This window comes from Leptospira perdikensis (assembly GCF_004769575.1).
GTDB lineage: Bacteria > Spirochaetota > Leptospiria > Leptospirales > Leptospiraceae > Leptospira_A > Leptospira_A perdikensis.
In genome coordinates this window covers 634,387-865,072 of sequence record NZ_RQGA01000003.1, presented here as the reverse complement: position 1 = coordinate 865,072, position 230,686 = coordinate 634,387, and the positions used below count along the sequence as shown (strand labels likewise).

The following is a 230,686-nucleotide window of genomic DNA, read 5'->3' as shown; positions in this document are numbered from 1 at the left end:
GCTCCATGACGAAGCACCGCATAACCAAGTAAAAATGCTGGTATGAATTGAAAGTCGGCTAAGGGATAAATTGGGATCCCATGACTCGGAAGGAGGGCTGCTAAAAGTAATACCGCAGATAAAAGAAAAGAGCCGATGATCCATTTGGAAGCAAAGTTAATGTAACCTTTGTTTCGTAAAAAAGTCACAAGAACCAAAACCAAAGCAATCGCACCATTCGCACCTACGAGTAATTCGGCAGGTCCCCCATGATGGACTCTTGACCAAGGATAATCAAAATATCCGACAAACAAATATGGAGAAGGTGCAAGCACAGCTGCTGTCACACATAGAAAATCAATCCCCTGTATCCAGATTGGTGATTTTTGCCCAATGGCTTCAAATACCAAACGCACCATAATACTTGGGGCAAAAGCAAAAGCAACAAAAGTCATCTGCGAGATTCGTAGTTGCACTACATAAGATATATTTAACTTTAAGGGAACAGATTGGATGACATAAAAACCTGTAAGAATCAGTGCAAATGCACAAAGTTGATTGATCCTTGCGGAAGGATTGGCCCCTGCAACAATAATAGAAAGAAATACGGCACCAAACACTGATACTACGGGTGGAATACCCCAAGGATACCATTTTGCTGACTCATAAGCATCGGGAGAAAGTCCAAAAGAAACACCGAAGGAAATAAAAATCAAAACAAAAGATAAAAGAGCAAACAAGAAATAAAACATCCCATTCTTTTGAAATAAAAGTTCATTTACATCAAAGAAATCAGATCGAAACACTCCATATGCCACAAGCAACATAGGAATGAACAAAAAGAACCCTCCTGGATAAACTTTGAACCCAAGGATACTCGGTGCATTCATCGTTGTGAGTAAAAATAATAAATTCACCCCATGAAACAAAGTGAGATGGTAATGTTTACGAATGTATTGATAGTGTTTAATGAAAGAAGGTAATATCAGAAGAAAATATCCAAGCGGAGCTAATATTCCCCAAGGCCGAACATAAGAACTTCCTCTTGGATATTTTCCAAAGGTAAATTCAAAAACTGTTGTTTCAAATCCCTTCCCAATCAAAACTCCAAAATACAAAACTAAGCTTGCAAACCAACAAAGATAAGAATAATACAATAACAACTTACTTTGTTTGCCTGTCATATGGTAGGCCATATAGAATGCAGTCGGTGCCAAAGGAGCGACCAAGAAGTATAGTAAATCATTCCAAAAAACTAATGTTTCTACGTTCTGAATCCAGGCTCTTGTTGTGAGAACAAGCCCAACCGATCCAAAACTGATAAACGAAATGGTTAAGTTCAAATGGAAAATTTTATTATCATCATCCGATTTACGAAATTTTTGGAAGGCAAAGTAACTAAGAAATAATCCAACAAAAAATGTAAGAATTCCGGGAGCCCCGTAAGGAATCTGGTACCAAAAGTATTCCCAATCCGATATAATTCCTTCAGGTCTTACAAAATAAATAAGAGGGTATGATTCCATCTCTTTAAAGATCGGCTTTCGGGAAATCAGAAAGTAGCAAATTCTTCTATTTGACTCACTTCCTCTTTTGCTGTGCTATGTCGGATATGGTGGATCTTAACTTTCCAAAAAAGAACGCAACAGAATGGTTGGCAGCTGGCAAATTTTTTGAATATAAAAAATTTCAAATCTTCTACATACAAGAAGGAAGAGGACAGAACCTAATCCTACTTCATGGATTTCCTACATCTTCTTGGGACTACTCCAAAATCTTCAACGGTCTTTCCCGATACTTCAATACAATCGCCATTGATTTTTTAGGATTTGGATATTCTTCTAAACCAAAAAAACATAAATATACACTCATTGAACAAACAGATATCATCGAAAACTACATTGAAAAGAACGCACTACGAAGGGTGAAGTTTGTTTTTCATGATTATGCAGTGAGTGTGGGTCAAGAGATTTTAGCCAGACATTTAGAACGTGCGGATCGTAAGTATGAAATTGATGGGGCCGTTTTTCTAAATGGTGGACTTTTTCCTCATCTTCATAGACCGACATTCAAACAAAAACTTCTCGCCACACCTATATTAGGTGCAATCTTATCAAGGTTCTATGATGAAAAAAAATTTGGTGTAGCTTTTGCTCAAGTATTTGGAAAAAATACAAAACCAAATGACAAAGAAATTTCTGTTCTCTGGAAATTAATCACTTATCCAAACAAAGTTTTGATCCCACACAAACTTCTGAAATACATTAAAGAAAGAAGATTACATGGGGAACGTTGGAAAAATGCACTTCTCCAAACAGAAGTTCCACTCCTCTTTATCAATGGTGGAGAAGATCCAGTCAGTGGAAGTCACTTAGCAGATGAAATCGAAAGACTTCCTATCAAAAATAAAAAACTCATTCGTTGGGAATCAATTGGACATTACCCACAATGGGAAAACCCAGAAGAAAGTTTTAAAGAAATCTACGAATTTCTAAAATAGAAATAGAGGATTGTAAGTTGGATTTAAATTTGATACTAGATTCTGAAAATGTAATCGGGAGAAATAGGATCGAATCCATCTTACATTCGATTATTAAAGTTTAGGATCGGTCGGAAGGAATGGTTCCTGGAACTTCCATTCCCGTTCCGTCATCCGTTGGATCTGCTTCCGGATTTTGTTCTTTGACTTTATAACGAATCTCAATTTTTTCAGGACTGATTTGTAAAATTTCAATTCCTTTTAAGTCTTTGTTTTTAATGATTCGAACTTTAGCAACTTGCGGTTGTAATTCGGGAATGATTTTGTTTTTAATAGGATCATAGATATAATTACAAGGAACTTGTGCAGTAATTCCTGTAAGGATCTGTGCAGAACGGATTGGTTTTAAAGAAAAATAACGAATCGCTACTTGTTCTTCTGAAAGTTCTGCATCTAACTTGCCATCAAGACCCGAACAAACAATGGGAATCCCGGCAGCCGTTTGTTCTCCCGTTTTATAAGAAAGAGGTATGATGTTCACATTTACGGTAACATCCCGAGAACCGAGAACATTGATTCCCTTAGGGAGTTCAGGAATCCTAACTGTTTTTGCAAATGGCTCTTTTCTATCAGTAAGTGAAATTTCCGGCAATAGAACCTTAACGATTTTTTCCAAATCTTGTGGTTTTCCACTTAATGTTACTTTTTGCGGACTCACAATTTGAGTTAATTTTTCAAAGTTAGCGGGTGGTGCGCCTTCAAATACAACCTCTAATGGAACCACTTTCAATCCGCGAGATTCAATTTCCACAGGAACCGTTTTTTTCAGTTTTGTGACCTTAACGCCACTAGGAACACCTACAATTTTTTTAATCGGTACTTCCGTGACACCAAATTGTACATCTTCTGGGTCAATGACTGCCTTCATAAATTGAGAATAATAATTCACAACATCCTTTAATCCCTCTACACGAACAGGGATTGTTTTTTCAGGATTTTTGGCATAGTTTAAATTGCCAGATAACTTTGGATAGTCGACCGGGACATTGATTGTTTTAATTAATACTTTGGAGTTTTGGAGGTTAACATAAAAAATACTGGCTATGATTAAAGACACCAGTTTGGCTTTCCAGTTACGAACCAACTTTCCAAGTAACTTTAAAATCATATACTCACTCCGGAATCTTTTTCTTTCGATTTTCGAAGAGATTCTTCCTTAGATCGGCGACTTCCCGTCATAAGACCACTGACAAGTGCTTTGAGTTCCAGCGGTTTTACCGGATGTAACATTTCACCTTCATAACAAATAGTGATATCGCCAGTTTCTTCAGACGTTACAATAATGATGGCATCTGTTTCTTCCGAAAGTCCAAGAGCAGATCTATGCCTTGCACCGAGCGTTGCAATTTCCACCGAACTACTCATAGGCAAATAAGATGCAGCACAAACAATTCGGTTTTGTTCAATGATAACTGCACCATCATGAAGAGGAGAATTTTTAAAAAAAATTGTCTGTAACACTTCCGATGATACTTGTGCATCCATAGGCACCGCATTCTCAGATATATCTTTCAAACTAATGTCTTTAACTAAAACAATGATAGATCCAGTTTTTTCCTGAGACATGATCCGAACTGCTTCCACAATGGGATCTAAATCAAAAGTGGGTTTCAGAAAAAACAATCGAAGAAGACGAATCCTTGCCAAATCTCCAGTCAAACGGCGAAGTTCGGGTTGCAGTAAGACAATGATCGCAAACACAAGGGCTGGCCTAATGTTAGTCAAAATCCATTCCAGAAGCTCAAATCCTAAGTATTCAGCAAGGCTTCCCGAAATCCAAATGATACCTACACCCAGTAGAAGTTGGATTCCTCGTGTTCTTCGTAGGGTTGTATAGGTTTTATAAATTAAAAATGCGACGATTAAAATATCTAAGGATATGGAGATGTAATTTTTACTCCATGGAATGATGTATAATCCTCGAAAAAAATCCAATTTAGATTCCTAACACATCGAACATATTATAGAGTCCTTTGGACTTTCCGTGTAAAAACTCGGCAGCTTTTACCGCACCAGTTGCAAATGTTTTGCGATCCTGAGCCTTATGAGTAATTTCGATTCGTTCTTCTGAACTTAAAAAATATACGGTATGTTCGCCAACTACTTCACCAGCTCTCATCGTATGCATGGCAATTTCTTTTTGATCTCGTTCTGGATACATTCCATGGCGACCATAAATGACATTACTTTCCGTACGTTTGGTCGCATTCAAAAGAACTTCTTTTAAATACATGGCCGTTCCGGAAGGTGCATCTTTTTTATGGCGATGGTGGATATCCAAAACTTCTACATCAAAATCTTCATCTAACACCTTTGCTGCGATCTCTGTTAACTTAAATAACAGATTCACACCAACAGACATATTGGGTGAAAACACAATAGGAATGGATGTTGCTGCTGAATGAATGAGAGCTTTATCGGAATCAGTAAGCCCCGTTGTGCCAATCACCAAAGGTTTCCTGTTCGATAATGCAGCATTTAAAATGGATTCAAATCCAGTATGAGTGCTAAAATCAATCAGAACATCTGAAGATTCACATGCTTTCTGTAAGTCGGTAGAAAGTAAAATTCCCGTCTCTTTGATTCCAGCATGGTTTCCCGAATCAAATCCTGCATAAACGGCACCTTCTCTGACAACAGCAGCACTTAACTCTGATTTTTTGGATAGGGAAAGCACTTGGATGATGGCCTTTCCCATCCTTCCGCCAGCACCTATGACACCAACTTTTATCTTAGACAATGCCTTCCTCTTTCAATTGGAATACTGTTTTTTTGAAAGCATCAGCGGGAGAACCTTCAGACAAAGCAGTCATTGGAAGACGAAGTTCATTTTCGCAATATCCAAACCAACTCATAGCAGCTTTGATAGGGATGGGATTGGTTTCGATAAATGCATTGATAAACACCGGAAGGAGTTTATAATAAATCTTTTTGGATGCTTCAAGGTCGCCACGTAAATACAGGGAAACCATATCCACACAAGCACGTGGGAAAAGATTGGATACTACAGAAACAACTCCCCTACCACCAATTGATAAAACAGGTAAGGTTAAGTTATCATCACCTGACAACAAACCAAAGTCAGACGGTGATATCGCAATGACCTTTGCCATTTGCCCTAAGTCACCAGTTGCTTCTTTGATTGCTGCAATTTTGGGATGGGCCGCAAGTCTTGCTACCGTTTCCGGTAATAAATTCACGTTGGTTCTTCCAGGAATGTTATACAACATCACTGGTTTAGAGGATACATTGGCAATCTCTGTAAAATGACGGAACATCCCCTCTTGAGTGGGTTTGTTATAATACGGGTTCACAGATAAAATTCCATCGACTCCGTCGTTACAAGCAGATTCAGTTAGTTCAATCGCCTCTTTGGTAGAATTAGAACCAGTACCTGCAATGACTTGAATCTTCCCGGCAACCACCTGAACCGTCTTTTGGATGAGTTCCTTATGTTCCTCATAAGAAAGAGTGGGAGATTCCCCCGTTGTCCCACAAGGAACCACACCCGCCACGCCCGAACGGATTTGGTTTTCTAGGATTTTAAAATAACTATCGTAATCGATTTTCCCCTGGCGGAAAGGGGTGATGACCGCGGTATAAACGCCCTGAAACATAAATTAAACATCGAAGAGGGACGGATTTTTGCAATAAAAAACTGCCAAAAGACCCCGTACCGATAAACTTTGCGAAAATGGTCTCTTTTTTACCGCTTATGATTGCCATTCTTGCGATTCTCAGCCTGATTTTGCATACATTCTATGTCTATTCCCGTTTTGGCGTCAAAGATGTGCCAAATGAAAGAAGCCTCCACGATGTGGTCACCAAAAAGTCTGGGGGGATGTTCTTCATTCCCTTGTTCCTTACCGTTCTCCTTGGTCTCCTTTTTTACCCGCAAATAGGAGGGTCTTTTCCCCTACCTATAGAACCGTTCCAAAGAATAGACATCTATCTTTTGTTAGCTGGTATTTTTCTATTTTGTGTTCTCGGGTTTATAGATGATTTATACCACTTAAGTCCCAGACTGCGTTTATTTTTAGAACTGGCCGTAGTTGCTCTTTTTTTGATCTGGGTAAGTCCTGAGATTCTTTTTTTAGAAGGAATTGCAGTTCCCAAACCAATCCAGGTGTTCATTCTCACAATTTTTATCGTATTTGCTGTGAACCTAGTCAACTTTATGGATGGAATGGATTGGTATTTAGTTACCACTCTTTTTATCTCTTTCTTTTCCTTAAGTTTAGTTTCTCCCCACTTTTATACAATTGGTAACTACGGTTACAGTTTATACGTCATATTGTTCGTTTCTATGTTTGGATTTATATTTTATAATTTCCCAAAAGCAAAATTGTTTATGGGTGACAGTGGATCACTTGCCTTAGGTTTTTTTGTTATGGTATTACCTTTGTTTGTCGGAAAATGGGACAGGTCAAATTTTGAAATTTGGGACATTACATCCTACTTTTATCTGTTTCCATATTTTTGGCTGGATGGGGTTTTTACTTTAATCAAACGATTCTTTCAAAAAAAACATTTGTTCTCGGCACACAGAGAACATCTTTTCCAACGTATCACAGAAACTAAGTTAGGAAAAATAGGATCTTTGAGTATTTTCTCTATCTTAAACCTCATCATTGTCTGCATCCATTTTGTATTAAAAACTTATGAAGTTTCTAATATCCTGACCTTTACCTTTTTATTCCTTTTTGCATCAATGAGTTATGGAATTCTTTGGACTTTGATACCTAGAAAAAACCTTGCATAAAGTCTTTGCACTCCCATTCTTTCCTTTATGCCTCTATCGAAAAAAGAAATTTTATTCTGCCTTCTCAATGGCTTTCTCATCGGGATTGCCAACCTCATCCCCGGTGTTTCCGGAGGGACTTTTGCACTCATCCTCGGACTTTATGACAGGTTGATCACTGCCATCACTTCCCTAAACTTAAACACCATCAAAACATCATTAGCTTTATTGGTTGGTTTCTGGAAAGAAGATGTAAGAAATCGTTTTGCAGAGGAAATGAAACGGATTGATTTTTGGTTCCTAGTATTTCTTGGAATTGGTTTGTTGTTATCCGTAATTTCTGGTGCCAAACTCATTCAGTTTTTATTACAAAACCACCCGCAAGCCACACTGGCTCTTTTTATTGGACTGATCTTTCCTTCTCTTGCGGTTCCTTACAAACTCATCGAAAAACATAGCTTGGTTGTATGGTTATTTTTAGTTCCTGGAATTTTACTCACAATTCTTCCTAGTTTCTTTATGGGAGATACAACAGGTTCCGAAAATCCACTCATTGCTTTTCTTACAGGAGCTATTGCTATATCTGCCATGATCCTACCTGGGATCTCCGGTTCCTACATCATGCTCGTGTTAGGTGAATATCAGATCGTGATTGGAAAACTTTCCACAATCCTCGAACCAAGTTCCATTATTTTCCTTGCAGCATTTGGAATTGGTTGTTTACTCGGACTTCTGATTTTTACTCATTTTGTAAAATGGTTATTTAAAAAATACAAATCCCATACAATGACATTTTTACTTGGTCTTATCTTAGGATCTTTCTTTATCCTTTGGCCTTTCAAAGACTATGCCAATGGTCAAACGATTGTAGGTAGGTCAGGAGAAGTGAAACGAGACATTCAAATTGCAACGGCTAAGAATGTTTTGCCTAAAGATTTTGCAGAAACACAAATCCCACTCGCAGCCCTTATTTTTGGACTGGTTCTTGGATTTGGACTCAATAAATTGGAATCGTTACAAGAAAAGAAATAGGTTCCCCCTAGAACCATTTCCTACCATTTCAAGTCTGGATGCAAAGTCCAGACTTAGTCTTTTAAAATCACCTCGAACCAAAACCTAAACTCCATTCTATAAATTGCAAATAGGCGCTGGCGAAAACTCAAATACAGATGCCAGATAGAATAAAAACCATCATCGGCAGTTGAATGATAAAATGATTCAGATGATGATTCGAGGAAAACTTAAATTCGTTGTAATTATGATGTAATTGCTCTGTGACTGTTGTGCGGGGAAAAACCGGGGAGAACTCCCCGGTCCATTGAATCAGTTTAAACGAAGAACACGAAAGTGATTAGGATAAACACAGGAACTAAGATTCCCATAGAATATGCTAAGTATCCACCAAAAGATGGCATCTTTACTTTGTTTTCTTCTGCAACAGACTTCACCATAAAGTTAGGAGCGTTACCAATATAAGTATTCGCACCCATAAACACCGCACCTACGGAAATGGCTTTTAGAATTTCTTCCGCTTGGACGTTTCCAATGAACTGACCGAGGGTAAGAGGAGCTGCCGCTCCCGCAGGAGTAAGGAGTCCAGAAGCTAACGAACCAAAGGTGAGGTACGTTGGCGCGTTGTCGAGAACTGAAGAGAAAGCCCCAGTTGCCCAGAAAAATTGCCAATTCTCTGTGATTCCAAGTTCCTTACCGTGTGCTTCGAGTAACACGAGAGCAGGGATCATTGTAATGAAAATTCCAATGAAGAGATATGCCACTTCTTGGATTGGATGAAGGGTAAAGTTATTAAACTTACGATTTTCTTCTTTGGAAGTTAACTTAGAAAGACCAATGAGTACAAGTAATACTGCTTCCCGGATAAATCCAAGTGTAGGAGTTTCATTGATTTGTGGGATGTAGTTACTGTTCAAAAAAGCAACAGCCAAAATCACACCTAGTAACCAAATGAAGTTCACTTGACCACCAATGGCGAATGGAGTTGCCAGTTTATCGTCTTTTTTAAGATCTTTCTTCGTTTCTTTTTTGTAAGCAAGGGTATCCCAAACAAAATAAACAACGAGTAAAATCACAGAAGCAAACAACATTTCAGGTAGAAGTTTGAATGTCCAAGTGAAAGGAACACCTTTCAAATAACCAAGAAATAGTGGAGGATCACCAAGCGGTGTTAAGGATCCACCAATGTTGGAAACAAGGAAAATAAAAAATACAACGGTGTGAACCACATGTTTTCTTTCGCTATTTGTTTTTAACAAAGGACGGATCAGTAACATAGATGCACCAGTGGTTCCAATAAAGGAAGCAAGACCCGCACCAATTAACAAATACAATGTGTTGTTCAGTGGTGTTGCATGAATGTCTCCCTTGATCACAATCCCACCGGAAATATAAAACAAAGATCCGAGTAAAATGATGAAAGGAATATAATCGAAGAAAACTGTGTGAACGATATTATGGCTGTAACCATAAATGAGGAGAACCACAAAAGAAATGGCTCCAAGTCCCACAGCAAGGATCAATTTGTTATTATTGTCTTCCCACCAATGAGAAGTTTTGTGAGAGGCAACCGGCAAGATTGCGATAGAAAGTAAAATGGCAACAAAAGGTAAAACCGACCAATACGGCAATTCCTGATGTACTGATTCGCCATGTGACGAATGTCCTGTTTCTTCCTGAGTGGTTGTTGGCGTCGGAACCGGAGTCGGGTCTTCCGCAAATAAACCTGCTGTTGTCACTGACAAACAAACAAGGAATACTATCGTTGTGAGAAGCTTCTTCAACATGCTCACCATCCTATTTTTTTTAGGACAGCTTACCTAAAATCGAAACCTCGTGGAACTAAAAAAACCGAGATTCTCCAATTTTTAAAGGAACAAATTGTCCTTCGGAGATTCCCGATCGTTTTAGCTCCTCTTTGGTGCGGGGCACAGGAGAATCCAAAGCCTCATCCGAGAGAACAAAGGTCATATAGTGCATAGGAACCAAATACTTGGCCTTCAAATCAACAAAAGCCTGAACCGTTTCTTTTGGATCCACGTGTACGGGTTGCATCATCCAGCGAGGTTCCGTTGCTCCCACAGGCAAAATCGCCACATCAATAGGTCCCAATCGTTCTGAAATTTCACGAAAATGGCTATAATAGCCGGTGTCACCCCCGAAGTAAACTTTCTCTTTTTTTCCTGAAATGAAGTAACTTCCCCAGAGAGTTTCATTCCGATCGAGTAAACCCCTCCCACTAAAGTGTTGGGTTGGAGTGAAAGTGATGGTTAAATCTTTCGTTTTTGTTTCATCCCACCAATCCATTTCCTTTACATTTTTCATTCCTTCACCTAACAATAATTTCTTGTTACCAAGTCCTGTCAGAACCAGTGGATGGAATTTCTCTTCTAATTGTCGGAGTGTTGGTAAGTCCGTATGATCATAATGATTATGCGATAGAATCACAATATCAATCTTAGGAAGATCTTCTATTTTGATTCCTGGAGGAGTGTAACGTTTGGGGCCAATGAAACTGATAGGCGAACACCTTTCGCTCCAAATAGGATCTGTTAGGATATTCACTCCATCGATTTGAACGAGGGTAGTTGCATGACCAATCCAAGTCACCGAAAGTTGGGAGGTATTGGCTTTGAGTTGCAATCCATCATTCCCGACAACAGGAAAGGGAGGATAATCAGCCGGATCCAAACTATTAGGCAACTGGAACCTTTGGAATTGCCAAACGATTACATTCCAAAAACCTTTGGTTTCAAAGTTAGGGTTTGGATTTTTGAATCCGTTTTCTGTGTGGTGGGATTTGCGAACACTACCGTCCGCAAAACAGGACAAAGTGAATAGAACCAAAAAGGAGGTTAAGTATAGGGACTTCACGAGGATTAGACGGAAACAAACTTCGTACGTTGGGAATTTTCGATTGCGTTTTTTAGAATTGAGAACGATCCTTTTGTTACTATGTTTAGGTATGAAGAAACCAAAACTTTGATGATTGCCTATGCAAAATGGCGAGATACAGTCGACCGGACGGAAGGAAGTGAAACTGTCTTTGGAGCGAACGCGGAAGTTTCAGAAATTTCCCGAGACCTCAGAGAAGACGCAGAATTTGAATTAAGAATTCTCATCCAAGATTTAAAAAAACAAAATCCATCTGCCATCAAAGAATGGGTAGATATCACCAAAGCTTATTTAAATAAAATTGAAACCTCGGTTCCCGAAGAACAAATCCAACAACGAAAACAAATTGCACGGGATTGGAAATATTCGCGTTCTCCTTTGGGAGTCTCTGTTCGTTACCCACACCCTTCCCAATATTGGGGAAGTGGAATTGGGGTTCTCGGCCCTGATTTAGACTGGTAAGATTTCTATGGCATACGAATCCTATTCTCTATGGATTCTATCTTTTTTACCCTTTCCAAACTCGGCACCATCCTACTCTACCCTCTTCCCATTTTTTTCCTTTTCGCTTTATTACTCTTACTAAAAACCAAATCAGGACATGGAAAATTTCGGTTTTTCCAAATCCTTTTATTTTTATATCTTTCATCTAACGCATATATTGCGAATTTCATTGTTCATTCTTTAGAAAAAGATTTCCCTCCTGTATCCATTTCCAATGTACCGAAATCAGACGTAGCAATCGTGTTAGGTGGAATGATTCAAACCATATCCGTACATCCAGGAAGGCCAGAACTCACAGACTCCGCCGATCGTCTGACAGATGCCATCCGCCTTTATAAAGCAGGAAAAGTAAAAAAGATTTTGTTTACTGGAGGATCTGGACTTTTATTTGCAAATACCTACAAAGAAGCAGACCTTGCAAAGGAATTGTTTTTGGATCTTGGGGTTCCTGAAAAAGATTTAATTTGGGAAAACCAATCTCGAAACACTTATGAAAATGCTGTCGAAACGAAGAAACTCTTGGTTGAAAAAAAATTAGAATCTGCGGTTCTGATTACCTCTGCCTTTCATATGAAACGTGCCGCGGGATGTTTTGAAAAACAAAACATCTCATTTACTTCTTACCCGACAGATTACCGCACAAACGATCTAAAATCAGGTGCCTTTGAGTTGTACATTCCCTCTGCAGGGTTTCTAGAACAAACCTCGCTCGGAATCAAAGAATGGGTGGGTTATTTTGTCTATCGTGCCAAAGGTTATTTATAACGATTCTAATTCTGCTGCTTTTGAAGACCTTTTTGTTTGACCGAAACCTGCAATCAGAGAGCCTAGAGGAAAGACGGGAATCCGTCTAAAGAATGGACTATGAATCGTAAGTTTTTAACTCTTTTATTCCTCATTGGACTCTCACTCGGCGGGATCGCTTATTTTTCCTCGCAGGAAACTTCCTATCTTCTTTTGGATGCATCGGAACTAGCCGCAAACCAGACCAAATACTCAGACCAAAATCTTCGTGTGCGAGGATTTGTGAAAGTGGGGAGCCTTGTCCGAGAAGGGAAAAAAGCCAAATTTGATTTGGAACTGAATGATCAGATCATTCCTGTCCATTTCACCGGAGCCACTCTTTTGCCGGATGCCTTTAAAGAAGGAGCAAGAGCCCGAGTGGATGGAAAGTTAGATCATGGAGTTCTCATCGCGAGTCATGTGGAAGCAAAATGTGCTTCTAAATACGAAGCGGGTTACGCTGAGGAAAAATGAATAATTTAGGAACCATCCTTCTTGCCGCCTCTCTCGCCATTTTAGTTTTTTCCGCATTACAAACCATCTACGGAATTTATAAACAAGAACGAAAAGCCGTTGAACTTGGTCGTCTTGCATTAATGACAAACCCATTTGTCATTGTCCTGACCTTTGTTGTTTTACTCACACAACTTGTTAGGTCCGACTATAGCAACTATTATGTGGTGATGCATTCCAGCGAACACCTGCCGTTATTTTATAAAATGACATCCATTTGGTCAGGGTCTTCTGGAAGTTTGTTATTTTGGAATTTAATTCTAAACGTATTCACATTCATCGTATTATGGCAAACACGTAAGTCCATCGAAGATAGAATCCCGATGATGAATCTTATTCTAGCGGTCCTTTCTGGATTTTTTTCTTTCCTCGCTGTTTTTTATGGAGATGCCCAACCATTTCGTGAATTTGTTCCGGAAGCGGCTGCGGGTCGAGGCCTCAATCCCCTCCTCCAACATTGGGCGATGATCATCCATCCGCCAATTCTTTATATTGGTTATGTCAGTATCTCCATTCCTTTTGCCATTGCGATGTCTGCTCTTGTGTCGGGGCAACTCTCTGAAGATTGGATGAAGTTCATTCGTAAATGGACTTTGTTTTCTTGGTTTTTTCTTGGAACAGGAATTTTACTCGGATCTAAGTGGGCCTATGAAGAGTTAGGTTGGGGTGGATACTGGGCTTGGGATCCTGTAGAAAATGCCTCCCTTATGCCTTGGCTTCTCACCAGTGCTTTCGTACATTCTGTCGTGATCCAAGAACGTAGAGGGATGTTAAAGTTCTGGAATATGTTACTTGTCATCCTTGCTTTCCACTTTAGTTTACTTGGAACTTGGATCACTCGTTCGGGAGTTTTGGAAGGACCACATAGTTTTTCTAAGTCTACGATTGGAACACCTTTTATCGTTTATATCATTGGTAGTTTTCTATTTTTTACTGGTTTTGTAATTTATAGAAGAAAACACCTAACACCAGAAAGAAACTTAGAAGCCATTACTTCCAAAGAAGGAAGTTTTCTTTTGAATAACTTTTTACTAGTTCTTTCGACAGCAGCCATTCTCTTAGGTGTCTTTTCACCACTTCTGTATGGAAAAGAATTCAAAGCTCCTTGGTTTAATTCTTGGGGAGTTCCTGCGGGAATTTTTCTATTACTCCTTATGGGAGCAGCCCCACTCCTTGCTTGGAGAAAGGGTGCAGGAGCCGTATTTTTTTCAACCCTTCTTAAACCCTTTATTGCAGGACTTGTGGGTGGCGGATTGTATATCCTTTTTTATTCCCAAAACTTTACCAAACCAGACAGTAAGTATGGAGATGTTTTAGCAGAGATCTATTCGGTTCTGACGGTTACTATCGGTGTATTTACTATTTCAGGAATCATCCAAGAATACTATCGAGGGATCAGAGCACGCCGCGAAGAATTTAAAAACGAAAATATCTTACTTGCTGGATACCGAATGTTACTCAAAAACAAACGGCGGTACGGTGGTTATTTAGTACATTTTTCACTGGTTCTGATCTTTATTGGTTATGCAGGAAATGCATTCAAAATCAATACATCAGTTCGTTTCTTTTATGAACTCCAACCACCTACATCAGAAGAAATTGTTTACCAATCCATCGACAAAGCGATGATCGGTGGTTATCAAATTGAAGCCTCTACTCTGAAACTAAAACCTGTCTTAATTTCTGGACTTGGTGGAGAACCAAACATCCAAAACGTGATTGTTTCTCAAGAAGGAACTTATGGAATTTTTCGAGGGACAGACAAACTTTCTGATCTCATAACAGAACGTAGGTTTTATCCACAAATCTCTCACCTAACTGGAGATTTCGAAACACACATTCCAACGAGCGAACCTGCCATCCTTTCTATGGCTAAAGAAGATTTTTATATCCAACTTGGTGCTATCGAAACCTCGGACCTAAAGTCAGAAAACCCAGACCTTCCTTTGATGTTTATGCAGTATTACTTCACACCTGGCAGTGAAATGGACAAACTCAAATTCTTTCTCAACTTTCCAAGACAGATTGTTGCGAACTTAGAAGTTTGGGTAAACCCTCTAGTGAAACTAATTTGGCTTGGCTCTCTTTTATATTTCCTAACAGGGATTTTTTTATTACTCCCTATGGGAGAAAATAAAAAGAAGTCGGTAGGTTAAACGATGAGTCTGAATTATTATTATCACAAAGAAAACCAAATTACAAACATCGCAAAACCATTTGGTTTTTTCAGAAAAGTGAATCTAAGAACATTTCCGTCGACAGTTTGGATGATTGCCTTTGGTTGTTTCCTTTTGCCAAACCTTCTTTTAGCACAAAAAACCACTACCAACCTAAAAGACGAAACACAAATCCAAACCTTCTTAAAAGTGACAGAACAAATTCGTTGTATTTGTTTACCAAGTCTTCCGATCCAATCCTGTTCTTTCAATATGTGTGCAGCTTCCAGTTACCTCAAAACCTTTATTGAAAATCGAATCAAAGATGGGATGAAAGAAGAAGAAATCATTTCAAAAATGGAAAATGGTTTTGGTGACTCTGTTTTGTTAGATCCGATCGTAGTGATGTTCAAAGAAAATGGAAACCAAGGAATGGTCGATTCTATAGTCTATGGTTTTGGACCAAAAATTCTAGCCCAACCCGATGGAACTTGGATCAATTTCACCTTATTTGCGCTAGGTGTTCTTGGGCTTTTTGGAATTTATAAATTTGGAACTAGAAAAAAGAAGGAACAGGCTCAGGCAAATCCTGCTTCATCTGGTAATGACAAAAAATCTACCACCGAAGATATCAAAAACAAAATCCGCAAATTCGAAGAAGAATCTTAAATCTTAGAGGGAATTCCACTGCTTACGAACCAGGATGAGTTCTTCGACCAAACGGTGGATGTCCTCTAACTTTAGTTTTGCGTTCAAACTAATTCTCAAACGAGGAGTGGAAACCGTCGGGGGGCGAATGGCCCTCACATCCAATCCTCGATCCTGTAAATATCCCGCATAAAATAAAGCCTGTTTCTCTGTATCCAATAACAATGGAATGATATGGGATGTGGAATTGGTAATTTCAAATCCATTTTGTTTGAGTGATTCTTTGAGCAGGTTTGCAAGAGATAAAAGATTTTCTCTCTCTTTGTCCATAGTAGCGAGTAAAGAAAGCGCAAAAGAAGCAAGTTTCGAAACCATAGGAAGGGGAGCAGTAGAAAAAATAAAAGACCGCATGACATTGACTAGATGATCGCGACCAATTTTTTTTGTAACAATGATTCCACCTTCTAAACCCAATGATTTTCCAAGTGTGTACACTCGGTAATCGATGGATTGAATCTCCGAAAGATCTAGATCCTGAAAAACAAGTCCTTTCCCTCTAGTTCCATAAATCCCAAAAGCATGGGCTTCATCCAAAACAAGAACAAATCCAAATTCTTTCTTTAAAGAAAGTAGGGTTTTTAAATCTGGAGAATCGCCATCCATACTAAATAAAGATTCGGTCACAACGATTCGTTTCTTTTTACCTGTAGGATCTTCCAAATGAGCTTTCTCTAATAAAGAGCGTAAGTGGTTTAGATCTAGATGGTTGTAGTATTTTTTCTGAGCGCCTGAGATACGGATCCCATCAAGAATAGAGGCGTGGTTCAAACGATCGGTAAACACATAACAGTCGGGGGCGGCAATGGAATCCAAAAGACCAAAATTAGCAGTAAAACCAGTAGAAACTAGGAGAGCTGCCTCCCCTTCCACAAAGTTGGCAAACTCATTTTCAAATCTATCCATCGATGAGGCATTTCCCCGAACCAAACGCGAAGCGGTAGACCCAAAAGGATAAATTTCCTTTTGCGATTGAAAAAATTCCAACATACTCGGATTAGTCGCCAAACCCATATAGTCGTTTGAACAAAAATCAATTCCTTGGTAGATACGAGTTTCCCTAAACAATTGTTTTTCGTGAATGGAATCTAGTTTTTTTTGGACTTCTTCCCAATGATTTGCCATTGCCTACCAGTTTTCTTGGTCCAGATATTTTTCCGATTTAATTTTTTACCCATTTTGTTAGAATGATCCCTTAGATGAGCCTCCTTCCACCCGATGCGATCCATCGAATCCGTTCTGCGAAAAATATTTTATTCCTTACGGGAGCAGGTATTTCTAGCGAAAGTGGGATTCCTACATTTCGTGGAGAGGGTGGGTATTGGAAAACTTTTAAGGCAGAGGAACTGGCCACTCCCGAAGCCTTCGCAAGACATCCTGAAGTCGTTTGGGAATGGTATGACTGGAGACGAGGAATTTGTCGTGAGGCAAAACCAAACGAAGGCCACCTAACTATTGCAAAATGGCAATCAACTTCCCCGTCGATAAACCTAATCACCCAAAATGTGGATGGCCTTCATCCAAAAGCTGGTAGTAAAAACCTTCTAGAAATTCATGGGAATATTTTCCGTGCGCGTTGTACAAACTGTCAGGCCAAATACCATCTGGACGAAGATGGTTTAAATTCACCTGGTTTAAAGTATTGTACGACTTGTGAATCCTTATTACGTCCCGACATTGTTTGGTTTGGCGAAGGTTATGACAATAAACTGCTTACTAAAGCCTGGGAACAAAGTAAAATCGCACACGTTGTCTTTGTGATTGGAACCAGTGCAAATGTTTCGGTTCCAGCCAATTTAGCACTGACTGCCATTCGTAATGGTGCTATCGGAATTGAAATCAATCCAGAAACAACATCTCTCACCCCATCCTTACAACTTCATTTTGGAGGGAAGTCGGGAGAAATCCTTCCAGAAATTTTTAAAGAAGTTTTTCCCGATACCCTATCTAAATAAAATGGAACTAGAATCTAAAAAGAAAAACATTATGTTTTTCTACAACAAAACATCGAAATATAAATAGATTAAAAAGAGATTGCTATGATCACCATCATCCTACTGATACTTTCCAATATCTTTATGACCTTTGCCTGGTATGGGCATTTGAAGTATGCAAAATCCAGCCATATGTTTTATATTGTTCTCTTTTCTTGGGGAATTGCATTCTTTGAATATGTTTTGATGGTTCCTGCCAATCGAATTGGATTTACCGTTTACAAATTTGAAGGTTTCCAATTAAAAATCATCCAAGAAGTGATTACCATTTTTGTGTTCATTCTGTTCGCAACCCTTTTCTTGGGAGAACGACTCAAATGGAATTATATAGTAAGTTTTGGATTGATTCTTCTTGCGGGATACTTTGCATTTGGTTTTGGGAACAAATCAAACGGACACTAAAAATTGTACAAGTGCCTCTGCGATTTTTTCTTTTGGCAGGGGTCCAATTTCTTTTTCCAAACCATTGGCACTAAAAATACGAACACTTGAATCCACTTCTCCAAATCCTTTACCCGAACCCACATAATTTCCTACTATGAAGTGAAGGCCTTTTCTCTGGAGTTTGTCTTTTGCATACCTTTCTAATTCTCTAGTTTCAGCAGCAAATCCAACCCGAATCGAATTCTCTATTTTGTGTTCAGAAACATACTCTGTAACTTGTTGTAAAACATCAGGATTTTCTTCTAACTCGAGAAGAAGACCTTTGGTTCCTTCAGAAGTTTTTTCTTTTTTAATTTTATGTTCTGCGGTCATGATGGGACGAAAATCGGCAGGAGCTGCTGCCATCACCAGTAAACTATCTGCCGTGATTTCAGACAAAACCGCATCTCGTAACTGTATGGTAGTTTCGACTTCGACATTTCGTTTAGCGCCTGCTACATTAGCGTATCGTTCTAATGTATTTCCGTGAATGTAAACGACTTCGACAGGATACAATAAAAAGGATTTAGCAATTTCATAACCCATCTTTCCAGAAGAGGCATTGGAAATATAACGAACTGGGTCAATCCATTCCCGAGTTGGACCAGAGGTAACTATAACTCGTTTGAATTTTAAGTTCATGAATTCGAAGTGTGAAGTTTGATAACTTGTTCTGTGATGGATTCCACGGTTGCTAATTTTCCGTATCCTTCATCACCACAAACAACAATCCCTTTGTCGGGGGAAACTATCGTCACACCATCCTTTTCCAAAGTTTTTAAATTCCTTTGGACGGCCGGATGTAAATACATTCCAGGATTCATAGAAGGGGCAACTAACACAGGAGAGGTGCAGGCAAGATAAGTGGAAGTGACTAAATCGTCAGCAATTCCATTTGCCATTTTTCCGATGATATTAGCAGAAGCCGGAACAACAGCAAAAACAGAGGCAATGTTTTTGATTTCGATATGGGCCATACCTGTATCAAATTCATCTACACGAACGGGTTTTCCGGTCAAAGCTTCAAAGGTAATTTTTCCAACAAACTTTGTAGCGTTGGAAGTCATAATCACACGGACAGGATATCCTTGTTTGGTAAGTCCTCTCACCAAATCACAAGCTTTATATGAAGCTATGGATCCAGAAACGGCAATTACAATTTCTTTCATCTATCTGTCCTCGTAAGAGAGTTCTCGGTCCATTTCGGAATCGTTGTCTTCTTCTAATTTCGGGGTAAACAAAATAGAAATGATTTTATTCCCTTCCATTTTTTTTACCTTAAGACTTCCTTTTTTGATTTGAACGATACTACCTTCCTTAGGCATATCTTCATTCTTTTCCATAAAATAACCGGCGATGGTTCTGACTTCTTCCATATCGGAAGGTTCTTCCCCTTCTAAGATCCCAGACAAACTCGAAAGTTCTGTTTCTCCATCCAAGGTAATGGCTTTTGTTTTTTTATTCTTTGAGGTAACGTCCACTTCATCGGTATCTGTTTCATCACGAATTTCACCAAAAAATTCTTCAATAATATCTTCTAAGGTAAGTAAACCGGATACACCACCATATTCATCAATGATGATTGCCATATGTTGTTTTTTCTCACGGAGTTTTGTCATCACGCGTTCAATGGACATAGATTCAGGAACTTTTACAAAATCCTTTTCCATAATTACTGTAATTTTTTCTTTTTTGCCTTTGGCGGAAAGATGGGCCGCTTGCCACTTTAAGTATTTCTGCACATGGACAATACCCACAATTCGATCCAAAGTTTGATCATATACGGGGTAACGTGAAAAGTTATGTTCAGCAATCAGTGGAAGCATTTTATCAATTGTAGACTCTTGCGGAATTCCAATGATAGAAAGCCGATGTGTCATTACATCTTTAGCAGTGTGTTCGGAAAAATCAAAAGTCTTTTGGATGAGTTGCATCTCAGCATTGTCAATCCGACCTTGTTTCCTTTGTTCTTCGATGATGATCATCAACTCTTCTGCAGAGTGAACATACTTGTCACCTGTCCGTTGTAATCGGAATAAAGTGAGAATTCCTCCAGCCAAACGATTCATAATGAATGTCACTGGAAAAAATAAATAGTAGAACAACCACATGGGAGCAGAAACCCCAAGAGCGATTGCTTCTGTGTTTTGAATGGCAAGAGTTTTAGGAACCAACTCTCCCAAAATCACATGCAATAGTGTGATCAGAGTAAAGGAAACTCCAATGGAAATACTATGGATGGTCACAAGATCCAATTCGATATGGAACATATGAAGGAAGCCAGAAACAACACTGGCAAACAAGGCCTCACCAATCCAACCAAGAAGTAGGCTTGCGACTGTGATTCCCACTTGGCAAACCGATAACATATCATCAATTTTAGAGACGGCCTTTTTGGTAATATGAGCCATAGCTCTGTTTTCTTTGACGAGCTCCTCTAGGCGAGAGGGGCGGATGGAAACCATGGCAAACTCAGCTGCTACGAAGAAACCATTGACAAAGACGAGGAGAAGGATGAGAAAGATGCCGATTATTTCCATAGAAACTCGAACACCACTAAAGTATTATGATCAGGGTCCATTGCGTATGAGGAATAGAATTAAGTATTTTGGACCGATCTCCCACTGTCGCCTATAATTTTGGCCTATTTTTGCCGGAAATCCAAAGGAATGGGAAGTTCGTCTAAAAAACTCTTCAAAGATTATGTCACAATCACTGGGCTGTGGCTTGGATCCAAACCCCATCTTCACGATAACGTGCCGGATCGGAAAGGACCGAAACGGACCCAGAATCCAAAACCGGGAATGTGGGAAGGTAACCAATCTTCTTAGTTCCCGATCGAAACCAAAAATGCAACCAATTGTAGTGCCAAGAATAATCAGACCAGGATTTTCCAAGAACCCGTTCGGTATAAACAACCATTCTCGGCACGGTTCGGTAATCGATCCTACGAAATAATTTCAAAAAAGGGATCTCTTCTACATTTCCCGTTTCCGTTTTACAGGACCAAGAAAGGTTGGTTACAGAGTTCACTGAACCAGCGTTTGTTGGAAAGTCCCAAAGATGTAACCTTTCCTTTTCTTTTAAAATACGAGAACCTTCAAAATAAGCAGTCTCGACAAGATTCATTCCCTTCCCTTCCAAAGAACGTATATTGGTTGGACATTTCCAAGAATACACACCTAAAGATTTTTGGCTGTCCGATTGAGGGAGGAGAGAAAAGAAAAAAACAAATCCAGTCTCTTTCATTTCTTTTTTGAGAGAACGCATCAAACTGGCGCCAGATTCATTCAAATATATTTGTACAGTGTCGTTCTCTTTGTTTGAACTCACTAATTCTTTTACTGATTCAATGACCTCGGATGTGTCTGGCCTCTGGGAACGAATTACTTTCCAACTAAGTTGATTTCGTTTGTGTTCTTTAGGATTGAAGGTAAAAAGATAAAACTCATCTTTATAGGGTAACAAAAGTATGGTGGGAAGTTTTGCTGATTCTAAATTTTTAACCGACTCTTCTTCTGCTTTTTTCTGGAATTGACTTTCCGTTTCTCGGCTATCTGCATATGTAGAATCAAAAAACTTAGATTCTCGTGCCGTAGAAAACCCTGACAGGTATTGAAATTGTTTGTCAACGAATTGAATTTGAAACAAGGAATGGGGATTTCCTTTCTGGGAACGAATCCACTTTACGGAATTGTATTTATATATAGAATCGAGAAGTCCCCAAACATCGTTATCATCTCGCAAATGACTAAGAGCATATTCAAAAAACAAATCGGTCGAAAATGCAAGTGGTCTGTAATTGCGAATGTAATATAAATCTTCGTAAACATTGTTTTGAAGATAGTCTGCTACCCCATCACGAATGTTTCCATTCACCGGTCCTTTTTTACCAGAAGCTGTATGTGCAAAAACAAATCCAAAGTTACGGAGAAACTCTGCTGCATAGAAAGTATTTTCTTCATCCAAAATCCCCCTACTCTTTGTTAACTCAATTGTGGACTTACGAAATTCCTTTCTATAAATTTGGTTATACCCTTGTAAGATGGTCGCAGCATATTCCAACCGTCTCCATTTTTTTTCTTGGGCCATATAGATGATTTCGTCTGTCATTCGAGAGGACAACTCTGGATTTTGATCCATCAACATTTGGGAAATTCTAAGTTTGGGCCAGATGTCTGATTCTGTTAATTTTTCTGGATCTTGGATTTTTTGTAAGGCCTTGAGTGCGGCTTCAGGACCACTCACTTTGTATAAAGATACAGAAATCAAATCCTTAACACCCGTAATGGACATTGGTTCATTTAAAAATGGATGATGGATGTCTGCTGACCAATTGTTTAAATCTAATTTTAGATAATAATCTAAAGACTTTTTATATTCTTTTTGAAAATAAGCAAGTGCACCTAACTTCACATACACTCGATTCAGAATCGAAGTTTTTTTTCCCTTTGCTGATCGTAGGAAATTCAACAAAGACTCTTCTGCTCCCGAATAATCCCCACCTAGAATTTGAAAAAAAGCCATCCGTTCGTTGGAATTTTCGCTAATGGATCCATCTGTGATTCTTTCCAAATCCATAATCATTTTTTGTAAATGGATTCCTTCTCTCACAAACCCAAGAAAAGATAGTTTGGCGGGAAGATCTTCGTCAATACGATCGAGTAGAGGAATCCATTCCAAATTAGGATCTTCAAAAAAAGGTGAACTGACTCGGATAATGTTCACAAAATGTTTGTGCATATCCTTTTCCTTTCCGGAAGGAAGGTCAATGTAGTATTGTAAACGGAATACACGACATAACGAATAGTAAGGTTTGTTTTTTTGGCAGTCCATTCGAATCATGGACTTTTTTTCATCTTCCCCAGTTTGGAAAAGATTAGTTCGCATGTTTTTTGCTAGGTTGCGAAAATAAGTGTTGGGTTCTTTTTGGATATAATTGTCCAAAATCTTGATGGCTTGAACCTCTTCACCTTGTGACTGTTTCCAAAGAGAAGTCAGCAAAAAATCCGCAAAAGCATATTCTCCTTTTTTCGTTCGCAAATCATAGAGGATATTGGCGATACCCACTTTATCTTTTTTGCGTAGGTAATATTCCCCTAACATAAGATAGTAGTCGATCTCTTGGATTTGGGACATTCCTTCCGGGTTTTTAAATCGAAATTCGTCCCTTGCATTTAAGATTTCTTTTCCTTGGATTAGGAGTTTGGAGGAAGATCCCGATGCCACCCAACCATGATTTCTTTGGGATTGGCCCATTAAATTTCCCGCCGGAAGTGCGGAAATACAACATAGAAAAATAGAAAGTGACAGGCGATTCATCATCGTATCCATTATTCTTTAGGACCAATCCTTTTGGTCAAGTGACATAACAATTCATGGCAGAAAGTTTCAACTACCAGTCCATTGTGGAGAGTTTTGACGAATTTTTAATCTATGTAGATCCCTTCTTAGAAATTCAATTTTCCCGCACTTCTCCCAATCTCTACCTGCCACCTGATTCCATTTCTACGGGAAAACATATCAATGACCTACACATCATTCCAAGAGATGCCCTCATCCTCACCAACCTTTGCCAAGAAACATTAGCAAGAAGGACTCCGTTTCAATTCACAACAAGCCTTCTTGGAAATCCCTTTCGGATCTCAGGAAGGTATTTGGAATCTAAAAATACACCCGGTGTGATTCTACGTGGAGAACCTAATTTTAGTATAGAAAATGTAATTTTAGATAGTGGTCCTTATGTAATCTTTCGATTTAAATTTGATTCTGAGTTTTTAACTACTTATGTATCTCCCAACGTTTCTCTCAACCTAGGTTATCAAACTGGCGATTTTAAAAAAGGGATGTTGAAACCAGATGACCTCATCCATCCAGATGATATTGAAAAAGCACATCTAGACGAAAGAGAACAAATCAAAAACAAATCACGTACCTACCAAAGAGAATACAGATTCAAAAAACAGGACGGAACCTATATTTACGTTTCCGATTATAGTGTTGTTAGTTATTTCAGTTCCCTCCCCACTGAAAAAATTTCTTACCTCATTGATATCACCGGCAGAAAGGATAAAGAATTAGAAATTCTTAAACAACGAGATGAATTAACAAGGGTCAAACTTCTCTTTGAAGAAACCAACGCAGCAGCAAACGTGGGAGCCTGGGATGTTGATTTGGTCAATCACACATTATATTGGGCAAAAGAAACAAAACGAATCCACGAAGTAGCTGATGACTATATCCCTGAACTAAATACAGCTTTTGAATTTTACCCTATTGAATCAGATCGAAATCATTTATTATCTGCTTTTAACGAAGCCGCAACCAATGGAACCTCCTACGATTTAGTTTTACAGATAAAAACAGTTACTGGAAAATTCAAATGGGTAAGAACCATCGGGCATTCTGTATTTAAAGATGGGATATGCATTCGAGTATTTGGAAGTTTCCAAGACATTACAAGAAGTGTTCATTTAGATTTACAACGAGAAGAAGCTCTCGCCAATTTAGAAACCATTCTTGATGCCACAACACATGTAACCATCATAGGGACAGACACGAATGGAATCATCACCCATTTCAATAAAGGTGCCGAGTACCATTTACAATACAAAGCCGAGGAAGTTGTTGGCAAAACTTCTCCGGACATTTTCCACATACCAGAAGAAATACAAACTCGAGCAAATGTTCTTTCCAATAAATTTGGAGTTCCCATTTCTGGCTTTGAAACTTTTGTATACAAAGCACAGTTAGGTGAATATGATTCTAACGAATGGACTTATGTTCGAAAAGACAAAAGCAAATTTCCCGTCCAACTGGTTGCTACTGCAACCAAAAACAAAAAAGGTGAAATTACTGGTTATTTAGGAATTGGAATTGATATATCAGCCCATAAAGCCACCGAAGAAGCGTTACGTGCCAGTGAAAGCCGTTGGCAATTTGCTTTGGAGGGTTCGGGAGATGGTATTTGGGATTGGAATTCTCAAACAAACAAAGTTTTCTTTTCCAACCAATGGAAAAATATGTTGGGTTATTCTGACGAAGAAATTGGTGCAGATGTATCCGAATGGGAATCAAGAGTTCATCCAGAAGACAAACCAAATTACTTTTCCGCTTTAGAGAAACATTTTAATGGAAAAACCAATGTTTACGTCAATGAACACAGAATGTTGTGTAAAGACGGAACTTATAAATGGATTTTAGACCGAGGGAAAGTCACAGAATGGACAGAAGATAAAAAACCCCTTCGAATGATTGGGACTCATACCGACATCACAGAACGAAAGTTACTTGAACAAGCTCTTATCGTGGCACGTGAAAATGCAGAAAAAGCCTCTCAAGCAAAATCAGATTTTCTCGCCAATATGAGTCACGAAATTCGAACTCCACTCAATGGTGTGATTGGTTTTTCTGATCTTTTACTGCGAACTGATCTTAACCAAGTTCAGAAAAAATATATGGAAACCGTATATCTTTCGGCAAATTCCCTTCTGGATCTTATCAACGATATATTAGATTTTTCAAAAATAGAATCAGGAAAGATGGAACTCTATAAAGAGAGAATCAACATTTACGACTTACTCCATCAAATTGCAGAAATCGTAAAACACAAAGCATACGAAAAGGGACTCGAGCTCATTCTCAATATTTCACCAAAAGTTCCAAGAAACATATTTGTAGACTCTTTGCGACTTAGGCAGATTCTTTTGAATTTAATTGGTAATGCTTTAAAATTTACCTTAAAAGGTGAAATCCAAATCAAGATTTCTGCAGAACCAAAGGGAAATAATGAATATCTACTTTTATTTGAGGTAATTGATACTGGAATTGGTATCAGTCCAGAAAATAAAGATAAAATTTTCGAAGTTTTTTCACAAGCAGATACATCCACCACACGTCAGTTTGGTGGTACCGGCTTAGGATTGTCTATATCTAGCAAATTACTAAACCTATTTGATTCAAAAATGGAATTAGAATCGGAACGAGACAAAGGGTCCCGTTTCTTTTTCAAAATCCTAACTCTTGCTGACAATGAAAGAAATATAGAACCAGAACTAAACAAAATCAAAAAAGTGATGGTATTGGATGATAACGAAACCAACTTATTTGTGATCGAAGAAATGTTATCCCATAAAGGAATTGAAGTAACTAGTTTTCGATCTCCCAAAAAAGCATTGGATGCAATCAATTCCGGAATTTTTTACGATGTAGTCATCTCAGATTTTAATATGCCTGAAATGAGTGGCCTCGATTTTTTTGAGACCCTTTCAAAAACGGCAGAAACGAAACACTTTAAGAAACCATTTTTCTCACTACACACTTCTTCCAATGAAGAAGGTATCTATGAAAGAGCACAAAAAATCGGCATACAATCCGTCTTACTAAAACCCATCCAAACCAACATTCTTTATGAAAGTTTGGACAAATTGATTTCCGGTAACACTACAGAAGTTGCCACATCAAATTACGAACCGGTACACCCAATCCAAACCAATGAGAAAATCAAGGTAATGATTGTTGAAGACAATCCAGTAAACATGATGTTAACCAAAGCGATTGTTCAAAAATCTTTACCTGGAACCATTATTATTGAAGCAGCGAACGGGTCTTTGGCCGTAGAAAACTTTATCCAAACAGAACCACAATTGGTATTTATGGATGTACAAATGCCAGAAATGAATGGTTATGATGCGACAAAAGCCATCCGGAAACTAGAAAATGGTAAACTTGTCCCTATCATTGCCCTCACCGCCGGTACTCTGTCAGGTGAAGAAGAACGTTGTCTCGATTGTGGAATGAACGATTATATTTCCAAACCTGTTGTATTAAAAACCATAGCGGAAAAAATGAAACATTGGCTACAAATCGAATAATCCGCTAGTCAGATGGACGATTTGTACAATATATCACACAAAACTTAATCCTATTTTCATAACAGCCATTGATTCTCGTATTCGGTCTGTAGTGGTGATTCAACCATTAAAGATCCATTTCCGAAAAAGAGGTCATTTATGGCAGAACAAACCCAACACGCTTTGGGAGATTTAGCCGCACGCCAACTGGCAAATACGGTAAAAACAAATGCACAATACGGTGCAATCACTCCACGTTTTTTAGTTAGGTTACTTGATTGGAAACCTTTAGAGGCAGGGGTTCTCCGAGTCAACCGAGTCAAATCCAATTCACAAGTGGATGTACTTTGTGGACAAAAGGGAGAACAAGAACTTCCAGAAACTTTTGTTAACTATGAAGAAAAACCTCGTGAATACACTCTTAGTTTAATTTCTACAATCCTTGATGTACAAACCAGAGTTTCTGATTTATACAGTTCCCCACATGAACAAATCAATGAACAACTGAGACTTGCCATTGAAAGTGTAAAAGAAAAACAAGAATTGGAACTCATCAATAATGAAGATTATGGATTATTAAAAAACGTTCCGGCTCATCAAAGAATTAACACAAGAAAAGGACCTCCTACTCCTGATGATTTAGATGATTTAATCACAAAAGTTTGGAAAGAACCATCTTTCTTTTTAGCACACCCACTAGCGATTGCTGCTTTTGGTCGTGAATGTACAAGAAGAGGTGTTCCACCGGCCACCGTAACTCTGTTTGGTGCACAATTTCTAACCTGGAGAGGACTTCCACTCATTCCTACGGATAAACTTCTTGTGAATGGTGAAACAAATCCAAAGTCTGCGGCAGGAACTTCTAGTATCTTACTCTTAAGAGTTGGTGAAAAAAAACAAGGGGTTGTAGGTTTATACCAATCCAACCTGCCAGGGGAACAAACTCCGGGACTTTCTGTTCGTTTTATGGGAATTAATCGATCAGCAATTGGATCCTATTTGATTTCACTCTACTGCTCAGCAGCCATACTCACTGACGATGCGATTGCTGCACTCGACAATGTAGATGTGGGAAATTATTATGAATACAAATGATCCGAGTTTTTTAAAATTAAAACCGGACTCGTTCATCAATGGTTCTCCTTCTCAGTTTCCTGATGAAAAAACATTAGAAAAAATGGCGAAGGAAATGTTTGGAGTTTTGCAATCGTTTGGTGGAAGTAACGTTCCTACAGCGAGTTTTCCATCAAATGCCTTACCTTCGCAAAATTTACCAAAAGAGTCCTTACCTTATTTAGAAGACTTAAAATTAACAGATACAGGCTTTTCTTATTCTGATTTTCAGTCTTTTCCAAGTATCGGTTTACCTCAGTCAGGTGGTGGGAACCTCGCATCCGCAAGAAGAGATTTTCCGATCCTAACCGAAACAGTCAATGGGAAACCTTTGGTTTGGCTCGACAATGCAGCTACCACACAAAAACCAACTTCGGTGATAGAAAGATTATCTCATTTTTATCTACATGAGAATTCCAATATCCATCGTGCAGCCCATACTCTGGCGGCAAGATCCACCGATGCTTATGAAAAAGCAAGGTCACTTGTCCAAGGGTTTATTGGAGCCGGGAGCGTTGAAGAAATTGTTTTTGTCAGAGGAACCACAGAAGGAATCAATCTCCTTTCCAATATTTTATCTGACAAACACATCCAATCGGGTGATGAAATACTCATCACTCATTTGGAACACCACGCAAACATTGTTCCTTGGCAAATGGTCTGTGCTAAAAAAGGCGCAAAGTTACGAGTGGCTCCCGTAGATGATTCAGGACAAATCATTCTAAGTGAATACGAACGTTTGTTAAACTCCAAAACAAAAATTGTATCCATCACACAAGTTTCGAATGCTTTAGGAACCGTGGTTCCCGTAGAGGAGATGACAAAGTCTGCTCATAAAGTAGGAGCCCTTGTGATTGTGGATGGAGCTCAGTCCGTATCACATATGCCAGTGAATGTTCAGGAGATTGATTGCGACTTCTTTGTTTTTAGTGGTCACAAACTTTTTGCTCCGACTGGCATTGGTGTGGTTTATGGAAAAAAATCCATTCTCGACAGTTTACCTCCTTGGCAAGGCGGAGGGAATATGATTAAAGATGTCAACTTTGATCACACTACCTTCCAAGAAGCACCGTTCCGTTTTGAAGCAGGAACTGGAAACATCGCCGACGCTGTAGGCCTTGGAGCTGCTATCGAATATCTGAACCGATTTGGAATGAAACAAATTTCAGCCTTCGAACACGATCTATTGGAATATGGCACCAAAGAATTGTTAAAGGTTCCAGGTCTACGTCTGATTGGAACAGCCAAAGACAAAGCGGGTGTGTTATCCTTTGTCATTGATGGATTCAAAACAGAAGAGATTGGAAAAAAATTAGCGGAAGAAGGAATTGCTGTGCGTGCCGGTCACCACTGTGCCCAACCAATCTTAAGAAGATTTGGATTGGAATCAACAGTGCGACCTTCCCTTGCTTTTTACAATTCTTGTGAAGACATTGATGCACTCATCCGAGTGTTGTACGGCTTAGGAAGTCAGAATCGAATCGGAATTTAGTTCAAATGGTGAAATCCAAACCTTGGATTTCATTCGAACTTCTAACTCGCACTTCTGATTTCTGATACACAACGGAATATGGAGGAATGCTTTGGGTAATCCAAGCATTCCCTCCGATAATGGATTGTTTCCCAATCACCGTTTCTCCACCGAGGATGGTGGCTCCTGCATAAATCACAACACCCTCTTCAATTGTTGGATGGCGTTTTTGTTTCGCCAAAGACTTGTTTACCGACAAAGCTCCCAGAGTCACACCCTGATATATCTTTACATTATCAGCAATTTGTGTAGTTTCTCCGATCACAATCCCTGTTCCATGATCCATAAAAAAGGCTCTTCCAATTTCCGCACCAGGATGGATGTCAATTCCAGTTGCCTCATGAGCCACACCCGACAAAAGTTTTGGAAAAATAGGCAAAGACGACTTAAAAAAATAATTGGCAACTCTGTGTACTGCACCAGCGTAAAACCCTGAATAGGCGAGAATCACTTCATGGATACTTTCTGCCGCAGGATCTCCTAAAAAAGCAGCTTCTGCATCTTCCCACATCCATTGGTATAACCCAGGAAGTTTGGCAACAAAGTTATGTAAAATATCATCTAACGCAACAATACGACCCAGTTCTTTATCCGCATAAGTTGCATAAGGTTCGAGTAAGTTCTTCCAACGAATTCGAAAGAGTTCCAATTGGTCCATAATTTGCTCTTTGGAAGTGAAGTTACGTTCAGAATGGTATCCAGAAAAAAGAATGGAAAACAATTCTTCTAAAAAACGAATTGCTACTTGTTTTCCTCCCACCACGGATTCCGGAATGGATTGGCGATTTAGTATGGAAGTATATAATTCATCTTGTCCGTTTGATAACATATACCTACTAACTGGGATTGTGAAAATGAGAGAATTCGCAAAATTGTTGGGAGAACGAAAACCAAATCAAAGTTGATAAATCAGATGTACATTCATGACAAAATATTGAATGAGATTGTCCGAATGACCCCATTTCCATCTCATGGACATTGTGCTAGTCTCTGTTTCCAAACTTTCCAAAACCATCGGCGAAAAAAAACTTTTTTCAAACCTTGATTTCTCTATCAGTGAAGGAGAAAAACTTGCCATCGTTGGTATCAATGGATCTGGTAAATCCACCCTACTCCGTGCCCTTCTTGGAAAAGAAGAAACGGATTCCGGGCAAATCATTAAAAACAATAATCTTAAAATTTCTATCCTCGACCAAAATCCCGTCTTTGATCAAAACGAAACTATCCTCGACCATATTTATAAGGGAGATAACAAACTCGTCAAAACCATTCGCCGTTACGAAGACATTTGCGAACGAATGAGTGAAGGAGAAGAAGGACTAGATGATGAGTTTACAGAAATTTCCCAAGAAATGGACAGACTGTCCGCATGGGACTACGAACAACAGGTTAAGTCCATATTAAAAGAGTTAGGTGTTGAAAAGTTAGAAAGAAAAATGTCTGAGTTGTCGGGTGGGATGCTTAAAAAAGTAGAACTCGCAAAATCACTCATTGATGAAAGTAATTTACTCATTTTGGATGAGCCAACAAACCATTTAGATGTAAAATCCATTTTATGGTTAGAAGATTATTTAGCAGGACTTGACAAAGCCATCCTCCTCATCACCCACGATCGTTATTTTTTAGATCGAATTGTAACTAAAATTTTGGAACTGGATCGCGGCAGTCATTTTGTTTATGAAGGGAACTATTCCATTTATTTAGAACGAAAAGTGGAAAGAGAAGAAACCCTCCAGAAACAAGAAGATAAAATCAAACAATTTCTAAAACAAGAAGTGAAGTGGTTGAAACGCCAACCCAAAGCACGATCCACAAAACAAAAAGCTAGGATTGATCGTGCAAGTGACCTCCAAAATAGAGAAAAACGAGAAATACAAAAAGATTTAGAACTGAGTGTTGCTGCCAAACGCCAAGGGAAAACCATTTTAGAAATTCATAATTTGAAAAAAGGAATCGCCGATCGACTGCTCATCAATGATTTCACATATACTTTCAAAGCCAAAGAAAGACTCGGTATCATTGGACCAAACGGAATTGGGAAGTCCACACTTTTGAATTTGATGGCAGGTCGCATTACACCTGATAGTGGATTTATCAAACCAGGGATGAACACGAAGGTAGGATATTTTGATCAAACCAGTTCCGAACTTCCACTAGAAAGAAATGTATTAGATTATATCAAAGATGTTGCCGGCGAAATGATCGAAACCGAATCAGGAGAAAAAATTTCTGCCTCAAAAATGTTGGAAAGGTTTCTTTTTGATGGAAAATTACAATACACACCCATCGCCAAACTATCTGGAGGTGAAAGACGCCGCCTTTTCCTCGTTCAGATCCTAATGACAGGTCCAAACTTTCTAATTTTAGATGAACCAACAAACGATTTGGATATCCAGACCCTTTCTGTTTTAGAATCCTTTTTAGATGAATTCCCCGGCACCGTTGTGATTGTTTCTCACGATCGTTACTTTCTCGATCGTACGGCAGAAAGCCTTCTCATTTTTCGAAAAGAAGGAAAACTGGATCATTACATAGGGACCTTTTCTTCCTTCTTGGAAACCGATTCTTTAGAATTAGAAAACGAACAAAGTTCCCCAAAACCAAAAGAAGTTCCGCAAATGACAACAGTTTCGGACAAACCACAAAAATCCAAACAAGACCAAAAGAAACTATCCAAATTAGAGTCGGAGATTGCCAAACTAGAATCTTCCAAACAAGAACTTGAAACCAAATTGAGTACATTCGCAAATGATCATACGGAACTTCAAAAAATATCTGAAGAAATCCAAAAGATAGAAGCGGAAATTCTTTACAAAATGGAGGAATGGGAAATGCTTCATTCCGAATGAGGACTGTCCTTTATACACGAATTTTTATTTGGACACCCATCATCTTTATTGGGTACTTCATCTCAGCACAAATTGGTTTTAAAATTGCCTTCTTAAATAGCCAAGTGTCTCCCGTTTGGCCCCCAGAAGGTGTAGGCCTTGCTTCTCTCTTACTTCTCGGGCCCGTAGCTCTTCCTGGAATTTATCTAGGAGCGACCTTAGCCAACTTCTTTAACAACCCACACATTCAAACAGCGTTTATTATAGGAATTGGAAATACACTCAGCAGTTATATCAACTATAGAATCATCCAACGAGTGGTTGAAAAAACAGATCCCATTTACTCTACCAAAAACTTAATTTATTTCCTAAGTATAGGAACCATTCCTGGATCGTTTATTAGTACAGTTCTTGGTGTCACTAGTTTATGGTATTGGGACTTTTTATCCACAGAACTTTACTTCAACGTGTTTTTTACATGGTTCTCGGGAGAAATGTTGGGGTTTCTCATTGTTGCTCCTTTACTCTATGTTTGGTTCCATCCCAAAGCCAAATTGAAGTTGGAACTTCATAAACAAATTGAACTGCTACTTTGGATCGTTTTGGTTTATATTTCGGGAACCATTGCTTTTAGTGATGAGTGGCCCCTTCTCTTTTTACCGATTCCCTTTGTAATTGTCACAAGCATTCGCTTTCGACAATTCGGTGCCACGTTGGCAACCGTTGTACTCGCATTTACAGCCGTTACACTCACCATAGAAGGGAAAGGTGTTTTTGCCAGAAGAGACGAAAGTGGACTTTCAATCAACGACTCACTGATTTTTTTGGATGCGTTTTTGTTTTGTATCAGTGGTATTGCTTACTTTTTGGTTACAGCAACCAGAGAAAGGGAACGGGCCCAACAAGCTTCTTTAAAGTCCTTACAAGTGCTGAATGAACTAAAAGAAAAAGCAAATGAAGAACTAGAAAAAAAGGTTTTAGAAAGAACTGCTGTCATCGAAGAACAAAGAAGCGAAATAGAAAAACAATTGGATATGGCCAAAAGGATCCAAGAATCTCTTTTCCCTCAAAAAGAAGTTTCTCCCGAAGGAGTGGAAATTCTTTTTAAAAACATTCCTATGATGAAAGTTGGGGGAGATTTGTATGATATCGTCTGGAGACCCGAAAAACTAGAGTTAGGTGTTTTTATCTGTGATGTTTCCGGTCACGGGATTCCTGCAGCCCTACTCAGTGCCCTTGTTAAAACTTCGCTTGATAAGTGGAAGGAAGATCCCTCCGACTTAAAAGAAAATTTAGAATCGATTCGTAACCAAATCATTCCCAATCTTCGGGAACATTTTGTGACCGCAAGTTTACTCCACTTACATACTGATTCAGGGGCATTGACTTTTGCAAGGGCAGGACATTTTCCCCTTTTTATCATTCGAAAGTCCGGAGCGCTTGTTAGTTTAAAACCGATGGGAAGAATCATCACTCCTATTTTTGCCATTCTTGCAGAAGAAGAAAAATTCCAATTAGAAACAGGGGATTTAATAGTGATGTTAACCGATGGCCTAACTGAAGCTAGGGCACCGGAGTCGTTTCAAATGTTTGGAGAAGAAAGACTACTTCATTTGATCCGTGACATGCGAAGCCTTCCTTTAATCGAAATCCGTGACCAGGTATTTCAATCTGTCATTCAACTTTCTGGAGGCATCACAGCCATCCAGGATGATTTGACTTTTGGCCTCATTCGTTATACGGGAAGTACAGAAGAAAGGGCTAAAGTTTAATCATTTCTTGATTCTTTGGGAAAATCCAAATAAATCTGATCAGTTGCTTCTTGAAAACCACGCAAATACAATGCGGAGAAAATACTAGGTTCATTGGATAAGTTTCCGTAATCTCGCATTTCAAAAAGATAAGGAAAGGGAAGATACCAGGGACTCAAATAACGAGTTCCGGAATGAGTACTTACTTTTTCAGAAACCAAACTATTTTTATGGTATAACTTCACTGTAACATCCAAGGTCACTTTTTGTTTACAAGGAATGATACAAAGAGTCACCAATTGAAACACTTGGCTCAAACGACCATCTTCCCAATCACTTCGGGGTCGGTTTGCCGTAACGAAGAATACATAATCTGTTTTTACATCTGTCAGTTGGAATTCTTTTTCATCGATATTATGTATGGAAATCACTTTCCATTGATACCGAGTCCTTCCGATTTCTTCTTGTTTTTTAGCAAAATATTGTGCGGGAGAACCTCCAAATAGAGGCCTGGACTCCACCAAACCCCTGTAACTTGGTTGAAAATAAATTCTGTTTTGGTTCAGAATCGTTACCGTATCACTAATTTTTCCTTTTGTAGAATCATTAGAAAAATTTTTTAAACCACGATCTAAATTAGCAAAGGAACAATGAACATAGAAAATAAGAAAACTTAAATAAAGATACTTCACTAATCAATCATTCCTTTGTTTTCGGTGGTTCTAAAAATTCTTCCATACAAGGAAGGAGGATTTCTGTACTTTCCTTTTCACTCATGGGACCAAGGTCGCCACCTTTTCGCATAAACTTAGTATAGTCTGCATAATTGACCATAGATACTAGATTGTAGAGTTCCACTGGCGTTGCCGTTTTGCTTCGAACCATTGCTGTACAGGAAATATAAGAGCCGATAGAAGTAAGTTCTTTGCGATAAAAATTGAATTTATATTCCGCTTCTCCGATTTGTTTTGATCCGAACCTCTCATTAAATTGTGTCTCTTTTGCATTGATCCAATTGTGAATGTTCATACCGTTAGGCAGTGAAACTGGATTATGCGGATACATTCTTCTTTCTTCTGGCAATAGACTGGCACAACCTACGAAAAGAAATGCAGAAACAAAAAGAAAAAAACTAACTAAAGAAAGAATACGAAAACGAAACTTGAGTCTCTTCGGAGAGTCTGTACAAAAGTTTGTATTTATATCCGAAGAGATTTGTATTGAATTTTTTTTTCCCAAGTCCTATAACCTCCATTTCCCGGGATTGCCCATATTGTGGTATCTTCCCGCTGGTACATGGAGGGGATTGTGTCCGCCACCGTGATGCGGAGATTGAAAAGAAGACCTTCCACCATTATAGGGATAATGATTGTATCCATTCCCGTTATGGTATTGGTAAGGGTAGTTTCGGAAGTTTTGTCCGTTCCCTCCTCGGTATCTATCTGGGTGAGAGTCATGTGCCCACTCCGAACTGACACAACCTCCACCAAGAAGGCCGACAAAAAACAAGGAACATATAAACCTAACAAATCTTTGACGGTTTAGGTTTTCAACGGATTCAAAATTGATTCTGTTCATCATGGTTTCAGTATAAGAGGTCTGAACCCATTCTCCAATGGAGGGTTTCCGCATTTGCGGATAACACCTATACGAATGGTTTTTGTGGGATCAAAATGATAGAAGAGCCGCGGAAAATATTATGTCTCTTATGCGCCCTTGATGCGGAGGAGGTGTAAGCCGTCCGAAGGACCGAAGCGAACGCGAAAGTCCGGAGCAAGCAAGGAAAGGCGCCCTAATTCGTTCTTGTTTCCCTCCTTATAGTTAAAAATGATGGAGAAATAAGTTAAATTTTCCGCAGGAAGTGTGCCCATCCATGGCAAATATCTATTACGACGACAGTTGCGATCTAAATCTCCTTAAAGGTAAAACCATTGCAGTGATTGGCTACGGAAGCCAAGGTCACGCACAAGCTCAAAACATGAAAGATTCTGGTTTGAAAGTCATTATTGGACTTCGCGATGGATCTAAATCAGTAAAAGAAGCCAAAGAAGCTGGCTTTGAAGTGTTCAGTGTTGCGGAAGCTGCAAAAAAAGCAGACATCATCCAAATCCTTGCTCCAGACACTATCCAAGCTGACATGTATAAGGCGGACATTGAACCAAACCTTACTGAAGGAAAAGCACTTGTTTTCTCTCATGGGTTTAACATCCATTATGATCTCATCACTCCTCCTAAAAACGTAGACGTTTATATGGTAGCTCCAAAAGGTCCAGGACATTTGGTTCGCCGTGTTTACACTGAAGGTGGTGGAGTTCCATGCCTAATTGCAATTTATCAAGATGCAACAGGCCAAGCAAAAGCTCGCGCCCTTGCTCACGCAAGTGGAGTGGGTGGAGGAAGAGCAGGAATTTTAGAAACATCTTTCCGTGAAGAAACGGAAACTGACCTTTTTGGGGAACAAGTAGTTCTTTGTGGTGGTGTTGCGAACCTCATTATGAGTGGATTTGAAACATTAACAGAAGCAGGATACGATCCAGAAATCGCTTACTTCGAATGTTTACATGAAGTAAAACTCATCACTGACTTAATTTATGAAGGTGGACTCGCACGTATGCGTTATTCCATTTCTGACACAGCAGAGTATGGAGATTATATCAGCGGACCACGCATCATTGATGCAGGAGTCAAAGCTCGTATGAAAGACGTTCTCACTGATATCCAAAAAGATAAAGGTGCAGCGTTCGCTAAACGTTGGATGGCAGATACAAAAGCTGGATACCCAGAATACAAAAAACTCAAAGAAAAAAATGCTGCTCACCCAATCGAAGCCGTAGGAACAAAACTACGTTCTATGATGAAGTGGCTTGCGAAGTAATTTTTAAGGTAACTAAAGTTTTAGTCTAAAGAAAGGAAGAAGGGATTTTATATGAAAGTAACACAAAAGATAGTACTCGCAGCACCTGCACGAACTCCTTTTGCTCAAATTGGAAAGGCACTCTCGCAGTACTCTGGTCACCACCTCGGAAAAATCGTTGGTGAAGAAGTAATGAAACGCAGTGGTTTGAAACCTACTGATATTGACGGTGTCATCGTTGGAGAAGGTTTCTCTAATGCACCTAACTCTGCACGTGTGATTGCAAACTTACTGGGACTTCCAATGGAAATTCCATGTCTTACTGTAGCAAACAACTGTGTATCCGGTTTGGAAGCAGTGGCAGAAGCAACTCGTCGTATTTCACTTGGTGAAGGAAAAGTTTTTCTCGTCATCGGTGAAGAGTCACAAACATCTATGCCATTTGTTGTTAAAAATGCACGTCTTAACAAAAAAACAAACAGCTTAGATTCTCTTGTAAAACTTCTTCCAAATGACCTTCCTGAAGGTGTTGAACTTCGTGATACACTAGAAGACGGACTTGGTGATGGTGAAACTTCTTTCGGTATGCAAGTAACTGCAGAAATCCTCGCACAAAACTACTCTCTTGCTCGTGAAACACAAGACAAAGTAGCTTACGAGTCTTTCAAACGTGCTTTTGATGCAACTCAAGAAGGTCGTTACAAACCATATATTATGGAAGTAAAAGACGATGAAGGAAACATGTTACAAGCTGACGAAGCAGTTCTTCTTCGTGAAGGTCTTGTAAAAAACCCTACTCGTATGGGTCGCGCGATGTTACTCTTTGACAACCCTCAAATGAAATTTGACCAGTTCAAAGATAAATACAGCAAATACTTAAAAAAATCTCATGGCCCTACTCTTTCTATCTTCAATGCAAGCCCACGTTCTGATGGAGCGGCTGGTATCATTGTAGCTTCTGAAGATGCGGCTAAAAAATTAGGTCTTACAGCAAAAGCTTATATCAATGGTTTTAACATGCGTGGTGTAGATCCAAACCTTATGGGTCTTGGACAAGCAGAAGCAACTGTAGCTCTTCTTGGAGAAACTGGTGATAAAATCGAAAACATCGACATCATCGAAATCCACGAAGCATTTGCTGCAACGGCTGTAGCAGCTCTTGAAGAAATCAAAACTAGAACTGGTCTTGACTGGGAAAAGAAATTTGATGAGAAAAAAATCAACCCGAACGGTGGATCTATCTCCATTGGACACCCGTTTGGTGCTACTGGTGTGAGACTCCTTCACAACGCAATCATGGACTTTGATGAAAACAAAGACGTGAAAAAAGTGTTAGTGACTGCTTGTGCACACGGTGGGATCGCAGGATCAATGATCGTAGAAAGAGCTTAAAGATCGAATTTAAAATTCGTTTCAATCTCGTTCGAAAGATCGATGGAAAAGCCAAGGGAAACCTTGGCTTTTTTATTTGATACACGCACCGGCACACAAATAAAATGGGTATTGCAGTCCATTTAGATGCAAACTTCGCCAAAAGATGAACTCTTTTAAAAAGAAATGGGAAAATTGGCGAAAGGAATTGTGAAAATAAAAAGGGTGTGGTAAGAGGAGCGTATTGGGTGGCGGGTCTAGTTCCCCTCCCTAATCAGGGCGGGGATATAAGATTCACAATCAAAACCGTCCCTTCCTGTAGAGGTTCTAAATCATGAAGATTCATGACGAATGTAGACAAAAGTTTGAATCCTTAATCTCAAAGTTCACAAATACCAATCAAGTTTTAGACGATTCCCTCTGGAAGGAAATAGAAACCAGATATTCAGAACCACACCGTTTCTATCACAATCTAAATCATATTTATCAAATGTTAGGTGAATTTGATAATACGAAAATGAAACTAAAGGATCCAGAAATGGTACTTTTTGCCCTCTACTATCATGATTTAGTTTACGACCCAAAATCCAAAACGAACGAAGAGGACAGTGCCAAAATTGCAGAAGAAAGACTTTCTGAATTAGGAATCGCCAAGGACCGAGTAGGAATCTGTTTACTCCATATCCTTACAACCAAATCACATCGATTAGGTGAAGCCCATCACCCAGATACTAAATATTTTTTGGACATGGATCTCTCAATCTTAGGGAGTGATGAGGAAGAATATTTAGAATACACTAAAAATATCAGAAAAGAATATTCTGTTTATTCTGACGACTACAGGAAGGGACGCATTCAGGTTTTGCATCATTTTATCGAAACCGTTCGGCTTTTCCAAACAGATGATTTCTTTGATCAATACGAAATGCGAAGCCGGCATAATCTAAAGACAGAAGTTCATAATTTACTAAAAAGTGAACTTATTTAAAAAGATTTTTGGGTTTTAGTGAAGGGAATTGCACAATAAGTAAAGCTGTGGTAAGAGGTGTGTATTGGGAGGCGGGTTCAGTTCCCCACCCAATTTAGGGCGGGTTATAAAGATTCACACCCCTACCCCCCAAACCGCGCAAGCATCGGAACTAACCCCTCTTTGGTTTGTTCCGCAGTATCATATCCAGGAAAAATTTTGACCAACTTCAAATAAAAATGTTTTTCAATACGTTTGTTACCAGAGTTCGTTTTTTCAAATACATCTTTTGAAAATAAATGAAATTCAAAATACCCGGCTTTAAATTTTCCATCTGCACCGATTCGACCGCCAAGACGAAATCGCAAAGGATGGTTTGTATCTAAAGTTTCAAAACAAGGTTCGTCTTCAAAAGTTAAGGCCTTTGAAATATAAATTTTTTCTTTTACACCCATCTCACGAAAATCTTTGAATCCAGGAAGTTGGATTAAAACTTTTCCTTCTCTTCGAAATTCCAAACTATACGATAAAATTTCTAAGTTTGATACATCCAATGTATCTATATCTATTGTTAAATGATGGTCCAATACATCTGTGGAACGAGTGATAACATTACCTTCTCGTTGGCCAATAGTGATAATTTTGTTTTTGTTTAAAGGAACCGCATATTTAAAAACCATCCCTGGATCAGGTAAATCCTTACCTTGGATAGTCATTGCTGAATGAATTGGTGTTTGTGTGATCGTGTGGATATCTGCAATCGCTACATCAGACATAGTTGATTGTTTCTGATTTAATGGAGTTGTTATCTCTTTTAAGGACAATTTTGATTTAAATGTTTCCAACGACTTCAACTTAGCAATCGTCAGCCTTTGCATGACAGCAATTAGGACAAGTACGGCAATCAGGAGCACAAAAATAAATACCCAAGTTTCATAGGTATTCATTCTCTCTTCTAACATACGTATTTGATCCACTGAATACAGCTTCATTACTTGCGCGAGTATCATTCTCTATCCTTTACGATGAAAAAACCTATACTATCATTGTCGACCTATCATTCCGAGAAAAAAACCATTCCTATGGAAAAGAGATCGACTATTGTCACTCAATTGCTTATTTTTTGCACTATGTCGGGTTACAGAAATTTACTCTGCATTCTACTTGTTCTACTTTTTTCTCCGGTCTTTTCTGAAAATCATTGGGATGGCTACATCCACGAAAAAACTATAAAATCCACCTATCGTATATTTGGTGACAATGTCAATTTACGGGAATCAGACAACCTGAAAGCAAAAGTCAAAAAGAAACTCTCCATGGGAGCAGTTGTTACCATTCTCGCAAAAACGAACCAAATCATGGAACAAGATTCAGTAAAAGAGTATTGGTACCAAGTGCAATCAGAGAAGGATATAGGGTATATCTGGGGAGGACTGATTGCAGACTACTCCTTCCCCTTAGAACATAATACAATTTTATGTAGAAACTTAGGAGTCAAACGTCGCTCACTTGAATTAAAACTAATCCAAGGTGATAAACTTCTCTCCCAAACAAAATGGGAAGTCGGTGCCATAAGTAACGAAAGTTGGAATCATAAAATTTATCCATCATCAGAATTTTCACCAAGCCCTAAGGCTTTATTCGGATTAACATACTTAGTTTTTTCAGAAATTGAATACGGTTATACGAACGAACAATTGGTTAGTGTCAGCTCTGATTCAAAACTTGTATCTCAATTTTCTTGGAACCCAGGATCTTGCGATCCACCAGCATGTGCAGAGTCATGGTTGGTATTCCCAGGTGAAACATTACTTGAAGATACAAAAATCAAAAGGAAAATTACGAAAGGAAAAACGAATACAATCCAAGAGTTAACACATAGTTTCGATATAGATGACTCGAATTCACACGAATATTATAAATCAGAATACAAATGGAATGGAACACACTTCCAAAAAAAGGAAACCCAATAAACTCTATGAAACAATTCATCACAACAATTGTAATTGTTACTTTTACTTTACCTCTATTTGCTTGGAACAACCATGCAGGAATCACCTATTTGATTTTAAAGGATCATTGGAAAGGAAAAAGCGCCCCCAAAGTCAAAGTAGAATCGTTAAAATCTTTCTTAACAAAAGAAAAAACCTCAATTCAAGACAGTTTATCTATTTCTGAAGAGTGGGCACTAAAACGACTTTCACACCTAACGCCTACAGATGATAGTTTAAAATTTTCCAAATCAACAAAAGATTCGGAACTTGTTGTTAGTTTTTATAAAGCACTACGAGTTAACCCAAACCATAAAGCGGCTCTCTATATCCAATCAGTACCAAAACGGAACGGAACAAAACTTTCTTTGAACCAACTCACAACACTCAATGATAAAGGAAAATTGGGAAACGAAACCTTTTTATCCTTACAAGAAGGGCAAATGATCGGTGCTGATGAAGTATTAGTTACAGCAACGGATGAACCTGACTACGATTTAGATTTATATTTATTTGAAGATAGTGGAAGTGAAGTAGGGAAAATCTATGGATTTGGAAGCCAACCATTCGGAAATCCAGCAGTAGAATTTTCCTCTCAAGCTCCCTTTCATATGGGTTTCTATTATGAACCCGGTATTATTTTTGCTCTTGCTGGATTTTTAAAAAGAACCTATCCCGAATATCGTATCCATCAATTTACAGAGCTTTCTAACTTAGCTTTCCGAACTGGTCACCCATATTGGGGATATAGATTTGCTGGTTGGGCACTACATTATATCCAAGATCTTACACAACCTTACCACTCTTCCGTATTGCCAAGAGTTAGTGCCGGAAAACAAATTGGTGTACAACTTGTATCCATTGTTGGATACCAATCGCCAAAAGATGATATGATTCGATTTATTTCAGGAAGACACACCTTAATTGAAGAGTATCAGTATTACTTAATTCGAAACTTGATTGAAACCAAGAATTGGAACCATCCCGTGGCAAGTTCCATCACAGACGTCTCTTCAAGAGGGCGAATCGAATGGCAAGGAATTGATTTCCTACGTAACAACGTTTGTAAAGAAGCATACGATGCCGCAGAACCAGCGGATGAACAGTTAGAACATTTAGAAATTCCTAAATATGAAACTTTATATGAACCCAACCATCCAATCCATACGATTCTTGGATCTCTCCTTCAGAACACATCCAAACACACAAGGGCTTATTTGAATGCTCTAAAAACTAACTAATCAATATCGTCTGCGGCAAATCTTTCTAATAATTCCAAAGGAATGATTTCTAACGCACGTTTGTGGGTAGACTCCAAAAACACTTTTGGAGGAACCCCATTACGGTAAGCCTCCAACCAACGAGAAGCACAAAGGCACCAGCGTTCTCCTGGTTTGACACCAGGGAAAGAATATTGTGGCCAAGGTGTAATGAGGTCATTACCACTTTGTTTCTGAGATTCCAAAAAATCCTCTGTTGCCAAAACACATACTGTATGAGAGCCAACATCTTCATCAGATGTATTACAACATCCATCTCGAAAAAATCCCGTCAGAGGATGAGTGGAACAGGGTACGAGTGGCCCACCGAGTACATTCAATGATTCATCCATTTCCATAGGAATATCAAACTAGGGAAGGAATCGATTCTGGGAAGATGTTTATGAAATTGGTTAAGAAAAAAGATGGGGGTTTGCACCCCCAGTAGAACGACCAAAAGGTCTTGGAAAGCCCATAGCCAATCTACTATACATATATTTACTTGTCAAACGATTATGCCTTCACATTGAAAAAAAGAATCTTTTTTTCTTCTCCATTGACCCTTACCCGCACCTTCCAACGCCCAATCAGTTTCGGATTATTGGCAATCGATACATATCTGGCCTCTAAGGCCAAATTCTTATCAGCCACCCAATCCAATTTTATAGGTTCAAAACCCTTCCCGTCAGTGGATATGTCGACCTCTATCCGATGGTTTCCTGGTTTCACAAATTCAAGTGACACTAAGAAGTTTTCTCCCAACTGAAACGAGGTTTCACCACATTGCACTTTTTCTCGTTTTGCGTTTAACCTACAAATCTGAATGTCTTCGTCGAAAATATCGACCGTTGAGAGATCCACACCTTGTTTCGGATGCCAATACATATAATATTCTTTTAAAGTATCTCTATCTGAATATTGCGTTTTAAAAACCGTTGGAATGGTTGTAACTTCTAACTGACGATTTGGTTTGTGTACTTCAAAATGGAGATGAGGGCCCTGCGTATAACCAGTATTACCTGAATATCCGATCAATTGGCCTGCATCCACCATATCACCAACTTTTACGACAACACCATTTTTCATTAGGTGAGCATAATTTCCCAAAGTTCCATCATCATGTTGAATGATGATAAAATTTGCCTTTGATAACAAGTCCCTCCGAAACCCACCTTCAGAATACCGAGACTCTGTAGCCATCACGTAACCTTTTCTTGCAGCATGTACGGGTGTTCCCACTGGAATTCCGAAATCAATCGCATGAACAAAATTTCCAAAATGAGTGACCGATCCATTATAACCTTGTACCACTTTGGCTCGAATTCCTTGGGCAAATGGTAACAAGTAACTTACCGAATCATCATGAACGCTATCCCAATCCCCTGGACGTACACGAAAGGAAAACGAATGAAAGGCATTTTTTGTTTTGTCTTCGAGTAAAAATTTTGTAATAAAAACTGGCGTTGGACCTTTCACAACTACAAACTGGGGAAAAGTTAAATCTGTTTTAAAATTAACAAGAGTCACGTTGAGCAAAACAGAATTGGTTACTTTAGGATGGGGGTTGTAGTTACGTACGGAAAGTTCAATGCCTTCATCATCTTTGGTTTGCACCAAACAAATCCACTCTTGATTACATTCTTCAGTAACATTTGATTCTGCATACAGACCAAACAAAACGCCAAAAAACAATAAAATAAATAAAAACCTAATCACTTCACACTCGTTAATTGAAATTGCATTTCTTTTTGTATTACTCCATCGATAGATACCGTCGCAGTCCAATCACCTTCCAGTGGTTCCGAAGGATCTTCTAACTGGGCTTCAAAATAGGTATCCCACCATTCAGGATTTGTCTCCCAATTATACAATTTCTGTAAGGAGGTTCCATTTTTACGAACGGAAATTTGTATCTTATAACGAGCTGGTTTTAAAAGAGGAATATAAAAATAAAGTGGGGATGTTTTGACAAATAATGATACATTACATCCCAACCGCTCCAGATTCTGAATCGATTCGCAAATTTGGATTTCCTCGGTGTCAGCAACCGTTTTGACCAAAGGTTCTTCTTTTTCCCTCCGCCAATGGAGTTCTCCTTCAGAGACAATTTCCAAATCGGAAGACTCTGTTCGAAACAAGGTAGGAATGGTTTTTTTACGCAAATTAGGAGTGGGTTTGTACACTTCGAAATGCAAATGAGGCCCATCACTAAATCCGGTACTTCCCGCGTAACCGAGTGGAGTTCCCGCGATCACTCGTTGCCCTCGTTTAACAAGAACCCCCATATAACGGAGGTGAGCATACTGGCCTATAGTTCCGTCATCATGAAGGATTTTTATATAGTTAGCGGAATGGATGTATTTGATTTCAAATCCACCCTCGTTATTTTTTTCTTCTGTATCAATCACAAGACCGTCTCTTGCGGCCGTAATCAAGTCTCCTTCTTTCAGTCCAAAATCGATCGAATAACGGTTGTCACCCTGGTGACTTTTACTTCCTTTATATCCTTGGTAGATACGAACCTTTAGTCCCCTTTCAAAAGGTAAATCATAGATAACTTTTGGGTCATGTGAAGCGGAAAAATTTCCAAGAATCCATTTGTATTTAATTTGGTAAACCCAGCGTTTGTTAGGTTTTAGTGCGTTCAGACGGAAGAGTTTTTTTCTTTTTGTACCTTTTAGAACAGTAACCAATGGAAGTTTTACGGTACTTTTCATATTCTTAAAAGTTGCATTAGCGGAAATCGTAGTATCCGTTTTGTCTATAGCAATTTTGTTTTGGAAGTAAATGTCCACTCCTGTTTTGTCCTGCACATAAATGACACAGAGTCTGTCCATGGAGCAGAATTCAGAATGTTCCTTGGCCATTAAGAACCCAATGGGACAAACAAGAAATAGGATAAAAAAACCAAATCTCATAAAACAGGAATCATCTTAAAGTGAAGAACACTTAAAAGACAATCCATTTTCCATAATAAAAACTTGATTGCCGAATGATTTCTCATCTGTAAACTTCGACACATGACTTCAACCTTATACACTTTCCCAATCTCACACTTTTCTGAAAAAGCCAGATGGGGATTGGAACTTGCAGACTATCCTTTTGAACTAAGACCCTTAGTTCCTGGCGAACACATCCAAACCCTAAAACCAATAGTGAACGATTTGTATGTGCCTGTTTTAGAGACGGATGCTGGTGTCATCCAAGGTTCTGGAAATATATTAGATATTATCGAAGAAAAAGCATTCGGTCATAAAGCAACTCCAGAAGAAAAACAAATGGAAGAAAAAATTGACATTCAAATTGGGAAAAGTTTACAAACGATGCTTTATTTTCATATTCTGGAATATCCAGAAATTGTAGGTAAGTTGTTTTTACTAAAACCGGCTTCGTTATCTGATACGATAGCGCCACCAGAACATTTTGATTTGATTGCTCTTTCCCTTAAAAGAAGATACAAAATCACACCGAAAAACTTAGAAGTCGTAAAACAATCTTTAGATGAAGGTAACAAAGAATTAATTTCTATTTACAAAGATAGAAAGTTTTTTAATGGAAATTCTTTTGGTAGAGTGGACCTAACAGTAGCAAGTCTTATGGGTATGCTTGCTGAACCAAAAGAATCACCTGCCTATCCTTGGTTTACATCAGTTCAAATGCCAGAGTCCTTTCTTACTTGGCGAAAAGAGTTAGGTATTGAATTATTATTCGATAAAATAAAAGAGTTCTACAAAGAATTCCGTAACCAATCCAAATAATCTGGATTTCCAGAGACAATGGGCCAAACGACAATGCAGGGAATTTCGTAAGAATGTAATTCTTTGATTCTCTGCATTAAAAGGTCTGATTTGTCCTTCGTGGTTTTAAACAGACATACGATTTCAGAAGATTCTTCCATTTCACCGTTCCAAATATAAACAGAATCCATTCCTTTAATGATATTCGCGCAGCCAGCCAGTCGCTCGATTACGACTTGTTTTGCAATTTTTTTAGCCTCGTCCTCCGAGGAAAAAGTAGAATAGACTGTATTGTATTCCCATAACTCATTCATTAAATTTATTTCCTACTTGCTCTAAAATTTAGTTACTTATGACTTTGTGTATGACCTTTCCCAATTCAAAGACCTATATACTCATAGTCGCCATCTGTCTGCCAATCTTTGCAGAATCACTCAATCCTCCGATAATCACATCCACAAGTCAACTGCAACCAAATTCAAAACGATACACTCCCTTCTTTGCCATGGATAGGAAACTCAAAACCAGCTGGGTCGAAGGAGCTGAGGGTGAAGGCATTGGTGAATCCTTAAAAATCAAATACAAATCACCAATCAGTTTTCGTTCCTTTTCCATCTACAATGGGTTTGGTGATCCGAAACTTTGGGCGGCAAACAATAGAATCAAAAAACTAAAAATTTCTACAGAAGAAGGAAATGAGGAAATTGTAACTCTAAAAGATAGTTTGTCTCTGCAAATGATCGAATTCAAATCAGAACTTCGAACCAAAGAAATTTCACTCACCATTCAAGAAGTGTATAATGGAACCAGTTCCGAAAATACGGCAATCGCGGAAGTGGTATTCAATTCAGAACAAGCAGGGTCTGCCCTCATCCCTCCCAAAAATACTTGGGCCATTGGAAAGTGGAAAACAAAATCCAATATAGCAAGAATCCAACTTCATAATGATGGAACTTGTGAGATGGGATACGAAACAGCCAAGATGTTATGTACTTGGACGGAGAAAGGGGAAAAAGTCATCGTGAGTTTAGAGGCGACTCTACCACTCACAAACACAGATATTTTGGAAATCAAACGCCGAGGAAATCCTTCAGACCCGATCCTTGAAATCAATGGAAAACACGAATTCATTTCTAACAGAGACGGAGTTTAATCCACGAATTTAATTTTGTAAATCAGTCCATCCAGGATTGCCAAATGGATTCCACCACGGAAGGTTCTTTATCCTCCGTGGTTTCAAAATACAAAACTGTATTTTGGTATGGTTTTCCTGATACATCTCTAACGGGCGTTAAAAGAACCAACTGAATCCCTAATTCTTTTTCCAACCTTCGAATGGTAGCCCACTCATCCAAAGAACCTTGTTTCGGGTAAGGCAAAATCAAAATCCCCGTGACCACTTCTGGTTTTGGATTACGTTTTTTTCGAATTTCCCAGAGAATCCGTCCTATCGAATAACGAAAATTAAATTCTGACACTGGTTGGATTTGAATCTTTCCTTCTTCGCGATACAAAAATCCATCAATTGCACAAGGCCCCGAATATTCTTTCGGTATTAGTCCTTTGACATCGTGAACCAGATCCATCACTGGAGGTAAAAAATGAGCCGAATGAGGAAGCTCCGATCCCCCAATACGAATGCCCCGAAACACTCCTTCCTTATCAATGAGCATGGCTGTGGCGGTGAGGTAAAAAAATTCTCCATCCCGAACATCCCAAAGGGTAGAAAAATCAAAAAACCTTTCATCCCCTACCCAAAACTCAGCAAGGATGGGAAAACCAAAAAGTCTCTTATTTACCTGTGACATCTTCCAAGAATCAGATGCTGATTTGAAGATAATATGATTTCTACCAGCAAGGCCGAATTCACTTTTGAGTACAATCGGCAGTTTTGCCTCTTCTAGTTCAGCAAACAAATGTTCTTCGGAAGATATAACTTTTGCCGGTAAAGGGGAATGGTGTTTTCGAAAATCCAATTGTGTGATTTTGGAATTGAGATAACGAGAGGTTTCCACACGAATGGGATCTTCCTGAAGTTTGCCCTCATACCATTCATTCCGAGATCCCCATTCCACAAGTGTAACTTCACCAAGCAAATCCCCTTCTTGGATGGGTGTTCCGGGACTAAGCCCAGATTCTTTCCAGTGAGTATAAATTTCGTCGCTAGGTAGTTCTTCGACTAAAACAAAGTCTTCAGATCTTGAAATGGGAAAAAACATTTTCTCCAAACAACGATTCCTCCTTTTGAGGGAGGAATCCAAATTTAGAGGAGTTGGATACAATCTATACTCAAATAATGAGTCTAGATAATAAAGCGATGGGGCCAATCAATAGATTCGTCGGATGGCTGTCGCAATCCTTTGTACGTTATCTTTTGTTAGGTTAGGATAAATAGGAATACAATGTCCTCTTTGGAAAAGGCGCTCTGCATTGGGGAATTCCAAATGGTTTTCTTCCATTACACGATGAAGGGGTTCATCTACTGTCCTTTGTGTTCCAATATGGATGGATTTAAAATACCTTTGGATCTCTTCGTAGTTTTTTCCAGAGACAACAATAGGAAATCTTTGGAAAGTATCTTCATTTGGGTTTTGGAAGTAGGTTTCCAATCTAGAATTTTGCACCGCTTGTAAGTAAGCAGACGCAATTTTTTTCTTTCGTTCTAAGATAACACCGAGTTTTGAAAGTTGTTCAATTCCAAGAGCCGCTTGGTAATCCACTAAATTGTAATCATACTTTGGTTCACCAATATTACGTTTGGCGGAAGAACCAGATTTATATGATTTCACCGCAGTAGAAAGAGAAACTTCGGAAGTGATGATCATCGCTCCGTTCCCTGTGGTGATGATGTTCTCAGCGCTGAGTCCACAAATGGCAATTTTGGATTGTTTTCCCACAGTGATGGTTTCGGAAGTCGCACCAATCGCTTCGGTAAAATCTTCCAATACTTCCAATCCCTCAATGGAATAATCACTCAAACGAATGAGTGATCCGAAACTATGATCAAAAAGCGCAAAACGAGCGCCCGATTCATTTTTTTTACGAAGGAATTCTTCTGGGCATGGATGAAAGGAATTTCGTTTCAAATCAACAAGCACTGGTTTTGCTTGCAAAAGAAAAATGGCATCCAATGCAGAAATCGGAGCATAACTAGAAAGTAAAACGGAGTCTCCCGCTTTCACACCTAACGCAAGTAATGCTAAGTGATATGCCGATGTCAGGGAATTAGAAGAGATAGCATGTTTGATTTTGAAAGTATGGCAGAACGTTTTTTCAAATCTTTCTACAATTTCACCAGTAGAGAGATGTTCATCCACGAGGCATTCCAAAACACCTTTTAGGTCTTCTCGGGAAAGAGTGGGTTTAAAAAATTCGATATCTTTTTCTTTTCGAACGGGTCTTTGTATTGTTTCGGTGCTCATCCAACAGCACTCCTCTATATTATGTCACTTAAATACCTCGTTTCTGAATTATGTCACTTCATTTTTCGAAATGCGAACATAATTTTGGGATTCCTTTGGAAAAAGGGTTCTGGAAGGAGAAAGTTTCGTGAATATGGCCCCCATGAAGGATTCTCTCGCTTCCCTTTGGGCCACTCGACTCCGTCAAAACCAAGGCATTCGCTCCCTGATGGAAGATCTCGGCCAAGTCACGGGCCACCCTGATGAAATCCTATTAGGTGGCGGAAATCCAGCCCATATCCCAGAAGCCGAAGAAATCTTTGCTGAATGTTTTCTCACTCTGGCCAAAGACCCCTTACTCAATGCCCTTCTCGGAGACTACCAGGCTCCTATAGGCAACGATCGTTTTCGTTCCCTCGCCGCAGAATATTTATCATCACATTTGGATGCGAGTCTTACAAAAGACAATATTGCTTTTTTGAATGGGAGTCAGAATGCCTATTCGTATTTACTCAACATTCATTCAGGCAAAATGACAGATGGAAGTTTTAAAAAAATCCTTCTACCAATTGTTCCAGAATACATCGGTTATGCGGACCAGTCGATCGAGGCAGATGCTTTTATCGCAACCAAACCGGAAGTGATTCCTACAGGAAATCACAGATTTCGCTATGGGTTAAACAAAAATGACTTTGATCTTTCCGAGGTTGGTTGTGTTGCTCTTTCCAGACCCACAAATCCTACGGGAAATGTTTTATCTTTAACCGACCTAGATTGGATCGAATCAAAAACGAAAAAAAGATCGCTTCCCCTTCTCATTGATTTGGCCTATGGGAATCCTTTTCCCAATTTAATTGGTGAGGAGGAACCAGTTACTTATCGGGATGGTAGAACTTTATCTTTTAGTTTTTCCAAAATTGGTTTGCCGGGCGTTCGATTGGGAATCATCGTATCAAATCCGGAAACAATCCAAACTCTTTCATCATACGCTGCTGTGGGAAATTTAGCTGTGGGAAACCTTGGTGTGTATATGATGGAGATTCTCTTTCGTAAGGACATTCTTCCACTCCTTTCAAAAAACGTATTACGTCCGTTTTATGACAAAAAAAGGGAGTTAGCGATTTCTATCTTTGAATCAACATTCCAAAAACTAGGTGTCGAATACGAAATTCACGATCCTATGGGTGGATTTTTTCTTTGGATTCGTTTTCCGAATCTTTCTATCTCTAACCACAAACTCTATCACCTTTGTAAAGATAAACGGCTCTTCATAGTTTCAGGACATTATTTCTTTCCGGGACTAAACTCTGATTTTTCCCACACTCAAGATTGCATACGTTTGACATATTGCCGTAAGGAAGAAGAATTAGCCAGGGGAGCCCATATCTTAGCTGAGATTGTGGCCACTCACCAGATGAAATCCAAATGAGCGAAGACAGCATCGATCTATCAGACACAGTCGTAGAGAACCCCTCATCCAAAGAGGAAAGTTCATCCGATAGACCCTCTGCTCAGTCCTATATATTTTTGTCTGATTCAGTAGGGAGCCTAACACCCACGGCACGTTGTATCTTAGATGAACTCAAAGACTGGCACAAACGTGTAGAAAAACACGGCAGTAAAGAAAAACACGCATCTTACCTAATGACTGTGGACAAACTTCCGGAAGCACTAGGTAAGTACACAAACCTAGGGGCTCAAGGCCGGTCAGAAAATTCCATCCACCACGCACTCCGCCAAATTTTAGACATTGATCATCGCGGCCAAAATAGAGCGGCTTACGCTTACCCTTACCTCATTCGGACGGGGAGTAAAATCTCTTCCAAAATTGCGCTGATTGCACCGCAGAACGAAAATAAAACGGACACCCAACCATACAGACAAGCCTGTTTTCGATTTTCACAAGACCTAATCAAAGTGCTCCTTGAAAACCGAGCAAAAAAAGGAAGGAACTGGGACGAAGACAATCCAGGATCTTTACTGTTACAAAAAAACAAAGAGGGAAACACTTGGTTGTATCCTAAACTTGGGTCTTTAGAGGCAGAGATATCTTCGCTAGTAAGAAAGGGATTTGGAAATTTACCTTATATCCCTATGCCTGACTTTCTCCAAGACTTCACCGATTTTGCAAGAGAACAAAACTTAGCCCTTTCTGTGCTCACTGACTACCATATTGTCATTGATGAATTGAATATCTTACCTGACGGAAGTTTCAAACGTTTGCCTGAAGTTGTGAATCAAATTCTGGCTCATATGAATGGGTTGGAACATTTTACAAAAGACCAACTCACGAAACTTGCTAAAGATGCAAAATATGAGTCCTTCTTAGCTTCCTTTAGCGATTATATATCTACGCCGAAGTTTCCTTCTTTAGAATCCAAAATGAATCCTGAAGAAGAAGTAAAAAAGTTTTTATCCATCATTGAAAACTTCCCTTATCCAACTGAAAAAGGGAATAGAGCTCTATCGATCAAAGAAACCATTGAGCTAAGTGTAAAAATTCTAAAAAGACTTTCCGAGGAAAAAGGATCAGTCCTTACACGTAAGGATGATAGTATTTACGGAACTGTCAAAAATGCAGTGATTAGTAAAATCCCAGAACATACTAAAAATCACAATACACTGCTCCGGATTGATTTTGAAGAAGAAGTCGCAAAGGCTGGGATCACTTCGGAAGAAAAAACCAACGAATACATCAAACGTTTGAAAGACGATGTTTTTTCAGACCATTCCTATTACGAAGAAAAACTTCCTGATGGAAGATCAGTTTATTATGTAGTGGATCATGGTTATATGGCAGCAGTCATCCACAAACTAGCGTTTGAGGGAAGAACCAATCCCGAATACAAAAAACAATTGGGTTATGCCAAAATCATCAACCATAAACTTTCCAATCCCAAACACCCGGAACTCAACAACAAACTAAAACCTGAGCTGATTGCAAAACTGAATGCTGATGTAAAAAACATGGAAGTGGAAGAATTGGAAAAGGAACGTTCCAATGAAATCCGTTCTAGATTCAATGCCGTTCCAGGCATTTTGACATTTGTAGTGAGTACGCTAATTTTCATCACTGGTGCATACTACCTTCGTTCGGCGATGCCTATTTTTTTCGGTGTGCCTTTTTCCGTAGTCCTTGGGTTTATGGCAGCCATTTACTTCCGCGAAAAATCCACCGAAGAAATCCGCGATGATATCAAAAATTCCGGTAAATTTTCAGGAATTGGAGATTGGGGCAAACCTACTTATCATTCCAGTTCCTCCTCTTCTTCGTATGAAGACGAAGCGGAGACAAACAAAAAGGAAGAGAAACTTTCTCATATCTACAAAGCCGCAGATAACTTCGTGTTTCCCAAACGATTCAACAAAATCACAGATAAAGTTTTGGATCCCAAATCCTTACGTTCTCGTATTTACGAAAATTTGGACAATATCAAACGAAACAATATGACTCTCGGAAAAGAAAAGGATGACGATAAGGTGGCTTCTACCGTAGAATACGCTGTTCTGCAATCCGTTTCTACCATTCTCATTCCAGACGATGTAGCCATTCGGGATCTTCCAAACACCATCCTCATCAACCGCAATGATATGAAATCTGCACTCTTCCGTGGCCAACTTGCTGACCACTACAGAGAGGAAATGAACAAAAAGAAGTTCGATAAAAAATTAGTTAAGTACTACACCTACCTCATCAATACGGTAGAGATGGAGTATTATAAATACCTTCCGAAAAAACGAGTTTAGATACTAAAATTATTTGATTCCCTACGGGTCACTCCTCCTATGGAGTGTGATGTATCAAAACGGTATCGTTCAATTTCCTATCATCATCATTGATGAAGATTTTCGTTCCGAAAATGCCAGCGGGCTTGGCATTCGAGCTATTGCAAAAGCACTAGAAGGTGAAGGAATCGAAGTACTGGGAGTTACCAGTTACGGAGATTTAACAAGTTTTGTGCAACAACAGAGCCGGGCATGTGGATTCATTCTCTCCATCGACGATGAAGAGTTCACTCCCGAAACAGAAGGTGAAGTTCCCGATGCTCTCCGCCAATTGAAAGATTTTGTTACGCAAGTCAGACATAGAAACGCTGACATACCGCTGTTTCTTTATGGCGAAACAAGAACAAGTCGCCACATCCCCAATAGTATTTTAAAAGAACTTCATGGCTTCATTCATATGTTTGAAGACACTCCTGAGTTTATGGCTCGTGCCATTCACAGAGAAGTCAAATCTTACTTAGATAGTTTACCTCCTCCTTTTTTTCGTGCCTTAACTCAATATGCACATGATGGAAGTTACAGTTGGCACTGCCCAGGACACTCGGGTGGTGTTGCTTTTTTAAAAAGTCCTGTAGGACAAATGTTTCACCAATTTTTTGGTGAGAACATGCTTCGTGCTGACGTTTGTAATGCGGTAGATGAACTGGGGCAACTTTTAGACCATACTGGTCCCATTTCTGCGAGTGAAAGAAACGCAGCTCGGATTTTTCAATGTGATAGTTTGTATTTTGTAACGAACGGAACATCTACTTCTAATAAAATTGTTTGGCATAGTACAGTAGCACCAGGTGATGTTGTCATCGTCGATCGCAACTGTCATAAAAGTATTTTACATGCGATCACTATGACAGGGGCCATTCCTGTATTCTTAATGCCTACGAGAAATCATTTTGGAATCATTGGTCCTATCCCTAAATCGGAATTCAAATGGGAAAATATCCAGAAAAAGATCGCAGAACACCCGTTTGCAAAACACGTAAAAGGAAATCCAAGAATACTCACTATCACACAAAGCACCTATGATGGAATCCTCTACAATGTGGAAGACATCAAGTCAGAGTTAGATGGTAAAATTTCGACTCTTCATTTTGATGAAGCTTGGCTCCCACACGCATCTTTTCATAGATTCTATACAGGGATGCATGCTATTGGATCGGATAGACCTCGTCCCAAAGAAAGTATGATCTTTGCTACTCAGTCCACTCACAAACTTCTTGCCGGTCTCTCCCAAGCAAGCCAGATCCTTGTGCAAAACAGTGAAAAAGAAACCTTAGATAGAAACTTATTTAACGAAGCATTTTTAATGCACACAAGTACGAGTCCTCAGTATGCCATCATCGCTTCTTGTGATGTGGCTGCAGCGATGATGGAATCTCCTGGTGGGAATGCCCTTGTGGAAGAGTCCATTGAGGAAGCTCTCGATTTCCGACGTGCCATGCGAAAAGTGGATTTGGAACTCGAAGAAGATTGGTGGTTTAGTGTTTGGGGCCCGGAAGCCCTCATCGAAGAAGGAGCTGGCGAGAGGGACGAATGGATTCTCAAAGCCAATGACCGTTGGCACGGGTTTGGTGACATTGCAGAAGGATTTAATATGTTGGATCCGATCAAAGCAACCGTCATCACTCCAGGTATGAGTGTGGAAGGAGAATTTGCAGACTGGGGAATTCCTGCTCTCATTCTTACCAAGTATTTAGCGGAACACGGGATCATCGTAGAAAAAACAGGACTTTATAGTTTCTTTATCATGTTTACCATTGGGATTACCAAAGGCCGATGGAATACGATGGTAACTGAATTACAACAATTCAAAGATGATTACGATTCAAACCAACCTCTCTGGCGTGTGATGCCAAAGTTCACTGCTACCTATCCGAAGTATGATCGCATTGGATTACGAGATTTATGCCAATCCATGCACGAAGTGTATCGAGCAAATAATATCTCTCACCTAACAACGGAAATGTATCTTAGTCCGATGATCCCTGCAATGAAACCTTCGGAAGCATTTTCAAAAATGGCACACCGTGATATTGAAAGAGTTCCTATTGATGAGCTGGAAGGAAGGATTACTTCAGTGTTGTTAACACCTTATCCTCCAGGAATCCCTCTCCTCATCCCAGGTGAGAAGTTCAACATGACCATCATTCGTTACTTACAGTTTGCACGTGAGTTTAATGCAAAGTTTCCGGGTTTCGAAACAGACATCCACGGCCTTGTGGAAGAAAAATCAGAATCAGGACATGCCACTTACTTTGTCGATTGTGTATCGGAATAAAAAACTAGAATCCAATTCCAGGTCAAAGAAACTGAACCTGGAATGCCGGTTTAGTGCAAACAAAATCAAATGAGTGGAATTCGTATTTTTACGTTTCTACTCTCGGTTTTTTAGATTTTATAAAAATCATTCCCATTCAATCATTCTTACAACATCTTTCAAACAATCCTCTCTGGTTGCTTGCTCATTTTTGAGGGAAGGAAGACCGGAATACCATTTACCATCAGGGTATTTTAAATCCACCCAATAGGAAAAGAGAGTGGTTTCTCCATTGTTATTTTTGATTTCGATGTTGAGTAGTTTTAAGTCGGAAACACCTGTTTCCTTATAAAACACCTCTCCATTTCGAGTGCGGATTCGAATTTTTTTAGGAACCACCTCAAAGGTGACCCCTTTTTTCTCTTCCCGTTTTTGTTTCAGTTCCCAAGAGTCAATCCGCAATGAATCCAGTTCATTTACGTTTAGCTTTTTTTTATAAAGAATCCCATCTTTGGAATGTTCAAAAGCCATCGACTGACTGCCGCTAGATGATTCACCACGAACCGTTCGTCCATCACAGAGTGTTAAATTGATTACCTTAGGTTCCGAAGACTCTTTGTCTCCGCGAGCATTCCTAGGTTCTTTAGTCTCTTCTATGGGAATGGAAGGAAGATTTGGTTCTTTTGGCAATCGTGGTTCTCCGAGTACCGGAGAAAAAAATCCGAGGGTCCCTACCCAAAGAAAGAGTCGCAGTCGGATGAAGTTATCCATATTCTGACCTTTATCCATGGATGCATTTCTTACTGCAACTTTTCAAACCCTTCCCTTGCCAGTTCTTTTACTCGTGATCATTGGCTCCATCCTTGTTTTGGGCAAAGCCGCTGACGTACTTGTAGACGAGGCAGTATCTCTTTCCGCTCGTTGGGGAGTGCCCAAAATGATCATTGGGGCTACCATTGTGAGTTTAGGAACAACCCTTCCTGAAGTTTCCGTATCCGTACTTTCCGCATTGGAAGGGAATCCGGGAATTGCCCTCGGAAACGCAGTTGGTTCTATTATCTGTGATACAGGCCTAATTTTGGGAATTGCAATTCTCATTTCTCCACCTGACATTGACAAACGACTCGTGAACCGTCAAGGTTGGATCCAAGTTTTATCCGGATTTTTACTTGTTTTTGCCGCACTTCCTTGGAGTAACTTAACATCAGCGTTCTCCACTGGTGGAAGAATTGATCAGGGCACAGGATTTGTATTTTTATTACTACTCGCAGTTTACATTTATTTAAGCATTCGTTGGTCTAGATCCAAACCAGGTGAGGTAGAGGCCGGACTTGACGAAACAACGGAATATGATGAATCACCTTTTTGGATCGTATTCTTAAAATTATTTGCGGCAATTGCGTTTGTCATTCTTTCCTCGAAGGTTTTAATTCCCTCAGTTCAAGAAACAGCCGTTAGACTCTCTATCCCTGAATCCATTATCGGTGCCACACTTGTTGCCTTTGGAACTTCGCTTCCAGAACTGGTGACCGCCATCCAAGCATCCAGAAGAGGACACTCGGAACTCGCAGTGGGAAACATCATTGGAGCCGATATTTTGAATGTTCTTTTTGTATCTGGCGCAGCAGCCGCAGTTACAAGAAATGGATTGGAAGCACCAGTTAGTTTTTTTACCTTTTACTTCCCGTCAATGCTCATTGTCCTAATCTTATTCCGTTTAGGAATCGTTTTTTCCAAAGATAAGATTAAACGACCGTTTGGTGTATTTTTACTTTTTATTTATGTCCTCGCAACTATAGCTGGATTTGTTTTCAAAGGGTAAAATTTATATCCCATTCACCATCTCTTTCAATTCCGGAAGAGATGGTTTGTTTTGTTTTCCATTCTTCATAACTCATCTCATTTGAATTCACTTCTTCTTTCACTATCCTAGTTTCACCAAATATTCTTTGAGCCCCTTGTCGTAATAATAACTTCCCTCCCTCGTTATCAAATTGTTTGGGATGATCAAAAACATAAATTTCCCGATTTTGTTCCATAGCACTGTAAGCCGTGGAAATGGTTCCTGACTTTCGACCCGATTCCATAATGTAAACTCTTTCAGAAAGACCAGAGATGACACGATTGCGTTTCGGAAAAGTCCATTTGGCAGGTTCCGTTTTTAATAAAAATTCAGTAAGCAGGAGTTGTTTTGAATCTTCTTTGATCCTTTTGTATAAATCTCTGTTTCCCGGAGGGTATTCCATCCCAAGAGTGGTCCCAAGAACACCTACGACAGGTACCCCCAAGTCCAAAGCAGAAAGGAAAGCTTGGCGATCAACCCCGAGGGCCATACCGGATACTACCGCCAAACCTTTGTTTAATGACACGAAACGAACCAATTCTTTTGTAGCAAGTAACGAAACCGGCGATGATTTTCTTGTTCCGACTATGGCAACCATAGGAGATTGTAATAACTGAAAATTCCCCAAACAAGCAATCACAAGAGGTGGATCATAAATTTCTTTTAAATTCTTTGGATAATTTTGGTCGTAAAAATGTAAAAGTCTCCAAAGGGGATTCCGTTTTTTTTCCCATTGTTTACACTCATCCAAACATTGATTCCAAAACTCTTCTTCGAAATAACTGGGTAAAACCTGATAGAGTTCAGAAAAGTGAGAATACTTACACCAAACCCTTGTTTTTCGAAGAAAAGAGGAAATCCGGGGATGACCTAAAATCGAAACGACCACATTTTAAGTGGTTAATTTGATTTGTTTTGGGCCCCTAATTGGTTCAAGTTTTTGATGACATTACGATAAGAAGAATTCTCTTCCAAAGGTTCTCTGATGTTTCCTTTTTCTTTCATCTCTTCCAAAACAGATTTGATTCGAATGTATTCATCATAAGCTAAATTCGATTTACCAACCTGATATAAAAAATTGGCTTTGGCAAACCGTGTAGGAACATTGTATGGCTCTTTACGAAGAATTTGATCCAAAAGAGAAAATGCTGTTTCCACTTCATCATAACCATTGGAAGTTTTTCCATTCCACGCTTCATCCTTCAAAGAAGAATCAAAATAAATGAGGGCCAACTGAAAAGGGAAACGAGAATCTTCTTTGTCTAATTTGGAAAGTTGTTTGAATAAACCAATCGCACGATTGCGCCTTGTATGCTCCCAACCCATATCTTTTGATGCATTGGCGTAAGCCACTGCAGTTTCATATAACAATTGTTTATCTAGTTTTCCTGATTGAATGGCTTTCTCAAAGTAAGGTAAGGCAGATTCATAGGAATGGATTTCAAACCCACCTTGTTTTGTATTTGGTAAGGATTCTCCAATAGCTTCTTCATAATAACGAGAACCGAGGTCCGCAGAACCGGCCCGCATATAGGCTCTGGCAATTTTCCAAGAAAGGGCTGCCGATTGGTTGGACTTTTGGACCATTTTACGGATCCGTTTGTCCATCTCCTCAATTTCTGCCTCTTCCAAAGCTAACTTCTCTTTCCAATTGACGATGTCTTTTTCTGTGGGAAGATCGCCACCAATCCGCTTGCGATATTTGGATTCGGTAAGTGACTTTAAATAGTCACAACCTATAAAACTAAATCCGAGCAAAAGAAATAGGATGCCCAGTGGCAGTGAAACCAAAGAAAACCTGCTGTTTTTTGTGCCCATCAGTTCGATTTTAGTTTCTTTCTTTTGGATGAAAAGAAAAAAATGTGATTATGTCTCATAGTTTTCGAAGGTTGGGTGAATCGGATCTTTCCCTCCTCCTCCATTGGGAATCCCTCTGTTTCCCCGGCGAGGAATGGACAGAAAAGATGATCCAAACCCATCTTGAATTCCATGTGGCTTTTGTTTTGGGAAGTCCCGATGGGGAGTGTTATGCTCTCGTTTGCGAAACTCCTTGGGAGATTGAAATTTTTCGTATCGCGACACTTCCCAACTATCGAAAGTTAGGTTTAGCAAAACAACTTTTGTTATCCCTCTTCCAAGAATTTCCCAAAAAAGAATTTTTCCTGGAAGTTAAGGAATCAAACGAAGCGGCCATCAGACTTTACCAGTCAGTTGGCTTTTTAGAATTAGAAAGACGTAAAAAATACTATCCGGACGGATCCACAGCCGTTCTGATGAAAAGGAATCCACCTGAATGAAAAATGCATATGTCACTGGCGCATCCCAAGGAATTGGAAAAGAATTTGTTCGTGCTCTTGCTAAAGACTACAATGTCTTTTTAATTTCCCGTACGGAATCCGATTTAAAAAAAGTAATTTTAGAATTAGAACCGAAATCTCGAGGTATCTTAAAATACTTTGCTCTTGACCTTACAAAGAAAAAAGATGTGGAAGAACTCGCAAGTATCATCACAAAAGATAAAGATGTAGAACTTGTAGTAAACAATGCAGGATTTGGAACTGTTGGTGAGTTTGCAGCTTTACCACTCGAAAAAGAACTAGATGAAGTAAATCTAAATGTAAAAACATTAGTTCATTTAAGCCATGTTGCTCTTAACCGATTTAAAAAAAATAAAAAAGGATATTTGATTAATGTGGCATCTATCGCAGGTTATTTGCCAGCTCCAGGCAGTGCTATTTATGCCGCAACCAAAGCATTTGTAAAATCCTTCACAGAGTCCATCCACGAAGAGGCAAAACTTCACGGAATATATGTACAAGCACTTTGTCCAGGGCTTACCCATTCAGATTTTCACCAAAGAGCAGGAATTAATAAATCCAAATATCCTTCGTTTATGTGGCAAGATGCTGATGTAGTGGTAGAAGAATCACTGAGTGCACTTCGCCATAACGAAGCAGTATGTATCACAGGTTCGTTCAACCAAGGTGCGGTTACCATTTCCGAACTCATTCCACGAGGCTTCTTACGAAGGTTAAGTGGTAAATACTTAAAACTAGAAGAGGAATAGGATGGATGTTGCAAAATTAGATGCCTGGTATCGTAGATTACTTGTAATTTTCTCCATTATTGCAGGAGGATTTCAGGTTTACTATGAAGGTAACGTTTGGATTAACGCAGTCTTCGTGGTTCTGATGGCAGGGGTGGTTGGTTACTTCACCAATTTCCTTGCAATCAAGATGTTATTTCAACCTAAACATGGTAAGGTGCTAGGTTGGTCAGGCCTTGTTCCCAAAAACAAATCCAAAATCGCAAAGTCACTTGGCGAAAGTATCCAAAGTAATTTACTTCATCCCGATATCATCTTATCTTATATCTATGAACGTAACTTAGTAGAAACAGGAATCCAAAAGATAGTCAAAGAAATTGATGAGGCCATTCACAACGTAGAAATCAGAACTATGCTTGTGACAAAAATCATTTCGATGTTAAAAGAAAGGGGACCTGAAATTTTAGAAGTTATCTTTGATTTTTCCGAAGAAACTATGAAAAAAATGGCGGAACGTCCAGAGGAAGTTCAAAAACTTTGGGACTATACAAGAGATCGCCTAACATACTATCTCACAGAAGAAACCAATCGTGAAGAACTAGGAAAACAACTCAGAGTAATCCTTCTAGAAGAGATGCCAAAACTGGCAAACCTTCTCAACGAAGGTCTAGAAGAGTATTTAAAAACAAGAAGTACACTTGGAAAAATTGGAATTGGAGTAAAAAAGATTTTTTCTTTCAACGAAGAAGCCATCCGAGAACTTTTAGAACGGTTTGTCAAAGACCCTGAAACTTCCGACCAGTTCATGAAGATGATGGATGAAATGATGGCGGGCCTTCAAGAACGATTAAATTCCAAAGAAACACAAGAATTCATTACGGGAAAAATTTCTAATTGGTTGGAAGCCAGTGGCGATTATGCAAGACAAAATCTCCTACCATCTGGGATTGAACGACTACAATCATATTTGGATGATCCAAATAACTGGGAAGAAATTGAAAAAAACTTCTTTCGTGCTGTAGATTGGGTCAAAAAACGCCTTCTTGAATTTATGTATAGTGAAGAAGGAAAAGTTTATCTCAAAACCAATATTGAAAAATTTGTACATAATATCAATGTAACAGCTCTTGTAGAAGAAAGAGTGATGGCTCTTGATACGGACGATTTGGAAAAAATGATCTTAGACAATACCGGTGGAAACCTGGTCGTAATTCAGTTCTTAGGTGGTATTTTAGGAATGATTGCAGGACTCATCCAAGTTCATATCTATTTTTCTGTTCCAGTTGGTGCCCTTGTCTTAATTACCTACATTGCACATTATAGAAATCAGAAACGGTTTGGAGCCGAAGTTGGAAATCTATGAACTCTAAACATAATTTTTACTCTTTCTCCATTCCTATTTTATTTCTCATCCTACTTGGTTTTACAATCCAATGTGCCGAAAAAAAAACTTTTGTTAGATTAGAATCAAAAAACGATGATTCTGGACTTTTTTATTTGGTTCGGCCGGAACACTCATCGCTTTCTCTTTGGAACTATGAATGCCAATTATCGCGATATCCAGATAAATTCTCGTCTCAGATACAACCTACACCTCTTTTCAAAATTGAATTAGAGAATGCATCCCTAGGTTACCTTAGATTAAAAGAAGGTACTTACCGATTGGATGTAGTTGGAAAAGAAGACGCTACTAAAATATTTCAAATCAAAAGTGGAGAGGAAAAATATTTTGAACTCAAAATATTTAGTGAAACAAAGATAGGACGAAGTGAGTTAACTTTTCGAGAAATTGATAAAAAAACTACACTAGAAGAAATACTTTCTGTTCCCAAGTTCCTTGAACATCCATTTGTATCAGTACAAATGCCGATTGAGTAATACCAAAAAATCTTTAGCAAACTTGGACCGACCCAGATTCATCCAATCCACATGCCCTCCCCCCCGGATTTCCCAAAATACTTTGGGTTCTCCAGCCAAACCAAAAATTTGTTTTCCATTTTCAAAAAACACAACATTATCATCTGTTCCATGGATGATCAAAAGTGGTATAGGGGATAGCTTGGCTATTGAATCACGAGGACTTGTGTCATCATGGAACAACCAAGCAAATAGATTCCCAATCGGAGGAAAGAGCACATTGTTCATCGTCTGTTTGGCAACTTCCCGATAAGAGGGAAAAGACCCGTCAATACAAAGCAAAACAACATCGTTTTTTTGTTTCCAGTCTGCGACAGAACGCATAGCGACAGCTCCACCAAGACTCTGACCATAAACAATTAATTTCGATCCTTTTTCCCTGGTTTCCTCTAAAGCAAACTCCAGAACTAAATTACTATCTTCTAATATATCATCTGGGTCTGGTTCTCCTTCTGACTCACCATAACCTCGATAATCAAAAACAATCAGTTCATACCCATGGTTCACAAGCCAGACAAGAGATAAAAAATGAGTACTCATATTTTGTCCGTTTCCATGGAATTGTAATATGACTGCTTTGGGTTTTTCTACTGCTTGTGAATGAATTTTCCATACACTTAATTTTACTCCATCCTTTGTGGTGATAAACGATGGAGTATATACAAAACCCATTTGTTTAGGAGTAAGGTATGTTTCTTTCGTTGGGTGGTAATATAAAGAAGAACAACCAAAAAATAAAAAATTAAAACAAATAATGATAAGAAACAAGTGCTTCTTCATAGAATCTTTCTCCATTAACTTCAACTCGTAACTCATGTGTATTTGAAAATGCATATCTAATTTTAAAAGTAGCATAATAAGTATTCAAATTATGACTTAATTGATAATTTTGTGCAGTTGTGCCTGCATAAATTTTCCAAACACCCCATTCCTGTTGGTAAAGCAAACTGGCATTGGCTCCATAACGAACGCCATTTTCAAACATTCGTCCATTTTGTACTTTTACACCAGCAAGTACACTCAATACACCCATACTCATCGGAGACTTTCCAAATTCATTAGAAAAAGAATACCCGAACCGAAAATCAAAATTACCCACCTGTTTTCGTAAGGTTTCATCATTATTTCGATAAACAGCTGTTTGTATACCTGTATCCAAAGAATAAGAAAAGTCTTTCGATATAGAATTATAAGGATTTAAAGAAGTCACCTTTACTGCACTCATAGATGTCAATTCTGGTTTTTTGTTTTCATAGGTTCGGACTGTTGTATCAAAAAAAGCCAACTCAGAATTAGGTGCATGTCCTTTACTTACATTTAATAAATCATGATAGGCAATCCGATATTGAAACTCGGCAAAATTTCCCAAAGAAGAGGAACCAAAAGAGGTGGATACTCGACTTACAGGATGTGAGGCTTCAGGTGGTGTAGACAAAGGAATTTGTTCATTGGGAGTGTATTCGTCATTTAGTTTACTTCTAAAAATCAATAACTTATCGTAATACTCTTTATGTTGTTTGGGTACCGAGTCCTTTGTTGTATAACGATATCGATATGTGTCTAAAACTGCATCAGTAACCAGTGCTAACCGTAAATTTTCATTTGGTTCTGGTAGAAAAGCTTTTTCAAAACGTATCATTTCCCAATATGTAGTTCTTTCATCTTCAGACATGTCAAAGATTTTGTATTTTATTTTTGAATAAAGAGAGGGTCGGTATTTTCTGGAAATCACAAGTCCATCTTCAGCTAAATAAAGTTTAATGGTATCACCAGGTGCGACGATCCAACCTGTTTTTTTACTAATATCTAATTCAGGCATCGCCACTTCTAATATCTCCATCAAATGATAAGAGCAGTTTTCATTGATAAAAAAATAGTCAAAATCAGCACGACCCATTTCCCATAGATGGCGCAAAAACCTCTCCCTGTCCTCAGGTTTCAATTTTAGTTTGTATTCCCAAAGGTCACGGCTTTCCATATCATTGTATTCATTGACTTTCAGGTAATAGGGAAATATAGCGAAACTACCAGGGTATCCACCAGTTAACCCCCGATACGCATAAGAAAATGGATCCATTTCTCCTGGCGTTGCAGCATAGTTTACTCCATAATCTAACAACTCGGCATTTTCATTTTCTTTGTTATTGAGTTTGAGAAGTGTATGACCAAACATAGAAGCAGGAGCCTGCATATAATAAGAGGAAAAAACAACGGAGAGAGAATCTGGACTTAATGCATCCTTCCATGCCTCAAACCTTTCACATGAAACTTCCATTAGTCGACTTTGATCAAACTTTAACTTTTCTTTGAGCCAATGGTATCTTTCTGGATAATAACATTGTGGATGTTGTAAACCTTCAGGAATAGGCTCTTCTGTAAAAAAACTATGAAGTGTTGCGACCAATTCCTTTTCAGGATTGTGTTTTCCTTCTTCATCGAGAAAGTAACGTTTGTTATCGACTTCGCTTTCCAGGTAACCCCATCTGGTTTTTTTAAATCGCAAAAGCCGATACCAATGTGTTTCTTCTGCCAAGTGTTTTTCTTTAGCCTCGCCAACGAGCTCTTGCAGGTATTGCTGTGACTTGGGTGATTTAGGAACCGTTTTCCCTTGATTCCTTGCTGTTAAAAAATCCAGGTCGAGTATATTAATGTTGCTAGGAGGTTCAATGGCCCCAAGCGAAGTGGTGAAGAGGATTAAAAGTAGAGTAAGTAGGTACAGAGGAAACACCAGAGTATCCAAATGTTCGGATACTCTGATTTTTTACAAAGGATTAGATTTTACAGTAATTTTTTACTGTTTGGTCTTTTTCCAAAGTTTCATGAAGGTTGGACAACATCAAACTAGGGTTTGCTTTAGATTCTTCTGTGAAGATTCTAGAGTAGTTTTCTTTCACTACTTCATTGAAGCGAACGCCTGATTTGCATTCAAAAAGAGTCGCTAGGTTAGAGAGTTTTTCCCCTTTACCAGCTGCCATTTCTTGTTCTAAACCATCAAAGTTCATATGCACATAGATTTCACGTGCATGTTCTTTTTGAGCAACGCCGTCAGCTTTACAGTTAGACGTTCCAGTAGTGATACCAAAAGTTTGGCTTCCTGAAGTTCCGTTTGTTGTAGCAACAAACACTTGATTGCCAGTAGGCATTACGAGAGTTCCAAGTCCGCAACCCGCCATACCGTATTTAGGTGCAGCAGACATTTGAGAGGCAAGGAGAACCATGGAGATTCCGATTGTGGAGATGAGTGTTAACTTTTTCATTTTATTTCAAATCTCCTTAAATTTGTGAACAAGACTTTGCGAGGATTTTATCGCTTTTAACTTCTGACTTAACTGCTGAAAGTACACTTGCAGGAGTTGAATCTTCTGTGATGAGTTTAGCATAGTTTTCTTTCGTTACTTGGCCAAATCTTGATAAAGAATCGCTAGAACAACCGAGAAGGTTTCCAAGAGATTCTAATTTTTCCCCTTTCCCTGAAGCCATTTCTTGACCTAGAGAGTCATAGTTCATCGTGATGAACAATTCTTGTACTTTGTCTTGTTTCACAACACCATCAGCAGTACAATTGGATGTTCCAGATGTAATACCAAAAGTTTGGTTTCCGTAAATCCCATTTGATGTAGCAGCGAAAATTTGAGTGATGTCATTGTTTGAAATAATCAATGATCCTAATCCGCAGCCAGCCATACCATATTTTTTGGCTTCCACAGAAGTAGATGTCATTGTGACAGCTACAACGGCAGCAGACAAAAATAGGATTGAGGTAATTCTTTTTCCCATTTCGAATTCTCCTTTTGAAACTTTCGATTCAAATTCCGACGAACTGTATTCGATCTTTTTGATTAGTCAAAAACTTTTTTGGTATGGTCTGGAATTTCTTTCCTAGGAAATTCGATAGCAAAAAAATTAGAATCAGTATAAACGAGAATTTAGAGACCGTATAACTCCTGCTTTGCCTCAGAGGATGGAATTCTCTGTGAACTTGATTCAGAATTTGAGACCCTATCCTTCAATCCGCTAAAAACTCGATCCCTGAATACACCAACCTGGGTTTTCCTTCCACAGTTTTTAGTTCAATTTTCTCTCCTAAATTCCGTCCGTAACCTAAAATTCGTAAGGTTGTCGGTGATTCCAACAGGCAAGGTGAGGCGATCGAATATCCGAGTCCCCCCAGTGAGTAACCAATGGTGGCCAAAAGAAAACCGCGTTTGTCTTTGTTTAATTCCACACGTGGGATGATCGAATGCGGATCTTTGGTTTGGTAGGAAGTGAGGTAGGTGGCATCCGGTAATTTCTGGTTAGGTTGGAATCTGTGGGCAAATCCAATACTTCCTTTTGTCATATCAGCCGAATATAAAGTAAAAATCTTCTCCCCTTCCCAGGGTTCAAATTCCAAACGAAAACTTTCGATGGTTTTGTCCTTCACGGGGATGAGACCAAAAAACAAACGCAAGTCGGTGCCAAACCGATTTTCTCGTTCTACCAAATCAAAATCAATCCCCATGATATCGAGCTTAGGAGTTTTGCCTGGCTTTAGTTCGTGAATTCCAAAAGGTGATGCATAAAGTCCATAATAACCATCCAATTGGTTTTGTTCTTTTCGTTCGCCAATCGGCGGAGATTCTAAAGAACCTCCTGTTTTGTATTCAAATATCGTATCCATGACCGCTTTGTTAGTTGGTTGAATACTTGCCGTTGCAAAACCAGTGGTGTTCCCTGCAAGGAAACTGGCAGTTTCTGTCTCTGGATCATAAACCAAATCGGCAAAGTAAGGTGGGAGAGAGCCCGCATGGCCCGCAGTCCAAACGGTTTTACCACCACTTATATTTTTCTGAAGTAAAACCGGAAGTCCCAGTTTCATTTGAAAATTGGAACTGGGTCCTTTTTGAATCCGATGGAATTCGGCAAAACTTTGTTTTGAGAGTAAACCTTTTCCTTTTTTACTTTGAAACAAAGCTTTCATAAAAAGGCCCATATCTTCTCCAGTCGAGGAAAGGGAACCCGCAGTCAAATCACGAATTTTTGGACGAGCGGTTTTTGTTTTCCAAAAAAAGCCATGGTATCCAGGAACAAGTTCTGAATTTTCATAAACCTCAAGTAAGGTGGAATGTTTCATTCCTGCTCTCGCAAAAATTTCCTTTTGGAAATAATCTTCGATCCCAAGACCTGACACTCGTTCGATTACCACTCCGAGAAGTCCAAATCCAAAATTGGAATAGGAATGTACTTTCCCTGGTTCGTTTCTTTCCATATGGATGAGATGGCTCGGAAGGGAACGAAAGGATTCTAAAATTTCTGTATCATTCGCATCGGGAGAAAGAAAAAAACCAGAAGCTAAATCAGAAGGAAGCCCCGATTGGTGAGTCAGAATGTCTCGAAGAGTGATCTCTCTGAAATTTTTCTCTCGGCTCTGAATTGTTTTAATTTCTGGAAGGAATCGAGAAAGCTTATCATCTAACTTCAATTTGCCTTTCTCTTGTAATTGTAAAAGAGCAATTCCAGTAAATAGTTTAGTAATACTTCCTATTTTAAATCTCTGGATCTTTTCCTTTTTTTCTCCGCCAAGAACTCCTGAATGGATCACTCCATCACCTAACAAATACATATAGGACAAGGAATGAATTCCTGAATTTTGTAATTCTTCTATTTTGGATAATACCACTTTCTCGGTAACAACTGGGTTGTTATGGTAAACTTCCTTGGGTTTTTCTTGCACAGAAGAACATTGAAGGAAAAATAGAATGTTTAAAAAAAGAAAAAAGGAAATTCGTTTGCGATTCGAAAGAGGAGGAAGGGGTAAAAGTATTGGCAATGTTCGGATAGGAAGAAGGGGATCTTCCTTTGCCTTAGGTTTGGTCTTAGATGGTGACTTTTTTGAAGACTTTGTATTTTTAGGAGACCGAGGATTCATTCCCCTTAAAAAATAAAATCCGAAATCTACCGCAAGTCCATAAATCAAAGAACCCCCAAGACCTATGGAATGGGGAGTGATCGCTATGCCAAACGGAAAGAACTACAAAGGTTCTCCTCGTTTGGGTTTTGTTTGTTGGCAAAAGTTTTATCGATTGAGTCGATAAATCATTAATCTTCGATCACACTCATCGAGTATTCAGAAATTGCTTCGCGGCGTTTTTCTGCATAATCTTTATGGAACCAAAGGTCTTGGGTATTTTTGGCAGTCTTTTTGTTTCCCACAGTAATGGTAGTCATACAATGATCCACCGCATACTTCATGGCTTCTTTACCAGTTTCCCCTAATCCCTTGTTTCGTTTTTTACGAGTGATTTCGGCACCTTGTTTGTTAACACGAGCGACTAACTTATCGTAGTCGGAATCATCAATACAGAAAACCGTTTCTTTTTTTGCATCCTTCCATTTCACATCTACTTCGTAAAGTGGTGCCGCAGAGATATTGATAAAACCCAACTCAAAAAGTTCAGGCCAATATTCATAGAAAAAAGACAACATAAGAGAACGGATGGCATATCCATCAAAATCCGCATCCGTGATGATGCTGATACGATCATAATGTAGTTCATCGATGGACTTCACTTTTTGATCGAGAGGAAGGCCCACAATGGCAACAATGTTTTTCATCTCTTCGTTTTGTAAGGCCTTTGCTAAAGACATTCCCTTACAGTTGAGAGGTTTTCCTCGTAAAGGGAAAAGACCGTGTAATTTCGGATTTCTTGCCGGACGTAAACCCGCAATCGCCGAGTCCCCTTCCGCCACAAATAGAATTCGACCTGGATCGTTTGGTTTGCCCGTTGGAGGCATAAGCTTAGGGATATTGTTCCGAGACGCCTTACGGAGGCCTTTCTGCGCGTCCTCGAGCTGTTTTAGCTGGGTTCTACGCTCCATTACCATCTTAATTTCTTCGATAAGGCCGGTTTTCTTTAAAAGTTTGTCCAAATGTTTGTCGACCGCTTTTCGGATGTCATCGTTCAAATCATTGATGAGATAAGACTTATCTTGGGATTTAAAACGAGGATTGAGAATCCGAAGGTTCACATACATATGGAAACAACTTCTAACGTCGTTACGTGTACATTGTGTATTCAGTTTCTTTTCTAAACTGACAATTTGCGATTTTTTACGAACTTCATCGCAAAGTCTGTTTTCTAAATACTCAATGGCAGATCCACCCTGTGGACAGAAAATAGAGTTCACCCAAGTGAGTGTTTTGTTTTGGCCCACAACCACATAAGTGTCCATATTGATTTGGGAAGCCGAAGTTTTATCAGAATAATCTAACTTGTAGTAAACCATCTCGGAATTACTAAAAATCTCATCAAAACCTTTTTTAAATTTATACTTTTCTTTTCCAGTTTTGTGAATAAACACTACTTCTAAACCAGGGTTGGACATAGCAATGTCTTGGAGATATTGCTTCACCAAATTAATGTTAAAAGAAGTATCCAAATTATTAAAATAAGAAGGATTTAATTCAAACTCAACTGTGGTTCCGTGATCTTCTTTTTTAGCTGTTTCAACAACAGCTGTCATTCCTGTTTTATCACAAGGTGCTTTTAGTTGTTTGATTTGATCAGCTGACAAAAGTGGACAGTCAACAAATGTTCCATGTTCATCGTAATATAAATGAACTCGTTCTGTATCTTCTTTAGAAAGTTTAAAACTACGAATGGTTTTTTTCACATCATCGTGAATGCTAAACATTTTTTTGTAAGCTTTTCCACCATTGATGGTCTTCACACGAAAGAAAGATGAAACCATACGAACAAGAGAGATCCCCACACCATTTTGACCGGCAACATGATCCTCTTTAACTTTATCATCAAAGTTTTCCCCATACATCAAATGGAGATACACACCTTCAGCATTATCAGCGGGAATCCCACGCCCATTGTCCTGGATGGTCACACGTTTGCGATCCGTAGACAATTGAATGATGAGTTTATTCATTTTGTCTTTTTCTGGGATCGCCTTATCGTTTAAGTTCTTTCTATATTCATCCACACAATTCATACAAGCCTCATCCAAACATTTCAGTTTGGCAGGGATGTCAGAAAGTTCTTCGTGAAGAATGTCGTAAGTGCCGGCGTTATCTTTTGTAAAAAAGTGTTGTTCAAAAGTGGAAAGGGAGTTTTGCCCAAGCCACATTCCTGTCCGCATCCGAACGTGTTCTACATTCGATAATTTTTTAAAATTTCGCGAATTTCCTGAGGTTTTTTCAGTTTTTTGAGCCATATCTAATTATTTCGGATCCCATTTTTTCTTCAGTTCATCAAGTTCATCGGTCATAAAACCGGTGAGTTTTTTATCATCTTTTTGTAATGCCGTATACTCTGTGTATTTCGTTTTTGCTTCCACAATGGCATCTTCGCATTTACGAACTTCTTCCAAAGTCATTCTATAGACGGGAATAGAACTCAACCATTCGAAATAAACGAACTTGGCGGCTTTCAACTTGTCTTCAAATTCTTTTTTAGATTTAATCCCTGTTACCTTTTCGTTCCATTTTTCTTTGATGAATCGAATGAGTTCTGAGTTACGATCGATCTTTTCTTTTTCTAAACCTGCCAATCGTTTGAAACGACGAATGAGATGTGTTTTTCTAAAATCGCAGAATCGTTTGATAATTTCTTCAGGGTTAAAGTTACGAAGTTTTCCTTCGTGAGTGATTACGTTGATTGTAAGAACTTCATTGTTTTCTTTGGAAAACAATTCTTTGATCTCTTTTTCAGAAGGTTCCTCGCCTTTTTTGGCAACGAGTTCAATTTTAAAAGTTTGGCTGGAGTGATCCACATAGTCTTTCAGCCAATTGTCTTTTTTCTCAATCAAATCATCTAGATAGTTTACTACCTTCTCTCGGTTCCAGTTCATTGGGGAGTCAACAAGGAACAACTTTCCATCTTCTTTTTTGAATCCGAAAGTAGTCGACATAACAGTGTTACCGTTGTCATTTTTAGACAACTTCACTTCCCCACCGTACCCTTTGTACCATGGAGTGATCTTTTTTGGTTTTCCTGTCTTTAAATAAGTAACTTGGGATTCGATCACATCACTGAGTTTGTGAGCAGGAATGAAACAACGAAAACCCGTTGCGATTCCTTGGATGTTATTTAAGAGTACAACCGGAACTTTTCCGACGAAATGAATGGGTTCGTCTTCGGTTTCATCATAGTTTTTGACATAATCAATATCAGGTAAACTTTCGAAAAATCCTAAATCCTTAGCAAAGTCGGAAAGTTTGACTTCCGTATAACGCGGAGAAGCGATTGCATTCGGGTCCAAAACGTCACCGAAGGTTCCTTCTCCATGTACCAAAGGATAGTTATTTGCAAATGCAAAGTCTTGTGCCATTTGCGAAAGGGCATCTTGGATGGAACGATCCCCGTGCGGATGGTATCCCATAGCAAGACCGGCAACTTTTACTGTTTTTGTGTGACGGTTTCGGGCATCCGAGTTCCACATTGCCCATAAAATCCTTCGTTGAACAGGCTTTAGACCATCAATTTCTTGCGGAATGGCTCTCGAATCACATACATAGCGAGAGTATTTCCTTTGGTCATCATTCACTTGGTCTTCAAAGGGGCGTTTTGGATACTGTTCTTCGTTCTTCATGGGTTCCAATGACACAGGGATGGGGTGAATTGACTTGTCAAGCGGTTTTCCCTTTTTAGACTGGCGATACGCACCGGTCTATGTCCCCAGAAACTCAAGTATACTCCCGATTCTATTGGCTTTTATGTACCTTGATTTTTTTTTCTGGATCCAACTGCCAGAACCTGAAATCACTCATCGTTAGAGAGCCAATTTCAGAAATTCCCGCATCCGTTCTCTATCTAAAATCTCCGAGAAAAATGAATGTTTCCTTCTTCCGAGAAGGCTCTTCTCACTTCCGATTCATTGAATGGGAACCAGGAAAATCGACCGGATATGCAGAGAAAATAGAGTTTAGTTTCTTAGCTTACGACAATCATTTTTTATCAAAAGTGAAAACCGAATTTGGAAACGAACCTTTTGAATCTTATAAGATCATTTGGAACAAAAAAGTAGGAAAATTCAAAAAAGAAGAATCTGAAAAAAGAATTTTTTTTGTTTATACTGACTCCTATGCTTCAGAAACCACAGGTTCCTCACTCATCACACTACTAGAAAACAAAACAAGTGTGACTGAAAACAAAACACAAATCGAAGAGTTCGACATTTTCGAATTAGGTGGTGATACTGGTTTACTGATTGAGGAAGGAGTTCGATCCCCTCTTGGTGGAGATAGCCGTTGGTCGCATAGTTTAGGAAGTATGGAATTTTTTGCACCTTCCAGCATATTTACCAAACAAGAAGCTGGCACCATCAAATCAGAACATGTTTCGAATCATTACGACTATTTACAACTTCGATATGAATGGAACGAAACAGAAGCCGACAAACTATTTTTTAAACTCATCTATAAAGAAAATGAAACACAATTATTCTTTGTTCCGCCGTATACCAATGGACTGACTACCAAAACAAAAGAACCATTTGGTTACAAAAGGATCGGAGACTTTTTACTCAAAGAGGAAATGAAATGACAGAAGTTCGCACCCGTTTTGCACCCTCCCCTTCCGGATTTTTACATGTGGGTGGGGCAAGAACCGCCTTATTTAATTATTTATATGCGAAAGCTAAAAAAGGAAAGTTTTTACTTCGTATTGAAGACACAGACCAAGACCGTTCTACCGAAGCTTCTTTTAAAATCATTTTAGAATCTTTAAAGTGGCTTGGAATGGAATGGGATGAAGGCCCTGGAGTGGGAGGCCCAAATGGCCCGTACACACAGTCCGAAAGAATTCATATTTATAAAGAATACACAGACAAACTGATCTCAGAAAAGAAGGCCTATCGTTGTTTTTGTTCCGCAGAAGAATTGGATGGAAAGAAAAAACAAGCCGATGCTATGGGAATTCCTTATATCTACGATGGAAAATGTTCGGATCTAACTGACGGAGAAATCCAATTCCAAATTGAGAAAAAAATTCCCTACACTGTAAGATTCAAAACTCCAAACAAAATTGTGATCGTAGATGATATGATCCAGGGAAAAGTGAAATTCGAATCCAAACTCATTGGTGACTTTATCATTGTCAAATCTGATGGATTTCCTTCGTATAACTATGCTGTGGTGATCGACGACGCACTCATGAAAATCACACATGTGATTCGAGGAGTGGGTCATCTTTCCAACACCCCTCGCCAAATTTTAATTTTTGAAGCCTTTGGATTTCCACTCCCAAGGTTTGCCCATGCCAGTGAAATTGTAGGAACGGACGGGAAAAAACTTTCCAAACGTGCTGGCGCTACATCGGTTCTTGCTTTCCGTGACCTAGGTTATTCCAGTGATACCATGCGTAATTATATGGCGTTACTTGGATGGACTTCTCCTGATGGAAAAGAATACATGAGTGACGAAGAACTTTGTTCCGTCTTTGATGTGGAACGATGTTCCAAATCCCCTGCTACCTTTGATGTATTTAAAAAACTAAAAGAAGATGAAAAGGAAACAGTTGATTTCAATAAGTTATCTCTTCTTGGCCTTGCTGAATACTTAAATCCCAAATCAAAACTCAACTGGATGTCAAACAAATACATCCGCGATGTAAAAATTGAAACCTTAGGAAAGGAACTCGAACCATTTCTGAAGGATTGTCAAATTCCAGAAACCTACAAGTCGGGAACAAACCCACAACTCCTCTCAATTTTAGATTCCGTTCGTGTCTATTTAGATCGCCTCATCCAAGCTCCACCGTACATCGAAGAATTCTTTTTAGAAAACCTACAATTTGAAAATGAAGAAGCCAAACAATTGGTTTTGGAAGGAAACGGCAAAGCTGTCGTTTCAGCTTTTTACCAATATGTAAAATCCCATGCTTTAGTGACTCCCGATACCTACAAAGAAGCCATGGCCAAGGCCGGCGAATCCACCGGTGAAAAAGGAAGAACCCTTTTTATGCCGATTCGAGCCATCACCACAGGGAAATCCCACGGATTGGAACTCCCCATTCTCTTCAGCCTTCTCGGCCAAGAGAAACTGGTCAAACGGATGGAGCAGCTAGCGAATGCCTTAGGAGTCAAAGTTTAGGAAATTTTTTCCTAAACCCTTCCCCTTTATGGGATTTTTGACTTTTTTTCTCCCTCTCCTTCGTGTAATATGAAAAGGTAGAGGGGGAAGCGGCGGCCATTGACAATACCATCTGAAGTTTTACCGTATTTGTTGTGCCCCTCGGTCGGATCGTATGCGATGTTTCTCCCGCCCGACATGTCTTCCGTCAAACACTTCCGAAAAGAGCTAAAACGCACATTAGAAGACAACGGCTTTAGCTTTGATAATATTATGCAAATTGAACTGGCTGCTGACGAAGCGCTCACGAACGCGGTTGCTGCCAATGTTTCCTGCCATTGTGATGAAACCATCATTTGCCGATGGCGGATCGATTCCTCAAAATTCACTCTTTATATTTTGGATTATGGATCAGGTCTCTCGGAAGATGGTTCTCTTCCGGAAATAGACAAAGAACTAATTCGCACCAACCAGTCACAATGTTTTAGTAGTTTCCTCGACCACATCAAAAACCACCAAAGTAAAAAACCGGACACCCTTCCTTATAATGGCTCAGGTCAAAAACATAAGAACATGGGAAAAGGATTGAAAATTATCAATGCCATGATGGACTCCGTAAAAGTAATGTTTCACGGAGAAGGAATGGTAGACGAAGCTCCGGCGGGGTTCAAAGTTATGGGCTCCATCATCGCTCTCGAATACGACCGTTCCAAACACTTATAATTTGATCCTTCATGTCAATACTTCCCGCGAATGGCGCGGCGGAGAACAACAGCTTTATTATTTAGTCCAAGGACTTGCCACTTTTAAAATCCCACAAATCGTTGTCGGCCAACCTGGTTCCCCACTAGAAACGAAATGTAAAGAGAATGGATATGAATTTGTTCCAATTGAAATGCGTGGGGAATGGGACAGAAAAGCATATAAGAATATTCGATCACTTTGTATTTCTAAAAATATTAAACTAATCCATACACATACGGCTCATGCACATACATTGGCCTTACTTGCAAAACGAAATCACCTAAACATTCCATTGATTGTATCAAGACGAGTGGACTTCAAACCCAAATCTAGTTTTTTCTCAAGATGGAAATACCAACATTTAGCGAATGATTATTATCTTCCTGTCTCACAGAAAATCAAAGAAGTCATGATAGATAGTAAAATTGCTCCAGAAAGAATCATAACTGTTTATTCTGGAATTGATTTAAAAAGATTTTCGAAATCAGCACCTCACGAATACTTAAGAGACGAATTTCAAATCTCCAAAAAATGTATTGTGATTGGAAATGTGGCAGCTCTTGTTGATCACAAAGACCAAGAAACTTTGTTAAATGCAATCGCGAAGATGAAAACAAATACAGATTTCCGCCTAATGATTGTAGGTGACGGAAAACTCGAAAACAAACTCAAAAACCAAGCGGAACAATTAGGCATCACAAACAGAGTTATTTTCACCGGATATCGCAAAGACATACCAGCTCTACTATCCCTATTCAATATTTTCACACTCACTTCCAAAGAAGAGGGACTAGGAACATCTGTTTTAGATGCTATGGCATCAGGGCTTCCCATTGTAGCCACAAATGGTGGAGGGATTGGAGAGATGTTGGATCATAATGAAGGGGCTTACATGTGTTCGGTGGGAGATTCAGAGAGTATCGCCCAAGGTTTGGACAAACTTGTTGGATCCGAAGAATTACGAACCAAGTTCGGAACTTTCAACAAAACCTCGGTCAAACGATTTTCTGTCACCAAAACAGTTGAAAAAACAAAACTAATCTATTATTCCTTTTTAGGAGATAGTTTATACGGAGACGGAACATGAGCGGAAGATTACTGATCATTGATGGCCATGCGTTGGCTTTTCGGGCCTACTTTGCCTTTGCCGCTTCTAACCTCACCAACTCCAAAACAGGACTTCCCAGTGGTGCCGTTTTTGGATTTTGGAGGATGTTGTTCAAACTTTTACAAGACGAAAAAGTATCTCACATAGCATTCACATTCGATCCCGGAACACGATTACACAGAAACGATTTATACGAAGATTATAAAGCACATAGAAAACCAATGCCTGAGGATCTAAAACCACAGATCCATAAAATTTATGAAATGTTAAAGGCTTTGGAATTTCCCATGTACAAACTGGATGGGATTGAAGCCGATGACATCATCGGATCTTTATGTAAAAAATTTGCAAAAGACTTTGAAGAAATCGTCATCCTCTCCAGTGATAAAGACTTATACCAAGTTCTTGATAAAAACATACACATGTTACGTGGGAAACGAGGAGTTTCCGAATTTGAAAAAATCGATCCTAAATGGGTAGAAACCAATATTGGAATCACAAAAGAACAAGTTACCGATTACATGGCACTTCTCGGCGATGCATCCGACAACATTCCTGGTGTTAAAGGTGTAGGAGAAAAAGGTGCAGCCAAACTCATCCAAGAATTTGGAAATTTAGAAACCATTTACAAAAAACTCGACCAAGTTAAAAATAAATCCCTAATCGATAAACTGGCTGCAGATAAAGAAAATGCATTTTTATCCAGAAAACTCGCAACCATTGTCACCAATCTCAAACTAGATATCAAAAAAAATGATTTAAAGATTCCGAATTATTATGATCCGGCAAAAGTACAATACTTCAAAGATGAGGGATACAATGTCCTTCATCGTGATCTCGCAAAACAAGCCGGCATTCCCATCACTGGTGACGGGGATAGTAAAGAAGTAAGTGCCGAACCAACTACTGGCAAAAAGGGAAAAAAATCTAAAGAAGAATCTACAAACGAAGGAACCAATTCCAAATCAAACAAAGGTTCCGCTGTAACCAAAAAAAGTTACAAACGGATCCAAACCTTGGAAGACCTTAAAAAAATCGTTGGGAAGCTAGATCCGAAAAAACCAATCTCGGTGGATACAGAAACCACTTCCCAAGATCCAATGCTTGCCGAGTTACTTGGAGTTTCTTTTTCCCAAGAACCTGGTGTTGGTTATTATATCGCCTTTTCTCATCCCGAGTCCATCTACAGTCACCTCCTCCCTTCCCCTGAAGAAGGACTCACTGTTTTAAAACCAATGTTATCCGATCCTAAATGGAAAAAAATTGGGCAAAACATTAAATACGATTTATTAGTGCTCCGTAATTACGGCATAAATCTTGCTGGAATTCATTTTGATACAATGCTTGCTTCGTATCTTTTGAATCCCGGAGAACGTCGCCATAATATGGATGATATGGCCGTTGATTATTTGGATTACAAAACCATCACTTATGAAGAGTTAGTTGGCACTGGCAAAAAGAAACAAAACTTATACGATATTGATCCAGAAAAGGTTTCCGAATATGCCTGCGAAGATGCTGACATTACTTTACAACTAAGCAATGTTCTTGCACCCAAAATGGATGAAGGTATCCATAAAAAGTTATTTTTTGATATCGAGATGCCTGTGTTACTCACCCTGGCAGATATGGAATTTGAAGGTATTGCCGTAGAACCAGGATACTTTGAGTCTCTTTCCAAAATATTTGAAACTAAAATCAAAGAACACGAAAAGAACATTCATTTCTTTGCCGGACGACCATTTAATATCAATTCCACCAAGGAACTTCAAACTGTTTTGTTTGAAGAATTAAGACTTCCTGCTGAGAAAAAAACACAAACTGGATATTCCACTGACCATTCCGTTTTGGAATCTCTCCAGGGAACACATCCCATCATTGATCATTTGTTAGAGATCAGAAAGTTTTCCAAACTAAAATCAACTTATACAGACACCTTACCGACACTCATCAATCCGAAAACAGGTCGAATCCATACAAGTTACAACCAAACCATTGCCGCCACTGGTCGTTTGTCTTCTACTAACCCCAACTTACAAAACATCCCTATTAAGGATGAAGAAGGAAGGTTACTCCGAAAGGGTTTTATTGCCAAAAAAGGATACGAGATTCTTTCTCTAGACTATAGCCAAATTGAACTTAGGATTATGGCTCATTTTGCCAATGACCCGCAAATGATGGATGCTTACAAATCAGGAGTCGATATCCACAAACGTACGGCAGCCGGGATCTTTGGAGTATCCGAAGACCAAGTAACGTCCGATATGCGAAATAAAGCCAAAGTTGTAAACTTTTCTGTGATTTACGGGGTCACATCTTTTGGCCTTTCCAATAACTTAAGGATCAGCCGCAAAGAAGCAAAAGAATTCATCGAAAAATATTTTGCCACCTACACTGGAGTAGGGACTTATATGGAAGAAATCGTAGAGTTCTGTAAGGAACACGGGTATGTGGAAACACTTCTCGGTCGTAGACGTTATCTTCCGGATATCCATTCCAAACACAAAATGGCCAGTGAAGCCGCCAAACGAGTTGCCATCAACTCTCCCATCCAAGGAACCTCTGCGGATATGATCAAACTTGCGATGATTCAGATTGATAAAAAAATCAAAAAGGAATCTTTCCGCTCCAAACTCCTTTTACAAGTCCATGATGAACTTGTATTCGAAGTAGATCCCAAGGAAAAAAAAGAATTCTATCAAATGGCCAAAGAAGAAATGGAATCGGCAATGAAATTAAAAGTTCCCATTGTCGCCCAAGGGAAGTTTGGCGGTAATTGGGATGAAGCGCACTAGGCCTTTTGCCTTAGTTCTACTTTTTTTTACATTCTATCTTTGGAATACAAAAGTCCTATTCGAAACAAGTGATCTCTATGGTCGTTTCGATTGGGATATGTATAGTTTCCACGTTGAATTTTTAAGAAAATCTTTTTTAGAATTTGGCACTTTCCCTTTATGGAATCCGTATTACGGTGCTGGTTTCCCCGTTTGGGAAAATCCAACCAGTAAAGTGGGAAGTTTCACTCACTTCTTTGTTTTATTTTTCTCCACACTCACAACACTAAAGATTAGTTTTCTGTTTTATTTTGTTTTCTCTGGTTTTCTCAATTTTCATTCCTTTCGACTTTATACAAAATCTTCAAATTTACCTTCCTTATTATTTGTTTTAATATTTCAATTTTCTGGATTTGTATTTCAAAAATTTTATGCCGGCCATTTAAACCAAACCCCAGGACTATTTTTACCAACTCTTGTCTTTTATATTTTGTATTTTGTTAAAAAAGGCAACTGGCGAATTCTTATTCTAATCACAACGATCACATATATTTTATTATCCGAAGGATGCATTTACCCACTTTCACAAATAGTATTCCTTATTTTCTTTTTAATGATTCGAGAAGTATATCTTTCAGACAAACCCAAAGAAACAATCCTACGGTTTGTAAAACTTTCAATTTTTGTATTAGGCATTCTTGCGATCAAATGGATTCCGATGTTTCAATTTGTGCATTCAGTTGGTAGGTATTTTGTACCGGACAATTACACATTAGGTTGGAAAGATTTTTATCCCATTTTTTTTGGGCCGTCCCAACATCCCTTACTCGCACAATCACTTTCTCAAATGCAATACCGGTATTGGGAGTATGGAAACTATCTTGGTATGTTGCCATTATTACTTTCCCCTTTGGTATTCTTGACTAAAAGGAAAATGGGTTCTGTTCTTGCACTACTGTTACTTGTTTTGTGGATGATGGCAGGGAAAACCTCCTCTTACGCACCTGCAAGTTTACTCGAACACCTACCCATATATTCCTTAGAACGGGTATATCCTAGATGGAGTCTCAGTGTTGTATTTTTATATGCTTGGTGTTTGGCAGTAGGTTTTCAAAACCTATGGAACTGGGTTCCCCAAAAATACCATTTAACAATGACAATCGTTTCCATACTTTGTTTTCTATTTCATACTCAAGACACGAGACGAATGAATACAAAATACTTGTCTGAGATTTTTATTCTACCTTTACCAAAGGTAAATATCAAAAATCCAAATCTCTATCCGATCACTGTGCCCACAGTTCCTGATTATGGCTCCGATTCTAGAATGTTGCCAGCCATCCAGGCCAACCTATCAACCAATGATATTTATGAAAACTTAACCTTCTATTTCACAAACCAAACCATAAACGATAAGAACTATAAAGGGGAATTTTATCTACTTTCTGACGGACAAGAGTATGTTCCAAAATTTTGGAGTCCTGATCGTTATGAGTTTGGTTTCTTAAAAAAAGGAGATACTTTGATTCTGAACCAAAAGTATCATTCGGGATTTACCAGTTCTGATCCAGATGTAGAAATTTGTTCGTATAACGGATACTTGGCTTTGCATTCAACAAAAGATTTAACAAATATATCGATTCAGTATTTTTTGTATAAGAATTTTATAATAAAGCCTGGTTCCTCAAAAAATTGCGAGTTGGATTGATTCTACCGTTTCAGCAATGATTTTTATATTGCAAACCAACACCTCTTGATAACAAACAAATGTTCATTACCAAGAGTCCTATTTTCAGAAATAAATTTCTTTACAATCGATCCGATTTAGGCTAAAACCAAGGCGGAAGTAATGAGATGAAACGATTTCTACCCATTCTAGTTTTTCTTCTTTTTTGCAAACTTCCCAATTTCAACAATTCAAACGATCCAAACTCCCAACTATATTTAGAAACGCAACTTTTAGGCTGTATACAAAATGGTTCGGCAATTTGTCCCCCCTTCCGAGTCAGAGGAATGATTTCTGGACTCACAGCAGGAAACACTTTAAAGATCCAATATGAATTTGGAGGAATTTCCGATTCCATCTCGACAAACGGTTCCTTTAATATCGTAACAAGGGGAGGAATATTTCCTAGAGTTTTCATTGCCCAACAACCGAATTCCTTACATTGTTTCATCACAAACCCGGGAATCAAATCTAGTGATGGTGTTATCGGAATGGAAATCACCTGTCCTCTATACAAAGCCTTTATCGATAACCGTACAGTTGGTTACAGTCGATGTGCTCACGGACAAGAATGGAATCCAAGCGGTAATGCTTATGTAGGAAACTGCACGGGAATCGGTACAGCAGGTGACCAATACGGAATTAGTTTATCTTTAAATTTTTGTAACATCACTCCAACAAACGGATGTACAAGCGGACTTACCGGAGCAGATCTTGCTCCACCACCCTGGATTGATGCTGCATCAAGTGATATATACAATGCCTGTAACCAATACAATACAGTAAATAAATGGCAACGAAACAACTGGAGGGTAACAACTAAAAACGAACTAAAGAATATTGTTGTTTGTACGACTGGCCCAACAAGTCCTTTAGATGATTTTGTACCTTGTAACGTTGGCTACTCTTCACCAGCAATCAATACTCAGATTTTTACAAACCTTGAAAGTTCTAACGTATTATGGTCTTCCAATTCATACCCTATTGATTCTATACAAGCTTACGCACTAGAACTAAACAATGGCCGAATTTATACACCAGACCAAGATGGTACCAACCAAGTTCTCTGTGTCACTAATTTGTAATATGGTATCTATTCATGAAACAAACTGATTTTCACCTGAATGTAACATTGTCGTAACCGATTCATTTTACCTTATTTGCAGATAAACAAGAGGATAAAATCCGATGAAACCAAATACAATCAACAGAACAGAACGAATTTTAGAAGTTCGTTTAGCGGAAAACCAACTAGAAATTGAAAGAGCACTTGCGTTACGTTATGAAGTGTTCAATTTAGAAATGGGAGAAGGTCTGCCACAATCTTCTGCTACACGTAAAGACCGTGATGAGTACGATTTGTACTGCCACCACTTACTTGTTATTGATAAATCCACTGAAGATACAAAAATCGTTGGAACCTACCGTATTTTAACACGCCAAAATGCAAAAAACGGAATTGGTTTTTATAGCGAAAACGAATTTGATATCACTTCTATTTATAACCTACCAGACGAAATTGCAGAAGTAGGACGTTCTTGTGTTCACCCTGACTACCGTGACGGTTCCGTAATTTCACTTCTCTGGCAAGGTCTTGCAGAGTTCATGAACAAACATAATGTTCGTTATTTGATGGGTTGTGGATCCATTCACTCCACTGATGCAGCAATTGCTTCTCAATCTTACGGTTTTTTAAAAGCCAAAGATGCAATTGCTCCTGAAGAATTTCGTGTGTTCCCAAATCCGGACTTTGTTCTTCCTGGATTTGACGCCAATTTTCATGTAGAAGATCCAAAATCAATCTCCAAAAATATCCCTCCACTTTTAAAAGGATACCTCCGGGTGGGTGCTAAAATCTGTGGAATTCCTGCACTGGATTCTGTTTTTGGTACTACAGACGTGTTTATTCTTTTCGACCGCAAGGAAATTACGGAGAGATATGCGAAACACTATATGAATGCATGAGCCTTAACCAGGAAATAGACTACCAGCACCCGACAAAAAAGGACCAAGTTCGATTCTTTGTTTTTACTCTTTTTTTGGTTCTTACAATCTGTGCCGGTTATTTCCTGGGTCTTCCTCGGTATTATCTCGGATGGTTTTCCTTTGCGATTGCATCGTTCTCTGTGGCCGGAAACGATGCAGTCCAAACCATCGGAACCTTTATCGAGAGTAAAAAATCGGTTCACTGGCTCCAAAAGATTCTCGTTTTCGGTGGCCTTCTATTTTTAGTCCATTTATTTGCTTGGTTTTTGCATGGTCGTGAAATCCACTTTCATAGGCTAGATTCCATTCCGGAAACTAAAGACTTCAACCTTCTCCAACTTCTTGCTCCTGTATTACTTGTTGTGATTACTAGACTCAGGGCACCTGTTTCCACAACCTTTCTCGTCTTAGGATTGTTTGGTGGTAAGAGTATTGACCAAATGTTAACCAAATCCTTTTTTGGTTACGGCCTTGCTTTCCTAGTGGCCATAGTTGTTTGGGCTATCCTAGTCAAAGTTGACCCACATGAATACCATGAAGTCCATACACCCGACCCCGTTTCTGAAAGAAGATGGTCTCGTCTACAATGGCTCTCCACCATGTATTTGTGGGTGGCTTGGTTGTTACAAGACACGGCCAATATCGCGGTGTTTTTACCAAGACAGTTAGGACCCATAGAGTTTTTAACGGCTATCTTCATTCTCATCGTAGCCCTACTCATCATCATTCGAACAAACGGTGGCACCATCCAAAGGGTGGTTTCCGAAAAGTCCGACATCCAATGGGCCAAAGCTGCCACCATTGTGGATTTAGTGTATGGAAGTTTATTATTCTTTTTCCAATACATCAGTAACATCCCCATGTCTACTACTTGGGCTTTTTTAGGACTTCTGGCCGGTAGGGAAATCATTCTCAACGTCATTACCTACCAAGACCTTCCTTACCTAGACACCTTCCGCAAAGTAGGAAAGGACGTGGTTCTTGCTACCATTGGAATTGTAGTTTCTATTTTGGTTTTCTTTCTTTCTTACTTTCTCTATCCAGAACAAAGAGCAAACACCCCACTCGAATTTTGGAATTCTTCCACCCAGGAAGATTCCCTATAATTTTCTTTGACAGTACCTGCAATTGTCAGGGTAGTGTCATATATGAGATTGATTCTCACATAGAGAACAAGGAGCCATTATGTCCATAGCAATGATGTTACGAGAAGGAACTGCCGACAAACACCAGGAAACCGAAAAGGTTCCTTATATCCGGGCAATTTTCAGAGGGGGCCTTGATGCCCAAACTTATACATACCAATTAGAAAGCCTTCTTGCAGTTTATACTGTAATGGAAGAACTCTACCGCCAAAACAAAGACAACCCTATCCTTGCTAAACTTTACTTCCCTGCTTTGTTCCGCGAAAATTCTCTGAAAGAAGACATCGCAAGTTTCCAAAAGAAATTCAATACGAAAGTTCGTGGTTCTATTTCCAAAGCGACACAAAACTACATCGACCATATCAAAAACACTGCAAAAACAAAACCGGAACTTCTAGTAGCACAAGCTTACGTCCGTTACTTGGGAGATCTTTCTGGTGGCCAATCTATCAAAAAAGTAGTAGCAAAAACTTTTGAATTGGAAGGAAATGAAGGAACAGCTTTTTATGAATTCCCTGAAATCGAAGATCTTATGGCATTCAAAGGAATCTATCGCCAAAATCTGGACACTCTTCCTTTGAACGATTCACAAAAAGCAGAACTATTAGCAGAAGCTAACGCCACTTTTGATTTGAACAAATTTTTATTCATTGAACTCGACTCTGATTTAAAAGAAAATATCGGAATCGAACGTTACCAAACTCTTCTACCAGCAGGTTAATTTTTGGGATTCCCGTATACACTAGTAACTTTAGTTTTTTTATCCATGTTGCCGGTAACAATGATTGTGCCGGTAGTGAAGGATGTTGTAAAGGATCGGTTGCTCGGATCGAACTGGGAAGTTGCGTATTTCACAAGTATTCCTATGCTCGGTTCCTTTCTTTTTGCACCGATTGCGGGAATCATTTCAGATCGTTTTAAAAACAGAAAATACTTCATTAGTTTTTTCTGTTTTGTAGACGCAGGACTTTTTTATTCACTCACAGTTGTCACCGATATGGGTCTCTTCCTTTTTTTAAGATTCTTGGAAGGTGCTGCTCATATTTTTATCATCGGGCTTTTGCTTAGTTCTGCTGCCGATCGTGAAAATGATCCAGAGAACAAACGTTACTACGGCAAAGGAATCCTTATGGGGATCACTGGAATGTTTTTATCTTTAGGTGGTGCCTTTGGAATGCCACTGGGTATCCTCGGACGAAAAAATCCTCTGATGCCTTTTTATGTAGGTTCCGGAATTCTTATCTTTGTTGGCCTATTTAGCCTACTCATGTTAAAAGACAGAGGGATTCACAAAGTAAAAGATTTTAAACTGAGTGACTTAAAAGTTGCAATCTTTGAAAATCCATTTTTGTTTGTTCCTTTTTTATTCAACTTTATTGACCGTTTTACTGTTGGGTTTATTATTTCTTCCTTTAATATTCACCTACGAGAAACACTCGCATTCCATCCGGGAATGCTCGGAGTGTTTTTAGGTCTCGTTTTATTCCCAATGAGTTTACTTTCCTATCCATCAGCATTACTCGCTCGCAAAACAGGCGTTCTGCCCCTTGTTCTCGTTGGATCTACAATTTACGGAATCTTTCTCGGACTTTCAGGAACAACCAATGAATTTTGGTATTTGTTCACATTTTTACTGATCTGTGGAATTGGGGCCGGAGTGATGTTTGTTCCCTCAATGATGCTTGCCAGTAAAATGTCAAAACCGGGTCTTACGGCAACCACAATGTCTGCCTTTACCGGAGTGGGCTCTCTCGGCTTTATGTTAGGGCCAGTTGTTTCTGTACAAATGCAGATGGTCTTTGAATCAGTATTGCCACCGGCTTATAGTTTTTCTGCCCTTTCTTTCTTTTTTGGATTTTTAGAGATTGGACTTGTATTCTTAACCATTCCTTTTTTCAAAAAGATTTTGGGAAAAATGAACCGAATCGATGAAGAAAGAGAAAAGATATCACTTGCCAACCCTGATCCCATCCTGTAGAATCTTCCCTTAGTCCATCTTAAGGTAAGGTTTATGATCAAAAAACTTTTGATACTCAGCACACTCACTTCGATTCTTTTCTTAGTTTCCTGCACTTCAGGAAACAAAGTACAAGCGGGAAGTAATAAAGTTCATCCACACACAGCACTCCGTAAATTAGAAATCGATATGATTAAAGTGGGTGATGGATTAGTAAAAACAGAAGCGGTTCTTGGAAAATCGACTGAAAAATCAATCGATCCTAGCGGAACCGTGATGGTATGGTATTTTGCAGAAGATCGTGATGTTCCAGAACAATACTACACTTTGAAAGAAAAACCAGATACAGTAGAAAAGTTTTTGAAACTTACTTTTGATCCAAAAAACAAAATCACAGCCAAAGACTTCAAACTATAAAATCATTCCTCTGATGGAGACTCTGTTTCCGCATCAGTAGGAGCGGGGAAAGGAAAACCAGGAAAACTTGGTTTCACCTTTCCTTCCACATCATCATCTAACAAATCAACGGTGGTGAAACCTAACAAAAAATCAAAAGCTTCCGCAACATTAAATCCCACCCTCGCACCGCCATAAAGTCCTGCAGCAAACTCCACATTCCAAGAGTAACCAGGTGGATATCCAAAAGGTTTTTGGTCTTCCGGAGGGAGATAAACTAAAAATTCCTTTTGTCCAGTTGAGGCGACTAAGTCCTTTGTTAACTCTCGACGAAAATGTTCTTTTTTTCGTCTTTTACGATCTTTTACAGGATCGTACCAATAAGAATAATAACGCATCTTATAACTTTTGATATTGGCTCTTTCTTCATTAGTGAGAGGGATTCCTTTTTTATCCACAAGCCAATTCCCTTTAGCATCCATTGTGGGAAGGCCTGAATGAAAACTTTCGCCACCTAATATACCAAAGACGAGTTGTTGAGAATGATAAGTTCCGAACTGACCGCCACGAAGACCAACACCACGACCTAAATCTTTTTTTCCCATCTCCGACTCTCCTCCTTGGAAGAGAACTCCAATGGGCAAAGGACCTACTTTAACAGCTGCTCCATACATAGGAGTTTCGGCCCCAATGGTGACAATGTCTTGAAAGTCATTTTTACGATTTTTCCAATAAGTTGCACATTGCAGAAACAAGGAGAGACTAAGGATGAGGCCTGTGATTCGCATACTTTTCCAGTTTTTTTCATTTTCTACTTTTCGGAATCAAAAAAACAAACAATTTGGGAAGATATGACTTCTTTTGAAGACTTCCCTATGATTGAAGTGAAAAAAATGAATGAGACAGAGGTTCGTCTCTTTGCATTACTTTTCAATCTACTCCGCGAACCCAAAGGAATCAGCTTCCAAAAATTTCGCAATATTATGCCTAGGTTCTATAAAAATGAGGATATTGAATCAGATCGCAAAAAACTCTACCGCGACCTGAACCAATTAAAAAGCCTTGGATTCAATATCAAAGTGGCCCAGTTTGGATATCAGTCCGAAGACTACTTCCCTTATTATTTAGAAAAAGAATCAATCCAAAAATCTCTAAAGTTCACCAAAGAAGAGTTAGAATACCTATCACAAGTATTATTTGCCACAGAACCCACACAGGAAAGTTTCAGTCTTTCGCAAAAACTATTCTCTCACCATTTGGACCTCATTCCTAGGTTTGCCAAACAACCAAAAGAAGAATCGGAATCAGCAGAAACACCGGACTCCTCACATACAGAAAAAATCCTACAAGCGATAAAAGACAAAAGAGCTCTTACTGTCCAATACGGATATGATCCAAGTGAAAGGGTCATTGAACCATACCGTCTCGTTCGTAAAAATACAACCGACTTCTATTTACTCGCTTATGACCGTGGAAAAAAATCCTTACGCCGGTTTATCCTTCCGAGAATCGTTGTGAAAAAAGAATCGAAAGAAGAATTCCTATCCAATCTTAAAATTACAAACCCAGATTTAAACTTTCATCCTTTGTTGCTAAAAAAACATCCAGAAATAGAAATTCCCTTCCAAATCCATCCTGATTATGAAGATCGTTGGAAGTTGTTTTTGGAAGGAGCCAGTTTTGAAAAAGTGAGAGACGAATATCTGGTCAAAACAACAAACCAAAATGCACTCTTCCAATTTTTTGTTCTTTCTCCAGAAGCTCTAGTTTCGAGTTCCGAAGTTTGGAACAAAAATTTTCTATCTTATACAAAACATTGGGAAGACTTATATCAATTTGTTTGATTTAGCTATTACACCTGTTACCAAGTCTCAATTTTTACAATACCTACGTTGTAACAATGCCTTCCATTTGGTAAGAGAAGGACTCGTTCCTAAACCATCCAGTTCATCTTACGGTGGTTACTTGGAGTGGGGAGACTTTCTCCAACTTTGTAAAAGTCAATTTTCCGAATCTATATCCGTTGAAAAAACAATGGATAAGGAAGAGAGTATTCAAAAAACCACAGAATGGATTTCGAAAAAAAAATCGATTTTTCATGCTCATCTTCGTTTTCAAAATTTTGTATCTACTGTTGAGTATTTGGAGTATGATTCTGAAAGAGACGGTTGGATTCTTTGGGACTTTCGCCCGATTGGTTCTGTCAAACAAGACATCCTTCGTTCTTTTTACTTTCACAAACAAGTAGCAGAGGGAATGTCACTCCACATCGTCGGATACAAACTCATCCGCATCCAAACTAAATACATCTTTCCCGGTGGTACCATCGCTCCCGAAGACTACCTTCTCATAGAAGACATAACTCCCCGAATGGACGCGGAAATGGTGACTCGCGATGAGGAGTGGAAACAGTTTCTGGAAGAAGTTAAAAAAACAGGCGAACAATCTGTACGATTTTCTTTTCTCGATTCTAAACCGAGTTGCCGATCTCTAAAAACCTGTTTATCTCCAATTCATTGTGCGAAAGGAAAAGAAAATGCCAAAGAGGTTTTTGATTTCCGAGACAGTTCAGAATTAGCAAAACAGTGGTTTGCAATGGGGTACAATTCGTACGAATCTGTTCCCGATTCAGAACTCACACCCATCCAAAGGATTCAAAAACAGGCACATATCTCAAACAAAACCTACTTTGACAAAAATGCCTTTGAAAATTACCTAACAAATGTTACAAAAACTGTAGCTTTCCTAGATTTTGAGTCCATAAATCCGTATTTCCCTCTTTATCCCGAGACAAGACCGTTCCAACATGTTCCCTACCTCTATTCCTTACATATTTGGGATAGAGAAAACGATATCCTCACACATAAAACCTACTTACATGAAGATGTGGGCACAGATCCTAGAGTTCCCGTCTTAACCCAATTACAAAAAGACCTACCGGAAGGAATCACCATCTTCTCCTTCAATGATTTCTTTGAAAAACTCATCATCCAAGAGACAGCCACAGCCTTCCCCGAATTTTTAGAGTTCTGGGAAAGAGCCAAATCGATGTTCATCGACCTTGCCTTGCCTTTTAAAAAACTTTGGATCTACCATCCAGGCCAAAATGGGAAAGCATCGCTCAAAGAAATACTGCCTTGTTTTAGTACAGAAAGCCATGGAGGACTTTCCATTCGCGAAGGACAAGATGCAAATTACCAATATTTAAGATTAATAAAAAAGCAGGTGACAGCCGAAGAAAAAAAACGTGTTCTGGAGGATTTGATAGCTTACTGCAAACTCGATAGTTATGGTTTGTTTTTAATCTATAGAATGTTATTAGAACGATTATCGGTTATTTAATGTTAGGTATCAAAAAATCAGTCGCACAACTTGTCTTTTCGTTACCCGAACATTGGATTTCCACTTTGGCACGAAAAAACAATCAACCGGAAACAAACCAATTGGATCCGCGTTGTGCATTAGCATGTAACATTGCCAGATTCCTTCCCAAAATGGAACAAATGAGTCCTGAAAAGGCACGTAGACACTACCGCGATCAAATGCGGATCTTCGATGAACCGGAATTTCCCATCCCACACATCGAAGACAAACTCATTCCCACTCCTAGTGCCTCTTTCATTCCTATCCGAGTCTACAACGCAAATCCTCAAAAAAGAAATCTCCCCACCATACTCTTCTTTCACGGTGGTGGTCTGACCATTGGCAATTTAGAAACTCATGATAATTTCTGTCGTAAAATGTCTCATTACACAAAGAGCATCGTGATTGCAGTAGATTATCGTTTGGCCCCTGAACATCCATACCCAGCAGCACATGATGATGTTTGGCTTGCTTACCAATATGTTCGTAATTCTGCCTATTTGTTTGGAGGATCACCCAATGCCATTGCTGTTTGTGGTGATAGTGCTGGTGCCCTCCTCGCAACTTCTCTTTGTTTGAGAGCCAAAAAAGATAAGATCCCTGTTCCTATTTTTCAAGCCCTTCTTTACCCGATGCTTGATACATCTAAGGAATCAGAAACATATGAACTTTTTGGAGAACGTTATGTCCTAACACGTTCTATCATGCGGTGGTTCATCCAAAATTACCTTCCGAACCAAAAGGATCGACTCCTTCATACCAACTCTCCCGTCCTTGCGGACCCCAAAGAACTCAAAGGCCTCCCTCCGACTTACATTGGAATTGCCGGCTACGACCCTCTCCGTGAAGAAGGGGAAACTTATGCCAAACACCTCCAATCGGCCGGGGTCAAAGTGGAAGAACGTCATTTTCCCTCCCTTGTCCACGGATACATCCAATTGACAGGACTGATTCCCAAAGCCAAAGAAGCCGAACAGGACCTGTTCCAGTCCTTGGTACGTTTTTTTTCTTCCAGAAAAATCTGAGTCAGTCCATTCAAGAATCGACAAGGAAGGATTCGATACTATAAAAGACAGAAATCTCTGAGGTACGTCATGATTCTACGATTCTCCATCACACTTTTTTTCCTTCTTGGGATTTCGGCAGTTAATGCTGAAAAACCGGCCTCTGCCACCTTAAAGGAACGAGAGACCCAAAAACAAATCGACCTTCAAAGAAAAAACGGATTTGGAGATAACGAAATCGATACCCTCCACGCTAGTATCAGTGGGAACTTGAAGAAAATTAAAAAACTACAAGATTTGGGTGTGGATAAAACAGCCGCTCAATATTTGGCACACACTCCAGAATCACACAAAGAACTTTATAAAAAAGATAAAGATGGGAAACCCTATCTAGAAATCAAACTCCCTCAAGGACAGTCTTACATTGATTATCCGACAGTATTTTTGTATGACGGGATTGCTTATATTTATCCAAAAGAAGATTATAGCGACCTAGACAAAATCATCCTTGCTTTTCGCCGAGTGAATGCCGATGGAACCATCCATGTAAAAGAAATGAGAAGACTCGTAAACCCTTCTCCTAAATCAGAAAGTACAGAAAAGGATGAAAAAGGCGAAGCTAAGTTAGATACAAATTCCGATATCCGATTGGAATACTACAGATCCCTTACATCAGATACAATTTGGCCGAATGACCCGAACCAACCAGCAGAACCAGACATTGCAATGGTGTTAAATGATGAAAAGGATCCTTTGCCATATGACAAACAGAAACATATCATGAGATCTTATAAAAAGATGTTACGTAAGATTGCGAAACAAACGGCTTTCCAACTCAGAAATATCGAATTGGACCAAAAACAAATGATTACGAAAATTCTGGATTACAACACTAACTAAAATAAACAATTCCTCAGGATTGTTGTTTTTCCCTCCGACTGATGAGGAGCTGCGAAATCGTTTGCTCCTCTGTCACATACTTCCTCTTTAAATACGAAAGTGCATTGTTGATAAAACGAGGCACTTTTTTTTCTGCATCCAATAAATCCATCTTTGTTAACATGAGTTCATCTATGGTTGCGAGAGCCAAATTTCTTTGGCTCTGATGTAATTCAAAATCGTCCTCGTCTTCTATAATCATGGTTTTTCTTGAAACGCTTGAGCTGCTTTCACTCCCCTTTCTTCATTTACAAATAAGTTAATGAGTAGTGATAAAAAATAAAAGAAAGCAACAACAAGGAAGGCATTTCTTAGAGTGACTAGTGTTTGAATGTATCCGAAAAGAAATAGTCCGGCAGCACCTGCAATTTTTCCAGATAAACCCCACATCCCAAAAAATTCTCCCGATTTGGACTCAGGACTAAAAATACCAACAAGGGCTCTGGAAGCTGACTGTGTGGATCCAAGTCCCATCCCAGCAAGTGAAGAAATAAAAACAAAAACCCACTGCACTGTCCAATTTTTACCAAGAACACTATTGATAAGAATGGTAATATCATGCACATAATATATCAATCCACAAGTTAATAGCCAGAGAACAAGTGTAAGGTTAAAAGTTTTTTTAGCCCCTATACTATCTTGGATCACACCAAAAGCAAGCGCACCCACGGCTGCAAAAATTTGGATAAAGATAAACATAGCTTCTTTGTGTTCCGATTCGATATGTATTTCATGGGAACCATAAATAAATGCAAAAGAAATCACAATCGCAAGGGCAGCCATAGTGAAAAACAAAGATACCAAGTAAATCATCAAATCTTTGAAGTTACTAGCATCTTTTAAAGTTTGGACCACACGATCTTTTCCGATTTTGAAATAGTTCAAACTTTGTGAAACACCGAGTGGCAAATGAGGTTCTTTTAAGAAAAGAAACGTTGGGATGGCTGCGATCAAAAAGAAAATAGCCGTGTAAGGTCCCACTAATTTTAAATTTTCAAAATTATCTAAAGAAATGGCACCCAACTTTGAGGCAATGTATACGGAACCAATTCCACCAAAGTATCCAATCCCCCAAGCATAACCGGAAATTTTTCCCAAGTCTTCTTTGGCCCCAAGGAAAGGTAAAAAACTGGAGGCAAAGTTTTCCCCAGAGGCAAAGAAAAAATTAGAGATCGCTACTAAAACGAAACCCAACCAAACCATTCCAGGTTCTACATAATATAACAAAAAGGTAGCGATGATACAGCCGATGTAACTTAAAAATAGAAAAAATTTCTTTTTAGAACTATAATCGGATATGGCACCAAATATGGGCCCGGTTAAGACCACAAAAACATAAGAGGCTGCCAGTGCCCAGGCCCAGACCGACCTGCCATACTGAAAGGGGTCACCCGAACTGGGATCCGAAGGAACAATTAAATTCGTGAAAATCTCACAGTATACTACACTAATAATGACCGTTGTGTACGAAGAATTAGCAAAATCGAACATACACCAACCGAATATTTCACGGTTTTTTTTCTTTTTGGCTTCCGGGTTTTTGTCTTGGGACATAGAGTGTGATTGAATTTTCCTTGGTTGAAAGTAATTAAAGAGTTTCCCTCCCTTTCGTAAATCTGTCAAATGAATAGTTCAGGTATGGATCCTTTCGATTTAAATTCCCTCATGAGACCGAAACGGGTCTGTTTATGTCGAATGGTGACTGAAGACGAATTAGTCCGTGCCATCCATGCAGGCGCCGTGACAATGGAACAAATCAGAGAAACCACAAGGGCCTCTACCGGCTGCGGCACCTGTTCGATGCAGGTGTACCACATCCTCCAGCGCGAATTGCAGAATCTCTCACGGAGGAAAATTTCATGAAATTATCGATCAATATGGCCATGACCTTGGACGGAAAGGTCGTTCGACCGGATGGTCGTTGGTATGGCCTCACTTCCAGCGAGGACAAAACCCAAATGGATGTCTACCGCTCGCAATCGGATGCAATCCTTGTAGGAAAAAACTCTATATTAAACGACAACCCCATTGTCAAAATCCGAGCCGTACCCAATGCCCTAAATCCAAGACCCGTCATTTTAGTTCGCAAAGGAACCCTCCCCCCCGATAAACATGTTTTTGAAGAATCCGATCATATCCCTCTCATCATTTGTACAAAAACCAATTTAAAGGAAATCAAAACGAGTTTAGAGAACAAAGCCGAGATCTTTGCTCTGGATTCGGATGACATTGATCCCAAAAAAGTCACAGGGATTTTAAAACGAAAAGGTTATAAAAACGTCCTTCTGGAAGGTGGGCCCAAACTCAATTTTTCCTTTTTGGAAGCAGATCTTGTGGATCGAATCTACCTCACCATTGTTCCTTTCATCATAGGAAAAACTGGTCTTGCGGGAATCGCCGACAGGAATTCCGAACTTCCCGATTTTGATAAGAACGGCTGGACTCTAAAAGACCATTTTGCCAAAGGAAACGAGATTTTCCTCGTTTACGAAAAAGGTTAATTTTTTACAAAAATTAGGATTGACGGATTTATCTAGTATTAAGTAGTTTGATATTAAACTATTTAGCAATAAGAGGTTCTATGTTTTACAAATTACTCGCAACAAACAAAGACATCACACTCACCATCCTCCGCGTCACTCTCGGAGTTGTGATCCTTCCTCACGGAGCACAAAAAGTTCTAGGTGCATTCGGTGGATACGGCTTCGAAGGAACAATGGGTTTCTTTACAGGACAATTGGGCATTCCGTACTTCTTTGCTCTTCTTGCCATCATCGCTGAATTCTTTGGCGCGATTGGCCTTATCGTAGGACTGCTCACAAGAGTAGCTGCTTTTGGAATCTTTGCTACTATGTTCGTTGCTGCCGCAATCGTTCACTTCCCTAACGGATTTTTTGCTGATAAAGGCGGATTCGAATTCCAACTTTTAACTTTCGGTTTAGCAATCCCTCTGATCATTAAAGGTGCTGGTTCTTTTTCCCTTGATGATATCATTGCCCATAAAATCGAAGGATAATCCTAAAAATCAGGACTAAGACTACCTAATAGTGTTAGTCAAACTTTGACCTCTCTGATTCCTTGTCTTAAACCATCGATAAGGAATCGGAGATGAACCAAATCAACCTATCTACTCTCCAGTCACTACTACCAGAAGCAAAGTTTCAAAATACAGATAGTATTCAATCTGTTTCTTTTAGCGGACTCACCTCACTTTCGTTAGCTTCCACAAATGAGATTTCTTTTGTAGCTTCCAAAACTTTTGTAAATGAAGCAAAAGCATCCAAAGCACCTTTACTTGTTGTGTCTTCCGATACTGCGGAATCACTCACAGAAAAAGCTTTAATCATTGTTCCTAAAGTAGAACTAACAACAGCAAAAATCATTCGTCATTTTTTTCCGGAGAAACAACCTACAGGAAAACAGAGTCCACATATCGTTATTGATCCAACGGCTAAAGTTGGCTCCAACACGGATATTGGACATTTTGTAACCATTGGAAAAAATTCTGTCATTGGAAACGATTGTATCATTGAAGACGGAGTGAAAATCGGAGACCACGTTCAAATTGGTGATGGTGCTCGCATTGGAAAAAACTGTGTGTTTTTCGATGATACAATTGTTGGAAAACGATTCATTGTTTTTGGAAATTCCAGTTTCGGTGGAGATGGATTTGGATTTGTTTTTGCAGAAGGTAAACATAACAAAATACCACAAGTAGGTCGTGTTGTGATTGGGGATGATGTCGAAGTAGGTAGTAATTGTACAATCGACCGCGGTGCACTTACAGATACAACCATTGGGAATGGGTGTAAATTTGATAATATGGTTCACATTGCCCACAACTGTAAGGTGGGGGACCACGTGATCATTGCTGGACAGTCTGGTCTTGCTGGAAGTGTTACATTAGGAAACCATGTTATTATTGGTGGAGCATGTGCGATCAGTGACCATTTAACACTCGTCGAAGGGACAATCATCGCTGGTGGATCAAGCCTTCGCACTTCTCCTAAAACAAAAGATGTGTATGTGGGTTGGGACTTAGGTTTGACTTTCCCAGAATTCCAAAAGTATCGAGTGAACATCAAAAACATTGTGAACTTAAACAAATGGCTCAAACGCATCGAAAACATCGAAAAAAAAGTAGGAATCGAAACAAAAGAATCCTAATCCTTCTTATTTTCAGACGCAGCTTACTTTAGTAGGCTGTGTCCGAAAGAAATCAATTTCTACCGATCGCTACTGATTTCGGAAACAAAATCAATCAAACTAAATTGAATTGTTTAAACTCTTTCACTTTGCCGGTAACGATCCTGTGTAGAATTTTACTTTACCATAATTTACTTTAGAACTACTTTCTTCTGTTATTTTGTATGAATAACCATCCGAAAATGTTTCGGTGATGTATAATTTGCTGCTACCATTCATCAGCATTTTTCTGAATTCAGGAGAGAATATATCATCATTGATTTCTATTGCTTTAAATTCTGCTACACAAGGAGAAATCCATTTAACGGAAGATCTTACAAATGACTTGGGATATACTCTGTAACTGATATCCTCAGATTTATTCCTTACAATAATCACTTCCCCAAAACTACTATTAAAGATAAAAGTTCCAGAATGAAATCTCTCACATTCACTTTTATCTTTAAATGCAAATGTATTCATCGGATTAAGACATAGAAGTATGAGCGAAAATAATTTTAAAATCTGATTCGCATTTGATCTGATCTGACTGATGGTCTGTACAAACATAACTTAATAATCTCAATTTAAGAAATCGAATCAATATATAATTGGATTCTCTTTTGAATGTCTTTGTGGATGGACTCGTCAGGGAAAGGAATGGGGTTTCCTTCTGGATCTGTCCAAAAAAAATTCCCCTCTTCTGATTTTCTAAGACTTAAATAAAAGATGGGAGCCGGGTTCCTTCGATTCCCTTCCAATCCACCTAACCGAAGTGTTACGGAACCCATATCCGAAATGACCCATTCTAATATCTGTCCCATTTGTTCCGTTTTCCAACGAATGGGGAATTCTATGGATTCTTTATTTTCCAAGAAATCCATGGAATGAGAACTTTCCTTTATTTCTGACTGATTGTTTTTCTTTCCTTGAGTTTGAACCTTCGGGTCTTCTATCTCCGGGTATTCGTTGAGTAACCAATGAAACACACGAAGAGATTCTTCTTTTAAAAATGGTAAATCGTTTAAATCGAGAGAATTCATCGTTAATTGGGACTAGTTCCTTTCTGGTTTAAACCTTTTTTTCCTTTGGTATCGGAAGTGGTACTGATTTCTGATTTTGTTTTTAGATGCAACTTCGCTTGGTCCCAGAACAAATCGAGTTCCTCTAAAGAGTGATCCTTCACAGTTTTTCCCGTTTGTGAAACTAAATCTTCTAGGACACGAAATCTAGTTTCGAATTTTTCATTCGCACGACGGAGACAGGTTTCTGGATCAATCGAAAGTTTACGGGACAAGTTCACTAACAAAAAGAAAAGATCACCTAACTCATCTTCTACACGTTCATCATAGGCTATTTTTTTAGAACTAAGAGATCCTTTGGTTTGGAGTTCTGTATCTAGTTCCCTTATTTCTTCTTGAAATTTTTCAAACACTCCAGAAATAGTTGGCCAATCAAATCCTTGTTTGGTGACTTTGCTTTGGATTTTTTCGGAACGTTGGATGGCAGGCAGGGCTTTCGGAATTCCGGAAAGAATACTTTTGTCAGAATCTATTTTGTTTTTGGATTCTTTCTCTTTTTGTTTGAGTTGGTCCCATTGGGTGAGAACCTGATCTCCTGAATGGATTCCATCGGTATTCCCATACACATGAGGATGTCGATATACCAATTTTTGAAATACATCATTCGCCACATCTTGAAAACCAAAGGCACCACGTTCTTTGGCCAATTGGCTATGAAAAGTAATTTGGAAAAGTAAGTCCCCAAGTTCTTCTTTTAAGTGGTTGTCGTCACCTTGTTCAATGGTATCCACCACTTCATAGGTTTCTTCGAGTAAATGGGGAATGACGGAAAGATGGGTTTGTTCTTTGTCCCAAGGACAACCCTCAGGACTACGTAAATCCGCTGTCAGAGCGAGGAGGTTTTCCAGGGGTGAATCAAAATTAGGAGGGTTCACTGATTGTATTTTTCCCAAACCTTGCGGGAAGCAAACGGAAATTTTATCTTGCGAAAGCCCCCCCCCTTTACGAGTCTATCCCTATGTTCCAATCTCGTGTCTCCGTTGCCATCCTAATGGTGATCGCTACTGTCATCAGCCGTATCCTACCACACCCACCGAATTTTACGCCTATTTTGGCCGTTTCTTTGTTTTCGGGTGCTTATTTGACAGACCGACGACTTGCTCTTTTTGTTCCTATTTTGGCGATGTTTGTTTCCGATTTCTTCATCGGGTTTCATGACCTTATGCCAGTTGTATATGGATTTATGATTTTAGCAGTCCTCTTTGGAAAACAAATTGGAACTTCTCTAACAAAATCCTTTGGTTTTACAGTAGTTGGATCAGTGGTATTCTTTCTTCTCACAAACCTAGCCGTTTGGGCAACAAGCGGAATGTATACTTTGGATCTATCTGGTCTTGTGACTTGTTTTACACTTGCCATTCCGTTTTTCCAAAACTCCATTGCTGGCGACTTAGTGTATTCAGGATTCCTTTTTGGATCCATGGCTCTTCTCAATCGCACTGTATTTGTTACAGCAAAACAAAACGCTTAAAACAAAACTTTTCTTTTTATAACTCTTGAAACATTCGGTGGACTCGGGTCTTGGGGCCATCCGCCGAATCCTTTATCTTCTCTACCAACTGCAACCGATCTCGTAATCCCATCCGATTTGCAATTTGAATTCCAAGTCCAGGTCTTGCATTCATTTCGAGTAACAAAGGCCCTCTCGATTCATCTAGAACGATATCAACTCCCAAATAACCTAGTCCAGACATATCATAACATCTTGACGACATTTCTAAAATAGTTTCCCAATGAGGAATCACCCTTCCACTTAACGTTTGTTTTGTGTCGGGATGTAAATGAATGATTTTATCATTACAAACAGAATGTGTGAGAGTGCCCGAACGAAGATCAACACCCACACCAAGAGCCCCTTGGTGGAGGTTTGCCCTCCCTCCTGATTCTTTTGTAGGTAATCGCAACATGGCCATTACAGGATAACCTAAAAATACAATCACACGAATGTCAGGGATCCCTCGAAAAGAAATCGCTTTAAAGAAAGAATGGCATTCCAAGCGTTCTTGTAAAATACAAGAATCAGAATTTCCATCTAAGGAATATAATCCCGACAAAATTCCAGAGATATGATGTTGAAGGTCCTTTTCCGAAAGTGTTTTATCATCTACTTTATGATAACGGATAGAACCATTGATTGTCTCAGATTCATGGGTAATGACAAGGATTCCATTTCCCATACCACCATTAGCTGGTTTGACAACAAAACCAGGTCTACCTTGAATAAGGTCTCGGGTATTTCGAATCCCACCAAATGTATCCACAACTCCATAATGGTAGGGCATGGGGACATGAAACTGCCTTGCCAGTTCTGCGGTTTTCCATTTATCATCGACTAACGGATAATATTCTCTTGGATTATAAGGCAAAATGTATTCGCCGATCCTACGGTTGATTCCAAGAACACCTTCCTCTTCAAATTTTTTGAAAAGAGAAATCATGATCTAAAAATTTCCTTAAACCGAAAAAGTTCCGATACACGATACCCTTTGTATTGACCGAGAAGAATTTGTATGGCGATCACAACCAACAATAATTCAGGATGAGTAAAAAAGAGAATTTGTAATGAACCAAAGAAAAAAATCATATAACTGATAAATGCAATGAGTAGCGTTCCCGCTAAAGTAACGAAGGTATTGAGTATACCTTCTTCAATGATCATAATCGAAAACCGTTCAATAAATATTGTGGTAATGACAATAGGAAATAAAGTCACACTCATTTGATTGAAAAAGGAAATCTCTTCATTCAAAACAGAAAATAAAATCAAAGAAATGACGGTAATGGTAAGTAAGATAGAAAGTCTAGGAACTGCGAGTAGATAGTATTTATCCAAGGCATACCTTTCAAAAAAACCAAGACCAATCATCAAAAGAAAAAAACTAATTCCAAATAGGAGGTTTGTTTCGTAAAAAAACATCGCTAGTAAAATCGGTGTGAAGATACCAAATGTGGGAATCCCAATCATATTCCTAGCAACAGAAAGGACCAAAGCCCCGATGGGAATCAGGATTACCAATCGAAACAAATTCTGTAATGGAGTTGGCAAACTGTATAATGAATAATATCGCAAAAAACTATTACTCGATGCCACTTCCTCGCTATACTCTTTAAAATTATAACGATTTACGTTAGATTTTGTAATATATGCCGTATAACGAAATGTTGCTGGTTCTTCGCCAAGAGAACGTCTCTCCTCAACTGATTTCCAAATTGGCAAATACCCGTTTACATGCCCGGCAAATATATTTTTATAAGTAGAAACAAAATACCATTTTCCATGAATTCGAATTTCATTCCAAAAACTAAGTTTTGTTTTGTTATCTTTGCCGTTTTGTTTAGACAAATCAAATCCAGCAACCGTTCTTGTTTGGACTCCTTTCATTCTACAAAGTAAGGAAAATAGAACTGCTTGTGTATAAGCGCTTCCATTATTCAAACGGATTGTATCGGAAAGACTAATGTCCCTAGTTGTATTCAGAACTTCTTCAGATATAAAATAATAGATTTGTTTAGCGGCCGCAACATTGTCTTTGTCATAAGGATGGATTTGTTCAAATAACTTTTTTGCTAAACGAATCTCTTCCGGAGAGAAGTTCTTTAGAGAAAGATAATATGGTTCTTTAGCAACTTGTTTTCCTATTGGATTCGGAATTTCTGGTTCTGGATTGGAGTGTGAATAAGGAAGGATTTTTATTTTTGCATAATATCCAATGGAAGAATTCCAATCCTCTCCTTCCCAAATTCCTAAATGGCCATATTGTTTTTTTTGAAGCCGAAAATCCAAATCTTCCACTTTGGTATTGGATTTGAGAACTCTTGACTGGATGAATTGTTTTGGAATGGGAAAGGTGACTTCAGAAAGAGCCACATTTTCTTTCGGCAAAATGACTACCTGTAAATTGACTGTATCATCCACCTCCACAGGAAGTAAAGATAACTCGGCGATGTTTAACTTATACAGTATTGATACTATAGGTAAAATGATTAGCATCGATACTGTAATTAAAGTTTTGCGATCCAATCTAATCCCCTAACTGATGGGATAAGGATACATCGACCAAAAACTTACCCATTAAATAATTTCTACCGATGAGAATAGGATAAGTCAGATTGGTCCGATCATTTAAGTTGATAATCACTTCCTCTTTATATTTTCCCATTTTCATTACTTCACTGATGATGATTCGAGTTTCAGAGACACCAGAGGTACTTGTCACTTTTGCTTCTTTAACAAACTTACTTTTCAATCGAACTGGTTTTTCATCCACAAAAGTATCAAAAAAAACAAAAACCTCTCCATTTTCCGTGACCCTTTCAATATTAACTGCATGGATAGAACAAGATTTTGCACCGGTATCAACCCTAGCGCGAAGTTTGAGTTTCCAGTTGGGAAATTCTACCCATTCCACTCGACCAATGATGGGTTTTAAATATTGAGGAGGAATGACGATAGGTTTGATATGAGAATCTGGTTTTTTCTCAATGATTTGTTTGGATCCAAAACAATTGACTAATAAAATAATCTGTCCAACAAAAAGAACGAATAAAAATCGATGTAAAAACTGCTCCACTAAAACGGGTGAAAATTTCATAAAATTGCTAAGGAATCTCATACTGACTTACGTTGTTTATTTTTCACTTCATTTTGGTATGCATTGAACAAATCAATGTACCTTAAATAACCCAAACATTTACCATCTTCAACAATCGCAAGTTTGTCGACATCATATTCTAAAAGAATTTGGAGGGCTCTACCTAATGTGTCATTTCTGTTAACAGAAGGAACATCCTGCACAATTTCTCCGCAAGTGATGAGATTTTTCAAATCTTCTTCGAATTCTGGAAGGATTCTATTCTTTCGCAGTGATACAATTCCTTTATACTCATCTCCTGCTCCTAGTAAAATGAAATCACTCGCTTGGATTCCAGGTGCGTTTGATTGTAATTCCGTAAGAGAAAGGTGTTCGGAAACCATAGCATACTTACGAAACTCAGAAAAATGGTCAGTGATACGAATTCGATCCATGATGTCTTGGTTCATATCCCAATGGTGAGAGGGTGATAAAAATCTGTTTTTGATTTGGTTGCGATAGATAGAAATCCGGTGGGATAATACTACCGCAATCACTGACACAATCATTAGCGGTGGTAGGAGTTCGTAACTACCGATCATATCACAAACCATAATCATTCCTGCAATAGGAGCCCTGGCCACACCGGCAAAAAAAGATCCCATCCCCACAAGAAGAAAGGGAAAGATGATGATATTTAATTCCGGGAACAAAACTTGTGCCATAGTACCCACAAAGGCACCTAACATACCACCAATGGCAAAGGACGGTCCAAGTAATCCACCTGAACTGCCGGATCCTACAGTAAGTGAAGTAGAAAATACTTTAAAAATGGCAACAGCCAAAAGGAAAAAAGGTCCTGAAAAACCGAAACTCGTAGATTCTAAAACTTCTCCATTAATCATCCTTTGAATGAGTCCAAATCCAGAACCTAAAACTTCGGGAAACAAAAGAGCAATACACCCAACAATCAATCCACCAAAAGCTGGCTTTAAGAAATTAGGTAATGGTAGTTTAGAAAACAAATCTTGCACCAGATGGTATACCTTTACAAAAAAGTATCCCACCACATAACAAAGAAGTCCGAGGACAATGTATAATGGAATGTGTCTGTAATCATTGAGACTATATTCCTGTACAGAAAACAGAGAACCACTTCCAGCAATACTTGTGTAAGTTAAATATGCTGTTACCGAAGAAAGAATACAGGGAACAAGTGAATCACTTTCGATGTCCTCTTGGTAGACCATCTCTACAGCAGTGATAGCCCCACCCAGAGGAGCACGAAAAATTGCCCCAAGCCCACCTGCAGTTCCGGCTAACATCAATGTCCTTCGTGCTCTAGCACCGGCACCCAAAAACCCAGCAAGGCTGGAACCAAACCCAGCACCAATTTGAGCCGTTGGTCCTTCTTTCCCACCTGACCCACCAGAACCTAACGTGAGTATGGTGGCGAGCGCTTTGTAAAAAGGTACTTTAGCCCGAATCTTTCCTTCATTGAAATGAAATGCATAAATTAAAGAGTCGGTCCCACCCCCTTGGGCTTCCGAACAAAAGAAGCTGGTAATGATACCGACAAGAAGGCCGCCAACGGCAGGTAAAAAAACAATCCAAAGTGGAGAAATGGGTCCCGCACTTCCAATCGAGTGGAAATACAAATCGCCAGAAGGAATTCCAGGATCGTAACCCATAAGGTTACCAAAGGTAAAGGATTCTGTCCAAGTCAGAGCCCAGTTGAATCCATAGGCCCCAAAACCGGAAAGAAGACCAATGAATAGAGAATAGACATAAATCGATCGCGGTCCCTGGATAGAAAACACAGTTTTTAGACCGAAATTTGACCCCATAGGGCAAGATTGTAATTTCGCGTAAATTTCCCAAGGAAATTCTGAATCCTCTTGACCCAAGAATGAATTCCTATGACGATTGGATGGTATGTTCCGATCGATTGTTATCCTTCTGGTATTTTCTTCAGTTTTTGCCGCTTGTGGACTTAAAAACGAAAACAAAGCGGAATTGTCTATGCTTGCCGATGGGGAGCCCGGGCTTTATTTCTTGGGTGAAGTGGATAGCGATATCACCACCAGTTGCGGACAAGCCACTCCAGCAACTACCTCTACTACGGGAACGGGAACCACTACGGGAACAACAGGATCTACCTCTACTACCAATAACACTCGCTTTACGGTAATTTCCCAGCTGATCTTCAAAACTAAAGAGACTCTAAACTTACGTTTTACTTATGACAGTACCCAGATCCAAGGAAAGATCGATCCACAACAAGGATTTGTTCTTGCTGGTGGAGCCTTTGGAAAAACGGTACAAGGAACTCAAGGAACCGTTGAATGGTTCAACCAAGGCATCAATATTGACACGGCTTTACAAAGTGCCCAACAGATTTCTTTCTTTAATTTAGAAATCACTCTGAATGGAACTTATAGTAGTACATCTTCCTCAACAAATGTTTTACTTTCTTGTAATACATTAGATAGCGTGAATTGTACTTCAGGAACATCAACGACACAATGTTTTACATCTGATAACAAAACTTGTTTGGTGCAAAATACAACTACAGATGCAAAGTCTGTTATCATTCGCGGAACATTAAAATGTAACGCACCTAATATTGTTCCACAATAAAAGTCCAATACAAACAGACGATAAAGATTGTATCGAATTCTTTTTTGCCTTCTTTTTCTTCCTTTTGCTCTTACTGCAGAAGGAAGTTTGGGACTTTGGCATTTAGGAACAAACCCTAATACAAACCGTTCTAATCTAAATCCAAAAGATTATAACACTCATTTTTACTTCGGTTTCACTGAAGAATACCATTACTACCAAATCCAATTCGAAGAAAATGCCTCTAGGTATTTTCATTTTGAAAATGGAATGATATCAGAATTAGATCTTACTCTCATTCAAAATGATAAAACCGTTTCTAGTATCCAAACAGGACTTTTAAGAAAAAAACATCCGGATGTTTTGTTTACAGGAGGCTTTGTTTTACCGGCAAAAGAAAAAGGAATTTATCTATTTAAAATTCGTTCGGACGATGCACATAGAATCAATTTCCAAGTTCGGGACGAAGCCAGTTTACTTCAATACACTAAATCCATATCCTTATGGCAGGGATTTCATTTAGGCCTTTGTATTTTAGTCTGTTTACTTTCGGCCACACAGTTTGTATTATTAAGGGAAAGAGTATATCTATTACTCACCTTTGCCACTCTCACCATTTTATTCACCAATACATTAAGGTCGGGCCTTCTGTATGAATACGGTTCCAGCAATTTTGAATGGTTTTATAGATACATACCAGGCCTGATTTCTTTAACACCATTTGGACTTGTCATTTTCTTACGAGAATTTTTACACACCAAAGAAAAATATCCAAACGCTGATCGATATTTCATCTTTTATGCTATATTTATGTTGGTTTCCATTCTCATTGTATTTATCGACTTACAAATGTACTTTCGATTTATTTATTCCAATAATTTGATTCTCACTACTATCACCTTTAGTTACGCAATTTATAGTTTAATCACGAAGAAGGAAAATGCCAATGTATTATTTTATGCATTCTTCGTGAGACAAGTAAGCACAAGTCTTTTGATTCTTACAAACTTAGGTATATTGCCATCCTATCCTTTTTTAAGTTCCGCGAATGAAATTGGTGCAGCTCTACAAATGACAATTTTTACAATTGCCATTTCAAAATTTCAAATTCAAACACGAATTAAAAAAGAAGAAACTGTTACCAAAGAAAATGCAGAACTGGAAACAATGGTGATAGAACGTACAAAAGAAATCCAAACACAAAAAGAAGAATTAGAAAAAGCTCTGTTACAAATTAGTCATACAGAAAGCAAACTTGTGTTTTCGGAGAAGATGTCAGAACTAGGAAAATTAATTGCCGGAGTCGCACATGAGATTAACAATCCCTTAAGTGCGATCAAAGCATCCATCGAAACTATCATTGAATCAAAAGAAAATGAGATAAAAAAATTAGGTTCTAAAGAAAATATTTATTCTTCTCTCACGCCATCAGAAATCCAAACCATGAAACAAATCCTTAGTTTTCAATCTGACTTTGGACTTGTGGCAAGTTATACAGAACGAAAGGATAAAAAAGTTGGTCTTAAAAAAATCTTCAAAGACAATGATTTGGAGTATGAAGAACCCATAATCGAAAGATTTTTAGATGTTGGAATTACAAATTTATATGATGAAGAAATCAAATTACTAAAAAAGGGACAGGAGAAACTATCTAACTTAATTTTAGAAGAAAAGAATTTTAGACTTCATCTATCGATCATTCAAATTGCAGTAGATCGATCTTCCAAAACCATCCTTGCTCTAAAAAACTTTTCTCGAGTCACAAAAGCAGAAGAAAGACGAATTTTTACCCTACTTGATAATATCGAAACAGTTCTTACTATTTATCAATATAGGATGCGAGGGAAAGTTTCATTAAAGAAAACTTTTATTACAGATGCAACCATCCTTGGTTGGCCAGAAGATTTAATACGAGTTTGGACCAATTTGATTTTAAATGGTTTAGAAGCCATGGATCAAAAAGGAAATCTAATGATTACTACCGAACAAAAGGGAAACCAAGTGGAGATCAAGGTGATTGATAACGGTCCAGGAATTCCATTAGAAATTCAGAAGAAGATCTTTGATCCTTTTTTTACAACCAAGAATCACGGAGAAGGAACGGGAATGGGTCTTGGAATTACAAAATCAATTATTGAAAAACACAAAGGAAACATTCAAATAGAATCAGAACCAGGCAGAACTTGTTTTTCTGTTTTGTTGCCAGTCATCGAGTTCATCGATCCAGACGAACCTTTCGTAGAAGAAACCTAAGTCAATCGATCCAATTGTTCGGTAAATAACTGTCGTTCTGCGCTACCTGGAAACTGGTTTAGAAAACCAAGTAGATAGTTTTTTTCAGCACTTAATTCTTTGTGAAGTTTTTCAGAAATCTTTTTAGATTCCATGAGGCCAAGAATATAGGTTTCATCGACAGCGGTTCTTTCTTCTTTTTTAAATACAGATTCCAACTTTCTTTTTTCGATAAGACCGAGGTGATCTCTCAGAACAAGAACTGGATAAGTATAGAGTCCATTTTTAAAATCTTTTAAAAATTCCTTACCACTCGCACTCGAATCTACAAAATAATCCAAACAATCATCTTTCTTTTGAAAAAGTTTTCCCAACCTAACACCAAAATCACGAATGAGTGCCCTTTCCTTTTTGGATTTATTTGCAAGGATGGCCGCAGATTCTGTACAAACCCCAAAAAGCGAAGCAGTTTTTCCATAAATGATAGAATCATAAACTTTCAAAGAAATTTTGGGATTTTTTTCCCATTCCATTTGCAAAAGTTCACTCACGGAAAGATCTTTCAAAACTTGGGAAAAAATTTCCATAAGCTCTGGATTTCCGATAGAGTTGAGTCTACTAATTCCACAAGCTAACAGATAATCACCGGCAAGGATGGCCGTTTTGTTCCCGAACAAAGATCCAATGGTTGGTTTTCCACGTCGAATAGGAGCGTTGTCTACTACATCATCGTGTAATAAACTGGCGGCATGAATGAGTTCAGCAACACTTCCTACATCAAGCCAACTAACATCTTTTACATTTAAAAATTGGCAAAAAAGATAATGCGAAAAAGGTCTAATCCTTTTTCCACCAGACGTGATGACATGTTTTTTAATTTTTTTAAGAACTGGAATGTCTTCTTTAATGATTCCATCTAAATTTTTATCAAACTTAGCTAAAACAGATTGGATACTAAGATTTGACTTCATTCATTATTCCACATGTGTGGATCGACTTTCGAGAATCTGCAGGTGATCTTTGATGGTATTTTCCATTTCTTTGGTTTGGTTGTCCCGATAGATATGAATAAGATTCCTGCACATACGTTTGATCATAGAAAGTGTGGAGGCTTTTGTAAAATATTTAGGTGAATTGGTATAGCCATTTGCTTCTAAAAACTTTTCACAAGTGAATTTATCTAACAAAACTCCACCATGAAATGGATCGATATAAGTAAAATACCCTTCCGATTCATATTGCAAAAGGAAATGAAGTGGTAAATTGGTTCCGTAAAGTGGGAGCCCTAACCTTTGACCAACTAACAAATAGACTACGGAAAGAGATATAGGAATTCCCAATCTACTTTTGATTACCTGAAATAAGTAAGAATTGCCGGGGTCATTATAATTTTGGATATTTCCAACAAATCCTTCTTCTTGGAATAATACTTGGCAAAGGATTTGGACTTTTAATTCATCTGTCAGATAACCAGAATGATCATCATACAATTCAGAAACACGAAGTGCCATACGATCCAATTCATGTTTGATCTCTGCATAATTTTGATCAGGAAAACCTATACTAGAAAGTTGGACACACATCTCTTCTAAATCTTTATAGTGATTTGTGTTTCCGCGTAAGGTGAGTTTGAAGAAAGAATGGCGAAGTCTATGACGAGTGATTTCTGATTTTAAACTACGAGCTTGTACTCTTAAATACGGATCTTTTACTTCTTCCAAAGCAGATTCCAATTGAATCTGCCAAGGAACTCGAGAGGCGATGAGTTTTAATAAAAAACGTTTTTTTTCAGGAGGAGCAATTTCCCAATCATACAATAGACGAGTGATATCGTCTGGATAAAAATCAGGAAAGGAAGTTTGTCCCATAGAAAAACTATCTATATAAAAACAAAAATGTCAATCGAATCTGAAAGATTATACTAATTCCGCAAGTGCTTGTGCTTCTTGTTCTTTGTTTGGAGGAGTTCCATGCCACTTAGGATTATTTTCCATATAAGAAACACCTTTACCTAAGATGGTTCTAAACACAATCAGTGTTGGTCCACCAGTATGTTGTTTTGCTTTTGCAAATGCAGCAAAGATATCTTCCATATTATGTCCGTCTGCATTGATTACGTTCCAACCAAACATCTCGAACTTCTTATCCAATGGTTCTAACTTCATTACTTCTTCTGTATTACCATCAATTTGGATATAGTTACGATCCATAAAAGCAATGAGGTTGTCTGTTTTGAAGTGAACTGCGGACTGTGCAGCTTCCCAAGTCATTCCTTCTCCACATTCACCGTCAGATATGCATGTATAAATTTTATATGTCTCTTTTTTTAATTTTGCACCAAGAGCCAAACCAACAGAAACAGACAAACCTTGTCCAAGTGATCCTGAACTTGATTCGATTCCCTTCATATAACGAGTGGAAGGATGTCCTTGCAGATACGAATTGATGTTGCGAAATGTAAGTAAATCTTCTACGGGAAAATAACCAGAAAGACCCATTGCTGCATAACGAACGGCACAAACGTGACCATTCGAAAGAATGAGGCGATCCCTTTCCGACCATTCAGGATTTTTGGGATCATGGTTCAAAATGGAAGTATAGAGTGCCGCATAGATATCAGCAAGACCGAGAGGACCACCTGGGTGACCAGAGTTGGCAGCCGTAACCATTTTGATTACTTGGATTCGGATATCATTTGCGAATTTTTTTGCGACTTCAATTTTTTCCATGAACATTCCTTAAAGCGGTTTTGATTGAAATAAAAACAGACCGGAGATATAAACAATCGTGTACAATGGCAAAAAGATGTAATGCAATTTTACATGTAAGTTACGTTTTCTTTTCCATCCCAAATAACCCATACACAACATAAGAATGAGAGCGATGGCTGCAAAAAAACGGTGGGTAAGGATGATAAATTCCGGTGCGGTTGGATAAATTTGGTGTTCGGCTATGCCACCTAACAGATATTTCATGCCAAGTAAATAGACCGCCGCAGAAAGATTTGCAAAAATTCCCATGACATTAAAAATCCTGTGTCGTTTTTGGTCTCTCTTTCGAAAGAAATACCCCAAATAGAATGCAATTATGGAGATCGTCATTAGAGAATTGACCAAAAACAGTGCCATCTCCTGTCATTCTGAAAGAATCCACCTCCGCTCAAAGAATTTTTATTTGACCTTAACAGCTTTTCACAAAAATTGGATATGCATGCCGCCTTAGCTCAGTGGTAGAGCAGCTGTTTTGTAAACAGCCGGTCGGAGGTTCAAATCCCTCAGGCGGCTCCATGCAACTTCTTCGGGTAGGTACTCAAGTGGCCAACGAGGGCAGACTGTAAATCTGCTGGTTTTACCTTCGAAGGTTCGAATCCTTCCCTGCCCAAACTAAGTTCCCTTACCACAAGAACAAATCCCCAACTAACAACAAACTGAAGGATTCGAATAGAACCCGAACGACTGCGACCCATAGGAAGCAGTTTCCGCATGGATGCGGAAAAGTGAGTGGTGACGGGCCCGCGCGAACGTAGCCAGGATGGCGAAGTGAAGGGTGGGCGAATCAGGATCACTACCAAACTTGATCCTTCCCTGCCCAAACTAAGTTCCCTTACCACAAGAACAAATCCCCAACTAACAACAAACTGAAGGATTCGAATAGAACCCGAACGACTGCGACCCCACCTAATTATGGATTGTTCTCCCGAACTACGAATGTAATAAAAGGTTCAAATGAACAAAAAAGAAAGAATCCTACAGTTCCTATTTTTCCTTGTGTTTCTGATTGGGCTTTCCGGTGGAATTACCAATTTGATTCGAGGTGTAAGCATCATCCTCCCCGAAGGAACGGAAGTGACCCCTTATGCAGACAATGTATACCGTTATTTAGCAGGGATTCTTTTGGGCGCGAGTCTCATTGCATTATGGATTGCGATTACCATTCGTAAACAAGGGGAGCTCGTTTATATTATGGGAGCTGCCGTTTTTTTATCGGGAATGGGTCGAGTGATTTCCATGACGACGGTGGGAATGCCGGCAGAATCCAGACTCTATGTTTATGTTGGTTTAGAATTAAGTTTACCCATAGTCATATGGATACTACAGTTTCTGAGACAAAAGGAAATAGATTCTAAGTAATAGAGAGACTAGATCACCCAGTTGGGCATCTTCGTGCGATAGAAAAAATATGCTCCGTCTTTTTTTCTTTGCAATTGGACTCCGAACTGACCCCGTTTGGATCGAACCACTGACACCAAAAACATTGACTCTTGCCCTTCCCAAGTTACAGTAGGAAACAACTGTTTGCCAGATCCGTCGTAGAACGCCCACTGTGTTTCCTCAGTCTCCGTTAATTCTTCCGTAAAGAATTGATCTAAACTCATTTCTACTTCCGGTAAAAATTGGCAGGTTACAGAAGGAGCTATCGGATTACGACCAAACACTTGTGAGGATTTCTGTTTGCAAAATCGAATTTGATCCCTGGAAGATCCAACAAGTTCTAATCGTAAGTTTTGTTCTGGTGTGACTAAAAAGTTAGCAAACACTGGATAGGCGATCGTGAAACAGCTTAGCACAAATATTAATATATAAAGTATACGATTCATTAGTTTGTCCCAGGAAAGAGTAATGTTAAAAATTCATTCCCTTCTCTTTCTGCTAAAATACGAATGCTCGGTTCATACGGTTTCCATGAATTGTTGCCATTCGGGGAACAGTAAAAATACAAAAGAGTTTCGATTTCATCTGTCGAGGAAGAAACAAATTTAAATGTAGAACACATTTCTTTTGTATTTCCTTTCAAAACAAGGGATTTGGTAGTTTCCAAGTCAGCTCTAGGTTTGGACCCAAAACTCCCACTCATCCGAAAGTATCTTGCGGAGAGATCATATTCAGTTGTTTGGCGGTAATAAACACCCATCAAATACAATACATCTGATTTTTCTTGGTCAGACCTTTCGGATTCAGACTCTCCAAGTATTGTTTTTAAAAATTCCTTACCTGCATCGGCTCCAATTTTAAACTCAGAAATCCCAGTAAACAAGGGAGTTTTTGCCATCGCCTGGTTCTCCGCATAAATGGATAAAATCACTTTGTATTGTTTGCGTTTCAATAAAATGATAGAAGCAAATTCATATAACTTTTGCGAGTTGGTAACTTTCAAATGATCCGAGAGTTCTGAAAATTTATCAGGGGATGCTTTAGCTGCATGTACATAAGTTGCAGAAAGTTCAGAGACAGTGATTGGTTTATATATTTCTGCTAAATGAGTCCAAATCCAACCCCTTTCCTTGGAAGGGATGATAGAAGGATACTTACTTCCTAAAAATAAGGCATCTAACAACTTTCCATGTTTTTTATATAAAAAGAAAAGGCGAGAGACGACTGCCTTTTGTAATTTTCCCGATGGTTTTTGACTGAGAGCTTTTTCATACAAAGGGATGGCGAAGAGAGTATTCATTTGTTCCATTTCATACCCTTCTTCATAAAATGAATTGGCAAATAAAGAGGGAGAGAATCCAACCAAGAAAAAAATCAAAATGGAACAAAGGAATCTTATATAAATCACTTTCATCTAGTATAGTCCTTTCATTAAATCTTTGTTCTCTGAATGAGTGGCTTTATGATCTTCTGTACAAATTCCTTCAGGAGGAAAATCAGAAAGATAAAGTTCATTTGTTGCAGGACAAGTCGGGGATGCCAATTTTCCCGTTAAAGAACAAATTTTATGCGATTTCGCATATACCGGTTGGCTAAATTGTATTTTAGGAATTATATTTTTTCTATCTATAGAAGAAACAATCTCTCCCCAAAGTGGTGCCGCCACTGCCCCACCAAGTCCGCTACCACCCATTCCAAATTTAGGATTGTCGTATCCAATCCAAACAGCTAATGCTAAGTCAGGTCTTGCACCCACAAACCATGCGTCTTTATAGTCATTTGTGGTTCCCGTTTTTCCGATGAGATCTCCCGCATAACCGCCGCTCCGTACACCACTCGCACGTCCACTGTCTCTGAGTAATGATACCATCACCTCAGCTGTGTCTGGACGAATCACTTGACGTTCCGGAGGTAATTTTAATTTAAACTCATCCGTGCCACCCGCCTCATACAAAACCACACCCTTCGAGTTTTTAATCCGTTGAATGAGATAAGGACGTTTCACTGTACCTTGGTTAACAAAACCGGTAAACGCTGATGCCATTTCCAGTGGTGAGATCTCTAAAGTTCCAAGGGCCAAAGACAAATCTCCCCGATACCGAGCTTTCTTTTCGGCATCACTCGGGAAAAAATATTTTGTAAAATAACGTTCAATTCCAGCACTACCCAATCGTTCCGCAACTTGTACTGCTGCTGTGTTTTTAGATTTTACAAGGGCTGTGCGTAAAGAAATTTCTCCATCAAAACTTCCACCCAAGTTTTCAGGAGCCCATTCCTTCCCACCGCCACCCCGATAGTATAAAGGCGCATCAAGAATTCTTGTTCCAGATTGGATGACACCGGCATCAATGGCTGATGCATATAACACTGCCTTGATGGAACTCCCCGTTTGTCTACGCATTTGTGTGGCACGATTGAACTGGTTTTGTGAGTTAAATTCTTCTCCCCCATGCAAAAATAACACCTGACCTGTGTTTGGCTGTATACCTACAATTGCTGCCTGGACTGAACTTGTATCTTTTTCTGATTCCAAACTATCGGGGTTCCAAACCATTTCATTTAAGATAGATACTTCCTCCATCTTTTGTCTAAATGCTAAATCCATTGGGGATTCTGGTTTTACTCGAACTCGTTTTTTTTGAATTTTCCCAGACTTACGATTCTTGGTTAAATACTCACGAACCATCGGACCAATCAATTCCTGTGCCCCACGATCGAGTGTGGTTTCGACTGTATATCCGCCACTTTCGTAAATATTTTTATCTCCTTCTAAAGAAGAAAGAACCCCACGAACGTGTTCTGTTACATAAGGCGCAATGTCTTGTCTGGAACCAAAAACAGTTTCATTAGGCGAACGAGTGGAAAGGTTATGATAAAAACTAACAAATTTATCTCGGTCTAAGTTGGGATAAATACCTCGATTGCGAAACATTTGTAAAATAGCACGAACACGAGTATAGGAATCCTCAGGGTTTTTTAATGGTGAGTATTTATTAGGTGCAGAAGGAAGAGATGCAAGGAGGACCATCTCTTCTTTACTAAGTTCCATTGGGTTTTTTTGAAAATAAAATTTAATCCCCTCGCCAAATCCAAAGGCACCATGACCTAAATAAACATGGTTCATATAAGTTTCTAAAATTTGTTCTTTAGTGAGTACTGATTCTAGAGCAAAGGCCAGTTGGGCTTCTCGCCATTTACGATTTAAACTTTTACGACGATCATCCAAAATAATTCGAGCCAACTGCTGAGTGATGGTTGAGGCACCTTGTTTATAACTTAAATTAATAATATTTTTAAAAAAGGCTCTGAGAATAGCAGAATAGTCAATACCACCATGAAAGAAAAACTTTTGATCTTCAATGTTCAAAAGAATTGAGATCATATCTTCTGGATAGTCTTGCAAATGCAAGGTGGAAGTTCGTTTCTGAAAAATTTCACTTACCATCTGTCCGTTACGATCTAAAATTTTAGTCGGAATATTTTTGGATAGAGATTCCAAATACAAAGGAACTTCTTTTTTTGTTGTTAACACTCCTGCCACAAAATAAGAGAACCCGAGTATAAATAAAAATAAACAGATAGAAGTAATTGTAAACGCAAGTTTCACATAAGAAAATTTTGGAGACTTACCTCGTCCGCTATTAACACCATTAAGTCTTTGTTTTAATGGTTTGGGTTTGAATGTTCGAACTTCTGGTTCTCTTTCGAAAACCACTTTTCTCTCCCAAAATGGTTTGGATTTTGATTCTGATCTTTCTTTAAAGGAATTTGGTTTGCTAATAGCCGGCGTTGAAATTTTAAACGGTTGAAAGGACTGAGCCGTATCAGAAATCTGTGGTTCCTTTGGAACTACTTTTAAAATTTCAAAACGATAATCAGTAAAATTAAGAATAACTTTTTCACTACAGTGAGCACATGTTAGCTGAAATTTACCTTCCCTTGGAATCGGCTCTGGTAAACGAGATGCCTTTTGGCAATGTGGACAAAGATATTTGGGAGAGGGTGCCGACATAGGTTCTCCCTATTCTTATCGGCCGTTTGTTAAAATTACAAAATCAGCGATTTTCACAAAATCCTGGCTTTCTTCCCGATCTTTAACAAATCCAGAGATGACAAGAACGGAAAGCCCCATTTCTCGTAGTCTGTGGACCACACCACCGGTTCTGTCTGAATGGAAACGGCCGTTCAAATGAATTACTTTTTTTCCCGTTTTGTAGAATTCACGAGAAATCGATTCGGCCATCCCTTGGTCCCAAGTTGCCTGACCCAAAACTAAATAGGAATTCCCGGCTCCGTGACCGGCCCCATGTCCTCCAGCAAACAAAGTCGTTAACCGTTGTTTGTAATCCTCCGTTAAGTATTTTTCTAAACTATAAGCGGGAGGAAGGTAAGGAAGGGCAAGATCAGAAAACTCTCGATAGGCGGACAAACCCTTTCTTGAAATTAAATTTACATAACGTCTCGGAGGATTGGCTGCAACCACATTACATTTTTTTTCCTTCGCGATTGATACTAAGGGTAAATAATCAGTTTTAAAAGATTTCCAATGGGAAGTAGATGCGAGAAAGTGAGATTCCGTAATAGTCCCTTTTAAGAATTCATTAACTATATTTTGTTGGTCTTGTTCCAACATTTCCAACGATAAAGAAGTAGATTCGAGATCAGAAATCCCCTTAAACAAAGTTTCGTAAAAACGATGTAGGTCTTGGTTGTCATGTTCTTCACCAAAAACAACGACATTGTATTTGGACGATTCTTTAACAATATCGGAAATCGAAACAACTTCTGCCGTGGATGTCCGGACAATTTGTACGGACAATGAAGATTCATCAGCGAAAACATTAATACTTAAAAATATAAAAAGAAACGAAAAAACAAATCGATTAAAGAAGATTTTCAATGGCTTGTTTTAACTCCGCAGATTCCGGTTTTGTTCCCGATGGAAATCTCCCAACAACATTCCCATTTTTATCAATTAAGAACTTTTCGAAGTTCCACTTCACATCCCCTTTTTCTTTTGCATTCTCAGTCAAAAATTGATAAACAGGGTCTTTATCGTTTCCGAGAACCTTAGTTTTTTTCATAAGATCGAAAGTGACCCCAAAGTTGAGTTTGCAAAATTCTGCGATTTGGGATTCGGTTCCTGGTTCTTGGCCTCCAAAATCATTGGAAGGAAATCCAACCACCTTTAACCCTTTATCTTTATAAGTTTGATGAACTTTTTCTAAGCCATCGTATTGTGGCGTATAACCACACTTAGATGCAACGTTAACAACTAGGACAGGATGCCCTTTGTATTCGGAAAGGGAAACTTCTTTCCCTTGGATGGATACGGATTTGAAATCATGGAATGACATCTTTTTTCCTCCAGCATAGATATGAAAACCGATAAAGAGAAAAATAGCAAACAAAACTTTTCTTTGCATGGAACCCCCCTGTTTCATGTTTAGACTATGTCTGCATTGTTTTTCGCTGTTCTTTCTGAGGCCAAACCCTGGCTTACAAAATTACAAGCGAAACCTTTGGCCCATTCCGGAAAATTTCGGATCTTTCAAAAAGAATCTCATTATATAATTATTTCCGGCACAGGCAAACTTTCTATGGCTTTGGCTGTTTCAGAATTCTCACATCTCTTATCAAAAGAAAAACGTAACCAAATGAAGGTTTGGAATTTGGGAATTGCTGGTGCCAACTCATCAGAACTTTCATTAGGCGAATTTTTCTGGATTCATAAAATTACAGACTTTGGTTCGCAAAGAGATTTTTATCCCGACAGAATCTTAAACTCCCAATTTAAAAAAGAAACAAACCTCAATACCTTTGATAGACCAATCACCAAAGAAAGGGGTATAGATCGGTTTTTATCTCTCACGGAAGAAGAGTTACAAAATATAAACCTCGTGGATATGGAAGGGGCAGGTTTTTTTGAAGCAGCTTCTCTTTATTTTCCTTTGGAGAACATTGCGTTAGGAAAAGTAGTTTCCGATCACTTAGAAGGAAAGTTTTGTCAAACAGAAGACATTGAAACTATGATGGCAAAAGTTACCGATGATTTGTTTGAAGAATGGATATCTCCATTACCCTGGGCTCATGTTGATGAAATCGACTCCATCGACTGGCCGAGTGTAGAAACATTCATTCAAAATCTTCGCCTAACAGAAACGATGAGACATGATCTAAAAAAATCCATTCGTTATTTCCGATTGCGCCATCCTCATTCACAACTTCCCTTTCCGTTGGAATCTGAGAAAATCAATTTAAAAACCAAAACTGATCTGAAAAACTACTTTGATCAGTGGAGAGAAATCTTACATGTTTAAGGCATTTTCTCATATTTATATTGAAGAAAGTATTTTAGATCATTTTCGTACGAAAGAAATTTTGAATCGATTTCCCAATGCCATCCCCATCCCGATTCGGCATTACAAAGATAGTTTTAATCGAAATTCCCAAAACTTCCGAATCCAAAAAGAATCTCCCAAATTAATTTTGGCAGAAAAAAAAGACCAATTTTTATACAAAGGAAGTGATTTTTCGCCTAACTTTTCTCATCCGCATTTTTATTATAACACACTCGCACTCAACTGCATTTATGATTGTGAATATTGTTACTTACAAGGGATGTTTCCTTCCGCCAATCTCGTGTTATTTGTCAATTGGGAAGATTTTTTTTCGGCCACAAAAGAATTCTTGGATAAAAATCAATCACTCTATCTGGCTTTATCTTATGACACAGACCTTTTGGCCCTAGAATCCTTTTTTCCTGCTACCAAAGCTTGGTTAGAATTTGCGACTACCGAACCAAATCTTAGTTTAGAAATCCGAACCAAGTCAACTAACTACAGTCAAATTGCGAGACACACCCCCAATCCAAATGTGATTCTTGCTTGGACTTTGAGTCCGAAAGAAGTGATTGAAACCATTGAACATGGAACTCCATCGCTACAAGCCCGATTGAAGGCCATAAACCAAGCCATTACAGACGGTTGGAAAGTTCGGATTTGTATTGATCCGATTTTACGAGTTCCCAATTGGCAAACCCATTACCAATCGTTAGCTGAGAAGTTAGGGAAAGAACTAAAAATGGAAGGCATTCTTGACATCAGTATTGGTGGATTTCGAATGAATATTGATTTTTTAAAGCGGATGGTAGACGTAAGAAAGGACTCTTCGATTTTATTTCATCCTTTTGAAAAAAAAGATAAAATCGTTTCTTATTCGAAACAAGAAACAGAAGAAATTTTAAATCTTATGTCAAAGACTCTGCAAAAGTATTTTTTATCTTCTCAAATAAAAGTCAGTTATTCCTGAATTTTTCCTTTTCTTTTCCATCACTAGTTCTTAACCTTAGTAGCCTAACTATGAAGAAAAGAGTCATTTTGTTATTCCTATTCGGTCTGGTCTTTGGATTCTCCCATTGTAAGGAAGTCAATCGCAATAAACCAATCGCAAAGGAAGGGAAGATGGACTTGTCTTTATGGGACTTCTCTAAGGATGGAAATATCACCCTCGACGGAGAATGGGAATTTTATTGGAAACAAACCAACAAAGGAATCCAAATAGATACTGAGCTGGGAAGAGAACCCAAATACATCTACCAAACGGTTCCATCCAACTGGAAAGGTGTTGATTGGTTTGGAGAATCCCTCGATGGATTTGGTTATGCGACATATAAGTTAAAGGTTTTTTTCCCACCAAACACACCGACGCTCGCCTTCCACAACTTAGATCTCTCATCTGCTTATAGATTGTATGTCAATGGCAAACTGGTTGTGGAACAAGGGAGTTTCGGAATCAACCCAAACTACTTCGAACCATCCTATAAATCAGTTCTGATGGATTTGGAACCCCTTTCTGGTGAAACTGAAATTGTTTATGAAATTTCTAACTTCCACTATTCCAAAGGTGGATTTTGGGAAAGTATGGAAATCGGCGAAAGACGAATGTTGTATGACAAGGTCAATCGTAGTTACCAAATCACTTCCTTTCTTGCAGGTAGTATCTTTCTTTGGGCCTTATATCATTTGGGTTTGTTTGTCATGCGCAGACAAGACAAAGCTAGTCTTTTTATCTCACTTTTTAGTTTACTCATTGTTATGCGCCTCCTTACAATTGGCGAAAGGAATATTCTCGACATCTTCCCTGAAATGCCAATGGATTTTCTCATCCGATTGGAATTTGCGACTATCTATATTGCAACGATTGTTTTTGCTTACTTCTATCGATTGGTATTTCCAAACACTGTCGGCCCAAGGACTATGTGGGTTCTATATATCCTCATCACTCCGTTTCTTGTTTCTTTGTTTTTACCGGTCGCCATCTTTAGTGCCAAAATTCATTTTTTTCAAATCTTTTTAATTTCAGTCTGCGTTCGAATCACCATTGCCATTGTTATGGCTTATCGCTCTGATACTGTAGGGGCTGGACTCTCCCTAATTGGATTTAGTTTTGTTTTTGGGACCGTTGTTCATGACATCCTGTATCAAAACAATGTCATCAACACAATGAACATAATGCCTTTTGGTTTTTTAGGTTTTATTTTATTCCAAGGATACATCCTATCCTACGGATTCACAAGAGCTTACCTTTCCATTGAGAAATTAAAAGAACGATTGGAAGTTTCTAATAAAGAATTAAACATTCTTAAAGAAGGACTAGAAGACATTGTTGTCGAAAGGACACATGAATTAGAATATTCGAAAGCAAATATAGAACGACTCAATGAATTTGCAAAAACACTAAATACATCTCTTGAACTAGATAGTATTCTCACCAAAGCATTTGATTATTTAAATGAAGAAGTTTTTTGCGATTCAATGATTCTACTTTTAGTCGATTCTGAAAATTCAAAAATCATTTACCATAAATCGGTTGTATCTCCCAATTCCGGCCTCAATCTTGAGTCTACATTACAAGGTGTAAGTTTTCCTTTAGATCCAAGTGCTGGACTTTTTTATCATGTCTACAAAAGGAACCGTCCCTTTCGGTTTGCCAAGGTTTGGGAATCGCGTCTCAACGAATCCAATCAAAAATTTGTACAATTAATTGGAAAACAACCTGGTATGATCATCCCTCTTAGTTCCCAAGGAAAAGTCATCGCGATGTTGGCTCTTCTTAGCGAACAAAAGGGGGCAAGTTTTTCCAAACCACAACTCCAGTTAGTAGAAAACACTGCAGAAAACATTGCTACTGCTGTTACCAACTCAATTCTCGTGGAAGAAATGAACCGCGAAAAATTCTTTGCAGAAAATGCAAGAATGCAAATGGAAAATGCAAAGAACGAAGTAGTAAAGTTAAATGAATTTACGAAAAAAATCAATTCAGAGTCCAGCCTTTCACAAATTATCGAAGAGATGTTCAACTACATTTTAAAAACATTTGAGATAGAGGCCACACTATTACAACTGATTGATACAAAGAAAAAAGAGTTATACACTTACAATACAACCATACCGACGTATGCGACACAAGAACAGTTGTTATTTGCAAAATCATTCAGGGTTCCTTTAAACGAAAAAGGTGGAATTATATACAAAACCTATGCACGCAAAAAAGCACTATTTGTCCCAAAACCTCCCAAACGATACGAATCCGAGTTAGACGAACAAATTTTTTCAAAACTAAGCCTTACTTCTTTCGTTGCAGTTCCACTTGTAGTTCAAAACGAAGTGATAGGTATGGCTTATTTCACTTCTTATCAGAAACCAATGGAAGTCACTCGCGAAGTACTCCGAAGGATATCGGGATTCTGCGACCAAATTGCAGGAGCCATCCAAAACTCTTTATTGTTACAAATTACGGAAGCAGAACGTAAAAAATCCGAACAAGCAAAAGCAGAAATTCAAAAAATGAATGAGTTTGCAAAAACTGTTAACTCTCAAAACAATTTAGAGAATATTCTGGCTGAAATTTTCGGATTCATTCGAAAGAACTACAAAATAGAACATTGTGTTCTCTATTTTCTCGATAAAGAATATAATGAATTTCGTTACCTTAATCACTCCGGATTTGATTTATTAGTTGATGATAACATAAACTATTTTAAATCCCTTCGTTTTCCTCTTAGAGAAGAAAGTGGGTTCATCTACAAATGTTATCAAAGAAAACGACATTTCTATATGAAAAATGTTCCCAAATCGATGCCATTCGCAATCGACAAACAAATTACAGAAAAATCGGGAATGAAAGGATTTCTCATTTCACCTCTTGTTAACAATGACGAAGTTGTGGCCATGGCAGTGTATGGAATTAGTGATGAAAACATCCAACTGAATACAGATGAAGTGAATTCCATCGTTGGTGTTTCGGAACACATTGCGAGTGCCATCAACAATCATTTTTTACTCAAAAAAATTGAAGAGGAAAAACAAAGATCAGATTCACTTTTGTTAAACATCCTTCCGAAGAACGTGGCCGAAGAGTTACAAAAAAAAGGCAGGGTCAATCCTGTTGAATTTGAAAATGTAACCCTACTTATGACTAGTTTTCCAGGGTTTTCACAAATTACAGGCCAACTTACACCAGAAGAACTCATCGAAGGTTTAGATTTATATTTCTCACGTTTTGATGAAATCATCAAAGCACAAGGAATGGAAAAACTTCGTATGACTGGAGACATGTATCTTGCAGCCGGAGGACTTCCCGTTGGAAACTTTACCCATGCAGTAGATGCATGCCTTGCCGCCTTACAGATTAAAGACGAAGTCAATCGAATGATTGAAGATTTTAGAGACATCCCATTTCGCCCCAATGGAATCACCATTGCAATCCACTCAGGACCGGTGGTGGCAGGAGTCATTGGTAAATCAAAGTTCAATTATGATGTCTGGGGAAAAACGGTAACACAAACCCAGGCCATCCGAAGAGGTGGTGTAGGAATACCAATTAATATTTCCCAAGAAACAATGGAGAAAGTAAAACGACTTTTCCATATCGGCAACCAACGCCAAATCAATACATATGAAGGGGATCAAGTTCCTATTTATGAATTGTTAGCTCTAAAACCTGATTTATCTGATGATACGGGTTCTATGCCCAATGAAAAATTTGGAAGGTTGTACACACAACAAAAACGTGGAGCAAAAATTCTAATCAAATGATCTACGGACTTTTTGGTATCGCCATTCTTTTTATCACAATTCTGTATGGAATATTTTCTTTATACAAACAAAAAGAAGACAGAGACAAGACCATCCTCGAGTTTCAAAACGAATTAGATTTATTAAAAAAAGAATTACTCGAAAAAGAAAAGGAACTGATCAGCACAAAATCGATCTCGGAAGAATTTTCAGACAAACTCGTGGATTCGTATAGTCAACTTTCGGATTTGGATGGACTACTTCGAGAAATCAACTCTGCCTCCGACCTAAAAGACATTTTAAAAATCCTTGGTAGATACATTCGAGAAAAATTTAAAGTTCCCCACTATCTACTTTATGTTTACCAAGAAGAAATCGAAGCATTGGAATTTTTCCATAGTAACTTTCCTTCCGACCTCACAGAAAAAGTAAAAGAAGAAATCATGAGTCGAAACATTCCTGTTTCTGATCCCTATGTGACAATGTATGCTCATGCCTATGTCCGAAAACGCAAACGAAGTTTTTATATCCAAGATTTCGAATCTTACAAAACGGAAGGTGTCGAACTTGCCAACAAACAATCCGCAAATTTAAAATCCTTACTCATTGTCCCCTTACATCTACGAAATAAATTCATCGGAACACTGGATTTATTAGATTATTCTGGAATTTTTGAACTCACCGAACAACAATTAAACCAAATAAAAATTATTGCCGATTATATTGCAGGAACCATTGAAACTGGATACCTACTCAATGAACTCAAAGAGGGAAATCTTGTTATTCAAAAAGAAAAAGAAAACATTGAAATAAATCGATTAAAGTTAGAAAACCTACATCGTTTTAACCGAAGAATTAATTCTTTTTCACAGATAGAAGATATTGCAAGAGAGGTATTTACTTACCTTAAAATCAATCACAGAGTGGAGTTAGGATTCGTACTTCTTGTTGATCCAAAAACTAATTCTCTAGTTCCACTTATGGAAGGAGCTGAGGTCTTTAATAAAGGTCTCCTCGTAACTAATTTCCTGCGAACCTTTCGACCTATTTTATCACCAAACATAGGCTCTCTTTTCAGAACCTACGAAAAACAAAAAACTGTTTACTTGAAAAAATCAATCAAATGGAAACAATTATCGACAATTGATACATCCATTGTCGACAGTTTCAAATTAGAATTGTTTGGACAAATCCCACTCGTTGTTCAAGGACAAACCATCGGAATCATTTGTGTCACTCGTCTCACAAGAGAACAAGATTGGACAAAAGATGAATTTTCAGAAATCACTTCTTTTTGTGAACAAGTGGCGGGTGCCATTCACAATGCAAATCTTAGGCGAGACTTAGAGAAAGAAAGGGAAAAAACCCTTCACTTCATTCGAAATATTTTACCGGGAGATTTAGCAGATGAACTGATTGAAAGAGGAGAAGTTGCCCCAATGGAATACGAGTCAGTGAGTATTCTATTCACTGACTTCAAAAACTTTACATCTGCGGCAGAATCCCTTTCCCCAGAAGATTTGATTGAACAACTAGATGGTTGTTTTTCTCAGTTTGATGATATTGCAGTTCGTCATAATTTCGAAAAATTAAAAACCATTGGAGACTCCTATATGGCAGCCGGTGGGATTCCACAGGGGAATTTCACTCATCCAGTGGATGCTTGTCTTTTTGCTATGGAAATAAAATCCTTTATGACCCAGATCCGATCATTCAAACAAATGTTAGGTCAAGAATTTTGGGAAATCCGAATTGGTATCCATACAGGACCAGTTGTTGCAGGAGTCGTTGGGAAAACAAAATTTGCGTACGATGTTTGGGGGGATACTGTCAATACGGCAAGTCGTATGGAAAGTTCGGGAGATGCAGGAGAAATCAATCTTTCTGAGACTACTTATGATAAAGTAAAACGATTCTTCGAATGTGAATACCGCGGCAAAGTGAAAGCCAAAAACAAAGGTGAACTCGGAATGTATTTTCTAAAGAGATTACGCCCTGAATTCTCAAGAGATGCTGACGGTATGGTTCCCAACCAAATCTTTTTGGATTTATATAAAAATTTACAGATTGGTGCCAAAATCATCTACAGACAAACCGGTTCTTAGAATGTTTATCTACTTCCAGAAGAACTAGATCCACTACCTGATCCAGATCCTGAACTAGAACTACTTCCACCCCTATTTCCGGAACTCGAGGAACTGCTGGATCTTGTCGTAGTAGAACTGCTAGTGGATGCAACTGGACATTTTTCATAACACATCACATACATAGTGACACAAGTCACTGTGGTTGCGGTTGCATTGTCTAGCTGAGGTGCAAGGGCCAATGCACAAACAAATTGTTCGCGGACACATCGATCCATACATTGAGATCTTGTCTCATAGTTTTTTGAATTGGAACATCCGGTAAACGCCAATACAAATCCGAAAGAAAGAAACAAAAGTCTTAACATCCATCGGCTCATGTAAATAGAATCTCACAATTTCACCAAACTTTCTATGGAGGATATCCGCAAATGTGGAGACTACCTAAGAAACTGACTTGCGTATACAGGGACTAGTTACAAAGTTTAGATAGAAATATGGACACTCGCAAGGTACGAATTCTTTTTTTAGCATTTTACGTTCTATCTCTTATTGTTTGGATTGCTGAAGAAATTTTCACCCTTACCAACCCTCCAGAATACTTTGATCGATTCCGAATTATCATCGCCACGGTAGAGTCCTTCATTGCCCTCTCTTCCTTTCTTGTGGTCTTCATTCTTTACAAAGAATTGAAAGCTGAGGCGGTCGAAAACGTACAAGCAAAGTCCCAAATCCATGACTTAAAACGTACAAATAGAATTTTAAAAAATCCAGAACTAGGATTTTGGGCAGAGGCAAAGGCCCAAATGGAAGAATGGAAGTTGTCCGAAGCAGAAACGGAGATAGCCATTCTTTTACTACGCGGATTTTCCCAAAAACAAATTGCTGCGGTTCGAAAAAAAAGCCTACGTACCATCGAAAACCAAACCGCTGCCATCTACGAAAAATCCTCCATGAGAGGCAAACTGGAATTTATTTCTTACTTTTTAACTCCCCTGTTACCCGAGGAAGATTAAACAAAAAACCTTGACCATTCGCATTTTCTTTGGTTATTTATAGCTTGTTTTATGAAAAATCAGAGAACCCTTCGAACGTCTATTTTTCTATTGTTTTTGGCTTACCCTCTTCTTTCTCAAACTTCGTTAGAAGAAAGGGACAAACAAAGACAATCCGGGCTTGTCACTGCAAACCAAAAGAAACAGGAAGAAATTTTACAAAAGTACAATGACTTTGTGAATCGTGTACAAACCAAATTTCCCGGTCTTAAAATTTCCTCTTCCCCCATCGACCTTAAACAAGCGGAAGGAATTGCAGACCATAACGCAGCACCAGGGAACAAAGATAAAAAATCAAAATCTCTTTCCGCGATTGCGGGAGATCATTTTTTCTTACAATTAGAACCTACAAACAATCCCTCTTCTCGGTCTGCAGTGAAAGTGAAAAAAGGGGATTCATTGGAAGTGGTTATGGTCTTAAAACAAGATGTAACCGCAAAAAAAGAAGGATCTCACTGGGTTCTTGTTCGCACAAAATCCAAACAGGAAGGATATGTTTCCCAAGATTTACTTTCTGCGACTAAACCAGCAGTTAAGTCAAGAAACACGGAAGGACTTTCTTTAGACCTATCTTCGCTTTCGGGAAGGGTGTCCGAAACACCTAACTCAGGTTATTCCGATTCAAAAAAAGGAAAAGACATGTGGGTAGAAGCAAGTTCTCTCAATATGAGAGGGGAACCCGATGTCAATGCTTATGTTGTCGCAAGATTACCGAAAGGCCTCAAGGTCAAAATCGAAACGTCAACTAACACAGAAGAAACGATCGATGGAATCACTTCCCTTTGGCACCAAGTTTCTTCTGCTTACGGAAACGGCTGGGTGTTTGGTGGTTACTTGAGTGCCTCAGAAGTTGTATCCTATGACGTCCAACCAGGTGAAATTTCTTACCCACAAGAAAATCCCGATGAACTAAAAAACGGTGAAAAACGATATGTTCGTTCCACAAGTTTAAGAATGCGCGATGAACCCAATGACTATGGATCTGTGGTGACAACAATTCCTGGAGATGAAAAAATCAAAATCATTGATACAAAAAAAGAAATAGAAACCATTGGTGGAGTTCGTTCCAAATGGCTTTACGTTTCTTGGAATGATGAATGGGAGGGTTGGGTATTTGGAGGATTTGTTTCCAAAGATCGTGGACCTCTTGTTGATAGTGATGATATTTCCAAATACTTTCAAATCCCTGTGGATAATGATCGTTACGTTTCCTCAAACTTTGGAACAAGAGTGGATCCGGTCACAGGAAAAGTCGGTGCCTTCCATTCGGGAATAGATTTACCTGCATCCATTGGTACTCCCATAAAGGCTGTGAGCGATGGAAAAGTGTGGAGAACAACAACAACTAGCGGTGGTTATGGGATGCTCACTATCCTTAGCCATAAAAACAATATATTCACCTACTACGCCCACCAAAATGAACGCCAAGTAAAAGAGGGTGACACAGTCCGATCAGGCGATATCATTGGTCAGGTAGGAAACACCGGTAAATCTACCGGCCCACATTTACATTTTGAAGTTAGGAAAGGCCCAGACCAACAAGCTTTGGATCCGGATGCTTATTTACCCAAATGAAACAGAATTTTTTTACTTTTAGTTTATCCCTTCTACTTGTTTTTTCAGAAACTAGTTTTGCTCAAGAAAACTCGGTAGAAACTACATCAATCACTGCTACCGCTCCCGACATGGTACAAATTCTATCCAAAGGGAGTTTGAAGGAATTCGAAACTGCGATTACCAATGGTGGAGATATCAATGCCAGCGACGAATCAGGTAAAACTCTACTTGTTTTGGCTGTGGAAAAAAACAAACCCAAACAGTTTGAAATATTACTCACACAAGGTGCAGATCTAAACAAAAGAGATTTATCCGGCAAAACATTGTTACATTATGTGGTCACTTCACGATTCACAAACCAAATCAAAACCATTGTCGAAAAAGGTGCCGATTTAAATGCATATGATGCCGACGGGAATACTGCTCTTCATGTGGCAGTACTGAAAGCCAATCTCGCCGTACAAAAGTTACTGATCGAAAGTAAAGCAGATGTGAACCTAAGAAACAATCCAAGAAAGTCTCCACTTTACTTAGCTTTTGAAAAATCAAAGTTGGATTCAATTACTTATCTCCTTCAAAATGGGGCAGACATCAACCTTCCTGACCTAACGGGAAGAACTCCAGTTTTTGTAGCCATCGATCAAAAAAACTTAAAACTTTTGAACCTAAGTCTAGACTCCAATGGGAATCCAAATACCGAAGATACTAAGTCCATCCGTCCGATTGTTTTTACTCTCGAGAAAGGTTTTACCCAAGGATTAGAAGTTCTTCTAAACCGCGGTGCTGATGTAAATGCAAAAACTCCAGAAGGGGAATCTTTACTTTTTTATGCTGTAGAAAAAAAGAACCTAACAGCAGTAAATTTATTACTCAAAAAAGGACTTAATGTAGATTCCAAAAACTTACAAAACAAAACTCTATTTGAAATCGCTTTGCAAAAAAATGATTCCAATCTTTTGAAACTGGTTTTGGATGCAGGTGCCAACCCCAATCAAAACCTTTCCACAAATAAAAATCCTTTAGAGGAATCCATTGAAGCTTCTAAATGGGCAGTGGCAGAAATTCTAATACAAAAAAATGCAGATGTATTAACACCGAACCTATCCGGATATCTTCCCATTCATTTAGCTTCCAGAAAATCAGGTCTAAAAATCGTTGAAGAATTGGTGAAAAAAAATGTTCCCGTGGATGTCATAAACCAAAAGACAAATGAAACCTCACTTTCATTAGCTCTAGAAAACAAACAACTATCCATTGCAAAATTTCTTTTATCTAAAAAAGCAAACCCCAACCAAAAGCAAAAAGATGGTGCCAGTTTGATTTTTTCGACCATTGAGCGAAAAGATGCAGAAGCATTTAAACTTTTAGTTGGCGCCGGTGCCGATTTACAATCCTTAAATGAGGAAGGTGAAAACTTAATCACAACGGTTTGTAAATTGGATATTGATAAAAAAGAACAAAAGTTTGCGGATGAAACGATCAAACTTCTTGTCACAAAATCAGTGAACCCAAACACAAAAAACAAACGAGGGTTAAGTGCTCTTCATATAGCACTCAACAGAAATCGTTTAGAAACAATGTCTCAACTGATTACGTTAGGAGCTGATCCCAACCTAACAGATAACAATGGACTAACGGTTTTACACAAAGCCATCCAAAAGTTTTTATCCTCAAAAGAGAATACACAAACAGAAAGTTATAAGAAATTAGTACTATTCCTAGTAGAAAGAAGAGCGAACTTAAACCAACAGGATAAATTAGGGAAAACTATACTTTCCGAACTAGCAATCCAGTTTGATCCTGGTAAAAGTGATTCCATTTTGGAATTGGCAAGAGTCTTTGTTTTAAATGGCGGAGATTCTAAAATAGAAGATAAAACGGGAAAATCTCCTCTTGAATATGCGGAGGATAAGAAAGTACCTGAACTGATTGAGATTTACCGCGGCCTTTAATGTCCATTCCGAAAAAAGACAATCGAATCAACATCTTTGACTTCGTTAATACTGTCCCTACAAAGACATTCAAACGAGGTGAAATCATTGTTAGAGAAGGAGAACCATCTAACGAGAAGATGTATTTCATCTTAAGTGGTTCTCTCTCTGTAGGCATGGGAGCACCTGACCAAGGAAATTTCCATGAAGTAAGAAAACTTTCCACAGGCGAATTTTTTGGAGAGATTGCTCTCATCTCTAGTCACCCAAGGGCTATGACAGTTTTTATAGACTCGGACCGAGCACAACTAGGTATCTTAGATAAACAAAATCTAACTCGCATTGCCAATTCAAATCCGATGTTTGTTTACGCATTGTTACAAACTTATGTAGAACGTTTGATTGAAGCAGAACAAAAACTAAAAGATCTTTCGGAGTTGAGTGATGGGACTTAAAGAATCTCTCGCAAAATTAAGTATGATCAATATCAAACGTGGAGAAGTTCTCTTTAAAGAGGGCGTTCCTTCCAATGGAGCCATGTTTTTTTTGTTCGAAGGCCAATTAGATATTTATAAACAAATCGAAGGTAAACACGCCAAACTAAGAAGTATCCTTCCTGGTGAGTTTTTTGGTGAGATGGCCATTATTAATAATAGCCCAAGGGCGGCATCGATCGTTGTCGTTTCAGAAACGGCAAAATTAGGAATCATCAACCGGACTACCTTTGTTCAAATGAGCCAGGAAAGCCCAGAGTTTTTGTTTTTGTTACTTAAAAAAGTAATAGAACGACTTTATGAAACTGATGGAAAAATTCGAGCCATCAAACGACAACAAGACGAAGACTCTGCTATTGCCAAAGTTATCCCTGGATCAGGTGCAGGCTCAAGTGAAAACGAAATGGGAGATGGAGAGGCACCACCAGAACCATTCTCTGATGAAACAACACCCGTTGGTGAATGATTCAGTTAGATTTGTTTTTTACGTTTTAACTTAAACAATTCTGGAGAAATCTGGATTTCAGGTACAATCCAACCTTTATCACTAATGATTAGCTCTTCAATCACTTCCGCTATTTGATCGGGTAACAAATAAGATTTTGGATCCTCATCAGGTTCAAAATTCAGATGATTGTAAAAATCGGTTTTGGTTATATCAAGAATGATCAAATGAACTTTAACGCTGAACTTCCGTAGTTCAGAAAATAACTCTCTTGCGTAATGATGGATTCCTGCTTTGAGAGAGGCATAAACATTCCCCCAAGGCGAAATTTCCTTTCCCGATACAGAACCCATAAAAATAATACGGCCTTGATTTTGTTTTAGATATCGGGTCAAAAGACTTGTCAATAACATAGGAGCTGTTATATGAAGATTTACCATCTCTCTAATTTTTTCCGAAGAAAGTTCTTCTACTGGGGCAAAATAGGCAAGTCCCGCGTTATGAACCAATAAACTAATTTCCTTTTTATCTGGAATACGACCAAGTAATTGGTCGATTTGTTTAGGATCAGAAAGGTCACAAGATATCAAATGAAAAAGTTCATTTTGGTAAAGGCAGTTTTCTGGTTTTCTAGAAATTCCATAAACTTTGTATCCCAAACCAACTAACATTTGAGAAATAGAAAGCCCAATCCCGCGAGAAGCCCCAGTGACTAAAGCAACTTTTGATAAACTCACAGACTTTCCATAAAGTCCCAAACAAGTTGAGAACCATCCAACACTTTCGTTGTTTTCCCTTGATCAATAAATGGAATCATGGGTGTTTCTCCTGGCCAACTATGACCAAGCCCATTCAGTTGGATCAAACCAACTTTTGTATTATTAGCACAGGATTCATAACGAAAAAAATCGATTTTTAAATCAGAAAGTTCTTCCTTATCCTCTTTATAATTTTGCGTTTTTTTAGTTATAGAATCAGTACAAGAGTTCCACTCTTTCCAACGCAAAATTGAATCATCTACAGAAAGGATTTCTCCTCCATCTCTCACGTAACCTCCGCTATACGGAACAAGTGGGTCATCAGTGCCTGCCATTATCCCAATAGAGACCGGATTTGTTTTTAATAATGACTTTCTTTTGAGCGTAAAAACCGATATTTGGGCTGCCACACTCAAAACACCTTTCCACAAATCAGGTTTTTCTACTGCCAGTCTTTGGGCCATAAAACCACCATTAGAATGACCAACCAAAAAAACCTCTTTCGAATTAACCGAACCTTCAGAAATCAATCGTTTTACAATAGATTCAATGAAAGTGACATCGTTGATTTGATTTTCGTCTGCAGGAGTATTTCCCCTTCCATCAGCCCAACTCCTTCTATATCCATCAGGAAACACCACAATAAAACCTTTTGAATCTGATAAAAGATCCAATTTGGTTTGTTTGATCATAGTTAACCCAGACCCAAATCGACCATGCAGAGCAACTAACAAAGGAGCAGGTGATCCATTCCAATTTTTTGGATAATGAACAATATAGGTCCTTTCATGGTTTTGAATGTTGATCAAATCAAATTTTTCATTAGGCAAAAGTTTTCGATTCAAACTCATACAAGAAAAGATCAAACCAGAGAAAAGAATCAAACAAAGGATCTTCATATATCTTTCATCTCCAATTCCGTAGCATCAATTAATTGTTCTTTATAAATTCGATTAGGCCATTGAGTGATCATAAAAATTATCACCGGAATCCCTCGCCATTGATCCATTCCAATTTCATATACTGATTCTCTTTCAATCACACCTAATTTTGAATATCTAAATGTAAGAGTTTGTTCTGTTCTTATATGAGAAGGAACGAAACCGCCAGTAAAGAAGGTAAGTAAGATATTGACTCGATGTAGAAATAAATATTGGTAAACTGGTTCTTTTTTTTGAAGAATCAATTCTAATTCTAACTGAGAACTAGGGTCTTCCAACAATCCTCTTTTTATTAAAGTATTATGTATTGTGTTCTTTTCTTTTTCATACCGGTAGAAGCCTGTAAACAATAACCTTACTTTCTCTCTATTGATTGGTTGAAATTTACGTTCTTTTGATGTCACTGGGTCGGGAAAAGCTGCACAATTACAAACCAGCAGAACCAACATTATGTGAATAAGAACTAAAACATTCGGTCTATAATTCATGATCAGTATCCCCTAAGAATTTCGAAACTTTTTCTGTAAGAATTGGTTTCCATTCCTTCCGATCATCTCCCCACATTAAAAGTAAAGAGATCCAACCAAACACACGGTAGGATTCCATGGGATAACGATATTCTTTTTCCAATTTCCCTTTTTTGTTTAACCGGAAAACTAAATAGTCATCATCTCGATCAATGTCCGGGATGACAAAAAAAGTCGAAATCGCGAGAAACCGATTGAGTAAATAAACACCAAATCTTTCTGGATTTCGTTCTGGTAGATAGGAAACAGGCTCAGATGCCTCTCCTAGAAAAAACTTAAACTTCGGACTTGATTCCAAAATGATTTGTAAATGTATATCTGCGTTAGTTTGGTTTTGATACCGCACAGATGTAAATTTTCCCGACGTTTGTAAGGCCGCTAGTATATAAGAAATTCTACGTCTGTCCGCTTCATCATCCCAGCCAATCAATTCGTAACTCAACGACCTATCTTTGTTGTATTTCGAAAAATCAATTTTTGGTCTCTCTGAAGAATAAAAAACAGCACATGAGGAAAGCGGAAGAAAAATAATAATCCCAATAATATTAAAAATGATCTTTTGCAAAATCGATTCCTATCCTCTTTTTAATTCAAATTTTTGTAATTTGTATTCATTACCATTAAGCAATATAGATATTGTTTGTGTGCCCGGATAATAGACCCGAGTAGTGATGGGGGCAAAAGAATGTCTTTTGGTAATTTTAAGCTTTTCATTCGGTAATAACAATTTTTCTCCCAGCTGAAATACCTTATAACCAAACGAACCATTCGATAATAAAAATCCAATTTTGTATTCCATTCTTACCTTCGTTTTATTCTTGGAGGATTGGTTTAGTAAAATTTCAAACTCAAGGGAATCTCCGACTTTGATTACTTTATTCAATAAGGAAAATTTTAATTTTGCTGGTTCCCATTTTGTATTATAAGAAAAGAAACCTAAGGCTTTTTGATTTCCTTTTTTTAGAAGTGTACGTAGTGCATGTTTTAAATTTTTATCTAACTCTTGTGATTTTCCAAACTTATTCTTACAAAACTCTAATACCAAGTCAGGATTTAACTTAGAAATATCATTCAAATGATTAGCGACACTCCTGCGAACAATATCATTTGGATCATTCCAGAGAGTTTCCAATATTGATAAATGAATTTCAGGATTTTTTTTAATTTCAGGAATCCCAACCCCCCAAGGTAACATAGGTCGGCTGCCTTCACTAGCCAATCTTCTAACAAATGGTTCTTTGTGATTTGACCATTTATGCATTTGTTTTAATGTTTTATCAAAATGTTCTTTGTAGAAAAAACGAATCGCAAATTCGGCACTAGAAAACACTGTAATTTTTTCCAAAACCTTCACAGAAGTTTCGAAATCATCTAACCCCGTTTTGGTGACTATATCATTCAAAAAAATATATGGAAAATTAAAATCAGAAATTCCATGATCACGAAGTCTATCAATCAATAGGATTAAGTTTGGGTAAATTTTAGTTATGGGACCTTCCCAATAGCGAATCAAAACATCGGAGAGCCGATTGATCCTTTCCTTTAATTCCATCTCCTTCCACGGAGAGGAAAACACATGTTTCTGAAATTCCAGCGGATTGATTTTAGAGTCAACAACACTTAAATGATTGCCTAACCCAAGGACCCATTCCCGGGAATACATTTCTTTCAAAGGTTCCATATGAACTAGAACGAAAGTAAATCTTCCCTATTCCCAATGGAACCGAAAAAGGGAACCTTTGCTAATTTACGCACTCTATATATTGAAAAGCTTGGATCGATTTTCCGGGGCGAACTCTGTGAATTTGTCCAGAATTAAGGAATATGCGAATACCTAAACTCGCACTTTGTTCTGATTCTGAAGACCAAGGATGGAGGGTGAATATTTTATGGATTTTTTCTCTCTGTAAATCGGGTCCTAACCGGAAATTAAGAATTGGCACTGGGCAACCAAACCGAAAAACAAGTCCCCTTTTGCGCTTCTTCTAATTCGATTTTTCCGTCCATTTGTGAAACAATTTTTTTACAAATATCTAGTCCTAAACCCATCCCTCCGCCATCTGGTTTCGTTGTAAAAAATGGATCAAAAATTTTCCCTTTAATTGAATCAGAAATACCAACACCAGAATCAATAACGGATACTTTAATCCAAGGATCTATCCATTGAATTTTGATTTCAAGTGTTCCGCTATAGGACATAGCTTGGAGTGCATTGTTTAATAAATTAATCCAAACTTGATTGAGTTTATCTCGATTTCCTCTACATCTTTTATCTGTTAAATAAGTTTTTACGATATTTACCTTTGTTAGGTTATAGTGATAAAGAGACAATATGGTTTCCATTTCAAATATAAGATCAACAACGGTATCCCCACTTAGAATATCTTTCTCAGAAACAAGGTAACTTTTTAAAGCCTTAATCACATGTGTTGCTTTCTCAGATGCAACAGAGATGATCTGGTTACAGCGATAAGCGGAGGATATATTTGCAACGACTTCCAAAATCTCAAGAGAATGATCACTTTCTAATATATAAATAAGTTCGTCACCTAAACGAAAAGCTCCGGTCTCTACTACCAGCTGCATATGGTCCCCATACAAATCCATTTTTTCGATTTTCGTATACTTGGCAGCAAGTTCTTTCTTAATCAACCTTTCAGTCTTACCTTCTAGGAAAGTTTGATTCTTTAAACTTTCCTCCAAAACTTTATGAAATCGAAATGAATCGTCCTTATTAAATCCAACTATGGTTTCAATAACCTTTTTTAGTTTATGATTCAAAAAATCAGAAAGAGAAGAATTAGAAGATACGATAGCACCAAGTGGAGTGTTTAATTCATGAGCCATCCCAGCAGCCAACTGACCAAGAACCGCCAATTTTTCTGATGCTAAAAGTCTATCTTGCGCTTCTGTAAGTTCTTTTAAAGTATTGAGTAGACTTTGATTTAAAACTTGTAAATACTCATTGGATTGTTTTAACTCTTCAGTTCTCACTTCAACTTGTTTCTTTAAATTTTCGGAATATTGTTTATTTAAACGACGCCATTGAACCAACCAAATTATTACTAAAGAAAATACCAATATACCAAATGAATAATAAATCCAATCATAGTTAGTCGGAGGATTTGGGTCGTATATAAAACCTTTTAAGTTAATGTTTCGAGGAAGCATACCAAGTTCAAAATACACATCATTGATATGTTTCCAACGACCCGGATTCATATATCCCATCTCAACAAGAACATGTTGAATGAGTGGAGTCATTTGTGCGGCTTCAAAAAGTAAACGTTCTTTGGGGCTTCTTTGAGAATACTTTTCGTAAATCAAATCGGCAATCTCTTCCTGATGGTTCATTGCATATTGCCAACCACGAAGACTAGCTTCTCGAAATGCTTTCACTCGCTCTGGATGTTCTCGAATTTCTGCCTCGCTTGTAAAAAAGTTGTCACCGTAAAAATCTATTCCAGCAACTCTCGGAGAATAAGCAATATAAGGAAAATTTGCTTTCTGAAAATCAAAGGCTTGTGACGTTGAATAACCTGAATAAGCATCCACTCTACCTTGAATTAAATCATCAGGTCGGAATCTATGTTCTAACAATTGTAAATCGCTTAGTTTAATTCCTTCTTTTTTTAAATAGGCAACAATTTCATCCATTCTCGGTGTTAACATCACTCGTTTGCCAACGAGGTCATGAATGCTTTGTATGTTTGATGATTTTTTAAAATATAAAACAGAAGGGGAATGTTGAAATATTACCGCAAGTACAACTACTGGTTTTCCTGCATATCTCTCTTGAATTAGTTCATTACTTCCGACTCCATATTGGCCCGTGGAACGAGTGACCTTTTCATGAATTCCTTTAATTCCAACAGTACTTTCTAGAATCTCTACATCGAGGCCGGCTTCCTGGTAATAACCTTTTTCTAAAGCAGCATAGTATCCAGCGAACTGAAATTGGTGGAACCACTTAAGATGGAGGGTAACTTTTTCTGTTCCAAAAATGGGAAATTGGAATGGGAGTACAAAACAAACTAAAAAGACATAGTAAAATCTTATAGAGATAGAACTCCTTCCCATAGTCTGCTTTTTATATAGATTGTATTTTCCAAATCAATGAATTTAATCAAAATTTAAGATTTTATTACAAAGATCTACCATATCCATCAGCGAATTGCATTCATCTCATCTGGAAAAAAACAAAATCTTATGTATTGATTTTGTTTTTAACTTTATCGATCCAATCCAAATTTAATTTTGCCTGTTTCTCCGCATATTCTAGAGTCAAATACCAATATTCCTGGTCTGGGTGTTTGTCCCAGTCTGTATCCAACTCTTTCTGGAAACTCTTAAGTGTTTTTAAATCTTCTTTTTGTTTGCGAATCTCCTCTTCCAAATGTTGAGTTAATAATTTGGGATTCATATGCCTTCCAAAAAAAACCTTAAATAACAATTCATTTCTTTTGTTTGATTGAATGGGGGACTCGTCCATCCAACGTCGAAAAGTTTCTAATCCAGGCCTAGTGATTTTATATACTTTTTTCTTTTTCCCACTAACATCCGTTTTCTCCCATTCACGGATCAAACCTTCTTCTTCTAACTTAGAAAGAGTGGGATAAATTTGACCAAAACTTTCACTCCAAAAAAAACTAATTGTGGATTCAATGTATTTCCGAATTTCATATCCATTCATTTCACATTGGGAAAGAATTCCTAACAGTGCATATTGTGTTTTACTTTCACGTTTCATTCGATTGTTTTAGACCGTTGATAAATTGATAGTATGCAGAGACAACTTCTTCCGGCGACTCAATTTGTGGCCAATGACCGATCATTTCTGACAAAAAGTATATAGGTTTTGTTGGAAGAACTTCTGCAAAACGATTTGCCATATGTATACCAGAGTTTGGATCTTTTGGACCGCATATATAACAGAAAGGTATCGTTGTATTTGTCATCGCATGAATCCATCGATTTTGATAACGAACCTTTTCAAATACCAAACGACCAATCAAATAAGCGATGGATTTACCATCCTTAAAATTCAAAATTTCCCAAAAGACATTTAACCATTTTGGATCCGGTTGTGTATTCGGTCCAAAAACTCGCAAGAGAGATGTTTCTACCGATTTACGACTCATTCTTTTACTTAAAAATTTTCCGATACAATTAGGGGTTTGTGATAATAGCCTTTGAATGAGTCTTGGTTTGTAGACATCAGTGAATAATCCTCCATTCATAAAAGCAATAGAACTAATTTTGAATGAGTTTTTTTCGGGTGATGATAACATTTCTTGAACTACACTGACTGCTAAATCATGAGCCAATATCTCTGCTTCTATCACATTCAGATGTTTTGCAATTTCATTGACTATCTTCGCATATTCTTCAAATGAATAACAGTGATTTTGTGGTTTATCGGAAAAACCCATACCTAAGAAGTCCAAAAGAACGATTTTTCTGTTTTCAGATAATTTAGGAATTATCAAACTCCAATCAAAACTATTAAATGGATAGCCATGTAATAGAAATAAACATTCACCTTCTCCGATCGTACGATAGAATATGGAATGGCCTTCGAAGTTTAAGTATTTGCCATTGGATTCAAAGTTATGAAGTTCCGTATTAACAAAATGCATATCATACTCCTTTGATTGCCAAAGACTCTACAAACTTTGTCCATTTGAGAAAATGTTGCGATTTTCGAGTTCTCACTTCTCCAAAAATATTCACTTTAATTTTTGAAACTCCGCAAAATTCCAAAGTACCAAACTTTAACAATTGGATACCAGGAGATTTATTAAACCATCTGTAATACCAACTAGGTGCATCCATAGTTACCATAATTCGAGAAGTTTTTCCTAACAAAAGTTTTTCGGGGAAAGGAGAGTTTTTTCTATATTTAAAGGCAAAACCAGGTAAAAAAACACGATCAATCCAAGCTTTTAAAACTGCAGGCATACTCGCCCACCAACTCGGAAATACAAAAACTAAATGGTCCGCATCTGTTATTAATTTCTGACTATATGCCAAATCAGGTTCAAGGGTTTGTACAATATCTTTTTTATGACCTGAATACAAATTATAATCAAATTTTAACTCTGAAAGTTTTAAAAAGTTAACATTGTGACCTGATTTTTTTGCGACATTTACATAGGATTCCGCCAAATGCCCACAAAGAGAATTCGGATTCGGATGACCCAGGATAACGAGAAGATTTCTTTGTTTTGTTTGCATGAGACCCCATATCTATTAGATATATTTCCAAGCTATATCTGGCAGATATGGAGTGTCAAATGAAAAATTTATATTTTTATTGTTCGACACATAATAATTTTAAGAGGTTATTACAAGCATAGGTAGCGCCTAAGAACAAATTGGATGTTTGTTGAGTTCTTAGTATATATCCTGATTCCGTATTTACAACCGCCGTCCATGTAAAACAACTAGTGTTGGTATCATATATCCATCCTGCAACCCCACCAAACCATGTTCCATAATTAACAGAATCAACTGCAGTGGTAAATGGAAACTGAAACAAAGAAGTACCGTTGGTATTGGAAACTAAAGTAACCCCGTCTGATAAGTAATAGTGAGCATTTGGTTTTAATACCCAATCTATCTGACCATCTCCTAAATTTGCAGTGGCTGATGCGACTCGAGTGGTTCCATTTAAGATCATTGCTTTACAGATTGAGCCAGGTGGACATTGAATATCTGAAGCACAAATTGCATCTGCTCCTGACACTCCTCCAAATCCACCCCCTTGGTATGTACTTGCAGATAAAAATAACCTCTTCTCGTTATCAGAAATTTGCATTTGAATTTCCCGGGGATTTAAGTCCAAACTACTATCTTCTGAAGTTGGAACTAGGGTCACACGAAATGGTCGATTACCATTGGCAACAGAATCATTAATGCCTGTTACTTGAATGTTTTGAGGTTTTGACCAATTTGTAGAATCAAAACTAAGTTCAGAGGGGCTAACCGTTGCATACGAAGGATGCGAAATTGATAACTGAATATCAACTTTTGCTCCAGGGATTTCTTTTAGAGTAACATTAAATATAGTCGAACTACCAATAGTTAAACTTCCACCACCCTCCGAAACACTACCTTGTCTTGCATTGACAACGATAATCGATGGGCTGAGATCAACCATACCTGTTGAACAATAACTTTTGGATTCACCAACTAAATTAAACAAAAAAACTGACTTCAAATAGGAATCAGAACTAATATCACAAGCGTTGTTGAGTGAATCTTTATTACAGGATACAAAAACTAATACAATGAATAAATAACGAATCATAGAAAGAAAATGTTTGAGCGACTATGCCAAACTTAGTGTATTTACTATAGCCGCAATCAATATTATTAATTCTATAATTTATTGCGATGGTTATCGTATTCCCTTAGACTAACAAAAATAAGGCTATCGACTCATAGACAAATTCATTACATTTAATTTTGTTCTTAGAGAAAAACTCTACTTTGTTTTTAATGAGTTTATAAACACTGCCATCAAATTTTGGATGGATTGTTTTGTAGATGGATCAATGATTTCGCCGTCCACTGACACTTTTCCTTTTACACCAGAAATCAAGAGATTAGTTTCCACTGATAAATTTGCTCCAATTGTTTTTAATACCAGAAGTAAAGATTCATGTGCTTTTTCACCGACTGAAGCGGCAGTGATCAGAGCTACCGGCTTATCTGTAAAAACTACAGAAGAAACAGCCCATTCCAAAGCATTTTTCAGTACACCAGGTATACTAAATACATATTCAGGAGAACAAACAAGGACACCGTCTGCATTCACAATTTCATTTAAGAAACCTTTTACAACTTTTGGTGTTTCCTCCTCTTTAATGCCAGATAGAAAAAATGGAAGATCGGCAATTGCTTCGTATACATTTATATCACAGTCTTCTGAAAAATCACGTTTCAGTGTTAACAAAATCTTTTTGTTATATGAGGTCGAACTAATGCCACCCGAAATTGCGAGAATTTTTGGTTTTGAATCTTTCATTATTTATAAAGAGATACCCATGATTTTTTTAGTTCCATCCGTTTCCTTTGTATAAGAAAATAATTTCAGTATAGAAAATTTTTCATATCCGTTGTCTTCTGTTTGGTATTCCCAAAGCCAACCCCAGAGGCTTCCCCTTTTTACAAATCCTCTTTCTAATTCGGTTTTCTCTTGGTATAAAACACCTAACAATAAATATGTTGAATACTGGTTGTTGGATTTGGTTCTATTGTGGTAGTAACCAAGGCCCGCAAGTATCAGTTCTGTTTTTTCTTCTTCAGAGTCGAAAAGATAATAAACAAACGGACCATAGAGTCTTGACTTTTCTTGATGAGCATCTGCAGTTCTTACAATTGGGAAAAAATTATAAATTGTTTTGTAAGATTTATCATCATAACCTAACCACAATAAAGTCAACTTCTCAATTTCAGTAGGTTTTCTCTGAAAATCCCACAACAAACCACGTAAACTTTGAAACTCATAACTTGATTCAGTATTTTCCGATTCAACTAAAAACAAAAAGTTATAATAATGCCCTTGTCGATTCCATTTCAAATAGTTAAAAAAAGTAAAGGTAGTAAAACCATCACTATTCCAATCATTAAATGACAAAGGAATCACAGAAAAACTAGTGTTTGTTTTATAAAATGGAAAAATCAAAAGATGTGATAGCGTTTCCGACTTCTCAGTATTGATTTTAGGTTTCGTTTTAAAGTTTGTGGATAAATCGCGTTCTTGGTACCACTCCCAATCAACAAACCAAAACAAATTAGTCCTTGTACCACTCTCTCTCATATTTCGATAGAAAAAAGGAGTGATCCATAGTGTTTTCTCTTTTTCGTAATGAGGAGAAATTCTGTCTTTATAAGAAATCCAAAGTGGCCAAAACAAAAATTTGGTTTCTGTAGAGGAGAGTCCTGTTGATTTCTGATAAGAAGATAACAATGTTAAGGTCTCGGTATGGTTACGTTCTCCTACATTATAATTGCGATGTATATAAAAAGGAAGGAACCTATGGCCTGTTTTTTTATCAGATTCATGAACATTAACCAAGGGCCAAAAATAAGAACGTTCCCTTCGATTTTCTTCTTTGGAATCCTCTGTTAAATAAAGATTTAATAAATAAGCACGAAACTCCGAATCTCTATCTTTTTGTTTTCCATACAACGGAAACAATACTTTGTATTCCAAGTCATCTGATTGATAACTGAACCAAATAGGAAAAAAAGGAGGTAATAAAACCACATTATCGTCCGAGGCCTCATCCCAAGTAAACCAAGCAAGAGGCAACAAACGAATGTGTTTTTTGGAATCTGCCCTTTCATAAGAAAAAATTCCAAAAAGTAAATTATAACCAATAAAACTATCGCTATTCTCCCGATTGAATTCTCGTTTTTTTACTACCTTGGGATTATCCACTTCGATTGATTTTGGTTTTTGGGGATCGAAACTTCCATTCAAGATTTTGGTTCTTTGGGAATAACCTACTAAATTATATAACAAACCAAAATCAAAATCTAAATACACATTTCCATCGTTAGATGCCAGATTTACATTTGCCGAATTCGTTTTTGTATACCATAATAAATTGATATGATAATCTTCTTCTGAATTTGAGTAATTAAAGTACAAAGGAAAAAAAAGATCAAATTCCTTCCCTGGAGCACGGTAATGTGCTAAAAAAGGAAATGCGACCACTAGGCGTTCTTCCTTCACTTTGTGATTCGAATAATAAATGGGGCCAAACCAATATTTATTAAAATTCGATCTGAAGTTTTGATAAAATAAAACCAAAGGGAGGAAAAGGTAATTTTCTTTGGAATAGTAAACTATAGGAAAAATTGAAAATTCATGAAAACCCTTTTTGTCATCGATCTCCGAATGAATTAAAGTAAACAAACGAGTGTAATGATTTTTATTATCACCAGTAGTCTCACGATTATGATAATAAAATATTGGAATCACGGGAAACCCAAATCGACTTTCTCGTTCATTCGAGTTAGAAAAGAAAAAAGGAATGGTTGTTAAATAAGAACTATTGGAATCATTTCCCCAAAAAACAAAAGGATACACTGATTGATCAATGGAGTTTTTTTCTATTGTTTTGTTCACATTCAAGATTCGTTTGTATTCTCGATTATCTGATTTACTTTGAATGTGATAGTAAAAGGGAAATATAGATTTAGTTTTTGCCTTTGGATAATCATAATAACGATAGAATCCAAGTGCGCGAACAGAATAATGACCTGTCCAATTTTCCACGTCATAGAAAATATTACTAGCAGTGAACTTAACACTTCGCTCACTACCATATACTTGGATTTCCTTTTCCGATTCTAAATCTGACCAAGTTTTAGCATACATTCCATACGGAATTGTAAATATAAGGAAAACTAAAAATTTTCTATAGAAATTGACTGCCATTTGCTAAAACCCATAATTAATGAATCATCAAAACAATCCTCTTTTTTAAGCAAGAAATTACTTTTTTATTTCAATAACTCCTTCGTCAAAGATGAATCAAACAAGTTGTTGATTAAAAAAAATCCAATCTTTACCTTCTAATACTTATAAGTTTCCACTGCGGTTTGTAAATGTTCGCCGGTAACCTCTATATCTTTTGCTGTCTCAAGCAATACCAATGAATTGTCCGCAATGACCTGAGTTCCAGTGGCTATAGTTTCAATAGATTTAGAAATTTCTTCGACCGCTATTTTTTCCTGAGAGGCTGCATTCAAGATATGAAGAGAATTTTCATTAATTTTATGAACCGATTCCACAATTCGATTTGTGTCTTCCGTTTGTTTGTCTTGAGCTGACCTCACAAGTTTTGCCGTCTCTTGAATCTTTGTAATATTATTTAATAACTCCCGAAAACTTTCTTCTGTATTCATCATCATCCCAACGCTGGTTTTAATTGCAGATTTAGTATCTGTGGTTAATGATTGGATGTTACGAGTATTATGTGCAGTTTGTTCGGCAAGTTTTCCTATCTCTTGGGCGACAACAGCAAACCCACGACCTAGGTCACCAGCTCGAGCGGCTTCAATGGCTGCGTTGAGAGCCAATAAGTTGGTTCTATCTGAAATATCATTAATGATATTCACAACTTCGTCAATTAACTCGGCCTTTTGGTTTACGATATGAATGGAATCTGCAGTATTTTTTGTAGTCAACATTCCATCATTTGCTTGTTTGTAAAATTCTTCAGTTAGATTTGTCATTCCCAACATAGCATTCGCAACATCCGACATCGCCATTTTAAAGTCGGAAGTTACTTTTTCGATTTCTTTCAAATGATCTGCCTGTGTCGAAATACTTAAAAAAACATTTTCAACGGAGGCAGCTAATTCTTCTGTTGCGGCAGAGGTTTCTTCTGTAGAAGCCGCCTGGTCTTGTGTCGTTATGGAATAATTACGAACCAAATTCGCAGCATCCTTTGATTTAGCAGATAACTCACCTGATACTTGTCTCAAAATAAAAACAATTTCTGTAATATTTAAAATGAATACTCCCATCCATTTCAAAAGCCCTCCGATTTCATCATTAATTCCATAATCTAAATTTTCCTTTAACTCACCAGAGCCACGAACAATTTGACTAATGATATTAGTGCTATCTTGTATCACAGACATTATGCTTTGTATAATTAAGTATTGAAGGATGATTAAAAAAACAAGAATAGTTAGTGTGACAATGGTCATAATTGTTGCATAATTTTTAGCATGATCGGCTCTTGCTTTAAACTTTTCAGCGAGTTGCCTAGAAATCATTTGGTTCACGTTAAAAATTTGATCGATCAAATTGGTTGTCGCATTGTAATATTCCAAAGGTTTTGCCGTTGGAATTTTTTCTTTGATAATCTTATCTTGGATGAGTTTATGTAAAAGAGGAAAATCAGCTTCTGCATGTTTGTAAGCTTCAATAATGGCTTTACTATCAGAATTAAACTTAGCTATGAATGTGATACTAATGGAAATGGATTCGAAATATCCGATATTTGCTCCCATAATTTCTTGGAGCAAATTTTTTTCCGACTCTTCAGCGTTTGCTCCTTTACCTACATATGCTAAACCTGTTGCACGAAGTTGACCTAGTTTTTCAGCTAAATATGGTAACTTAGATAGCGAAACATCAATCATAAAATAAGTATCTTTATCAGGATCCAAAAACAATCCCGAAGATTCTCCTACTTCGCTATTCACGTTTAACATTTTTTTAATTAGACTTACATGAGCTAAATAACTTTCCTTTGGAGTTAAACCTGGATTTACTTCTTTAAGATGGTTCCAATCATTATATGTTTCTTTGGAAAGTTCATAAACTCGGAAGTGTTTTCCTTCTTCCTCATTTAAGTTTAGAAAATTTTTAAACGTAGAATCCAATTGGTTTTCAATTTGTAAGGAACCTTCTTTTGCCGTTGGATCACCACTCAAAACACGGGCCATCAGTCCTCTGTGTTTTGCTGTTAGTTGCATAAGATTTGTCAAACTTAAATTGAATTCGGATCCTTTGAGTCGATTGAATGCATCTTCATATTCTACTTTTTTGATTAGTATTAGATTGATCCCTAAAACGATCATCATACTTGCCATAAGGCCAGAAACGAAAAGAAGTTTGGTTTTAATTTTAAACTTATATACCAATTTTTTTGGATTCAAAGTAAAACCAGATTCATTCAGATTGGGATTCAGATAAAATGTTTCTGCTTTTTTGATTTGGTTTTCAGAAGCAGATCGTTCGACATACATATAACCGACAGAACTTCCTTTGCTGTCATAATAAGGAGTTACTGTTGCATTTGCCCAAAAATAATCTCCCGACTTTGTTTGATTTTTCAAGATACCATTCCATGGTTCATTAAAACTTAAGGTTTTAGAAATTTTTTTACTTACGGATACAGGTGTTTGCGGATGTTGCACTTTCTTAATCGAATGACCGAGCAATTCACTCCGATCAAACCCAATCAATTTAACAAAATCATCATTCACCCATACAATATTACCCTTCAAATCTGTTTTGAAAGATAAGGTTGTGTTTTGTGGAATTTGAACTTGAATCGCCATAACCGATACTCCGGAAAAACAAAATAAAAGAGGAAAGGAAACTAAGTCTTATGAATTAAGAAAAAGGGAAAAGCAATCAATGATTCATTCATTTATTTCCAAAGTTGGAAATTCTTTTTTACAGAAATAGAGAAAAAAACGCATCCTGAATCACCTGGCATCACCTAGGGGAATGAAGAGCACTCTAAACCTGCACTTAGCCTTTCCATGAGCCTAGTTCCCAAGGGTTCATAGCCTACAAAGTCACCATTCGTTATATTTTATTGATTGAGTGAATCAAACCCAATCAATTTCTTCGATAGTCAAAATCTTGTTTGACCAAACCGAATTAAATCGGCAGCACCTCTAAAAATATCACATAACTGTAGTTACATACAAAATTAATACTTTCTTATTTTTCACCTCTAAATGGATCAAAAAGTTTGTTTGTTTGTTTATTTTCAAAAGGAAGGACTAAAGAATCATTTTCATCGAGCATTAAAAATGAATCTGAGAACAATTAACACCAAAACACTTTTCTTAAATTCATTTACCAACAAATGAAAACGAATATGAATACAAAAATATTTTCCGATAGTAACGAAGCCTACCCTACTCCTGAGAGAACATGGAGCCGACCCATAAAACATTAAATATAAAATCACGGTTACATTGACAAAAATAAACTAACAATAATTAAACATAAAAGCGATATATCGTTTTATAGAATGATTCTAGTTATAATTATAAATTTTCAATCACCTCACATTTGTTATTAAATTAATTCTAAAATTTAAACTTTACCACTTTGAAAAAACGAGTCGCATTTGTTTCATTTGAACTTTTATGGTGTACATTCTGACATAAAATACATCATTACAAACAAAAGTAAGCGATTCATTTTATATAAAGCGAAATTGAGTTCTATTTGATTCATATAAAGTAACCGGAGGAATTCATAGTGGTCGTAAAAAGAAACGATGTCATTATCATTGGAGCAGGAATTGCAGGTTTGGTAGCAGCATACGAATGCCTCAACCAAGGAAAATCTGTTTTAATTTTAGAAAGAGATACAACGGAACACCTGGGTGGACTCGCCAAACTTTCGTTTGGAGGAATGGCACTAGTAGGTACCCCGCTACAAAAACGTTTAGGAATCAAAGACACTCCCGAAATTGCTTTGGATGATTGGTATTCCTTTGCAAACTTTAGTGCCGAAGATGTTTTTCCTAAACAGTGGGCAGAACAATATGTACATGAAAGTCTTGGACAAGTATATCATTGGCTTAGAAGTTTAAATTTACATTTTTTTCCAGTGGTCAATTGGGTAGAAAGAGGAGAATACAAAAGAGGAAATTCTGTTCCTCGTTATCATGTTCTTTGGGGAACTGGCCATCGTTTGGTAGAACGTTTCGAAGAGTTGTTAAAAAAACATCACAACAGTGCAAAACTAAACTATCTATTTGAACACAAAGTTACGGATCTAATCAAAGAAAATGGAAGAATTGTTGGTTGTATCGCCGAACAAGAGAATACGGGGAAGAAAGACTTAACATTTTATGCAGACCATGTAATGGTAGCAACAGGTGGTATCACGGGTTGCCTTGATAAGGTGCGGGAACATTGGCACAAACCTTGGGGCGAACCTCCCAAGGAAATGTTGAACGGCTCTCACCCTTTTGCCGATGGCCTAGTTCATGATGCCGTCAAAAAACATGGCGGAAACCTCACACATTTGGATAAAATGTGGAATTATGCTGCGGGAATTCCGAATCCCAAACCACAATTTGAAGCTCATGGACTCAGTCTGATTCCTTGTAAGTCAGCCTTGTGGCTCGACCATTCAGGTCGTCGGATCGGGCCTCGACCGATGATGACAGGTTTTGATACGAATGAACTTTGCCGACAAACGTCGCAGTTGGAAAAACCTTATACTTGGCAACTTCTGAATTGGAGGATTGCAGCAAAGGAACTTGCCGTTTCCGGTTCCGAACACAACCCCATGATCCGTGATCGTAAACTTTTTTCTTTTCTAAGGGAAGTTTTACTCGGAAACCACAGGTTAGTGCGACAGTTACAAAAAGAAAGCGATCATTTTATTGTTGCCAATAACTTACGAGAATTAGTCGAAAAAATGAATCGTCTCAATGCTGATCATTCAATTGATTACGAAGTATTAAATCAAGAAGTCACTCAGTTTGATGATGTGATCAAACGCGGTAAAGGACTTTGGAACGACGACCAATTGAGGCGGATCCAACATGCAAGATCATGGCGTTCTGATCGTGTTCGCACCTGTTCCCCAAAACCCATTCTAGATCCAAAAGCAGGACCACTCATTGCAATCAAGTTAAGACTAATCACACGTAAAAGTTTAGGTGGAATCCAAACGGACTTACAAAGCCGTGTGATTGATTCGTTAGGTGCACCTATAGAAGGATTATATGCCATCGGTGAGGCGGCCGGATTTGGTGGAGGTGGTGCTAGTGGATTTAAGTCTCTAGAAGGAACTTTTTTATCTGGTTGTATCCTAACAGCAAGAGCAGCCGCAAAATCAATCAACGATAGTATTTCACGGAAAGGATAAAAACAAGGGAGTATGATCACATGAAAAAAACAGGTGCTTGGTTAGTAAGATATGCTTTAGAACAAATTGGAGTTCGTTATACCTTTGGAATTCCAGGAGTCCACAATACCGAAATCTATGATGAATTAAATAATTCTGATTTGATCCATCCTATGCTCGTAACTCATGAAGGTTGTGGTGCGTTTATGGCCGATGCAATCAGTCGCACCAGTGATTCTATTGGAGCGGTAGTCATTGTACCGGCAGCGGGGGTGACCCATGCCGCGAGTGGAATTGGGGAGGCTTTTTTAGATGGGATTCCTATGTTAGTGATTGCTGGTGGTGTGCGTAGTGATTCACAATTTAAATACCAATTGCATGATATGGACCAACATACTCTGCTCAAACCCATTACGAAAAAAACTTTCAAAATCAAATCACAAGAGGAAGTGGTCGAAACTCTTTACGAAGCCTATCAAATCGCTGTGAGTGGAGAACCAGGACCTGTATTTGTAGAAATTCCAGTAAACATTCAACTTTATGAGGGTCCGGTGGAATCCATTCCCACTTATAAAGAATATAGTAAAACACAAACAGTGATTCATACTCCATTTCCTTCGGCAAGTGTTGATGAAGCAGTTGAATTATTGATAAAAGCCAAAAAACCAGGTCTGTTTTTGGGATGGGGGGCGGTCGATGTGACCACTTCAACAGTTGAACTTGCAGAACTACTCGGAGCACCAGTCTCTACCACCTTACAGGGATTAAGTTCTTTTCCAGGAAATCATCCTTTGCACTGCGGAATGAGTTTCGGTGTCGCAGCAGTGCCGGCAGCTACAAAGGCATTTTCTGATTGTGATTGTTTACTCGCGGTGGGAACTCGTTTTGCCGAAATCGCAACGGCAAGTTTTGGAGTAACAGTACCAAAAAATCTAATTCATATCGATATCAATCCAGATGTTTTAAATGCCAATTACCCTGCCAAAGTAGGAATTACAGGTGATGCCAAATTAATACTACCAGAATTGCTTAAGCGGTTAAAACTTAAAATTCAACTAACGGATCATAGTCGAAAAGAACGAACAGAAAAAATTAAATCAGATATCCTAAAAAACAAACAGGCGTACAAGGATGAATGGTTTCAACATGATAGTAAGGAAAGAGTCAATCCGGCAAAATTTTTCAGTGTTTTGCGTACAACCTTACCTGATGATGGGTTTGTTGTCGTAGATGATGGGAATCATACATTTCTAACAGCAGAACTTATGCCCATTCATCAACCAAAACATATGATTTCTCCTACTGATTTTAATTGTATGGGTTATGCGGTGCCGGCAACGATCGCAACAAAATTAGCAAATCCTGATAAGGCTGTGATTGGAATCATAGGTGATGGAGCTTTCCTTATGACTTGTATGGAAATTGTAACTGCTAGTAGAAACAAAATCGGAGCCATTTTTACTGTATTCAATGACGGCGAATTGGCTCAAATTGCACAGGCCCAACAAGTCCCTTACAATCGTAAAACCTGTACGGTCCTTGGAACCACTCGTTTTGAAGGGATTGCCGTAGCAACGGGTGCGGAATATTTGCGAATAGAAAGTAATGATGAGATCCAAGATAAATTAGAAACTGCTTGGAACCTTACCCAAGAAGGTCGTCCCGTCATTTTGGATGTTCATATCGATTACAGTAAAAAAACGCGTTTCACCCAAGGGATTGTGGGAACCAACATAAAACGCCTTCCATTTGCTGCAAAAATACGAATGATCAGCCGAGCCCTGGTGCGAAAAGTGACTGGATAGGACTATTTTTCTTTTGCGAATCTTACTTGCCCCCATGGAAGGACTTCTGGATTACCGATTGCGTGATACACTAACACGCGTAGGTGGATTTGATGAATGTGTCAGCGAATTCATTCGTGTGAACGATACTCTCTTACCATCTCATAGATTCTATCGATATGTTCCTGAGTTGTATGATGGATGCCGAACCAAAGCGGGGGTTCCAGTAAAAGTGCAACTATTAGGTTCCGATCCCATTTGTATGGCAGAGAACGCAAGTAAGGTGGCATCTCTTGGTGCATATGGTATTGATATTAATTTCGGATGTCCTGCACCTACAGTCAACAGAAACCGTGGGGGTGCTGCTCTTCTCAAAGAACCCGACCAGATGTTTGCGATTGTAAAGGCTATTCGCAGTGCTGTTCCTCAAGAAATTCCTGTGACTGCCAAGATGCGTCTCGGTTTTGACTCCACCGAACTGGCGCTTGTTTGTGCCAAGGCTTTGGAAGAGGGCGGAGCTGAAGAAATTGTGGTTCATGCCAGAACCAAAACAGACGGATACAAACCTCCTGCTTACTGGGATTGGATTCAAAAAATTGTTACTACAGTAAAGGTTCCTGTAGTGGCCAACGGAGAAATTTGGACCACCTCTGATGCAAACCGGTGTAAAGAAATCTCTGGTTGCAGAGACATTATGATTGGCCGAGGAGTTGTTGCAAACCCTGCCCTTGCTTTAATGATTCGTCAGGATAAAAACGAATGCCTTACTTGGGAAGAAATGAAAGAAATTTTATTTCAATATTGGTTGAGTTTAGAAGCAGACATGGAAGCAAAAAGTCGTGCAGGCAGGATCAAACAATGGTTACACTACCTTTCCCGTCAATACCCAGAAGCTGAAAAAGATTTTGAAACTGTAAAACGATTCACAAAACTGGAAGACTTTACCAAGTATTTGAAGATACCAGTAGTGGTCATGTAGAACGAACACGAGGATCAGGGAAAGTTTACTGAATGGTTTTGCAGATCATAGAAATTCGAATATATCTTTCATGGCAATGCCTCAAAGGTGATGGTAGAACATTTAGTCGTTGGGTATAATGCTGAATTCGGCTGAATCAAAATCAAAATCATCTGATTTGTAAAAGAAGGAATAACACATGTTTGTGTAGCTCCAGAAACATGGTTTGAAAATGTTCCAGAGTCACAACTTACATCTGCATTTGATGCAAAAAAGTTCGGGTTAGTACAATTGTATATAAAAAGTGTTACTCCACAGTTCGGATAGTCGACCGACAGAGTGAATGCATATTTCAAACCACCGGAACCTGGTGTGATGCGATACTTCTGGCTCAATGAACCCAAAGTTACAAGACTGTTCAAAGGAAGAGGAATAGATTTATTTGGATCATCACAAGCTGAATCATATTGCCCTGATTGTCTGCCTATAAAATTAAGAAACTCGAACAGCAGCAATCCCTCTTTATTGACTCCGCCTTCTTTATCAGGATCTTCGCAAGATACAAAGGTAAACATAAGTAGAAGTAACACAATCACTAGTTTCATAAAATTTCTAATACAAAGTTCAATGAAATTTCATAGTTTGTTAAATCTAGATATTTCATCAAGGAATCACCTCAAACTGCACCGTTGTGCAAGGTGTAGTTGGATAAGATGAAGAAGCAGAAATCAAATACACTAGAACTACTTGGTTCGAAAAATTAGAAATTTGACATGTTTGTGTTCCGCCGGATACGTAATTTCGGTAGCCACCTGAATTACAGGAGACGACAATACCACTATCGCTAGCAAATGAATAAGGGGGTCGGCAACTCCTGATATCTATAATCACTCCGCAGGTTGGATAATCGGAAGATACCGAAAAATTATACTTCAGTCCTGACGAACCTGTAGTGAATCGGTATCTTTTCTGAACGGAACTGGAAAGCACTGGAGAACTTAGAGTCAAGGGAGTTGACAGACTTTCGTTATCACAAGCAGAGTCATATCCAGAACTCCTAAACAATGTCTCAAACCAAATCACAAAAAAACCTTCGGCATTGCTCCGGCTTTCTTTCTCAGGGTCTTCGCAAGAGAGAAAACTTAAAATAAGGAGCAGTAATAGAATCCATTGCTTCACAGGAAGCATTTTACTTCCTATCTTCTTCAAGGGTTACACTAATGGTGCGAATCGAAAAAGGAATCATCTTATTTAAGTTTATTATAAATGGCAAAATCCAAACCAAAAACATAGAATTAGTAATTCTAAATCTGAAATTGGTTTTGGTTCTGGTCTGTCTACCACTTCACCACCAGTATCTGTCGGTGGCGGTGGAGGAGTCGTTACAGGAGGAACAGCTGGGAGATGCCAACCCATACTTTTGATTTTGGCGGCTACCTGCTGGCCCCAAACAGAAAGCCCAATGGCATTCGGATGCACAACATCTCCCATCAAAGCATCATTCACAACCCAAGGCTCTCCCGTGAATGGACTTATAAATTTTTCCCAAATTTGTAAGTATTCGAGAGTTAATCCTTGTGCTTGGAAATACGGTCGCCTCCTAGATTGTATTTCAGGGTATTGTAACTCTTGGCGAAGCATTAAATGAGAGGGTATTGTACCTGGTGCACTAAGATTCGCAGCGAGCCAACAGAAATACGGGGCTAACACATTTTGAGGTATCGTCATTCCAAAACATTTTTTATCATCATTGATTGGATTTGTCAAAGTAGCATAGATCACCCCTCCCAACAAATCAGCCATCGACACACCATTATATTCGGTCAAAATATCTTTTAAAATATCTTGGATGGAAGCTTGCGCATTGGCGAAAGAAATTTGATCGGAAATGGATCGCCTATGAAGGATATATTGGTATTTAAAATTAAATGTTTTAAATGCAAATCCCTTATGTTCATCAGGTAACCCTAACAATGCCGACCAGCCAATAGCAGGATAATTCCCGACAATTAAAACATTTTTTCTTTTCTGGTATAAGAGAGTAATCGATCTTTCAATATTATTTAGAGTTCTGTTGATATAGGCATCTCCATTCCAAGGCAAAAGCATAATCATCAACATATTCTGCAAATAATCATTCCCTCCAATTTCAAACGCAACATTTGGTGCGATAGTATAATTAGGCCGACCAAGACATTTTTTCAAATGGTCGAACATTGCAATGGAACTATCGCCACCATGGCCAAAATTTTGAATGTTCCAACTCGGATCCGTGCCTAAATAAAAATCCAAACTGGATACTCCATAAAAAAGTCCAAGGGAAAAAGAAACCCCAGGATAATCTGCGGATTGAATCAAGGGTGCATAATACAAAGCCGGATTATACCCCAAAGGAACTGCATTGGCAAAGTCAATGCGACTATCCCCATAAAAAGTTACTCTAGTTTTAGAGTAGTAAAGTGGATTTACTGGATCAGGTGATGATTGAATTGGTGAAGAAAACATAGAGCTTGTATTGCAAGATTCAGTATCAGGTATATTTGCAAATGGTTGTGCAACCAACATTGAATTTCCAAAAAACACTATAGTTAGTATAAGAAACTTATTCAAGGTAGGGCCTCAAATGTGATCGTAGAACATTTAGTAGTAGGATATGATGATGAATTTGGTTCAATCAAAATCAAAATCATCTGATTAGCAAAAGAAGGAATAACACATGTTTGTGTACCCCCAGAAACATGGTTTGAAAATGTTCCAGAATCACAATTTACATCGGAATTCCTTGCATGAACATTCGGTTTTGAACAATTATAAACATAAAGTGTCACCCCACAATTCGGATAGTCTCCTGAAAGCGTAAATGCATATTTAAAACCATTGGAACCCGTTGTAATACGGTATTTCTGGCTGAAGGTTCCTAAAGTTACGAGACTGTTCAAAGAAAGAGGAGTGGAATAATTAGGGTTATCGCAAGCAGAATCATAAGGCCCAGAAATTCTAAATAGTGATTCAAACCAAATCACAAAAAAACCTTCCGCATTGCTCCGGCTTTTTTTCTCAGGATCTTCGCAAGAGAGAAAACTAAAAATAAGTAGAAGTAATAGAATCCATTGCTTCATATTATTTGCCTCTCCTCACTGCTTCATCAATGGCTGCTTTGCGAAGAGAAACTAACCAATGTAAATTGGTATCGATGATTTGTTTTTCTGATTCTGGTAAACTCACAAAATAGTCCTTCAAATACGAATGAGCAAAAATCCCAAGAAAAGAATTCCCTCGCAGATGAGACAATTGTATGGGAGATAGTTTGGGAATGTCTTCCAGTGCTTTTGCATAAAAGTCATTCATAAGATTTTTTTTCTCTTGATAGCGAACTTCCTGTTCGTTCAGAGAAAGAGTCCTTTGCGGCAATGACGTTCCATTCTTCCAAGCAAGAGCCTCCTCGTCCATTTCTGCAGGAGATAGAAACACATACTTGTTGAGTTCAGTGAAGTCAGCAGTGGTTTTCTGCAGCGATTCTGGGGTTAAGAGTTTTTGGGCATCCAAACCTTCTTCCATCGCAAGAGAAGCATTCAGCTCCTCCTCATTTGGAAAGTATATTGCATTCGGGTCATAAACACCAGTAAGATTATGTCCCTCTTGTCCGCCGGAACTCGGCATTCCCAATAGAAGTGGTGTGAGTTTGGCAGATATTGCTTTTTTTCGATCGGTTTTGTTGGGAATCGAATTTACACAATAAGCAAAAAGGAAACTTAAGGAAACTTAAGGAAACTTAAGGAAACAAAGACAAACATTCTTATTCTCATTTGGGTATGACAGCGGTTATTTTATAATATACGAATAAGAAAGTCAATGAAATATTTTCGTTTACCAGACGTTAAATGATACTAAAACCCCAATTGATTCATCTACCCTTTCCTATCTTTCAAAAAAATATTTTTGCAATACAGCTGTATCTTTATCCGATACGATTTCTTTTTTTCTTTAAATTCAAACGGGCCCATAGAGTATATTCCTATGTTCGAATCTTTTTCCAACTCCGAAATTCTTTCCGGTATGATCACCCCAGCCGTCCTTGTTTCTGCTTGTGCCAGTTTGATATTTTCCACAGCCAACAGGCTTGGACGAATTTTTGATCGTGTGAATCTTTTAAAATCGGAAGTGGAATTACTACTCGAAGGCAAACGAGGTTTTCAAAAAGAACGAATGGTTTACATGCGCCAACAGCTCCTCATCCAAAAAAAACGCGCCGTCCTCATCCAACGTTCCATGGCTTTTTTGTATTTGGCCACTTCTCTATTTGTGATTTCAAGCCTAACACTCGCCATCACCCTTGCTTTTGCCAAAGAGTTTTCTTGGATTCCGACCGTTGTGGCAATTACCGGCGGCGTTTGTTTGTTTTTGGCAAGTGCCCTGTTATTTTACGAAAGTAGATATAATCTAACATTCATTAACCGACAAATTGAATTTACGGAGTTTTTGGAGAGAGAAGTTCGGGAAAAATAAAATCTAAAAAATCATTACCCAAAAACAATGCCCAAGATGGAATTTTCGATTTTCCTTTTGGGCGCCTCGAATCCGTTAGTTGACAAACAGAAATTCTAAAACCGACCGCGTCATCCGCTCCAATCTTTCGCATCGCGAAAGGATTTCCGCTACTACCGCTGGCGCTGGGATTTTATTTTGAATCTTTGGCAAAGGATCTCATGTAAAGTTCATTTATGATTTGATCTTAACTCTTCGTCCCGCACCAGGGATCCGAAGGGCTTGGTCCGAAGAGGCGGCAAACCTCGAGGACGGAAGCGAAGCGAACCCCGGAGAGAGCCCGCCCGGGTGCCCCAAGCTGAAACTATGAACTTATCCGAATTAAAAATCGGGATTTTCAGAAGTGGCGTGCCAAATGACACAGGCCGTGATAAAAGGAAACCATTGGGTGGCGGGTCTAGAACCCCTCCCTCTCATCGGGCGGGGTTACTGTACCCACCGCCGCCCGCCCCCTCGACCCTCTTTTGTAACAAATCTGACAAAAAAAAACGATTTTCCTGTCACCTTGGCTTTCTAGAACGGTAAGTAAAAATTAGATTCGGAAATTCCTTCATGAGAGAAATCAAAACTGTCACGATTTTAGGTGCCAACGGAGCCATGGGTTCTGGAAGTGCGGGCGTCATTGCTGCCTTCGGTGGTGCTAAAGTCCATATGCTCGCTAGAGATGTTGAAAAAGCAAAACAGGGTATCGAAGCCGCTGTCGCATCCGTAAAAACGGATACAATCCGCGCAAGAATGATCCCCGGTTCCTACGATGCGGATCTGGAAAAAGCTGTCGCAGAGTCAGATTGGGTATTCGAACTCGTGGCGGAAAGTTACGAAGTCAAAGAACCGATCAATATTCGTATCGCGAAAGCTCGTCGTCCCGGAACCATTGTTTCCACTGTGTCCTCTGGACTTTCTATTGGTCGTTTGGCAAAAGCTTACGACGAAGATGGACAAAAACACTACTACGGAACCCATTTTTTTAACCCTCCTTATAAAATGATCCTTTGTGAACTCGTCACTCACTCTGGTAATGATAAAAAAGTGACACAAGCGTTAGGTGAATACTTGGATAAAGTACTCGGTCGCGCTGTTGTTTATACAAATGACACTCCTGCCTTCGCTGGAAACCGCATTGGATTTCAGTTAATGAACGAAGTGGCTCACTTTGCTGAGAAATATGCTGACAAAGGTGGAATCGCCCTTCTTGACGAAATCATGTCTGGTTACACTGGTCGCGCTATGGGACCACTCGCCACTGCTGACTTCGTGGGACTTGATGTTCACAAAGCCATCGTAGACAATATCTACGACAATACAAAAGACGAAGCTCACGAAACTTTCAAACTTCCTGGTTACTTCCAAAAGTTAATCGATGCCGGTAAACTTGGTATGAAATCTGGTGGTGGTCTTACTAAAGTTGTGAAACACGCTGACGGAAAACGTGAGAAGTTTGTTTATAATATCAAAACTGGTGAGTATGATCCATATCCAAAATTTGATATTCCTTTTATCAAAGAAGCCCGCCAAAAAATCAAAGAGTCTGATTACAAAGGTGCAATGGATGTAGTTAAAAAAGCATCCGGTTTCGAAGCAGACATTGCTCGTTACTTCATTTCACGTTATATCAGTTATTCGCTTTCTCTCGTGGGAGAAGTGGTTGATACAAAAGAAAACACTGATGGCGCTATGGGTTTCGGTTTTAACTGGGTTCCTGCTTCCGCGTTTGTTGATTTCCTTGGTGGACCAAAAGAAACAATTAAGTTAATGGAAACGTCTAAAGTACCAGTTCCAAAACTTTTAAAAGATGCAAAAGAAGGCAAAAAGTTCTACGAACTTGGCGACAAACTTGATGCAAGGTCTCTCTTCAAAGGTTAATTAGGAGTATCATATGAGTGAAAAAGTATTCGTATTAGGCGGAGAACAAACCGACTTCCAAAGAAACTGGACCAAAGAAGGAAAAACCTTCATGTCCATGATGCGTGAAGTTTTAGATGATGCTCTTGAAAAAGTTGGCATTAGTTATGATGAAATCAAACGATTGAACAAAGAAAACCGAGTGGCTGTTTTTGTTGGTAACTTCGATGCAGAACAGTATGCCAACCAAGGTCACTTAGGTGCTTTTTTAACAGAAGTAAACCCTGCTCTTTTCGGTGTTCCTGGTGCTCGTTACGAAGCAGCTTGTGCTTCTGGTTCCGTTGCTCTTGATGCTGCCATCACACATATCCGTGCTGAAGATTATGATCTAGCGATCGTTCTTGGTGTGGAAGTGATGAAAACTGTATCTTCTTCTGTGGGTGGTGACTTTCTTGGAACTGCTGCATATTATGATAAAGAAGCGAAGGGAGTTCAATTTCCTTTCCCTAAACTTTTCGGAAAACTAGCAGACGTGATCCTCGAGCGTTACGAACTAAAAGAAGAACGTTTTATGGATGCTCTTGCTGAAATTTCTCGTATCAATTACGCAAACGCAAAACGTAACCCAAAAGCACAAACTCGTACATGGTTCATGAACAAAGAACATGCTATGGCACGTGGTGGAGACAACAACATGGCTGTGGGTGGAAGACTTTGTATCACTGACTGTTCCCAAGTAACAGACGGTGCTGCGGTGACTCTACTTGCTTCTAAAAGTTACGCGAAAGATTACGCTAAAAAAACTGGTCGCAAATTTGATGATATCCCTCGTATCAAAGGATGGGGTCACCGAGTAGCACCAATTACTTTTGAAGCAAAAAAACAAGAATCCGTTGGGGACAAATACATCCTTCCATGGACTCGCCAAACAGTAAAAGATGCTTACAAACGTGCTGATTTAGATGTTAAAAACATTGATGTGTTCGAAACACATGACTGTTTTACTTCTTCTGAATACGCTGCCATCTCTGCTTTCGGAATCTCTGAACCAGGAAAAGAACACATCGCTATCGAAGATGGAACCATTGACTTTGGTGGTAAAAAACCAATCAATCCATCCGGTGGACTCATTGGTGTGGGTCACCCGGTTGGTGCTTCTGGGGTTCGTATGATGCTCGATCTTTACAAACAAGTAACGAACACGGCAGGTGACTACCAAGTGAAAGGAGCAAAGAATGGTCTTATGCTCAACATTGGTGGATCAGCAACGACGAACTTCGTGTTCATCTTAGGAAAGTAAGATTTTGAGTTCGCTGAATACAGAAAAATGGAATCGGATTTTGGTCCGATTCCTCCTTGCCTTTTCGTTTTGGGAAGCCGTTTCCATTCCTCTTCGAATGTTGTTTTTTTCAAAGTTTTACTTTGATCCAAACTTGAGAGGTCTCTTTATTCCCATAACAGATGTTTTTTGGCTAGGTCCTGTGTTCAGCGATTTAGTATTCACGCTTTCTTTTGGATTTCTTTATGCTTTAATGAAAGATTCTCTACCCCAAGGACTTGTGGGTGGATTTTTAGTTGGGATTTTGGTTTCCATCATTGGATTCGTATCCCCCATGTTATGGACACTGTCTTTGACAAATTTCGCTCCCCCGGTTCTCGTATGGGTTTGGGTAGCTTATTATGCAATATTTACAACGGTCACAGCAGTCATTTATTCTGTAGGTTGGAATTCAGAAGACTAAAAGTTACAAACCCATTCCATTCTCTAACTTATATGAAATCCCATCTGGATTTTGAATTCGAAAACCCAAAGTCATCTTTGGGTTTTTTATTTTAAAACTGAAATCTAAAGGCGACCGAATCTAATCGATCCGCCACTTGGGCCAAATGGGAAATGGATCCTTCAATGGCGGCTATAGTTTGTTTTTGTTCATTGGCAGCAGCTGACAGCTCTTCAACGATGGAAGAAGTATGAACCAGTTGGGTTTGGATTTTTTCTATATTTCCTAAAACATTACCCGACATGGACTCTGTTCCTTCTGTGGAACCGTGAATTTTTTCTGCACTGATTTTGGTTTCTTCTGCGTTCTTTAGAATTTTATCCATTTCTACTTGAACGGTTTCAAACTCCAATGATCCCACTTCCACTTCGCTAAGTCCTTCTTGGATATCAGTCACTGTTTGTAAAATTTTAGATGTCAACTCGGCGATAAAAGCAGAGATTTCTTTAACCGATTTGTTCGATTGTTCGGCCAATTTTCCCACTTCACCGGCAACCACAGCAAAACCTTTTCCGGCCTCTCCTGCCCTTGCCGATTCGATCGATGCATTTAAGGAAAGTAAGTTGGTTTTTTCAGAAATGGCAGCAATGGTTTCTGTAATCTTTCGAATGACCTTTGTTTTTTCACCTAAATCTTTGATCGTTTCTGAAGTTTTGATAATTTGTTTTTTGGCTTTGTTGAACTGTGCAATGGCTTTATCCGAACGTTCCTTTCCCGAAATAGAAAACTCATAGGCTTCTGTTGATTCCAACTGAACTGTATTGGACTCTGATCGTATACTACTGATTAGGTGATTTAAAGAATCCATTTGATGAAAAATACTTTCGGAACTTTCGCGAGTGATATTACTAGAATCGGCAAGAGTAAACATGGCATTCGAAAGTTCTTGAAAGGCAATGTGGATATGTTCCACAGCATGGGTCAGTCCTGCGATCTGCGACTTTACAATTTCAGCATTCCCAATGAGTTGAGAAATCATCCCTCGAAATTCTACCTGCGTTTTTCGGATCAAATTAAGAAGTTCTGAATGTTCCCCGGTCTTTTCCATATCCACATCAAACTTGAGTTTTCCATGATTCAAATTCTCTAAATATTTTTTTGCTCTTAAATACGACTGGGAATTTCTCGTGACCTTTCCAAAACCCAATACCGCCAGAAGGAAAAAAATAACAAAACCCATTCCGAAGCACAAAGGATCACTCAAAAAAGGAAAATTCGAATTCGATTTTAGAGAAAACAAAACGAGCAACAATCCACTAACAAAAGTTTGTATCAAAAAAATCGTTCGAGTGGACATTCCCTCTAAAAATCCAATTCTTTTTGGTTTCCATTTCCCAGCATTGATTTTGGTATAAAGACCTTCAGCCGCGCCAATTTGTTCTTTAGTCGCTTTAGTTCGCACAGACATATAACCCACATGTTTTCCATCTTCGTAAATGGGAGAAACATTGGCATCGACCCAATAATAATCACCGGACTTTGTCCGATTTTTGACTATACCCACCCAAGAATTTTCTACCTTGATGGTATCCCATAAATCTTGGAAGGCCAGTTTTGGCATATCGGGATGGCGGATGATATTGTGTGGTTCACCGAGGAGTTCCTCTTCCAAGTATCCACTGATACGCAAAAAATCAGCATTCACATAAGTGATGATTCCTTTTAAATCTGTTTTGGAAGTGATCTTTGTTCCTTCTGGGAACTCGATTTCTTTGTCAGTGACAGGTAGGTTCTTGCGCATAAATTCGTTATCATATGGAACCTAGAATCATCCAAGAACAAATTAGAATCCTTCCAAACCTAACCTGTGTCAGAAATTAAAGTTTCTCGCGTTACTAGTGGGCATTGGCTTGACATAGTGATTTTTTTGTCATAAGTTCTCTCGGGGCCTTGCGAACCAAGAATGGAAAAACCGATATTGGCTGGATCAGGTGGGAACGTGAAACGAGAAACTATCTTTTGGGATTTAACCCTAAAACTCGAAGCGTTTACTCATACAGTTCCCGTTCCGTTTGCTGTGTATTATGCTATCATTACACAAAAAATGGAACCTGAACACTGGCGAATTTTTATCGCCCTCTGTGTTGTGTTTGCTACTGGAATTGGTCTTCTCGGTACTTTTGCTCGCCACTTATTATTAAAATATGTTTATGCAAAAATTGAAAGAATCCCCATCCCTTTCAATGGAAATTCTTCCTTATCCAAAGAAGAAGTAGAATATGCCCGATCAGTAAAAATTCTTCTATTCCGTTATCCCTTAGTCGAAGCTATCATAATCGTAATACGTTGGTTATCTGGTGTCATTCCCATCAGCCTCTTATTTTTTCATTTAGTGGCATATATGCCTTCTGTTACTCGCTCTGCAATTTTTACTTTTGTAATGATTGCACCGATTTCTTTTGTAACGTATTATTTTATTTCTGAAAATTCCATTCGTTGTCTATTTGATCTTCCTCAAATCAAAAACATAGAACTTCAGGAAAAGGACATTCCTAAGTTTAATTATTTTGCAAGGATTCTAGTTGCCTTCTTTAGTTTGGCCGCCCTACCCTTTGTTATTTTTTCTTACATCCTTTATTCTCTCGCCATGGGTGAAATTGCGGTAAAAGACCCAATGATTCCCATTGTTACTGTTTCTTTTATTTTTATCGTTCCTCTGATTGTTTGTTCTTATGTTGTGGCTAAGTCAGTAAACGAAGGCCTTGGTGAAACCAGTAGATCCTTAGGGGAACTTGCCAAAGGAAATTTCGACGTTCTTGTCACTCCTAAATCCAGTGACGATTTCGCCAAACAAGCATTTTATCTCAATTCAGTAATTGCTAAATTGAAAGGAATGTATGAGGAAATTAAAAATCTAAATGAAGGATTAGAAGAGAAGGTAACTCTTAGAACCAACGAACTAAATCAGACCTTACAAGATATAAGTAAATTAAAAATCCAACAAGATGGAGACTACTTTCTCACCTATCAACTATTAAGCCCTCTTGCCGTTAAAGATGTAGAAAGCACACAACTAGAAGTGGATCACTTAGTAAGTCAGAAAAAAGTATTCGAATACAAAAATCGAAGGTATGACATAGGAGGGGACATCAACATCTCCCACTCTATTATTTTACAAAAAAGAAAGTTTTTGCTTTTTGCCAATGCAGATGCAATGGGTAAGTCCATGCAAGGTGCTGGTGGTGCACTCGTTTTTGGGGCGGTGTTCCAATCCCTAGTACAAAGAACCAAAACAGATCCAAGTTATGAACTAATCGACCCAGAAGACTGGCTAAAAACAAACCTTCAAGAAATGCATATGATCTTTGAGGCCTTTGACGGAACCATGCTCGTATCTCTTACCATGGGCCTTTTGGAAGAGGATACAGGGAGGTTGTTCTTTCTAAATGCAGAACATCCTCCGATTGTTTTGTACAGAAAGGAAAAGGCCGAATACTTACAAGCGGATCATTCTTCTCGAAAACTAGGTACTTTAGGAGCAACTCCCATCCAAAACATAAAGGAATTCCAACTCGAATCCGAAGATGTGCTTATCATTGGTTCCGATGGAAAGGATGATGTGTTACGTTTGGATGCAGAAGGAAAATGGGAAATCAATTCGGATGAACAGGTATTTTTGAAACTTGTTGAATCCACAAAAGGTGATTTACTCGCGATCACAAAACAAATTGAATCCTCAGGACAGGTCATTGACGATATTTCCTTAATCCGAATCCGCTATTTACCTAAAACCATTTAAGCTCCCAAACGATTTAACAAAAGTTCTAAAATTTCTCCGTCCAGAATCAAAACTCCGACCGTCCAATATTTTGAGTCCATGAATGAATCAAACTAAACTGAAACTCCCCATAAAAATGGGTTATGGACTGGCAGAAACCGGCATAACAGCCGTTCAACTCTTCACTCAAATTTACTTACTCAAATACTACACGGAAATTGTGGGACTGAATTCCAGTTTGGCAGGCATTGCTCTATCCATTTCCGTTTTTTGGGACGCTGTGAGTGATCCACTGATGGGTAGAATTTCTGACCATACGCATACAAAATGGGGGCGTAGAAGGCCCTACATTCTCCTAGGTGGGATTTTACTCTCTTTGGCCGTCTTACTCCTTTTCTCCCCACCGCCACTCGCCTCACAGCTCGGTAAGTTCGTTTACCTCTTAACCGTGTATCTTTTTGTAAATACCGCCATGACTATCATTTCGGTACCACATATTGCCCTTGGTGGTGAACTTAGTTTTGAAAGAAATGAAAGGACTTCTGTTTTTGGATGGAGACTATTCTTTAGTAATATTGGAATGCTGATTGGAATGATTGTACCTGCAGCCATATTACAATCTTTAGGTGACGAATCGACAAAGGAAAATATCATCACCTCTCGTACTTTAGCAGGTGAAATTGTATCGATGGTGATTTTGGTTTCTTCCGTGATCACATTTTTTGTAACTCGAGGAAAAGACAATACGAGAAATCATACAGAACAAAAAATTCCTTTTTTCGCCGCCTTCTCTTCCATTTTAAAAAACAAAATGTTTCTCATCCTACTCTTTGCCTTTATCATCGCAACCATAGGGAGAACATTCAACTCAGCCATTGCCCTCTACTACTATGAGTATCGATTGGGACTCAAAGAATCTATTGTGGTTATCAATATACTTTTGCCTTTTTTTCTCATCCTCATCCTTTCCATTGGATTTTGGGTTTGGATCTCCAAAAAAGTTGGTAAAAAAATCCCAGCCTTTCTCGGTGTTTTTGGTCTCGGTGTTCTTACTGTCATTGCCTATCCCCTTTTCCCCTATGGAGAGTTAAGACCTCCTCTCATTGTCGCCTTTGTAGGAGGGATCTGCGCAGGATCAATCCTCATCATGGACTCCATACTCACCGATGTCGTAGATTATGATGAATTCAAAACCGGAGAAAAACGAGAAGGATTGTACTTTGGTATTTGGAAAATGGGAGTTAAATTTTCCCAAGCATTTGGAATTGCACTCACTGGTTTTTTACTCGATGCCATTGGATTCCAAAACGGCGCACCAACCCAATCCGCAGATGTAGGATTTCGACTGGCGATGATCTTTGGCCCCGGCGTTGGATTCTTTTTTATCTTAGGATCCATCCTCTTTTTATTTTTTCCATTGAGTGATGAAAAACACATCCAAATCCAAAGAATCTTATTGAAACGAAATACAAAAACATCCAAGTTATAAGGAACACTTATATGAAACCAGGTCGTACCCTCCAATTCATTGCATTTTTATTAATTTACTTTATTGTACCTTTTTGTGCCTGTTTGTTTACGCTGTTATTTGCTAATTACACAGCATCCGCCTTTTTGCCGGATCAATTCCTAGCTTTATTCGAAGCAACACAAATCAAACAAGACTTAATATTGGCGACGTTTACATGGGCTCCCTTTCCCATCATCACTCTCATTTTGTTTTTTTATAGCCTACCGATTGCTAAATTTCTTTTTTCCACCAAAGGTTGTAACTTTATCTCGGAAGAAAGAGCAAGGCACCGAATTGTTCATTCCCCACTCACCATTAGTATATTAGGATTTATTGGTTGGGAACTCTCAAATTTTTTAAGTGTATGTCGTATCGACACCTTATTCCCCAATGCACCTCACCAAAGTATTGTTACAGTTTCCATTTTGTTTGGATTTTGGGGTCTATTTGCCTTTGCCTTTTCTTACGCCACAACTACTTATTTAAACAAACTCCTGATCATTCCTTGTGTGTTTCCTGAAGGGGGCCTCGGAAAGTATGCTCATGGAAAACAATTTTCTATTGTCACAAAACAATTTATCTTTTGGGCAGCTTCTACTCTTTTTCCAATTGTGCTTCTAATCTTTGGAATTTTACTCCGAACCAACCAAAATATTTTTAACCTTCATGAACTCGTTCATAATGATGTTCTCTTTGAAGTCATCGCCATTATGCTTGTTTTTTCCTTTGCGTTTGCGATGTCTTTTGCTTCTAGTTTACAACATCCACTCAACCAAATCGAAAAAGCAACCGAACTCATCAAAGAACAAAAGTTTGATACAAGGGTTAAAATATTTAGTTCCGACGAACTAGGACTACTTGGTGATGCCGTAAATGAAATGGCAGAAGGTCTTGCCGAAAGAGAAAGGATCAAAGACACTTTTGGTCGGATTGTTGATCCGAGAGTTCGCGACTATTTACTCTCCAACGAACATAGTCTAGGTGGAAAAGTAGTGGATGCCTCCATTTTATTTTCTGACCTGCGAGATTTTACAAAACTTTCCGAAAAAAGAAACCCAGAGGAAGTATTATATATCCTCAATCGTTACTTCCAAGAAATGAGTAATGCCATAGAAATACATGGTGGCTTTATCAACAAATTCATTGGAGATGCCATTCTTGCAGTGTTTGGCACGCCGATGCCTATGACAGACCACGCCGAACGTGCGTTTGCAACGGCCCTACAAATGCAAAAAAACCTAGACTCATTGAATGCTCAATTTTTATCAGAAGGGCTTACGGAACTAAAAATGGGAATTGGAATCCATACAGGAAGCCTACTCGTGGGAAACATCGGTTCTGCCAATCGTATGGAATTTACAGTGATTGGTGATACAGTCAACACGGCTTCGCGAGTGGAAGGACTTTGTAAAGGTCTAAAAAAAACCTTACTCCTCACTGAAAACACATCTGATCTATTACCTGAGGCAATTCGTTCAAAACTCCAGTCAGAAGGGGAATATGAATTAAAAGGAAGAGAAACCAAAGAGAGAATTTATTCCTATTCTTTGGGTGAATAAAATGGTTGAACCGGATTCCAAAATCATTCAGAATGGAAATGGAATGAAGTTTACCCTTGGCATTGTAATGTTTAGTTTTTTACTTTTTTCGTGTAACGAGATTAAGTTGGTAAACACTCAAGATATTCTGGATCTATTGGAAGGAGATGGGACTCAAGGTGGAGCTTCCCAATCAGGATCATCAGATTCTTCTTCCAGATCATCCACTAACAGTAGCAATTCGAACAATCTTAACTACCATGGAATGACGGATTCTGCAACAGGAACCAACACTTACGGTTCCACGGGTTCCACAGTGGGAAACCCGCTCGGATATTAATCTTTTCTTTATTTGATAAATTCAAAAAAATCATCCATCAGTGGCCTAAAACAAGAACGGATGGTGATCTTAGCTACCTTTTCGTTTTTTGGTCCATAATTGAGAATGATATCGTTTGGATCGCGAATGAAAGAAAAGATTTTGTTCACTTGGAAGTCAGCATGACCATCTCGGATTTTTACAATGTATTCGAATTCATGTTCATTCGCATCCACTTCCCCAATTCCATAAGGAACATAGCATTTAATAAGACCAATCCCTCTGATTTCTCCGGTTTCTTGGTTCTCTGATTCAATCTTAGAAAGTTCCGGATCCAATTTGTATTCCAACCATTGTTTTGCCTTTAGATAACTACGTGTTTTCTGGTAGGTTTTGTGGTCTCTGGAATCTTCTGTGGTTCGGTATTTAGAAGAAACAGTCCAAAGTTTCAAACACATGGAGTTCTGAAATACAAGGAAAAATATAACTAATAAGACAAGTCGTTTTGGCATCATTTCTATGCTTCCTGTTCCTCACCCGGCTCGCAAAACAAATCTTCACAAAGATGGAAAATTTTCTCTTTATTGGGGAGTACGGGGAAGGGTACGACATTTGGTGGCAACAAGGATGTGTTCTGGTTTGTTTTTTTGATCTTATGTCTCTTGGACTCGATTCTATCTCTCACTTTATTATTTTCGGAACTGCCCTCCCCCATTCTGGAGTGCCCGAATAAAAATTGGATTGAATTTGTCGGGGCATCACTTTCAATCTTGATCATGCCCGATTTTGATCGTATTGATCTTATGAATTATGCCATGTACGGAAATGATTTTGATCCCCAATGGGATGAGATCCGTGCATTTTTAAAAACGAATGTATCTGCTCAAAAAGAGTTGGAAGAGATAAAAAGAACCGTACCAAGCCCTCATTTAGGAAAAAAACGTAGAGAGAACCCACTCACAAATGATCCAAGAGAGTCCAATGGAGGCAGTGGAGTGGGCCAAGAACCAAGAAATCCAAACACTGATCCCTCTACCAAGTCTTGGTGGCAAAAAATATTAGGAGAATGAAATGGAAAACACCGTAGACCAAATCAAAAAGAATGTTGAGAACATCAAAAAGTTTGTCACTCCGTTCTTTAATTTGGCGGTAAACACAACTGTCTACGGTTACCATAACATTGTCCCCAATGGCAAACTCATCCTCACTTGTAATCATAGAAGTGATATGGATCCGTTTGTGATTGGTTCTGTGTTTCCAAGATTCATTTCTTGGATTGCCGCCGAGTATACCACTCGGATTCCCCTTTTCAAAGATTTGGTAGAAAAAACAGGAACCATTCCCATGGCCATCGATGGTAATATCTCTATGGCCAGCATCAAAAAGGTACAACAAGTCTTCAAAAATGGGGATGTGCTTGGAATTTTTCCTGAAGGCCATGACTACATGGTGCAAAACGATTTTTCTGCCCCCCTAGCCAACTTTCATTCTGGATTTGCTGCCTTTAGCCTTCGGAACAAAGTAGATATCTTACCCACTGTCATCATTCCAGACGAAGAAACGGTTACGGATTATCCGATCCCACCACTGGTTCGTGCCTTTATGGGTATGCCCAAAGAAGTTTGTGATATCAAACGTCGAGTGGTTTACAAAAAGATCAATGTAGTGTTCGGTGAAGTCATCAAATATGAGAACTATGCCCACCTACCGCTTGACAAAGGTATGGTGGAAGTTTCCAACGAAACCAAACGCAGAATGGGTGAATTACAAAAAGTCGACTATCTAAAAAAATAATCCAACCTTTTTGATTGTCATAATTGACAACTTGACTCAAATTACACTAGTTAGTTGAAAGAAAAATCGGCACATAGGCCGATTGGATTTGCCTAATTGTAATTGATCTAAATTTCTACTTCACCAGAAAATACTTCTTTGGCTGGTCCTGTCATCATCACAGATCCGTTTTCTTTCCATTCGACATGGAGAGTTCCCCCTCTAAGATCAATCTTCACAGACCGTCCCGTTTTTCCATTTAGGATAGAGGCGACAGTCACAGCACAAGCACCGGTTCCACATGCTAAAGTTTCTCCTGTTCCTCGTTCCCAAGTCCTTTGGTAAAGATGGTCTTTTCCACGAACAGATACAAATTCTACATTCACCCTTCTTGGAAATAATGGATGGTTTTCAATGAGTGGTCCAATTTCCCGAACTGGGAAAGCATCGGCATCATCCACATAAATCACACAATGTGGGTTCCCCATACTAACAGCCGTAAAATGATATTGTTTTCCTTGGACTTCAATCACTTGGTTGATGACTGGTTCGTCCCCTTTCCATACGATAGGAACAAGCGATGGTTTGAGGATAGGATCTCCCATGTCGACAGTGACCATTTCTACCTTGCCATTGTTTCCGGTTTTTAAGTCGAGGGTGAGGACTCCCTTTCCTGTTTCAATGGTTGGTTTTTGGTTTTTAGTAAGGCCGTGGTCAAAAACAAATTTTCCCACACAACGAACTCCATTCCCACACATCTCTGAAGAACTTCCATCAGAGTTGTACATGTCCATTTGGAACTCGCCCGTTTTTGAGTTACGGATAAAAATCACCCCATCACCACCGATTCCAAAATTGCGGTCGGATAGTTTTTGGATTTGTTCAGGACTCAGGCGAATATCGTTTTTAGTAGCATCGATATACACATAGTCATTTCCAATTCCTTCCATTTTGGTGAAGTTAATTTTCATCAGTCCCTCTCTTATCTCACCCCATGTTTTTTTTGCCATGGATGTTGGCAAGCCGGATCAAGGTTTTTGGTTTGACCCTTGTTCTCATGGATTAGACTGACTCATAGACCATGAAATCTTGTATCCTTTGCCAATCTTCCGAGTCCAAAACCGTATTCAATGAAAATGGAACCCCAATTTTAGAATGTAAAAGCTGTGGACATGTATATTCCTCTTACGAACAAGAAGAACATTACGAAGGTTATTGGGATGGGGCAGAACAAACTTATGATTTAAAATGGTGGGACGATGCCCACCGAGCAGTGTATTCTGATTTTATTTCCACATACTTAAAATCAGAGAAAGGAAACCTTCTGGATGTCGGTTGTGGCCTTGGATTTTTTGTGAAAGCTGTGCTTACAAAAAAAACAGGTTGGTCGGCTGTAGGGTATGAAATTTCCAAACAAGCTGTCAAATTTGCCAACGAACAAAATGGTATGAAAACAGTTTATGCAGGTCTTGTCCAAGATTCCAAACTACCCAAAGAAAGTTTTGATATCATCACTTTATGGGATGTGATCGAACACATTCCCAAACCTCATTCCCTACTCACTTACTTACACGGACTGCTGAAACCCGGTGGGATTCTTTTTTTACAAACTCCGAATTTTCCCATCCAACTTGCCAAAGCAAATCTAAAGGTGAAACTAAAAGGGATGCAAGAAGGAGTTCACTACTTAGAAGCCAAAGACCATGTAAACAATTACAAAATGTATACTTTAGCTAACCTTGGAAAACAATGCGGGTTCACGGATCCCAAATACAAAGTACTTATGCCTATCCTTTCTGTATCGGGTAGTAAAAGCAAACTTGCCGTCTATTTAAAGTTAGCTTATTATTATTTTACAAAACTAATCTTTGCTGTAAGTTTTGGAAAGATCAACTGGAATAACACTTTATTTCTGACGCTTAAGAAACCATAACTCGGCAAATTCAAGAGCCGCGACCGTACTCGGTGCCGTCCAAATCGGCGCCGGAGTATCGGATGGGTATTCCTTCACATCTCCTTCTCCCCACATATTCGGAATATGAATACTAGCGATTCCATGACGGTTCGCACCGAGTACATCATCTTCCCAATTATCACCGAGTAAAATACAGTCTTCTGAATTCTCCCCAGAAACTTCTAATACATAAGAAAAAAACTTTATTGTTGGTTTTTCAAATCCAACCTCTTCCGAAGTAATGAGTGTAAAACGGAACTGTTCTGGCAAAAAAGAAGACACTTTTAAGAGTTGTGTTCTCAAAGTTTCATTCGTTGTCAAAAATACCGGAACTTTATTGGATAAGGCCACAAGTTTTGGAAATAGTTTGGTTTGGTAGATTTCTTTTTTTGCTTCTGCATTCAAATAAGATAAAAAATGGAAGTGGTATCTTTCTTCCATCCACAAAACATCGGCAATGTCTTTCGTTTGGAAATCGTTTGTCGACTTTGATTCCGAACTATTTGTTTTTTGATTTTCGACGGGATGTTTTTTGAATGCATCCATCATCAATTTAAAACATAACAATCTGAGTCGATTGGAACTATGACCGATTAGTTGGTTTTTTACTTTTTTCCTGGCCGATTCATACAAAGAAAAAAAATCACCACCTAACTTTCGTTCTTTCCAATCTTTCGCACATTCGCCAATGGCAAATTCGTATGCCGCCTTCGAAGGCAAAAGGGTATTGTCCAAATCCAAAAACAAAGCCATATCCGAAAAGAAAACTTGGGACAAACATTCTGTCAACGGTTTGGTTGCTAAATATTTACTTGTATCTCTCACAAACTTCGGCTAAAGTTTCGCCATGATTTCTCTATCATCCATTCTGGCAGTTCTGTTTATGATCCTCGGACTCATCCTATCACTTTATGGAGTTTGGACTTGGTCGGATCCTATGTATGAAAAATCCCTAGGTTGGAATCTAAATTTGATTTGGGGAGGGGTGGTGTTTTTGGTGGGAGTTTTGTTTGGGCTCGGGAACCGGATTTCTGCCCGATTCCCCAAAGAACCCAATCTCTAAACAGTAACTCTTTCTAAGACAAGTGAAAGAAAAGGAATGAACGCATCCAGTAACTCAGGAAGTTCGTATTCTAAGATATCACCTGCATAAACAATGTCGTTTTTTTCCATCGCAGAAGCAATGTTAGATAGTGTTACGTTAAGTTGGCCAATTACATCCGATAACTTTTTTTCATCGATAGCAAGAGTTTGCCAATCCAACTCTGAATGTCGAGTTTGAACGGAAACAAGAGCTGACATAAGACCTGTCAATCGTCCCACAGCATCATTCAAAATCTCAGAAGCCAAATGGTCTTTTCCAGATTGGAAGTTTTCGTTTACCAACATAAAGTCTTTGATGACTTTTTCTTTATCGTCTACAAAACGAGTGATGATTTCGATCAGTTCACTTTCGTCCATTCGCATCACAGCAAGACGAGTGCTTAGATCCATAAGAAAAAGTTTTACATCACGAAGGTCCTCTAAAAAGGTTTCAATGGTTTTTGTGGAATCTAAAACTTCTGATCCATTTAATAAAGATTCTAAAATTTCTTCTACGTTTTTGCCTTTTCCCATGGGTTGGATGAGAGTTAGATTTAAATTTAGAATTTTTGTTGTAGTTTGGATCATAGAAATGATCCAAGGAATTCCTTCTTTTAAATCCTCTGTTTCTTTTTCCGTCAGAGAATCACGACCAACAAGTGTACTTCCCACCTTATCTACGTAGTTGTCTACTTCCCAAAGGCTATCTTCGATCACATCCAGTTCTTCACCAACAAATAAATCCAGACGTTCTGTTTCATCCACACCCACTGTATTCAGATCGGAACGATTCAGTTCTTTACCATTTACGGTAAAATGACGAAGATATTTTCCATTGGATTCAATCCACTTTTGAATTTCATCCAACACTTGACCGAGGTTTGTTTCGCCATCCAGTTTAGTATCTAATTGTTGTTCGTTGATATAAATATTCATCATTCCCCACCGTTACCTCTAAACATATTATTCTGTAAATAGTTCCCAACTGATTTGTTTTTCCCTACACCTTGTTCCATGTATAGAAATCGTTGTTTCAGTTTGGCTTCAAAACTTATGAGATGAGACTCATGTTCTTTGATTTTTTTATTGTTCCCTGCGACACTCTCTTCCAAAAGTTTCACTTTGCTTGTGACAATTCCAGAAGCATATTGGTTATAAGGTTTTAAGATTTCTAATAATCGAATCCCAACACCTTCTTCCATCTTCGCATCATTATTGGGATCGGATGCAAATAAGTCACGAACCCCATCCGGATTTTCAGAAAGAACAGCGATGAGGCGTTCTTGGTCAATTTGTAAAAGACCGTCTTGGATTTTTTCCCAATTGGATCCCACTGCCCCTGTAGAGATTCCAATGTCTGTAAGCACTCGAAATCCATTTTCCTTAGTTGCCGGATAATACGAGTTAGCTGTTGTTTTCAAAGAAGCAATCAATCTTAAAATTGCATTTTCACCGGCAAGGATTCCTGATTTGGATTTGTTGTCCCAAAAATCTCTGGAGATGTCCGCAGATTTGGAATCATCACTTTCTTTTTTATCAGAAATTTTCCCGTTTTTTTCAACGGAAGTCACTTCCTTTGAAAACTTCATCAGTTCATTATAAGCATCTACCCATTCTTTAATCAGAGCTGAACCCTTAGCGTGATCGACATGGATTTTTAAAGTTACAGGTTTTTCTGTGACTTTGTGAACATTAAAAGAGATCCCTTCCAAAACATCGGCGATGGCATCATTTGTTTCGCGAGTGATTTCTACACCGTCAATTTTGATTTTAAGATCTTTCCCTTCTTGTAGAACTTTCAGTGGTTCCGCAGTTCCTGGAGCAGGTGGAGTGACAAGAGTCACAGATTTGATAAGGATCGACGTGGTTGCTGCATTGGAAAGAATGATCGTTGTTAGATTTTTATCACTAGCATAATCACCGGCAGGGAAAATATATTTGGATTCTGTTTTAGATATAGGTAGGAATTTATTGCGAACACTACCCTCTTTTTCAAAACCAATTCCAAGCTCCATTACAGCAGGAGCTTCCCCAATAATTTCAATTTCAACAAAGGCTCTTTCTTTAATTTCGGTCACAGCAATCGGAACAGAAAAAGCAGTGTCCGCCTTGATTGTGATCCCTTCTTCTGTTTGAACCAACTTCTCCGTTTCTGTTTCGGATTTTTTAAACTTTGTCGGTTCCCATACTTTTGATTTTAAAATATCTAAAGATAATAATTGTTTGGTGTCTTCTCCACCGGCTTTGTTTTCACCAACAAGACCAGCCAATTTCAAAATTCCATTCGGATCGGAAAATTGAAGTTCATTCTTTTTACCAGTCTTTATAGAAGTTACCGTGAGAATGGATGAGTCTTTATCAATTTTGATAATAGAAGTTTCAGCAAGACCACCCGCCATATTTTTAATGGAGTTTGTGAGTTCCGTAAGGCCCCCACCAGGAAAGGTGACTGTTTCTTTGGATTTCCCGGAGTAGATTGTGAAACTACCTTCTGGAATACGAATGTCTGTATCGATAGCAACACCAGATAACTGATGTTTGCTTGCCATTTCTGTAATTTCAAGAGCCCGATTTCCCGACTTTGCTGCACGAGAGGCCTCTCCGGTAATCACCCCTTCTTCCGAAGAAGAGACAGATTTGGTGGCAAAAGGAGCAGTAAAGGAGACAAGGGCGCGACTTTTGGTTTGGAGATTTGTGGTTAGGTTTTTGACCTCTCCCCAAATTTGGACCTGAGCCTTGGAATATTCGTTTTCGGTTTCCCATCTTTTGATGGGCCGACGTTCAAGTTCGACTAATTTTTTAACGATATCGTTTGTATTTTGCCCGGTCATCAAACCCGGCATGGTGTATGCTGGCATATCGTCTCAAATTCCTCTGAATCTAATGTCGTCGAATTCTACAAAAGGATTAGGAATTTACAGAATTTTTTCCTTCCCAAATCCTAGAATTATGACTGCTAGCCCTACAGAAAAAATAGAACTGGGGAACCAAAATATCTTCTTCGACCGAGAACTTTCCTGGGTCGACTTCAACCACCGTGTCTTGGAAGAGTCCTTTGACAAAGAGAACCCTCTCCTCGAACGCCTTAAATTTCTTTGTATCACAGAATCCAATTTAGACGAGTTTTTTATGGTGCGTGTGGCCGGACTTCTGAACCTAAAAAATGCGGGAATCGAAGAACGAAGCCTCAACGGGAAACGAACTTCGGAAACCATTGCGGAACTCTACACTAAAGTTGGACAATTTGTCAAAAAACAATATAAATCTTTAGATGAGATCCTCGTTGAACTGAAAGAAAACAAAATCGTTGTAGTCCAAGACCCAAGTGAACTTGCAGGGGATGATATCCAATTTGTAAAAAATTATTACAAACGAGAAGTATCTTCCATTCTTACACCCCTTGCTATCGATCCATCCCATCCCTTCCCTCATATTCTAAACCGAACTTTGAATTTGGGAATTACCTTGTATTCCGATGATGATAAAAACAAAGCAAAAGAACTTTTTGCTATCGTTCAAGTGCCAAGTGTACTTCCTCGTTTTTTACAACTTCCTCCAAACAAAGAAACAGATGTCCGAAGATACTTCCCATTGGAAGAAATCATTAAACTTCATTTAGGTGACCTTTTTTACGGTATGAATGTAAAACAAATTCATACATTTAAAATTGTCAGAGATGCTGATATCTCCATCAACGAAGAACAAAACATTGGTGACCTTCTCACTACGATGAAAAACGAACTAAAAAATCGAATGTGGGGCGATGCAGTTCGTTTGGATGTCCATTCCGGTGCTGGCCATATTAAAGAGTTACTACGTGGACTTTTAGAATTGGAAGAATACCAAGTAATGGAAATTCCCACATTACTCAGCTTAAACGATTTAATGTTTTTCCAAGGGTTAGAAAAAACAAGTCACTTAAAGTATTCCTATCCTGTTCCCAAATCTGGATTTGCTACGAAAAAAAGTGAGTCTATCTTTTCTGAAATTCGGAAAAACGACCACTTACAACATCATCCTTACGAAAGTTTCAAATCCATTGAAGATATGCTAAAGATTGCAAGTCAAGATCCAAAAGTCCTTGCAATCAAAATGACTTTGTATCGAACTTCTGGAGATTCTCCTATCATCCAATATTTAGGAGAAGCGGCAGAAAATGGTAAACAGGTCACCGTACTTGTAGAACTCAAAGCAAGGTTTGATGAAGAAAGAAACATTCGTTGGGCAAAAAAATTAGAGGATAGTGGCGTACACGTTGTCTACGGTGTAGTGGGACTCAAAATCCATTGCAAGATGTTACTCATCGTACGTAGAGAAGATGATAAACTGAATCGATATGTCCATTTAGGTACGGGAAACTACAATTCCACCACAGCAAGATTTTATACGGACTTAAGTTTATTCACTGCAAATCCAGAGATCACAGAAGATGTTGCGATTCTTTTTAACACCATCACAAGTTCAGGAAAAATGCCTAGGTTGTCGAAAATCTATGCAGCACCTACTTTTTTAAAAGAAGAATTTCTCCACCTCATCCAAAGAGAAACGGACAACGCAAAACATGGCAAACAAGCTCGTGTGATCTTTAAAATGAATTCTCTAGTTGACCCGGATGTAATTTTAAAACTTTACGAAGCTTCACAAGCAGGTGTTAAAATTGATTTAATCATCCGTGGAATCTGTTGCCTAAGGCCCGGAATTCCGGGTGTTTCTGATCGTATTAGTGTTCGCTCCATTGTAGGCAGATATTTAGAACATTCGAGGATTTATAGTTTTGAAAACGGCGGAAAACCAGAAGTGTATTTAGCATCTGCGGATTGTATGCCAAGAAACTTCCTTCGCCGAATTGAAGTTATGTTTCCTATCTTACAAGATAAACATAAAAAAAGAATCGGAAAAATTTTAGAAATTTTGTTACGGGACAACACCCAAGCAAGAGTTCTTGAATCAGATGGATCGTATACTCGTTTGGCACCGGGGGATGACGATCCTGCGGTAAATTCTCAAATTGACATGGTTGATATCTAAAGGATAATAAATGGATTTTTCTAAAACAAAAACTGAATTAAGTAAACTCATTGGAGATAAAAAGGTCATTCAAAAAAACGATGGGACCATGGATGAAGCTTTATTCAATTCCTACGGAACTGACAGAACCAAGGTTTATCCACCCAACTACCAAGTTCTTGTCTTCCCAGAAACCACGGAAGATGTTGCTGCTGTAGTTTCTTATGCTTATCAAAATGAAATTGCCATCGTACCATCTGGGGGACGAACCGGTTATGCCGGCGGTGCCGTTGCCAAAAATGGTGAAATTGTCATTTCCTTATCTAAAATGAACCAAGTGGTTGATTTTGATCCTTTCCTTGGCACCTTACATGTGCAAGCTGGAATGATTACAAAAAATCTACACAAAGAAGCAGAAGAACGTGGATTTTATTTCCCAGTCGATTTTGCAGCAACTGGATCTAGTCATATTGGTGGCAACATTGCCACCAATGCAGGGGGGGTTCGTGTGGTTCACTATGGCCTGATCCGTGATTGGGTTCTTGGTTTAACTGTTGTGAATGGGAAGGGAGAAGTTTACCGATTTAATGGCGAAATTTTAAAAAACAATACAGGTTATGATCTCAAACACTTGTTCATTGGTTCAGAAGGGACACTCGGAATCATTACAGAGGCAGTTGTCAAACTCACAAAACCACCAAAAGACATTCGTGTTATCTTCCTTGCTGTACCCGAATATAAAAACATTTTAGAAATCTTTAGAGAAACACACAACTTCGACTTACCACTATTAGCATTCGAGTTTTTAACCGATTATTGTTTGGATAAAGTAAAAGAACACTTAGGTGTTCCCGATCCATTTCAAACACCTAGCAAATACTATGTGCTTATGGAATTCGAAGTGGGTGGGGAAACTGATGAAGAAAAACTTTACTCCATATTAGAATCCATCACAGAAAAAGAACTCATTACCGATGGATCCATTGCCCAGAACTCACGTCAAAACGAAACCTTCTGGAAATACAGAGAAGGAATTTCTGAATCTTTATCTCTTGCGTATACAGTTCACAAAAATGACATCTCACTACCACTTCGCAATATGGAAGCCTTTTTAGATGAGATGACAACTTTACTCACAAAGAAATACCAAGGATTTAATATAGCGCTTTTCGGGCATATTGGAGATGGGAATCTTCATTTAAACATTGTTAAACCAAAAGATCTAACGGACGCGGAATTTTTCACTCAGTGCAAACAAGTGGATCCGGAAATGTTCACTTTAATCCAAAAATTCAAAGGTTCGATCTCGGCTGAACACGGAATTGGGCTTTTGAAGAAGGATTACTTAAACTTTTCTCGCTCCCAATCGGAAATTGAGACCATGCGAGCCATCAAACTGGCCTTTGACCCGAAAGGGATTCTCAACCCAGGCAAAGTGCTCTAATTCCAAGCAGAGGCAGATCTTTCAGAAAATTCTGGTCGATCTGCCTATTTTATAGGCAAGTCCTAAAAAAATGCTAGATTTTAATCAGATACCGTCTAAGCTGTAATTATGTTCAGGAAGATGATAAAGATACTTGGGATTTCCCTACTCACATTCTCCCTGGGCAGCGCCTTTCTTTCAGAAGAAAATGTACTCGTTCGCACTCGCGGAGCCAAATCCAGCCGTGTGGGAGGGAAGAGCCAGCTATCGAGTTCTCTTTCTGTTGCGATTCACAAACCTTCTTCTGAAGAAACCTCGGGTACAAAAGACCTAGAAGACGTACTAACATGGACCGGGAAAGGTCACGCATCCTTTGCAATCTCTTCCCTAACACATACAAAAAACCTACATTCGTCTTTTATTTCTGGGCTTCTTGCCTCGCGTTACCTGAGTCTACCTCCACCCGTTTAACTCCTCTCTACCGCTTAAACCTGTGTCCCGTGAGGGACACAGGATGTTTTTATATATACCTAACATTTCCCATGATTTGTTTCTCATTTGCCAAAGACTATTCATGACTGTTCCAGGGAATTCCTGACTCTGGGCAGTCTTTTTTTTCAGAAAATCCGTCCAATATTTTGATTCTAAATCCTAGTAGTGTTGACAGTACCCCTATTTTAGAATTGATAGGAGAGCAAATTACAATTTGCTGGTAAATAATGAATTGGTTGAACGGTAAAAGGCTACTCGCTTTCCTATTGGCAAGTATGATCCTTCTCCCTACACAGGAGGACGGGTCTTTAGACTCTGCTACGTTCGAACTATTCTCTTCTAGTAATGATTATAACCTCACTGCAAATAATCACTCGGATCTAAGTGAACCAGAAATCCATTCAATTGATGATTCTGCTACCTTACTTCGCAGTCGTTGTGATTATCTTGACCTCATCGTTGAGGTAAATGTAGGAACTGCTGTTGAAGATTCTTTCATCGGGCTTTTCTACAATTTCAAAGATGATGATGATAATCGTTTTTTACTTTCTGAGCTTCTTCTCAATCTCCCCCCTCCCACTGTTTAAATCTTAGTCAGAGCATACCTGACATAGCGACGGAAAAAATGACCGATCAAGTTATGTTCACGTAATGATTTAGCGCCTTAAGACAGGAGGATTTCGCTTATGCACATATACTTTCAAGCTAATACTATATCCAAGGACGACCTATGAACTATCGATTGGTCCTGATTCCTATGATCGCTATTGTTTGTATCACTCACAATGTACAATCAGAAGAGATCAATGGAATCGATAATGAATCCCTAAGTAGGCAACTTTCTGATGAAAATCCTGGAACTTCTCTTGGTTCCAGTCTTTATCCGAAAGATGTTCGTTACGAAAAGACTCTCACGTTGGAACAAGCGGAGACCTTACTTTGGACAAACAACTTACTCTTAATTGCAGGGAAGTTCCAAGTTGATGCAAAAAAAGCTGGAATTTTACAAGCCGGCCTCTATGCAAACCCCAGTGTCTTTATTGACCAAAGTATCTATGCTGAACCAACACAAAGATATTTTGATACAACTAGATCTGGACAATCTGTATTCCAAATCCAACAAGTGTTTTTACTTGGTGGAAAAATTGACAAACGCGTAAAAGTAGCAGAACTCAATGCGAAAATCTCGGAACAAGAGTTTTACGATTTGGCACGAGCCTTACTAACCAAACTACGAAGAACCTATTATTCAATTTATTATTATAAAAAAGCAGTAACGTTTTACGACCAAAGTATTTTCTCTATTGAGAAAACAGTAAAGTCTTCTGAGTTAGCTTATAAAAGACGTGCCCTCCTCCAAGCAGAACATTTAAGACTAAAAGCCCTTTTGTTCTTTCTAAAAAAAGAAAGAGAAGATCTTGCAATGAAAGTTTATGAAAAAGAAGCAGATCTTAAAGTTTTACTTAACGATGACAACTATCGCGATGCTCGTGTTACTTTTTTACCAACAGTGGATGAAAAGGATCTAGACACCATCACTCCCAACCAATCGAAACTAGAAGATTTGGTGAATCTCGCTCGCGAAAATCGACCAGATTTAAAAGTAGCCCTTCAGAATTTACGATACGAAGAAGCAAATTTAGACTTACAACATGCCAATGCAATTCCTGACCTTGCGTTCGGACCAACATACAATAGGGGTGGAACTGCCTTTCAAAACTATTGGGGGATCACTGCGCAGTTAAGTGTTCCTATCTTTGATAGAAACCAAGGAAATATTCAAGCAGCAGAAAAGGCAATCCTAGTCCGCAAACAAGAGTTAAAGAATCGAATCTTAGAGGTTGAGAACGAAGTTGCTATCTCTTTCCAATCTGCACGAATCAAAGATGCTCTTTATAAACGATTCATCGATACATACATTAAAGACTACGGAAGTTTATCTGTAGATATGATCATGAGTTACGAGAAGAAATACATCACGATCTTAGAATTTGCCGACTTCTTTGAAACATATCGTTCGAGTGTTGTGGAGATGTTAAAACTCCAAACAGACCGAATGGAAGCAATTGAAAGTGTAAACTACTCTGTTGGTTTGGGAGTTTATATTCCAAAATCTTCAGAAACCAAACCAGAACCAACGAACCCCTAAGAGAGGAAATATATGAAAAATCCTATTAAATCGCTTAACCGCAATTCCCTACTACTCCTTGTTGCGATTGCCAGTATTACGTTTGTAACAGTATTAGTTTACGCATTGAACCGACCTGCAAAGAAAGTTGCAAAACCTCCTGAAAAAGCAATTGTCCATGAAAAAGGGGAACGTATCGAATTTAAACCAGGTAGCCCTGGTTTAGAATTGGTAAAATCAAGAACTGTTGGTGGTGGTGGAGAATTTGTTAGTTTAGAATCCCCTGCTCGAATCATTGCAGCAACAACAAGTTCCGTCAGTAGTGGTGGAAAGATTGTTATTTTTGAATCGGCTGAACTCAACGACTTGTATGTTGGATTTGTTCATGCCAGAAACGAAGTCTATCGGTCTAGAAAAAACCTAAGTCGTATTCAAGATATGTTCAAACACCGTGTGGCTACTGAGAAAGATTTAGTAGAAGCAGAAACTTCTCTTGGAAATGATACGGCACAACTTGCAGAGTTTGAAGGAAAACTACGAGCCCAGGGTTTAGATCCTAACAAACTAGGGAATGCAGGGAATAACATTGCTTGGGTGATTTGTGATATTCCAGAATCTCAAATTGAAAACCTAAAAAAAGGAAGAAAGGTTAAAATCAATTTTAACTCTTCTCCTGGAACAGACTGGGTAGGAACTGCACAAGCGATTGGTGATAACGTAGATCCAATTACAAGAACAGCTAAAGTTAGAATTGAAATCATAAACAAACACAAAGATTTAAAACCAGGTATGTTTGGAGTGGTAAGATTCCCAGAACAAATTGCGGGGAATACAGTCGTACTTCCATATACTTCCATCGTAACTGTAGAAGGAACAAACTATGTATTTGTAGAAGAAACACCTTTAAACTTTCACAAACGTCAGGTTACTTTAGGAGTCTCTACAAAAGAATCTGTAAACATTACCGAAGGGGTAACACCTGGCGAACGTGTTGTTGTTGAAGGATCAATTCTCTTGAAAGGATTGAGTTTTGGTTTCTAACATGAAACAGATTATCATTCTATTATCTTACTTTGTTTTTGTATTCAGTGCTCTGAATGCAGAATCTCCTTATCCAAAAGATAAGGATAAAAACGATATCAAACCAGATTGGGACTGGTCTCCAGGTTCCGATAAATCATCCAAATTTGGTGATGATGAAAAACTGGACAAGGGAAGTCTTGATGAGAAAAAACTTCCTAAATCCACAAACTTCTGGGTTTACGGTGCATCGATTGGTTCTCCTGCCAGTTTGAACTTTATGGTTGGATACTATTTTGGAGACTTTGTGATCAGAGGATCCGGCGGAAAATGGAATCCACATTGGTATGGTGGCCAAGTTGACATCGGATATACATTTTGGAAAACACCTGTGATCGCTCACAGTATCTCCCTCGTTGGAGGAAGTTTTGGTGTGGATCCATTCGAACCTGAAGTAGGAAGGGGTGGTCAAACATCTTATCCAACAAGAATTAATGTTCCAGGTTACAATCACCGTGATCCAACTTACGAGGATCAGTTTATCAGATCCTACATTGCAAACGAAAACCCTGATCTTGCACTCTACTTAGACCACGCCAGTAGAGATAGACAAAAAGTGTATCTTAAACAACAATACTTAGGTTTAACCTATGACATTTTGATGGGGAATTTCTTCTTCCAGTTAGGTGGAGGAATCGGACAAGGAGACTACAAAAACCCTCAACTCCTTTTACAGATGGGTTATTTGTTCGATACTAGGTAACAAAAAATGAAAGCAATCAATATAATTTTAGAAACAGCCCTTAAAAATAGATTAATCACGCTTGTGATCGCCGGATTTTTATTATTATTCGGGATTTATTCATGGATTAATATTAAAAAAGAAGCATATTCGGATATTGCAGATACTCAAGTTCGTTTAGTCGCAAAATTTCCAGGAAAAGCTACGTTGGAAGTGGAAGAACGAGTCACCATGCCTATTGAGCGGGTTCTTCACTCAACTCCCAATGTGATCGTACGTAGATCTAGAACCATCAACGGACTCGTTGTATTCCAATTCGTATTTGAAGAAGGAACAGACGACTATTTTGCTCGTATGCGACTTATGGAAAAAGTTCGAGATGCCGTCATCCCAGATGAAGTCGAACCAACACTGGCACCGATGAGTTCTCCTGTTGGGGAAGTGTATCGTTATGTGGTTGAATCCACCAGCGGAACACACACTCCGATGGACCTAAGAACCATTCAAGACTGGATCGTTATTCCTAAGTTACTTCAAGTTTCAGGGATTGCCGATGTAATTACGTTTGGTGGACTACCAAAACAATTCCATGTGGTGACTACACCGGACAAACTAATTCGTTACAAAGTTACCGTATCGGATGTCATTGAAGCCATCCAAAGAAACAACCTGAACACAGGTGGTAACTTCCTATTACAAGGGGAACAATCACTACCCATCAGGTCGTTAGGTGCCATTCGTGATCCAAAACAAATCGAAGACATTGTAGTCAAAAACGTAAATGGAGTTCCCGTTTTTATCAGAAATATTGGCTCTGTGGAAATCTCTCACCCAATCCCTTCTGGTATTTTAGGATACACAATTCAAAACGACAAAGAAGGTTTGATTGACGTCGATTCCGCAGTGCAGGGTCTCGTGGCTATGCGTCGTTGGAATGAACCCAATGCGTTTGGCGAAAGAGTTAGAGCCAAAGTAGATGAAATCAATGAAAAATACATGCCAGATGGTACTCGATTAAGAAATACCTACGACCGTGCAGATTTGGTTAACTATACATTACGTACTGTTGGTAAAACTCTTTTAGAAGGGATTGCCGTAGTCAGTCTTGTTGTCTTTTTCTTCGTTAGAAGTTTTCGAGCAGCTGCAGTTGTGGTTGCTACCATTCCATTTGCTCTCCTCTTTTCATTCAGTATGATGAATTCTGTTGGAATTTCCGCAAGTTTACTTTCACTAGGTGCCATAGACTTTGGTATCGTGGTCGATAGTACGGTGGTGATGGTCGAAAACATCATGCGAAGGTACCAAGAAGCCACACCGGTCGAAAAAGCAAAAGGAATTCTAAAATTTACTTATGAATGTGCTTCCGAAGTGGGAACTGAGATCCTTTTTGCGATTCTCATTATCATCTTAGCTTATTTACCGATTTTCTCTTTCGAAAGAATTGAAGGTCGCCTTTTCAAACCAATGGCATTTACACTTTCTTTTGCCATCTTTGGTGCATTGTTATTCACAATGACTGTGGTACCAGTTGCCATGTCTTTCTTTTACAAGAGATACTTTGATGGTGATGAAAAAGAACGAGTTGGTGGACCAAACCCTACATACGATTGGATTGAAGCCAAGTATGAAAAAATCGTACTCTATCTAGTCGCTCGTTCTAAAAAAGTTGTTACTATCGCCTTCTCAACAGTAGGTGCCCTTCTTGTGGCGGGAGTGATGGCACTGGGAACAGAATTCCTTCCTTCCTTGGATGAAGGGGGATTTACTTTACGTTTGTATTTTCCTGTAGGTATCTCACTTCCAGAAGCCAAAAAATTCATTCCGAAAGTAAGAAAAATTATTTATACGAATGAACAAGTAAACGTGATCTTATCGCAGTATGGACGTAACGATGATGGAACAGATCCACTACCTCCAAACCGTTTGGAAGTATATGTTGGTTTGAAAGATTATAACCAGTGGAAAGAACATATTACCAAAGAACAGTTATTACTACGTATGAGAGATAACCTAGAAGCGGGACTTCCTGGGGTTCGTGTGAGTTTTTCCCAGCCAATTATGGACAACTTGTCCGAGGCCATTATGGGAACCATTGCCGACTTAGCAGTATTTGTTGCGGGCCAAGATTTAACAGAGATGCGACGTATTTCCAAAGAAATTGTTGAAATCATCTCAACGATGAAAGGAGCCAGTGAGTTCGGGATCGAACAAGAGGCTCCAGCACCGCAGCTTGTCATTCGTATCAAACGTGAAAAAGCAGCTCGTTATGGAATTAACGTAGATGACATTCAAAAGGTGATCGTTGCTGCCGTTGGTATGGAACCTGTGAGTAATTTATACGAAGGGCCTATGGACACTCCTCCCAAAGATAGGGCTGTCTTCGGTATCGCAGTTCGATTTTCAAAAGACTACAGAGAATCAGCACGTGAGATTGCAAGTATTCCTATCATCTCTCCTACTGGCGAAAGGTTACCATTATCAGAGTTAGCTGAGATCACACAGGAAGATGCACCGACTATGATTTTTAGACAGGATGGAAAAAGAACCATCACCGTCAGGACGAATGTTCGGGGAAGAGACCAAGGTGGTTTCGTAAATGAACTTAGAAAACGTGTAACCAAAGAAGTTAAGATTCCAGAAGGATATGAAGTCAAATACGGTGGTCAGTATGAAAACCTCGCACGTGTGGGTAAACAGCTAGCGATTGTGATTCCATTAACCATCGGGATCATCTTCACTTTGTTATACCTATTGTATCGTGATCTAAAGTCAGTGGCTATTGCACTTTCCTGTATTCCGTTGTCCTTACTCGGTGGGATTTATGCACTATTAGCCCGTGGATATTATTTCAACGTATCAGCAGGTGTTGGATTCATTTCACTTTTTGGAATTGCAACTATGGCTGGTATCTTATTTGTTTCCAAAGCCAACCATATGTTAAGGGACAATCCGAGAATGACCATCAGGGATGCATCAATTTATTCGGCAGTAACACAATTACGACCTCGACTCATGACTATGTTACTTGCGATGTTAGGACTCATTCCAGCCACTCTCGGAACGGGAGTAGGATCTGACGTACAAAGACCTTTAGCAACTGTTATGGTTGGGGGACTTGCTTCCGCATTACTTTTAGTATTAACGGTGATGCCAAGTTTATACATCCTCATCATGGGTGAAGGTCCTAAAAAACAAAAAACTAAAGTGAAGAAAGATTTAGGGTATGATCCAAATGAAATTTGGTCAGATCAAGTTCATACATCGGAACACAATCATTTAAGTGAAACAGAAAAACAACATTTCCTTCACCTAGACGATGAAGCAGAAGATGAGGAACCTACAACAAACAAAAAAAAGAAAACAACATCTTCAACAAAGAAGAAAAAGTAAAAGTCTATCCATTCGGGAGCATTGGCTCCCATCTCCTATCTTAACTCCAAACCAGTTATAGTGGTTTGGAGTTTTTTCTTAAAATCGAACAGAGGCTGCCGCAACAAATAAACGTTCAACACGAGTATGTTTGTTTTTATCCGTTTCAAATACAGGGTCCATTGATTCTCTTTGGATGACTTCAAAACGAACGAGGCCTGGATTCCATTCTAAAAAATCAAAAGTCATTGTATAACCATTGGTCATAAATCCATTTCGTGTATAAGTCGTTGCCATCACTTGTTTTGGATCATAAAACCTTTCTACACGAAAACTCAAACGGTATAAAGCTTCATACCGAAAACTGGCCCAGAATGTTCCATGGTACCACTGGTTGTATACTCCCGACTCCCTATTCGTATATATTCCAAGTGTTGGATTGACTTCCTTCCACCAAGGTTCATATTGAAATGATTCTTTAGCCTTTTGTGCGCCAACGTCACCGGAAGCAGCAAAGGACAACCAATCCAATGCCTTCCACTCGAGAATTGTATTGTTATAAAACCTTGTTTGTTTGCGTTCGAAATCGGGAGCTTCGTTACCAGCAAATTGATTCGCAGTAATTGTAAAATTTGGTGTTAGAAAAAACTTAAACTGAGTTCCTAGCGATTTATCTTTGTTTTGGTCTGTGATATTTTGCCAACCATTCATCACATGAAATTGAAATTGAAATTTATCGGTAAACTTTGTTGTGACCCGAACCCCAGAGGAATAATAAGGAACGTAATCTAGAGCCAATGCCCGAGTATAATTCCAGTTGTCCGATGAAATCCAAGACTCGTGACCGATATGACCAAAATAGATTCCCGCATCCACCCAAGTATCTTTTGTTATTTTAAAACCTACATATGCTTCCTGAATGTGTTTTACTGAATTTTGGTTGGAACTGACATCTTTATTGGATTCAGGCGCATAATTAGTGTTTACTGATGTTCCAAACTGCAAAGCAATTCGCCCTCTTACCTTTTCTTCCTGCCATTTGGCATCCACAAATCCTAAGTTAATATTAAACTCATCATTACGAACAGCTTGTGTGGTGAATTGTCGTTCTTTCGAGATGGGGTGATTTGCGTTGTGAGAATAATAGGTATCGACAAAGGCACCAAACTTCAAACTAGCAGGAAGTGGATTTGGTGGTGGCGAAGGTATAGTTTCCTCTTTCTTTTGTTGGTTCAGTTCTTCGGCATTCAATACCGAAAAACAAAGGAACAAACTGCATAGGAAGATTGAAGATTTAAAAAACCCTAATTGTATCATGTATCTTGCTCCGTAAAACCGGAGCAAAAGGACCAGTTTACTTCTTTAACAACTCTTTGATTTCTTTAGGAAACCCAAGAAGGTCTTCTGGGATCGGGATTAGTTTTTTTCTATACTTAGCTTTGTATTCTTTCTTAAATTTTGTATGGCAAGACTTACATGTTTCATCTGGTTTTCCCACGGCCAATTTAGCATCTATGATTTCTTTCCATTCTGCTTTTTGATCATCCGGTGCCATATCAGGAACTTTTTCTAAGATTTTATTGAGATAGTCTGCATTGTCTTTTTTGTCGTACAACTTAGTTGCCGGTTTGGTAAAGTCCTCCATAAAATCATGAAGGTTCATTTCAACAGAAGAATTAGCTTTTTTTTCCGCATTCAGTACAATTCCGAGTGCAGAGAAAAACAATAATAAACTCAACATCATTCTCAATTTCATAGTCACCGTCCGTTAGGAATTCTAAGGACTTCGCAATGGAGAATCAAGTCTGTTTTTTCGAAGTATGGTCTCTCCCAGTCCGAATTTTTTTACGGATTCCAAGTTCACACGACCCGTATACTCATCTTCATAACGACCAAGGGACTGAATGAACTCTGGATTCATACCCGCAAGGGATCTTGTTTCAGGAAGATAAAGATAACCCTTCGCCCTCCTCGGAGTGAATGGGAATTTAATGAGAGAAAGATAATGTTCCCATTGATTTTTGTTTTCCGGGACAGAGTGTTCGAAGGCACGAAGTCCTCTTTTTACATGTTTGATTTCATCTTCAAAAATCGTGATCATGAGATCCGATGTTTCTTTGTCACCGAAGTAAGAAAAAACTTGAGCATATACTTGAGCATAATCTAAATTCGCCCCCTCAAAGGAAACCGACATCACTGCAGCAAATGATTCCAAACTTCCAAATTGGCCGAGTTGTTTCCAAAAAATATAATTCAATGGAAGGTCACCAAAATCAACGCCGAACTCTCTCATTCGATGTAAATACAGTTTTAGATGTGTTTGTTCTTCTTCGATTGTTTTTAGAAATCCATTCCGCACTGATTTTGGTGCAGAAGGAAAAGCTAAAAGAGCCCATGCAAACAATTCAATTGCCATCAGTTCATGATTGGCAAAATGATGGAGGCTTAGTCCTCTATTGGATACTAAACCTAGATGTTCTAAACGCGGAATTTTTACTTTTTTATCAGAGAACTGGAGTTTAGTAGAGCGGCCCGGAGTTTCGATGCGTAAGGGTGTAAAATCTGTTTCCTCATCCCAAGGACGACTAGGAGGTAAAAGTTTATCTTCCAAATTTGGAGCAAGTAACAAATGTTTTGCGTATTCTGAGATTTTCATTTCGCCGATAACTTTTAAAAAGGAATTTACAAAAGATTTAAATAATTAGGATATAAATCCAAATTCAATGGACACAGCTAAAACTAAAAGTACGAATTTTTACGATTCTGTTTACGCAGTTGTAAAAAAAATTCCCAAAGGAAAGGTAACGACCTATGGGCATATCGCATTACTTCTAGGAAGTCCTAGAGCCGCACGGGCCGTTGGATATGCTTTGAATGCTCTCAAAAAAGAAATGGAACAAAAAGTCCCTTGGCAACGAGTAATCAATGCAAAAGGGCAAATTTCCTTTCGAGGGGATGGTTTCCGAGCTTCCTTACAAAAAAAAATCCTGCAATCAGAAGGTGTTTCCTTTGATTTAAACAATGATACCTTAAATTTTGACAAGTACGGATGGTTTCCATAATATGCAAAAAGATTTCCCCATTACCTTAACCGTTGCGGGATCGGATTCCGGAGGTGGTGCCGGTGTCCAAGCAGATCTCAAAACCTTTTCCTCACTTGCTACCTTTGGAACCACAGCCTTCACTTGTTTAACCGCTCAAAACCCAGATGGGGTCAGCGACATTTTTGAAATTTCACCAGACTTTGTTGCGGCACAATTAAAAGCAGTTGTTGGATACTTTCCTGTCAAAGCGGCAAAAACCGGAATGTTGTATTCTGCAAATATCATAGAATCCGTTGCCGAATTTTTTTACGAAAACCCAGACATTCAATTGGTGGTAGATCCAGTCATGGTTGCTACTAGCGGCGCTAAACTTTTAAAAGATGATGCAATTGAGTCTTTAACCAAGGATCTTTTGCCACTAGCAAAACTAGTCACACCTAACTTAGATGAGGCGTCCCTTCTCCTCGGCGAAAAAATTCACGAATATGACCAACTTGTTCCGATGGCAGAGAAGTTGTTTCAAAAGTACAAAATTCCCGTCCTTCTAAAAGGAGGCCATCTACCAAATGCAACGGAAGCTACCGATGTATTATTCGATGGTAAATCCTCTTATCTATATTCAAAACCGTTTTTAAAAGGAAAAAATACACACGGAACCGGTTGCACCTACTCCGCTGCCATTACCGCCTTTCTAGCTCACGGAAAAAATCTACCAGAGGCTATTGGTTCCGCCAAAGAGTATCTCCACCTAACACTAGAAGACGAAATCCAAACAGGGCCAATTTCCCATTTAAATCATTTTCCTGAGCCAACCAACTAAGTTAGAACTTAATATTCGATATTAAGTTCTTTGATTTTTTTATCTAAAGTGTTTCGGTTGATTCCTAAAAATTTTGCCACCCGAGTTTTTGTATAACGGAACTTTTTCATTGCATACTGAATGAGTCGCGATTCTACTTCGCTGACAACAATTTCCATAGCACGACCATCAAGGCCATCTAATTGCCCGGGTGTCAATCGACCCGATCCCAAATCTAAAGGTTCAGTTCCTGATACTGTTTCAACGTGATTTAATTGAGTTACTTCTGCAGTATGTTCAGGTAAATCCTCTAAACTAGAAAGAATATCAGAAAAATCGTCTTCACTAAGAACTTCATCTTGAGCAAGAACCACAGCTCTTTCGATCACATTTTCCAACTCACGAACGTTACCTGGCCAACGATATTTTAATAAAAGTTTGGATGCTTCTCGAGAAATCCCTTTGATTACTTTATTATTGTCTTTAGTATATTTTTCCAAAAAGTGATTCATTAGAAGTGGAATATCTTCCACACGATCACGTAATGCAGGAGTATTGATCTTTACTACATTCAATCTGTAAAAAAGATCCGCTCTAAACTTTTTCTCAGAAACAAGTTGTTCTAATTCGGCATTGGTAGCAGCAATGATACGAACATCTACTTTTTTAGCCTTCGTAGAACCAATGGCTTCAATTTCTCGTTCTTGCAAAACACGAAGTAATTTCGATTGTAGATTCAAATCCATTTCGCCGATTTCATCTAAAAAAATGGTTCCTGTATCTGCTAACTCAAACTTTCCTTTTTTATCTGTAACGGCTCCAGTAAAAGATCCTTTTTTATGACCAAAAAGTTCACTTTCGAGTAGGTTCTCAGGAATGGCTGCACAATTGATTTTGATAAACGGGTTTTCGGAACGTGAACTATTATAATGAATGGCATTGGCAATCATCTCTTTTCCTGTCCCCGATTCTCCGGTAATCAAAACAGAAGCTCTGGAATCTGCAACCAGTTGGATCTTTTCAAACATCTTTTCCATACTCGCTGCTTTTCCGATCAGTGACCCAAACTTATATTTATTCTTTAATTCTCTTTTGAGTTGAATGTTCTCACGAGAAATTTCTTTTTTGGCTTCTTCTACTAAATTTTGAATTTTGATCGATTGAGAAATAATAGAGGCAACTACCTGCAAAAAGTCCAAAAAAGATTTTAGATCTGTATGTTTGTTTTGAACAATAAATGCATTCACAACGCCGAGCATTGTTTGTTCACTAAGAATAGGTGCACAAAGTAAACTTACGTTATGTGGATCATGTTTAAAATGAGACAAATACCCAACACGATTTAAAAAATCGGGATGGCTCGCAACAGATTCAATGATGATAGGTTCGCCAGATTCATATACCTTACCAGTAATACCTTCCCCTGGTTGGTAACTTCCTTTATCAATTTCTTCAGGTGATAATCCAGAGGCCGCAACAATACGAAGTAATCCTTCTTCTTTATTAAACAAAACAATACTTCCCTTCTCCAATCGAAGGGATTTTTCCATAGTGACCATAATCGAGTCAAAAACTTCATTTTGATCTAATGTAGAACTAACCACTTTAGAAATTTCAATGAGTGTTGCTTGGATTTTTGTCCTTTGTTCTAAACTGCGAATGGTTTGTAAGTTTTTAAAAATTTGCCCTGCTTGGTGAGCAAGAACACTCACAATTTCTAACATCTCTGCCGTAAATGCATTGAGACGATTTGAGTCTAGTGAGATCACACCAATGATATCATCTTCTACAATCATCGGAGCAACTAACTCTGATTTAATTTCTTCTTTTACCTGAATGTAATCTGGGTCTTTAGAAACATCATTTACGAGTTTTGCTTTTCCCGTAGAAGCAGCCACACCCGTAATCCCCTGCCCAATTTTCAGTTTGGTTTCACGAAGTAATTGTTGGTTCATCCCCCGAGAGGTAACTGCATCCAAAACTCCGTGTTTTTCATCGATGAGCATTAAGGATCCCGACTCCACTCCGCAGATTTGGATGCAACGATCCAAAATGAGTTCAAGAAGCCCGTCCGGGTCTTGGGTGGAGTTCATAGCCGTTGCGACTTCGTGGATGGATTGGATGGGATTGAATTTTTTCACGCTCATGGTTCTTGCTCTTTAGTATTACGCTCTGCCTCGAAAGAATACAGAAAGACACTGCTGGTGACCAAAACACTATGCTTATTTAATGAACAAATAAACCATTTTTTAATCATATTTGCCGACATCCTTCCGATTTCTGCAGAAAAAACAACTTTTGCTTATAGATTAAGCATGAATCGTACCAGGTTTCTCGGATATTAAGGAAATTCTTGTAGCTTATGAAAAAAGAAATCGAATAACCTGGTTTAGGATGAAACGAGAGCTCACTGACGACCGAATCTGTTTGCTCTGTGCCGAACCACAACTTCCGAACGGGATCACGAAGAATGGGCGTTTTTTCTGCCAAACCTGTGACCGGGAGTGGATTCTCGAAAAACGGAAAATTCCAAGAATCGGGAAAAACATCCTTAGCTCTAAGGAGAAAACAGAATTTCTATTAGATAACCTATCCTTATTCAACTCTGCCATGGAATTGGAAGATTTGATGCAAAGGTTTACCGAACTCATATCTTCGCGTTTGAAACGAGATAAAGTTGCCGTGTTCATCACCAATTTAGAGTTAGGTGAAATTAAATTAGCATACTATTCGAGCCGCCAAAAGACCTTACAGAGAGCCATCAAACGAATCACATTGGATTATGATCTAAGTTATGGGGTTTTGATTGAAGCTATGGCAAAAGGGGAACCTTGTTTTTATAAGTTTTCTGAACAGAAACATCCTTTCTACGAATTTTATTCAAAACTCACTGGAACTAAATCGCAACTAGTCATTCCGATTCTTTATGCAAACACTGCTGTCGGAATGGTGACCATTGACTATGAAGAAGAAGACTACTCAGACTTCATCGAAGACCAAGAAATTTTACAACTTGTAGTCGGTCAATTTGCCGTTTCCCTCAGAAACTCTCTTTTATTTTCTAAATCGGAAAACCAGTCTAAAAACTTTCAAAGTTTACATACTGCAGCCCTAACTCTAAGCCAACTTTATTTAAACAATCATGACGAAATGATACGTATGATTCTTTTGACACTATCAGGGATAGTGGAATCTTCATTAACCTGTCTCATTGAAAGGACTTTAGAATCTTCCAAAGCAAAAATATTTAAACTCTATCGTGATTTAGAAAATTACCAAATTCATACAGAAACAGAAATTATCGATGTAGAAAAAATTCATTCTATATTAGAAACCAAAGAAACGATAACCATTGATCCAATCACAAACACTAGTTTTGTGAATATCGGGATTGAAGGTAAAGAATCTATGATTTTTCCGCTTACTTTAGAAAACGGAACTAATTGCGTTTTTATTCTTACCAAACAAGAGAATCGATTTCCGCAGGATGAAATCGAAGCATTAAATGCTTTTGTTTCTTTAGCTAGAATCACTATGGAAAATTCCAATTTATACCAAAACCTTTCGAATAAAGAAAGATTGGAAAAAGAAATTGAAATTGCAAAAGAAATCCAAAGTACTCTTTTACCTAGAAAAGCTCCCGAAGCCGAAGGATTTTCTTTTGGTGGGTTTATGGTTCCGGCCCGCGGAATTGGCGGAGATTATTATGACTTCATCCTCTCACCTAACAGAAACGAGTTGTTTATTTGTATTGGAGATGTCAGCGGTAAAGGAGTTGCGGCAGGTCTTGTAATGGCGACCGTTAGAACCATCCTCCATTCCCTTGTTCGTGTTAAAGATTCTCCTTGGGAGATCCTAAACGATATCAACAATTATCTTTATTCCAGTTATAAAGAAGCAATCACTCCCAGATTTATGAGTATGATTTTACTCAGATGGAACCTGATTACAGGAGAGGTGCAATACTCTGGTGCTGGTCATGGAAATTTTTACCATCACCAAGCAGAATCGAAAGCGCTCACTATGATCGAAACAGAAGGAGTGATCCTTGGAATCCAACCGGATATTTCGGCATTTCGTAATGAATCCAAATTGCGATTTGATTCCGGTGATACTATTTTGTTGTACACCGATGGAGTGACAGAAGCAAGAAACTCTGAAGGAACGCAGTTCGGAGAGCCTCAACTCAAATCGAGTTTTCTTTCCTGGATCACGTTAGAACCAAAAAACATTCTCGAACGGATCTATTCCGAACTAAAAGAATTTGTCAAAGAACAGGAACAACACGATGATATCACTATGGTGGCAGTAAGGAAGATATGATTACGGAAATTCCCGCTCCAATCACAAAACTATTTGATCTGGCCCTTAGCCGTATGGGGAACAAACTGCCTGAACTCTGGGCAGAAAACAAAACTCAGTTTCTCATCTCCTATTCGGGAGGAAAGGACTCCTCTATCTTGGTTTTGTTTTTTAAATATCTAAAAGACAAATATCAAATTCAAACTCCTTCTCTATTCTATTTGTCCCACGGAATCCGTTCGATTGAAACAGAAGAAAAAGACATTTTCCATTTTTTAGAATCCACTGGGTTTCCCTTTTATTTTGTAAAAAAAAAATCCCAAAACTGGCTCTCAAACTAAAAAAGGGATTAGAAGAAACAGGAAGACTGGTTCGTTACCACGAACTCAAAAAAATTACCGATAGAATTCCCGCCATTATCCTTACTGGTCACCATTGTAAAGACTATACTGAATCTATATTTCTACACCTAACAAGAGGTGGTGGAAAAAAAGCATTTTATACTCTTCCTCCCTATGACGGAGAAAGATTTTTACCTCTCGTTTTTTTGGAAGATAAAGAATTGGAGTCTCTTTATTCATATGTATCCAATCATATGAAAATCTTTGAAGACGAGTCCAATAAAGACCCTGTTTACAAACGTAATCGGCTTCGAATGGATTTACTCCCGATTTTGGAAAAAGAAAATTGGAACTTTCATAAAACATATTGGAATTTCCATGATCGTTCCCAACTCAATTTACAATTTGATTTAAAAAAAATAAATATTCCCAAACAAGTCCCCCATTTATTTCGTATCCCTCACGAAACATGGATAAGCCTAAACTTATCAGCTAAAAAAGACCTGATTGACTTCCATTTAAAATTACTGGGTCATTATCCTTTGTACAAATCGGGATTTGACAATTTTCATCTCCAATCTGAAGGGGAAAGAGCATTTTTAGAAAACAAAAACTGTTTTTTATACAAATCAAAGTTTGGTGATCTATTCATCATCGATAAAAAATCTCCAGCTTTTAAAAAAGCGGCCTCTTATCGAGAAGGAGATAATTTATATATCGAATGGAACCAAAACAGGTTCAAACTTTCCGATCCACAGAAAAAATACGATCTTGGATCTTGGCACCACGGTCAAAAAATCCAAATCCGTTCGGGAAATAAGGAAATTTCTGAGTGTATGCGAGAAAATGGCATTCCGTTTTTCCTTAGAACCTATATTCCTATCCTTTATTTTGAAGGAGAACCCATTCAAATTTTGTTTTCTTTATTTTCAAAAAGCGAAAAGAATTATCCCAAACGAATCTATCTGGAAAGGTGAACTAGATGCATAAGTATTCCAAAGAAATTCCCTTTCCGGAAACTAAATTTTTCACATCGATTGCACATTTGAGTGAAAAAGAAGAATTAGATTCCGTTCAATCCATTGCCTTTATGGGAAGATCCAATTCAGGAAAATCGAGTTTATTAAATGCACTCTCTAACCATAGAGGACTTGCCAAAGTTTCAAAAACGCCAGGAAAAACAAAACTCATCAATATTTTTAGAACCAAAGAAGGATTTAACTTAATCGACTTACCTGGGTTTGGTTATTCAAAAGCATCTCATAAAGAACACAAAGATATGATGAAACTTTTAGAAGGTTTTTTAAATACATGGAAAAATTTAAAAATTCTTTTCATCCTTTGTGACTCTCAAAGAGAATTTCCAGAAGAAGAACTTTCCACAATAGAAGTCGCTATGGAAAAAAAAATCAAACCGGTTGTGATCCGAACTAAAATCGATAAACTGAACCAAAGTGAACAACATCGCGTACGTACAGAGATGGAAACAGCAATGAACGAAATTGGAATTCCGTTTCGAGTCTTTTATCTTTCAGCGACAACAGGTAGGGGTGTTGGTGAGTTACGCGAGTTTATTGTAGAGAATTTGATTCCGTCAAACAAAGGTGTCTAAATAAGTACCGGAATTCGATTCAGTTTGAATACTCATCATTCCAAATAAATTAGAAGTCATCATTTTACGAAAGTCCGTAAGGAGTGCAAAAGTTTCTTTCAATTGTTCTTTCACCCGAATGAGTCTTACTTCTTCTTCCAATCGTTTTTTTTCCGATTCAATTTCTTTCAAACGTTCTGCAGAATGTACATCGGAAGATGATTTTTTTGTTTTCTCAGATTCTAAACGTGTTTCGAGTTCTTTAATTTTGGATTCCAAATCTTTCTCATGAGATTTCTGCATGATCTCTTTTGGATTTAATTTGGTTTTCTCTTTCGAATTAGGTTTTTTATCTTCTTCCTCTTTCAATTGGAAAAGATCTTTGATCGACTTTCCATCAGAATATGGGCTAAAAAAAGGATCTTCCTCAGAATTTGATTTGGGACGAGTGACTGCATGGGTCTCTCCACTCACCGCCACCATTCGACCATCACGAAGTTCATAGTTGATTTTGACTTGAACCGACTGGACATCACGTCCTTCGCGAAAGGCTTCATTTTTGAATTCAGCGGCATGCCCAAGTTCATGGGATATCACATGGAGGGCCGAAAGAGATTCAGGGGAACTTTCTAGTTTTCCATGCCCGACATAGTTCACCCGGCGATCTTTCGAAAGATCTACATTCATACGACTGAATGGGGACTCGTCAATTCTCATGGAAACCTCACCACCTAATGGGTACTTCGGTTTATTATGAGAAAATATTAGTAGGAAATTGGATTTTTGAAAAGCAAAAACTCTCCTGAAAAATCAGGAGAGCCGGTGAAATGGGGTCAAACCTGCTAGGTTATGGGCCCGTGCGCACACAACGGACAAAATTCCTTTGTGTTTTAACAATGAACTTTTGGACACCATAGGATTGCCTATCAAAGGAAATGGCATGAGCTGTTTCCCCAGGGAGGTCCTCGTTGTTCGACCAAGCTGTCCAATAATCATCTTCCTGTGTGGAAGGAAAAAATTGGAGTGTTGCTGCCCGACCTGGAACCACCAATCTTTGGTATTCAATCACAGTAGGAACTCGCCAAGTTGCACCTAAGAAATGATTATTCTGACATGCGCCATACAACTCACTCACACCCGCAATGGCAATGGATGAAAATCCTTGGAGCACTTGTGGGAAAGCGATGGAGTTACAAGCATGTGTTTTGGAATCACAATAAGCAACTTGTACAGCACCCGCACGAGCTGAGTCATAAGGATTGAAGATGGAACCTTGAGGTGCCCCTAAACAATCATTAAACCCTGCCCGATACACTTGCCCATGTGTACATTTTTGCCAAATTAAATTGGAAACAGTATCGGTAACAGTTCCGTTCCCATTGTCTCGAAGACCTTGGTTTGCAAGAATCCCTGCAACTAATTGGTTAGTTTCTTCCGGGCTTAGACCGTAGATATCCTCTACAGGTTTCATTTCACAGTTCATGAAAAAAGATAAGACCAAAAGAGAGAAACAATATTGAATTTTTTTCATAAGCTCTGCCCTCCTAAAATATATGATTAAAGTTAATGAATGTTTGTCTGTCTTCATTCGAAATTGCATGATCAAAATAAATAACCGTTGCTTGGTTCCAAGGAATTCTAAGACCAATCCCTCGAGAGTGTTTGTAGTTTTTTAAGTTAGCATCTTCTGTCCGATCCCAAACTCTTCCTACATCATAGAACGGAACTAGTTGAAAGTCAAAGTGTTGTCCACCGAACTCTGCTTCAGCAAACTTCCAACGAATTTCAAAGTTTGCAAATGCCATGGTTTGGCCGACAAAACGGTCTTGTTTGTAACCACGAATGGTAGTTCGTCCACCAAGACCAGATTGGTTGGTTTCCGTTCCCCACATGTTGCGATATTCATAAAAGGGAGCATCTCCATTCGTTTGTATCATGGTTCCACGAGCCGCAAGAACAAACTTTTCCAAAATCTCAGGTGGTTTGCTAGTAAACCACTGCACCGGACTTAAGAAGATACGACCAGATACCAAGTTTTTATTAAAATCATAAGTTGAACCAATTGCCTTTGTGGAACGTTCGTGAGTGTATTCCAAAAATACCCCGCGGTTTGGATCCGGTTCAAAGTCACGTGTATCAAACACAATACCCGCCCGAACCGTATTCGTGTAACCTCCGTTAAGTCCACGAATTTTTCCATCTTTATCTTCGCGAGTTAATTTTGTTTCTCCTTGCGGAGTTCCAAAAGTACGGTCTACATCAAGTAAACCTAAAATACCGTCAGCCGGACCTAGTTGTGCGTTGTTATACTTTCCGTCATAAGTACGAATGATTTGTTTTGAAAGACGAATCCCTGTCACCGTACGAAGTGTTCCACCGAAGAAGGAATACTCACCGGAAGTGCTAAAGTTGGGGTTTTCAATATCGTAACGATTGTATCTATGATCACTAACGATCGGTGCTTCTCCAATCCCCGCATCTCCTTGACGACGATAGTTCAAGTTGTCTTCATAATCGGAAAACGGAGCATTCCGTCGGATTTGACCGTTCGGGTCGTTCCTTTCTAAATAAGAAAGAGGTTGGAGCGTATCGGATCCGATTCCAAAGAAAAGAGAGTTTGGATTTCGTTCATAAACCAAATCCGCTCGAAGTCTCCATTTCGTATCAAAAATATAAGGAGCATCGATACTCAATTGGTGGTAAGGAGCTCTTTTGGTCGTATTAAAATACTGAGCAAAGACCCTGACACGATATGGTGTGTATTCAAACATGGGGGAGGTTTTTGCCCCGTTGTAAAAATAGAGCACACGCGCCCCATAACCAACTCCCACATTCGGGTCAGAGTTGATGAGAGGAAGACCAGTAAAGTACCCCCCTTCTTTTTTATTCTTAAAATCCCGCTCGCTCAGTCTCTTTTTTTCAGAGATCTCGAACGGAAGGTCGGTACGGGGTTGACGTTCCTGACCGAGAACCCCGTGGAAAAACGAAAAAAACAGCAGAAGTATGAAACTTCTTAAAATATGATTGTACATTCTCTACCTATCAGCCAAAGAAACTGCCTTATGCTGGGAAGTTTGAAAAATATGTCAAATAGATTCGCAGAATTATGTTTTTTCCGGTTCGATTCTGTGTAAAATGATAAGCACTTCGTCTTGTTGGACTAGGTCCCCTTGTGATTTTCGAATTTCTTCTACACGACATGAATAAGGAGCCTTAACAGCGTTCTCCATTTTCATCGCTTCCAGAATGAGGAGGCTTTCACCTTGTTTGTGTTCCTTTCCCACTTCGGTAGAGATTTGCACTACTTTTCCTGGCATAGGGCTTTTGATTTCCGGAGAGGTTTGGCCTGCACCTTCATACTGCCGTTCGGCGAGTTTCCCACTCCAAATTTCACCCTTCCAATGAAGAAAGATCTCGTTTCTTACTTTAAGATATTGTAATACAGATCCATCTTTCATGAACACAGATTGTAATGAACTTGTATCGGAATTGTATGGTTCTCCTTCCACTAAATCTTCTAAAGGAAAAAAAGAAGTTTCCTTTCCTAAACGAACACGCACAGAAGAGCCACTTACAAAAACAGAAGCGGGGCCAGACTTTGTTTCAAATAAATAATCCATGTTAGGTTGTTTCCTTGATCCAAGGGTCAATTGGTTGTTTGGAAGTAAAAAAGGTGCCTGCAAGCGCTAATTTTAAATCTTCTTTAGTATTGTCTGACAAAAGTTCCGGTTCATTGTCTGCAATAAAATGTGTTGATACTTTTCCGTCTGCAAACTCTTTCGCAGAAACAAGCCTTTGTAAAAATTGCAAATTTGTTTTTGGACCAAACACAATTGTCTCCGATAAACATTCAATTAGGCGGTGAATCGCAGTGATTCTATCTTCACCCCATACAATCATTTTGGCTATCATTGGATCATAAAACATGGTAATTTCAGATCCGGAAACCACACCAGAATCAATTCTTAAATAATCTCTAGTGGGAAAGGATAGATGGTGGATTTTTCCTGTAGAAGGTAAAAAACCTTCCTTTGGATCTTCTGCATAAATTCGGACTTCCAACGCATGTCCTTTTTGAGGAGGGGTTTTGATTTCTGGTAATGTTTCTCCTTGGCAAACCCGAATTTGCCACTCTACCAAATCAAGACCGGTTGTCATTTCTGTCACAGGATGTTCCACTTGCAAACGAGTGTTCATCTCTAAGAAATAAAACTCACCAGACTCACCTAATATAAATTCTACGGTTCCTGCACCTTCGTATTGAACTGATTTGCCCGCCATCACGGCCGCTTCAGACATTTTAGATTTTAGTTCTGCGGAGTATCTAGGAGCTGGTGTTTCTTCAACTACCTTTTGATGGCGTCTTTGTAAGGAACAATCCCTTTCATGTAAATGAATGATATTTCCTTTCGTATCTCCAAAGATTTGAAACTCCACATGACGCGGGTTTGTAATGTATTTTTCCAAGAGGATACGATCGTCACCAAATGCGGACAATGCCTCCCGTTTTGCAGAAAGAATTCCTGGTTCTAATTCTTCTGCTGAGTTGATCCGGCGCATTCCCTTTCCCCCACCACCGGCACTGGCTTTTGCCATAATGGGATATCCAATTTTTTCTGCTTCTATTTTGAATACTGAAATTTCTTGAGAGGCACCTTCGTATCCAGGTACAACAGGAACACCACTTTTAGCAACTAACAGGCGTGATCCGATCTTATCACCCATAGCTTCAATCGAGTGAGGTTTTGGACCAATGAATCGAATCCCGTGTTTTTCTAATTTTGTAGCAAAATCTGTATTTTCAGATAAAAATCCATACCCTGGGTGAACGGCATCTGCTCCTGTTTCCAAACAGGCGCGAATGACCTTCTCTACATTTAAATAGGAAGAACGAGCATCCGTTCCTCCAAGTGAAAACGCCTCGTCTGCAGACTGGACAAATAGGCTTTGTGCATCTGGATCGGAATAAACCGCAACCGTTTTGATTCCCATTCTTTTTGCAGTGCGAATGACACGTACGGCAATTTCGCCACGGTTAGCGATGAGTATTTTTTGGATCGGCTTCATATGAGTAGGATCAAAATTAAAGGGATACGAAAATAAATCAACTGAAAGATCGTAACTTCATTGACCGTCTCCATCCTTAACCAATTCTTTTTTTATGGTGAAACAGTTTCCCAATTTTAAGTTTTCAGATCGAATCTTTCTAACTTATTTTTCTTTGGGTTTTTTAACCCTATTCCTCCACCGCATTTTATTTTTCATTGTTTACTCTTATCGTTTAGAAGAGTTTCCCGTTTTGGTTTTACTCAAAGCTTTCCTGATTGGATTCCGATTTGATTGGGTTACCATATCTATTTTGTTAGTTGGATTTTATTTACTTTCTCTTTGGAATGGGGCATCAAAACTGAAGGTGTATCGTTATTTTTGGATCATAACCCCTCTTGTTCTTTATCCAATCTGTTTGATCCATTTGTTTGCCGATTTATTGTATTTTGAAAATGCAAACAAACATATTGGATACGAAGCCATTGTGTTTCTTGGAGATTTGGATGTTCTAGTTTCTTCTGCCTTCAAAGAAGCTCCTTTCAAAATCTTATTTTTTTTAATCTTTATCATAGTTTATATTGTAGGGATTCAGCATTGGTTTCAGAAACAAAAAATCACAGATCAAGTGAACGAAAAGGAATCACTACGATCTAAAACCATTAAAGCTACGATTTGGATTCTTTTTTTCTTCATTGGACTTAGGGGTGGTCCACAAGAATCTCCACTTCGTGCCAGCGAAGCGATCATATCAGATGACGCCCTAATCAACCAACTAGCGTTAAATGGAATTTACACAACCATCAACGATTTCAAAAGCCAGGCCATTCCCAAACATCTAAAAATGAAAGAGGAAGATATGTTGGCCGTGGTTCGAAAGGAAATTGAATACAATGGTGCCGAATTTGTAGATGATCCCGAATTTCCACTCGTTCGAAAAATAAAAACAATTCCTGGAAGAAAATCAATCAATGTCGTTCTTGTCATTCAAGAATCTTGGACAGGAAAATATGTTTGGCCTGTCTCTAATGGAATTTGGTTGGGTAAGGAAGTCACACCATATTACAATAATTTGGCGAAAAAAGGTCATAGTTTTCGAAAATTTTATGCGAACGGTGGTAGAACGAGTAATGCATTACTTTCTGTTCTCACAAGTGTACCTGATAGACCGGGTCTTACGGCCATTCGTACCCCACAAATCTTAAGTAACTTTTCTGCGATCGGAAATTTATTTTCTGGGTTTGGATACCAAACTAGTTTCATTACAGGTGATGATTTAAAATTCGATAGTTTGGCCACCATTCTACCACATTTCGGATTCCAAACTTTAATTGGGAAGGAAGACTTTCATAAAGCGGGAAAATATAAAATTGGGGCTTGGGGTTACGATGATGAACACCTTTACTCCAAAGCATTGGAAGAAATGGACTCCTACCAAAAAGAAAACAAACCCTTTCTTATGACCATTCTTACAATGACAACACATTACCCATACAAGGTGCCAAACTCGAAGTATGAAATTTATGATCCGAATGTAACCGATTTTGATTACCTCAATACCTACCATTATGCCGATGCGGCTTTGGAAGTATTTATGAAAGAAGTTCAAAAAAGAAATTATTTTGAAGATACCTTGTTTGTATTTGTGGGTGATCATACCCATCACCGATATCTATCTTATTATGAAGACAGAATGGTTCCGTTTTTATTGTATGCACCAAAATACATAAAACCAATGTTAGATGAAAGAATTTCCTCCCAACTCGACGTACTTCCCACCATTTTAGGTGTGGTAGGAAAAGAAACTTACTTTGCCGGATTTGGCAAGGATATGCGAGCTCCAGGTTTGAAGTCAGGGAGCACCTATTTTGCTTATGGAAGTGCCTGTGGTTGGATTGATGAAGAAAAAATTCTCTACCAAAGTGTGGATGGTGACACTCAATTTATTTTCCAAATGGTTCCACCCTATGCAGAGGATCCAGTTTGTAATCCGAACAGAAAGAACTGCTTCCACCAAACAGTGAAAGCAAGAGCTTTCTTCAATTTATCTTTAGAATTAATGAATCGTAATGCAGTTTATCCTTTGGAAGGTTCTCTACGGTACACCAGGAAATGAATCTACATACTTGACTTTGAAGTCTGGAAAACTAGTCACAATTTGGACTTTGAGATCGGGGAAGGAACTAACTTCTTGCCACTTACCGCAGTCGGAAGGAAAACTACTTACCTTTTGTACTTTGAGATCGGGAAAACTATCTACGACCTGAACTTTGAAATCAGGAAAACTTGTCACAAACTGAACCTTTCCTGCCAATTTTTTTCCTTTAAAAGTACAATCAGATCCCACTTCTCCTGCAAATAGAGTCGAACTGAACAAAATTCCAAATAACAAAACAATCAACTTCTTCATACGTACTCCTATTTTTAAGAAATAAATTCTAGATTTATTTTCCAACCTGTCAATCCTTTTGTCCATGAATTCGGAATCAGCCATTCTCTTCACCCAATGCCTTCAAAATGACTTCGCAGCTCTCCTTGATAAATATGATCCACTCCCCAATTCCTTACACATTGGGTATCAGGAAGCCAATCGACTTTTGGGAGAAATGATGGAAGAAGGTCCGGTATTTTCCCTTTTGGATTGGGCTTATGAAACAGACCCCAATCATTTAAAACTCATTCATATTCGCGATTGGCATGATTCCAAAAACAAATCACAAGAAGACCACCTAATACAGTTTGGTGATCATTGTTTAAAAGACACTAAAGGTGCGGAATTTGTATTTCAAAAATGGATCGATGAAAATCCAAAACGAGCAGAAGTTGTGAATGCTTCAGGACTGAATGATTTTGTAGATACCAATTTAGAAAAAGTTTTAGCACCTTACAAAGGAAAATCCATCAAGGTAGGGATTACGGGAGTTTGGACCGAAGCCAAAGTCACCTTCCTTGCTTATGATTTAAAAACAAGATACCCCGAATTTGAAATCGGAGTTTGTTCAGCTCTGACTGCAAGTTCCTCTCTCTCCATGCATTTCATTGCTCTTGACCAATTGAAACAAATTTTAGGAGTGAAGGTGTTTTCTTCCATAGGAGCCTTTACCGAATTTTTAACCGGAAGCCAACCCAATTTAGAAAAAAGAATTTCTACAAATGCGCGTATCTCAAGCGACAAACTAAAGTTAGATCCAAAATACCCCATCTCCAAAACAGACAATCAAATTCTACTCTATCTCTTCAGAGATTGTAAAGAGGTAGAATTCAAAACCTTAGATGGTGGATTTTCTGGAAACGTAGTTTTAAAATCCAAATCCACTGACCACTTGGGCCATTTACAAGTTCCTTGTGTTGTTAAAATTGGAGAAAGAGATCTCATTGCAAAAGAAAGAACGGCTTTTGAAAGAATCCAAGAAGTTCTAGGAAACAATGCCCCCTCCATAGTAGATTTTTGTGAATTAGAAAACAGAGGAGCCATCAAATACCGTTATGCAGCTATGTTAGATGGGAATGTCAGAACCTTTCAAAAGGTATATGGTTCTATGCCTGATGGAACGGGCCTCGACCGAATCATCGACACTGTGTTTGGTGAACAACTGGGTCGTTTGTTTGAAGCAACCTCCACAGAAAAACTCAATTTATTAGAATATTACGACTTCCAACCGAAATACGCCAAATCCGTTCGATCCCGAGTGGAATCACTTCTAGGAAACCCACAAAATCACTCTGAAATAGAAATTGTTCCAGGATATTTGGTACCCAATCCTTGTATCTTCTATGAAAGGGATTTATTAGAACTCAAAGAATACAATGCCATCACACATAATACATCTTACATACATGGAGATTTGAATGGGGCCAATATCATTATTGATGGGCAAGAAAATGTTTGGATGATTGATTTTTTTCACACCCATAGAGGCCATATCATTCGAGATTTACTAAAACTAGAAAATGATATTCTATTTATTTTTTGTAAAATTGAATCGGAATCAGAATGGAAAGAAGGAGTTGAACTTACCGATTATTTACATAACAGGGAAGATTTAGGAATCGAACTCGACCTAGAACCTCCCGATTTTATAAAAAATGAAAAACTAAAAAAAGCCTATAGAGTCATTGCCAAATTAAGATCCTATTATCCACGTTTGGTGAAACTAGATAGAGATCCGTATCAAATGCATGTAGGCGCCTTGCGATATGCGATGCACACTTTATCTTTTGATGAAAGTAACGAATGGCAAAGGAAATGGGCTCTTTATGTCGGTTCCAAACTCATCGTCAAAATTAAAGACTTTATCAAACGTTCCAAAGTATTACGGATCGATTATTTAAAACCCATATCCAGTTCAGAAACGGATGGCATCAATCGGATTGGACTCACCATCCTTCCTGGAAGAAAAGATAGAGCCCGAGTTTTGGCTGATGACTTAAACACCATACAAAAAGAAGGGATTTCTCACGTCCTTAGTCTCATCACAGAACAAGAGTATGTTGATTATGGTGTTACGGATCTAAAATCAGAATTGGCTCAAAGTAAAATTCAACAAAAACAGGTTCCAATTTTGGATCAAAGAGTTCCAAGCCTCGCTCAGATGAAAGAAACTTTAAAATGGATGGACGATGCGCTTTCTAAAAACCACAAGGTCCTCATCCATTGTGTGGGAGGGCTTGGCCGTTCAGGAACTGTGGCCGCAGCTTATTTAATTTGGAAACACGGTTTAGAGGCAGACTCTGCCATCCAGAAAATCAGGGAATCGAGAAGTGAACGAGCAGTGGAATCACTCGAACAAATTCGATTCTTAGAACTATGGGAAAAAGAAGTAAGATCGAATGCCTAAACCGACGAAAGTTTAACTCTTTCTGCTTCAGTCATAGCATCTAACTCTTGCTTCTTGGTCTGCATCAAATTATTTAGATAAGTTTGGAATTCTTCCCAAGAAGAAAAATCTGTAGGGTCGTGTACACCCAAACCCAAATATCCAACTACGTTTCCTTTTTGATATTCTTGGTAAGTGGTAAGTCCCGACTTCAAAGCAACAAAAACAGGAATTTTTTGATCAAAGGCAATTTTCACCATCCCTTTTTTCAACGGAATGATTTCTTCCGAATAAGTATTTTTTCCTTCCGGGTATACAATATATGAAGTAGTTTTCAAACCTTCGATTAGGTTTTTTACAGAAACAGCGACAGACATGGCTTTTGAATTATCAAACACTTGCGAACCCATAGCCACCATCCACCAATAGGCAAACCATGCTTTTTTGATGACTTGATTTGCCAAAAAAGGTTTACGAATCACATAACAATCATAAGGAAAATCCATTTCATTGACATGATTTAAAAATATCATATGTCCTTTTTCAGGAACGTTTATTTCATTAAATACGATGAGTTTGGTTTTTGTAATATTTAGAACATCTTCTGCCCAAATTTTAGTTCCTTCTAAAAACTCACGTACTCGTGCCTCTTTGTTACCAGTGAGTGAACGATATATTCCTCTAATCAAATAGGGGCTTGCTTTCCCAAAAACAAGAAGGGTGATTCTTAAGTAAACCTTCATCACCAAACGCCCGTAGTGGACACTCAGTCCATGTAAATTTTTCTTAATAAGATCGTCAACGACCGGAATTTTCGCCATAGCAACAATTAGACAAAAGAGGTCATTCTATGGAAATAAAAAAGCCCAAGAAAATTCTTGGGCTCATTCATTTGGAAACGGTGTTAGTTAACGTTTCTTATTGTTGCGGGTTGGAAGTGGATCCTGCCGCAGGTTTTGCTGGGACATTCAAAGCTTTTTTGCGTTCTTGGTCGTATTTCATGAACACCATATTGTTGGAATCCAAATCATACACCCGACCTCTCACGTCAGCATGGTCCACGCGGTAGTCTTCGGGAACACGAACATCAAACATAGCTTGCATACGATTATCATACTTGATGTAAGGATTTTTTGTAAAATCGTAAGTAACACCGTCGACCTTTACCGGTTGTCCTTCCACAGGCGCACCATTTTCATCTTTAAGAGTTTCTGATTTTGCTTGGGAATTGTTTAGGTAATAGTTGTCATATGGATATTTTAACTTATAGATGTTAATTGCATTTGCCTTAGAATCACGAGCTAAGTTAATCGCACCAAAATATAAATCAATTCGATACTTTCTATGATTAGGTTGTAACTTTTGGTGTTTCTCCAAATTCTTTTCAACTTTCAAAGCATTAGCTCTAGCTTCTTTTGCAAGACCTAAATGTTTATAACCCAACTCTAAGTTTTTCTCAATATCGTATTTGTTATAACTGTAATGAGCTTCTTTTGGATCATACATACGACGTGAAAAGGGAGCTTCTCTTGGAATGTCCATTACATCTTGGCGAAAGTAAGAACCTTTTCCATATTCAATAGAAATATCAAGAAGAGCTTTATCCATATGATTGTTTGGATTTTTTCTTTCCATAGCCGTTTTCATCATCTCTTCTGCACGTAAAATGTAGAGTTGAGAAAGTTCCTCAGTCATCTTTTCGATTCCCAATTGGCACTCGAGAAAACGTTGATAAGCGGAAGAATAATTACCTTCGAAATGGTATTGTAAACCTTCTTGGTAAATTCGTTTGGCTTCGTTGTATTTCTTCATACGAAAGCCTTCTTTCCCTTCCGGTGCATTTAATTCCGTTGGTTTTCCTTCCGGATCTTCCCCACGGAAATTTTTAACGACAGGTTCTAACTCACGTAAGTATGTTAGAAGTTCAATTCGTTTGTGGTATGATTTACTAGAGACCGATTCTGCAAACATAGGTGCCTGCACAACGAGACTCGTCATGAGAATAAGAAGGGATTGTTTCATTGCTCTGCCGTTCATTCCGTTTCCGTACTTTCCTTCCTTCGAAGAATCTTACAAGTAATTTCGGGGTGGCCCCTGTGAGTATTATCGGAGATTTCTGATATTGGATTGACAGATTGTATTTTAAAATTGAGCCTTTTCCTAGATTTTTCCTATGTCCCTAGCCGCAGCCCAGTCCAAAAAAGTATCTTTTCGCGCCAAAGAGTCCACAGTCTGCCCGATTTGTGATGAAAATCACCAAAAGGAACAAATGTTCCAGGGAGGGGGACGACTCATCGCCGGTAAGTTGGCTCAGGATTTACGTCGATTGTATGAAAAAAATCGAAAATTTGGTCGCGTCAGTCCTCTGGATTATGTCATGTCCGTTTGTCCTCGTTGTCTTTACTCTTCTTTCCCGAAAGATTGGAACTCTCTAAACCCAGCCGATAACGAAGCCATCCGAATGGCCACTGATAGCCGTAGAGCCTATATTGAAAAAATCCTAGGACCTCTTGATTTTACCGGAGATCGCCAAATTGTGTTAGGTGCTGCTTCTTACTTACTTGGAATGGACTGTTACCAACTCCGTGGTGCGAGTGTAGCTCCCACTCCTAAAAAAGCAGTTTGTGCCATTCGTGCTGCATGGTATTTTTCTGACTTACACGAAGAGTTTCCACATATCGGTTATGATAAAATTAGAGACTTACTCTACCAAAAAGCAGCTGTTATCTACGGCTTTACGTTAGAGCTCATGCAAAATGGAAACGAACCTGTAGACCAAGCCGCAGGAATGCTCGGACCCGATACCGATAACAACTGGGGATTTGATGGTGTTATTTATTTAAATGCGTTCCTAACCAAAAAGTTCAAAGACCAAATGGCACCAAAACCAGAAGACCAAGTTTTACTTTTATCTCGTGCCAAACGAACACTCGCAAGATTATATGGTTCAGGAAAAGCTTCCAAAGGAAAACCAGGCCCCATTGTAGAAATGACTCGTGAGTTGTATGATGAATACAATGCTATCCTTGAGGCAATGGGAGGCGAGAAGTAAGGGTTTGCCCAACTACGCTCTTCTCGTCGAATACGACGGTAATCATTTTTACGGTTGGCAGAAACAAAAAGACATTCCCACGGTTCAATCCTCCATTGAATCTGCTCTTGCCATTATTTTAAACAAAAATCCCGCATCACCTTTGTCAGTCGCAGGAAGAACAGATACCGGTGTCCATGCATTGGGCATGGTGTGTAATTTCAAAACAGAATCCCCCATTCCGAACTTTCACAAATTCCTGGTGTCTGTGAATGCACTCACCAAAAAAGGGGTTTCGGTAAAAAACATTGTCGAAGTTCCCAAAGAGTTCCATTCGCGATTTAGTTGCACAGGAAGAGAATACATCTACAAAATCTATTATAGCAAATATGAAAGTAGTTTTGTAGAAGGGAGAGCCTATTGGGAGAAACACCCTGTTGATTGGGATTTTGTAGAAAACCAACTAAAAAATCTCATTGGTGAGAAGGACTTTCGTTCTCTTACCAAAGCAAAGTCAATGGCCGGAAAACGTGCCATTAGGAATATCTTTGACATTCGTTTGGAACGATTGACATCCGATTGGATCCAAATCCGAATTCGTGCCAATGGATTTATGCACAATATGGTTCGTATTACTGTCGGAACTTTACTAGACATTGGAAAGGGACGTTGGAAATCTAGATCCATCGGCTCCATTTTGGAAGAGAAGAACCGTACGATTGCAGGGATCACCCTCCCGCCGGACGGACTCTATTTTGTCCGCGCATATTACGAAGATTATCCGGAAATTCATGAATTGTATAAAATCACTCTTCCTTAGCCTTTTTCTAGCACTCACTCTATTTTCCGGTCTTCTTTCCGCACAAACCTTAGAGGAATACAACAAACGAAGGTATGAAATTGGGGGATGGGTTGGGGCCGCAAACCCAATGCCTGGAACACCTACCGTTCGCATTTTGGACACTACACTCGGCGGAGGATTTTATGCCCGAATGCCTTGGCCTTGGATTTTTTATACAGAAATCGGTGGTTCTTATGCTGTATTTTTGTCTAGATCAGAACGGGCTCTCACAGCCATGCCCCTCTATGCCGCTTTAGCTTATAAAATTCCCATTGAACTTCCCATCCAATTTTTTGTGAAAGGGGGTGGTGGTTCTGCCTATGTGGTGGCCCGTCCTGCCGATACCGCCCGCTGGAATCCGACCGCCTTTGGTGGGTTAGAAGCTAGTTTTATTGCTGGTCGTAGAATTCGGATTGGAGTCAGATTGGACTATTATAAGATATTTGAGACAAATATGGATATTCCGAATGAATACCGATATCCACTTGCAAGTCCTTATGATGACCCGCGTTTGCAAAATCCTGCCAATTACACTTTGCAGAACGTGGATTTTTTCTATTTCGGTCTAACCGTTGGAGTGTTGTTTTAATATGAAATCCCACTTACTTCCCGTCCTCATTTTATTTCTCAATGTTTTCCTTTTCATCGATTGTAAAACCAAATTGGATTTAGGAGAAGAATCGAAACTGCCCGTCGTTTCGACCCTCTTCAACAATCGTATGTTATTACTCCTAAAAGGAACCTATGCAACTGATAATCCTCTCGATTGGAGTGAACTCAATAACGGAACGGGAGATTTATACATAGATGCCCAAGGGGAAGGCCTTGACCCAACTATGACTCTTGTCAACCAACCCAAAGTAGGAAACATCCCGATTTTTCTCGATATAGGAGAGGTGCGAATCTCCAGTAAATACGTGAAAGGATTGAACGAACTAACACAGATTCGTGATACAGTGGATTCCAATAAATTTTGGGACTATATTGCACCTAACAGACAAGTATTTTGTACGGTAACTTATTCTTTTGATAACAATACCTGTACGGAAAGTAATGGGATTATGAAAGCATCTGATTTCTTTAATGGAATCGGAGCTCAGTTCCCTTCTAATGACCCCTCTTCCCAAACAGAAAGTTGGGAAACAGCGCTCTCCACAGGACAACCTTGGCTTGGTCGACAGTATTATTATGCAGCGATTTACTTTCGTTCACTTGTAACTGGATATGCACTCGATGCTGGGCTTCCTGTTACGGGTCGTTTTGACAATAGGCCAATCGTCAACGGACTCAACATTGTCCCACGTAACAACTATGTTGCGGGAACAACTTCCTCGGCAAAAAGTACAATTGTACCAAAAATGTTCCCCACTCTTTATTCGCAACTTCCTACCCAATCGGATATGCAAATTCGAGATGGTTTCGATCCCTACATTCTGGAAGTGCGAATTAACTTAAAAGAAAACTTGATGTTACATTCTTATCTAACCAGTCGCTCGACAACGGTAACTTATGTCGGTGTCAGTGATGTTTTTTATGACCACAAAGGGGAAGGGGATGCCGGTGGAAATATATTGACAAGGGCTCGGGTGATTTATCCTGAAACTGCATCAAGCCTTACGATCTCCGGTGGTAACAATTCTTTGTTACATTATTATGGCATCTTTCGATACCAAGAAACTGAATTTATAAACGTTTTGCCACTTGCTGCAACACCAGCAAAACAAGGTGCTAAAATAAAATACTTAAATCCAGGCACTTATAAGGCGGTTTGTTTAGGAGACCTGACGAAACAGGACGGTTATCCAGACACTGTAGTACGAGAGACTACATTTTCGATTCCTGAATATCCTTTCCGTGAAACATATAACATTAATTTGACATGCCCTTAGTAAAAAAATAGTTTACCCTTTCAATTTTACTTTTTTTCTAGCACCGTTTTCTGTGAACTTGGTAAAAGTACCAACCATATGAAAACGATATTGCTAAAACTCCGTTCCCTCTTTTCCAAGGATACCCTATCCTCTGGAGAATTGCAGTTTCCAATTCGCTACAAACTCCTACTCATTACCTCGATCGTTTTACTTATCTCCATGTCGGGAATCATCTTTCTTGCTTCTTATTTTTTTAGAAAGGATAGTGAGGTTCGTGTTAAAGAAAACAACATCAAAATCAATGAAATCCTTTCCTTAAAAGTAAAGTCGGACTTACATTCGATGAAACAAGATGTGCACATTACAGCATCTGCCATCTTACGAAGTCCAGGCTCGGTAAACGCTATCGCCAAAGAGTTGTTTGAAGAAGATCAAAATTTTCTTTTAATTGGTGCTTATGATGTCAGTTTGAATCCAAAATTTGAAGCTTTGAATGATGAGTTCCTACAAAAATACGACTATCAAAAAACGGAGGTCCGAGGATTACTCCGAACCATTCAACCCAAACTAAAAAAAGCCTTTAGCGGAACGACTGTTATTTGGAATGCAAGTCCACATTTTCGCCATCCCATCCTTTGTCTTAGTTTTCCTCTTTCGGAATCCAAAGACACACATACCATCCTTGTTACCTTAGTCAAACTCGACAGTCTCTTAGATGCCTTCCAAACGTCGGGACCAGTAGAAACCTTCCTTGTCAGCGAAGATGGAAGTGTACTCGCCCATCCAGATGCTAAAGTAGTTTTATCGGGAATCAATTTAAACGATCTGCCTATTGTGGAACGTATGAAAAAATCCACTGTAGACAATGGTCAATTCCGTTATGAATCCAAAGATGGTGTTTCCTATCTTGGATCTTTCAAAAAATTGGGGCTTGGTGGTGTGGGAGTGATATCCGAAGTTAGAGAAGCTAAAATTTTTGAAGAAGTAAATAATATTCAAAAACGAAATGTTTATATACTCATCGTATCTTTGGCACTTTCTTTTATCGTCGTTTATATTTTTGCAAAATCCCTATCAACACCCATATTAAAATTAGTAGATGCTTCCGAAGAAATTCGAAGGGGAAATTATCATATTGAACTTCATGCCACAACACATGATGAAATTGGAACTTTAACCAAATCATTCGTAAGTATGGGGCGTGGTTTAGAGGAACGTGAAAAATTAAAAGATTCCTTTGGACGGTTTGTCAACCAAGACATCGCGGAACTTGCTGCTAAAGGAAAACTATCCATAGGTGGACAAAGGAAACACTGTACGATCTTTTTCTCAGATATCAGGAGTTTTACTGCCATTTCAGAAAAGTTACAACCAGAAGAGGTTGTAGAGTTTTTAAATCAATACATGACTGAAATGGTGAAATGTGTTCAAGACACAGGCGGAACGGTAGATAAGTTTATCGGTGACGCCATCATGGCAACTTGGGGAGCTCTCCGTGATTCCAAACAACATGCCAAGTCTTCTGTAGAAGCAGCTCTCCGTATGAGAGACAAACTCATCGAGTTCAACGAAGGACGAGGGACTGTCAAAAAACCGATCATCCAAATTGGATGTGGAATCAACACAGGTTATGTGATTGCAGGACAAATTGGAAGTTCCGATAAAATGGAATACACTGTAATTGGAGATTCTGTGAACCTTGCTTCCAGAGTGGAATCACTCAATAAAGAAACCCATACAGATATTCTCATCACAGAATCCACTTACCAAGAAATTAAATCCGATTACCATGTCATCAGTATGGGAGAAATTGAACTAAAAGGAAAATCCAAAGCCCAAAAAGTTTACGCAGTCCTTGGACGAAAATCAGACCCCAACTACCCCAAAAGTTTGAGCGAACTACAGAAGTTAGTGGGAATCACTGTAACCAAAAAGGGGAAAAAATGAATTTAGACAAACGAGATCGTCTCGTCCTATTTACCCTACTCAGTGTTGCTTTGTTATTTTCGATTTTGTTTTATTTGGATTTGAATCGTAAAATTGGGATTGGAGATCGGGAAGTTGTCGGAACGATCTTTTTTAAAAACAATATTGTTCAAAGAAAATTTGAAGATGAAGTGATTTGGGAAAAACTAGAAAACAATAGTCCACTTACCAATAAAGACACAATCCGTTCAGAAGCATTTTCTGATGCACTCATTCGATTGAAAGATGGAACAGAAATTAACATTGATGAAAACTCAATGTTTAACTTAGATTTAACGGGAGAAGAACCAAACCTTGAATTCACTCAAGGTTCTCTTGAAGTTAAAAAGAATGATTCCCAAGCAAACCAAATCAAAATCACAAGTTCCGGGAGTGAAATTAACGTAGATTCGGGAAATGTTAAAATTGAACGTTCCAAAGAAAGAGAACTGAGTCTATTTGTAGAAAAAGGAAAAACCACTGTCAAACAAAAGGATGGTAAGTCCGTGGCGGTGGAAGAGGGTAAAAAAGCAGAATTCAAAAAAACAGGAATTGAAATCAAAAAAATACCTGTTGTGCTCCTCGCACCCGCTTCTCAAAAATTATTTTACACCGAACCGGAAGATGTGTTGATTCACTTCCAATGGAAAGTAGAATCAGGATACGAAAATCCAATCCTAGAGATCTCAAGATCACCTAACTTTCAGTTGACACTAATCAATGAAAAAGTGGAAGGAAATCAAGCCGACTTTCGATTGAAAGAAGGAACTTTCTATTGGCGATTAAAAGTTAAAAACAAATCGGGAACCGATCCAGAATTTAGCGAAATCAATAAATTCTTTGTAACCAAATTGGATTCTTTTCAAGGCGAATCTCCAGAACAAGGAACCACTTTTCCTTTTGTCCAAACCTATCCACTGGTCACTCTCACATGGACTAAACTTTCAACAGCGAACCTATATAAGTTGATTGTATCCAATTCTCCAAAACTAACAAATCCGATCAAACAATTAGAAACAACAGCAAACCAGATTTCTTTCGATGATTTAAAAGAAGGTACTTATTATTGGAAGGTAGTTGCTAAATCGTCATTTCCAGATACAAAAGATAGAGAGAGCCAAACTCTTTCCTTTCACATCAAAAAACAAAATTCTGTACCTGCACCAAAGTGGTTACGACCATCTAATGGAGCAGAAATCTCCTCTGATGAAATCAAACAAAATCAGGCCATTTTGATCTGGGATGGAAATGCAGAATTAAAATCCTATCAATTAAAAATTGCAAAAGATCCCAAAATGGCAACCATCGTTTTCTCTGAAGAAACTGCTTCCAACTTTCTTGTACCTAATTGGAATCAATTGGGAAAAGGAACTTTTTATGCGAATATCACCGGCAAATCCAAAGAGGGAAAAGAAACAGAATCATCAGGTTTACTTAGTTTCACGGTAGTCGACAAAAAGAAAAAACAAGAACCATTAGAAGAGCCAAACGATTCGAAACAAGAACCTAAACTGGAAATGATGTCACCCAATGGGACAATTGTACAAATGAAAGGGAAAACAAGTTTAGATTTCCAATGGAAAGTTACAGGGGTTACACCAGACAGATACGATTTAGTTTTATACCAACATACGACTGATAAAAAAATTGCGATCTATAAAATCACAACAAAAGAATCCAAACACAATTTAAAAGATTTGGGTCTTCTGGACGAAGGTTCCTTTTCTTGGGATCTCAGTGTGTATAAAGATTCCAATTTATTATTATCCAGAAAAGGAAGTTTTATTTTGGCATTGGACCAATTCAAATCTTTGAAACCATCTGACATTGAATTCATTTCACCAAAACGGTTGTATAAAGAGAAACGATGAAACTAAACACTAAACGATTTTTTTTATTTTTTTGTTTGGTCTCTGTTTCCATCGGTGCACAAGACGGAACCAAATTAATTGCCTGGAAACCCATACCCGAAGCCAGTGGATACCAAATCCAAATCAAAGAAAAATCTGGTAAAATTGTAATCGATAAAAAAATTGATACAGCTTACCATTCCATCGAAGAACTTCCGTCAGGTGTTTATCTAGTTAGAACAGCACCTTTAAACTTATTTAAAAAACCAGCGGTATGGTCTGCCTGGAAAGATTTGGAAGTGATCATTTCCGAACCACCAAAGGTAGTAATCGAAGAAGAAAAACCCATCATTCTTCCCAAATCGGAATCCAAATCAGAAAAAACAATTTCCAATGTGACCATTGAAGGGGAACATTTTTTAGAAGCGACCAAAGTGGATCTGACAAAAAAGGAGGATTCACTTCCCATCCTGAGTAAGGAAGTAAAATCACCAGAACGGATTGATTTAAAAGTAGATACAACAGAAGCAAAATCTGGACCTTATGACTTAACTGTCACCAATCCTTACCAGAAACCAAAAGTGGTTACTAATTTTGTTCAAGTAGAAGAACCAAAACATAATACCACAGATTCCAAACAAGAATCTCAAACTGTTGCCATTCAAAATACAACGACAAAAGAAACGGCTTTGTCCAAAAAAACTAAAGTAACCATACCAAAAGGCAAATCATTTCGGGACTATACATATGAAGAGATGTTAGCATTTTTAGAAACCGACGTGGCAGTTAATTGTAAAAATACCAAGGTGCCTGCCCTAACATTAAGTGAGTGTCACAAAACGTACGTTATCCTAAACTTCTCAAGTGAAGACAACCATTCTGTATTTGAGTTCTATAAGTTGATTAGTGAAAATGAATCAGACAGAGTGAGTGCTTACCATTATTTTAGTACAAATTGTGCCCCTCGATTTCGACCTGCTTTCGAACGAATGGAACTCCAATCGAAAAATCGAAGTAATCTAGACCCTGATGAACGCCAATCACTACTCCAGGAATTGACTAAATTTCGAAATTGTTCGCGGTAATTTCTTTTTCTTTTGCTTGTAAGGAATCCCTTTTTTTAGTCCTATTAAGAGAATGAGATACTCTTTGATTGCCTCGGTTGGAATCGCATTTGTCACAATGCAGGCCATCCATTCCGAACCATCCGTTCTGAGCCAAAATGTGAAGGAAGTCACAACTAGAATTCAAGATTTGGCTCTCTACCCTACTCTTTCTAAAAAAAGACTCTATGGTGCCGTTTCCAAAGGTGGTGCCATCCGATTTGATTTAAAAGCGGGAGAGGCTTCCCCTCAATCTATTGGCATTGGTGTGGCCACTGATGGGAAATTGAAAGAGTGGGTTCTCACTGTTTATTCCGGTAACGGGCAAAATGAAAATCCAACCATCTTAAGAAAAGAAAAGATTGAAGGAGAAACACAATGGGTTTTTGAGTTGTTGGCTCCACCAGAAGAGATCACGGTGGAAATTCAAAATGTACACTCAGACACTCCAGTGACTGTAGTCGAGATTGTTCATGGTTATTATTATGGATATTCGGTAGATAAAGAAAACAATACCAAACCCCAACCACAAAATCCAACAAAACCTAATCCTACAGATCCTGAAAAACTTTCACCCAACGATGTTCAGAATCGAACAGAATTCTACCGGGCACCTTTTACAAAAGACTGAAGTAAGTTTTTAAAAATAAAATCGGTATACTCATCATAACATGTCGGTGACATGTGGCCTGCATCACTGAAATTGTTGCAGGCATAGTTTGGATCATCGTTCATATTCCAGAAAGGCACACCATTCTGCTTATGATATTCTACCATTCTCGGATACCAGTCGTGATACACTGTATCCGTCTTTCCTCCTCCCACAGAAACTTTTAAATTTCTAATATGATCCATATAAGGTAAAGAGAGTCGAACCCAAATCACCGCAGATGGAACACCGAGTTCTTTCGCTAACTCCAAAGATTGGTTTGTAAAACTCAAAACTTGATCAGAAAACTGGAAGGGTACCAAATAGGAATGGAAATCACCAATCGCTGATTTTTTTAATAACTCAGGTGGGAGTACTGACTGATGAGTCCCCGGTGTCATGGCAGAACCCTTTCCCCTATTTAAGTTTTCCATAAGGTTATTACGCAATTCACGGTAAGGGAACAAAAATGATTCTTTATTTTTTGCTCTTGTAAGAATGACTTCTAACTTCGGACGGTATTGATAAGCACGGAACATCCGCTTTGCGATAAGTGTAGAGATATCATCGGTTGAAAATAAGGAAAAATGTTTTAATACAAAGGAAACGTTGAGTCCGTTTGTCAATGTTTCATCCACTTTTAATGTCGCAGTCGAGTTGTACATTTCGACAGAATGATCAAACAAAAAGAAATCTGGTTTTACTTTGTCTTTGTGAAATTCCTCCATCCATTGTAATACATAATCTGGTTTTCCTCCTGGTACGGAGAAATTAAACATCAACCAACCTGGATATTTTTTTTGGATGTATTCATTATCAAATAAAAGAGCTCTAGAGTTCCCGAAGTAAACAAGTACTTTGTCCCTATCTTTTTTAGATAAATAAACCTTCAGATCTTCATATAACTGATGTTTTTGGATATAGTTAATATCTGAAAGGGACTTGGAAAAATAAGTATGTATGTTCTCTAGGAGTAATAGTTTGTCTAAACAAAATGTTAGGAATACAACTAGAAACGGGACAAGTAAATATCGGTTACGAATTAAATCCACAATGTCTCCTAAAACTTATAGTAGATAAATTCTCCACCATCTTGAGAAAGAGTGGCGAGAAGAAAAATAGTAACAACACCAAGTATTGGAACAAGCCATACATCGTGTTTCCGAACCCGATCCCAAAACTCAGGAACATATTGGATGTGGTGAAAAAATAATAAAGCAATCGAAGTATAAAAAATACGTTCCAGGTTTTCTATATGTTGGAACCGAAAAGAAGAACCATGTCCAAGAAGTGATGTGGCAGAAACCAACCATTGATTGGAATCACCTGCAATCATGGCCTCTAAACTATATGAGAAATGGGTAAATATACCGTAAAAATGATCCACCATATTGGTTGCATTATTCGATCGGAACATAAGTCCCGAAATAGAAAATAAAACAAAAACGATAAGTGCTTTGATTACCATTAAGAATTTATTTTTTTGCGGAGTTAACTTCCATCCCAGGTTGTCTTCAAAATACCGTTCACCCGCAAGAATCAATCCCCAATAAAATCCCCAACAAATAAAAGTATAATCGGCTCCGTGCCAAAACCCACCGAGTGTCATGATGATGATTAGGTTTAAGTAAGTACGAAGTTCTCCTTTACGAGAACCTCCTAGTGGGAAATAAATATAATCTCTCAGCCAAAAAGAAAGTGTGATATGCCAACGTTTCCAAAGTTCCCTTCCTGATGTAGAGAAAAAGGGCGCTTTGAAGTTTTCTGGTGTTTCAAAACCTAAATATAAAGCAATGGAACGCGCCATGTCAGTGAGTCCAGAAAAATCACTATAAACTTGAATCGCGTAACAAATCCCCGCGATAAACAATGAAAAAGAATCATATTCTGCTGGAGAACCAAACACTGGTGAGATGGTTAATGACATCGGATCTGCCACGAGTACTTTTTTAACAAGTCCTGACATGAGTAAATACGATGCCCGATACATCTTTTCTTTGTTTGGAGTGAGTTTGTCCAAGTTCGGAAAAAAGTCAGACATCCGCATGATTGGCCCGGCAATCAAAACAGGAAAAAAAGCTACAAACAAAAAGTAATCTTCTACTTTAACGACGGGTTTTGTCGAATCACGGTAAGTATCAACGGCGGCGGCAATCACTTGGAAAGTGTAAAAACTAATTGCGAGTGGTAACGCAATATGGATAAGGTTTGGAACTTGTTGGAAGAACGGATAGTTCGTTAGATCAGCGAGAACCTTACTGAAAAAGTAAATATATTTGAAAAAACCCAAATTGATTAGGTTGAGAGTTACCGTAAGCCCAATCCAGAACTTTGTCGGTTGGGATTTGATTTTGCGATATAAAAGGTAATTGATACCAATTACAACAAGGAAGTGAACTGTTAGTGCTAAAGAAAAGTAGGCATAAAAACCAATCCCCGCTATCAGCAGGAAATACTTCCGAACCTCTTTAGGAATGGCCCAATAGAGTAAGTAAACACTGGAAAAAAAGATTAAAAATGGGATTGAATTGAACAACATATCAAGGAAGGAATTGTCTCTCCCAGTAATCGGTTTCCGAACTTTGTGTCAATCCTTCTTTCAGGTGGTTAAATTCCGTTTCGTCCTCTTCCGATTCCCGTTTGAGCCATTCTGCGTAAAATTCTTCCGAAGTCATTCTTTTGGCTCGAAGTCTCCGTGCAAAACTAACTATCTCTTTATCGGAAGTGATCACCAAACATTGAGAAGGTACTGGACATAAGTTGAGGTATCCGATGATGAGTTCGTCGGCTTTTTTTTCATGGCTGTAATGAATCGAAAATTCACCCCAATCTTCCGAATAACAATCCGAGGTAAGATCCTTTTTCCCGTCAAAAAATACTAAAATTTTAGAGTGCGGATTTGAAACATAGAATCGTTTGAGGTGGAGAAGTAAGCCTTCCCTGGCATCTTGCAGGCGATATTCACCCAAACAAAAAGCCAAATCGGGAAATTTATACATTAGATTCATCCCGTCGATCAGGATTCTCTCATTTACGGGCACAACTCTAATGAAACCACTTGCCAGATTCGATTAAACCAAAAAAACGTAAACATGGGGAAAAAAATAATCATTGTCGGTGCCTCGAGTGGGATCGGAAAAGCCATAGCAGAAGCTGAATTGAACGCAGGGAATTCCGTGGTTCTTTTGGCTAGAAGGGAAAAGTCCTTAGAATCCATAGCCAAAAAAGCAAATACAACCAAAGAGAAAAGAGCCTTCCCTTTAGTCTTTGATGTGACAAAGTTTGCCACAGCAGAGAAAACCTTCGCGAAAGCAGTGAGTTTACTCGGCGGAGTGGACGAAGTGTATTTCGCATCCGGAGTTATGCCTGAGATAACTTCTAATGAATATAACACTACGAAAGACTTAGAGATGTTAAATGTAAACCTTTTAGGGGCGGTTGCTTTCTTAAATCCTGTGGCTACATATTTTACAAAACAAAAGTCAGGTAAAATTGTAGGGATCTCTTCTATCGCCGGCGAACGTGGTAGAAAAGGAAATCCAGTTTACAATACATCCAAAGCTGCACTCAACATATATTTGGAAGCATTACGCAACAGACTCTCTGAATCCAATGTTCAAGTAACAACGATTAAACCAGGATTTGTGATCACAGAAATGACTAAGGGTCTCGACCTTCCTAAAAAAGGACTCTTAAAAGCAATCACTGCTGAAGAAGCTGCTAATAAAATTCTTACGATTGTTGCTAGTGGGAAAGACGAAGCCTTTGTTCCAGGAATCTGGGCACTTGTAGGTCTTATCATCCGTAACATTCCCAATTTCATTTTTAAAAAACTGAGTATATAACATGGTCGCAAAAAAAACTAAATCCATTCAAGATGTGAAAGTTCCCAAAAAGGAAAAAGTCGAAGCATGGGGTATGAGTTCTTTTTCTCTATCACCAATATTTCGTCCAGAATCGGAAGAAGAAATCAAAGAATTATTTGTTTGGGCCAACCAGACTGGCACCAAAGTTGCGTTACGTGGTGGTGGCTGTAGTTATGGTGATGCTTCTACAAATACAGACGGTATCGTTTTAGATTTAACACACTTTAATAAAGTTTTAGATTTTAATTTAAAAACGGGTGTGATGACAGTGCAGTCAGGAGCCCGGATTAAAGACCTTTGGGAAACTGGAATTGAAAATGGATTTTGGCCTCCTGTTGTTTCTGGGACCATGATGCCAACTCTTGGAGGAGCTCTTTCCATGAACATTCATGGAAAAAACAACTTCAAAGTCGGAACTATCGGTGAACATATCAAAGAATTTACATTTCTTACCGCCAAAGGAGATATTTTAGTTTGTTCTCCTAAAAAAAATACAGATTTGTTTTATTCTGCAATTTCCGGCTTTGGAATGTTAGGTTGTTTTTTAACAGTGCAAATCAAAATGAAACCAATTTACTCTGGAAAGATGAAAATTGATCCAGTGTATGTTAGAAATTTTGATGAACTATTTTCTTATTTTGAAGAACATTATAAAACTTCTGATTATTTAGTGGGTTGGATTGATGCCTTTGCATCTGGTAAGTCTATGGGTAGAGGCCAAATCCATAAAGCCACAAACCTGAAAGAAGGGGAAGATCCTGACTTTCCTGGTAATTGTTTGCTCGAAAGACAACACCTTCCCACTCGCCTATTCTATCTAATTCCTAAAAAATGGATGTGGATTCTTATGCGTCCCTTTAGTTTTAATTTAGGAATGCGCCTTGTTAATTTTGCGAAGTGTATTGCAAGTATTTTAGTAAACAACAAAGCCTATTACCAAGGCCATGCAGAATATGCATTTTTATTAGATTATGTACCGAATTGGAAGTTTGTTTACAAACCGGGTGCCATGATCCAATACCAAGTGTTTATTCCTAAAGAGAACGCCAAACAAGCATTCCGTGAAATTTTTACCATTTGCCAAGAACGAGGAATTGTAAACTATCTGTCCGTGTTCAAAAAACACAAACCAGATCCATTTTTACTCACTCATGCGGTGGATGGATTTTCAATGGCTATGGATTTTCCTGTGACCAAAGGGAACAGAGAAAAACTTTGGGCACTTTGTAAGGAGATGGATGAAATTGTTTTGAAACACAAAGGTAGATTCTACTTCGCGAAAGATTCCACACTTCGCAAACGTGTGATGGAATCGTATTTCCCTAAAGACAATCTAAAAAGATTTTATTCTTTGAAGAAAAAGTATGATCCAAAAGGAATTTTACAAACTGATCTTTACAAACGAGTGTTTTTAACGGAAAATTAATTCACGACGAGTTTCAAAAGAAGAAACTAAAATCTTTCACAAACTCGAAAGAGGAGAATGATTTCTCCTCTTTCGTTACCAAACTTAAATAATAGAAAAATGAACTAGAGATTGAGTATTATAGTAAAAACTAATATCTGAATGAATTCAGATATTCATTCTTCTATATAAAAAGTATGCCGCTGAGGTAAAAATCACCGGTGTCATCCACATACCAATCCAAATGGGTAATGCACCATTTTCCGCCAAAGTTTTAGCAGTGGAATTTAAAATATAATACAACAACACTACTGCAATGGTTAAACCAAGACTTGCCACACCTGCAGAACGTTTGGTGATGGCACCTGCAAGTGCTCCCAAAGTTACGACAACAAAAGACATGAGTGGCATTGCAAATGCCATATGTTGTTGGATGATGACATTTCGGAAAGGAATCCCTTTTGTAATCCTAGATTGAATTTCATCTGCTAGTTCAAAAAAATTCATTTCTTCCGGATTACGAATGGGTTTTGAAAAATAGGCTAAATCTTCCGGGAAATCATAAGTTTTTTCTGGATATTTAATTCGCGAAACAAGTTCTAAATTTTCATTAAACCTAATTTCTTCCGCATCATACAAAACCCAACTATGCGGTGAAGGGATGAATTTTGCTTTTTGAGAAGACACAGTATATGTTGGATGGCCGTCTGGAGTGATTTCGATGTAGTTGAATCCACCTTTTACAGTGTTATCTTTTTCATCGATCCAGTAGACATAGTAGAATCCTTTTTTTCCTTTGATATGCAATTGATAAACAAAATCAATCAATCGATTGGAACCCTTTGCCATAATACTATACTCGATCTGTGCTTGTTTATTGGCCGGGATCACAACTGTTTGTCCGAACAAAGTCATGATAAGCCACATAGAAATTCCAAAAAATAAAATGGGAGTGATGATCCGAATAAAGGAAACTCCAGCAACCATCATCGCCACAAGTTCCTTGTTCACACTAAATTGACCGATGACAAAACAAACGGAAAACATAAGTGCTGGCGCCACTACTTGATCCACCATCGATGGCAAAGAATATAATACGTGCAAATATACGTGCACTTGGTTCACTTTTGAAGAAACTAAATACTTCATTACATCAGTGAATTTATAAATCACAATCATGGATGTAAGCATGATGAGAGTACCGATAAATGTTTTAAAAAAATCTAAAAATAAATAACGATCTAATGTACGAAAGGGAATGAACTCTTTTTTGAACCAAAGAAAGGGTGTTAACAACAAATTCATAAAATTTCCAGTAATAACATACTCATATCGTCGGAAATTCGTTTTGCCGAAAATGACATGGAGTCCTCATATAAAGCATTCAAAAATTCTTCACCTTTTTTGTCAGAATGATTTTTTATCGATGTTAGTAAATGTTCATCTCCATAAATCTCTCCTGCATCGTCAAAAACTTCCAAAATTCCATCCGAATAGAGTAAAATGCGATCTCCCGAGTTAGGAGTGAGAGTAAAATCCTTTAGATTGGGTTTTAAATAAGACACAATGAGAGTTCCCATCCCCTCCATAAATTTGGGATCTGAATCTTTTTCCATTCGGATAAGGGGTGGGTGGCCAGCAACAGAGTATTGAATTTCTTTTGTGTTTGTGTCTACAAACAATACACAAGCACTAATATGATTGTTTGGAACTAACTCTTGCAAGTCGGTATGAATTGACTTCAAACAAGAAGAAGGTTCCGTTTGATTCCCATGAATTTTAAAAGCAAGAACTGCCATAGCGGAAACCATAGCCGATGCAATTCCATGACCAGAAACGTCTGCAAAAAAAAGGGCTAACTTTCCATCCTCTCTTTCCAAATAACTAATCGCATCACCACCCACTTGCCCAAAGGACTGGAAAAATGAATGGAGGCGAATTCCTTTCGTTTTTGGCCAGTGTGTAGTCACTAAATTGGACTGGGTTTCATTGGCCAGATCAAGTTCATTCAACATCCGATCTTGAAACCCTTTGAGTTTGGATTCTGAAATTCGGAGTTTTTCAACGGAGCTTAAGCGAATGTTCAGAGTAAGATAAGAAACAAGAGTTGGTGTGATGATAGAGGAAAGATAGAGAGGTAAATCCACTTGTGGTTCTTTTGTATAGAGACCAATGAGAATTCCTGCAGAAGTCACAGTCCCCAAATAAGATACAAGAGAACGACGATCCACAAAACTAACTCCAATACAAGACAACACCAAAATCATTCCTACCAGATAACCAATGTAAAGTGAATTCCAATACAAAAGAATAAGGGAATGAGCACTCATCGTATAAAAGAAAAACAACATGATGGTTTGGATTTGTTTACGAACCCAGTCGGAAAAATAAGTTGCGATGAAAAAACCTAAGGTAACAGATGCATGTAAAATACGAATCCATTTGGGATCATACAATCCTAACTCATCAATAGGTGCAAAAATTCCAAAACCGATAAAACTAAAAAATACAATGAGACAAATCCGTGAAATTTTCATCACCTCATCATCTAGTTTAAATCGTTCTTGGAAGGAATGTTTTGTCATACCAAATGATTCGATCCAAATTTTGTTTTAAAATATTCGGGAAGGGCTGATGGTTTTTGTAATTCAAAATCGAACCAAACAAACGCAGCGTTTCCAGTCAAAACACATTCATCATTTTCATTCCACATAGAACAAATTACAGTGAAGGCTCTGGAAGAAATGGAATCTACTTCTAATGAAATTTCTAAAGTGGCAGGAAATACCACTTGTTTGCGATAGTCCATGTCCAGATGAGTGAGAACAGGTCCTGCTTTAACTGGTTTCACCGGGGAATCCCACAGACCTTCCTTCGTAAAATAATCGGCCCTCGCAGATTCAAAGTATCTAACATACGTTACATTGTTTACGTGTCCGAAGGCATCCATCTCACCCCAAACAACTTGTTGGGTGAATTTATGTTTGTATTTGATTGGTTTTGGCATTTTATGTTACCGAACTTCAAATAAAGAATGAGACAAAACTTTTCCATCTCTATCTTTTACTTGCAAACGATATTCTCCCTTCTTTGGTTCCCAGAGGAAAGGCCCTCCCGCAGAACCAATGTTTTCATCGTTTAAATAATAATAATACGAAACCTCGTAGGAACTGAAAGTAAAGAGGATTTTTTGACGGCCCAAGGGAATATCTGGATCCAAAGCAAAAATACTTCCATTCACGGGAGTAAGGATTCTCTTTGACTTTGTTTTTTCAACCCCACCGTCCTTAGACAGACTGGATTTTGTATCTGAGGAATTTTCAAGCTTAGGCTGTATTAATTTTGAATCCAGGGACTCATGTAAGATATCCATTGTCTCACGCCAAACAGGGGCAGCACCAGTAATCCCAGATACATCTAACATAGGAGCACCTGTTGGGTTTCCGACCCAAACACCTACTGTATAAAATTCCGAGTAACCAATACACCAGTTGTCTCTCATATCTTGGCTTGTTCCTGTTTTGACTGAAGTATAATATGATGTTGATAAAAAATTATCCCATCCAAAACCAAGAGACCGAGCCTCACGATCAGCCAGGATCTCTGAAACCATATAACTCACCATAGGTGAGAATACCATTCGAGTTTCCGTTTCTTTAGATACATTTTGAAATTTTAATCCAGAATAGACTCCTGCGTTGGCAAGGGTTCGGTAAGCATTGGTTAATTCGAGTAAACTCATATCCGCTGTTCCCAGTGCTAAGGAAGGCCCATAAAACTCCGGATACCGAAGGCCCGTAATTCCCAATTGCTCTAATACGGAAACAAATTCATTGATGTCCAAAAATGACAACGCACGAATGGCAGGAATGTTGAGGGAGGAGGCCAAACTTTGTCTGACTGTCACGTTCCCTTTATAAGATTTATCATAGTTTAACGGACGATAGATACCTTGGTAAACAGGAATCCCTACAGGCGAATCAGAAAGAATCGAATCGGGGTTAAGTTTGTTTTCTTGGAAGTTCTCTGCATACACAAATGGTTTTAAGGTAGAACCCACTTGTCTTTTACTTCGAATGAGGTCTAGTTTTCCAACAGAACTTTCCTCTCCAATATTGGGAACATATACTAGAATCTGCCCCGTACGATTGTCGATGACAATGACGGCTCCGTCTTTTACATTTTTATCTGCGAGGGATTTTACATTACGTTTAAGAATTTCTTCTGCTTTTCTTTGGAAGTTTAAAGACAAAGAAGATGAAACTTGCGAGTTAAAACTTCCTTCTTCTTTAGAAAAATCTAAAAGAGCTTTTGTGAATAAAGGAACAAAGGAGGGATACTGCGGATAATCCAAATTACGAAACAAGGATTCTCTCACCAAACGAGAAATGGCGGTGCAATCATCAATTCCATCTCTCTCCATTTTCAATAAACAAACACGTTTTATTACTTTTTCAATGGAACTTTGTGGCGAACGTATGAGGGCAGACAGTAAATAAGATTCATTAGGAGTTATATTCTCTGGCGATTTTCGAAACAATCCCTTGGTTGCAGAACTAATCCCTTTTAACTCACCTCTAAAATAAATTAAATTGAGATAAGCTGTAAAAATTTCTTCCTTAGTCCAAGTTTCTTCCAACTCTACAGCTCTTTGGATTTGTTTTAGTTTTTGAAATATTGTCTTACGTTTGGATTCTCTCGGTTGTAATTCCGGATCCAACAAAGAAACAAGTTGCATCGTAATTGTGGATCCACCCCGCAAAGTTGACCCAGTGAAATTTCCAAAGAAGGAAGAAACTAAGGCATTGGAGTCAACTCCTCCATGCGTAAAGAACCGTTTATCCTCTGCATGTATCACTGACTCAACTAAAAACTTGGGGAGTTTGTTGTAGTCTGTCCATTCTTCTGATCGGTATAAATTCTGGATTCTATACCTTTGGACGAGTTCACCATTACGATCAAACACCTGTATATCGGAAGGTTTATAAGTAGATCTAACCTCTTCATAAGTTGGTAAAGACCAAAGAGGAGATCCTATACAAAAAAGGTAAAATACAATAATGAAAATTAAATTATGAATGGATCCAAAATCAAAACGATCTGTTTTACAGATCGGGAGTCTCGACATTTTCATAACCTGTTTCGATGATGGAATGGCTACCATATTCTCTTACTTTATGAGGAACTTCTGCCCAAATTTTATCGATGGGTTGATGTTCTGGTATTTGGCATAAAATTAAAAAAGGTTTTTGTAAAGACAAACAAAAACTATGTAATCCTTCCAACATCTCTTTCATTCGCGTGGGTGTTTCCGACCAGTACGTGTAAGGCGGATCTAAATAAAAGATATAAGCTGACTCTTCTCCCAATTCCCACTTTAACGTATGTTTGGTTGCATCTTTTCGAAATAACTGCACATTGGTCAGTCCACGAAATAGCGAATGGAGTTGTCTAAACCTAGTTTGGTCCAATTCATAAGTAAGAAGTCGATTCACAGAAAGGCTATAGGCTTCGGCAGAAATTTGCCCACTGCCGGCAAAGTAATCACAAAACAAAACGGAATCAAAACCAAGACCCCAAGAAAGGAGACGAGAATCCATAAGAGAAAAAATGGCTTTTTTTACGAGACTATTGGTAAAATTCAAATGCCCTGAGACATCTGGTGGAGATGGAATTTCTTTCCCTTTCCACTTTCCTTGTGATACACGTAACCCTTTCATTCATTTACCTGAAGATTTAATCTCTTCTAGCTGAGATAACACATGTTTGGAGGGGGAATTGGACTCTATTTCCGAAAAAATTCTTTTTGCTTCCGACTCGTTTTTTAAATCCATAAGACCAAGACCATACAATAACATCGCATCGTTGTATTTAGGACTCTGTTTCCCCGATTTTTGGAATTCTTTCCCCCACTCAATGAGTAAATCAGACTCTCCAAAAACAAGGGACCGTTCCATAAATAGATAAATGGCATTCCAATAATGAACTGATGATTTAAAGTTAGGTGGTGCATCCTTAGCCACCTTAGTTTTCAGTTGAGACCAATTTTCCTCAGTCGAAACATAGAGGAAAAAAATCCTAGGGTCTTTCTCTCCATCGACTGTGTTCAAATATTGAAGGGACCCTTTGGATACAGTCGCGTAATTTCCTTTTTTGAATTCCGAATAGAGGGTCGAAAAACCAGAGGTCTCGCCCCAAAGGAGGGACGGTAGAATCAAAAAACCAAAAATATACTGAAAATAAGTCAAATTACAGTTCGGTGATATTCGCAGATCCACACATAGGGCAGATCAGTTCCCAAGAATCGAGGTATTCGTCCTCCCCTTCGGCTTCCCAACGGTGGTCACAATCCTCACAAGCATACGTTACGACGTCTTCGTTGAGGCTATCTGCATCGAATTCGTCATCATCTAAAAAGTCATCTTCCATACCCTTCTCACTAAATCACAAAGAAAAAGCCGTGTCAAGTGGGGAGGGCAAAAAAAAATGGGAACCAACGATGGCGATTTACTCCCGGTACGAACCGCACAGAAAGAAGAAATCAAAGACACCGCTATTTCTATTGGTTTTAGCGCTTGGTCTGTCCGTGTTAGGGTTTACCTATAGAAAAGAAATTTATTTTCTTTTTGCGAAAGACCAAAGTGTTAGAGCAGAAAAAACCAAAGAAAAAACAATCGAACTCTGGAAATCGGGAAATCTGAAAGAAAAAGATATCGAAGACTTCCAATCAATTGCCACCACCTATTCCGAAAAAGATCCTACAGATCCCGTTGCTTTCCATTTGATTGCTCGCAGTTTATTTTGGAATTTATATCGAATTGGAATTTATTTTGACCACGATAGTTTAATTTTACATTTAGGATCCGAGTTCCAAGATTTTATTGGCACCTCAGTTCTTGCAGATTCTACATTGGATTCTGTATTTTGGAATGCAAGGACTGCCGAATCCTTTTCCTCTTCTCCATTTTCTGATTGGGAAAACAACAAAGTATTGTTATTCCTTGGGGAAACACACCGCCATGTCAAACGACCGCAAGTTTTGATTAATGAATATGGAAATTTGGATCGTTCTAAACTTTCTCCAGAGTTCCAAACCGTTTATATTTGGCTACTTACCTTCAATACAATGTTAGCTGGTGATGCAAGTGGCCTTGATAAACTCATTACCATAACAAAAGACCCCACTTACAAAGCTGGCATCCAATTCACACCAAGAGAAGAGAATTTTTTACGTGGCCTCGGTAAGTATTATAAAAAAGATTATGTGGGAGCATTGTCACTTCTTAGACAAGCAAAGTCAAACAATCCGGATCGTATCACAGAAACTTCAATCATCACGGAAGCAACGATTTTCCACTTACAAAATCTTTCCCAAAAAGGAATTGATCTATTGGAAGAATTTTACCTTTCTTCGGGTAAAAAGAATCCGGAGATTCCCCTCCTCATAGCAAAGATGATTGTGGAAAAACCGGGAGCCAAAACCAAACTAGATCTAACTCCGGAAAAAAAAGAATGATTGGTTTTAGATCCGTAAAAACAACTTCATTCGATTCAATGGTGAATCAAAACATTAAAATTAGGATTAAGTGGATTTTTGGTTTTCTATTTATATCATTATCTTTTTTTCACTGTGGGCTGTTTTATAAGGGAGTTCCTAAGGCCGGTGAGTTTTGTTATGTGCTCACCAAACCTCCAGAATGTTTGTATGTAGACTTCGAATCCAAAAAATTAATTTGGAACGACGTAGAATATGTTTTGGAAGAAAAATTACGGATGGATTATTTTTTTAAGTCCAATGATGAGTTGTATGAACTCACAGTTTCCACAGTGAATCGTGTGGAACTAAAGAACCTAACTACAGCAAACTTTAACAAATTCTATATGAGAAAAAAAGATAAGTTTGTAGAGATCCCAACTCCGGATGCCAAACATGAGTAAGTCTATTGAGGAAATTCAAAAAGAAATCATAGCCGAATTCTCAGACCTTACGGATTGGGAAGAGAAGTTTCAATATTTAATTGAGTTAGGTGAAGAACTTCCTCCCTATCCCGATGAAAAAAGAACAGAAGAATATATAGTCCCTGGTTGCCAATCAAGAGTTTGGGTCGCACCAAAACTGGAAGCAGGAAGGTTAGAGTTTGATGCCGATAGTGACACCGCTCTCACAAAAGGACTGATTGCCATCCTGATACGCGTGTTTTCGGGACAATCTCCGAAAGATATAGCGGATGCCTCACTTAACTTTATAGAAGAAGTAGGTCTTGCAAAATTTCTTTCTATCTCAAGAAGGAACGGGCTCTTTTCCATGGTACAAAAACTAAAGGGGTACGCAGAAAAAGCATAATCCCTTTCTTTTTTCCTTTGCAAACCAGTAAGACTCGCATAGAATTCTGAAACGAATCTGAATCAGGAATTCTATGAAACAAAGTCTGATCTTTATCATTTTACTCTTTTGTATCCAATGTGGCAAAGACCTCTCTCCCTTCGGAGGAGAACCAGAAGTCAATACACTGAAGCCTCGATTGAAACCAGAATGGCCTAACCCTACCTGGAAAGTAGTGTCCCCTGAATCAGTTGGTGTATCTTCCGATAAACTTAAATTAGTTGAAGAGTATGCCTTCACTCGAACGGGAGATGAAACTGACAGAAAAGGAAGACGAACGGATTCCCTTGTTATCTTAAGAAATGGGAAACTCATTTATGAAAAGTATGCAAGAAATTTCTCTGAAGATAAAGTCCATTTAACTTGGTCTGTATCCAAAAGTATTTTGCAAACCATGTATGGAATTGCAGTCAAACAAGGCCTAGTTAAATTAGATGATCCTGGTTATTATCATTATGAACCCTTAAGTCGTGATGAAGCCCATAAAAAAATCACCATCCGGCACCTTCTCAATATGTCTTCAGGGCTTGCAGCAGAAGAAGGATATGAAAGTGGTCCATTAAAGTCTTCGGTAATTGCCATGTTATATACCAGAGGCCGCAAAGATATGGGTTCCTTTTGTGCAGGCCTTCCGATTCGTTCAGAACCCGGAACCCAAGTTTATTATTCAAGTTGTGATACCAATATCCTCTCCGCCATTCTGAAAAAAGTATATGGTGCTGAAGAATACGACAAACTCCCTTTCGAAAAAATTTTTAAACCTCTCGGAATCACAAATGTAACCTTTGAACGAGATGGTTCAGGGACTTACGTTGGATCTTCCTATTTGTATATGACTGCCAAAGACTTAGCAAAAATCGGTTATTTATATTTAAACGATGGAATTTGGAACGGCGAACGTTTGTTACCTGAAGGATGGGTGCAGTTTACTCGAACTCCTGCTCCTGGATACAAATCGACCCCTTACTCAGAAGATTTAGCTGAAGACAATTATACGGCACACTGGTATGCCAACACGGGAGTCCCCGAAAGAGGAATCCACGAACCTTGGCCCGATGCACCCAAAGATACCTTTGCTGGTCTTGGACATTGGGGACAAATGTTATATGTGATTCCAAGTCTAGACCTAATCATTGTTCGGTTTGGAGATGATCGCGAAAAAGCGTTTATCAAAAATGATTTTTTAAAATTAGTAAAAGAGTCTGTAATTCGGTAACCTTATGAAAAGAAAAATTTCTGTTATCCTTTCTTTATTGTTTTTATTTATTTTGTTTTGGGCTCAATGGAACTGGAAACATCTATCCAGTTTTCCATCCATCATCTCTAGTTTTTATTCGAAAGAATATTGTAGTTGTTACTTTGTGATGGAACTTTCGGAAGAACAGTGCCATGACTTTGCTCGCCAGTGGGTTCCCATCAGCGAATTCAAACTAGATAAGGAAAACAAGTCGGTAACAGTGAAGGGACTTGGTCGAACCAATACTACAAAATATCTC

At 38.5% G+C, this 230,686-nt stretch carries 208 protein-coding genes and 2 tRNA genes (2 of these 210 running past the window's edge); 111 read left to right on the top strand and 99 right to left on the bottom strand.

The annotated features are described in order from the left end of the window. A protein-coding gene (locus EHQ49_RS05380) for an adenylate/guanylate cyclase domain-containing protein (RefSeq protein ID WP_135577070.1) crosses the window boundary here: on the bottom strand, positions 1–1,505 show its 5' portion. The gene continues 1,057 nt to the left of window position 1, outside the view; only the first 1,505 of its 2,562 coding nucleotides appear in the window; the start codon lies at positions 1,503–1,505; its stop codon lies off the left edge, out of view. 86 nt (positions 1,506–1,591) lie between these two features. Between EHQ49_RS05380 and EHQ49_RS05375 the strand changes: the two genes are divergently transcribed. After that, positions 1,592–2,479, top strand: coding sequence for an alpha/beta fold hydrolase (locus EHQ49_RS05375; RefSeq protein WP_244241357.1), 888 nt, complete (start codon positions 1,592–1,594; stop codon positions 2,477–2,479). A 100-nt stretch (positions 2,480–2,579) separates the two neighbouring features. Here the strand turns inward: EHQ49_RS05375 and EHQ49_RS05370 are convergent, their stop codons facing one another. Genes EHQ49_RS05370 through dapA form a run of 4 tightly spaced genes read right to left on the bottom strand, consistent with a single transcriptional unit; the run spans position 2,580 to position 6,135 of the window. Continuing rightward, positions 2,580–3,626, bottom strand: coding sequence for a CdaR family protein (locus tag EHQ49_RS05370; RefSeq protein WP_135577068.1), 1,047 nt, complete (start codon positions 3,624–3,626; stop codon positions 2,580–2,582). Continuing rightward, positions 3,623–4,453, bottom strand: coding sequence for a diadenylate cyclase CdaA (gene cdaA, locus EHQ49_RS05365; protein ID WP_135577066.1), 831 nt, complete (start codon positions 4,451–4,453; stop codon positions 3,623–3,625). The genes EHQ49_RS05370 and cdaA overlap by 4 nt, the downstream gene beginning before the upstream one ends. Position 4,454: 1 nt before the next feature. Next, the gene (gene dapB / locus EHQ49_RS05360) at positions 4,455–5,258 is read right to left on the bottom strand and encodes a 4-hydroxy-tetrahydrodipicolinate reductase (protein WP_135577064.1); all 804 of its coding nucleotides are present in this window, start codon (positions 5,256–5,258) and stop codon (positions 4,455–4,457) included. Next, positions 5,251–6,135, bottom strand: coding sequence for a 4-hydroxy-tetrahydrodipicolinate synthase (gene dapA / locus EHQ49_RS05355; protein WP_135577062.1), 885 nt, complete (start codon positions 6,133–6,135; stop codon positions 5,251–5,253). Before dapA ends, dapB begins: the two co-directional genes overlap by 8 nt. 77 nt (positions 6,136–6,212) lie before the next feature. On the opposite strand from dapA, the gene EHQ49_RS05350 reads away from it, so the two are divergent. Both EHQ49_RS05350 and EHQ49_RS05345 read left to right on the top strand, forming a co-directional pair. After that, entirely contained in the window at positions 6,213–7,280 is a 1,068-nt protein-coding gene (locus tag EHQ49_RS05350) for an MraY family glycosyltransferase (RefSeq protein ID WP_135577060.1), read from the top strand. A 27-nt stretch (positions 7,281–7,307) separates the two neighbouring features. After that, a complete protein-coding gene (locus EHQ49_RS05345; RefSeq protein WP_135577058.1) occupies positions 7,308–8,291 on the top strand; it encodes a DUF368 domain-containing protein in 984 nt (327 codons plus the stop codon). 296 nt (positions 8,292–8,587) lie between these two features. On the opposite strand, the gene EHQ49_RS05340 is transcribed toward EHQ49_RS05345, so the two are convergent. Continuing rightward, the gene (locus EHQ49_RS05340; protein WP_208732182.1) at positions 8,588–10,054 is read right to left on the bottom strand and encodes a sodium:proton antiporter; all 1,467 of its coding nucleotides are present in this window, start codon (positions 10,052–10,054) and stop codon (positions 8,588–8,590) included. Positions 10,055–10,112: 58 nt separating this feature from the next. After that, positions 10,113–11,102, bottom strand: a complete 990-nt coding sequence (locus EHQ49_RS05335) for an MBL fold metallo-hydrolase (RefSeq protein WP_244241356.1) — start codon at positions 11,100–11,102, stop codon at positions 10,113–10,115. 123 nt (positions 11,103–11,225) lie between these two features. Between EHQ49_RS05335 and EHQ49_RS05330 the strand changes: the two genes are divergently transcribed. The 5 genes from EHQ49_RS05330 (at position 11,226) to EHQ49_RS05310 (ending at position 15,790) form a co-directional block, all read left to right on the top strand. Next, positions 11,226–11,627, top strand: coding sequence for a hypothetical protein (locus EHQ49_RS05330; RefSeq protein ID WP_135577052.1), 402 nt, complete (start codon positions 11,226–11,228; stop codon positions 11,625–11,627). Positions 11,628–11,657: 30 nt separating this feature from the next. Next, on the top strand, positions 11,658–12,434 hold the full coding sequence (locus EHQ49_RS05325; protein WP_135577050.1) for a YdcF family protein: 777 nt from the start codon (positions 11,658–11,660) through the stop codon (positions 12,432–12,434). Between the two features lie 99 nt (positions 12,435–12,533). Continuing rightward, positions 12,534–12,926, top strand: a complete 393-nt coding sequence (locus tag EHQ49_RS05320; RefSeq protein ID WP_135577048.1) for a cytochrome c maturation protein CcmE domain-containing protein — start codon at positions 12,534–12,536, stop codon at positions 12,924–12,926. Continuing rightward, entirely contained in the window at positions 12,923–15,121 is a 2,199-nt protein-coding gene (locus tag EHQ49_RS05315; protein ID WP_135577046.1) for a heme lyase CcmF/NrfE family subunit, read from the top strand. Before EHQ49_RS05320 ends, EHQ49_RS05315 begins: the two co-directional genes overlap by 4 nt. Before the next feature lie 111 nt (positions 15,122–15,232). Beyond that, positions 15,233–15,790 (top strand): cytochrome c-type biogenesis protein, encoded by a 558-nt coding sequence (locus tag EHQ49_RS05310; protein WP_135577759.1) that lies wholly within the window; start codon positions 15,233–15,235, stop codon positions 15,788–15,790. Positions 15,791–15,793: 3 nt separating this feature from the next. On the opposite strand, the gene EHQ49_RS05305 is transcribed toward EHQ49_RS05310, so the two are convergent. Next, on the bottom strand, positions 15,794–16,951 hold the full coding sequence (locus tag EHQ49_RS05305) for an aminotransferase class I/II-fold pyridoxal phosphate-dependent enzyme (protein WP_135577044.1): 1,158 nt from the start codon (positions 16,949–16,951) through the stop codon (positions 15,794–15,796). 74 nt (positions 16,952–17,025) lie between these two features. Between EHQ49_RS05305 and EHQ49_RS05300 the strand changes: the two genes are divergently transcribed. Continuing rightward, positions 17,026–17,781 (top strand): SIR2 family NAD-dependent protein deacylase, encoded by a 756-nt coding sequence (locus EHQ49_RS05300; protein WP_135577042.1) that lies wholly within the window; start codon positions 17,026–17,028, stop codon positions 17,779–17,781. 84 nt (positions 17,782–17,865) lie between these two features. Then, a complete protein-coding gene (locus EHQ49_RS05295; protein ID WP_135577040.1) occupies positions 17,866–18,222 on the top strand; it encodes a DMT family protein in 357 nt (118 codons plus the stop codon). Here EHQ49_RS05295 and EHQ49_RS05290 read toward each other — a convergent pair. The 4 genes from EHQ49_RS05290 to EHQ49_RS05275 form a co-directional block, all read right to left on the bottom strand. Then, positions 18,208–18,885 (bottom strand): phosphopantothenoylcysteine decarboxylase domain-containing protein, encoded by a 678-nt coding sequence (locus tag EHQ49_RS05290; protein WP_135577038.1) that lies wholly within the window; start codon positions 18,883–18,885, stop codon positions 18,208–18,210. The genes EHQ49_RS05295 and EHQ49_RS05290 overlap by 15 nt on opposite strands. Further along, on the bottom strand, positions 18,882–19,412 hold the full coding sequence (locus EHQ49_RS05285; RefSeq protein ID WP_135577036.1) for a phosphopantothenoylcysteine decarboxylase: 531 nt from the start codon (positions 19,410–19,412) through the stop codon (positions 18,882–18,884). The genes EHQ49_RS05290 and EHQ49_RS05285 overlap by 4 nt, the downstream gene beginning before the upstream one ends. Beyond that, positions 19,413–20,783, bottom strand: a complete 1,371-nt coding sequence (locus tag EHQ49_RS05280; RefSeq protein ID WP_135577035.1) for a hemolysin family protein — start codon at positions 20,781–20,783, stop codon at positions 19,413–19,415. A 172-nt stretch (positions 20,784–20,955) separates the two neighbouring features. Beyond that, positions 20,956–23,565: a hypothetical protein gene (locus tag EHQ49_RS05275; protein ID WP_135577032.1), complete on the bottom strand. Its 2,610-nt coding sequence runs from the start codon at positions 23,563–23,565 to the stop codon at positions 20,956–20,958. A gap of 56 nt (positions 23,566–23,621) precedes the next feature. Here EHQ49_RS05275 and EHQ49_RS05270 point away from each other — a divergent pair, with 56 nt between their 5' ends. The 3 genes from EHQ49_RS05270 to EHQ49_RS05260 all read left to right on the top strand — a co-directional run bounded on the left by EHQ49_RS05270 (position 23,622) and on the right by EHQ49_RS05260 (position 29,700). Beyond that, on the top strand, positions 23,622–27,116 hold the full coding sequence (locus EHQ49_RS05270) for a PAS domain-containing hybrid sensor histidine kinase/response regulator (RefSeq protein WP_135577031.1): 3,495 nt from the start codon (positions 23,622–23,624) through the stop codon (positions 27,114–27,116). 138 nt (positions 27,117–27,254) lie between these two features. Next, positions 27,255–28,190, top strand: a complete 936-nt coding sequence (locus tag EHQ49_RS05265; protein WP_135577029.1) for a family 2A encapsulin nanocompartment shell protein — start codon at positions 27,255–27,257, stop codon at positions 28,188–28,190. Continuing rightward, positions 28,177–29,700 (top strand): family 2A encapsulin nanocompartment cargo protein cysteine desulfurase, encoded by a 1,524-nt coding sequence (locus EHQ49_RS05260; protein WP_135577027.1) that lies wholly within the window; start codon positions 28,177–28,179, stop codon positions 29,698–29,700. Before EHQ49_RS05265 ends, EHQ49_RS05260 begins: the two co-directional genes overlap by 14 nt. Before the next feature lies 1 nt (position 29,701). On the opposite strand, the gene epsC is transcribed toward EHQ49_RS05260, so the two are convergent. Beyond that, positions 29,702–30,568 (bottom strand): serine O-acetyltransferase EpsC, encoded by an 867-nt coding sequence (epsC, locus tag EHQ49_RS05255; protein WP_135577025.1) that lies wholly within the window; start codon positions 30,566–30,568, stop codon positions 29,702–29,704. A 142-nt stretch (positions 30,569–30,710) separates the two neighbouring features. Here epsC and EHQ49_RS05250 point away from each other — a divergent pair, with 142 nt between their 5' ends. After that, the gene (locus EHQ49_RS05250) at positions 30,711–32,588 is read left to right on the top strand and encodes an ABC-F family ATP-binding cassette domain-containing protein (RefSeq protein WP_135577023.1); all 1,878 of its coding nucleotides are present in this window, start codon (positions 30,711–30,713) and stop codon (positions 32,586–32,588) included. Next, a complete protein-coding gene (locus EHQ49_RS05245; RefSeq protein WP_135577021.1) occupies positions 32,585–34,339 on the top strand; it encodes a PP2C family protein-serine/threonine phosphatase in 1,755 nt (584 codons plus the stop codon). The genes EHQ49_RS05250 and EHQ49_RS05245 overlap by 4 nt, the downstream gene beginning before the upstream one ends. Here EHQ49_RS05245 and EHQ49_RS05240 read toward each other — a convergent pair. Genes EHQ49_RS05240 through EHQ49_RS05230 form a run of 3 tightly spaced genes read right to left on the bottom strand, consistent with a single transcriptional unit; the run spans position 34,336 to position 35,950 of the window. Then, positions 34,336–35,010 carry a hypothetical protein gene (locus EHQ49_RS05240; RefSeq protein ID WP_135577019.1) on the bottom strand — a complete coding sequence of 225 codons (675 nt, stop codon included), beginning with the start codon at positions 35,008–35,010 and terminating at the stop codon, positions 34,336–34,338. The genes EHQ49_RS05245 and EHQ49_RS05240 overlap by 4 nt on opposite strands. 7 nt (positions 35,011–35,017) lie before the next feature. Continuing rightward, the gene (locus EHQ49_RS05235) at positions 35,018–35,557 is read right to left on the bottom strand and encodes a hypothetical protein (RefSeq protein WP_244241355.1); all 540 of its coding nucleotides are present in this window, start codon (positions 35,555–35,557) and stop codon (positions 35,018–35,020) included. A gap of 3 nt (positions 35,558–35,560) precedes the next feature. Next, positions 35,561–35,950, bottom strand: coding sequence for a hypothetical protein (locus EHQ49_RS05230; RefSeq protein ID WP_135577017.1), 390 nt, complete (start codon positions 35,948–35,950; stop codon positions 35,561–35,563). 241 nt (positions 35,951–36,191) lie between these two features. On the opposite strand from EHQ49_RS05230, the gene ilvC reads away from it, so the two are divergent. From ilvC to EHQ49_RS05215, 3 genes are all read left to right on the top strand, one after another. Beyond that, on the top strand, positions 36,192–37,193 hold the full coding sequence (ilvC, locus tag EHQ49_RS05225; protein ID WP_015682044.1) for a ketol-acid reductoisomerase: 1,002 nt from the start codon (positions 36,192–36,194) through the stop codon (positions 37,191–37,193). A gap of 51 nt (positions 37,194–37,244) precedes the next feature. Next, positions 37,245–38,564, top strand: coding sequence for a thiolase family protein (locus EHQ49_RS05220; RefSeq protein WP_135577015.1), 1,320 nt, complete (start codon positions 37,245–37,247; stop codon positions 38,562–38,564). 313 nt (positions 38,565–38,877) lie between these two features. Beyond that, positions 38,878–39,531, top strand: coding sequence for an HD domain-containing protein (locus EHQ49_RS05215; RefSeq protein ID WP_135577013.1), 654 nt, complete (start codon positions 38,878–38,880; stop codon positions 39,529–39,531). A gap of 122 nt (positions 39,532–39,653) precedes the next feature. On the opposite strand, the gene EHQ49_RS05210 is transcribed toward EHQ49_RS05215, so the two are convergent. After that, entirely contained in the window at positions 39,654–40,520 is an 867-nt protein-coding gene (locus tag EHQ49_RS05210) for a hypothetical protein (RefSeq protein WP_135577011.1), read from the bottom strand. Positions 40,521–40,592: 72 nt separating this feature from the next. On the opposite strand from EHQ49_RS05210, the gene EHQ49_RS05205 reads away from it, so the two are divergent. Then, positions 40,593–41,483 carry an SH3 domain-containing protein gene (locus EHQ49_RS05205; protein ID WP_244241354.1) on the top strand — a complete coding sequence of 297 codons (891 nt, stop codon included), beginning with the start codon at positions 40,593–40,595 and terminating at the stop codon, positions 41,481–41,483. A 5-nt stretch (positions 41,484–41,488) separates the two neighbouring features. Next, positions 41,489–42,742, top strand: a complete 1,254-nt coding sequence (locus EHQ49_RS05200; protein ID WP_135577010.1) for a phospholipase C/P1 nuclease family protein — start codon at positions 41,489–41,491, stop codon at positions 42,740–42,742. On the opposite strand, the gene EHQ49_RS05195 is transcribed toward EHQ49_RS05200, so the two are convergent. The 3 genes from EHQ49_RS05195 to EHQ49_RS05185 form a co-directional block, all read right to left on the bottom strand. After that, a complete protein-coding gene (locus tag EHQ49_RS05195) occupies positions 42,739–43,119 on the bottom strand; it encodes a DUF2237 family protein (RefSeq protein WP_135577008.1) in 381 nt (126 codons plus the stop codon). The genes EHQ49_RS05200 and EHQ49_RS05195 overlap by 4 nt on opposite strands. A gap of 154 nt (positions 43,120–43,273) precedes the next feature. Continuing rightward, positions 43,274–44,476, bottom strand: a complete 1,203-nt coding sequence (locus EHQ49_RS05190; RefSeq protein ID WP_244241352.1) for a M23 family metallopeptidase — start codon at positions 44,474–44,476, stop codon at positions 43,274–43,276. Beyond that, positions 44,473–45,678: a M23 family metallopeptidase gene (locus tag EHQ49_RS05185; RefSeq protein ID WP_135577006.1), complete on the bottom strand. Its 1,206-nt coding sequence runs from the start codon at positions 45,676–45,678 to the stop codon at positions 44,473–44,475. The genes EHQ49_RS05190 and EHQ49_RS05185 overlap by 4 nt, the downstream gene beginning before the upstream one ends. Before the next feature lie 102 nt (positions 45,679–45,780). On the opposite strand from EHQ49_RS05185, the gene EHQ49_RS05180 reads away from it, so the two are divergent. Beyond that, the gene (locus EHQ49_RS05180; protein WP_135577004.1) at positions 45,781–46,518 is read left to right on the top strand and encodes a glutathione S-transferase N-terminal domain-containing protein; all 738 of its coding nucleotides are present in this window, start codon (positions 45,781–45,783) and stop codon (positions 46,516–46,518) included. Here EHQ49_RS05180 and cutA read toward each other — a convergent pair. Beyond that, positions 46,488–46,811, bottom strand: a complete 324-nt coding sequence (cutA, locus tag EHQ49_RS05175) for a divalent-cation tolerance protein CutA (protein WP_135577002.1) — start codon at positions 46,809–46,811, stop codon at positions 46,488–46,490. The genes EHQ49_RS05180 and cutA overlap by 31 nt on opposite strands. Positions 46,812–46,861: 50 nt before the next feature. Here cutA and EHQ49_RS05170 point away from each other — a divergent pair, with 50 nt between their 5' ends. Next, on the top strand, positions 46,862–47,650 hold the full coding sequence (locus tag EHQ49_RS05170) for an NADase-type glycan-binding domain-containing protein (RefSeq protein WP_135577000.1): 789 nt from the start codon (positions 46,862–46,864) through the stop codon (positions 47,648–47,650). Positions 47,651–47,672: 22 nt separating this feature from the next. On the opposite strand, the gene EHQ49_RS05165 is transcribed toward EHQ49_RS05170, so the two are convergent. Further along, positions 47,673–48,716 (bottom strand): hypothetical protein, encoded by a 1,044-nt coding sequence (locus EHQ49_RS05165; RefSeq protein ID WP_135576998.1) that lies wholly within the window; start codon positions 48,714–48,716, stop codon positions 47,673–47,675. Positions 48,717–48,824: 108 nt separating this feature from the next. Further along, positions 48,825–49,919, bottom strand: a complete 1,095-nt coding sequence (locus EHQ49_RS05160; protein WP_135576996.1) for a DegT/DnrJ/EryC1/StrS family aminotransferase — start codon at positions 49,917–49,919, stop codon at positions 48,825–48,827. A 133-nt stretch (positions 49,920–50,052) separates the two neighbouring features. Here EHQ49_RS05160 and EHQ49_RS05155 point away from each other — a divergent pair, with 133 nt between their 5' ends. From EHQ49_RS05155 to EHQ49_RS05145, 3 genes are read left to right on the top strand one after another with little or no spacing between them, the layout of a single operon-like run. Then, positions 50,053–51,327, top strand: a complete 1,275-nt coding sequence (locus EHQ49_RS05155; protein WP_135576994.1) for a valine--pyruvate transaminase — start codon at positions 50,053–50,055, stop codon at positions 51,325–51,327. After that, positions 51,324–53,645, top strand: a complete 2,322-nt coding sequence (locus EHQ49_RS05150) for a hypothetical protein (protein ID WP_135576992.1) — start codon at positions 51,324–51,326, stop codon at positions 53,643–53,645. The genes EHQ49_RS05155 and EHQ49_RS05150 overlap by 4 nt, the downstream gene beginning before the upstream one ends. A 49-nt stretch (positions 53,646–53,694) precedes the next feature. Then, a complete protein-coding gene (locus EHQ49_RS05145) occupies positions 53,695–55,959 on the top strand; it encodes an arginine/lysine/ornithine decarboxylase (RefSeq protein ID WP_135576990.1) in 2,265 nt (754 codons plus the stop codon). 126 nt (positions 55,960–56,085) lie between these two features. Here the strand turns inward: EHQ49_RS05145 and EHQ49_RS05140 are convergent, their stop codons facing one another. Beyond that, a complete protein-coding gene (locus tag EHQ49_RS05140) occupies positions 56,086–56,727 on the bottom strand; it encodes a hypothetical protein (RefSeq protein WP_135576988.1) in 642 nt (213 codons plus the stop codon). On the opposite strand from EHQ49_RS05140, the gene EHQ49_RS05135 reads away from it, so the two are divergent. Continuing rightward, a complete protein-coding gene (locus tag EHQ49_RS05135) occupies positions 56,726–57,760 on the top strand; it encodes a calcium/sodium antiporter (protein ID WP_135576986.1) in 1,035 nt (344 codons plus the stop codon). The genes EHQ49_RS05140 and EHQ49_RS05135 overlap by 2 nt on opposite strands. Here the strand turns inward: EHQ49_RS05135 and EHQ49_RS05130 are convergent. Both EHQ49_RS05130 and EHQ49_RS05125 read right to left on the bottom strand, forming a co-directional pair. Then, positions 57,750–58,670 carry a DNA-processing protein DprA gene (locus EHQ49_RS05130; RefSeq protein WP_135576984.1) on the bottom strand — a complete coding sequence of 307 codons (921 nt, stop codon included), beginning with the start codon at positions 58,668–58,670 and terminating at the stop codon, positions 57,750–57,752. The two genes, EHQ49_RS05135 and EHQ49_RS05130, sit on opposite strands and share 11 nt — an antisense overlap. A gap of 11 nt (positions 58,671–58,681) precedes the next feature. Further along, complete coding sequence (locus tag EHQ49_RS05125) at positions 58,682–59,599, bottom strand: tetratricopeptide repeat protein (RefSeq protein WP_135576982.1); 918 nt, start codon at positions 59,597–59,599, stop codon at positions 58,682–58,684. A gap of 50 nt (positions 59,600–59,649) precedes the next feature. Between EHQ49_RS05125 and EHQ49_RS05120 the strand changes: the two genes are divergently transcribed. The 4 genes from EHQ49_RS05120 to EHQ49_RS05105 are packed head-to-tail and all read left to right on the top strand — an operon-like array spanning position 59,650 to position 62,705. Further along, complete coding sequence (locus EHQ49_RS05120; RefSeq protein ID WP_135576980.1) at positions 59,650–60,078, top strand: GNAT family N-acetyltransferase; 429 nt, start codon at positions 59,650–59,652, stop codon at positions 60,076–60,078. Then, positions 60,075–60,848 carry an SDR family NAD(P)-dependent oxidoreductase gene (locus EHQ49_RS05115; RefSeq protein ID WP_135576978.1) on the top strand — a complete coding sequence of 258 codons (774 nt, stop codon included), beginning with the start codon at positions 60,075–60,077 and terminating at the stop codon, positions 60,846–60,848. The genes EHQ49_RS05120 and EHQ49_RS05115 overlap by 4 nt, the downstream gene beginning before the upstream one ends. A 1-nt stretch (position 60,849) precedes the next feature. Further along, entirely contained in the window at positions 60,850–62,190 is a 1,341-nt protein-coding gene (locus EHQ49_RS05110) for a DUF445 family protein (RefSeq protein ID WP_135576976.1), read from the top strand. Further along, complete coding sequence (locus EHQ49_RS05105) at positions 62,187–62,705, top strand: hypothetical protein (RefSeq protein WP_135576974.1); 519 nt, start codon at positions 62,187–62,189, stop codon at positions 62,703–62,705. The genes EHQ49_RS05110 and EHQ49_RS05105 overlap by 4 nt, the downstream gene beginning before the upstream one ends. Here EHQ49_RS05105 and EHQ49_RS05100 read toward each other — a convergent pair. From EHQ49_RS05100 to EHQ49_RS05070, 7 genes are all read right to left on the bottom strand, one after another. Continuing rightward, complete coding sequence (locus EHQ49_RS05100; protein ID WP_135576972.1) at positions 62,682–63,524, bottom strand: alpha/beta hydrolase; 843 nt, start codon at positions 63,522–63,524, stop codon at positions 62,682–62,684. The genes EHQ49_RS05105 and EHQ49_RS05100 overlap by 24 nt on opposite strands. Continuing rightward, entirely contained in the window at positions 63,487–65,472 is a 1,986-nt protein-coding gene (locus EHQ49_RS05095) for an Lnb N-terminal periplasmic domain-containing protein (protein WP_135576970.1), read from the bottom strand. Before EHQ49_RS05095 ends, EHQ49_RS05100 begins: the two co-directional genes overlap by 38 nt. A 43-nt stretch (positions 65,473–65,515) precedes the next feature. Beyond that, complete coding sequence (locus tag EHQ49_RS05090; protein ID WP_135576968.1) at positions 65,516–66,001, bottom strand: DUF3015 family protein; 486 nt, start codon at positions 65,999–66,001, stop codon at positions 65,516–65,518. A gap of 16 nt (positions 66,002–66,017) precedes the next feature. Then, complete coding sequence (locus EHQ49_RS05085) at positions 66,018–66,521, bottom strand: DUF3015 domain-containing protein (RefSeq protein WP_135576966.1); 504 nt, start codon at positions 66,519–66,521, stop codon at positions 66,018–66,020. Positions 66,522–66,750: 229 nt separating this feature from the next. Further along, the gene (locus EHQ49_RS05080) at positions 66,751–68,652 is read right to left on the bottom strand and encodes a serine hydrolase domain-containing protein (RefSeq protein ID WP_135576964.1); all 1,902 of its coding nucleotides are present in this window, start codon (positions 68,650–68,652) and stop codon (positions 66,751–66,753) included. 170 nt (positions 68,653–68,822) lie between these two features. Beyond that, positions 68,823–70,949 (bottom strand): toprim domain-containing protein, encoded by a 2,127-nt coding sequence (locus tag EHQ49_RS05075; RefSeq protein ID WP_135576962.1) that lies wholly within the window; start codon positions 70,947–70,949, stop codon positions 68,823–68,825. A gap of 6 nt (positions 70,950–70,955) precedes the next feature. Next, positions 70,956–72,326, bottom strand: coding sequence for a DNA gyrase subunit A (locus tag EHQ49_RS05070; protein WP_135576960.1), 1,371 nt, complete (start codon positions 72,324–72,326; stop codon positions 70,956–70,958). Positions 72,327–72,565: 239 nt separating this feature from the next. Here EHQ49_RS05070 and EHQ49_RS05065 point away from each other — a divergent pair, with 239 nt between their 5' ends. The 12 genes from EHQ49_RS05065 to EHQ49_RS05010 all read left to right on the top strand — a co-directional run bounded on the left by EHQ49_RS05065 (position 72,566) and on the right by EHQ49_RS05010 (position 86,662). Next, on the top strand, positions 72,566–73,279 hold the full coding sequence (locus tag EHQ49_RS05065; protein ID WP_135576958.1) for a hypothetical protein: 714 nt from the start codon (positions 72,566–72,568) through the stop codon (positions 73,277–73,279). Next, positions 73,276–74,826 (top strand): glutamate--tRNA ligase, encoded by a 1,551-nt coding sequence (gltX, locus tag EHQ49_RS05060; RefSeq protein WP_135576956.1) that lies wholly within the window; start codon positions 73,276–73,278, stop codon positions 74,824–74,826. The genes EHQ49_RS05065 and gltX overlap by 4 nt, the downstream gene beginning before the upstream one ends. 177 nt (positions 74,827–75,003) lie before the next feature. Next, positions 75,004–75,528, top strand: a complete 525-nt coding sequence (locus tag EHQ49_RS05055; protein ID WP_244241351.1) for an ATP-binding protein — start codon at positions 75,004–75,006, stop codon at positions 75,526–75,528. A gap of 1 nt (position 75,529) precedes the next feature. After that, complete coding sequence (locus EHQ49_RS05050; RefSeq protein ID WP_135576952.1) at positions 75,530–76,636, top strand: glycosyltransferase; 1,107 nt, start codon at positions 75,530–75,532, stop codon at positions 76,634–76,636. Beyond that, positions 76,633–79,452 carry a DNA polymerase I gene (gene polA / locus EHQ49_RS05045; RefSeq protein WP_135576949.1) on the top strand — a complete coding sequence of 940 codons (2,820 nt, stop codon included), beginning with the start codon at positions 76,633–76,635 and terminating at the stop codon, positions 79,450–79,452. The genes EHQ49_RS05050 and polA overlap by 4 nt, the downstream gene beginning before the upstream one ends. Beyond that, a complete protein-coding gene (locus EHQ49_RS05040) occupies positions 79,439–81,139 on the top strand; it encodes a glycosyltransferase family protein (protein WP_135576947.1) in 1,701 nt (566 codons plus the stop codon). The genes polA and EHQ49_RS05040 overlap by 14 nt, the downstream gene beginning before the upstream one ends. 305 nt (positions 81,140–81,444) lie before the next feature. Beyond that, complete coding sequence (locus EHQ49_RS05035) at positions 81,445–82,242, top strand: Lcl C-terminal domain-containing protein (protein WP_167482985.1); 798 nt, start codon at positions 81,445–81,447, stop codon at positions 82,240–82,242. 103 nt (positions 82,243–82,345) lie between these two features. Then, positions 82,346–83,122 (top strand): GNAT family N-acetyltransferase, encoded by a 777-nt coding sequence (locus EHQ49_RS05030; RefSeq protein WP_135576943.1) that lies wholly within the window; start codon positions 82,346–82,348, stop codon positions 83,120–83,122. Continuing rightward, positions 83,119–84,249 (top strand): hypothetical protein, encoded by a 1,131-nt coding sequence (locus EHQ49_RS05025; protein WP_135576940.1) that lies wholly within the window; start codon positions 83,119–83,121, stop codon positions 84,247–84,249. The genes EHQ49_RS05030 and EHQ49_RS05025 overlap by 4 nt, the downstream gene beginning before the upstream one ends. A 79-nt stretch (positions 84,250–84,328) precedes the next feature. Next, positions 84,329–85,009 (top strand): biliverdin-producing heme oxygenase, encoded by a 681-nt coding sequence (locus EHQ49_RS05020; RefSeq protein WP_135576938.1) that lies wholly within the window; start codon positions 84,329–84,331, stop codon positions 85,007–85,009. Positions 85,010–85,012: 3 nt separating this feature from the next. Continuing rightward, entirely contained in the window at positions 85,013–86,266 is a 1,254-nt protein-coding gene (locus tag EHQ49_RS05015) for an MFS transporter (RefSeq protein ID WP_135576936.1), read from the top strand. Between the two features lie 33 nt (positions 86,267–86,299). Then, positions 86,300–86,662 (top strand): LIC13410 family lipoprotein, encoded by a 363-nt coding sequence (locus tag EHQ49_RS05010; RefSeq protein WP_135576934.1) that lies wholly within the window; start codon positions 86,300–86,302, stop codon positions 86,660–86,662. Between the two features lie 2 nt (positions 86,663–86,664). On the opposite strand, the gene EHQ49_RS05005 is transcribed toward EHQ49_RS05010, so the two are convergent. After that, entirely contained in the window at positions 86,665–87,429 is a 765-nt protein-coding gene (locus EHQ49_RS05005; RefSeq protein WP_135576932.1) for an LIC13411 family adhesin, read from the bottom strand. 63 nt (positions 87,430–87,492) lie between these two features. Between EHQ49_RS05005 and EHQ49_RS05000 the strand changes: the two genes are divergently transcribed. The 4 genes from EHQ49_RS05000 to EHQ49_RS04985 all read left to right on the top strand — a co-directional run bounded on the left by EHQ49_RS05000 (position 87,493) and on the right by EHQ49_RS04985 (position 91,908). Further along, a complete protein-coding gene (locus EHQ49_RS05000; RefSeq protein ID WP_135576930.1) occupies positions 87,493–88,485 on the top strand; it encodes a helix-turn-helix transcriptional regulator in 993 nt (330 codons plus the stop codon). Then, complete coding sequence (locus EHQ49_RS04995; RefSeq protein WP_135576928.1) at positions 88,478–89,983, top strand: DUF2779 domain-containing protein; 1,506 nt, start codon at positions 88,478–88,480, stop codon at positions 89,981–89,983. The genes EHQ49_RS05000 and EHQ49_RS04995 overlap by 8 nt, the downstream gene beginning before the upstream one ends. Then, a complete protein-coding gene (locus EHQ49_RS04990) occupies positions 89,983–91,029 on the top strand; it encodes an alpha/beta hydrolase (protein WP_135576926.1) in 1,047 nt (348 codons plus the stop codon). The genes EHQ49_RS04995 and EHQ49_RS04990 overlap by 1 nt, the downstream gene beginning before the upstream one ends. Before the next feature lie 69 nt (positions 91,030–91,098). Beyond that, entirely contained in the window at positions 91,099–91,908 is an 810-nt protein-coding gene (locus EHQ49_RS04985; RefSeq protein ID WP_135576924.1) for an LIC13212 family protein, read from the top strand. 13 nt (positions 91,909–91,921) lie between these two features. Here the strand turns inward: EHQ49_RS04985 and EHQ49_RS04980 are convergent, their stop codons facing one another. Further along, positions 91,922–92,149 (bottom strand): hypothetical protein, encoded by a 228-nt coding sequence (locus tag EHQ49_RS04980; protein WP_135576922.1) that lies wholly within the window; start codon positions 92,147–92,149, stop codon positions 91,922–91,924. Next, positions 92,146–93,501, bottom strand: a complete 1,356-nt coding sequence (locus EHQ49_RS04975) for an MFS transporter (protein WP_167482984.1) — start codon at positions 93,499–93,501, stop codon at positions 92,146–92,148. Before EHQ49_RS04975 ends, EHQ49_RS04980 begins: the two co-directional genes overlap by 4 nt. A 69-nt stretch (positions 93,502–93,570) precedes the next feature. Between EHQ49_RS04975 and EHQ49_RS04970 the strand changes: the two genes are divergently transcribed. The 4 genes from EHQ49_RS04970 to lpxD all read left to right on the top strand — a co-directional run bounded on the left by EHQ49_RS04970 (position 93,571) and on the right by lpxD (position 96,114). Then, positions 93,571–93,810, top strand: coding sequence for a (2Fe-2S)-binding protein (locus EHQ49_RS04970; RefSeq protein WP_322113120.1), 240 nt, complete (start codon positions 93,571–93,573; stop codon positions 93,808–93,810). After that, complete coding sequence (locus EHQ49_RS04965) at positions 93,807–94,448, top strand: RibD family protein (protein ID WP_135576918.1); 642 nt, start codon at positions 93,807–93,809, stop codon at positions 94,446–94,448. The genes EHQ49_RS04970 and EHQ49_RS04965 overlap by 4 nt, the downstream gene beginning before the upstream one ends. A gap of 80 nt (positions 94,449–94,528) precedes the next feature. Continuing rightward, complete coding sequence (locus tag EHQ49_RS04960; RefSeq protein ID WP_135576916.1) at positions 94,529–94,963, top strand: DoxX family protein; 435 nt, start codon at positions 94,529–94,531, stop codon at positions 94,961–94,963. Between the two features lie 92 nt (positions 94,964–95,055). After that, the gene (gene lpxD, locus EHQ49_RS04955; RefSeq protein ID WP_135576914.1) at positions 95,056–96,114 is read left to right on the top strand and encodes a UDP-3-O-(3-hydroxymyristoyl)glucosamine N-acyltransferase; all 1,059 of its coding nucleotides are present in this window, start codon (positions 95,056–95,058) and stop codon (positions 96,112–96,114) included. Positions 96,115–96,237: 123 nt separating this feature from the next. On the opposite strand, the gene EHQ49_RS04950 is transcribed toward lpxD, so the two are convergent. From EHQ49_RS04950 to mazG, 3 genes are all read right to left on the bottom strand, one after another. Then, entirely contained in the window at positions 96,238–96,615 is a 378-nt protein-coding gene (locus tag EHQ49_RS04950) for a hypothetical protein (protein ID WP_244241350.1), read from the bottom strand. A 104-nt stretch (positions 96,616–96,719) separates the two neighbouring features. Further along, a complete protein-coding gene (locus EHQ49_RS04945) occupies positions 96,720–97,175 on the bottom strand; it encodes an LIC_13241 domain-containing protein (RefSeq protein ID WP_135576910.1) in 456 nt (151 codons plus the stop codon). Between the two features lie 2 nt (positions 97,176–97,177). Continuing rightward, on the bottom strand, positions 97,178–98,089 hold the full coding sequence (gene mazG, locus EHQ49_RS04940; protein ID WP_135576908.1) for a nucleoside triphosphate pyrophosphohydrolase: 912 nt from the start codon (positions 98,087–98,089) through the stop codon (positions 97,178–97,180). Between the two features lie 83 nt (positions 98,090–98,172). Between mazG and EHQ49_RS04935 the strand changes: the two genes are divergently transcribed. After that, positions 98,173–98,685, top strand: a complete 513-nt coding sequence (locus EHQ49_RS04935; protein WP_135576906.1) for a DUF6580 family putative transport protein — start codon at positions 98,173–98,175, stop codon at positions 98,683–98,685. Between the two features lie 16 nt (positions 98,686–98,701). Here EHQ49_RS04935 and EHQ49_RS04930 read toward each other — a convergent pair whose 3' ends face one another. Genes EHQ49_RS04930 through EHQ49_RS04915 form a run of 4 tightly spaced genes read right to left on the bottom strand, consistent with a single transcriptional unit; the run spans position 98,702 to position 103,692 of the window. Beyond that, the gene (locus EHQ49_RS04930) at positions 98,702–99,652 is read right to left on the bottom strand and encodes an alpha-L-glutamate ligase-like protein (protein WP_135576904.1); all 951 of its coding nucleotides are present in this window, start codon (positions 99,650–99,652) and stop codon (positions 98,702–98,704) included. Continuing rightward, the gene (locus tag EHQ49_RS04925) at positions 99,649–101,235 is read right to left on the bottom strand and encodes a 7TM domain-containing protein (RefSeq protein WP_135576902.1); all 1,587 of its coding nucleotides are present in this window, start codon (positions 101,233–101,235) and stop codon (positions 99,649–99,651) included. Before EHQ49_RS04925 ends, EHQ49_RS04930 begins: the two co-directional genes overlap by 4 nt. Before the next feature lies 1 nt (position 101,236). After that, the gene (locus tag EHQ49_RS04920; protein ID WP_208732160.1) at positions 101,237–101,806 is read right to left on the bottom strand and encodes an ATP-dependent zinc protease family protein; all 570 of its coding nucleotides are present in this window, start codon (positions 101,804–101,806) and stop codon (positions 101,237–101,239) included. 17 nt (positions 101,807–101,823) lie between these two features. Then, a complete protein-coding gene (locus EHQ49_RS04915; RefSeq protein WP_244241349.1) occupies positions 101,824–103,692 on the bottom strand; it encodes a chloride channel protein in 1,869 nt (622 codons plus the stop codon). A 28-nt stretch (positions 103,693–103,720) separates the two neighbouring features. Here EHQ49_RS04915 and EHQ49_RS04910 point away from each other — a divergent pair, with 28 nt between their 5' ends. Beyond that, positions 103,721–104,425, top strand: coding sequence for an LIC10920 family plasminogen-binding lipoprotein (locus EHQ49_RS04910; RefSeq protein WP_135576898.1), 705 nt, complete (start codon positions 103,721–103,723; stop codon positions 104,423–104,425). A 27-nt stretch (positions 104,426–104,452) separates the two neighbouring features. Continuing rightward, on the top strand, positions 104,453–106,657 hold the full coding sequence (locus EHQ49_RS04905) for an ATP-binding protein (RefSeq protein ID WP_135576896.1): 2,205 nt from the start codon (positions 104,453–104,455) through the stop codon (positions 106,655–106,657). On the opposite strand, the gene EHQ49_RS04900 is transcribed toward EHQ49_RS04905, so the two are convergent. The 4 genes from EHQ49_RS04900 to EHQ49_RS04885 are packed head-to-tail and all read right to left on the bottom strand — an operon-like array spanning position 106,654 to position 109,764. Beyond that, the gene (locus tag EHQ49_RS04900) at positions 106,654–107,607 is read right to left on the bottom strand and encodes a polyprenyl synthetase family protein (RefSeq protein WP_135576894.1); all 954 of its coding nucleotides are present in this window, start codon (positions 107,605–107,607) and stop codon (positions 106,654–106,656) included. The genes EHQ49_RS04905 and EHQ49_RS04900 overlap by 4 nt on opposite strands. A gap of 3 nt (positions 107,608–107,610) precedes the next feature. Next, positions 107,611–108,504 (bottom strand): transglutaminase-like domain-containing protein, encoded by an 894-nt coding sequence (locus tag EHQ49_RS04895; RefSeq protein WP_135576892.1) that lies wholly within the window; start codon positions 108,502–108,504, stop codon positions 107,611–107,613. A gap of 48 nt (positions 108,505–108,552) precedes the next feature. Then, a complete protein-coding gene (locus EHQ49_RS04890) occupies positions 108,553–109,365 on the bottom strand; it encodes a transketolase (protein ID WP_135576890.1) in 813 nt (270 codons plus the stop codon). 9 nt (positions 109,366–109,374) lie between these two features. Further along, positions 109,375–109,764 (bottom strand): DUF420 domain-containing protein, encoded by a 390-nt coding sequence (locus EHQ49_RS04885; protein WP_135576888.1) that lies wholly within the window; start codon positions 109,762–109,764, stop codon positions 109,375–109,377. Between the two features lie 84 nt (positions 109,765–109,848). Between EHQ49_RS04885 and EHQ49_RS04880 the strand changes: the two genes are divergently transcribed. From EHQ49_RS04880 to EHQ49_RS04870, 3 genes are all read left to right on the top strand, one after another. After that, positions 109,849–109,923: transfer RNA gene (locus EHQ49_RS04880), tRNA-Thr, on the top strand. A 12-nt stretch (positions 109,924–109,935) separates the two neighbouring features. Continuing rightward, positions 109,936–110,017 (top strand) — tRNA-Tyr (locus EHQ49_RS04875). 344 nt (positions 110,018–110,361) lie between these two features. Next, a complete protein-coding gene (locus EHQ49_RS04870; protein WP_135576886.1) occupies positions 110,362–110,766 on the top strand; it encodes a DUF4345 domain-containing protein in 405 nt (134 codons plus the stop codon). 8 nt (positions 110,767–110,774) lie between these two features. On the opposite strand, the gene EHQ49_RS04865 is transcribed toward EHQ49_RS04870, so the two are convergent. The 5 genes from EHQ49_RS04865 to EHQ49_RS04845 are packed head-to-tail and all read right to left on the bottom strand — an operon-like array spanning position 110,775 to position 116,231. After that, positions 110,775–111,233, bottom strand: coding sequence for a hypothetical protein (locus EHQ49_RS04865; protein ID WP_135576884.1), 459 nt, complete (start codon positions 111,231–111,233; stop codon positions 110,775–110,777). Further along, positions 111,233–112,201, bottom strand: a complete 969-nt coding sequence (locus tag EHQ49_RS04860; protein ID WP_135576882.1) for a hypothetical protein — start codon at positions 112,199–112,201, stop codon at positions 111,233–111,235. The genes EHQ49_RS04865 and EHQ49_RS04860 overlap by 1 nt, the downstream gene beginning before the upstream one ends. Continuing rightward, the gene (locus tag EHQ49_RS04855) at positions 112,202–114,799 is read right to left on the bottom strand and encodes a transglycosylase domain-containing protein (protein ID WP_135576880.1); all 2,598 of its coding nucleotides are present in this window, start codon (positions 114,797–114,799) and stop codon (positions 112,202–112,204) included. It abuts the gene before it with no gap. Between the two features lie 15 nt (positions 114,800–114,814). Next, positions 114,815–115,687 (bottom strand): ChaN family lipoprotein, encoded by an 873-nt coding sequence (locus EHQ49_RS04850; RefSeq protein ID WP_135576878.1) that lies wholly within the window; start codon positions 115,685–115,687, stop codon positions 114,815–114,817. Further along, on the bottom strand, positions 115,671–116,231 hold the full coding sequence (locus EHQ49_RS04845) for a glutathione peroxidase (protein WP_135576875.1): 561 nt from the start codon (positions 116,229–116,231) through the stop codon (positions 115,671–115,673). The genes EHQ49_RS04850 and EHQ49_RS04845 overlap by 17 nt, the downstream gene beginning before the upstream one ends. A gap of 9 nt (positions 116,232–116,240) precedes the next feature. Between EHQ49_RS04845 and EHQ49_RS04840 the strand changes: the two genes are divergently transcribed. The 4 genes from EHQ49_RS04840 to EHQ49_RS04825 are packed head-to-tail and all read left to right on the top strand — an operon-like array spanning position 116,241 to position 123,970. Continuing rightward, positions 116,241–117,107, top strand: a complete 867-nt coding sequence (locus EHQ49_RS04840) for a phosphorylase (protein WP_135576873.1) — start codon at positions 116,241–116,243, stop codon at positions 117,105–117,107. Continuing rightward, positions 117,100–118,098: an SPL family radical SAM protein gene (locus tag EHQ49_RS04835; RefSeq protein ID WP_135576871.1), complete on the top strand. Its 999-nt coding sequence runs from the start codon at positions 117,100–117,102 to the stop codon at positions 118,096–118,098. Before EHQ49_RS04840 ends, EHQ49_RS04835 begins: the two co-directional genes overlap by 8 nt. Before the next feature lie 50 nt (positions 118,099–118,148). Then, positions 118,149–121,886, top strand: a complete 3,738-nt coding sequence (locus tag EHQ49_RS04830; protein WP_135576869.1) for an adenylate/guanylate cyclase domain-containing protein — start codon at positions 118,149–118,151, stop codon at positions 121,884–121,886. Beyond that, the gene (locus EHQ49_RS04825) at positions 121,883–123,970 is read left to right on the top strand and encodes an adenylate/guanylate cyclase domain-containing protein (protein ID WP_135576868.1); all 2,088 of its coding nucleotides are present in this window, start codon (positions 121,883–121,885) and stop codon (positions 123,968–123,970) included. The genes EHQ49_RS04830 and EHQ49_RS04825 overlap by 4 nt, the downstream gene beginning before the upstream one ends. Before the next feature lie 5 nt (positions 123,971–123,975). Here the strand turns inward: EHQ49_RS04825 and EHQ49_RS04820 are convergent, their stop codons facing one another. After that, a complete protein-coding gene (locus EHQ49_RS04820) occupies positions 123,976–124,227 on the bottom strand; it encodes a hypothetical protein (RefSeq protein WP_244241346.1) in 252 nt (83 codons plus the stop codon). Between the two features lie 219 nt (positions 124,228–124,446). Between EHQ49_RS04820 and EHQ49_RS04815 the strand changes: the two genes are divergently transcribed. From EHQ49_RS04815 to EHQ49_RS04795, 5 genes are read left to right on the top strand one after another with little or no spacing between them, the layout of a single operon-like run. Further along, a complete protein-coding gene (locus tag EHQ49_RS04815) occupies positions 124,447–124,965 on the top strand; it encodes a helix-turn-helix transcriptional regulator (protein WP_135576864.1) in 519 nt (172 codons plus the stop codon). A gap of 51 nt (positions 124,966–125,016) precedes the next feature. Continuing rightward, positions 125,017–126,579 (top strand): peptidoglycan DD-metalloendopeptidase family protein, encoded by a 1,563-nt coding sequence (locus tag EHQ49_RS04810; protein WP_135576862.1) that lies wholly within the window; start codon positions 125,017–125,019, stop codon positions 126,577–126,579. Beyond that, positions 126,576–128,513 carry an ankyrin repeat domain-containing protein gene (locus EHQ49_RS04805; protein WP_135576860.1) on the top strand — a complete coding sequence of 646 codons (1,938 nt, stop codon included), beginning with the start codon at positions 126,576–126,578 and terminating at the stop codon, positions 128,511–128,513. Before EHQ49_RS04810 ends, EHQ49_RS04805 begins: the two co-directional genes overlap by 4 nt. Next, a complete protein-coding gene (locus EHQ49_RS04800; RefSeq protein ID WP_135576859.1) occupies positions 128,513–128,947 on the top strand; it encodes a Crp/Fnr family transcriptional regulator in 435 nt (144 codons plus the stop codon). The genes EHQ49_RS04805 and EHQ49_RS04800 overlap by 1 nt, the downstream gene beginning before the upstream one ends. Next, on the top strand, positions 128,937–129,452 hold the full coding sequence (locus EHQ49_RS04795) for a Crp/Fnr family transcriptional regulator (protein ID WP_135576857.1): 516 nt from the start codon (positions 128,937–128,939) through the stop codon (positions 129,450–129,452). The genes EHQ49_RS04800 and EHQ49_RS04795 overlap by 11 nt, the downstream gene beginning before the upstream one ends. A 5-nt stretch (positions 129,453–129,457) precedes the next feature. Here the strand turns inward: EHQ49_RS04795 and EHQ49_RS04790 are convergent, their stop codons facing one another. From EHQ49_RS04790 to EHQ49_RS04730, 13 genes are all read right to left on the bottom strand, one after another. Beyond that, positions 129,458–130,168, bottom strand: a complete 711-nt coding sequence (locus EHQ49_RS04790) for an SDR family oxidoreductase (protein WP_135576855.1) — start codon at positions 130,166–130,168, stop codon at positions 129,458–129,460. Next, positions 130,165–131,088 carry a CE1 family esterase gene (locus EHQ49_RS04785; RefSeq protein WP_135576853.1) on the bottom strand — a complete coding sequence of 308 codons (924 nt, stop codon included), beginning with the start codon at positions 131,086–131,088 and terminating at the stop codon, positions 130,165–130,167. The genes EHQ49_RS04790 and EHQ49_RS04785 overlap by 4 nt, the downstream gene beginning before the upstream one ends. After that, positions 131,085–131,618 carry a hypothetical protein gene (locus tag EHQ49_RS04780; RefSeq protein WP_135576851.1) on the bottom strand — a complete coding sequence of 178 codons (534 nt, stop codon included), beginning with the start codon at positions 131,616–131,618 and terminating at the stop codon, positions 131,085–131,087. Before EHQ49_RS04780 ends, EHQ49_RS04785 begins: the two co-directional genes overlap by 4 nt. Further along, positions 131,608–132,222, bottom strand: coding sequence for a hypothetical protein (locus tag EHQ49_RS04775; RefSeq protein WP_135576849.1), 615 nt, complete (start codon positions 132,220–132,222; stop codon positions 131,608–131,610). Before EHQ49_RS04775 ends, EHQ49_RS04780 begins: the two co-directional genes overlap by 11 nt. 9 nt (positions 132,223–132,231) lie before the next feature. Then, a complete protein-coding gene (locus tag EHQ49_RS04770) occupies positions 132,232–133,338 on the bottom strand; it encodes a DNA alkylation repair protein (RefSeq protein ID WP_135576847.1) in 1,107 nt (368 codons plus the stop codon). A gap of 248 nt (positions 133,339–133,586) precedes the next feature. Beyond that, a complete protein-coding gene (locus EHQ49_RS04765) occupies positions 133,587–135,737 on the bottom strand; it encodes an ABC transporter substrate-binding protein (RefSeq protein WP_135576845.1) in 2,151 nt (716 codons plus the stop codon). Between the two features lie 127 nt (positions 135,738–135,864). Further along, a complete protein-coding gene (locus EHQ49_RS04760; RefSeq protein WP_135576843.1) occupies positions 135,865–136,407 on the bottom strand; it encodes a PadR family transcriptional regulator in 543 nt (180 codons plus the stop codon). Next, on the bottom strand, positions 136,397–137,296 hold the full coding sequence (locus tag EHQ49_RS04755; RefSeq protein ID WP_135576841.1) for an alpha/beta fold hydrolase: 900 nt from the start codon (positions 137,294–137,296) through the stop codon (positions 136,397–136,399). The genes EHQ49_RS04760 and EHQ49_RS04755 overlap by 11 nt, the downstream gene beginning before the upstream one ends. 1 nt (position 137,297) lies before the next feature. Continuing rightward, positions 137,298–137,894 (bottom strand): NAD(P)H-dependent oxidoreductase, encoded by a 597-nt coding sequence (locus EHQ49_RS04750; protein WP_135576839.1) that lies wholly within the window; start codon positions 137,892–137,894, stop codon positions 137,298–137,300. Positions 137,895–137,970: 76 nt separating this feature from the next. Beyond that, positions 137,971–138,969, bottom strand: a complete 999-nt coding sequence (locus EHQ49_RS04745; protein WP_135576837.1) for a DUF1554 domain-containing protein — start codon at positions 138,967–138,969, stop codon at positions 137,971–137,973. Positions 138,970–139,146: 177 nt separating this feature from the next. After that, the gene (locus tag EHQ49_RS04740; protein ID WP_135576835.1) at positions 139,147–139,689 is read right to left on the bottom strand and encodes an NADPH-dependent FMN reductase; all 543 of its coding nucleotides are present in this window, start codon (positions 139,687–139,689) and stop codon (positions 139,147–139,149) included. 3 nt (positions 139,690–139,692) lie between these two features. Beyond that, positions 139,693–142,113, bottom strand: coding sequence for an LA_1737 family protein (locus tag EHQ49_RS04735; RefSeq protein ID WP_135576833.1), 2,421 nt, complete (start codon positions 142,111–142,113; stop codon positions 139,693–139,695). Positions 142,114–142,250: 137 nt separating this feature from the next. After that, positions 142,251–144,755 carry a methyl-accepting chemotaxis protein gene (locus tag EHQ49_RS04730; RefSeq protein ID WP_135576831.1) on the bottom strand — a complete coding sequence of 835 codons (2,505 nt, stop codon included), beginning with the start codon at positions 144,753–144,755 and terminating at the stop codon, positions 142,251–142,253. Positions 144,756–145,695: 940 nt separating this feature from the next. On the opposite strand from EHQ49_RS04730, the gene EHQ49_RS04725 reads away from it, so the two are divergent. The 3 genes from EHQ49_RS04725 to EHQ49_RS04715 are packed head-to-tail and all read left to right on the top strand — an operon-like array spanning position 145,696 to position 150,063. Next, positions 145,696–147,321 carry an FAD-binding dehydrogenase gene (locus tag EHQ49_RS04725; protein ID WP_135576829.1) on the top strand — a complete coding sequence of 542 codons (1,626 nt, stop codon included), beginning with the start codon at positions 145,696–145,698 and terminating at the stop codon, positions 147,319–147,321. 20 nt (positions 147,322–147,341) lie between these two features. After that, entirely contained in the window at positions 147,342–149,105 is a 1,764-nt protein-coding gene (locus tag EHQ49_RS04720; protein ID WP_135576827.1) for a thiamine pyrophosphate-binding protein, read from the top strand. 13 nt (positions 149,106–149,118) lie between these two features. Beyond that, entirely contained in the window at positions 149,119–150,063 is a 945-nt protein-coding gene (locus EHQ49_RS04715; protein WP_135576825.1) for a tRNA dihydrouridine synthase, read from the top strand. Positions 150,064–150,131: 68 nt separating this feature from the next. On the opposite strand, the gene EHQ49_RS04710 is transcribed toward EHQ49_RS04715, so the two are convergent. The 5 genes from EHQ49_RS04710 to EHQ49_RS04690 all read right to left on the bottom strand — a co-directional run bounded on the left by EHQ49_RS04710 (position 150,132) and on the right by EHQ49_RS04690 (position 153,702). After that, a complete protein-coding gene (locus EHQ49_RS04710) occupies positions 150,132–150,647 on the bottom strand; it encodes a hypothetical protein (RefSeq protein WP_135576823.1) in 516 nt (171 codons plus the stop codon). Positions 150,648–150,705: 58 nt separating this feature from the next. Beyond that, positions 150,706–151,230, bottom strand: coding sequence for a hypothetical protein (locus EHQ49_RS04705; RefSeq protein ID WP_244241345.1), 525 nt, complete (start codon positions 151,228–151,230; stop codon positions 150,706–150,708). A gap of 72 nt (positions 151,231–151,302) precedes the next feature. After that, positions 151,303–152,607 (bottom strand): LIC10707 family hydrolase, encoded by a 1,305-nt coding sequence (locus EHQ49_RS18770; RefSeq protein WP_208732159.1) that lies wholly within the window; start codon positions 152,605–152,607, stop codon positions 151,303–151,305. Positions 152,608–152,648: 41 nt separating this feature from the next. Further along, entirely contained in the window at positions 152,649–153,161 is a 513-nt protein-coding gene (locus EHQ49_RS04695; protein WP_135576821.1) for a hypothetical protein, read from the bottom strand. Position 153,162: 1 nt separating this feature from the next. Continuing rightward, positions 153,163–153,702, bottom strand: a complete 540-nt coding sequence (locus EHQ49_RS04690) for a hypothetical protein (protein ID WP_135576820.1) — start codon at positions 153,700–153,702, stop codon at positions 153,163–153,165. A 357-nt stretch (positions 153,703–154,059) separates the two neighbouring features. Between EHQ49_RS04690 and EHQ49_RS04685 the strand changes: the two genes are divergently transcribed. The 4 genes from EHQ49_RS04685 (at position 154,060) to EHQ49_RS04670 (ending at position 158,171) form a co-directional block, all read left to right on the top strand. Then, positions 154,060–154,548, top strand: a complete 489-nt coding sequence (locus EHQ49_RS04685; protein ID WP_135576818.1) for a DUF2721 domain-containing protein — start codon at positions 154,060–154,062, stop codon at positions 154,546–154,548. A gap of 591 nt (positions 154,549–155,139) precedes the next feature. Then, positions 155,140–156,450 (top strand): 3-hydroxyacyl-CoA dehydrogenase NAD-binding domain-containing protein, encoded by a 1,311-nt coding sequence (locus EHQ49_RS04680; protein ID WP_135576816.1) that lies wholly within the window; start codon positions 155,140–155,142, stop codon positions 156,448–156,450. Between the two features lie 13 nt (positions 156,451–156,463). After that, on the top strand, positions 156,464–157,729 hold the full coding sequence (locus tag EHQ49_RS04675; RefSeq protein ID WP_135576814.1) for an acetyl-CoA acetyltransferase: 1,266 nt from the start codon (positions 156,464–156,466) through the stop codon (positions 157,727–157,729). A gap of 4 nt (positions 157,730–157,733) precedes the next feature. Next, positions 157,734–158,171: a hypothetical protein gene (locus tag EHQ49_RS04670; protein WP_135576813.1), complete on the top strand. Its 438-nt coding sequence runs from the start codon at positions 157,734–157,736 to the stop codon at positions 158,169–158,171. A gap of 91 nt (positions 158,172–158,262) precedes the next feature. Here the strand turns inward: EHQ49_RS04670 and EHQ49_RS04665 are convergent, their stop codons facing one another. Continuing rightward, positions 158,263–159,951, bottom strand: coding sequence for a methyl-accepting chemotaxis protein (locus EHQ49_RS04665; protein WP_135576811.1), 1,689 nt, complete (start codon positions 159,949–159,951; stop codon positions 158,263–158,265). Between the two features lie 162 nt (positions 159,952–160,113). Between EHQ49_RS04665 and EHQ49_RS04660 the strand changes: the two genes are divergently transcribed. The 4 genes from EHQ49_RS04660 to EHQ49_RS04645 all read left to right on the top strand — a co-directional run bounded on the left by EHQ49_RS04660 (position 160,114) and on the right by EHQ49_RS04645 (position 165,316). After that, the gene (locus EHQ49_RS04660) at positions 160,114–161,949 is read left to right on the top strand and encodes a PP2C family protein-serine/threonine phosphatase (protein WP_425269825.1); all 1,836 of its coding nucleotides are present in this window, start codon (positions 160,114–160,116) and stop codon (positions 161,947–161,949) included. Positions 161,950–162,031: 82 nt separating this feature from the next. Then, positions 162,032–163,417, top strand: coding sequence for an MFS transporter (locus EHQ49_RS04655; RefSeq protein ID WP_135576809.1), 1,386 nt, complete (start codon positions 162,032–162,034; stop codon positions 163,415–163,417). Positions 163,418–163,428: 11 nt separating this feature from the next. Beyond that, the gene (locus tag EHQ49_RS04650) at positions 163,429–164,997 is read left to right on the top strand and encodes an adenylate/guanylate cyclase domain-containing protein (RefSeq protein ID WP_135576807.1); all 1,569 of its coding nucleotides are present in this window, start codon (positions 163,429–163,431) and stop codon (positions 164,995–164,997) included. Position 164,998: 1 nt separating this feature from the next. After that, positions 164,999–165,316: a hypothetical protein gene (locus tag EHQ49_RS04645; protein WP_135576805.1), complete on the top strand. Its 318-nt coding sequence runs from the start codon at positions 164,999–165,001 to the stop codon at positions 165,314–165,316. Between the two features lie 8 nt (positions 165,317–165,324). Here EHQ49_RS04645 and EHQ49_RS04640 read toward each other — a convergent pair whose 3' ends face one another. Continuing rightward, positions 165,325–165,810 (bottom strand): DUF4468 domain-containing protein, encoded by a 486-nt coding sequence (locus tag EHQ49_RS04640; RefSeq protein ID WP_135576803.1) that lies wholly within the window; start codon positions 165,808–165,810, stop codon positions 165,325–165,327. 261 nt (positions 165,811–166,071) lie between these two features. On the opposite strand from EHQ49_RS04640, the gene EHQ49_RS04635 reads away from it, so the two are divergent. Both EHQ49_RS04635 and EHQ49_RS04630 read left to right on the top strand, forming a co-directional pair. Then, entirely contained in the window at positions 166,072–166,365 is a 294-nt protein-coding gene (locus tag EHQ49_RS04635; protein WP_135576801.1) for a hypothetical protein, read from the top strand. Between the two features lie 22 nt (positions 166,366–166,387). Further along, positions 166,388–167,089 (top strand): lysophospholipid acyltransferase family protein, encoded by a 702-nt coding sequence (locus EHQ49_RS04630; RefSeq protein ID WP_208729552.1) that lies wholly within the window; start codon positions 166,388–166,390, stop codon positions 167,087–167,089. A gap of 107 nt (positions 167,090–167,196) precedes the next feature. Here EHQ49_RS04630 and dapF read toward each other — a convergent pair whose 3' ends face one another. Next, positions 167,197–168,042 (bottom strand): diaminopimelate epimerase, encoded by an 846-nt coding sequence (gene dapF / locus EHQ49_RS04625; RefSeq protein WP_208732180.1) that lies wholly within the window; start codon positions 168,040–168,042, stop codon positions 167,197–167,199. Between the two features lie 107 nt (positions 168,043–168,149). On the opposite strand from dapF, the gene EHQ49_RS04620 reads away from it, so the two are divergent. Continuing rightward, positions 168,150–169,001 (top strand): class I SAM-dependent methyltransferase, encoded by an 852-nt coding sequence (locus tag EHQ49_RS04620; protein ID WP_135576797.1) that lies wholly within the window; start codon positions 168,150–168,152, stop codon positions 168,999–169,001. Here EHQ49_RS04620 and EHQ49_RS04615 read toward each other — a convergent pair. Continuing rightward, a complete protein-coding gene (locus EHQ49_RS04615) occupies positions 168,975–169,775 on the bottom strand; it encodes an HAD family hydrolase (protein ID WP_135577743.1) in 801 nt (266 codons plus the stop codon). The two genes, EHQ49_RS04620 and EHQ49_RS04615, sit on opposite strands and share 27 nt — an antisense overlap. 94 nt (positions 169,776–169,869) lie before the next feature. Between EHQ49_RS04615 and EHQ49_RS04610 the strand changes: the two genes are divergently transcribed. Continuing rightward, positions 169,870–170,085 (top strand): hypothetical protein, encoded by a 216-nt coding sequence (locus EHQ49_RS04610; protein ID WP_135576795.1) that lies wholly within the window; start codon positions 169,870–169,872, stop codon positions 170,083–170,085. Here EHQ49_RS04610 and EHQ49_RS04605 read toward each other — a convergent pair. Both EHQ49_RS04605 and fliD read right to left on the bottom strand, forming a co-directional pair. After that, positions 170,082–171,044, bottom strand: coding sequence for a hypothetical protein (locus EHQ49_RS04605; protein ID WP_135576793.1), 963 nt, complete (start codon positions 171,042–171,044; stop codon positions 170,082–170,084). The genes EHQ49_RS04610 and EHQ49_RS04605 overlap by 4 nt on opposite strands. Beyond that, on the bottom strand, positions 171,041–172,963 hold the full coding sequence (gene fliD / locus EHQ49_RS04600) for a flagellar filament capping protein FliD (protein WP_135576791.1): 1,923 nt from the start codon (positions 172,961–172,963) through the stop codon (positions 171,041–171,043). Before fliD ends, EHQ49_RS04605 begins: the two co-directional genes overlap by 4 nt. Positions 172,964–172,988: 25 nt before the next feature. Here fliD and ppk1 point away from each other — a divergent pair, with 25 nt between their 5' ends. From ppk1 to EHQ49_RS04560, 8 genes are all read left to right on the top strand, one after another. Then, positions 172,989–175,133: a polyphosphate kinase 1 gene (gene ppk1, locus EHQ49_RS04595; RefSeq protein WP_135576789.1), complete on the top strand. Its 2,145-nt coding sequence runs from the start codon at positions 172,989–172,991 to the stop codon at positions 175,131–175,133. A 10-nt stretch (positions 175,134–175,143) separates the two neighbouring features. Continuing rightward, positions 175,144–176,556: an FAD-binding oxidoreductase gene (locus EHQ49_RS04590; RefSeq protein WP_135576787.1), complete on the top strand. Its 1,413-nt coding sequence runs from the start codon at positions 175,144–175,146 to the stop codon at positions 176,554–176,556. Positions 176,557–176,676: 120 nt separating this feature from the next. Further along, complete coding sequence (locus tag EHQ49_RS04585; protein WP_135576785.1) at positions 176,677–177,006, top strand: hypothetical protein; 330 nt, start codon at positions 176,677–176,679, stop codon at positions 177,004–177,006. 248 nt (positions 177,007–177,254) lie between these two features. Further along, positions 177,255–177,614 (top strand): hypothetical protein, encoded by a 360-nt coding sequence (locus EHQ49_RS04580; RefSeq protein WP_135576783.1) that lies wholly within the window; start codon positions 177,255–177,257, stop codon positions 177,612–177,614. Between the two features lie 170 nt (positions 177,615–177,784). After that, a complete protein-coding gene (locus EHQ49_RS04575) occupies positions 177,785–179,176 on the top strand; it encodes a TolC family protein (protein WP_167482991.1) in 1,392 nt (463 codons plus the stop codon). Positions 179,177–179,188: 12 nt separating this feature from the next. After that, entirely contained in the window at positions 179,189–180,196 is a 1,008-nt protein-coding gene (locus tag EHQ49_RS04570) for an efflux RND transporter periplasmic adaptor subunit (RefSeq protein WP_135576779.1), read from the top strand. Position 180,197: 1 nt separating this feature from the next. Next, a complete protein-coding gene (locus tag EHQ49_RS04565) occupies positions 180,198–180,938 on the top strand; it encodes a hypothetical protein (RefSeq protein ID WP_135576777.1) in 741 nt (246 codons plus the stop codon). A 6-nt stretch (positions 180,939–180,944) separates the two neighbouring features. Next, the gene (locus tag EHQ49_RS04560; RefSeq protein ID WP_135576775.1) at positions 180,945–184,307 is read left to right on the top strand and encodes an efflux RND transporter permease subunit; all 3,363 of its coding nucleotides are present in this window, start codon (positions 180,945–180,947) and stop codon (positions 184,305–184,307) included. Between the two features lie 78 nt (positions 184,308–184,385). Here EHQ49_RS04560 and EHQ49_RS04555 read toward each other — a convergent pair whose 3' ends face one another. From EHQ49_RS04555 to EHQ49_RS04545, 3 genes are read right to left on the bottom strand one after another with little or no spacing between them, the layout of a single operon-like run. Further along, entirely contained in the window at positions 184,386–185,603 is a 1,218-nt protein-coding gene (locus EHQ49_RS04555; RefSeq protein WP_135576773.1) for a porin, read from the bottom strand. Between the two features lie 37 nt (positions 185,604–185,640). Continuing rightward, positions 185,641–186,042, bottom strand: a complete 402-nt coding sequence (locus tag EHQ49_RS04550; protein ID WP_135576771.1) for a hypothetical protein — start codon at positions 186,040–186,042, stop codon at positions 185,641–185,643. A 21-nt stretch (positions 186,043–186,063) separates the two neighbouring features. Then, complete coding sequence (locus EHQ49_RS04545) at positions 186,064–186,942, bottom strand: DUF455 family protein (protein ID WP_135576769.1); 879 nt, start codon at positions 186,940–186,942, stop codon at positions 186,064–186,066. A 67-nt stretch (positions 186,943–187,009) separates the two neighbouring features. On the opposite strand from EHQ49_RS04545, the gene EHQ49_RS04540 reads away from it, so the two are divergent. Both EHQ49_RS04540 and thiD read left to right on the top strand, forming a co-directional pair. After that, positions 187,010–187,348 carry an MGMT family protein gene (locus EHQ49_RS04540; RefSeq protein WP_135576767.1) on the top strand — a complete coding sequence of 113 codons (339 nt, stop codon included), beginning with the start codon at positions 187,010–187,012 and terminating at the stop codon, positions 187,346–187,348. 1 nt (position 187,349) lies between these two features. Then, positions 187,350–188,150 carry a bifunctional hydroxymethylpyrimidine kinase/phosphomethylpyrimidine kinase gene (gene thiD, locus EHQ49_RS04535; RefSeq protein ID WP_135576765.1) on the top strand — a complete coding sequence of 267 codons (801 nt, stop codon included), beginning with the start codon at positions 187,350–187,352 and terminating at the stop codon, positions 188,148–188,150. Positions 188,151–188,158: 8 nt separating this feature from the next. Here the strand turns inward: thiD and EHQ49_RS04530 are convergent, their stop codons facing one another. Further along, positions 188,159–190,276 (bottom strand): sigma-54-dependent Fis family transcriptional regulator, encoded by a 2,118-nt coding sequence (locus EHQ49_RS04530; RefSeq protein ID WP_425269824.1) that lies wholly within the window; start codon positions 190,274–190,276, stop codon positions 188,159–188,161. 247 nt (positions 190,277–190,523) lie between these two features. Between EHQ49_RS04530 and EHQ49_RS04525 the strand changes: the two genes are divergently transcribed. Genes EHQ49_RS04525 through yihA form a run of 4 tightly spaced genes read left to right on the top strand, consistent with a single transcriptional unit; the run spans position 190,524 to position 194,384 of the window. Then, complete coding sequence (locus tag EHQ49_RS04525) at positions 190,524–192,452, top strand: GAF domain-containing SpoIIE family protein phosphatase (protein WP_135576763.1); 1,929 nt, start codon at positions 190,524–190,526, stop codon at positions 192,450–192,452. Next, positions 192,449–192,772: a tRNA lysidine(34) synthetase gene (locus tag EHQ49_RS18825; protein ID WP_135576761.1), complete on the top strand. Its 324-nt coding sequence runs from the start codon at positions 192,449–192,451 to the stop codon at positions 192,770–192,772. The genes EHQ49_RS04525 and EHQ49_RS18825 overlap by 4 nt, the downstream gene beginning before the upstream one ends. Then, positions 192,712–193,749: a tRNA lysidine(34) synthetase gene (locus EHQ49_RS04515; RefSeq protein WP_341867069.1), complete on the top strand. Its 1,038-nt coding sequence runs from the start codon at positions 192,712–192,714 to the stop codon at positions 193,747–193,749. Before EHQ49_RS18825 ends, EHQ49_RS04515 begins: the two co-directional genes overlap by 61 nt. 5 nt (positions 193,750–193,754) lie before the next feature. Then, a complete protein-coding gene (gene yihA, locus EHQ49_RS04510; protein ID WP_135576757.1) occupies positions 193,755–194,384 on the top strand; it encodes a ribosome biogenesis GTP-binding protein YihA/YsxC in 630 nt (209 codons plus the stop codon). On the opposite strand, the gene EHQ49_RS04505 is transcribed toward yihA, so the two are convergent. From EHQ49_RS04505 to EHQ49_RS04485, 5 genes are all read right to left on the bottom strand, one after another. Beyond that, complete coding sequence (locus EHQ49_RS04505; RefSeq protein ID WP_135576755.1) at positions 194,367–195,080, bottom strand: hypothetical protein; 714 nt, start codon at positions 195,078–195,080, stop codon at positions 194,367–194,369. The two genes, yihA and EHQ49_RS04505, sit on opposite strands and share 18 nt — an antisense overlap. A 130-nt stretch (positions 195,081–195,210) precedes the next feature. Next, a complete protein-coding gene (lsa25, locus tag EHQ49_RS04500; RefSeq protein WP_135576753.1) occupies positions 195,211–195,894 on the bottom strand; it encodes a surface adhesin Lsa25 in 684 nt (227 codons plus the stop codon). Between the two features lie 13 nt (positions 195,895–195,907). Beyond that, a complete protein-coding gene (omp85, locus tag EHQ49_RS04495) occupies positions 195,908–197,395 on the bottom strand; it encodes an Omp85 family outer membrane protein (protein WP_135576751.1) in 1,488 nt (495 codons plus the stop codon). A gap of 72 nt (positions 197,396–197,467) precedes the next feature. Then, the gene (locus EHQ49_RS04490; RefSeq protein ID WP_135576749.1) at positions 197,468–197,983 is read right to left on the bottom strand and encodes an acyl-CoA carboxylase biotin carboxyl carrier protein subunit; all 516 of its coding nucleotides are present in this window, start codon (positions 197,981–197,983) and stop codon (positions 197,468–197,470) included. A gap of 1 nt (position 197,984) precedes the next feature. Beyond that, on the bottom strand, positions 197,985–199,430 hold the full coding sequence (locus EHQ49_RS04485; protein ID WP_135576747.1) for an acetyl-CoA carboxylase biotin carboxylase subunit: 1,446 nt from the start codon (positions 199,428–199,430) through the stop codon (positions 197,985–197,987). Between the two features lie 94 nt (positions 199,431–199,524). Between EHQ49_RS04485 and EHQ49_RS04480 the strand changes: the two genes are divergently transcribed. Then, complete coding sequence (locus EHQ49_RS04480) at positions 199,525–201,525, top strand: LTA synthase family protein (protein WP_135576744.1); 2,001 nt, start codon at positions 199,525–199,527, stop codon at positions 201,523–201,525. On the opposite strand, the gene EHQ49_RS04475 is transcribed toward EHQ49_RS04480, so the two are convergent. Next, entirely contained in the window at positions 201,505–201,819 is a 315-nt protein-coding gene (locus EHQ49_RS04475; protein ID WP_135576742.1) for a 7(1) septoil knot domain-containing protein, read from the bottom strand. The two genes, EHQ49_RS04480 and EHQ49_RS04475, sit on opposite strands and share 21 nt — an antisense overlap. A gap of 64 nt (positions 201,820–201,883) precedes the next feature. Between EHQ49_RS04475 and EHQ49_RS04470 the strand changes: the two genes are divergently transcribed. Next, complete coding sequence (locus EHQ49_RS04470; protein ID WP_135576740.1) at positions 201,884–204,247, top strand: dual specificity protein phosphatase family protein; 2,364 nt, start codon at positions 201,884–201,886, stop codon at positions 204,245–204,247. Here EHQ49_RS04470 and EHQ49_RS04465 read toward each other — a convergent pair. After that, the gene (locus EHQ49_RS04465; protein WP_244241388.1) at positions 204,244–204,969 is read right to left on the bottom strand and encodes a lysophospholipid acyltransferase family protein; all 726 of its coding nucleotides are present in this window, start codon (positions 204,967–204,969) and stop codon (positions 204,244–204,246) included. The genes EHQ49_RS04470 and EHQ49_RS04465 overlap by 4 nt on opposite strands. 175 nt (positions 204,970–205,144) lie before the next feature. After that, a complete protein-coding gene (locus EHQ49_RS04460; protein ID WP_135576736.1) occupies positions 205,145–206,263 on the bottom strand; it encodes an LIC11274 family protein in 1,119 nt (372 codons plus the stop codon). Between the two features lie 136 nt (positions 206,264–206,399). Here EHQ49_RS04460 and EHQ49_RS04455 point away from each other — a divergent pair, with 136 nt between their 5' ends. The 8 genes from EHQ49_RS04455 (at position 206,400) to EHQ49_RS04420 (ending at position 215,518) form a co-directional block, all read left to right on the top strand. Then, on the top strand, positions 206,400–207,278 hold the full coding sequence (locus EHQ49_RS04455) for a DUF2225 domain-containing protein (RefSeq protein ID WP_135576734.1): 879 nt from the start codon (positions 206,400–206,402) through the stop codon (positions 207,276–207,278). A gap of 4 nt (positions 207,279–207,282) precedes the next feature. Continuing rightward, positions 207,283–208,077, top strand: coding sequence for a tRNA pseudouridine(38-40) synthase TruA (gene truA, locus EHQ49_RS04450; protein WP_135576732.1), 795 nt, complete (start codon positions 207,283–207,285; stop codon positions 208,075–208,077). Further along, entirely contained in the window at positions 208,049–208,687 is a 639-nt protein-coding gene (locus tag EHQ49_RS04445) for a hypothetical protein (RefSeq protein ID WP_135576730.1), read from the top strand. The genes truA and EHQ49_RS04445 overlap by 29 nt, the downstream gene beginning before the upstream one ends. Position 208,688: 1 nt before the next feature. After that, entirely contained in the window at positions 208,689–209,987 is a 1,299-nt protein-coding gene (locus tag EHQ49_RS04440; RefSeq protein WP_135576728.1) for an LIC11270 family surface protein, read from the top strand. A 78-nt stretch (positions 209,988–210,065) separates the two neighbouring features. Next, positions 210,066–211,916 carry an adenylate/guanylate cyclase domain-containing protein gene (locus EHQ49_RS04435; protein ID WP_135576726.1) on the top strand — a complete coding sequence of 617 codons (1,851 nt, stop codon included), beginning with the start codon at positions 210,066–210,068 and terminating at the stop codon, positions 211,914–211,916. Then, positions 211,913–213,805 (top strand): FecR domain-containing protein, encoded by a 1,893-nt coding sequence (locus EHQ49_RS04430; protein WP_135576724.1) that lies wholly within the window; start codon positions 211,913–211,915, stop codon positions 213,803–213,805. Before EHQ49_RS04435 ends, EHQ49_RS04430 begins: the two co-directional genes overlap by 4 nt. Further along, positions 213,802–214,869 (top strand): hypothetical protein, encoded by a 1,068-nt coding sequence (locus EHQ49_RS04425; protein ID WP_135576722.1) that lies wholly within the window; start codon positions 213,802–213,804, stop codon positions 214,867–214,869. The genes EHQ49_RS04430 and EHQ49_RS04425 overlap by 4 nt, the downstream gene beginning before the upstream one ends. Before the next feature lie 52 nt (positions 214,870–214,921). After that, positions 214,922–215,518 carry a hypothetical protein gene (locus tag EHQ49_RS04420; protein ID WP_244241341.1) on the top strand — a complete coding sequence of 199 codons (597 nt, stop codon included), beginning with the start codon at positions 214,922–214,924 and terminating at the stop codon, positions 215,516–215,518. Here the strand turns inward: EHQ49_RS04420 and EHQ49_RS04415 are convergent. From EHQ49_RS04415 to EHQ49_RS04405, 3 genes are read right to left on the bottom strand one after another with little or no spacing between them, the layout of a single operon-like run. Further along, positions 215,491–216,588 carry a DUF1574 domain-containing protein gene (locus tag EHQ49_RS04415; protein ID WP_135576720.1) on the bottom strand — a complete coding sequence of 366 codons (1,098 nt, stop codon included), beginning with the start codon at positions 216,586–216,588 and terminating at the stop codon, positions 215,491–215,493. The two genes, EHQ49_RS04420 and EHQ49_RS04415, sit on opposite strands and share 28 nt — an antisense overlap. 8 nt (positions 216,589–216,596) lie before the next feature. Then, the gene (locus EHQ49_RS04410) at positions 216,597–218,075 is read right to left on the bottom strand and encodes an MBOAT family O-acyltransferase (RefSeq protein ID WP_135576718.1); all 1,479 of its coding nucleotides are present in this window, start codon (positions 218,073–218,075) and stop codon (positions 216,597–216,599) included. Between the two features lies 1 nt (position 218,076). Continuing rightward, positions 218,077–218,577, bottom strand: coding sequence for an NYN domain-containing protein (locus EHQ49_RS04405; protein WP_279638113.1), 501 nt, complete (start codon positions 218,575–218,577; stop codon positions 218,077–218,079). 51 nt (positions 218,578–218,628) lie between these two features. Between EHQ49_RS04405 and EHQ49_RS04400 the strand changes: the two genes are divergently transcribed. Beyond that, on the top strand, positions 218,629–219,381 hold the full coding sequence (locus tag EHQ49_RS04400; protein ID WP_135576715.1) for an SDR family NAD(P)-dependent oxidoreductase: 753 nt from the start codon (positions 218,629–218,631) through the stop codon (positions 219,379–219,381). Position 219,382: 1 nt separating this feature from the next. Continuing rightward, positions 219,383–220,828: an FAD-binding oxidoreductase gene (locus tag EHQ49_RS04395; protein WP_135576713.1), complete on the top strand. Its 1,446-nt coding sequence runs from the start codon at positions 219,383–219,385 to the stop codon at positions 220,826–220,828. 147 nt (positions 220,829–220,975) lie between these two features. Here the strand turns inward: EHQ49_RS04395 and EHQ49_RS04390 are convergent, their stop codons facing one another. The 7 genes from EHQ49_RS04390 to EHQ49_RS04360 form a co-directional block, all read right to left on the bottom strand. After that, the gene (locus EHQ49_RS04390; RefSeq protein WP_135576711.1) at positions 220,976–222,112 is read right to left on the bottom strand and encodes an LptF/LptG family permease; all 1,137 of its coding nucleotides are present in this window, start codon (positions 222,110–222,112) and stop codon (positions 220,976–220,978) included. Continuing rightward, the gene (locus EHQ49_RS04385; RefSeq protein ID WP_135576709.1) at positions 222,109–223,392 is read right to left on the bottom strand and encodes a PP2C family protein-serine/threonine phosphatase; all 1,284 of its coding nucleotides are present in this window, start codon (positions 223,390–223,392) and stop codon (positions 222,109–222,111) included. The genes EHQ49_RS04390 and EHQ49_RS04385 overlap by 4 nt, the downstream gene beginning before the upstream one ends. After that, the gene (locus tag EHQ49_RS04380) at positions 223,389–223,814 is read right to left on the bottom strand and encodes an acyl-CoA thioesterase (protein WP_135576707.1); all 426 of its coding nucleotides are present in this window, start codon (positions 223,812–223,814) and stop codon (positions 223,389–223,391) included. The genes EHQ49_RS04385 and EHQ49_RS04380 overlap by 4 nt, the downstream gene beginning before the upstream one ends. 6 nt (positions 223,815–223,820) lie before the next feature. After that, a complete protein-coding gene (gene pbpC / locus EHQ49_RS04375) occupies positions 223,821–225,935 on the bottom strand; it encodes a penicillin-binding protein 1C (RefSeq protein WP_135576705.1) in 2,115 nt (704 codons plus the stop codon). Next, a complete protein-coding gene (locus EHQ49_RS04370) occupies positions 225,913–226,527 on the bottom strand; it encodes an RsmD family RNA methyltransferase (RefSeq protein WP_135576703.1) in 615 nt (204 codons plus the stop codon). The genes pbpC and EHQ49_RS04370 overlap by 23 nt, the downstream gene beginning before the upstream one ends. Further along, positions 226,528–226,917: a tetratricopeptide repeat protein gene (locus EHQ49_RS04365; RefSeq protein WP_244241339.1), complete on the bottom strand. Its 390-nt coding sequence runs from the start codon at positions 226,915–226,917 to the stop codon at positions 226,528–226,530. 139 nt (positions 226,918–227,056) lie between these two features. Further along, on the bottom strand, positions 227,057–227,236 hold the full coding sequence (locus EHQ49_RS04360) for a hypothetical protein (RefSeq protein ID WP_108959948.1): 180 nt from the start codon (positions 227,234–227,236) through the stop codon (positions 227,057–227,059). Between the two features lie 157 nt (positions 227,237–227,393). On the opposite strand from EHQ49_RS04360, the gene EHQ49_RS04355 reads away from it, so the two are divergent. The 5 genes from EHQ49_RS04355 to EHQ49_RS04335 all read left to right on the top strand — a co-directional run. After that, the gene (locus EHQ49_RS04355) at positions 227,394–228,323 is read left to right on the top strand and encodes a hypothetical protein (RefSeq protein WP_135576699.1); all 930 of its coding nucleotides are present in this window, start codon (positions 227,394–227,396) and stop codon (positions 228,321–228,323) included. Between the two features lie 38 nt (positions 228,324–228,361). Then, a complete protein-coding gene (locus EHQ49_RS04350; protein ID WP_244241387.1) occupies positions 228,362–228,745 on the top strand; it encodes a hypothetical protein in 384 nt (127 codons plus the stop codon). Further along, positions 228,738–229,151 (top strand): SufE family protein, encoded by a 414-nt coding sequence (locus tag EHQ49_RS04345; protein ID WP_135576697.1) that lies wholly within the window; start codon positions 228,738–228,740, stop codon positions 229,149–229,151. Before EHQ49_RS04350 ends, EHQ49_RS04345 begins: the two co-directional genes overlap by 8 nt. A gap of 73 nt (positions 229,152–229,224) precedes the next feature. Continuing rightward, complete coding sequence (locus tag EHQ49_RS04340) at positions 229,225–230,406, top strand: serine hydrolase domain-containing protein (protein ID WP_135576695.1); 1,182 nt, start codon at positions 229,225–229,227, stop codon at positions 230,404–230,406. Between the two features lie 4 nt (positions 230,407–230,410). Next, positions 230,411–230,686: the 5' portion of a hypothetical protein gene (locus tag EHQ49_RS04335; protein ID WP_135576693.1), read on the top strand. The gene runs 36 nt beyond the window's last position; the window shows 276 of its 312 coding nt (coding positions 1–276); its start codon is at positions 230,411–230,413; its stop codon lies off the right edge, out of view.

Excerpts from the sequence above, each read along its gene's own strand:
- EHQ49_RS05375 (WP_244241357.1), top strand. The coding sequence starts at position 1,592 with ATGGTGGATCTTAACTTTCCAAAAAAGAACGCAACAGAATGGTTGGCA.
- EHQ49_RS05370 (WP_135577068.1), bottom strand. The coding sequence starts at position 3,626 with ATGATTTTAAAGTTACTTGGAAAGTTGGTTCGTAACTGGAAAGCCAAA.
- dapA (WP_135577062.1), bottom strand. The coding sequence starts at position 6,135 with ATGTTTCAGGGCGTTTATACCGCGGTCATCACCCCTTTCCGCCAGGGG.
- EHQ49_RS05350 (WP_135577060.1), top strand. The coding sequence starts at position 6,213 with ATGGTCTCTTTTTTACCGCTTATGATTGCCATTCTTGCGATTCTCAGC.
- EHQ49_RS05345 (WP_135577058.1), top strand. The coding sequence starts at position 7,308 with ATGCCTCTATCGAAAAAAGAAATTTTATTCTGCCTTCTCAATGGCTTT.
- EHQ49_RS05330 (WP_135577052.1), top strand. The coding sequence starts at position 11,226 with ATGTTTAGGTATGAAGAAACCAAAACTTTGATGATTGCCTATGCAAAA.
- EHQ49_RS05325 (WP_135577050.1), top strand. The coding sequence starts at position 11,658 with ATGGATTCTATCTTTTTTACCCTTTCCAAACTCGGCACCATCCTACTC.
- EHQ49_RS05320 (WP_135577048.1), top strand. The coding sequence starts at position 12,534 with ATGAATCGTAAGTTTTTAACTCTTTTATTCCTCATTGGACTCTCACTC.
- EHQ49_RS05315 (WP_135577046.1), top strand. The coding sequence starts at position 12,923 with ATGAATAATTTAGGAACCATCCTTCTTGCCGCCTCTCTCGCCATTTTA.
- EHQ49_RS05310 (WP_135577759.1), top strand. The coding sequence starts at position 15,233 with ATGATTGCCTTTGGTTGTTTCCTTTTGCCAAACCTTCTTTTAGCACAA.
- EHQ49_RS05305 (WP_135577044.1), bottom strand. The coding sequence starts at position 16,951 with ATGGCAAATCATTGGGAAGAAGTCCAAAAAAAACTAGATTCCATTCAC.
- EHQ49_RS05300 (WP_135577042.1), top strand. The coding sequence starts at position 17,026 with ATGAGCCTCCTTCCACCCGATGCGATCCATCGAATCCGTTCTGCGAAA.
- EHQ49_RS05295 (WP_135577040.1), top strand. The coding sequence starts at position 17,866 with ATGATCACCATCATCCTACTGATACTTTCCAATATCTTTATGACCTTT.
- EHQ49_RS05290 (WP_135577038.1), bottom strand. The coding sequence starts at position 18,885 with ATGAACTTAAAATTCAAACGAGTTATAGTTACCTCTGGTCCAACTCGG.
- EHQ49_RS05285 (WP_135577036.1), bottom strand. The coding sequence starts at position 19,412 with ATGAAAGAAATTGTAATTGCCGTTTCTGGATCCATAGCTTCATATAAA.
- EHQ49_RS05280 (WP_135577035.1), bottom strand. The coding sequence starts at position 20,783 with ATGGAAATAATCGGCATCTTTCTCATCCTTCTCCTCGTCTTTGTCAAT.
- EHQ49_RS05275 (WP_135577032.1), bottom strand. The coding sequence starts at position 23,565 with ATGAATCGCCTGTCACTTTCTATTTTTCTATGTTGTATTTCCGCACTT.
- EHQ49_RS05270 (WP_135577031.1), top strand. The coding sequence starts at position 23,622 with ATGGCAGAAAGTTTCAACTACCAGTCCATTGTGGAGAGTTTTGACGAA.
- EHQ49_RS05265 (WP_135577029.1), top strand. The coding sequence starts at position 27,255 with ATGGCAGAACAAACCCAACACGCTTTGGGAGATTTAGCCGCACGCCAA.
- EHQ49_RS05260 (WP_135577027.1), top strand. The coding sequence starts at position 28,177 with ATGAATACAAATGATCCGAGTTTTTTAAAATTAAAACCGGACTCGTTC.
- epsC (WP_135577025.1), bottom strand. The coding sequence starts at position 30,568 with ATGTTATCAAACGGACAAGATGAATTATATACTTCCATACTAAATCGC.
- EHQ49_RS05250 (WP_135577023.1), top strand. The coding sequence starts at position 30,711 with ATGGACATTGTGCTAGTCTCTGTTTCCAAACTTTCCAAAACCATCGGC.
- EHQ49_RS05245 (WP_135577021.1), top strand. The coding sequence starts at position 32,585 with ATGAGGACTGTCCTTTATACACGAATTTTTATTTGGACACCCATCATC.
- EHQ49_RS05230 (WP_135577017.1), bottom strand. The coding sequence starts at position 35,950 with ATGCGGAAACCCTCCATTGGAGAATGGGTTCAGACCTCTTATACTGAA.
- ilvC (WP_015682044.1), top strand. The coding sequence starts at position 36,192 with ATGGCAAATATCTATTACGACGACAGTTGCGATCTAAATCTCCTTAAA.
- EHQ49_RS05220 (WP_135577015.1), top strand. The coding sequence starts at position 37,245 with ATGAAAGTAACACAAAAGATAGTACTCGCAGCACCTGCACGAACTCCT.
- EHQ49_RS05215 (WP_135577013.1), top strand. The coding sequence starts at position 38,878 with ATGAAGATTCATGACGAATGTAGACAAAAGTTTGAATCCTTAATCTCA.
- EHQ49_RS05210 (WP_135577011.1), bottom strand. The coding sequence starts at position 40,520 with ATGATACTCGCGCAAGTAATGAAGCTGTATTCAGTGGATCAAATACGT.
- EHQ49_RS05205 (WP_244241354.1), top strand. The coding sequence starts at position 40,593 with ATGGAAAAGAGATCGACTATTGTCACTCAATTGCTTATTTTTTGCACT.
- EHQ49_RS05200 (WP_135577010.1), top strand. The coding sequence starts at position 41,489 with ATGAAACAATTCATCACAACAATTGTAATTGTTACTTTTACTTTACCT.
- EHQ49_RS05195 (WP_135577008.1), bottom strand. The coding sequence starts at position 43,119 with ATGGAAATGGATGAATCATTGAATGTACTCGGTGGGCCACTCGTACCC.
- EHQ49_RS05185 (WP_135577006.1), bottom strand. The coding sequence starts at position 45,678 with ATGAGATTTGGTTTTTTTATCCTATTTCTTGTTTGTCCCATTGGGTTC.
- EHQ49_RS05180 (WP_135577004.1), top strand. The coding sequence starts at position 45,781 with ATGACTTCAACCTTATACACTTTCCCAATCTCACACTTTTCTGAAAAA.
- cutA (WP_135577002.1), bottom strand. The coding sequence starts at position 46,811 with ATGAATGAGTTATGGGAATACAATACAGTCTATTCTACTTTTTCCTCG.
- EHQ49_RS05170 (WP_135577000.1), top strand. The coding sequence starts at position 46,862 with ATGACCTTTCCCAATTCAAAGACCTATATACTCATAGTCGCCATCTGT.
- EHQ49_RS05165 (WP_135576998.1), bottom strand. The coding sequence starts at position 48,716 with ATGTTTTTTCCCATTTCAAGATCTGAAGACTTTGTTTTAGTCGAAGAA.
- EHQ49_RS05160 (WP_135576996.1), bottom strand. The coding sequence starts at position 49,919 with ATGAGCACCGAAACAATACAAAGACCCGTTCGAAAAGAAAAAGATATC.
- EHQ49_RS05155 (WP_135576994.1), top strand. The coding sequence starts at position 50,053 with ATGGCCCCCATGAAGGATTCTCTCGCTTCCCTTTGGGCCACTCGACTC.
- EHQ49_RS05150 (WP_135576992.1), top strand. The coding sequence starts at position 51,324 with ATGAGCGAAGACAGCATCGATCTATCAGACACAGTCGTAGAGAACCCC.
- EHQ49_RS05145 (WP_135576990.1), top strand. The coding sequence starts at position 53,695 with ATGTATCAAAACGGTATCGTTCAATTTCCTATCATCATCATTGATGAA.
- EHQ49_RS05135 (WP_135576986.1), top strand. The coding sequence starts at position 56,726 with ATGGATGCATTTCTTACTGCAACTTTTCAAACCCTTCCCTTGCCAGTT.
- EHQ49_RS05140 (WP_135576988.1), bottom strand. The coding sequence starts at position 56,727 with ATGGATAAAGGTCAGAATATGGATAACTTCATCCGACTGCGACTCTTT.
- EHQ49_RS05125 (WP_135576982.1), bottom strand. The coding sequence starts at position 59,599 with ATGGGCACAAAAAACAGCAGGTTTTCTTTGGTTTCACTGCCACTGGGC.
- EHQ49_RS05120 (WP_135576980.1), top strand. The coding sequence starts at position 59,650 with ATGTCTCATAGTTTTCGAAGGTTGGGTGAATCGGATCTTTCCCTCCTC.
- EHQ49_RS05115 (WP_135576978.1), top strand. The coding sequence starts at position 60,075 with ATGAAAAATGCATATGTCACTGGCGCATCCCAAGGAATTGGAAAAGAA.
- EHQ49_RS05110 (WP_135576976.1), top strand. The coding sequence starts at position 60,850 with ATGGATGTTGCAAAATTAGATGCCTGGTATCGTAGATTACTTGTAATT.
- EHQ49_RS05105 (WP_135576974.1), top strand. The coding sequence starts at position 62,187 with ATGAACTCTAAACATAATTTTTACTCTTTCTCCATTCCTATTTTATTT.
- EHQ49_RS05100 (WP_135576972.1), bottom strand. The coding sequence starts at position 63,524 with ATGAAGAAGCACTTGTTTCTTATCATTATTTGTTTTAATTTTTTATTT.
- EHQ49_RS05090 (WP_135576968.1), bottom strand. The coding sequence starts at position 66,001 with ATGAAAAAGTTAACACTCATCTCCACAATCGGAATCTCCATGGTTCTC.
- EHQ49_RS05085 (WP_135576966.1), bottom strand. The coding sequence starts at position 66,521 with ATGGGAAAAAGAATTACCTCAATCCTATTTTTGTCTGCTGCCGTTGTA.
- EHQ49_RS05080 (WP_135576964.1), bottom strand. The coding sequence starts at position 68,652 with ATGAATCCTCGGTCTCCTAAAAATACAAAGTCTTCAAAAAAGTCACCA.
- EHQ49_RS05075 (WP_135576962.1), bottom strand. The coding sequence starts at position 70,949 with ATGGCTCAAAAAACTGAAAAAACCTCAGGAAATTCGCGAAATTTTAAA.
- EHQ49_RS05070 (WP_135576960.1), bottom strand. The coding sequence starts at position 72,326 with ATGAAGAACGAAGAACAGTATCCAAAACGCCCCTTTGAAGACCAAGTG.
- EHQ49_RS05065 (WP_135576958.1), top strand. The coding sequence starts at position 72,566 with ATGAATGTTTCCTTCTTCCGAGAAGGCTCTTCTCACTTCCGATTCATT.
- gltX (WP_135576956.1), top strand. The coding sequence starts at position 73,276 with ATGACAGAAGTTCGCACCCGTTTTGCACCCTCCCCTTCCGGATTTTTA.
- EHQ49_RS05055 (WP_244241351.1), top strand. The coding sequence starts at position 75,004 with ATGTCTTCCGTCAAACACTTCCGAAAAGAGCTAAAACGCACATTAGAA.
- polA (WP_135576949.1), top strand. The coding sequence starts at position 76,633 with ATGAGCGGAAGATTACTGATCATTGATGGCCATGCGTTGGCTTTTCGG.
- EHQ49_RS05040 (WP_135576947.1), top strand. The coding sequence starts at position 79,439 with ATGAAGCGCACTAGGCCTTTTGCCTTAGTTCTACTTTTTTTTACATTC.
- EHQ49_RS05035 (WP_167482985.1), top strand. The coding sequence starts at position 81,445 with ATGATTTCTGGACTCACAGCAGGAAACACTTTAAAGATCCAATATGAA.
- EHQ49_RS05030 (WP_135576943.1), top strand. The coding sequence starts at position 82,346 with ATGAAACCAAATACAATCAACAGAACAGAACGAATTTTAGAAGTTCGT.
- EHQ49_RS05025 (WP_135576940.1), top strand. The coding sequence starts at position 83,119 with ATGAGCCTTAACCAGGAAATAGACTACCAGCACCCGACAAAAAAGGAC.
- EHQ49_RS05020 (WP_135576938.1), top strand. The coding sequence starts at position 84,329 with ATGTCCATAGCAATGATGTTACGAGAAGGAACTGCCGACAAACACCAG.
- EHQ49_RS05010 (WP_135576934.1), top strand. The coding sequence starts at position 86,300 with ATGATCAAAAAACTTTTGATACTCAGCACACTCACTTCGATTCTTTTC.
- EHQ49_RS05005 (WP_135576932.1), bottom strand. The coding sequence starts at position 87,429 with ATGCGAATCACAGGCCTCATCCTTAGTCTCTCCTTGTTTCTGCAATGT.
- EHQ49_RS05000 (WP_135576930.1), top strand. The coding sequence starts at position 87,493 with ATGACTTCTTTTGAAGACTTCCCTATGATTGAAGTGAAAAAAATGAAT.
- EHQ49_RS04990 (WP_135576926.1), top strand. The coding sequence starts at position 89,983 with ATGTTAGGTATCAAAAAATCAGTCGCACAACTTGTCTTTTCGTTACCC.
- EHQ49_RS04985 (WP_135576924.1), top strand. The coding sequence starts at position 91,099 with ATGATTCTACGATTCTCCATCACACTTTTTTTCCTTCTTGGGATTTCG.
- EHQ49_RS04980 (WP_135576922.1), bottom strand. The coding sequence starts at position 92,149 with ATGATTATAGAAGACGAGGACGATTTTGAATTACATCAGAGCCAAAGA.
- EHQ49_RS04975 (WP_167482984.1), bottom strand. The coding sequence starts at position 93,501 with ATGTCCCAAGACAAAAACCCGGAAGCCAAAAAGAAAAAAAACCGTGAA.
- EHQ49_RS04970 (WP_322113120.1), top strand. The coding sequence starts at position 93,571 with ATGAATAGTTCAGGTATGGATCCTTTCGATTTAAATTCCCTCATGAGA.
- EHQ49_RS04965 (WP_135576918.1), top strand. The coding sequence starts at position 93,807 with ATGAAATTATCGATCAATATGGCCATGACCTTGGACGGAAAGGTCGTT.
- EHQ49_RS04960 (WP_135576916.1), top strand. The coding sequence starts at position 94,529 with ATGTTTTACAAATTACTCGCAACAAACAAAGACATCACACTCACCATC.
- lpxD (WP_135576914.1), top strand. The coding sequence starts at position 95,056 with ATGAACCAAATCAACCTATCTACTCTCCAGTCACTACTACCAGAAGCA.
- EHQ49_RS04950 (WP_244241350.1), bottom strand. The coding sequence starts at position 96,615 with ATGAATACATTTGCATTTAAAGATAAAAGTGAATGTGAGAGATTTCAT.
- EHQ49_RS04945 (WP_135576910.1), bottom strand. The coding sequence starts at position 97,175 with ATGAATTCTCTCGATTTAAACGATTTACCATTTTTAAAAGAAGAATCT.
- EHQ49_RS04935 (WP_135576906.1), top strand. The coding sequence starts at position 98,173 with ATGTTCCAATCTCGTGTCTCCGTTGCCATCCTAATGGTGATCGCTACT.
- EHQ49_RS04930 (WP_135576904.1), bottom strand. The coding sequence starts at position 99,652 with ATGATTTCTCTTTTCAAAAAATTTGAAGAGGAAGGTGTTCTTGGAATC.
- EHQ49_RS04920 (WP_208732160.1), bottom strand. The coding sequence starts at position 101,806 with ATGAAATTTTCACCCGTTTTAGTGGAGCAGTTTTTACATCGATTTTTA.
- EHQ49_RS04910 (WP_135576898.1), top strand. The coding sequence starts at position 103,721 with ATGTTCCGATCGATTGTTATCCTTCTGGTATTTTCTTCAGTTTTTGCC.
- EHQ49_RS04900 (WP_135576894.1), bottom strand. The coding sequence starts at position 107,607 with ATGAAGTCAAATCTTAGTATCCAATCTGTTTTAGCTAAGTTTGATAAA.
- EHQ49_RS04895 (WP_135576892.1), bottom strand. The coding sequence starts at position 108,504 with ATGGGACAAACTTCCTTTCCTGATTTTTATCCAGACGATATCACTCGT.
- EHQ49_RS04890 (WP_135576890.1), bottom strand. The coding sequence starts at position 109,365 with ATGGAAAAAATTGAAGTCGCAAAAAAATTCGCAAATGATATCCGAATC.
- EHQ49_RS04885 (WP_135576888.1), bottom strand. The coding sequence starts at position 109,764 with ATGGCACTGTTTTTGGTCAATTCTCTAATGACGATCTCCATAATTGCA.
- EHQ49_RS04870 (WP_135576886.1), top strand. The coding sequence starts at position 110,362 with ATGAACAAAAAAGAAAGAATCCTACAGTTCCTATTTTTCCTTGTGTTT.
- EHQ49_RS04865 (WP_135576884.1), bottom strand. The coding sequence starts at position 111,233 with ATGAATCGTATACTTTATATATTAATATTTGTGCTAAGCTGTTTCACG.
- EHQ49_RS04860 (WP_135576882.1), bottom strand. The coding sequence starts at position 112,201 with ATGAAAGTGATTTATATAAGATTCCTTTGTTCCATTTTGATTTTTTTC.
- EHQ49_RS04855 (WP_135576880.1), bottom strand. The coding sequence starts at position 114,799 with ATGTCGGCACCCTCTCCCAAATATCTTTGTCCACATTGCCAAAAGGCA.
- EHQ49_RS04845 (WP_135576875.1), bottom strand. The coding sequence starts at position 116,231 with ATGAAACAGGGGGGTTCCATGCAAAGAAAAGTTTTGTTTGCTATTTTT.
- EHQ49_RS04840 (WP_135576873.1), top strand. The coding sequence starts at position 116,241 with ATGTCTGCATTGTTTTTCGCTGTTCTTTCTGAGGCCAAACCCTGGCTT.
- EHQ49_RS04835 (WP_135576871.1), top strand. The coding sequence starts at position 117,100 with ATGTTTAAGGCATTTTCTCATATTTATATTGAAGAAAGTATTTTAGAT.
- EHQ49_RS04830 (WP_135576869.1), top strand. The coding sequence starts at position 118,149 with ATGAAGAAAAGAGTCATTTTGTTATTCCTATTCGGTCTGGTCTTTGGA.
- EHQ49_RS04825 (WP_135576868.1), top strand. The coding sequence starts at position 121,883 with ATGATCTACGGACTTTTTGGTATCGCCATTCTTTTTATCACAATTCTG.
- EHQ49_RS04820 (WP_244241346.1), bottom strand. The coding sequence starts at position 124,227 with ATGGATCGATGTGTCCGCGAACAATTTGTTTGTGCATTGGCCCTTGCA.
- EHQ49_RS04815 (WP_135576864.1), top strand. The coding sequence starts at position 124,447 with ATGGACACTCGCAAGGTACGAATTCTTTTTTTAGCATTTTACGTTCTA.
- EHQ49_RS04810 (WP_135576862.1), top strand. The coding sequence starts at position 125,017 with ATGAAAAATCAGAGAACCCTTCGAACGTCTATTTTTCTATTGTTTTTG.
- EHQ49_RS04805 (WP_135576860.1), top strand. The coding sequence starts at position 126,576 with ATGAAACAGAATTTTTTTACTTTTAGTTTATCCCTTCTACTTGTTTTT.
- EHQ49_RS04800 (WP_135576859.1), top strand. The coding sequence starts at position 128,513 with ATGTCCATTCCGAAAAAAGACAATCGAATCAACATCTTTGACTTCGTT.
- EHQ49_RS04795 (WP_135576857.1), top strand. The coding sequence starts at position 128,937 with ATGGGACTTAAAGAATCTCTCGCAAAATTAAGTATGATCAATATCAAA.
- EHQ49_RS04785 (WP_135576853.1), bottom strand. The coding sequence starts at position 131,088 with ATGAAGATCCTTTGTTTGATTCTTTTCTCTGGTTTGATCTTTTCTTGT.
- EHQ49_RS04780 (WP_135576851.1), bottom strand. The coding sequence starts at position 131,618 with ATGAATTATAGACCGAATGTTTTAGTTCTTATTCACATAATGTTGGTT.
- EHQ49_RS04770 (WP_135576847.1), bottom strand. The coding sequence starts at position 133,338 with ATGGAACCTTTGAAAGAAATGTATTCCCGGGAATGGGTCCTTGGGTTA.
- EHQ49_RS04765 (WP_135576845.1), bottom strand. The coding sequence starts at position 135,737 with ATGGGAAGGAGTTCTATCTCTATAAGATTTTACTATGTCTTTTTAGTT.
- EHQ49_RS04760 (WP_135576843.1), bottom strand. The coding sequence starts at position 136,407 with ATGAAACGTGAAAGTAAAACACAATATGCACTGTTAGGAATTCTTTCC.
- EHQ49_RS04755 (WP_135576841.1), bottom strand. The coding sequence starts at position 137,296 with ATGCATTTTGTTAATACGGAACTTCATAACTTTGAATCCAATGGCAAA.
- EHQ49_RS04750 (WP_135576839.1), bottom strand. The coding sequence starts at position 137,894 with ATGCAAACAAAACAAAGAAATCTTCTCGTTATCCTGGGTCATCCGAAT.
- EHQ49_RS04745 (WP_135576837.1), bottom strand. The coding sequence starts at position 138,969 with ATGATTCGTTATTTATTCATTGTATTAGTTTTTGTATCCTGTAATAAA.
- EHQ49_RS04740 (WP_135576835.1), bottom strand. The coding sequence starts at position 139,689 with ATGAAAGATTCAAAACCAAAAATTCTCGCAATTTCGGGTGGCATTAGT.
- EHQ49_RS04735 (WP_135576833.1), bottom strand. The coding sequence starts at position 142,113 with ATGGCAGTCAATTTCTATAGAAAATTTTTAGTTTTCCTTATATTTACA.
- EHQ49_RS04730 (WP_135576831.1), bottom strand. The coding sequence starts at position 144,755 with ATGGCGATTCAAGTTCAAATTCCACAAAACACAACCTTATCTTTCAAA.
- EHQ49_RS04720 (WP_135576827.1), top strand. The coding sequence starts at position 147,342 with ATGAAAAAAACAGGTGCTTGGTTAGTAAGATATGCTTTAGAACAAATT.
- EHQ49_RS04710 (WP_135576823.1), bottom strand. The coding sequence starts at position 150,647 with ATGAAACTAGTGATTGTGTTACTTCTACTTATGTTTACCTTTGTATCT.
- EHQ49_RS04705 (WP_244241345.1), bottom strand. The coding sequence starts at position 151,230 with ATGCTTCCTGTGAAGCAATGGATTCTATTACTGCTCCTTATTTTAAGT.
- EHQ49_RS18770 (WP_208732159.1), bottom strand. The coding sequence starts at position 152,607 with ATGTTGGTTGCACAACCATTTGCAAATATACCTGATACTGAATCTTGC.
- EHQ49_RS04695 (WP_135576821.1), bottom strand. The coding sequence starts at position 153,161 with ATGAAGCAATGGATTCTATTACTTCTACTTATTTTTAGTTTTCTCTCT.
- EHQ49_RS04690 (WP_135576820.1), bottom strand. The coding sequence starts at position 153,702 with ATGCCGAGTTCCGGCGGACAAGAGGGACATAATCTTACTGGTGTTTAT.
- EHQ49_RS04685 (WP_135576818.1), top strand. The coding sequence starts at position 154,060 with ATGTTCGAATCTTTTTCCAACTCCGAAATTCTTTCCGGTATGATCACC.
- EHQ49_RS04680 (WP_135576816.1), top strand. The coding sequence starts at position 155,140 with ATGAGAGAAATCAAAACTGTCACGATTTTAGGTGCCAACGGAGCCATG.
- EHQ49_RS04675 (WP_135576814.1), top strand. The coding sequence starts at position 156,464 with ATGAGTGAAAAAGTATTCGTATTAGGCGGAGAACAAACCGACTTCCAA.
- EHQ49_RS04665 (WP_135576811.1), bottom strand. The coding sequence starts at position 159,951 with ATGCGCAAGAACCTACCTGTCACTGACAAAGAAATCGAGTTCCCAGAA.
- EHQ49_RS04660 (WP_425269825.1), top strand. The coding sequence starts at position 160,114 with ATGGAAAAACCGATATTGGCTGGATCAGGTGGGAACGTGAAACGAGAA.
- EHQ49_RS04655 (WP_135576809.1), top strand. The coding sequence starts at position 162,032 with ATGAATCAAACTAAACTGAAACTCCCCATAAAAATGGGTTATGGACTG.
- EHQ49_RS04650 (WP_135576807.1), top strand. The coding sequence starts at position 163,429 with ATGAAACCAGGTCGTACCCTCCAATTCATTGCATTTTTATTAATTTAC.
- EHQ49_RS04645 (WP_135576805.1), top strand. The coding sequence starts at position 164,999 with ATGGTTGAACCGGATTCCAAAATCATTCAGAATGGAAATGGAATGAAG.
- EHQ49_RS04640 (WP_135576803.1), bottom strand. The coding sequence starts at position 165,810 with ATGATGCCAAAACGACTTGTCTTATTAGTTATATTTTTCCTTGTATTT.
- EHQ49_RS04635 (WP_135576801.1), top strand. The coding sequence starts at position 166,072 with ATGCCCGATTTTGATCGTATTGATCTTATGAATTATGCCATGTACGGA.
- EHQ49_RS04620 (WP_135576797.1), top strand. The coding sequence starts at position 168,150 with ATGAAATCTTGTATCCTTTGCCAATCTTCCGAGTCCAAAACCGTATTC.
- EHQ49_RS04615 (WP_135577743.1), bottom strand. The coding sequence starts at position 169,775 with ATGGCTTTGTTTTTGGATTTGGACAATACCCTTTTGCCTTCGAAGGCG.
- EHQ49_RS04610 (WP_135576795.1), top strand. The coding sequence starts at position 169,870 with ATGATTTCTCTATCATCCATTCTGGCAGTTCTGTTTATGATCCTCGGA.
- EHQ49_RS04605 (WP_135576793.1), bottom strand. The coding sequence starts at position 171,044 with ATGATGAATATTTATATCAACGAACAACAATTAGATACTAAACTGGAT.
- fliD (WP_135576791.1), bottom strand. The coding sequence starts at position 172,963 with ATGCCAGCATACACCATGCCGGGTTTGATGACCGGGCAAAATACAAAC.
- ppk1 (WP_135576789.1), top strand. The coding sequence starts at position 172,989 with ATGTCGTCGAATTCTACAAAAGGATTAGGAATTTACAGAATTTTTTCC.
- EHQ49_RS04590 (WP_135576787.1), top strand. The coding sequence starts at position 175,144 with ATGGATTTTTCTAAAACAAAAACTGAATTAAGTAAACTCATTGGAGAT.
- EHQ49_RS04585 (WP_135576785.1), top strand. The coding sequence starts at position 176,677 with ATGATAAAGATACTTGGGATTTCCCTACTCACATTCTCCCTGGGCAGC.
- EHQ49_RS04580 (WP_135576783.1), top strand. The coding sequence starts at position 177,255 with ATGAATTGGTTGAACGGTAAAAGGCTACTCGCTTTCCTATTGGCAAGT.
- EHQ49_RS04575 (WP_167482991.1), top strand. The coding sequence starts at position 177,785 with ATGATCGCTATTGTTTGTATCACTCACAATGTACAATCAGAAGAGATC.
- EHQ49_RS04570 (WP_135576779.1), top strand. The coding sequence starts at position 179,189 with ATGAAAAATCCTATTAAATCGCTTAACCGCAATTCCCTACTACTCCTT.
- EHQ49_RS04565 (WP_135576777.1), top strand. The coding sequence starts at position 180,198 with ATGAAACAGATTATCATTCTATTATCTTACTTTGTTTTTGTATTCAGT.
- EHQ49_RS04560 (WP_135576775.1), top strand. The coding sequence starts at position 180,945 with ATGAAAGCAATCAATATAATTTTAGAAACAGCCCTTAAAAATAGATTA.
- EHQ49_RS04555 (WP_135576773.1), bottom strand. The coding sequence starts at position 185,603 with ATGATACAATTAGGGTTTTTTAAATCTTCAATCTTCCTATGCAGTTTG.
- EHQ49_RS04550 (WP_135576771.1), bottom strand. The coding sequence starts at position 186,042 with ATGAAATTGAGAATGATGTTGAGTTTATTATTGTTTTTCTCTGCACTC.
- EHQ49_RS04545 (WP_135576769.1), bottom strand. The coding sequence starts at position 186,942 with ATGAAAATCTCAGAATACGCAAAACATTTGTTACTTGCTCCAAATTTG.
- EHQ49_RS04540 (WP_135576767.1), top strand. The coding sequence starts at position 187,010 with ATGGACACAGCTAAAACTAAAAGTACGAATTTTTACGATTCTGTTTAC.
- thiD (WP_135576765.1), top strand. The coding sequence starts at position 187,350 with ATGCAAAAAGATTTCCCCATTACCTTAACCGTTGCGGGATCGGATTCC.
- EHQ49_RS04530 (WP_425269824.1), bottom strand. The coding sequence starts at position 190,276 with ATGAGCGTGAAAAAATTCAATCCCATCCAATCCATCCACGAAGTCGCA.
- EHQ49_RS04525 (WP_135576763.1), top strand. The coding sequence starts at position 190,524 with ATGAAACGAGAGCTCACTGACGACCGAATCTGTTTGCTCTGTGCCGAA.
- EHQ49_RS18825 (WP_135576761.1), top strand. The coding sequence starts at position 192,449 with ATGATTACGGAAATTCCCGCTCCAATCACAAAACTATTTGATCTGGCC.
- yihA (WP_135576757.1), top strand. The coding sequence starts at position 193,755 with ATGCATAAGTATTCCAAAGAAATTCCCTTTCCGGAAACTAAATTTTTC.
- EHQ49_RS04505 (WP_135576755.1), bottom strand. The coding sequence starts at position 195,080 with ATGAGAATTGACGAGTCCCCATTCAGTCGTATGAATGTAGATCTTTCG.
- lsa25 (WP_135576753.1), bottom strand. The coding sequence starts at position 195,894 with ATGAAAAAAATTCAATATTGTTTCTCTCTTTTGGTCTTATCTTTTTTC.
- omp85 (WP_135576751.1), bottom strand. The coding sequence starts at position 197,395 with ATGTACAATCATATTTTAAGAAGTTTCATACTTCTGCTGTTTTTTTCG.
- EHQ49_RS04490 (WP_135576749.1), bottom strand. The coding sequence starts at position 197,983 with ATGGATTATTTATTTGAAACAAAGTCTGGCCCCGCTTCTGTTTTTGTA.
- EHQ49_RS04485 (WP_135576747.1), bottom strand. The coding sequence starts at position 199,430 with ATGAAGCCGATCCAAAAAATACTCATCGCTAACCGTGGCGAAATTGCC.
- EHQ49_RS04480 (WP_135576744.1), top strand. The coding sequence starts at position 199,525 with ATGGTGAAACAGTTTCCCAATTTTAAGTTTTCAGATCGAATCTTTCTA.
- EHQ49_RS04475 (WP_135576742.1), bottom strand. The coding sequence starts at position 201,819 with ATGAAGAAGTTGATTGTTTTGTTATTTGGAATTTTGTTCAGTTCGACT.
- EHQ49_RS04470 (WP_135576740.1), top strand. The coding sequence starts at position 201,884 with ATGAATTCGGAATCAGCCATTCTCTTCACCCAATGCCTTCAAAATGAC.
- EHQ49_RS04465 (WP_244241388.1), bottom strand. The coding sequence starts at position 204,969 with ATGAAGGTTTACTTAAGAATCACCCTTCTTGTTTTTGGGAAAGCAAGC.
- EHQ49_RS04460 (WP_135576736.1), bottom strand. The coding sequence starts at position 206,263 with ATGAACGGCAGAGCAATGAAACAATCCCTTCTTATTCTCATGACGAGT.
- EHQ49_RS04455 (WP_135576734.1), top strand. The coding sequence starts at position 206,400 with ATGTCCCTAGCCGCAGCCCAGTCCAAAAAAGTATCTTTTCGCGCCAAA.
- EHQ49_RS04445 (WP_135576730.1), top strand. The coding sequence starts at position 208,049 with ATGAATTGTATAAAATCACTCTTCCTTAGCCTTTTTCTAGCACTCACT.
- EHQ49_RS04440 (WP_135576728.1), top strand. The coding sequence starts at position 208,689 with ATGAAATCCCACTTACTTCCCGTCCTCATTTTATTTCTCAATGTTTTC.
- EHQ49_RS04435 (WP_135576726.1), top strand. The coding sequence starts at position 210,066 with ATGAAAACGATATTGCTAAAACTCCGTTCCCTCTTTTCCAAGGATACC.
- EHQ49_RS04430 (WP_135576724.1), top strand. The coding sequence starts at position 211,913 with ATGAATTTAGACAAACGAGATCGTCTCGTCCTATTTACCCTACTCAGT.
- EHQ49_RS04425 (WP_135576722.1), top strand. The coding sequence starts at position 213,802 with ATGAAACTAAACACTAAACGATTTTTTTTATTTTTTTGTTTGGTCTCT.
- EHQ49_RS04420 (WP_244241341.1), top strand. The coding sequence starts at position 214,922 with ATGAGATACTCTTTGATTGCCTCGGTTGGAATCGCATTTGTCACAATG.
- EHQ49_RS04410 (WP_135576718.1), bottom strand. The coding sequence starts at position 218,075 with ATGTTGTTCAATTCAATCCCATTTTTAATCTTTTTTTCCAGTGTTTAC.
- EHQ49_RS04400 (WP_135576715.1), top strand. The coding sequence starts at position 218,629 with ATGGGGAAAAAAATAATCATTGTCGGTGCCTCGAGTGGGATCGGAAAA.
- EHQ49_RS04395 (WP_135576713.1), top strand. The coding sequence starts at position 219,383 with ATGGTCGCAAAAAAAACTAAATCCATTCAAGATGTGAAAGTTCCCAAA.
- EHQ49_RS04390 (WP_135576711.1), bottom strand. The coding sequence starts at position 222,112 with ATGAATTTGTTGTTAACACCCTTTCTTTGGTTCAAAAAAGAGTTCATT.
- EHQ49_RS04385 (WP_135576709.1), bottom strand. The coding sequence starts at position 223,392 with ATGACAAAACATTCCTTCCAAGAACGATTTAAACTAGATGATGAGGTG.
- EHQ49_RS04380 (WP_135576707.1), bottom strand. The coding sequence starts at position 223,814 with ATGCCAAAACCAATCAAATACAAACATAAATTCACCCAACAAGTTGTT.
- pbpC (WP_135576705.1), bottom strand. The coding sequence starts at position 225,935 with ATGTCGAGACTCCCGATCTGTAAAACAGATCGTTTTGATTTTGGATCC.
- EHQ49_RS04370 (WP_135576703.1), bottom strand. The coding sequence starts at position 226,527 with ATGAAAGGGTTACGTGTATCACAAGGAAAGTGGAAAGGGAAAGAAATT.
- EHQ49_RS04360 (WP_108959948.1), bottom strand. The coding sequence starts at position 227,236 with ATGGAAGATGACTTTTTAGATGATGACGAATTCGATGCAGATAGCCTC.
- EHQ49_RS04350 (WP_244241387.1), top strand. The coding sequence starts at position 228,362 with ATGGTGAATCAAAACATTAAAATTAGGATTAAGTGGATTTTTGGTTTT.
- EHQ49_RS04345 (WP_135576697.1), top strand. The coding sequence starts at position 228,738 with ATGAGTAAGTCTATTGAGGAAATTCAAAAAGAAATCATAGCCGAATTC.
- EHQ49_RS04340 (WP_135576695.1), top strand. The coding sequence starts at position 229,225 with ATGAAACAAAGTCTGATCTTTATCATTTTACTCTTTTGTATCCAATGT.